This window comes from Pseudoduganella rhizocola (assembly GCF_045984285.3).
Lineage (GTDB): Bacteria > Pseudomonadota > Gammaproteobacteria > Burkholderiales > Burkholderiaceae_D > Rugamonas.
Genome location: NZ_JBJQIK030000002.1, coordinates 55,372 through 280,484, shown reverse-complemented (window position 1 = coordinate 280,484; position 225,113 = coordinate 55,372). Strand labels below are relative to the sequence as shown.

Here is a 225,113-nt window from a genome sequence, read left to right as displayed (position 1 = left end):
CTTCCAGGTCTCGGGCGCCAATAACCGCAAGCTGGAACAGGCCCTGGCCTTCACCCTGACCTCGCGCGGCGTGCCCGGCATTTATTACGGTACCGAGCAGTACATGACCGGCGTGGGCGATCCCAATAACCGGGCCATGATGTCGTCCTTCTCCACCACCACCCAGGCCTACAAGCTGATCCAGGCGATTGCGCCGCTGCGCAAATCGAATCCCGCCCTCGCCTACGGCAACACCACGCAGCGCTGGCTGAATTCGAATGTCTATATCTACGAACGCAAGTTCGGCAGCAATGTGGTGGCCGTGGCCATCAACCGCGACCTGGTGAATGCGCAGCCGATCTCCGGCTACATCACGCAGCTGCCGGCCGGCAGCTATACCGATGTGCTGAACGGCCTGGGCTTCAACGGCAACAACATCACCGTGGGCGCCGGCAGCGGCGTCAGCAACTTCACGCTGGCGGCAGGGGCCATCGCGGTCTGGCAATCGGCGCCGGCGATCACCACGCCGACCGTCGGCCATGTCGGCCCGATGATGGCGGCGCCCGGCAACACCATCACCATCGACGGCCGCGCCTTCGGCAGCACCAAGGGCACGGTGAATTTCGGCGCGACCGTGGTCAGCGGCGCCGATATCCTGTCGTGGGAAGCCACGCAGATCAAGGTGAAGGTGCCCTCGGTGGCGGCGGGCATGTATGGCGTGACGGTGAAGACCTCGGGCCTCGTGAGCAGCAATACCTACAACAACTTTGAACTGCTCAGCGGCCCGCAGGTCATGGTGCGCTTCGTGGTGCAGAATGCCGCCACGCTGTCCGGCCAGAATATCTACCTCACCGGCAGCAACTACGAGATGACCAACTGGAGCGACGCCACGCCGCTCGGCCCCATGTTCAACCAGGTGGTGTACCAGTATCCGAACTGGTACACGGACGTGAGCGTGCCGGCCAACTCCAGCATCAGCTTCAAGTTCATCCGCAAGGGTGCCGGCATCGTGACGCCGGTCTGGGAGACCGGCTCCAACCATACCTTCACCTCGCCCGCCACCGGCACCGCGACCGTTACCGTGCCTTCGCAGCTGCCGTCGCCGTAAACGCAAAAGGCCAGCCCGCGGGCTGGCCTTTTTTGCCGCCGGACGCGCTCAGCGCTTCTTGTCGGCCGCCACTTCCTCGGCGCGCAGCTGGCCTGCCAGCTTGTCCAGCACACCGTTCACGTATTTGTGGCCGTCGATGCCGCCGAAGGACTTGGTCAGCTCCACCGCCTCGTTGATCACGACGCGGTAAGGAATTTCCAGGTTGTTCTTCAGCTCATAGGCGCCGATCAGCAGCACGGCGTGCTCGATCGGGGACAGCTCGGCCACGCCGCGGTCCACCAGCGGCGCGAAGGTGTCGCGCAGGGCCACGGAATCGGCAATCGCGCCATGCAGCAACTGGGTGAAGTATTCGGCGTCGGCCTTGTCGAAACCATGGGCGGCGCGGATGTTGTTGACCACGGTGGACGCGGCCTCGTTATTCAGCAGCCACTGGTACAGGCCCTGCAGCGCGAACTCGCGCGCGCGGTGGCGCGGCGTGCGGTTCTTGCTCGGGTTGGCGTGCACGGATTTATCGTTCATTCTGGTGTATTCCTGATGTAATTACTCGTCGTCGCCCTGGTCCTGGTGCAGCTCTTCGAGCGCAATCGCCAGGTTGGCCATTTCCACGGCGACGCGCGCGGCGTCCGCGCCCTTGACGGCCATGCGCACTTCCGCCTGCTCGTCGTTCTCGGTGGTCAGCACGGCATTCGCGATCGGAATGCTGTAGTCCAGGCCGATGCGGGTGATGCCGGCGCCGGACTCGTTCGACACCAGCTCGAAGTGGTAGGTCTCGCCACGGATCACGGCGCCCAGCGCCACCAGTGCGTCGAACTGGCCGGATTCGGCCATCTTCTGCAGCACCAGCGGGATTTCCAGCGCGCCCGGCACGGTCACGTGCAGCACATCCTCGTCCGCTACGCCCAGGTGCTTGAGCTCGGCCAGGCAGGCCGACAGCAGGCCGTGGCATACGTCTTCGTTGAAACGCGCTTGCACGATGCCGATGCGCAGGCCTTCGCCGTTCAGGTTGGTTTCGTAGCTTCCTACGGTCATGACATACCTCTTCTTGATTGGGGTTGAATTATTGGGCCGGCTTGGCCAGGTAGCCGGTCACTTCCAGGTCGAAGCCTGTCATCGACGGCATCTTGCGCGGGCTGGCCAGCAGCTGCATCTTGCTCACGCCGACCGCGCGCAGGATCTGGGCGCCGATACCGTAGCTGCGCAGGTCCATGCTGGCGGCGCGGCCGGCCGGCTTCGCGGCAGGCTTGTCCAGCGCTTCCAGCTGGTCGAACAGCTGTGCCGCCGTCTCGCCGCAGTTCAGCAGCACCATCACGCCCTGCTCGGCCGCCTTGATCGCTTTCAGCGAGGAGGACACATTCCAGGAGTGGGTGGTGGCTTCGGTTTCCAGCAGGTCCAGGATCGATACCGGCTGGTGCACGCGCACCAGCGATTCGCGGCCCGGCTTCATCTCGCCGTGCACCAGCGCCAGGTGGGCAGAGCCGCTCGGCTTGTCACGGAATGCAATCATACGGAAATCGCCGTGGGCCGTGCGCAGCGGACGCTCGGCCACGCGCTCCACCATGCATTCCTTCTGGCTGCGGTAGTGGATCAGGTCGGCGATGGTGCCGATTTTCAGGCCGTGTTCCTTGCCGAATTCCAGCAGGTCCGGCAGGCGGGCCATGGTGCCGTCGTCCTTGACGATCTCGCAGATCACCGAGGCCGGGGTCAGGCCCGCCATCGCGGTCAGGTCGCAGCCCGCTTCGGTATGGCCGGCGCGCATCAGCACACCGCCTGCCACCGCGCGCAGCGGGAAGATGTGGCCCGGCTGCACGATATCGCTCGGCTTGGCGCCCTTGGCAACGGCCACCTGGATGGTCCTGGCGCGGTCCGCCGCGGAAATACCGGTGGTAACGCCTTCCGCCGCTTCGATCGACACCGTGAAATTGGTGCCGAAGGAGGTGCCGTTCTTGGTCGCCATCATCGGCAGTTCCAGGCGGTCGCAGATTTCCTCGCTCAGCGTCAGGCACACCAGGCCGCGGGCGTGGCGGATCATGAAATTGATGGCTTCGGGCGTGACGAAGTCGGCTGCCAGCACCAGGTCGCCTTCGTTTTCGCGGTCTTCCTCATCGACCAGAATCACCATGCGGCCGGCGCGCAGCTCGGCAACAATTTCTTCGGTGCTGGAGATAGTCATATTCTTTTCCTTCAATTCGGGAACAGCTACTAATAACCCGCTATTTTAAAGGATTTGCCGCAAGCCCACCGGGAAACCGGCTGACAACATCATTTCCAGACAGCCAATTCGTGAAATGCTACACAATAGCAAGAAACAATTTGGCAATCAGCGGATGACTGGAATAAGATGAGCCGGAAGAATAGGCGTGCGCCCGCGGCGGGACGCGCGGAGTAGCATAAAACCAAGAATCACCAAAAGCGCTGCCTGGTACCAATGGCCACCATACTGATCGTCGACGACCGTCCAACGAACCGCCACTACCTGCTGACCTTGCTCGGCTTCACGCCGCATCGCCTGCTGGAGGCCGGGGACGGCGCCGAGGCGCTCGCGCTGGCGCGCACCCATCGTCCCGAGCTGGTCATCACCGACGTGCTGATGCCGACCATGGACGGCTATGAGTTCGTGCAGCACCTGCGCGCCAGCCCGGACCTGGCCCACACCCCCGTTATCTTCTTCAGCGCCACCTATTCCCTGCCCGAACTGAGGACCATGGCGGCCAGCTGCGGCGTGCGCACGGTGCTGCCGAAACCGGCCGATCCGCAGCAGATACTGGACGCCGTGCAGCTGGAACTGGGCGAGAACGGCGAAATGGCGGGCGCCGAAGCGGCCGTGGAAGCGGTGCGCCAAGTGCCCTATCCCGAGCCCTCCGCCATCCTGAGCACCGTGGACCGCATGGCTGCACTGCACGAACTGAGCCTGCATCTGAACGGCGAGCGCGATGCGGCCAGCATGGCGGCCCTGTTCTGCCATACGGCGGCGCGCATCCTGGAAGCGCGCATCCTCGTTTTGTGCCTGCTGGATGCGCATGAAACCTCGGTGCAGCATATAGAGACGGTGGGTATCGACGCCGGCGTCCTGCGCCCCGTGCTGCTGGAGCGCGCCTCCTTCCCCGGCAACATGATGGATGACGGAGAAATCCTGCGGCGCTGCGCCGGCGATGGCGACATGCCTGCGCTGCCGGGCGGCCATCCGCAAGTGCCGAACCTGCTGGGCCTCGCGGTCCGCGACCAGTACCACCTCTATGGCTGGCTGTATGCGGCGGACCGCGTAGGTGCGCCCTGCTTCAACGACGAGGACGAACAGTTCATCCGCATGCTGGCCGCGCAGCTGGCTGTGGCTTACGAGAACATGAACCTGTACGAGGTGGTGCAGCGCCACGCGGCGCAATTGCAGATGGAGGCGTCGGCCCGCCGTAGCGCCGATGCGGCGCTGCGCGCCAGCGAGGCGCGCTACCGCGCCATGACGCAGTCTGCGCCGGACGCCATCATCGGCCTGGACGAGAAGCAGCGCGTGCTGCACTTCAACCGCGCCGCCGAAGTCCTGTTCGGCTACCGCGCCGACGAAATCATCGGCCAGTCCATCGTGCAGCTGATTGCGGAACGCTCGCGCGAAGAACATATGAACCGCTTCGAACGCTACCGCAAAACCAGCGAGCGTTATTACAGCGGGCGGGTGGTGGAGCTGTTCGGCATCCGCAAGAACGGCGAAGAATTCAGCGCCGAACTGTCACTGTCGGTCGTGAACATCGAAGACGAGCAGATGTTCACCGTGATCCTGCGCGACACCACGGCGCGCCGTGCGCTGGAGGAGCGCCTGCGCCTGTCGGCCCAGGTCTTCGACAGCACGCAGGAAAGCATCATGATGACGGATGCCGACGCCAACATCATCGCCGTCAATCCCGCATTCGAACAGATTACCGGCTATAGCGAGCACGAAGTGCTGGGCCAGAATCCGCGCCTGCTGCGCTCCGGCCGGCACGACAGCGCCTTCTACCGCACCATGTGGCATGCACTGGAAACCGATTTCCAGTGGCGCGGCGAGATCTGGAACCGCCGCAAGAACGGCCAGGTGTATCCGGAGCGGATCAGCATCAACGCGGTGCGCGACCAGCGCGAGAAAGTGACCGGTTATGTGTCCGTGTCCAGCGACATCAGCGCGCTGAAGGAAGCCCATCACCAGCTGGACTTCCTCAGCAATCACGATCCGCTCACGCTGCTCCCCAACCGCAACCTGCTGAACGACCGCCTGCAGCTGGCCATGACGGCGGCGGAACATAGCGGCAAGCAGGTCGCGCTGCTGCTGTTCAATATCGACCGTCTGCAGCGGATCAACGACGCGCTGGGACACGACGCTGGCGACACCCTGCTGCAGGAAGTTGCGTCGCGCGTGAGCGGCATTGTGACGCCGGGCGACACGCTGGCCCACCTCGGCGCCGACGAATTCGCCCTGCTGCTGACCAAGTGCCAGGATGTGGATGCCGTGATCGTGTGCGCGCGCCGCCTGATGGAACAGGTGGCCCAGCCGATACGCCTGCAGGGGCAGGAAGTGTATGTCACGGCCAGCGTGGGCATCAGCATTTATCCGCGCGACGGCGCCACGCCGGGCGCCCTGCTGATCGGCGCCGACGTGGCGCTGTCGCACGTAAAGGATTCGGGCCGCAACGGCTTCCACTTCTATACCGGCGAAATGAATGCGCACGCGCTGCGCTGGATGTCGCTGGAAGTGCACCTGCGCCATGCCATCGAGCGCAAGGAACTGCAGTTGCACTACCAGCCGCAGGTGTCGCTGAAAGACGGCAAGGTGAAAGGCATGGAAGCGCTGCTGCGCTGGAACTGCGCCGAACTGGGTGCGATCTCGCCGGCTGACTTCATTCCGCTGGCCGAGGACAGCGGCCTGATTCTCTCCATCGGCAACTGGGTGATCGAGGAAGCCTGCCGCCAGAACAAGGCCTGGCAACTGGCGGGGCTGCCGCCGCAGACGGTGGCCGTGAACGTCTCCGCACGCCAGTTCTCGGCCGGCACCCTGCCCGGCGTGGTGCGCCGCGCCCTCAATTGCAGCGGGCTGGCGCCGCAGTATCTCGAAGTGGAACTGACCGAAACAGTGATGATGCAGGACAGCGAGCATACGCAGATGCAGTTGAACGAACTGTCCTCGATGGGGGTATCGATCTCGCTGGACGATTTCGGCACCGGCTATTCCTCGCTGGGCTACCTGTCGCGCTTCCGGCTGGACAAGCTGAAGATCGACCAGACCTTCGTGCGCAACATCACCAGCGAACCGCGCAGCGCCGCCATTGCGCAGGCGACGACGGCGCTGGCGCATGGCCTGAACCTGGTGGTGGTGGCGGAAGGCGTAGAGACCGAGGGCCAGCTGAACTTCCTGCGCACCATGGGCTGCGACAAGATCCAGGGCTTCCTGTTCAGCCGTCCGCTGCCTGCCGACGAATTCGCCGCCCTGCTGCGCGAGCAGCGCTGCCTGAAACCGGTGAACGACGAAAGCACGCCGCCGCGCACGCTGCTGCTGCTGGACGACGAGCCGTCGGTGCTGTACGCGCTGGAACGCCTGTTCCGGCGCGAAGGCTACAACATCCTGCTGGCGCACAGCGCCAGCCAGGCGCTGGAAATAATGGCCTGCAACGAGGTGCAGGTGGTGATATCGGACCAGCGCATGGCCGAAATGCACGGCACCGAATTCATGGCGCGGGCGCGCGAGCTGCATCCCAACACGGTGCGCATGATCCTGTCCGGCTATGCGGACATGGCCAGCGTAAAGGACGCCGTGAACCGCGGCGCCGTCTACAAATACCTGAGCAAGCCCTGGGACGACGAAGAGCTGCGCAGCGCCGTGCGCGAAGCCTTCCAGCGCGCCGAAACCCCCGACAAGCGCCGCATCGGCTGAGCCTGCGACACCTTGGGGCCAGGCCCCAGGTGTCGGGTACGGCCATCCGGCGGACTCGGCCGTTGATGCCTCTGCCATAAGCGGGCGGCGCACGCCCGGCAATCCGCATAAGATAGTCGTGCTTCACCCTTCCCTACAAATTTCTGAAGGAGTACACGATGAAGACTCATGGCTCGGCCGTCTGGTCCGGCGGCATCAAGGATGGCAAAGGCGCAATCAGCACCCAGAGCGGTGCGATGAAAGACTACCCTTACGGCTTCGCCAGCCGTTTCGAAGGCAAACCGGGCACCAATCCGGAAGAACTGATCGGCGCCGCCCACGCGGGCTGCTTCACCATGGCCCTGTCCCTGATCCTCGGCGAGGCCGGCTACACGGCAGAGAAAATGGACACCAGGGCCGAAGTCACGCTGGACAAGGTCGATGACGGCTTCTCCATCACCGCCGTACACCTGACCCTGCAGGCCAAAATCCCCGGCGCCGACAATGCGAAGTTCCAGGAACTGGCGGCCAAGGCCAAGGCAGGCTGCCCCGTCTCCAAACTGCTGAATACCAGCATCACGCTGGACGCGACGCTGCTGTAAGCTCGCCGCGCGGCCGGCTTCGGATTACAATTCCTGTCGCCTGTCCGCATGGTGCGGACTGCTCGTGAAAGGGATTTCCATGTCCGCAGTTGGCCGCAGCATCAGCATCGCCCTCCTGATCATTTCCGGCAGCGCCTTCGCCGCCACTCCCACCTGGGTCGCACGCAGCGACGCCTACGCGCAACCGGTACTGCAGGATACCGGCCGCTTCGCGCCCGAGCAATCCAGCCAGCTGGGAAACGCCGAATTCGATACGGCTGTCGCCGACTTCAAACCCAGGGACTATGAACGGGAGCTGGCCAGCACGGAACAGCGCCTCGCTTCCCTGCGCCAGCTGCGCGTTAAGGAAAGCGATCCCAAAGTAAGGCAGGACCTGGATATCCTGATCGCTTCGCGCGTGAAGAAGATCGATGCGATGAAGCTGCAGCGGCAATACCTGTTGGAATATACGAATGCCGGGGAGGTGGTGTATGACGGCCTGCGCTCCCTGCTCGATCCGCGCAACAAGCCGGAACGGCAGGCTGCCGCCCTGGTGCGCCTGAAGCGCTACGCGGGCAAGGAAGCGGGCTATACGCCGATTGCGTCGCTGATCCGCGCCCGTACCGAAGAACGCTTCGCCAGCAAGGGCCTGATCGGCCCGTACATCGGCGAGGTGGAGGAAGGTCTGAACAACAACCCTACCTATATGGAAGGGATTGCGGACCTGTTCCGCAAGGCGAAGCTGAGCGGCTGGGAAGCGGACCTCGCCGCGCTGACTGCGCAGGTCAAGGCTTTTGATGAATGGACCCGCAGCGCCATCATCCCGCGCGCGCGCAAGGAAGTGCGGCTGCCGCTGCCGGTCTATGTGAACCGCCTGGCCAACGTGGGCGTCGATATTTCGCCGGAACAGATGATCGAACGCGCGGGCTTCGACTTCCAGGAAGTACGCGACCAGATGCAGGTAATCGCCAACGCCATCGCGGCGGAGCGCAAGCTGCCCTCCTCTGACTACCGCGACGTGATCCGGGAACTGAAGAAGAACCAGATCGCGCCGGACCAGCTGCTGCCCTACTACCGCGAGCGCCTCAAGGATATCGAAGGCATGATACGCAGGAACGAGCTGGTGACGCTGCCCACGCGCGAAGCGAATATCCGCACCGCTACCGGCGCCGAAGCAGCGCGTTCCCCGGCGCCCTTCATGACGCCGCCGCGCCTGATCGGCAATACCGGCGAATACGGCGAATTCGTGATTCCGCTGTCGAACCCGAATGCCAAATCCGCGGAACGCATGAACGATTTCGATTTCGCGGCGATGGCGTGGACGCTGACGGCGCACGAAGCGCGCCCCGGCCACGAGCTGCAGTTTGCCTCGATTGTGGAACAGGGCATGTCCATCGCCCGCGCCAACTTCGCCTTCAACAGTGCGAACGTGGAAGGCTGGGGCCTGTATTCGGAAGCGCTGATCCTGCCTTATATGCCGCCGGAAGGCCAGCTGGTGTCGCTGCAGGCGCGCCTGCTGCGCATGGCGCGCGCCCTGCTCGACCCGCAGATCAACCTGGGCCGCATGACGCCGGAAGAAGCCAAGAAATTCCTGATGCGGGAAGTGGTGCTGTCCGAACCTTTCGCGCAATCGGAAGTGGACCGCTACTCCTTCCGCAGCCCGGGGCAGGCAACCTCCTACTACTATGGCTACGTAAAGCTGCGCGCCCTGAAAACGCAGGCCGAGATCGCGCTGGGCCAGCGCTTCAAGCTGCGCGCCTTCAATGACTTCATCATCTCGCAGGGCATCCTGCCGCCGGACCTGATGCGCCAGGCGGTGGCGGAAGACTTCATTCCGAAGCAGTAAGGCTTAGCGGCGCAGTTCCCCGGTCTCCGTCAGCGACAGCATGCGCTCGACATAACGCGCGATCAGGTCGATTTCCAGATTGACCTTCGCGCCTGCCTTCAGGTGTTTCAGCGTGGTGACCTGGATGGTGTGTGGAATGAGGTTGATGGAGAACTGGCATACCAGGTCTTCGCCGCTGCCGATATCGTGCACGCGGTTGACGGTGAGCGACACGCCGTTCACCACGATGGAGCCTTTGAAAGCGAGGTATTTCGCGATATTGCGCGGCGCTTCCACCACCAGTTCCCACGACTCGCCCACCGGCTCGAACTTGCGCACGGTGCCCAGGCCGTCGACATGGCCGGACACCAGGTGGCCGCCGAGGCGTTCGGCCAGCGTCAGCGCCTTTTCGAGGTTCACTTCGCCGGGCGCATCCAGGCCCACGGTGCAGTTCAGGCTTTCACGCGACACGTCCACGGTGAAGCTGCCGTCTGTTTTTTCGACCACGGTCATGCAGGCGCCGTTGATGGCGATGGAGTCGCCCAGGGCCACATCGGCCAGCGGCAGCGCACCGGCGCTGATATCGAGGCGTACGCCTGCTTCATGGCCGCCCGGCAGCGGCGATACCGATTTGATTTCGCCGACGGCGGCGACAATTCCAGTAAACATAGCGAGCAATCTTATTGAGGGTTGAAACGGGCAAGGACGCGCAAATCGTCGCCCACTTGCCGGATATCGTGGAATTTTAGCTGTTTCCGGCCATTGAGGTCGGCGAGCGGCGGCAGCGCAAACATGCCCTGCGCGTCGCCCAGCAGCATGGGCGCCAGGTAGACCAGCAGTTCGTCCACGCAGTTCTCGCGGATCATGGAGCCATTCAGCTTGGTGCCTGCTTCCACGTGCAGCTCGTTGATCTGGCGGCGGCCCAGTTCGCGCATCAGCTCCGGCAGGTCCACCTTGCCGTGCGCGTTGGGCAGCGTGATGATCTCGGCGCCGCGGTCGCGCAGCGCGGCTTCCTTTTCGTGATCGGTGCTGGCAGCCACGATCCAGGTGTCCCCGCCATCCAGGATGCGCGCCTGCGGGTCGATATCGAGGCGGCTGTCGATGACGATGCGGCGCGGCTGGCGCGGCGTGGCCACTTCGCGCACGTTAAGCTGCGGATCGTCCGCCTTGACGGTGCCGATGCCGGTGAGGATGGCGCAGGCGCGGGCGCGCCAGTGATGGCCGTCGGCGCGTGCCGCGGGTCCGGTGATCCACTGGCTCATGCCGTTGTGCAGCGCGGTCATGCCGTCCAGGCTCGCCGCCGTCTTCATGCGCACCCAGGGCAGCTGGCGGCGCATGCGGCTGAAGAAGCCGATGTTCAACTCATAGGCTTCCTCGGCCAGCAGGCCGGTGTGGGTGGCGATGCCTGCTGCCTGCAGCCGGGCCATGCCCTGCCCGGCCACCAGCGGATTGGGGTCTTCCATCGCGGCCACCACACGCCCGAGGCCTGCGGCCACCAGCGCTTCCGAACATGGCGGCGTGCGGCCGTAGTGGTTACAGGGTTCCAGCGTGACGTAGGCGGTGGCGCCGCGCACGTCGTGGCCGCGGCGCTGGGCGTCCTTCAGGGCCTGGATTTCAGCGTGGTCCTGGCCTGCGGGCTGGGTCACGCCCTCGCCGATCACCAGGCCGTCCTTCACGATCACGCAGCCGATGTGCGGATTGGGCGAGGTGGTGTAGAGGCCCTTCTCCGCCCATTGCAGGGCGAGGCGCATGCCTTCCAGGTCGTTCGCGATGTTCATTGTGTCTGCCGTTCCTAGCTGCTGGCCGGGGTGCAGCCAGTTGCTTCGTGGGCAGGGTCGCACAGCCTGACCCGGCCCAGCATATTGATCTTGATATTGCGCTGCTGCACGCCCGCCTGCAGCGACACGGTGCCGAAATGGGCGCCGAGGCCGGTAGCGGCCTTGCAGCTTCGTCCGGCACTATTGTAGGCGATATACAGCGGGGCGGTGTTGGCGCTGAAGCGGGACCAGATGCGCAGCGCGGCGGCAGGCGGGCCATGACGCAGCAGCACGGTCTCGCCGTTCCCCGGACGGCGATTGCCGTCGCGGTCAATGAAGGCCTGCCAGCCCTGGTTCCAGTCCGTGCCGTCCCCGGCCGGCGTCAGCAGCACGACGGCGCCGCGCGCGATGGCTTCATTGCGGGTGAAATGCAGCGCCGCGACCAGTTCATTTGCCGTGCTGCGCAGCTGGTAGCCTTCGACCGCCTCGCGCATCGAGGCCGAGCCGAGGCCAAGCAGCAGCGAGGCGATCACCAGCGCCATCAGCAGCTCGATCAGCGTGAAGCCCGGTGTGCGCACACCGGGCCGGCGCCGGCGGCTTACTGCCAGCAGCGCTGGGCGGGGCCGAGCGCCTGCCGGTCGCCGGTACTGGTGAGCGTGAGCTGGCCGCATTCGGGATCCTTGAACTGCGGATCGACGCGGTGGGTGCCGGGCTTGGCCAGGAGCTGGATGCAGGCACTGATCTGCTCGCCATCACAGGCCTTGCCCTCGATCTCGTAGGCGCTGGCGGCCGGATCCTTGCCCGACCACCAGCGGAACTGCTGCGCATCGGCGTCCGTGCTGTCGGCCGAGAAAGCGATGAAGGTATTGTGGCGGGACGCATAGCGTTCCTGCTGCTGCATCAAGGAAAGCAGCACGGCCTGGGCTTCGGCCCGGCGCAGGCGCACCACCTGCTCGCGGTAGCTGGGCAAGGCAACCGTGCTCAGCACAGCAGTAATGCCCAGCACGACCATCAGTTCGATGGCGCTGACGCTGCCGCCCTGTTGGCGCCGCATCATGGCGCCCCCGCCGCGCGGTGCAGCTCGCGCCAGTTGGCGATTTCGCGCCAGCTCAGGCGCCCCGCCGGCAAATGCGCCGTGAGCGCTTCCCCCTGCTGCGGCAGCGTTTGCTCCGCGCCGAACTGCACCACGGTGATCGTCTTTGTCACCGTCGCGCGTCCGCTGGCCTCGCGGCGCACTGTGCGCGCGGCAGGCAGCAGCAGGGGCGGCGTGTCGATGAAATCCGCGACCTGCCGGCCGGTGCGCGCCGCCGGGTCGGATGGAAGGCCTGCCAGCACGTCCAGCTGGTAACTGCGGCTAAGGCTGGAATCGCATGGTCCCGTACCGGGGATGGTGGTGACGAACAGCAGCTTGCCGTCGCGCAGGACCGCGCTGCCCAGGCTTCGCTCACCGGCATCGCGGAAATCCAGGAACCAGCCTTTTGCCCCGTTCGGGCCGATGCCCTGCGGGCGGCCAAGCACCGTGAAGTCCGGCCCGCCGTCAGCGCCGTCCAGATGCCTGGGCAGCAGGTCGGCACGGCTCAGCGGCGCAGCGGGAGCCGGCTGGCCTGGGTCATCGTAGATGGCATAGAAACTCTGGCTGCCGGACTGGATGCGGTCGGCGCGGCTCAGCAGCAGGCCAGTGCCGAACAGGACCAGGTAGCCGCCATTGGGCGCGAAGGCCACGCGCGGCGTCTGCAGGATGGGCTGCACCAGGCCATCCGGTCCGCGCGCCGTGAACAGGGCCCGCGCGGCCTGCTTCCACGGCGCCTTGCCCGTAAAATCGAAGCGCCAGAGATTGCCGCGCAGGTCGCCCGCGTAGGCGTGCAGCACACGCTGCCCGTCGCCCACCAGGGCCGGGCTGCCGAGGGCGTTCGGAACGCCCGCCGGCGACAGAGCGAGGCGGTGATAGTTTATGTCCAGCTGCCAGGCTTCGGCGGGCGGTTTGTCCAGCGCCAGCAGGAACAGCGCACCCTCGCCTTCCGCGTTCAGGCCGTTGCCCGTGACGGCGTAGTGGCGGTATCGGGCTGGCGCGGTTTGCAGGCGTGCGACCTGCGGCCGCACCGTGAGATTGCCGATCGCGGGATCATCGCGCTCCGTAAACTCCCACAGCACGCCGCGGCCGCTGCTGAAACGTTCCGGATCGGTGACGTCCAGCGCAAACAGGCCCGGCGCGCCGCCGCCCATGGCGGCCAGCAGCACGCTGCGCCATTGTCCGCCGATATGGGCATCCCCGGCAAACAGCGGACCGTCGACATAGGCGCGCGGCGGCATGCCGGCTGTGGTGAGCAGGTTCAGGAATGGGAACAAGGCATCCGGCACATAGGCCAGCAGCTCCTTGCCGGTATTGAAATCGAAAGCGTGCAGCATGCCATCGTTGGCGCCCAGGTAGACGGCGGGCTTGCGCTGCAGCGTTCCCGCGCGGTAGGCGGCGTAGCCATCGATATCGGGCCGCTCCGGTGCGGCGGCCAGATAGACCGGATTGCCGTGGACTGAGGCGCCGAGCACGCTGCTGCGTACCCGAAACGGATGGCCTTCGCGGCTGCGCTCGCCGCGCAGCCAGGCGAGCCGCGCTTCGCCCAGGCCGTCCGCCTGCTGCTGTGATGGCGGATGCCGGTCGAGCGCGGCGCGCTGCGCATCGCTCAGCGCGTTCCACTGGAAGCTGATCGTGCTGCCCGCACTGCCGAGCGTATAGATATTGCGTGCTGCAGGCGGCATGGCACCAAGCTCGGTCGCGGCATTCCAGCGTGCGGGGCTGAGGCTGAATCCTGCCGCCGCCCCGTTCCACAGTGCTGAGCGGGTTAGCGTACCGCTCCCCTCATCCAGCTTGTACTCTGTCCGCAAAAGCTCCGCCGGCGGCTCGCCGCTGTCCGCGCCGGGCGTCGGAACCGCCAATGCCGGGCCGCGCATGAGCGCGCCGGACAAGCCGCAGCCCAGCGCCGCCTGCCCCGTATCGATGGTGACGCCGGTCTGTGCCAGTGCCTGTGCTGCCTGCAGGCAAACGGTACAGGCCATGATGTGCCAGATCCCTTTCATAGCAGCCTCACTCGTCCGTTTTACGATATGCCGTCTGCAGCACCACTTCCGTGCCTTCCCGTGCGCCGAAGCCGACGACGGTCACGCGGTAGTAGTACCCGGCTTCCTCATCGGCCGCGGCGCCCGGCTGCCGATAGCGCAGGCGCTCCACGATGTAGCGCGGGCGGCGCAGCGGCAGCGCCCCCTGTCCGGTTTCCATCGCGGCGCCAGTGAACTGGCCGTGCGCTGCGCTCGCCGCACCATCCGCAATATCGACCCGCTGCCATGCCGGCGCCATGCCATCGGGTGAGGCGCACAGGCCGGCCAGGTCGGCGCTGCCGCAATCGGGAGCAAAGGCATCCGGCGCCGTGCCGGCAAAGGCAGCCTGCCGCGCAGCGGGGCCGGCCTTGCCTTCGATATCGCGCTCGGCATCCATCACCGCCTCCTCCGCTGCCTGAAACGCCAGGTGCCGGTCCCGGTCGGCCCGCGCCGCGCGTTCGCCTACCAGCGCCATATTGGCGGCGGTGGCGCCCAGTATCAGCACACCGAGCAGGAGCAGCAAAGTCAGCAATAAAGTAATGCCGTGCTGCCTGGTCCACACCGGCCGCATGGCTCACCTCTGCACATTGCGCACGGCATAACTGGCCTCGAACAGGCGCCGCGCACGCTGCCGTAGTTCATCAGGCCATTTCGCCTCTTCGATCACGGTGCCCGCATCGCCGGGCGCGTCGTACGCCGGGCCGAACAGGCGATACACCGCATCGCCCGGCCACTGGCGCGAATTGCGTTCGCCATGCAGCAGCAGCGACACGCGCAGGCCGGCCACGCGTTTCCAGTGCGTTCTGCGCCGCAGGTCGGCCGCCTGCTCGGAGGGCGTGCTGCCTTCCAGCACCAGCGCGTCGTCAAGGGCGCGGATTGCGCTCGCGTTCAGGTAGCGGTTGGGCGTGCCGTCGGCGGGGATATCGGTGTCGAGGCCGTAGAGCACCTGGAAGCTGTCCACGCCGCGCACAATGGCGTCGGCGCTCCAGCTGCCGTCGCCCCGGTATTTGCAGCGCAGCTCGGCCTCGCCGTCCTCGCTGATGCCGACATAGAAAATGCTCCATGCGGGCGAGCCGCTGTACGCCTCGGCGAAGCCGGCACAATTCAGGGCCGAGCCGTCACCGTTGCCGCCACCGGAGCCGCTGAAGCGCAGCGCCAGCACGTCGCTGCCGTTGATGGCGCCGCCCTGCGGTGCGCCAAGGCCCGGACTGCTGCGGCTGATACTGGCCGCATCGAAGCCGCTCACCATGGCTTCCCCCGTATCATCCGGCGCCGTCCCTTCGGCCAGGTTCACGAAGCTGCCCTGGCGCAGTGCCTGCCCGATCAGCTCCAGCGCGAAGCGCCCGTTATCATTCAGCCGCGCGTGCGCCGCATGGTGCTGGAAATTGCCGCCCGCGCCCACCAGCATGGCGCTGGCCGTCAGCGTGACAAGCAGCCCCAGCACCAGTGCCACCATCACCTCACTGATGCCGAAGCCGCGCTGGCGCCGGGCAGTCACGGCAAGCTCCCCAGCGCCAGCGCAAGGACCGGCAATTCAGTACCCGCCTCTTCTGCCCGCGCGCCGTCCGGACGGCGCGCCTGCCAGCCGACCTTGACGACGATGGGCGCCCCGGCCTGCCCGCTGCAGGCCCAGCGCAGGCGCCCGCCCTGCCAGCTGGCACTGTCGCGGCAGACGCGCACGCGCCCGCCGGGCAGCTGGGTGGCGGCCAGGCGTTTGATATCGTAGAGATCGGCAGCGGCCAAGGCGGCCGGGTCGCAGTCCTGCGCGAAGCAGTTCTCGGAAGGCATGCCGGGTACCGGCGTGGCCAGCGCGTCGTAATCAAGCTCAAGATAGCTTGCCAGCTGCCGGGGATTGGCGCGCAGGCGCTCGATGGCAGCGGCCGCCAGTTGCACGGCATTCGACAACAGCGCCGACTCATGCCGCGCTCGCATCGCATGCAAATGCATGGCAACGCCGCCCACCATGCCGAGCGCCAGCATCAGCACGGCGACCAGCACCTCCAGCAAGGTAAAGCCCGCCTGCATTGCACGCATATCGCCCTCCCGCTAAAACTCTGCAGTGAACCTTATCGTGCTGTTGTGTTACGCGCTTGAGCTAAATCAAACGTGCGCAGCCCGATCTATGGCTGAGCTCGTGCTGACATGAGTGCCTGACCCCATGGTGTCAGCTGACACCATGGTGTCAGGCACTCATGTCAGGTTTATTCGCTGCGGGGTTTGCTGGCGCGGCCGGCTTCTTCGATGGCGTCCTGGAATTCGGCCAGGTCCTCGAAGTTCTTGTAGACGGAGGCGAAACGGATGTAGGCCACCTTGTCGAGGCGTTTGAGTTCCTGCATCACCAGCTCGCCGATGTAGCCGGTGTCGACTTCGCGCTTGCCGCTGGTGAGCAGCTTTTCTTCGATCGACTGGATCGCCAGGTCGACCGAGGCCGCCGCCACGGGGCGCTTGCGCAGCGCCAGCGTGAGGCTGTCACGCAGCTTGGCTGCGGAGTATTCGGCACGGCTTCCGTTCTTCTTCACCACATACGGCATCGAGAGCTCGATGCGCTCGTACGTGGTGAAGCGCTTGTCGCACTGGCCACAGCGCCGGCGGCGGCGAATCGCGTCCCCTTCCTCCGACACGCGGGTGTCGAGGACGTGAATTTCGTCATGCTGGCAGAACGGACATTTCATCGGCGATCAGCTCGCGTACACAGGGTATTTGTCGGCCAGCACCTTCACCGCCGCCTTCACGCGCTCGATGGTGGCAGCGTCGTTCGGGTTGTCCAGCACGTCGGCGATCAGGTTGCCCACTTCTTCCGCTTCCGCTTCCTTGAAACCGCGCGTGGTCATGGCCGGCGAGCCGAGGCGGATGCCGGAGGTCACGAACGGCTTCTGCGGGTCATTCGGAATGCCGTTCTTGTTGCAGGTGATGTGGGCCGAACCCAGGATGGCTTCCGCTTCCTTGCCGGTCAGGTTCTTGGCGCGCAGGTCGACGAGGAACACGTGCGACTCGGTGCCGCCCGACACAATGCGCAGGCCGCGCTTGATCAGGGTCTTGGCCAGCACGTCGGCGTTCTTCACCACTTGCTGCTGGTAGGTCTTGAATTCCGGCGACAGCGCTTCCTTGAAGGCCACGGCCTTGCCGGCGATCACGTGCATCAGCGGGCCGCCCTGGATGCCGGGGAAGATCGCGGAGTTGATGATCTTTTCGTGTTCGGCCTTCATCAGGATGATGCCGCCGCGCGGGCCGCGCAGCGATTTGTGCGTGGTCGAGGTCACGAAGTCGGCGTGCGGCACCGGGTTCGGGTACAGGCCGGCGGCGATCAGGCCGGCATAGTGGGCCATGTCCACCATGAAGTAGGCGCCGACCGCTTTCGCTACCTTGGCGAAGCGTTCGAAGTCGATCTTCTTGGAGAAGGCGGACGCGCCGGCGATGATCAGCTTCGGCTTGTGCTCGTGCGCCAGCTTTTCCATGGCGTCGTAGTCGATGTCTTCTTCCGCGGTCAGGCCGTAGGACACCACGTTGAACCACTTGCCCGACATGTTCAGCGCCATGCCGTGGGTCAGGTGGCCGCCTTCGGCCAGCGACATGCCCATGATGGTGTCGCCCGGCTTCAGCACGGCGAAGAACACGCCCTGGTTGGCCTGGGAGCCGGAGTTCGGCTGCACGTTCGCGGCTTCCGCGCCGAACAGCTGCTTCACGCGGTCGATCGCCAGCTGTTCCACCACGTCCACGTATTCGCAGCCGCCGTAGTAGCGCTTGCCCGGATAGCCTTCGGCGTATTTGTTGGTCAGCTGGGAGCCCTGGGCCTGCATCACGGCCGGCGAGGTGTAGTTCTCGGAGGCGATCAGCTCGATGTGGTCGTGCTGGCGCTTGTTTTCGTTCTGGATGGCGCCGAACAGTTCCGGGTCGATGCTGGCGAGGGTGTGATCTTTTGCAAACATGAATAACTCCAATGAGTAGGACTGGCAGTTTGGATCGAATGAGGGAAGCCGGTAGTCGCAAAGGCAGCCTCTTCGCACGATTCCATCGGTGGCTGCCCAGGCGAACGGCTATGGTGACTTCTCACGTTCCCCGGTGGATACCCACCTTTCGCGGCCTTGCCGCTTTTCGCCAGTTACGTGAGACATAAATGGAGCCCAGATTGTATGTGAAGTGTCATCGCAGAGCAAGAATGCATGGCCAGGATCCCATATTTCCAATTAGAAATTTGTGATAGATTCCACATGGCAATATTGCCATACTTGCAATATGCAAGCCGCAATTTTTTCAGAGGAAATCTTCATGCAAACAATGCGCAGCACACTCCACCATGCAGCGGTGATCCTGGCTGCCTGTGGCGGATTCTGGACCGGACAGGCCTACGCACAAGCTGAAGTGCCGACCCAATGGTATGCCTATGGATCTCCATCGCCGGCGGCACCTCGGCCTTCTCTCAGCGGCGATGGCCGCTATGTAGCGTTCAAGTACGTTCCCTCCGGCAGCAGCACCCTGTCGCCCGGGAATATCCTGGTTTACGATGCCGTCACCGGCGGCACGGAACAGGCCGACGTGAGTCCGGCCGGGGCCCCCTCTTCTCCGAACAGCGAGATGCCCGTCATTAGCGGAAACGGCCGCTTTGTCATCTTCATTTCGCGCGCCGCCGATCTCGGCGTGCCCGCATCGAATGGCAGCCTGTTCATCCGCGACCGGCAGCTGGGCACCACCGAACTGGTCGCTACCAACAACATCAACCGCCTGCGCAATAATTTTTATGCGGGCATCAACTCCGACGGCCGCTATGTGGTCTACCGGATCGAGGGCGGCAACACGGGCAATCCAGCCCAGCTTTATATATGGGACCGCATCACGAAAGTCACGGAAGCGCTGCCGATACCCGATGTGGAGTCCGTGGGCATTGCGGAACGCATCAATATCAGCAGCGATGGCCGCTATATCTCCTATGCCGGGCGCTCGCTGGCCAACGTCGTCAACCTCTATGTCTATGATCGCAGTACCGGAACGCGCGAGATCGTCAACGTGAATACGGCTGGCGAGGCGGCGCTGCCCGCCGGCAGCAGCCGCAATCCGACGATGAGCGACGACGGCAAGGTGGTGGCATTTCAATCGACAGCAATCAACCTCAGTACGCCCAATGAAACGAAAACGAATAACGATATCTTCGTGCGCGACCGCGCTGCCGGCACGACTGAGCGCATCAGCTTCACCACTGCTTCCTTGCTGTCGATCGAGCCATCGATCAGTGCCGACGGCCGCTATGTGATCTACCAGGGCTATGCGGCATCGGGCGGCCCGAAAGCCGTGTGGCTCTATGACAGGCTGGCGAAGGCCTCGCGCGGCGGCCTGCAAGCCTATCTGGCACAGGGCAAGTTTGTGGAGAACCCGGTAATCAGCGCCGATGGCCGCTATGTCGCCCTGTACGCAACCACCAATGGCAGCACGCCGCTTACGCGCCAGCTTGCCATCCTCGACTTCGGCCCGCCGCACGCGGTCCAGGCCAATCCGACCAGCCTGCAGCTGATCGAAGGCGGCGTTGCCGGCACTTACGGCCTCACCCTGAACCGCGCACCGTCCACTGACGTCACAGTGAGCGCGGCCGGGGACGCCCAGATCACCTGGTCGCCCGCCCAAATTACCTTCACTGCCGCGAACTGGGACCTGCCGCAGCAAGTCACCGTCCACGCAATTGCGGACAACGCCGCGGAACCGCCACAAACCAGCGCCATCCTGCATACCGTCAGCACGGCCGATGTGTTCTTCAAGGTGGCGAAGACCAGCGTCGTCCATGTCGTAAGCAGCGATCCGGTGCCCCCGGTGGTGATTGCACCAGGCACGCCGGGCCAGCCGCTGCAAAGCGCCGACGTCACGCTGAACGGCAGTGCCGCCCCCGGCGCCACCGTACTGCTGACACTGACGGAAAGCGCCAGCGGCAACGTGCAGGCAGTCAGCGTGGCGGCCAACGGCGAAGGCCAGTGGCTCTACACCTTCCTAGGCCTTGCTAACGGCGGCTACACCGTGAGCGCGGAAGCCGACGGCATCCAGGGCAACACCGTGGCCTTCTCTGTCTACGTGCAGCGCGACCAGCAGTAAAGCGCAGCCGGGGCGGCGGGCACGCAAGCTTGCCGCTTCGGCTACAATCTGGTCAGTTCACTTTACCAACGAGGACCCGACCATGATCGTTTTCATCACCGGCGCCACCGCCGGTTTCGGCGCGGCGATGGCGCGCGTGTTTGCCCGTAATGGCCACAAGGTGCTGATCGCCGGGCGGCGCGAGGAGCGGCTGCAGGCGCTGGCGGCGGAACTGGGCGCAAACGTGCGCCCGATCGCGCTGGATGTGTCGGACAAGGCCGCCATCCACGCCGCCGTAGCAGCCCTGCCGCCCGAATGGTCCGAGATCGACGTGCTGATCAACAATGCCGGCCTGGCGCTGGGCCTGAAAGGCGCCCACGAAGCCTCGCTGGAGGACTGGGAAACCATGATCGCCACCAATTGCACCGGCCTGGTGACAATGACCCGCGCCATCCTGCCCGGCATGGTGGCGCGCGGCCGCGGCTGCGTCATCAACCTGGGCTCGGTGGCCGGCCACTACCCCTACCCCGGCGGCAATGTGTACGGCGCCACCAAAGCGTTCGTCGAACAGTTCACGCTGAACCTGCGCGCCGACCTGGTCGGCACCGGGGTGCGCGCCACCAACCTGGCGCCCGGCCTGTGCGGCGGCACCGAGTTCTCCAATGTGCGCTTCAAGGGCGACGATGCGGCGGCGGCCAAGGTCTACGAGGGCACCACCCCGCTGACGGCCGAGGACATTGCCGACACCGCCTACTGGATCGCCACCCTGCCGCCCCATATCAACGTTAACCTGATCGAACTGATGCCGACCTGCCAGGGCTTTTCTCCCTTTAACATCAAGCGTTCCCTTGCCTGATAACAAACGTAAGCGAATGTTACAGGGGTTGGCCTTAAGCGTTTGATCAGATTTACTGATCGGCTATCTTGATTAACACCAAAGATTAGGCAACATTTATCGTGAAATGGCGTAAAATGTTGCCTAACAACACTTGTTAGCATCAAACAATGGCTTCGGAGTTCACCTGGGAGGTTCGTGTTTATTACGAGGACACGGACGCCGGCGGCATCGTTTATTACGCAAATTATCTGAAGTTCTTCGAACGCGCGCGGACCGAATGGCTGCGCGCAATTGGCGTTGGCCAGCAGGTGTTGCTGGCCGAGCATGATGCGATGTTTGTCGTCAAGAGCGTGAGCGCCGACTATCATGCGCCAGCGAAGCTGGACGATGTATTAAAATTAACACTGAGAATCGAGAAGCTGGGCCGCGCCTCCGTCGTCTTTGTGCAGGAGGCCTGGTGCGGCACAAGCCTGCTGAACGTGGCCCGCGTCAAGGTCGGCTGCGTCGATTCCGCGCTGCGTCCGCGCGCCGTACCGGACGCCGTAGCGGCCCAGATGAAGGGCGCGCTGCTGTGAGACCGGTTTCAATCATCCATAACGAGAACCAATGAACGACGTCACCCAGGATCTTTCCTTCCTTGCCCTTATCTCGAATGCGCACCTGATCGTGCAGCTGATCATGGCGCTGCTGCTGGGTGTATCCCTGGTCAGCTGGACCTATATCTTCAAGAAGATGTTCGACGTGCGCGCCGCGCGCAAGCAGACCATCGAGTTCGAAAAGACCTTCTGGGCGGGCGGCAACCTGCATGCCCTGCACCAGAGCGCCAGCAGCAACCGCGCCCACAGCGGCGCGCTGGCCCGCATTTTCGAAGCCGGCATGGGCGAATTCATCAAGGGTAAGCAGGCCGCTGCGGCGGCCCGCGATGCGCTGGACATGGGCGCCGTGCTGGACGGCGCGCGCCGCGCCATGCGCGCCGCCTTCCAGCGCGAAATGGATGCGCTGGAAGCCCACCTGGCCTTCCTGGCCTCGGTCGGTTCCGTGTCGCCGTATATCGGCCTGCTGGGCACCGTGTGGGGCATCATGAACGCCTTCCGCGGCCTGGCCAATGTGCAGCAGGCCACGCTGTCGGCCGTGGCGCCTGGCATTGCGGAAGCGCTGATCGCCACCGCCATCGGCCTGTTCGCGGCGATTCCGGCGGTGGTGGCCTACAACCGCTTCTCGCATGATATCGACCGCCTGGCCATCCGCTTCGAGAGCTTCGTGGAAGAGTTCTCCAACATCCTGCAGCGGCAGTCGCGCTAAGAGGCAGCCATGGCATCCTCCTTCCACAGCAGCATGCGCGGCGGCCGCGGCCGCAAGCTGAAGTCCGAGATCAACGTCGTGCCCTATATCGACGTGATGCTCTGCCTGCTGATCATTTTCATGGTGATGCCGAGCTCGAACAACCCTAGCTCGGTCGACCTGCCGCATGCGGAAAAGGCGGTGCGCCCGCCCGATGCCTATATCCAGATTACCCTGAAGCCGAACGGCGCGCTGTCGATCGGCGTGGCGGGCAAGGCGGCCGACGCGCCGGAAACGGCGCCGAACCGCGACGCGCTGGTCAAGAAGCTGGCGGCCCTGCATGAGGAGCATCCCGAATATCCGGTGCTGATCGCAGGCGACAAGGAAAGCAAGTACGACGACGTGATCCAGCTGATCTCGGAAGCGAAGAAGATGGGGATCAGCCGGGTCGGCCTGGCAACGAAGTAACGATGACGATGGCAATGGCAGGTGGTCCCTACAAGGTGCCCAAGCGGCACGATGGCTGGCGCTCGGTAGCGCTAGCTATCGGCATGCACGCGCTGCTGTTTGTGTTCCTCTGGGGCGGCATTCGCTGGCAGAATACGCAGCCAACGGCCGTGGAAGCGGAAGTATGGGACCTGAGCACGCAGCAGGCGGCCCCGCCGCCCCCGCCGCAGCCGGAACCCGAGCAGCAGCCGGAGCCTGAGCCGGCCCCGCCGCCGCCCACGCCGGTGGCGCCGCCGGAGAAGGTGGCGCCGCAGCCCGATCCGGAGATCGCGCTGCGCAAGGAACGCGAGAAGAAGAAGGAACAGGAACGCCAGGCCGCTGAAGAGAAGCGCAAGCAGGCCGAGGAAGACCGCAAGCTGCTGGAAAAGGCGGAGAAGGAAGCGGAGAAGAAGCGCCAGGAAGAACTGGCCGAGAAAAAGAAGCTGGAAGACGCAAAGAAGAAAAAGGAACTGGCCGAGAAGAAGCTGGCTGAAGCCAAGGCCGAGAAGCAGCGCCTGGATAACCTGCGCCGCATGACGGCAGGCCTGGGCAGCGGCGCCACCGGCACGGCGGAGAAATCCACCGCGCCGCGCCTGGACAGCGGCTACGTGGCAGCGATTACGGCCAAGATCAAGAGCAATATTGCGTACACGGGCGGCGATGTGCCGGGCAACCCGCGCGCCGAGTTCAAGATCAGCCAATTGCCAACTGGGGAAATTATTTCGGTCCGAAAGATCAAGAGTAGCGGGATCCCGGCCTACGATACGGCGGTAGAGAATGCGATCATGAAATCGTCGCCGCTGCCGAAGAAAAAGGACGGCACTGTGGAACGGGACATCAACGCTGGATTCAACCTTAAAGACTTGCCCTGACTATGACTAAATTCAAATTCGTCTCCCTGAGCTTCAGCCTGCTGCTCGCCGCCGGCGCGGCGCAGGCCCAGCTGCGCGTGGAAATTTCCGGCGTCGGCAGCAACCAGATTCCGGTGGCCGTGGCCGCCTTCGCGGACGAAGGCCAGTCGCCCACCGCCATCTCGGCCGTGGTCAAGGCCGACCTGGAGCGCAGCGGCGCCTTCAAGGTGATCGATGCCGGCACGATCAACGACCCGAACAATGTGGACTACGGCGCCTGGAAGCAGCGCGGGGCGGACGCCCTCGTGGTGGGCACGGTGCAGAAGCTGGCCAACGGCAGCTTCGACGTGCGCTACAAGCTGCACTCCACCATCCAGTCCTCGAAGCTGAGCCAGCTGGACCAGTCGGCCCCGCCGCAGTACACCCGCCTGGCCGCGCACAAGATCGCCGACGACGTCTATGAAAAGCTGACCGGCGTGCCCGGCATCTTCGCCACCCGCATCGCCTATGTGAAGCAGGAAGGCAAGTCCTACCGCCTCTACGTGGCCGACTCGGACGGCGACAGCGAACAGCTGGCCCTGAGCTCGAACGAACCGATCTTCTCCCCTTCCTGGTCGCCGGACGGCACCAAGGTGGCCTATGTGTCGCTGGAGCAGAAGAAGCCGGTGGTCTATGTGCAGAACCTGGTGACGCGCCAGCGCACCGTGATCGCCAACGAAAAAGGCAATAACTCGGCCCCTGCCTGGTCGCCGGACGGCAGCAAGGTCGCGGTGTCGCTGTCCAAGAGCGGCAATACCCAGATCTGGGTGGCCGGCGCCGGCGGCGGCAGCCTGCGCCGCCTGACCAATTCGAACCCGCCGGTCATCGACACCGAACCGCAGTTCTCGGCCGACGGCCAGTCTATCTATTTCACCAGCGACCGCAGCGGCGGTCCGCAGATCTACCGGATGAACGCCAACGGCGGCGACGTGCAGCGCGTCACCTTCTCCGGTACCTACAATATCAGCCCGCGCATTTCCTCCGATGGAAAATCGCTGGCTTATATATCGCGGCGCAACGGCAACTTCCAGCTCTATGTAATGGATCTGGCAAGCGGCCAGGAGCAACGTCTGTCCGACACCACCAATGACCAGGCGCCGAGTTTCGCGCCGAACGGCAAGTACATCCTGTACGCGACCGATTCGGGCGGACGCAAGGCGCTGGCCATGGTATCGGTCGACGGCCGAGTTAAGCAGCGCTTGACCACTCAAGCGGGCAATATCAAGGAGCCCACCTGGGGTCCTTTCATGAAGTAAGCAGTAAATTCCTTAACGACCAGGAGAAACAAAAATGCGTAACGTAAAAAGCATCGCCTTCCTCATTTCCAGCGCAGCCCTGCTGTCCGCTTGCTCGACCCCAGTGAAACTGTCCGAACCAGCACCAGTGGTGGAAGCCGCTCCAGCTGCCCAGCCAGCCGCTGACACCCGCGCTGTGGCCCCAGTGGAAACCGCATCGATCGACCCGCTGAACGATCCGAAAGGCGTGCTGGCGAACCGCTCGGTGTACTTCGACTTCGACAGCTATGTGGTGCGTGAAGACGGCAAGCCAGTGGTGCAGAACCACTCCGCTTACCTGACCAAGAACACCGGCCGCAACATCCTGATCCAGGGTAACACCGACGAACGCGGCGGCGCCGAGTACAACCTGGCCCTGGGCCAGAAGCGTGCTGAAGCTGTGCGCAAGGCCATGACCGCGCTGGGCGTGGCGGAAGGCCAGATCGAAGCCGTGTCGCTGGGCAAAGAGAAGCCAAAAGCCGAAGGCCACAACGAAGAAGCATGGGCACAGAACCGCCGTGCCGACATCGTTTACAAGTAATCGCTGAACGATCCTGCTTCTGCCAGGCATAACGGGGCGGCGCGCGGTATATACTGCGCCCTGCCCCGTTTCCATTTTGTTTGAGAAAGCGTCTGAACCATGATCAAATTCTCCAAGACCGTGCTGGCTGTGGCCCTGGCCGGTTTCTCCCTGCATGCCGCCGCCGGCGTATTCGACGACGATGAAGCGCGCCGCGCGATCCTGGACCTGCGCACCAAGGTGGAGGCCCTGCAGCGCGACCTGAACGCACGCCTCGACACCAAGACCGACAAGAGCGCCACGCTGGACCTGCTGGCCCAGCACGAGCAGACCATGCAGGAAATCGCGCAGCTGCGCGGCCAGATCGAACTGCTGGCCAACGAAATTTCCATCGCCCAGAAGCGCCAGAAGGACTTCTACGCCGACCTGGACGCGCGCCTGAAGAAAATCGAACCGAAGGAAGTGACGATCGACGGCAAGACCGCCGCCGTCGACCAGGCCGAGCTGAATGCCTACGACGCCGCCACGCAAATGCTGAAGGACGGCGACTACAAGGGCGCCGGCGCGGCGCTGCAGAACTTCGTGCAGCGCTATCCGGGCTCCAGCTACGCCGCCAACGCCCAGTACTACCTCGGCACCGCCCTGTACGCCCAGCGCGACTGCAAGGGCGCGATCCTGGCGCAGCAGCAGCTGGTCAAGCAATACCCGGACAGCCCGCGCGCGCCGGAGGCCCTGCTGAACATCGCCAGCTGCCAGACCGAGCTGAAAGCCGTCAACAACGCGAAGAAAACGCTGCAGGAACTGGTCAAGAACTACCCCGACAGCGACGCCGCCGCCACCGCCCGCGAACGCCTGCGCGGCAAGTAAGCCACCCACCTGACACCATGGGGTCAGGCACCATGGTGTCAGTGCCAATTACATGCTTGAGGGCATTTGACAGTCTTTGTTGGGCCGACTATAATCTCGCTTCTTTCGGGGGTCGTTAGCTCAGCTGGTAGAGCAGCGGACTTTTAATCCGTTGGTCGCAGGTTCGAATCCCGCACGGCCTACCATTCGAAAGAACTAAGGTTTTACACCTTTGGGTCGTTAGCTCAGCTGGTAGAGCAGCGGACTTTTAATCCGTTGGTCGCAGGTTCGAATCCCGCACGGCCTACCAAGATTCATCAGAAAAGCCCACGAATTCCGGTTCGTGGGCTTTTTTGTTTCCGGTCCGGCTGCCAAGCAAAAAACTCAGCGGGCAGGTGGCGCTTGAACAGTGATATCGGTTTCGCGCATCACCTGCGCTCCCTTGCCGCATTGGTGGTTCCAGCGGCTTGCCGCCGTCTGGCTGGCGAATGCCACATCCCACGCTTCGTGGCGCACGGCAGGGTGAGGTGGATGCCGAATTCCCCACCTGTTGCCGCCATGAAGCGCTGGATGAGCTCCCGGTTTGCGACGCCGACGACCATGAGGGAAAGGCACGGTCTCCATCAGCCCGCAATGCTGTCCAGCCTTGCCATCGCTTCCTCCGTCAGTTCGACCTCAGCCGCCTTCAGGTTCTCGTGCAGGTGCGCCAGCGACGAGGTACCAGGAATCAGAAGGATATTCGGTGCGCGGCGCAGCAGCCAGGCCAGCGCCACCTGGTTCGGCGTTGCGCCGGCGCCGGCCGCCACCTCGGACAGCACGGATGACTGCAGCGGCGAAAAACCGCCCAAAGGGAAGAACGGCACGAAGGCGATGCCGTCCTGGGCCAGTTTGTCGATCAGGGCATCGTCCTGCCGGTGCGCGAGGTTGTACTGGTTCTGCACACAAACGATCTCGCAGATCCTGCGCCCCTCCTCCACCTGCGCCGCCGTTACGTTGCTCAGGCCGATATGCCTGACCAGTCCTTTCTGCTGCAGCTCCGCCACCTTGGTCAGTTGCGCTTCGATCGAGCCCTCCGCCGGTCCCATGACGTCGAACATCACGCGCAGGTTCACCACTTCCAGCACATCAAGGCCGAGGTTGCGCAGGTTGTCGTGCACCGCCTGCTCCAGTTCATCCGGGCTGAAGGCCGGCAGCCAGGAGGCGTCCGCGCCGCGCCGCGCTCCGATCTTGGTGACGATCACCAGATCGCCGGGATAGGGGCGCAGCGCCTCGCGGATCAGCTGGTTGGTGATGTGCGGACCGTAGAAGTCGCTGGTGTCGATATGGTTCACACCGGCGTCCACTGCCGCGCGCAGCACGGCCAGCGCGCCGTCACGGTCGGCCGGCGGGCCGTAGATGTGCGGGCCGCTCAAGCGCATGGCGCCGTAGCCGATGCGCCGCACGGTGCGCTGGCCAAGCTGGAAGGTTGGGTTTGGCTGTTTCATTTCAGGCTCCTCAGTAAGAATGGAACCAGTGTAGTTGCCCGCCTCCCGTTCGATAAGCCAGTATAATCAGTACAACCTGTACGAAATCCCGCACAATGAAAGTTGATCTCGCCGACCTGAACGCCTTCATTGCGGTGGCCAATGCCCATGGCTTCCGTGAAGGCGCGCGCGCCAGCGGCATGAGCGCTTCCGGCCTGAGCGAGGCGGTGCGGCGGGTCGAAACGCAACTTGGCGTGCGCCTGCTGCACCGGACGACGCGCAGTGTAGTGCCGACCGAAGCGGGCCAGCGCCTGCTGGACAGGCTCGGCCCGGCGCTGCAGGAAGTGGCGGCGGCGGTCGATACGCTGAATGATTACCGGGGCCGGCCGGCGGGCACGCTGCGCCTCAACGTCCCGATCAGCGGCGCACGCCTGGTACTGCCCGCCATCGTGCCGCGCTTCCTTGCCGCCTACCCGGACATCCGCCTTGATATCACGGCTGAAGACACCTTCGTTGACCTGGTCGCCGCCGGCTGCGATGCCGGCATTCGCTACGACGAAAGGCTGGAGCAGGACATGATCGCGGTGCCGATCGGCCCGCGCGTCCAGCGTTTCGCGGCAGCGGCTGCCCCCTCCTACCTCGACCGGCGCGGACGCCCGGCGCACCCCGGCGAACTGCTGCAGCATGACTGCCTGCGCCTGCGCTTTGCCGGACGGGCCCCCTTCGCGTGGGAGTTCGCGCGCGCGGGCGAAACGCTGAAGGTGGATGTGGATGGTCCGCTCATGGTGCAGGGAGGCGCGGTGTCCGACCTGCTGATCGAAGCGGCCATTGCCGGCAGCGGCATCATCTACTTTTTCGAAGACTGGCTGCGCCCGCACCTCGACAGCGGTGCGCTGGCGCCGATCCTCGAACCCTGGTGGCTTTCGTTTTCCGGCCCCTTCCTGTATTACCCGGGACGCAGGCTGGTGCCGCCGCCGCTGCGCGCCTTCCTCGACTTCATCAGGTCAGATGCGGCGAGCGGCGCTTCCACAACGCGGTAGAACAGCGCGCCGCCCGTGACGCTGGCGCCCCACGCCAGCAGCATGCCCAGGGCTTGCCATTCGGGTGCCGGCGGCGCAAACCGCGTGAAGGCGGCATTGACCACGAGGCATACGGGAAAGTGGACGAGGAACACCGAGTAAGAGCTGCGTGCCAGCGCATTCACAGCAGGCCAGGCGGCACTGGCGGCATGCGTCCGCACCCGGCCCCACAGCAGCAGCAGGCAGGCGGTAAGCAGCGCCAGCGCGATGCGGCTGCGGAATTCGACCAGCAGCGCCAGCAGCGCAGACAGCACGATCAGCGCCGCCAGCAACAGCGCTGCACGTGCCGGCCGGCGCGCATCGCCGGCCCACCAGGCCAGCATGCCCAGGCCGTAGCTGCCGAAGAAATACAGCCCCCAGTTGTCCCAGTCCGGATCCAGGTTGAAGTGCAGCAGCGACAGGATAACGCCGGCCGCCGCGATCAGCGGCAGCAGCAGCGCGCGCGGCCGCATGGCAAGGCCGGCGCCCCAGGCCATCAGCACGGCCATCGCATACAGCTGGAAGTCGATCGCCACATACCAGGCCCCCGCCGACAGCGCCGGATAGCCGAGCACATCATGCAGCAGCAAGGCATGCGCGGCGAGCTGGCCCACGGTGGCGGGCGCGGAAATGGACTCGTGCGTCATCCACTGCGCGGCCAGGGCGCCCGCAGCAGCCGCCAGCAAGGTCGCGGCGAAGAAAGGCGGCGCAAGCTTCAGATAGCGCTGCCACAGGGCGCCCAGCGGATCGGCCAGCCCCGCATGCCCGGCCGGCGCCAGCGATTTCGCCGCGAGGAAGCCGCCGATCACGAGGAACACCTGCACGGCAATGCGCGCGTCGGACGCGAGCCATCCCACCAGGTCCGGGAACAGTTCTCCGGCGCGGTCGGCCATGGGCCCGTAAAACGCAAGATGGTGCAGCACGATCAGCTGCGCGGCACCGGCCTTCAATACATTGATCAAACCAAACTGCGGCGGCGCCACAGCGGCCGCCCCTCCTGCCACACCCTTCATCGACTTCCCTTGCCGCGCGTTCTACCAAATCAAACCGGCTGGCGCATTGCAGATGGCCGTGCCGGGCGGGCGCAATGATAGCCGAGCTTGGCAAAATGCGTGCGCGCGGCTGCGCGGGGGGTGCGTCGGGACGCCTTTTATTTGAACGGGCCCTTGGTCCCTGGCCGGAAGGAAGAGACCACGGTCGGTCCGTGGCCGCTGATCTGGTCCAGCCGCGACTGGGAAAAGTTACCGGTGTTGCGGGCGTGGGTCTTGCCGCGCACATCGATCAGCTCGCCGCCTGATGTCACCGCCACACCGCTCAGGCGGCCTGGCGACATGTCGAGCACGCGCCGGCTCATCGGGCTGAACTCGCGCGTGTGATCGGACGGGCTCCTGATCCTTCCCCGCCCCCGTTCAACCACATTCAGGTGGGCCAGCTCCCCCACCACATTATTCACGCCGAAATGCGGCCCCAGGTCGGGGACGTTGGCAAAATACTGGTTGGCGCTTTTCTCGAAGAGTTCGCGCTTTTTCGGACTGCTGCGATCGCGCATGAACGCGTCGCGCCGGACCTGGAACTCGGCATGCGACTTCTTCGCGGCCGTGTGCAGTGCGGAACCCTTGTCCAGCTGGCTGATCTTCTCGGCGCCGGCTTCGATGAAGCGGTCTGTCCAGCGTTCGAAATCGGCCGAAGTCTCCTTGCGCGAGGCGAAGCGCGCCGTGTTGTCGCGGATGTCCTTCCAGGACATGCGGTGCGGCATCGCCGCGTTCAGGTTGTTCAGATTGGTCTTGCGCGTCACCTGCTCGGCGCCCGGCTGCTCGTTATGGTTCAGGCGCGCGAAAGCCTTCGCGTTCGCGTTGAACACCGGGCGCTTGCTGACGCCGCCGCTCTTGCTGAACTTCACCAGATTGTTTGGTCGTCGCGGCATCACTTCCCTTTCCATGCGTGGCCCGATACCAGCAGCATAGTTTTATCCCGTGCCGGCCAGCAAGACGAGAACGGAAGGCCGTTGCGCTAAGGCGTCAACTTGTGAGCTGCAAGTGGCTGGCGCAGCCAGGTCAGGCGGTGCCACAACGATTCCAGCGGTCCCTGTGCGTGATGGTGCAGCCACCATGCGCTGAACATGCCCTGCAACACCGCGAGCGCGATGCCGATCAGCAGGCACACCGTGGCGCCGGTATGCTCGTAGAGGCCGAAGCCCCAGCCGTAATACAGCGTGGTGCCGACCACGGACTGCAGCAGGTAGCTGGTCAGGCTCATGCGTCCCAGTGGCATGAAGGCCGACAGGAAGCGCGCGCCCGCGCGGCGCTGGTAGCACAGCGCAAAGGCCGACACCAGCACCAGCATGAAAGCGAAGTTCGCCCACGACGCCAGGATGGTCTCCAGCGGACGCTGCACGGCCAGGCCCAGGTCCCACGCCGGCACGCCCCGTTTCATCAGGAAGAGCGGAACGAAAGCGACCAGCGCGGCCGCCAGCACCCGCAGCCACAGGCGTCCATTGGCCTCCGTCAGCGCGAACAGCCGGCGGCGCGCGGCCAGCATGCCGAGCATGAACAGGGCCGGAATCTGGAACAGGCGGCCATTCTCCCAGCTCCACAGCACCACGCCGGGCTTGCCGTTCAGGAGGTTGCCGGTCCAGACCTGCCATAGCGAACCGCGGGCCAGGTACTCATTGGCGCGGCCGAAATAGGCCCAGGAAGCCGGATCGCCGGTGACTGGCGCAGCCTGCAGCAATTCCCACCAGGCATAGGGCTGCAGCAGCAGGACCACCGCAATGGCAAGCACGGTGCCGTCCCGCAGGCGCGCCACCGGCAGCAGCGCGATCGCCAGCGCCGCGTAGAGCGTCAGGATATCGCCGTGGTAGAACAGCGAGTTCACCAGGCCAAAACCGAACAGCAGCAGCATGCGCCAGGCGAAACGGGGGCGGAAGTCGGCGCCCTGCTCCGCGCGCCGGCTGAACTGCAGCCAGAAGGTAACACCGAACAACATGGCGAAGATGGCGTAGGACTTGCCGCCGAACAGGAAGAAGCCCGCATCCCAGATCACTTTGTCGATCGCCGCCAGCCAAACCGGCAAACCCGTCGGCACATGGTAGAGGTCGAAATGCTCGATGTTATGCAGCAGCATGATCGAGACGAGAGCGAAGCCGCGCAGGGCGTCGACAAGATCGAGGCGGGACGATGGATTCATGGGCTCGGCTTGAAGTGGAAGCGCTACCAGTGGCGCCGCCCTATTGTGGCACCACTATTACTTCGTTTCACGCAATTTCTTGACTATTTTTTATCGCATACGATTTAATCGAAAACGCTTGACACCGGCACATACGCCGCTATACTTCACACATCGAATGCGATTACATCGTATGCGATCTTAATCCATACTTTCTGGAGCTAATCATGAGCAAAATCACCAAAGTCCTCGCCACCGGCAAAACCCGCACTACCGGCAGCGATTCCGCCGTTTTTTCCGGCAACCATGAAGGCAAGCTGGACATCCAGCTGAGCGCCCCCGGCAACAGCACCGCGCGCACGCACCACTTTGCCGCCATTGAAGCGCACCCGACTGCCGAGCAGCTGTTCGCCGGCGCCTGGTCGGCCTGCTACAGCGCGGCGGTCGGCATCGTGGCCAAGCAGATGAAGGTTGCCCTGCCCGCCGACACGGCGGTGGAAATCGAAGTGGACCTGGGCCTGGGCGGCAACGAGTACTTCATCCAGGCCCGCCTGAACCTGATCGTGCCCGGTATTGCGCACGAGCTTGCCACCGCCATCGCCCACGGCGCGGACGCCATGTGCCCGTACTCGAAAGCCACCAAGGGCAATATCGATGTGGTGCTGAACGTCGTCACGGCCTGAGCATTGCAGCGCCGCGCACGATGGCGGCCTTGCACGAGCGCGTCAGCTTGCAGCCTGCAGGCGGCTCAACGCCGCTTCCCTTTGGCGGTGGCGGTGCTGGTCCAGAAACCGGGGGGCTTGCGCGCCACCCAGGCGATGAAGGTGGCGATGTCGGGATGGGCGCGCAGCGCTTCCCAGGTGTGGTAGTGCTGCAGCAGTTCGCGCTCGCTCAGCACGGAGTGGATCTTGCGGTGGCAAATCTTATGGACGGGAAATTGCTCGCGTCCCTTGAAAGTGCGCGGCACCAGATGGTGGCGGTCGATATTGACCGCCCCCAGCGGGCGCCCGCACAAGGGACAGAGCGCCTCTTCGCTCACCGGTACTTCCTGTGATGGCGCTGGCGCGCGGCCGCATTCTGGTCCTGCAGGATGCTGTCCACGCGCTCCGAGGCTTCGCGCGACAGCTGCTGCGCCGCCTCGATATCGGGGAAGTATTCCGGCAGGCGGTAGCCGAGCCAGGCATAGGCCGAGTACAGGCGGCACAGGTCTTCCACTTCCTGCAGGTTCAGGTAGTGCAGCGACTGCTGCTCCGGGCGCAGGTGCGTGACCTTGCCGCGCGAGAGCGACACCGCCCAGTGCTCCCAGGCATTCTGCAGGCTGGCGATCTTGGCCGAGATCGGCACCAGCGACAGGGTGAATTTGTCGGCCACCGATAGCGGCAGGGTATCGAGCCAGGCGGCGCGCTCGGCCTGGTCTTCCGTGATGCGCGGATAGAAGAAGCCGTCCGGCACATCGATGTTGTGGACGAAGCGCTTCAGCAGCTTGGCCAGCGACTGCTCGCCCGTCACGGCGGCAATGCGGTGCAGGTGCTCCAGCGTGGGCGCCACGGCAAAGCCGCTGGCGCCGAGCGGCACCGGCTTTTCTTTCAGCAGCGCGCGCAGCACGCCGTGCGTTTCGTCGTCGTAGCCCGCCACCAGCCCTTCCTCGTGCAAGCCGTAGCGCCCTGCCCGGCCGGCGATCTGGCGTGCCAGCGCGGCGGGAATTTCCTCTTCCTCCACACCATTGAACTTGACCGTGCTGGTCATCACGATGCGCTGGATCGGCAGGTTCAGGCCCATGGCAATGGCATCCGTTCCCACCACCACCTGCGCCTTGCCCTCGCGGAAGCGCTGCGCCTGCGCGCGCCGCACCTCCGGCGACAGGTTGCCGTACACCGTGGCCACGGACAGGCCCAGCTCCGTCACCAGGTCGCGCCACATCAGCACCTCGCGGCGCGAGAAGGCGATCAGCGCATCCCCGGCACGCACATTACGCAGCTTGCGCACCGAGGTGGGTTCCACCACCAGCGGCCCCTTGCGCTTCAGCACATGCACTTCCAGCGGGCATTCCAGGCGCTCGGCCAGGGCTTCGATCGCGCGCCGCGCCTCCGGTGCGCCCACCAGGTACACGGTGCGGGCGGGCGCGCCGCACACGGCGGCGGTCCAGGCGGCGCCGCGGTCGCGGTCGGACAGCATCTGGATTTCGTCGATCACGGCCACCTCCACCGGCGTGCGCACATCGAGCATTTCCACGGTGCTGGCCACATGGGTGGCATCGGGCGCGATGCGGCGCTCTTCGCCGGTGATCAGGCTTACGGCCAGCGGCCTGCCATGCGGCTGCGCCGCCAGCAGGCGTTCGTAGTTCTCCAGCGCCAGCAGGCGCAGCGGCGCGAGATATACGCCGCTGCCGGCTTTCGACAGCGCTTCCATCGCCTTGTGGGTCTTGCCGGAATTGGTGGGCCCCAGCAGCGCAATGAAGCGGCGCGGCAGGCGCCGCGCCACCTCGAAGGAGGCAGGATATTCAGCCAGGTTGATGCTCTGCCGGGTGCGCTCCGCATGCTGTTCCTCGCGCTGGCGCTCGGTGGCATGCTGCACGCGCTGGCGCAGGCGTTCGAACACGATGCCGGCCGGTTCCGAACTTTGCAGCTGGTCCAGCGCAGGCAGGAAGTCGCGCACATCGAGGCCATGTCCGGCGCAATCGTCCGCCAGTTCGGCCACGAAAGCCGCCACGCTGTCGTGCAGGGCCTGGGCCGCGGCCGGGCTGGCGCGCTGCAGCAGCAGGGCTGCACGCTCTGCGCGTTCCAGCTTGCGCCACTTGGACGGCTTGGCGAGCACGCCCTGCTCCGGCACCAGCGCATACGGCAGCTCCAGGCCGGCGCTGCGCACCGTGCCATGCAGGCGCAGGAACACGCGCCCTTCCAGTTTGACCAGTTCCACCTTGCGGGCGGCGAGGCCCAGCTCCTGCATCAGCAGGTCGTCGTCCAGTTCTGCGTTCATGGCGCCATTCTAGCCGGGGCCGGCCGCGCGCGCCGCTAGGCTATCTGGCGCAGCCGGGGTGCCACCCGTTTGACGACACAGCGCTGGCGCCCCGCCGCCTTCGCGGCGTACAGGGCTTCGTCGGCGGTGCGTATCACTTCGTCCATCTCGGCCGAGCCGCCGCTCAGCAGGGCGATGCCCACGCTGGCCCCCACCGGCAGCCGCAGGCCGCCCGCCGTGAAGGGTTCCTTCATCGCGGCCAGTATCTTGGCGCCCAGCGCCGCCGGTTCCGCTTCGCCGCTGAGCTGGTCGAAGATGATGACGAATTCGTCGCCCGCCAGCCGCGCCACGGTGTCGCTGACGCGCACCACGTTTTTCAGGCGGCGGGCAAATTCCACCAGCACCTCGTCGCCCGCGCCATGGCCATGGGTATCGTTGATGCGCTTGAAATGGTCGATGTCCAGATAGGCCAGGCCCAGCGGCAGCCCGCTGCGCGCCTGGCGCGCCAGCGCGGCGCTGAACAGTTCCTCGAACATGCGGCGGTTGCTGATGCCGGTCAGAGTATCGGTGCGCGCCAGCGCCTTCAGGCTGGCTTCGGCCAGCTCGCGCTGCCGCGTCAATGCGTAAAAGGCGCGGCTCAGTTCACCGAACTCGTCGCGCCGCGCCACGTCGAACTGGCGGATGCTGCCCTCGCCTTCGGCCAGGCCGGCCACCTGGCGCCGCAGCACGGCCAGCGGCTGCAGCATCCAGCGGATCGCAAGCCAGCCCAGCGCCGCCGCCAGCGCGGCCACCGCTACCGAAGCCAGCAGCGCGTGGTGGCGCAGCGCGATCAGGGGCGCGAAAGCCTCGTCCAGCGGATAGACGGCGCCGATGATCCAGTCCGCGGCACGGAGGCGCTTGTAGGCCAGCAGCGCCGGCACGCCCGCCTTGGTCTCGCCCTCGGCCCAGCCCTCCCAGCCGCCCAGTGCAGCCAGCGTGGCCGGCACCGGCGCGCCCGGCTCCTCCGTCACCTTGCGCAGCAGGCGGCTGCGGTTGGGATGGTGGATGATGGTGCCGTCGCTCGTCAGCATGAAGAGATAGCTGGTAGGGCTGGGCTTGAGCGATTCGATCTGGCCGATGAAACGCGGCCGCGCCAGGTCGATCGCGCCGCACAGCACATACAGCAGACGCCCCTGGGGGTCATACACGGGATGCGTCACCAGCACCACCCGGCGCCCGGACAGCTGGCTGCGGAACGGCGCCGAGATCAGGCCTTCGCGCGCCGCCACGGTATCGCGGAAATAGGCGCGGTCGGCAAAATTGCCCTGGCCGACCTCGCGGCGGTCGTTCAGGTTGCCGATCAGTTCGCCGCGCCGGTCGAGTACCACCACATTGAAGAATTCCTCGCGCAAGGTCAGGTGCTGCTCCAGCAGCTGCTGCACGCTCGCAGGGTCGTGGGCGGCGCGTTCGGCCACGGCTGCCAGCAGGGTGCGCTTGGCATTCAGGTTCTGGTCGATATAGGCGGCGGCGCTGGACAGCAAGGTCAGCTGCTCCTGGCCCAGCACGGCGCGCATCTGGCGCTCGGCAAAGTAAAGCGAAGCGAGCGCGACAAGTCCGGCCGCGAACAGCACGAGCAGGCCGAGCACGGCGCTCATGCGGAACTTCACGCTGGCTGTATTGAATGGAAATCGCATACCTACCCTCGAAACACAAGGCGGACAGCGCTGCTGTCCAACCGGCTGATCCGGGGCCGGAATAGCCGGCGGCGCGCGGGCTTGGGCGCGGAGACGGCAGAAAGGAAAATTAACTCACTGCAATTCTAACAGAATGTCACAAAGCGATGGCGACTTTGCAGTTAGCGTGGATTTTTAGCAACAATTGAATGGCTGCACGATTAATCTTGCAGAAAAGATAAAGCAGGCGGCAGACCGGTATAATGGCGCTGCGCGGGCCGGAACTTGACCCGCATTAAGGTGCTGCGACGCGTTCGCTTACCTCCTATACTGACACCGCATGCATGGATAACCAAGCCGATAAACGTCAGCAACTCATAGCAGCCATGCTCGCCATGCCGGACGATTTGCCGCCGGCGGCCCGCAGCGCGCAGATGCTTGCGCCATGGCGCACGCTGGCCACCCATTTCAGCCCGCTGGTCGGCGAGACCGGCTTCGGCGCCCTGTTCGGCCGCGCCTCACGGCTGTGCGGGCCCGAGCATGCCTGGCTGGGCGGCGCCGCGGCCCCCTCCTCGGTCGCGGGCCTGCTCACCACGCTGGAGGAAAAACTGGCCTCGGTCGATGCGGCCCAGGCAGCGCGGGGCAACGCGGCGCTGCTGACGGCCTATATCACATTGCTGTCGGCCATGATCGGTGAAGCACTTACCACACGGTTGCTGGACTCGGCCTGGGCGGCCGGTCCAAGCGGGAAACACGCAGGGAGCATAAATAAATGAGCGAAAAAGTTAGCCTGGGGATGCTGGCCACCGGGGTGCCGGGCCTGGACACGCTGCTGGGTGGAGGCTTGGGCGAGTTCTCGTTCAATATGATTGCCGGTGCTCCCGGCAGCGGCAAGACCACGCTCGCCCACCAGATCATGTTTGCGCTGGCTTCGCCCGAGCGCAAGGCGCTGTTCTTCACGGTGCTGGGCGAACCGCCGCTGAAGATGCTGCGCTACCAGCAGCAGTACAGCTTCTTCGAGCTGGACAAGGTGGGCTCCTCGATCCGCTACGTGAACCTGGCCGAGGACCTGCGCACCGGGAATTTCCGCGGCGTGATCACGCGCATCATGGAAGAGGTGGAGTCCTTCGGCCCCGGCCTGGTGTTTGTCGACTCCTTCCGCTCGGTGGTGCAGACGGCGCGCGCCGGCAATGAAGGCGTGGCCGAGCTGCAGTACTTCATCCAGGAACTGGGCACCCGCATGGCCAGCTGGCAGGCCACCAGCTTCCTGATCGGCGAATACGCGCATGCCGACGTGGACGCCAACCCCATCCTGACGGTGGCGGATGGCGTGCTGTCGCTGTCGCAGCACCATGACCAGAACAGCGTGGTGCGCAAGGTGCGCGTGGTCAAAATGCGCGGCCAGGCCCACCTGGCAGGGTCGCATACCTTCCGCATCAGCGGCGACGGGGTACATATCTATCCGCGCCTGCTGCCGCCGCTGGCCGAGGACCGCCTGCCCGGCCATCCGGTCGACCGCGAAGTGCGCCGCATCCCGAGCGGCGTCGCCACGCTGGATCCCCTGCTGCACGGCGGCATCCCGCAAGGGCACTCGGTGCTGGTGGCCGGCCCTTCCGGCTCGGGCAAGACCATTTTGGCCACCCAGTTCCTGGCCGAAGGCGCGCGCCAGGGCGAGCACGGGGTCGCCGTCTATTTCGAAAAAGGCACTTCGCGCCTGCGCAACGCACGCCTGGCCGAGCTGGTGCAGGCCGGCCATGTGAGCGTGGTGGAGAGCCGCGCGCTGGACCTCAGCATCGAGGAACTGCTGGACGAACTGCTCACCACCGTCGAGCGCACCGGCGCGCGCCGCGTGGTCATCGATTCGCTGTCCGAGTTCAGCCTCTACCTGGCGCCCGAGTTCCGCGACAACCTGCGCCTGGGCGTGTTCCGCATCCTCAGCGCGCTGGCCAAGCTGGACGTCACCGTGATGCTGACCATGGGCATTGACGACCGCTTTACCGAACTGCGCTTCAGCCAGTCGGAGGTGGCGTTCCTGACCGACGCCATCATCGCGCTGCGCTATGTGGAACTAGGCGGGCGGCTGGAAAAAGTGCTGTCGGTGGTCAAGGTGCGCGGCAGCGCGCACAGCACCGACCTGCGCCTGCTGCAGATCACGGACAAGGGACTTGAAATCGGCCCTTCCCCGCTGCAGGCGGAAGGCATGCTGTCAGGGCACCCGTCGCCGCGTAGCGGACGCTGAGATGATGACGCCGCAAGCAGCTCCCGTCGATCCCGATAGCGCCGCGCTGCTTGCCGCCCGCGCTGAAAATTCCGCGCTGCAGGCCATGATTGCCCAGCTGCGCGAAGCCAACGAACACCTGGTGCTGGCCACCGTCAGCGCCCAGACGCAGCAGGACGAGGCGGAAGCAGCGAACCGGCGCCAGAACGAGTTCCTCGCGATGCTGGCGCACGAGCTGCGCAACCCGCTGGCGCCGATCAGCACCGCGGCCGCCATCCTGGAGCGGGTGCCGGATGCGAACGCGGAGCTGTCCCAGCTGCGCACCATCATCAGCCGCCAGGTCGAACACATGGCGCGCCTGCTGGACGACCTGCTGGATGCGGCGCGCATCAGCAGCGGCAAGATCACGCTGGAGCGCCAGGCCCTGCACCTGGCGGAGGTGATCGAACGCGCGGTCGAGGTGGCGCAGCCGCGCATCGCCGAACGCCGCCAGCAGCTGCACGTGCATGCGGCCGCCGCCCCGCTGGCGCTGCATGGCGACCGGGTGCGGCTGACGCAGGTGCTCAGCAACCTGCTCGGCAATGCCTCCAAGTACACCCCGGACGGCGGCGAGATCCACCTGCTGGCCGAGCTGGTGGAGGACCAGGTCGCCATCACCGTGCGCGACAACGGCACCGGCATTACGGCCGAGGTGCTGCCCCATATCTTCGATCTCTTCACCCAGGGCCCGCGCTCCCTGGACCGGGCCGAAGGCGGCCTGGGCATCGGCCTGAACGTGGTGCGCAACCTGGTGCAGATGCATGGCGGCCAGGTCAGCGCGCACAGCGCCGGCGCCGGCAGCGGCAGCACCTTCACGGTCACGCTGCCGGCCGCCGCCGGTCCCGCGCCGGCCGCGCCGCCGCTGCAGCCGGCCGCCGCCGCCCCGGCAGCGCGCCGGGTGCTGCTGGTGGAAGACAACCGCGATGCGGCCGAGACCCTGGCCGCCTTCCTGGCCCTGGACCAGCACGCGGTGGACATCGCCTACGACGGCCATGGCGGCCTGGCGCTGGCCCAGCGCGGCGGCTATGAAATCATCATCTGCGATATCGGCCTGCCGGGACTGGACGGCCTGCAGCTGATGCGCGCCCTGCGCGCCTCGCCCGAGGGCGCCCGGCCGTACACCATCGCCCTGTCCGGCTACGGACAGGATGCCGACCGTGCACGCGCGCTGGCGGCCGGCTTCAACCACTACCTGGTGAAACCGGTGTCGCCCGGCGCCCTGCTGGCGGCGCTGGCGGCCAACGCCGTGCTGGCCCACCTGCAAGCCGTCTGATACGGTCGATCCCGGCCGCATCTGAGCCTGTTCAGCGGCCGCCGGCCGGGGCACAATCGGGCCATGGACAAATCAACTACCCAACGCAGTTTCCTGCAGACCCTGGGCGCGGTGGCCTGGTCCTTCGTCGGCCTGCGCCGCAAGCGCGATTTCGACGAGGACGTGGGGGCGATGAACCCGCTCTACGTGATCGCGGGCGGCCTGATCGGCGTGGCGCTGTTCATCATCCTGCTGATGGGCGCGGTGCGGCTGGCGGTCTGAGCACGGTTGCGAGGGGGCCGATAGCGTGTCACCATATGGCACCATCGACTTAAAGGATATTCATGCGTTTCATCCCCGCCCTGCTGCTCGGCGCCGGCCTGCTGGCCTCCTCCGCCTTTGCGTCCCCCACCGCGCCGAAAGACGGCGCCGAATACCGCACCCTGCCCGCGCCGCAGGCCACCCAGGCCGCGCCCGGCAAGGTGGAAGTGGTGGAGTTCTTCATGTATCACTGCCCGGCCTGCTACATGCTGGAACCCACCATCAAGGAATGGGCCGCGAAGAATGCCGACAAGGTCACGTTCCGCCGCATCCACCTGCCGCTGACCGGCCCCAATGATCCGGAAGCCCACCTGTTCCTCACGCTGGACGCGATGAAGCTGGAAGACAGCCTGCACGACAAGGTGCTGCACACCTGGCATGTGCAGCGCAAGCAGCTGCGCTCGGACGAGGACAACCTCGACTGGGCCGTGAAGAACGGCATCGACAAGGCGAAGTTCACCAGCGTCTACAATTCCTTCGGCGTGGTGACGCGCCTGCGCGGCCTCGGCAAGGTGGCCGCCGCCTACACGGTCAACAGCACGCCGACCCTGATCGTGAACGGCCGCTACCTGACCAGCCCGGAGCTGATCGGCAAGAGCAATCCCGGCGTCACCAACGCCAATGCCGGCATGGCCACCATGCAGGTGCTGGACGCGCTGGTGGCGATGTCGCGCAAGTAATCAGGTTTCCACTTTCGTATCCTCGGCCTGCGCCTCCTGCATGGCCTGCGGTTCCAGGTGTTCGGCCGGTATATTCAGCCGTACGAAGGTGCCCCAGGCCAGCAGCAGCAGCGCCGCGCACAGGCCGATCACGCCCGCATGCGGCAGCAGCTCCGGCCTGCCGTGCAGCGATTGAAAGGCCGACACCAGGCATTCGATCGACAGCGACACCACCACCACGATCAGGAAGCGCGACAGGAAGCGCCGCGCCCGCGTCGGCGTGCCCAGGCTGGCTTCGCGCTGCACCTCTTCCTCCAGCACCGTCTGGCCCAGTTCGAAGGCCGCCACGCCGATGGTCAGCAGGCCGACCGCTTCCAGGATCTTGACGAAGCGCGGCTGCGCCTGCTCCTCGGCCACCGGCGCCAGCGCCAGCCAGATCTCCCAGGCGGCCATCAGCAGCAGCGCCACGCCGCACACGAGAAAGAACAGCGACGCCGCCACATAACCGGCGCCGAACAGCCTCTGTAATAAACGCATAGCCGGAATTCCTTTTCTAAGCTTATGCGGAAATATTCTCATCAATTGCGGCCGGACGGCGCGCTCCAGCCCCTCGTATTTCGGTTTATTCCTATAGAATCGGGCAATAAGATTTCCAAGAGAGAATCCCGATGTCCCTTCCTGCCCTGTTCAACCTGGCGCTGGCTGCGCTGCTGCTCGCCCTGCTGGCCACCCAGCAGCGGCGCCACGCCAGCTTTACCGTGCGCGTGTTTACGGCGCTCGGCGTGGGCCTGCTGTTCGGCGCCGCGCTGCAGGCCTGTTACGGCGCCGGCCACGCCGCCATCAAGCAGACCGCCGCCTATCTCGACATCGTCGGCAGCGGCTATGTGAAGCTGCTGCAGATGATCGTGATGCCGCTGATCCTGGTATCCATCGTGTCCGCCATCCTCAAGCTGCGCAACGCCGGCGCGCTGGGCCGCATCAGTGCGCTGACCATCGGCATCCTGATGGCCACCACGGCGGTGGCGGCGCTGATCGGCATTTTGATGGCCAAGCTGTTCGGCCTGAACGCCGCAGGCCTGGCGGCGAACGCCGCCGAGATCGCGCGCGGCACCTACCTGGAAGGCAAGCTGGCCGACGCGCAGGCCATCACGCTGCCGAACATGATCCTCAGCTTCCTGCCCGCCAATCCCTTCCTCGACCTGACGGGGGCGCGCAAGACCTCGACCATCGCGGTGGTGATCTTTGCCGTCTTCATCGGCATCGCGGCGCACGGCATCGCGGACAAGAAGCCGGAGCTGTTCACCAGCTTCGACCATTTCGTGAAAGTGGCGCATGCCATCGTGATGCGCATCGTCACCCTGGTGTTGCGGCTGACGCCTTACGGCATCTTCGCGCTGATCGCCAACCTGGTGGCCGGCTCCAGCTACCAGGACATCCTCAACCTGCTGAGCTTTGTCATCGCTTCCTATGCGGCGCTGCTGCTGATGTTCGGCGTGCACCTGCTCCTGGTGGCGGGCGTGGGCCTGAACCCGCTGCGCTACGCGAAGAAGCTGCTGCCCGTGCTCACCTTTGCCTTCACCTCGCGCAGCAGCGCGGGCGCCATTCCGCTCAGCGTGCAGACGCAGACGCGCCGCCTCGGCACGCCGGAAGGCATCGCCAATTTCGCCGCGTCCTTCGGCGCCACCATCGGCCAGAACGGCTGCGCGGGCATCTACCCGGCCATGCTGGCGGTGATGATTGCCCCCACGGTGGGCATCGATCCCTTCACGGCTGCCTTCCTGCTGCCGCTGCTGGCCGTCATCACCATCGGTTCCGTCGGCGTGGCGGGCGTGGGCGGCGGCGCCACCTTTGCCGCGCTGATCGTGCTGTCCACCATGAACCTGCCGGTGGCGCTGGCCGGCCTGCTGATCTCCATCGAACCGCTGATCGACATGGGCCGCACGGCGCTCAACGTCAGCGGCTCCATCACGGCCGGCACCGTCACCAGCCGCGTGCTCGGCGAAAGCGATATGGCGGTGTTCGCCACCGATGCCGAACTGGAAAGCGATACGGACGCGCAGGCCGCCTGAGCTGGCAGGGTCCGCTTCGTTTGCTTGCGCCGCCCTTTGAGCGATTCGTCTAGTATTCGTCCATCTCCGGGACGGATGCGAATCGATGGAACAGAAGTGGCCTCAACAGATCTGGGTGGTGCGGCACGGGCAAAGCGCTGGCAATGTTGCGCGCGAGGCAGCCGAGGCGGCATCGGAATTCCTCATCGATATCGCCGAGCGCGATATGGATGTGCCCCTGTCCGAACTGGGCGTGCAGCAGGCGCAGGCGCTGGCGCAATGGTTCGCCGCCATGCCGGAAGCGCAGCGGCCCAATGTGGTGCTGTATTCGCCCTATGTGCGGGCGCGCGGCACGGCGCAGGCCATCATTGAGGCGCTTGGCCGCGACAGCCTGCTGGGCAGCGTGGCCGACGAGCGCCTGCGCGAGAAAGAGTTCGGCATCGTGGACCGCCTCACCCCGCTCGGCATCGCCGACAGATATCCCGAACTGCATGCGCAGCGCCGCCACGTGGGCAAGTTCTATTTCCGGCCGCCGGGCGGCGAGAGCTGGTGCGACGTGATCCTGCGCCTGCGCAGCGTGCTCGACACCATCACGCGCGAATACCGCGGCGAGCGCGTGCTCATCGTCGGCCACCAGGTCATCGTGAACTGCATGCGCTACCTGCTGGAGCGCATGGACGAGGCGGAAATCCTCGGCATCGACCGCCAGGCCGACGTGCCCAACTGCGGCGTGACCTCCTATGCTTTCGACCCGCAGGCGGGCAAGCGCGGCAAGCTGGTGCTGCAGCTGGAGAACTTTGTCGCGCCGCTGACCGAAAGCGGCACGCCGGTCACTGCCAGGCCGGATATTCCGGCCGCGCCGAAATCCTGAGGCCGGCCATGAAGCGCGCTGCCCTTACCGACATCACTGCCGCCGTGCTGCGCGAGTGGCCGCTGCCCCAGCCCTCCTTCGATGGCGACAAGGAAGTGCGCGGCCATATCCTGATTGTGGGCGGCTCGCGCGAAATGCCGGGCGCCGTGATCCTGGCCGCCACGGCCGCGCTGCGCGCCGGCGCGGGCAAGCTGACCATTGCCACGGCCGCCAGCGTGGCGCCGCTGGTGGCGCTGGCGATTCCGGAATCACGCGTGATCGGGCTGGCCGAAACGGCCGGCGGCGGTTTTACCATGGAAGCGGCGCGCAGGCTGGCCGAGCTGCACGGCAAGGCCGATGCCCTGCTTGTCGGGCCCGGCATGCAGGACGATGCGGCGGCGGCCGAACTGGTGCGGGCCCTGCTGCCGCGCTTCAGCGGCACACGCATCGTCATCGATGCCGCGGCCATGGGCGCCGTGCGGCCGGGCCGCGAACCGCACCTGCTGGAAGAAGCCAGCGAGCGCGAACATTTCCGCTTCGGCGAGCCGGTGCTGCTGACGCCGCACGCCGGCGAGCTGGCCCACCTGAGCGGGCGCAGCAAGGACGATATCAATAAGGATCCGCAGCAGGCCGCCAGGCAGGCTGCGGACGCATGGAATGCTGTGGTGGCATTGAAGGGCGCTACCACTGTCATCGCCGCCCCGGGCGGCGCATTGTGGCAACACCAGGGCGGCAACGTCGGCCTGGCCATCTCCGGTTCGGGGGACACCCTGGCCGGCATCATCGCCGGACTGGCGGCGCGCGGCGCCACGCTCGAACAGGCTGCGGCCTGGGGCGTGGCGCTGCATGCTTCCGCCGGCGAGCAGCTTTCTCTCCGCTTCGGCGTGCTGGGTTATCTGGCGCGCGAAATTTCTGCCGAGGTGCCGGCGCTGCTGCGCACCCTCGCTCCCGCATAGGCCGCGCCACACGGTCTTATTTCGCAAGGCAAGGAAACTGCGGGCGCTGCAAGCGGTCGAAGAACGACAGACCTGAAACCACGATGAAAGGAATGATCATGACCACGCTACATAAACCTTCCGCCCTGCTCCTGGCAGGCCTGCTGGCCACTGCCCTCGCCGGCTGCAAGGACCGTGCAACCGACACCAGCACCACGCCGGCCGACACGGCCACGCCGGCCGCCACCACCCCGGCCACCACGCCGGATACGGGCGGCACCGGCACCGCCACCACGCCGGACGCGACGGGTACCGGGGCCGGCACCGGCACCGGCGCCGGCAATAGCGAATCCGGCGCCACCGGCGGCGCTGCGGGCACCACGGGCGGCACCGGCACGCCAAGCGATGCCGGCGGCAGCACGGGCGCCACGGGCACTACGCCCGGCAGCTCCGGCACTTCGGGCACCGGCGCCACCGGTTCCGGCTCGGCCGGCGCGACCGACTCCTCCGGCATGACCGGCACTACCGGCACCGGCAACACCAACACTACGCCGCGCCGTTAAGCGCCGCGCGGGCAAAAAAAAACGGCGCCGCAGGCGCCGTCTTCGTTGCAGCGTCGTCCCCGCGGATGCGGGGCCCCAGGGGCGTGCCACAGCACTCCTGGGTTCCCGCATCCGCGGGAACGACATCGGTTCAGAACTTGTAGTTGTAGGACAGGCCGACCAGCTGCATATGGGTCTGCCAGGTGCCGCGCGTCAGTTCACCGTTGCCGGTGCAGCCGTGCGTCACCGGCGAGCAGTTGTTCTTGTAGTTGCCGTTGGCATCCTTGAAGTCCAGGTAGCTGTAGGCCAGGTCGACCGAGGAGTTCGGGCTCAGCTTCCAGTTGGCGCCGAAGGAAAGCTGCAGGCGGTCCGCGTCCGGCAGCGCCGGATGGCGCAGCTCGTCGCTGCGTACCGGCGAATCGTCATGCGCGATACCGCCGCGCAGCGTGACGTTGTCGTTCAGCTTGTAGTTCGCGCCCAGCGACACGCGCACCGTGTTCTTCCAGTTCTGGCGGATCACTTCGTCGCCCTCATCGGTGCCGGGGAACTGGATATTGATGTTCTGCATGCGCGAGTTGCGAGTCCAGGTCACGTCGGCCATGCCGGCCCACTTGTCGTTGAACTGGTGGAAGCCGTTCACGGACAGGGTCTCAGGCGTTTTCAGTTCCACCAGCGCGGCCGAGTTGAACTTGTTGGCCGTGGCCTGCAGCACCTTGTTGACGACCGGGTCGGTGGTCACGGTGGAGAAGTCCCATACCGTGCTGCCGCGCAGCTTGTGCGAAACCGAGGAGCGGTACGCAATGCCGAAGCGGGTGTTGGCGTCCAGGTTGAACAGGTAGCCCACATTGAAGCCGAAGCCCCAGTCCTTGCCGTCGTTGGAACCGTGCGCGTCCTTGGTGTTCGCCAGCAGCGCTGCGTTACCGCCCAGCAGCGCGATCTGGCGCGCCAGCGCGATGCCCTGCGAGGAGCCGCTCAGCGCCGCGATGGTGCCCGGCACGTCCACGCCCTGGCCCAGCTCGGCCTTCATGAACTCGGCGCTCAGACCGAAGCCGAAGGAATGGCGTTCATCGAGCTTGAAGGCGACCGAGGGATTCAGGGTCAGGGCTTCCAGCTTGATATTGGTCAGCGCGTAGCGGCCGGACCAGTTGTTGTCGTAGTCCAGCTTGGTGCCGTAAGGGACGAAGATGCCCAGGCCGGCGGTCCACTGGCTGTTCAGCTGGCGGCTGTAGTACAGCGAGGGCGCGGCCACCGCGTTCGGCGCGTAGTCGTCCTGCGCTGCCAGGCCGCCGGTGCTGGCGCCGGTGAAGCGGCGCGAGCCGCTGTCGTTGAAGGTGGAGTGCGGCACCACGGCGGTAATGCCGCCGGAGAACTGCTGGCCCTGCAGGCGGCTCAGGCCGGCCGGGTTGGCGAAAATGGTCGATGCGTCGGCCGCTTCGGCGCCATTCGATTCGGCCGTGCCCTGCGAGGACACGCTCTGGGAGCCGAAGCGGTAGCCGGATGCGGCGGCGGTGGCGGAAACGGCGGCGAGGGCCGCGGCTACGGCCAGCGACAGGAATTTCTGGTTCATATAAGTCTCACAATCTTATGCTTGTCATGGAGCCGCCCCGGTCCCCGGCGCGGCAAGGGCCGAAGCATACTACATTTGTGAACTTATAAATTAGAAAAGGGCTGCTAAAAGCAGCCCTTTTTCTTGGCAAAGTTGAAACTTATGCCGGTTTGGCGAGCACCGGACGGCGGCTGCGGCCAGTGACCTTGTTGAAGGCCCAGACGATGCCGCGGAACACGGCGCGCACCATCACCAGCGTCAGGATCGCTTCCAGGAAGGTCGCGAAGAAGGCGATCGCCACCGGCCAGCGCTCGGCGCGCCGGTTGAACTTGGCCGCCATGCGGTCGCGCGAGATCTCGATGCTGTCATAGAAGGTCGGCACGACCAGCAGGGTCAGCAGCGTGGAGGTAATCGTGCCGCCGATGATCGCCACCGCCAGCGGACGGTAGAACTCGCCGCCCTCGCCCATGCCGATGGCCACCGGAATCATGCCCGCGATCAGCGCGAAGGTCGTCATCAGGATCGGACGCAGACGCATGCGGCCGGCGTGCATCAGCGCTTCCTCGCGGCCGAAGCCCTCCTCTTCCCGCGCCCGCGCCGCTTCCAGCAGCAGGATGGCGTTCTTGGCCACCAGCCCCATCAACATGATGATGCCGATAAAGCTCATCAGGTTCAGCGTGTTCTTGGTCAGCATCAGCGCCAGCACCACCCCGATCAGGGACAGCGGCAGCGACAGCATCACCGCCACCGGCGCCGTGAAGGAACCGAACTGCATCACCAGGATCAGGTACATCAGGCCGATACCTGCCACCAGCGAGATCAGCATCTGGGTAAACAGCTCCTGCTGGTCCTTGCCTGCGCCGCCCAGGCGCAGGCCGTAGCCCGGCGGGAAGTCCATGCTCTTCGCCAGCTTCATGGCGTCGGCCGTCACTTCGCCGTTGGAACGGCCTTCCACGTTGGCCGACACGGAAATCACGCGCTTGCCGTCCTTGTGGCGGATGGTGGATGGGCCCTTGCCCATGGTAACGGTCGCGATCTGGTCCAGCGGAACCATCTGGTTGGTGCCGCTCACCGCGATCGGCAGGCGCTCGATGTTTTCCGAATTGGTACGGTCTTCCGGATGCAGGCGCACCGCCACGTCGCGGGTTTCACCGGTCGGGTCCACCCAGTCGCCCACTTCGATGCCGGCGAAGGCCACACGCAGCGATTGCGCCGCGTCGCCGGCCGAAATACCCATGGAGTTGGCCAGGCCGCGGTTCAGCTCGATCTGCATCTCATCCTTCGGATCCTGCTCGGACAGGCTCACGTCCACCGCGCCCGACACCTGGCGCAGCTTGTCCATATAGGCGCTGGTCAGTTCCATCAGGCGGCGCGAGTCCGGGCCGGTGAATTCGATCTGCACCGGCTTGTTGCCGCCGTTGGAGACGTCATCCTGCACCACGTATTCGGCGCCCACCAGGCCGGCCATCTTCTTGCGCAGTTCCACGGCCACTTCCTCGGCCGAACGGGTACGCTTGTTCTTGTCGCCGATATCGATATAGATACGGCCGCCGGTCAGGTTCACATAGGTGCTGGTGGATTCGGTTTCCGGAATCGAGTGGGCGATATCGGAAGCCTTCATCAGCTTCAGGCGCGAATATTCCAGGCTGCTGGACGACGGCGTACGCACGTCAACCCGCAGGAAACCGAAGTCCGACTTCGGCAGGAAGCTCGAACCGCCGAACTTCGTGTGCAGGGCCAGCGCGCCGATCAGCGATGCCACGGCGATGATGGCCATCCAGCGGCGGTGGTGCAGCGCCCAGGCAATCACGTTGCCGTAGCGGTCGGCCTGGTGGTCGAACCAGTGGTTGAACTTGTCCAGCGCCTTGCCTAGGCCCTTCTTCGGACGGGTGTGGTGGTCCGGCGGGTCGCCCCAGAAGGCGGACAGCATCGGGTCCAGCGTGAACGAAATGAACAGCGACACGGCCACCGAGCAGGTCACGGTCAGCGCGAAGGGACGGAACCATTCGCCCGAGATGCCCGGCATGAAGGCCACCGGAATGAACACGGCCATGATGGAGAAGGTGGTCGCGGCCACGGCCATGCCGATTTCGGCGGTGCCGTTCAGCGCCGCCGTGCGGCGGTCTTCGCCCATCTGCATGTGGCGCACGATGTTTTCCCGCACCACGATCGCATCGTCGATCAGCACGCCGATCGCCAGCGACAGGCCGAGCAGCGTCATGAAGTTCAGCGTGAAGCCGCACAGCCACACCGCGATAAAGGCGGCGATGACCGAGGTTGGCAGCGACAGCGCGGTGATCAGGGTGGAACGCCAGGAGTTCAGGAAGGCATACACCACGAAGATGGTCAGGCCGGCGCCGAACACCAGCGCCTCGATCACGTTGTTCAGGCTGTGTTCCGCATCTTCGCCGCCGTCCTGGCTGATCTCGATGGAGGTGCCTTCCGGCAGGTCCTTCTTGATCTCTTCCACCAGCTTGCGTACGCCCTTGGCCACGCTCACGGTGGAGGCGTCGCGGGTACGGATAATGGCGATACCGACATTCGACTTGCCGCTGCGGATACTCAGGTTATTGATCTCGGCAAAGGCGTCCTTGATCTCAGCCACCTGGCCCAGGCGCACCAGCTGGTCGCCCTGGCGCTTGACGATCACGTCCTGGAACTGCTCGGGACGCTCGATGCGGCCCACCAGGCGGATGCTCTTCTCGTCCAGGCTGCCGCGCAGCTTGCCGACCGGCGCATTGGTGTTCTGCATGCGCAGCGCATTGGTGACTTCGGCCACCGACACATTGTATTCACGCAGTTTCTCGGCGCGCAGCAGCACGGACAGCTCGCGCCGCAGCGAACCGTTGACGGTCACGTTCGACACGCCGTCGATGGCGCGGAAACGGTCCGCCAGCTGGTCTTCCGCCAGGCGCGAAATTTCGGCATGGCTCTGGGTCTTGGACGACAGCGAGACCTGCATCACCGGCTGGGCCGACACGTCGACCCGCTGCAGGATGGGCTCGCGCATCTCCACCGGCAGCTTGTAGCGCACGGAAGCGATGGCGTTGCGGATCTCGTCCGAGGCCTCGATCAGGTTCTTGCTGAAGGTGAAGCGCAGCTCGATGGTGGCGCTGCCTTCCTGCGAGGTGCTGTTCAGTTCCGTCACGCCGGACAGGCCCTGCAGCGACTTCTCCAGGCGGTTGACGATTTCGCGCTCCACCGTCTCGGGCGATGCGCCCGGATAAGGAATGCTGACGAAGATGGTCGGGATCTCGACGTCGGGATTCTGGTTGACGCGCAGCTTGGACAGCGCGAGCAGGCCAAGGCACATGGTCGCCACGATCAGCACGATCATGGCGACAGGCCGTTTGACACTAAAATCAGACAGGAACATGGTTTAGTTTCCTTTCGCGGCAGCCGGAGCGGTGCTGCCATTGGCCGAGGCTACCGCCTTGGCCGACAGCAGCTCCACTTTCTGGCCATCCTTGAAGCTGGATGCCGGGGCACGCAGCACGCGGTCGCCCGCGGCCAGGCCCTTGCTCACTTCCCACTGGCCGGTGCGGGCATCGCGCGCGCCGATGGTCAGGTCGGCCTTGCGCAGGGTGTTGTCCTTGATGCGCCAGGTATAGGTGCTGTCGCCGTTACGCACCAGCGAGGAATCCGGAATCATCAGCGTATCGCGCGATTCCGCTTCCACCCGGCCTTCCGCATACAGGCCGGCCACTTTCGGCTGCACCTTGTCGGCGAAGTCCACCAGCACTTCCACCTGGCGGGTGACGGGGTTGGCGGCGGGATCCACGCGCTTCACCCTGCCGTCGAACACCTGGCCCGGATAGCCGTTGACGCGGAACTGCACGTGCTGGCCCACTTTCACGGTGCCGATCTTGTCGGCCGAGACCAGGCCCTCGAAGCGCATGCTGTTCGGGTCGATCACCTTGATCAGTTCCTTGCCCACCTGCGCCGTGTCGCCGTTCGACACCTTGCGTTCGGACACGATGCCGTCGAACGGGGCGCGCACGCTGGTGCGGGCCAGCTGCTGCTGGGCCGTGGCGGCACGCGCCTTGGCGGCCACCAGGTCGCTCTGGGCATTGTTGTAGCGCACTTCGGCGTCTTCCATCGCCTGGGCCGAGGTCATGCCCGAGGCCAGCAGGGTCTTGTTACGCTTCAGCATGCGGTCGGCCTGGTCCAGCGACTGCTGGGAGGCGCGCACCGCTTCGTTGGCCGAGGTCAGGGAATCGCGGATCGAGGTGTCGTCCAGGCGCACCAGCAGGTCGCCCTTGCGCACCGCCTCGCCGTTCTCCTTCAGCACCTGCAGCACGACGGCGCCCACTTCGGCGCGCAGGTCGGCCTTGCGTTCCGGCTCGATGGAACCGGTGATGACCGGGCCGGAGGCCAGCGCATCGTTCTGGAGCGTGACCAGGTCCTCCGGGGCCACCTGCAGGGTGGCATTCTTCTTGGCCTCCGCCCTACTGGACGCCTGATCCCCTTTATCCGGGCCTGACTTGCCGCAGGCGACGAGCGCTGAAGCTACGGCGAGAGCGAGTAGGGTCTTACGCAACATAGAATTTCTCCGAGAGTTTTGGTGATACTTTGCTGTTATTGAATACGGCGCATGGAATGCACACTACTGCAGCGGAGGATTCTCCCCGCTGCCGGGGTAGAAAGCAATCGCTGGAAGCCAGACTGCGCGATTTCGGGGATGGAGTGTCAAAAAACGTGGACAGACTGCAATCGGGGCGGACGTCCGCCCCGGACAGGGCGGACGAATTAATTCATTAATGAATATTCAAGCGCGGCCGAACAGGGCGAAAACCAGGTGGCCGATCGCGATGCCCGTCAGCAGGCCGCCGGTGATTTCCACCTTGGTATGGCCCATGCGTTCCCGCAGCCACCGGTAGCCTTCGGTCTTCTCGCCCAGCTTGTTGAGCGCGGCGGCATGCCGGCCCACGTGCTGGCGCAGGCTGTTGGCGTCGATGATGACGATAAAGGCCAGCGTCACGGCCACGCCGAAGGCCGGATGCCCCATGCCCTCGCGCAGCGCGATCAGGGTGGCCATGCTGGCCACAGTGGCGCTGTGGTTGCTGGGGAAGCCGCCGTTGCCCACCAGGTCGAAGGCCCAGCGCCGCGTGCGCGCACTATTGATCAGGAATTTGATGGGGCCGACGGTGATCCAGGTGATCAGGGGCGTGAGCAGATAGGCGAGGTCCATGTGAAAGTTCCTTTTTGGCAATTCACCATTATCGCAGATGCATGCTCACGGACGGAAGCGGGTGCAGTAAAATCGCCCCACTAAAAACACAAAGGGTGGATGCATGAAACATTTCGGGGTATCGATCATCGTCACGGTGATTCTGATGGCGGTGGCCGGCTGGTGGGGCTATAGCAATGGCGGCTTCAGCGGCGCGCTGACGGCGCTGTGGATTACGGGCGTGCTGGGCGTGATGGAGGTGTCGCTTTCCTTCGACAACGCGGTGGTCAACGCCTCCGTGCTGAAGGACTGGAACGCGTTCTGGCAGAAACTGTTCCTGACGGTCGGTATCCTGGTGGCCGTGTTCGGCATGCGCCTGGTGTTCCCGCTGGCCATCGTGGCCGTGGCGACCGGCCTGGACATGCTGGCCGTATGGAATATGGCCATCAACACCCCATCCGAGTATTCGCGCCACCTCACCGATGTGCACGCGGAAGTGGCAGCCTTCGGCGGCGCCTTCCTGCTGCTGGTGTTCCTGAACTTCATGTTCGACGACGACAAGGACGTGCACTGGATCGAATGGATCGAGGAGCGCGCCAACCGCCTGGGCGCCGAAAGCCTGTCGGTGCTGCTGGCCCTGGTGGCCGTGGGCGTGGCCGTGGAAATGGTGCCGGAAGAAAAACGCTTCCCCGTGCTGTACGCGGGCGTGGCCGGCGTGGCCATCTACCTGGCCGTGGGCTGGCTGAGCGGCCTGCTGGAGGAAGATCCGGAAGAAGCCAAGGCGCTGGGCAAGACCGTGCAGCGCGGCAGCATCGGCGGCTTCCTTTACCTGGAAGTACTGGACGCCTCCTTCAGCTTCGACGGCGTGATCGGCGCCTTCGCGATTACCAGCGACGTGGTCATCATCATGCTCGGCCTGGCCATCGGCGCCATGTATGTGCGTTCCGTCACCGTCTACCTGGTGCACAAGGGCACGCTGGACGAGTTCATCTACCTGGAGCACGGCGCGCACTGGGCCATCGGCATCCTGGCCGTGATCATGTTCGCCAGCGTCTCGTACCATATTCCGGAATGGTTTACCGGCCTGTCCGGCGTGGCCTTCATCCTGGTATCGGTGTGGTCTTCCATCAAATACAAACGCAAAATGGTGGCTGAATGAAATTTATCGGCGTCCTGATCGGCCTTGTCGCGGCGGCCATCCTCGCCTTCCTCGCCTACGTGTGGATCACCTTGAGCTGGTCCTACTCGGAAGGCGAGCGCGCGGGCTTCCTGCAGAAGTTCTCCACCCGCGGGTGGATCTGCAAGACCTGGGAAGGGGAAATCCTGCTGACCTCGATGCCGGGCGCCATTCCCGAGAAGTTCGAATTCAGCGTGCGCGAGCCGGAGGTGGCCAGGCAGCTCACCGCCGCCATCGGCAAGCGCGTGGTACTCAGCTACGCCCAGCACAAGGGCGTGCCGACCAGCTGCTTCGGCGAGACCGAGTATTACGTGACGAAGGTGCAGGTCACGCAATAAAGCGCCGCATGGCGTCCAGCGTGGCGCCGGCTGCTTCCGCGTGCGGCGTGTGGCCGCATGCCGGCAGCATCCGCTGCTGCCCGCGCGGCGTTTTGCCGGCAATGGCCACCAACTGCGCGGCCGAGCCGTACTGGTCCTCGCTGCCCTGCAGCGCCAGCACCGGGCAGGCGATTGCCGGCAGCAGGTATTCAATATTCCAGTAAGCGAAAGAAGGCTCCAGCCAGGTATCGGCCCAGGCCGCGAAGATGGCGGCAGTCTTGTCGCCATGGTAGCGCTGCAGCCCTTTCAGCTTGCCCACATTCCAGGCTGCGCGCGCCGCGCGGATGCCGTCCAGCGTCACCTCTTCCACGAACACATGCGCCGCCTCGGTGATCACGCCGCGCAAATGCGCGGGGCGTCCTGCCGCATGGATCAGTGCGATGCTGCCGCCATCGGAGTGGCCCACCAGCCAGTAATCCCGCTCAGGCAGCAAGCCCGCAAGCACAGCGGGCAGCTCGTTCAGCGCATAGTCGTGCAGGTAATGAATGCTGCGCGCGGCGCCCAGCGGCGAAGATAATCCATAGCCGTGCCGGTCATAAACCAGCCCTTCGCAGCCGGTGGCCGCGCACAGCCGTGCAGGGAAGTCGCGCCACATGGCCACACTGCCCAGTCCTTCATGCAGGAACACCAGCACCGGCCGTTCCGCACGGCCCGCGATGCGCTCGTAGTACAGCTGCGCGGTGACAGTATTCAGCGAGGGCATTCTTGCTCACCGCTCGGGCGCCCACGCCAAAGAAATAACACGCCGGCCAGCATCAGCACATGGGCGATCATGGAGAGAAACGGCGCGGTACCGGCCTGGCTCACCGAAACATCGGCAAGCTGGTCGACGACAGCATTCGTAAAATTCCAGCCCCAATGTACCCCCACCGCCGCCCATAGCGAGCCGGTACGGTACAGCGCCGCCGCATAGGCAAGGCCGAACACGAACAGCATGAGCCATTCGACCGGTCCTTTATGCAGGCGGTAAATGTGGTTCAGCACAAAAATCGCTGCTGCCAGCGGCACGTACAGCCATGTTGCTCCAATCCCAGGAAAGGCCCTGCGTACCAGTCCCCGCGTGAGGATATCTTCCGAGATCGAAGGAATGAAGGTCTGGAATGCCTGCCAGGCAAACATCAGCAAGAACGGGGTGGCAGCCGTGATGCCCGTCCAGCGCACGCTGTAGACCCCGAATTTCTCACCGGCCAGCAGCGCGGCCAGCTTGCAGGCACACGCCAGGGCGAGACCGGCGGCGAGCAGCAGGGCCCATCCCGGGCGGGCATCGATATACCAGGCACGCAGTCCACGGAAACCGAGCACACGGGAACACGCCCACGCCAAAGGAAGCACGAGCAGCATCAAGGGGTATATCTGCAGCGCTTCCGGCAACTGATAGGCAAGGAACAGGATGAGGGCAGTGGACAACAAGCGCTGCGGGGTCAGCCGAGTGTTGGCGGGTTCGGTCATGGCATGGAAGGTATGTTGAGGGCATCAGAGGATACCGAACACGGGCAGGCTTGCCAATACCACGAACCAGCGGTCCAGGCACATGCTAGAATTTTTATGCCTCCTCGCAATAGTGCCAGGAAGCATTGACACAGGAATGAACGATGCGATTTTTCCCCTCCCGCCTGCTGATGCTGGCAGGCCTGCTTGCGGCCGTCCAGGCCATGGCTGCCGATCTTCCCTTGCTGCGCGAGCGCAGCGAAGGCCAGCGCCCCACGCTGATGCTGATTGGCGCGCCCCACTTCGCCAACTATAACCAGGACATCAGCAACACCACGGTACCGGACGTGCTGCCGGCACAGCGGCAGGCCGAGATAGCCCGCATTACGCAAGCCCTGCTGGCCTTCCGGCCCACCAAGGTCGCCGTCGAAATGCCGGCCAAACGGCAGGAAAAGCTGAGCGCCGCCTACCGCGACTACCTTGCCGGCAGCTACCAGCTGCGCCGCGACGAATATGAACAGCTCGGCATGCGCATTGCCGCCGCTGCCGGCCACAAGGATATTTACGGCATCGACTGGAACGAGATGCCGCCAGGGACCGTGGAAGACTTCGACTATGACGAATGGGCCACGAAGAACGGCCAATCCACGCTGCTGGCGCGGATTCGCGAGAACCCGGCCATTGCCGACGACAACCGGCAGCTGCACAGCACCACGGTGGCCGAGTGGCTGCTCAAATATAACCAGCCGGAAGCGCTGGCGCGCAGCCATCGCCGCTACTTCGATTTCGCCATGATCGGCAACAAGGAACAATATCCCGGCGCGAACTGGGTGGCCAACTGGTATGGCCGCAACCTGAAGATATTCAACAAGCTGGTAACGCTGGCGCCGCAGGCCGACGACCGCATCCTCGTGATCTACGGCGCGGGCCACATCTTCCTGCTGCGCGAATTTGCGCAGCAATCCGGCGCCTTTACCGTTGCCGATCCCCTGCCGCTGCTGCAGCAGGCCCGCTAAGGCCATACGCCATGCCCGTCCAGTACCTGCGCACATTCACCGCCGCCCAACGCACGGAGGCCGCGAACATTCGCCTGGGACGGGTACTGGCCTTCGTTGCGGGCGCCGTCAATGCCGGTGGCTTCCTGGCCGTGGGCCAGTACACCTCGCACATGACCGGCATCCTGTCTTCCATCAACGACAACCTCGTCACCGGCCATGTGGCGCTGGCATCGACCGCGCTGGGCTCCGTGCTGCTGTTCCTGCTGGGCGCGGCCACCTCGGCCATCTGCATCCACTGGGGACGGCGCCGCCGCGCCCATAGCGAATACGCCACTCCGCTGATGCTGGAAGCCGTGCTCCTGCTGGCATTCGGCCTGATCGGCGCCCGCCTGGAACAGGAACGCCTGCTGCTGCTCCCCGCCACGGTGGGTTTGCTCTGCTATGTGATGGGCCTGCAGAACGCCATGATCACCAAGGTATCGCGCGCCGAAATCCGCACCACCCACGTGACCGGCATCGTGACCGATATCGGCATCGAGCTGGGCAAGCTGGTTTACTGGAACCGCCACGGCGGGCACCCGGTGCGCGCCGACCTCACCAGGCTGCGCGTGCTGGCCTCCCTGCTCGGCATGTTCCTGCTGGGCGGGGCCGCCGGCGCGGTCGGCTTCCAGCAGATCGGCTTCCTGGCCACCGTGCCATTGGCCGCCCTGCTGCTCCTGCTGGCCTGGGTGCCCGTGATGGACGACCTGCTGGGCCGCCGCCGCCCGGACCACTGACGCGCGCGTTGCGATCGGGCGATTTTTTTCCCGCGATTCGAAAACCTGCTTGACGCACCCGGCAGGAAAAGTGACAATAAAATGGTAGCGCTATTCATTTAGCCAATAAAAGCATGGTAATACCATGACCATAGCCGCGGAGACACGGCTCACAACGATAAAGAGACGCAATGACCTCTACCCTGAGCCCGACGGGCAAACTTTCGGTCGTGGAAAAGATCGGCTACAGCCTGGGAGACCTGGCGGCCAACCTGATCTTCCAGACCCTGCTCACCTTCATCGCCTTCTTCTACACGGACGTCTACCGGATTCCGGCCAACGCCGCCGCCACCATCATCTTCCTCGGCGGCCTGGCGGGCGCCTGCTTCAATCCGCTGATGGGCCTGATCGCCGACCGCACCGTGACGCGCTGGGGCAAGTTCCGGCCATGGCTGCTGTGGACCGCGATTCCCTTCGGCCTGATCTCCATCCTGGCCTTCAGCACGCCGGACCTGGGCGACAACGGCAAGATCATCTACGCCACGCTGACCTACATCCTGCTGATGCTGGTGTACTCGGCCAACAACCTGCCCTACTCCGCCCTGAGCGGCGTGCTCACCGGCAGCATGCAGGAACGTAACAGCCTGTCCTCCTACCGCTTCGTGGCGGTGATGGTCGCCCAGCTGATCATCCAGGTGCTGCTGCTGCCGCTGGTGCTGATCCTCGGCGGCGGCGACAAGGTGGAAGGCTTCCGCAACACCATGATCATCTTCGCCGTGGCCGGCACCATCTGCTTCCTGGTCGCTTTCGCCACCACGCGTGAACGCATCGTGCCGACGGCGACCCAGCGTTCCAGCATCGGCCAGGATATCGGCGACCTGCTGCGCAACAAGCCATGGGTGGTGCTGCTGCTGGTGACTATCCTCGTCTTCGTCACGCTGGCGCTGAAGGGCGGCCTCTACATCTACTACTTCAAGAACTACCTCAGCGAAGCCGCATTGGCCCAGTTCCTGAAAGACATCGGCTTCATCGCCTTCATCGAACACCTGAACGCAGCGCTGGTGAGCATCGGCCTCACGCGCTTCCAGTGGCCGGAAGATCCCGCCACGTCGGCTTTCAGCCTGTTCAACGGCGCAGGCATCATCTGCATGATCATCGGTATCGGCTTCTCCTCGCCGCTGGCGGGCCGCTTCGGCAAGCGCAATGTGTTCGGGGCCGCGCTGCTGGCCGCCACGCTGTTCATGCTGGCCTTCTACATCTTCCCGCCGACCTCCATTGGCATGGTGTTCGGCTCGCAGATCCTGCACGGCTTCTTCTACGGCATCACCATCCCGCTGCTGTGGGCCATGATCGCCGACGTGGCCGACTACTCGGAATGGAAAAACAACCGCCGCGCCACTGCGCTGCTGTTCTCCGCAATGATCTTCGGCCTGAAAGCTGGCCTCAGCATCGGCAGTGCGCTGGTGGCAGGCCTGCTGTCCGGTTACGGCTACGACGGCGCGCAAGCCACCCAGCCGCAGACGGTGGCGGAGGGCATCCGCGTATCGATCAGCATTTACGCCTCGCTGCCCTTCCTCGCCACGGTGGCCCTGCTCTACTTCTACGAGATCAACAAGAGCGCCGAGCACCGCATCGAACAGGACCTGCTGACCCGCCGCGCGGCCGCAGCGAATTGAAAAGGTAAAAACATGCCCGAGCAACTGACCCCGGCCGAAGAAGCGGCCCTGCAGCGCGCCATCTCGCAGCCGCTGGTAACGCACATCTACACGGCCGACCCGTCGGCCCACGTTTTCGACGGCAAGATCTACGTCTACCCATCGCACGACATTGAAGCGGGCATTCCCTTCAACGACAACGGCGACCACTTCGGCATGGAAGACTACCGCGTGCTGTCGATGGACAGCCCGGACAGCCCCGCCACCGACCACGGCGTTGCCCTGCACGTGAAAGACGTGCCCTGGGCCGAGCGCCAGATGTGGGCGCCGGACGCCGCGCGCAAGGACGGCAAGTACTACCTCTACTTCCCGGCCAAAAAAGCCGATGGCATCTTCCAGATCGGCGTGGCCGTTGGCAACAAGCCGGAAGGGCCATTCACGCCTGAACCGAAGCCGATCGAAGGCAGCTATTCCATCGATCCCGCCGTGTTCGAAGACCATGGCGAGCACTATATGTACTTCGGCGGCATCTGGGGCGGCCAGCTGCAGAAATACCGCAACAACAGCTACGCGGCCGGCAACGAAGAACCGGCCGACGACCAGCCCGCGCTGACTGCGCGCGTTGCGCGCCTCACGGCCGACATGAAAGGCTTCGCTGAAGCGCCGCGCGATGTCGTCATCCTCGACGAACACGGCAAGCCGCTGCTGGCGGGCGACCACGACCGCCGCTACTTCGAAGGCCCGTGGATGCACAAGTACAAGGGCAAGTACTACTTCTCCTACTCCACCGGCAACACGCATTTCCTGTGCTATGCCGTTGGCGACAATCCCTACGGCCCCTTCACCTACCAGGGCATGATCCTCACACCGGTGATCGGCTGGACCACGCACCACTCCATCGTTGAATTCAAGGGCCGCTGGTTCCTGTATTACCACGACAGCAGCCTGTCGAAAGGCATCACCCATCTGCGTTCGGTGAAAGTGACGGAGCTGCACTACGACGAAGACGGCCGCATCAAAACCATCGACCCATACGGACTATGAAACAAAGAACATTCGGCCGCACCGGCGCACAGGTATCGGAAATCGGCTTCGGCGCATGGGCCATTGGCGGCGCATGGGGCGACGTATCGAAGGATGACGCCAAAGCCGCGCTGCACGCAGCGCTGGACAGCGGCGTGACCTTCATCGACACCGCCGACGTGTATGGTGACGGTCGCTCGGAACAGCTGATCGCGGAAGTACTGAAGGAACGCGGCGGCGAAAAACCCTTCGTCGCCACCAAGCTTGGCCGCCGCCTGTCTCCCCATGTGGCGGAAGGCTACACGAAGCAGAACATGACGGCCTTCGTCGAACGCTCGCTGGTCAACCTGCAGACCGATTGCCTCGACCTCGTGCAGCTCCACTGCCCGCCTCCGGCAATCTACTACCAGCAGGAAGTGTTCGGCCTCCTGGACGACCTGGCCACTGCCGGAAAGATCCGCCACTACGGCGTGTCGGTCGAAAAAGTGGAAGAAGCGCTGAAAGCGATCGAATATCCGAACGTGAAGAGCGTTCAGATCATCAACAACATCTTCAGGCAGCGCCCGGCGGGCCTGTTCTTCGCCGAAGCGAAGAAGCGCCAGATCGCCGTCATCGCCCGCGTGCCCCTCGCATCAGGCCTGCTGACCGGCAAAATGAGCGCCACTACCGCATTCGCCGCCGACGACCACCGCGCCTTCAACCGCAACGGCGAAGCCTTCGACAAAGGCGAAACCTTCGCCGGCGTGCCATACGACGTTGCGCTTGAAGTGATCGAAGAAATCCGCCGCCTGGTACCGCAAGACTTCACGATGGCAGACTTCGCCCTGCGCTGGATCCTGATGGAAGACGCAGTCAGCACCGTGATCCCCGGCGCGCGCAACGCCCAGCAAGCGCAAGCCAACACCCGCGCCAGCGGACTGCCCGCCTTATCAGCAGAAACCATGGCGGCGCTGCGCGACATCTACGCCAAGCGTATCGCGCAGTACGTGCACCACAGCTGGTGACATGGCGGGATGCCGTGATCAGAGTTTCTCGGCATCCTGCGTTATTCCCTGGTGATAGGCAATCTGCAGGATGGGATCCTTTTCACCCACGGCGAGGAACAACAGCTGAATGTTAGTTTTTCCCGCCGCCCATTCGGCAAGCTTTTGCTTCAGGATCCCATCCTGGCTCTTCTTGCTCAGCTCCTTGCCATATTTCGCTGACAAAGCCAGGTATAGCTCATCCCATTTTGAGGATGCATCCAGCGTGTCGCTGCCTTTATTCAGTGAGAGCGTAATCTGGTTCAGTTTCTTGTCCTTGAAATAAAACTCCGCCGTGAATTTCCGCTTCACGATTTCGATGTTCTGTACTTCAAGTGTCTGTACGGCGCCGTTTGGCAGGCTGCTCCCCTTCTTCGTTTTGACGGCCGATGGATTCACTTTCAGCACTTCCGCTTCAGTCATGCCGTAAACGCTGTCCTTCCAAAGCGTTTGCGCTGACGATGGAAGCTGCGCTGAAATCGCAAAGGCTGCAACGATCACGCGGAGAAATTTCATATGGTCCTCAAGGGCTGCTATGTGAGAAGCAAATATCTCACGGAACATGCATGGAAGCAAAAAGAAACCCAGCCGTTACGCTGGGTTTTCGATACTACCGTCAATAAGGCCTCTACCGTAGCCGCGCTTTAGTGTCCGTGGATGGCGCATTGGGCGCCGTCGCCAGCGCCACGATTGCAGTCCCGGCGGCAAGGATGAGGGCATCCTCGATCAGACCGCTGCGCGTCTGGCCAATCCGTGCCATGGCGCGCTTGCGGCCGGCGAGCGTGAGGTAAGCAAGCGGCACGGCGGTTGCCACCGCGACCGCAGCCCCCGCAGTCTCCTTACCCTTCGGCGCCAGCGCAGCGCCCGCGATTCCCGCACTTGCCACGCGGGCCATCAGGCCCAGTGGAACAGTGCGGTCCGGCGCGGTCTTCATCTTGTCTCCTGCCATTTCTCCAAGGCCCATCGCCATGGCCCCGTATTTGAACAGCGGACGATCCAGCAGCATCAATTCGCCCGGCGTGCGGCGGCCAAACCGGCGTGCGGCCGCAATGGTAGCCATCGGCGTCATCGCCCGTGCACTGGCAACGGCGCCAATCAGGGCGGAGGAGAGAAGATTACGAATATTCACGGTTCAGCTCCTGATGATCAAAACCTCAGGTTACGAACCGCAGCGCGCTCTGTCTGTTAGCTAGGGCATATAGCGGCGCTCAGTATGCTCCCAACAGCCTGTCCAGAGCGCCCTGAATCAGAAATTGATGCGCCCGAGCCGACGCGACGTTTACTTTGAGCTCGCTTGCGGGAACGGCGCCGAGTTGTGGCGTGTCCATAACGTATTCGTCCCCATCGATTGCAATAATAGGGAACAGGTCTGCCGGAAGAGTCATTGAAGGGAACGCCGACAGAGGCCGGAGGGGAACCACTATTCTCGTTGCCAGGCCACTGATCACATTGCTTTGCACATCGATGAGGTAAGGGATGTTCCGGCTATTCCTACCTGGGTTGATGAAGACGTCGAAGCGGCTCATCAGAACGACCGCCACTCGTCAAGCGCCACCCCCTCCTCCTCTACCCTGCGATTGTATGCAGCAAGAAAATCCGCATGCTCTACATTCCATTGCTGCTCCATCCGCGATTGAATCTCCTCGCGTAAACGCTCCTCGCAGACCTGCGAGATGTTAATACCAAGTTTCTTCGCAGCTTGATAGACATCCAACGACAAGGTGATGTTGGTTGCTTTCTTGGCAGGCTGCTTTTCTTGGAGAGGAACAGCTTTCATGACGACCAATGCGCATCAGAAATGGAGGAGATTGTGCGCATTATAGCCCTCCCAACAATCTTCATGCCGCCAACACGCAACAATGACGGTTTGCCTGGCACGAGCACTGAGCATTCAGTAAAAAAGTAACAGTTAGTATAAAAATTTTCTCATACGATAGCCTTAAGTTCACCTTTTCCCGTCTGCATCGTATATGCTCGCATGATAGGTTGTGTTACCGTTCAGCATCGATAATTGACAGACTCACACCTATTCGCTCAAGTAATTTATTATCAATAGGAAATTTATGGCAACTACCAAAAGTGCAAATGGCCGTAGGCCTGGAAGCAAAAATCACTCTCCACGTGAGGATCGACTCATAGCTCAAGTTGCCGCGCTAAAAGCTAGTCTTGCAGCGGAAAAGTTGAAGGGCAAGGTAAAGGACGCAGAGAAAAAAGAACTCCGTGTTGCTTTGGCAGCAGCGAAAAAGGCACCGCCAAAGAAGTAAAGGGAGGATGACGTTACCGTCAAACCTTGGCCAAACCCAATTTTCACGCGCCACCATCAGGTGGCGCTTTTACGCCTCTTGGCTGTGCAAGCCAGTATGGACGGTCTGGAACTCCAAATTGCAACCCTGTGGGTTGGAGGTGGTTCTCGGAATATTATGTCATCTCTCCTTGATTGGAACACCACGAACAAGGATAGCCAAGTGCTCCTCAAGCTGGGTGCCACATCTAAGTGCCCAAGCAATCCCCGCCCAGTGTACTAACCTCGGGCCACCGTAAGTAAATAGACAGTTCCTGAAACGCAAAAACCCAGCCGGGTTAGGGCTGGGTTTTTGGCATGCTGCTGAATTCTGGCTCCCCGACCTGGACTCGAACCAGGGACCTGCGGATTAACAGTCCGTCGCTCTACCGACTGAGCTATCAGGGAAAAGAGGCCGCATTATAGACGGCCACTTTCAGGCTGTCCAGTACTTAGAACGAGCCTTTGAACTGCACACCCCACTGGCGCGGCTCGTTGATGAAGCCGGTCAGGTTGTTGAAGTCGATGGCGCCGGTGATGCGCTGGGTGTCGGTGATGTTACGGCCGAACGCGGCGATTTCATACTTGCCGCCTGCCCAGTTGTAGCCCACGCGCAGGCCGCCTTCGGTCATGGCCTTGCCTGTGAACTCGGTGGCTTCGTACAGGAAGAAGTTTACCTTGCTGCGGTAGGACCAGTCGGTCAGCACGAACAGGTTGCCGTCGGCCAGAGGGATGTTGTAACGCGCGCTGGCGTTGATGATCCACTTCGGCGCCTGCGGCAGCGGGTTGCCGTCGATGACCACGCGCCCGGCTGCGTTGATCGGGTTCGTCACCGTGCACTGCGCGCACTTGTTCACCGACAGGGACGGATCCTTGATCTCGGTGAAGTTGTACGAGGCGCTGGTGGCGATCTTGAAGTCCGGCGTCACGAAGCCTTCCAGTTCCGCTTCGATGCCGCGGCCCTTGGTCTTGGCAGCGTTAATCAGCTTGGTGACGTTGGAGTTACCACCCACCACGGTCAGCTGCTGGTTCTTCACGTCGTAGTCATACACGCTCAGCGAGGCGCGTGCGCGGCGGTTCAGCAGGTCCGCCTTGATGCCGGCTTCGTAGGAGGTGATGGTTTCCGCATCGGCCACGGTGATTGGCACCGAGGTCGAAGCTGCGCCAACCGACGGCGCGCGGAAGCCGGTTGCCACGCGGGCGTACACGCTCACGTCCGGGTTCACGGTGTAGGTGCCGCTCAGGTCCCAGTTGAACTTGTCCTTGTCGGAGTGGATCGACTGCGGGCCAACCAGCACGGTGTTGATGGCTTCCACGGTGCGGAAGTCTTTCACGTCCTTGGTGTAGCGCAGGCCGCCGCGCACGGTCAGGGCTTCGCTCACCGCGTAGTTCACGGAGCCGAAGACGGCCGAAGCACGGTTCTTCTGTTCGCTCACCACGCGCGAGGTGCGGGCGCCGGCCGGGTTGTAGTTGTCGCTGCCGCCTTGTGCGTCTTCGTTGAAGAAGTAGAGGCCAGCCTGCCAGCTCAGAGGACCGGCTTTCTTGGACTCGACACGGAACTCCTGCGAGTACTGCTGCAGTTCAGGCAGCACGCTGGCCGTCTCCACCGGGAACGGCACTACGCCTGGGCCGGATGGGTTGCCGCCGTCGATGTCGCCGCGGCTGTTGTAGTCCTTGATGCTTTCGTAGCCGGTGATGGAGTACAGCTTCACGGCCCCCAGGTCCCAGCTCAGGCGGATATTGCCGCCCTGGGTATCCAGGTTCTGGTAGTTCTGGCCGTTGGTGTAGATTTTTTCCGCGTCGAAGCCGTCAACGAAGTCGTTGGTGCCCTTCTTGATGATATTGGCGCGGAACAGGCGCGAGCTGCCCACGCTGGTGCGCTGGTGGATGTTGAACAGCGCATTGAAGGTGCCGTTTGGCTGGAACAGGAACTGCACGCGTTCGGCGTGCTCGTTGTAGCCTTCCATCGAATCCGGCTGGTTCAGGAAGGCGTTGGACACGTAGTCGTCGCGGTGCTGGCGCAGCGTGGAAACGCGCATCGCCCACTGGTTCGACAGCGGGATGTTGGCGGCGGCTTCCACGTTCGCGGTGGCGTGCGTGGCGTAGGACAGGTTGTAGTAGCCTTCGATGCCTTTCAGGCTAGGCTTGGCGGACTCGAACTTGACCACGCCGGCCGGGGTGTTGCGGCCGAACAGGGTGCCTTGCGGACCGCGCAGGACTTCCACGTTCTGCAGGTCGAACATCGGGTAGCCCTTCAGGATCGGGTTTTCCTGCACCACGTCGTCATAAATCAGGGAGACAGGCTGCGAAGCAAAGATGCTGAAGTCGGCATTGCCGTAGCCGCGGATGTAGAAGCGCGGGAACACGCGGCCGGTGGAGGATTCCACGTTCAGGCTTGGCACCTTACCGGCCAGCACGCGGATGTCCTGGCCGCCGGACAGGATCACGTCCAGCTTTTCATTGGCGATGGTGGAGACCGATACCGGCACTTCCTTGATGTTCTCGGTGCGGCGCTGGGCCGTCACGGTCACGGTTTCCAGCTGGCCGCTGGCGGTTTGGGTCGTTGCCTGGGTAACTTCCTGGGCCATGGCGGCCAGGGGCATCACGGCGCTGAGGGCGAGGAGACGCTTGTGCATCCGGGACAGTTTCATTGTCAGTATTCCTTGGTTAGAAATTTGCGAAGCAAAACGCTGTCTCCCGTTCTCTTCTTTGGCTTGCTATCGGATAGATAACAAAAAGCCGCGTCTGTGCGCGGCTTGTGGGTGTAATTTCGCGGACCGCAAGGTTAATGGTTTTTCCATCACCTGTCAAACCGTCAACGGTAGGTCAAGCGGCGCCACCATTTCTCCGCTGGGCCACTGTCATGGCGGGCCAGCCAGAAGTTGCTGCCGGCAAGCTGCACGATGTAAATGCAGACTGCCACCATCAGCGCGCCTGCCAGATTGAGGCGTCCCGAGAGGCCAAGGCCGTAGTGATAGAACAGCAGCATGCAGATCAGCGTCTGTGCAAGATAGTTCGTCAACCCCATGCGGCCGGCATTCCCAATCCAGCGCAGCACCGGGCTGGCGCTGGCCTGGCACAGCATGGCAAGGCCGATCAGATAGCACACGCTCAACAGGGGCGTAGCGGCAAACTCCGCAATCGCGAACAGCGCGCGTTCGAGCGCGAAGGCGTTCGGCAGCGGATGCCACTGCAAGACCGGCAAGCTGGAAAATGCTTTCAGGAGCAAAGCAGGTAGCAGAAGCCAGCGCGCCACATTCAGCAGCTGCCCCTTCAGTTCAGCGAGACGGTGGAACACGCGGGTCTTGCCCCGCAATGAGGCCGAGCAGGAACATGATCTCGTATTGCAGCCAGCTCGCCATGCCGTTCTGTATCGACATCACATGGAGCATGGCGACGCCGAGCTTTTGCATGCTCATCACCTCCAGCACGCCGCCGGTCTGCCATGTCTTGAGCACCTGCATGATCACGACGTCCGTTTGCGCCTGGCTGGCGGCAAGCGATTCCGGGGTGGCAGTAGACAGGAGTAGTTTGGCCAGTTGTATCAACAGGCCAGCCAGTGCAAGGCCTGCGATCCACTTCCACAATACCGCAACGGTTTTGCGGTTGAAGTACAACAGCGTGAAGCCCAACAGTGCATATTTATGCAGGATGTCGCCGAACCAGAATACCAGTCCATGCACCAGTCCTATCGCGAGCAGCAGCCAGAGGCGGCGCTTGAACAGCCTGTCGCCATCCAGGCCAAGCTTCCGGTTCTTCTCCATCATCAGGTAAAAGCCCAATCCAAAGAGGAAGCTGTAGATCGTGTAGAACTCCCCTTTGACCAACAGGTGCAGCGCAAACTGGAGGGGCTCATAGGAAGCCGGCTGGTCCAGCTGCAGCGCATACACCTGCTCGGGCCGCAGGAACAGGAACAATGCGTAAGTCTGGATATTGATCAGCAAAATCCCCAGCAATGCCATGCCGCGAATTACGTCAATGGCCGGAACGCGTGTTGTGTGCTCGCTCATCATGCATACCTCAATGTTTCCAAAATGCATTTATTATGAGCGGAATTACAAAACAGAACAATACCAATAGTAAAAAAGCCCAGCCGACGGGGGCTGGGCTTTCATTGGTCATACAGGATATCAGGCGCCGCAGCTTCCCAGCGTTGCATCCTTTTTCAGGTGTGCCGGAACGGCGCTTGGCGACACGCAGATTTCATGCGAGGACTGGCCGGCCTTTTTGCAGACCTTCACCTTGTTGCCGCCGCCGCAGCGTGCGTCGATTACGGGAATCGTCACTGAACCCGCGGCGCTGCAGGCGTTCTGGTTGCTGGCCTGGACCGCGATGGTGTAGCTGCCTGCCGCCGCCGGTGTGAACTGGGTAACGGCGCCGCTGGTGTTGCTCAGGCCTGCGGCGGGCGACCAGGTGTAGCTGCTGATCGAGCCGCTGGCTGCATCGGAAGCAGTCAGCGTCAGGCTTTGCGCCCCGTATCCGAGAACGATGGTGTTGGCCGGCGCGTTGGTGTCGGTCGTATCGGAACGGCTTACGGCAAGCTGCGGCTGCGGCACTGCGCCCAGCACGGTCACGGTAGCCGGCGCGGTCGCCACGTTGCCTGCCTTGTCGGTCACGCTCAGCACCACTTCGTTGGCACCGATATTGCTGCAACTGAAGGAGTTCGGGCTCACGCTGCGGGAATCGATGCCCCAATTGTCGGTGCTGCCGTTGTCCACGTCGTCGGCGGTGATGCTCACATTGCCCGCCACCAGCGTACGTTCGATCGCGCGGGTCTGCACTACCGGCGCCTGCTTGTCGTTGCTCGTGGTGTTGGATGCGGCGCTTTCGTGGTGCAGGCGGTTCAGCGCAGTAACGGCGTAGTAGTAGTACTTGCCTGCCGCGATGGCGCCGTCGGTATAGCTGGTCTCATTGCTGTCGGTGAGAGCCAGCAGGTTGTCGCGGTTCTCAAGGTCGATGTTGGGCTGCTCGGAGCGGTAGATCGCGTAGCGGCGGGCCTTGTCGAATTCATCCGCGCCCTCTGCCCTGCTCCATGCCAGCGTCAGCGAGCCGTTGTCGTTCAGGGTGGAACCCAGCTCTCCTGTCGCCGCGGGCACGGTGCTGTCTTTCCACAGCATGGCCGGCAGCATGGCCGGCTTGTTGTAGATATTGTCCTTGAGGTCCGTGCGGTAGCCCAGCGCGTTCTGCTGCAGGAAGGCGTGGCGGAAGTGGATCTGGCCCGCGATATGGCTGCTGCCGCGGTTCATCGCGATCTGGTTGGCGATCTGCGCGGGGCTGGTCCAGCCGGCGGTGTTCATCTTGTAGTCGGCCAAGCCGATGTACATGTGGCGGTCGAAGGCGTTCTCGTTCCACCATGGCACCAGCAGCTGATAGTCCGAGCCGGCCTGGCCGATATACCAGTAGACCTGCGGCGCGAGGTAGTCGATCCAGCCGCTCTGCAGCCACTTGCGCGAATCGGCGAACATGGCGCTGTAGTGCTGCAGCGCGCCTGCCGACGTTGGCGAGCCGACGGCAGGGTCGGTGCTGCTGCGGTAGATGCCGGACGGCGAAATGCCGAACTTCACCCAGGGCTTGAGGGCGGTGATGCTCTGGCCCACACTGGCGATCAGCAGATTGATATTGTCACGGCGCCAGTCGGCGCGGCCTTCCGGCGTGTTCGGGAAGCCGCGCGGATCGGCATTGTAGGCCGCATCGTCAATCGTGGCCGGGGTGCCGTTCGGGTAGAAGTAGTCGTCGAAGTGGATGCCATCCACGTCGTAGCGCTGCACGATGTCCATCACCACCGCGTGCACGTGCTCGCGCACTGCGGGCAGGCCGGGGTTGAGGATCTGCACGGTGCCGATGGTGAGCAGCCATTCGGGATGGGTGCGCGAAACGTGGGTGGGGCCATACATCGCGTTATTGCCGGCGTTCGAGAGCGTGGCCACGGCGCGGTAGGGGTTGATCCAGGCGTGGAATTCGAGGCCGCGCTTGCGGCTCTCGCCGATGGCGAACTGCAGCGGATCCCAGGCGGGCGATGGCGCGGTGCCCGAACTGTTGGTCAGGTAGTAGGACCATGGTTCCAGCGTGCTGGCATACATGGCGTCGGACTGGCTGCGCACCTGGAAGTAGGCGGCGTTCATGCCGGTGGCCTTGTTGTGGTCAAGAATGGCAGTCAGCGCGGCGCGCTGCTGGTCGGGAGTCTGGGTGCGTACCGGCCAGTCCAGGCTGATGTGGGTACTGATCCAGACGCCGCGCATTTCGCGCTTCGGGGCAGTGGTTTGGGCATGGCTCTGGCCTGCGGCGAGCAGGCACAGGGCCGCGGCCGCACATAGTAGTCTCTTCATAGTCCTCGTATTTATTCTGAGTGGTTAAAGGGGACACAACGTCCATGGCGTTATGTTCTTTTTACAAGGTGGCTGGTAAAGACTATGCGTGCACGATTGGCGCGCCCAATGAATTTTCAGGAATGGGTCATAACTTTTGGTATGGGTTTTTTAATACCACTTTCGAGGAAGGAGGAGTTCAGGGCTTGCTGCCCAAGATTACTTTCGCGCTGCCCAGTCCCTCGCTGGCGGCGGTGACGACGATCGGCCCGCCCTTGCCTGCTTTGGTGCGCACGATGGCCAGCGCCAGCCCGTTGTAGACGGCGCGCTCCGGCGACTGGAAGGAGACGTGGCTGGTGGCGTCGCCGTTATCGGTGGCCACCAGTTCCGCCGGGCCACTCACGCTGAAGCGCACCTTGTTGCTGGTGCGCGGCACCATGCGGCCGTCACGGTCGGTAACGGCCACCGTCACGAAGGACAGGTCCTTGCCGTCGGCGGCCAGTGCGCTGCGGTCGGCGGTCAGCGACAGCTTTGCGGGGGCGCCCGTGGTCTGCACCGTGTCTTCCGCCCAGGGCTTGCCCTGCTTGTAGACCAGTGCACGCACCGTGCCGGGCTGGTAGACCACATCGTCCCAGCGCAGGCGGTAGTCCTTGGCGCCGCGCTTCTTGCGGCCCTGCGATTTGCCGTTGACGAACAGCTCGGCCTCATCGCCCGACGTGTAGAGGTGCACCGGCGTGACCTGCCCGACGCGCTCCGGCCAGTTCCAGTGCGGCAGCAAGTGCGCCATCGGCAGCTCGGGACGCCAGCGCGCCTGGTAGAGGTAGAAGCGGTCTTTCTTGAAACCCGCCAGGTCCACGATGCCGAAATAGGAGCTGCGCGAGGGCATGGGAATCTTGCGCAGCGCCGCCAGCTCCTTCGCGGCGCGTTCGCGCTCGGCAGGGTCGGTAAAGTTCAGCACATTGGTGGAGTCGGCGTTGTATGGCGTTGGCTCGCCGAGATAATCGAAGCCGGTCCACACGAATTCACCTGCCGTGAACGGGCTTGCGTCCAGCCCGCGGAACTCCACGTCGGGCGACCAGGCCCACGGCGGCGCGGTCAGGTCGTAGCTGCTGACCTGGAAGTTCACCGCGCCCTCGCGCTTGTCGTCGCTGACCGGGAAGAAGTATTCGCCACGCGAGCTGACGGTGGACGCGGTTTCGCTGCCGTAGACCGGGATATGCGGCGAGCTGCGGTGGAACTTCGCATATTCCTCCGGCTTGTAATTGAAGCCCAGTACGTCCACGGCAGTCTGGAAGCCGTTGTAGCCGGAGGCGATGTGATTGAATCCGCCAGTGGTCGGCCGCGTGCGGTCTTCGCTGCGCACGATGGCCGCCAGGTGCGCCGCCATCTTCCAGCCTTCGGGCTGGCCCTGTTCCATGATCTCGTTCCCGATGCTCCACATGATCACGCTGGGGTGGTTGCGGTCGCGCTGCACCATGGCGCGCAGGTCTTTTTCGTGCCATTCGTCGTACAGCGTGCTGTAGTCCTTCGGTATTTTTCCGGTGCGCCAGGCGTCGAAGGCTTCTTCCACGATCAGGATGCCCATGCGGTCCGCCAGCTCCAGCAGCTCGGGGGCGGGAGGATTGTGCGTGGTGCGGATGGCATTCACCCCCATCTCGCGCAGGATCTCCAGCTGGCGTTCCAGCGCGCGTACGTTCAGCGCCGCGCCCAATGCGCCAAGGTCATGGTGCATGCTCACGCCCTGCAGCGGCACGTGCTCGCCGTTGAGCAGGAAGCCGCGTTCCGCATCGAAGACGGCAGTGCGGATGCCGAACGGCGTCTCCACTTCATCCACCACCCTGCCCTCGCCGCTCACGGTCGTAACAGCGGCGTAGCGCTGCGGCGAGCGCACGCTCCACAGCTTCGGCTGCGCGAGCTGCAGCGACTGCGCCAGCAGGATCTGGCGGCCGGCGCCAATCTTGGCCAGCGGCGAAGCTTCGCTCTGCACCAGCGCGGGCCCGCTGCGGCGGCCTGCCGCATCCAGCGCATAAATTGCGGTGGAGACTTGCGCCGCCGTATCGCTGCCCTTGTTGTCCAGCGTGACCTGCACATTGACGGTGGCTGCATCGGCCTTCACGATGGGCGTGGTAACAAAGGTGCCGTTATGCGCCACATGCAGCGGCGAGGTCTTCACCAGCCACACATTGCGGTAAACGCCGCCGCCCGGATACCAGCGCGAGGACTGGGGCGGATTGTCGACGCGGATCGCCACCACGTTGTCAGCACCGGCCTTCAGATGCGGCGTGAGGTCAACCCGGAACGAGGCATAGCCATATGGCCAGCCGCCAACCTGTTTGCCGTTCAACCAGACCGTCGCATGCGACATGGCGCCGTCCACGTCAAGGTAGACGCGGCGGCCCGCATCGCTCGCCGGGGAAACGAAGTGCTTGCGGTACCAGGCCACGCCCCACCATTCCAGCTTGCCGGTCTCGCCGTCGTATTCCTGCCTGAACGGGCCTTCGATGCCGAAATCATGCGGCAAGTCCAGCTTGCGCCAGCCCTTGTCGTCGGCATCGGCGCCGCCCGCAGGTTCGCCTTTCATGAAGAGCCAGCCGGCATTGAAGGAGGTCCGCTCGCGCACACCCTGTTCGGCGGCATGGGACGGAAGGGACAGCGCCATTACGGCTGCAGTCATGGCCAGCATGGGAACAGGTCGCATTGGAATTCAGGGTCCGGTGAAAGAAAAACGTAGTATCGGCCGCGTATGGTCATTTGAATAATCAGAAATCGGCATAGGATTTTGCCAAAACAGGATAGCTCCGGCGCGCGGCTGGCAGCGCCAGTTGCTTTATTCGCTATAATTGCCCGTCATTTTCCAGGGGGTTTGCGTGGGTGCGTCGATTCGTCAGGGGACAAAGTGGGCCATGCGCGGCAGATTGCTGCGCGCAGTGCTGCTTGGCCTGGCCTGCGCGGCCCCGGCGCCGGCGCTGCCGGCCGACCCGCCTGAATCCTCGCTGCAGGTGCTGCACTGGTGGACTTCCGCCAGCGAGCGGCGCGCCGCCAAAGTGCTGGCAACGCGCCTGGGCGAGGAAGGTATCGAATGGAAGGACAACGCGGTGCCCGGCGGCGCCGGACTGGGCGCAGGCAAGGTGCTCAAGAGCCGCGTGCTGGCGGGCGACTCGCCCGGAGCCACGCAGATCATCGGCGTTTCGGTCGGCGAATGGGCGGAACTGGGCCTGCTGCGCGGCTTCGACAGCGTGGCGGTGGCCGGTAATTGGAACCGCGTGCTCTTCCCCACCGTGTATTCGCTGGTGCAGCATGACGGCCATGTGGTGGCCGCGCCGCTCGGCATCCACCGCATCAATACCCTGTTCTACAACCGCAAGCTGTTCGCGCGCCTGCAGCTGCCGCCGCCCGCCAACTGGAGCGAATTCGAACAGGCCGCGCGCAAGCTGCGCGCGGCGGGCATCACGCCGCTGGTGCAAAGCAGCGAGCCATGGCAGGTGGCCACCCTGTTCGAGAACCTGGTGCTGGCCGAGAGCGGGCCGGAATACTACCGCCAGCTCTTTGTGCGCCTGAATCCGCAAGCCGCAGCGGACAAGCGCCTGCTGCAAGCCCTGACGCACCTGCGCACCATGAAGGGCTGGATGCAGTTGCCGCTGGAAGAACAGTCCTGGACCGATGCCGTGCGCCGCTTCGCGCGCCGCGATGGCGCCATGCTGGTGATGGGCGACTGGGCCAAGGCCGAACTGAATGAATGGGGCTATGCCACCGACGACGAATTCTCCTGCGCCCCGATGCCCGGCACCGCCAAGCTGCACCTGTACAGCGTGGACACGCTGGCCATGCTTGGCGCCGAAGGCAGCCGCATGGCGGCGCAGGAGAAGCTGGCAAAGCTGGTGGTCACGCCGGCCGTGCAGCAGCAGTTCAATGCGGCGAAAGGCGCAGTGCCGGTGCGGCGCGATGCCGATCCATCGGGCATGGACAGCTGCGCCCGCGATTCCTGGACCACCTTCGCCAGCGGCGCCGCAGTGCAGGCGCCCAGCCTGGTGCACCGCATGGCGGCCGATGAACAAAGCCGCGACGCCATCATCGCCGAAGTGCACCGCTACTTCATGAACGACAACGTCACCGAAGCCGACGTGCAGCGCCGCCTGGCGGCCGTGCTGCGCGCGCTGAATTCGCGCCGGCGCAACTGACCGGCCAACACGAGGGAACAGCATGTTACGCAAGATCCTGATTGTCGACGATGACCAGAAAACCCGGATGCTGCTCAAGACGTATCTGGAGAAGAACCAGTACGAAGTGATCCTCGCGCACAACGGCGAGAGCTTCCTGTCCGAGTTGCACCTGCATGCCGGGCAGCTGTCGCTGGTGATCCTGGATGTGATGCTGCCGGATACGGACGGCTTCGCGCTATGCCGCATCGTGCGCCAGCAATCGAATGTGCCCATCATCATGCTCACCGCCAGCTCGGACGAAACGGACCGCGTGGTCGGCCTGGAACTGGGCGCCGACGACTACATCGCCAAGCCCTACAGCCCGCGCGAGCTGCTGGCGCGCATCAAGGCCATCCTGCGCCGCGTATCGGCCGAACCGGCTGCAGCACCGCGTTACTACCGCTTCAACGGCTTCACCCTCGATGCGCTGGAACGCAAGGTGGTGGACAGCGAAGGCCAGCCCCTCGCGCTTACCGGCCTCGATTTCCAGCTGCTGAAGTATTTCGTCGATCATCCCGGCGATATCCTGGACCGCAGCATCCTGTGCGAAGAAACGCGCGGGCGCGACGCCGGTCCTTTGGACCGCTCGCTGGACGTGCAGATCAGCCGCCTGCGCCTGCGCCTGAACGACGACGGCAAGCAGCCCATGCTGATCAAGACCGTGCGCGGCGCAGGCTATGTGTTCTCGGCGGACGTGAGCGTTTCCCATGTCTGAACGGCGGCGCTGGTGGCCGCAGTCGCTGCTCGGCCGCCTGTCGCTGGTCATGGTGGCCGGCCTGCTCATCACGCAAATCGTGGGCAGCGTCATCTGGGCCACCCAGCTGCGCGCCAAGGCCGAAACGGATGCACGCTCCGCCGCCCAGTACCTGGGCCAGGGCGCCGCCAGCTCGATCCGCTTCTTCCGCAGCCTGCCGCCCAGCTACCGCAGCCTGCTGATCCAGCAGCTGCGCGAAATGGGCGGCACGCGCTTCTTCGTCTACCAGAACCGCGCCTATGTTCCGGTGCCTGCCATCGCGCCCAATGCGCTCGCCGATACCGCGCTGGAGACGGTGGGCGCCACCCTGCGCAAGGACCTGCAGCACGACCAGTTCCGCCTCGCCTTCGCCTGGCCCGACCAGCTGGCCGTGTCGCCGGACGGCGTGCACCTGAGCGAACTGCCGGAGAGCTGGGTGCGCCATATCCTGCTGCCCAAGCCGGACCCCGCGCCCATCCTCGTGATCCAGACCGAGCTCGAACCGGGCAACTGGCTGTACATGGCAACGCTGATGCCGAACCCCTACTTCCTGAGCAGTAACGACCCGCTGTCGTCGGACCGCCTGGTGCTGCAAGGCCTGTCGCTGGCCGCCGTGCTGCTGCTCTCCATTCTCGTGGTGCGTTCGATCACGCGCCCGCTGGCCGCGCTGTCCGATGCCGCCGAGGCCTTCGGCAAGGACGAAGCCGCGCCTGCCCTGCCAGTGACCGGCAGCCGCGAATTCCTCAACACGGCGCGCGCCTTCTCCGCCATGCGCGAGCGCATCGCACGCTATATCGCCGACCGCGAGCGCCTGTTCATCTCCATTTCGCACGACCTGCGCACGCCCATCACCCGCCTCAAGCTGCGCGCCGAACTGCTGGATGACGAAGGCCTGCGCAACGACTTCGAGGAAGACCTCGATGAGCTGGACATGATGGTCAAGGGCGCCCTGCAGTGCGTAAAGGACAGCGACATCCACGAGAACCCGGCCGAGATCCGCCTCGACAGCCTGATCAAGCGCCTGGTGCGCAGCGCCCAGCTGGCGGGCCACAGCGTGGCCTTCGACGGCACTGGCATCGTGGTGCGCGGCAAGCCGCTTGCGCTGAAGCGCGCCATCGGCAATCTGCTCGACAACGCGCTGTTCTACGGCGAGCGCGCCGAGATCAGCGTGCGCACCGTCGATGGCTGGGTAGAGATCGCCGTGCGCGACCACGGCCCCGGTGTGCCGGACGACGCCTTCCCCAGCCTGTTCGAGCCCTATGTGCGCCTGGCGCATGGACGCGAACGGAATGACGGCGGCATGGGCCTGGGCCTGGGCATTGCACGCGGCGTGATCGAAGGCCACGGCGGCAAGCTGCTGCTGGCGAATCATCCCGAAGGCGGCCTCAATTCCGTGATCCGGCTGCCTGCATGACGTTAGCTTGCAACGTGTTTTGTAATGTTTTGTAAGCCTGCCTGACGTAGCGTTGCGGGCCTATATGCGAGGTGGCGGGCCCAATGTAAGGTTACGTAAGCACACGACATGCGGCGCAATAAAAAACCCAAATAAAATCAATTACTTAGTCGCACAATGCGGCGCAATGCCGCCTGCTGGTGTCACACAGCAAGCCTTGCTAGCATGAACTTATCGGCAAGGTTTGACGCATTCACACTCCCCTCATTGGTGTGAATTTGCCCGGCGCCACTGCTGGCGGCGCCGGTTTTTTTTCAGCCGAGATGACGCTAACGAAATAAAAAATACCAACCGGAGAGAGCATGTCTGAGCTATTGATTCGCAAAAAATACCTGCCCCACGTGATTGCCATGATTGTTGGTGGCACCGCCTTACCGGGCCACGCGGCCGGCCAAACCAGCGGCGCCGCCGCGGAAGACGCTCCTTCAGTCGTGGAAGTACGCGGCATCCGCGAAACGCTGAAGCGCAACCTCGCGGAAAAACGCGATGCGATGAATATCGTGGACAGCGTAACGGCCGAAGACCTGGGCAAGTTCCCGGACAAGAACGTGGCCGACTCCCTGCAGCGCGTGCCCGGCATCTCGGTGGACCGCACCTGGGGCGAGGGCCGCGACATCTTCGTGCGCGGCACAGACAAGAACCTGAACATGACGCAGCTGAACGGCCAGTCCGTCGCTTCCGCCTACTGGTGGAAAAACGATGCGCAGAGCCGCGGCTTCAACTACGACATCCTGCCGTCCGAACTGGTGGGCAGCCTCGATGTGTACAAGAGCCCTTCCGCCGACCTCGATGAAGGCAGCATCGGCGGCCTGGTGATCGTGAAGACCCGCAAGCCATTACAGTTCAAGAAGCCCTTCACCGCGCAGTTCTCCGCCGAAGCCACCTACAGCGACCTGCCGGAGAAAACCGATCCGCAACTGTCCGGCCTCGTGGCATGGAAGAACGAAGCGAAAACCTTCGGCGCGCTGATCGCGCTGAGCCGCCAGAAGCGCACCATGCGCCGGGACGGCCTGGAGAACTTCACCGACGCCACCAAGTACAACATCGTTGACCAGAACGGCACGGTCACGCCGGGCACCTACGCATCGTGGGGCGGCGGCTCGGCCATCTTCCGCCAGGACCGCGAGCGCACCACCGGCAACGTCACCCTGCAGCTGCGCCCTACTTCCAATTCCGACTTCTCGCTGAACTACCTGAATTCGGATATGGACATGGACAACAACAACCAGAACTACCTGTGGCAGGCAGGCGGCCTGGCGGATGCCAACGGCACGCTGCGCGTGACCAACCCGCGCTTCATCACCACGTCGGACGGCACCAAGGCGCTGGTGGGCGGCACCGTGGGCCCGACCACCGGCGTATCCTTCGAACCGATTTACCGCGAGGCTTATATCAAGTCCAGGGTACTGGACCTGGAAGGCAACGTGGACGGCGACAACTGGAAACTGCACACACAGGTGGGCACCACCTCGGGCGCGGGCGGCAGCGAACATGACCGCAATTTCTGGTTCACCGGGAACACCCGCGCCACCATCAACCTCGCACCGGACACCTACGAAGTCAGCTACCTCGATATGAGCCCGCTGGACCCGACCAAGCTCACGCTGCAGAACGCGCGCGACTGGATCCGCCGCATGGAGAGCAAGGAGAACTACGGCCAGGCCGACTTCACGCTGGACGTGGACAACAGCTTTATCAAGAGCGTGAAAGTGGGCGCCAAGCTGCGCGACAATACAGTGAAGAACCGCCGCACTATCGGCACCGTTGGTCCGGGCAGCACCGGCTGGCAGTCCTTCTCGCTGGCGGACCTGTCGACCGGGCCGTCGCCGATGCTGAGCCAGGAAGCGGCCACCAAAGGCTCGCTCACGCAATACGCGTGGGTGGATGACGGCCTCGCCTTCAGCAAGGGCTTCCCGATGTACGACAAAGGCATGGTGTACAAGGAAGCGAAAGGCGAGTACTACCGCATCAAGGAACGCATCTCCGCGCTGTACGGCAAGGCCGAATTCGGCTACGACAAGCTGCGGGGCGACTTCGGCCTGCGCTATGTGCGCACCCGCCAGACTTCCGAAGCGAACCAGGACCTGAGCGGCACCGGCAACTACACGCTGGGCAGCGTGGAACGCACCTACAACGACCTTCTGCCAAACGTGAACTTCGTGTACGAACTGCGGCGCGACCTGCTGGTGCGCGGCGCCGTATCCCGCGTAATGGCACGTAACACCTTCAGCGACCTGAGTGCCAGCACGGAAGTCAGCGGCACCACCAATGCGGCCACCGCAGGCAATCCGCTGCTGAATCCTTACCACGCCAACCAGGCGGAGATCGGCGCCGAGTGGTACTTTGCCGATGCGTCGCTGCTGTCCGCCACGGCTTTCACCAAGCGCCTGGACACCTTCATCTACACCTCCACCGCCGTGGAAAACGTGGCAGGCGTGCAGCGCCCCGTCACCCGCCCGCACAATGCGGACAACGGCGCGACGATCAAGGGCCTGGAACTGCAATGGCAGCAGTCCTTCGGCAACGGCTTCGGCGCCATCGTGAACTACACCTTCACCGACGCCAAGGCCGGCTCCGTGGCCGGCGGCCGCAAGCTGAATGTGGTGGGCAACTCGCGCAACCAGCTCAACGCCAGCGGCTACTACGAACGTAACGGCTACAGCCTGCGCCTGTCCTACAACTACCGCTCCAAGTCCTACGGTGGCTTGAACGAAGGCGGCCAGGATGTGAACAGCGCCTACGGCCAGTGGGATGCAACGGCGAACTGGGATATCAACCCGACCTACAGCCTGTATGCCTCGGCCGTGAACATCAACAATGAAGTCATCCGCACCAACACCACGGACGGCCTGCCGGTTGGCGTCTATGAAAACGGTGCGCGCTACAGCGTGGGCCTGCGTGCGAAGTTCTGAGCGTATGAAGAATCAGGCAATGCAAGCCGAAACAGCGGCAGGCAGTTCCAGGGACGTAGCGGTGGCAATGGCCTTCATCGGGCTGATGTTCTTCATCCTCGGCTTCGTCACCTGGCTGAACGGCTCCCTGATCCCCTTCCTGAAAATTGTTTGTGACCTGAACAATTTTCAGGCCCTGTGGGTCACGTTCGCCTTCTACATCGCCTATACGGTGATGGCCTTGCCGGCGGCGGCGGTGCTGCGCCGCACCGGCTACCGCAAAGGCATGGCGCTGGGGCTGGGCGTCATGGCGGCCGGTGCGCTGCTCTTCATCCCGGCCGCGCGCACCACCTGGTATGGCTTGTTCATGCTGGCCCTGTTCACGCTGGCCACCGGCATGACGCTGATGCAGACCGCGATCAATCCCTACATCGTGTGCATCGGCGCGCGCGACAGCGCCGCCATGCGCATCAGCGTGATGGGCCTGCTGAACAAGGCGGCCGGCGTGATCGTGCCGCTGGTGTTCTCCAGCCTGATGTTGTCCGGCATGGGGCACTACTCGGATGCGGAGCTGGCCGCCATGACGCCCGTGGCGCGTGATGCGCTGCGTTCCGAACTGTCGCTGCGCCTGGTGTTTCCCTATGCGGCCATGGCGGGCTGCCTGCTGCTGGTGATGCTGCTGGTGCGTTTCTCGCCGCTGCAGGAAATCGCCGGCGAGCAGGCGGAAACGCCGGTGGAACGCTTCGGCGTACTGCGCTTCCCGCAGCTGGTGCTCGGCGCCCTGTCGCTGTTTGCCTACGTGGGCGTGGAGGTCATTGCGGGCGACACCATTGGCCTGTACGGGCATAACCTCGGCGTGGAAAAGTTCGGCATCCTCACCTCGTACACGATGAGCTTCATGGTGCTGGGCTATATCGTGGGCGTGCTGGCGATACCGAAGTTCCTGTCGCAGAAGGAGGCCTTGCTGCTGTCCGCCGTCAGCGGCATCGCCTTCACGGCGGGGGTGGCGCTCAGTTCACCGGTGAGCACCGGCATTTCGGAAGTGCTGGTGACGTGGGCCGGCGTGCCTGCCGTGCCGGATACCGTGATGTTTCTCGCCATGCTGGGCTTCGCCAATGCACTGGTGTGGCCGGCCATCTGGCCGCTCGCGCTGGAAGGCCTGGGCAAATATACGGCCAGCGGTTCCGCCCTGCTCATCATGGGCATTGCCGGCGGCGCCCTGCTGCCCATGCTGTACGGCCACCTGTCCGACACGCGCGGTTCGCAGGCGGCTTACTGGGTGATGCTGCCCTGCTACGCGCTGATCCTGTTCTACGCGGTGAAAGGCCACACCATCCGCTCCTGGCGCTAGCCCGGCCAAGCCGTTCTCTAGCCTTTCGAATGGCCGTTGGGCCGGTACCAGAACTCACGCCGTGCCAGCGGCGTAGCATGCGGCAAGAGAGGGTTGCGCAGGCTGAAGGTCCTGCGCTTTGTCAGCGCAGCCCGCTCTATCATCGCGCCGAAATATTCGTGGAACAGCTTTTCGTAGCTGCCGTCGGCCAGCATCAGCGCCATGCCGCGCTCAATGTCTGCCGCCAGCGCCACATTACGCTTGTTAACGAAGTAGTAGAAGGCGCTGGGATAGTACAGAGCCAGCCCGGGCGCCACCACCAGCTCATCGCCGGCGTGCGCCTCCGCCTCATCCCATATCTCGAAAGTCGCACGCGGAAAATAGTCAACGCGGCCACTTGCCAACATGCCGAACATGCCCGCGTAATCGGATGCGGTCTGCACCTTGAAGCCGTTGGCGCGCAGGATATCGGTGTCGGGCCAGTCATGCCCCTGCAGCGCCGTCATGGCGCGCAGCTCCTCTATCTTGCGGATCGCGGCAAAGCGCGCCATGTCGCTTTTGCGAATCAGCAGCAAGCGCCAGCCGATCAGGCCACGGTCCAGCGGAATGCGGATCGGCAGCAGGTCCTGCTCGCGCTCGCGCGAGGTCATGGTCCACATCACATCGAGAATGCGCCCGCTCTGGAGTTCCAGCAGCGCGCGGCTTTGCCGCATCATGATGGATGTGGACTGCAGCGCGTACTGATGTCCCGAACGCTCCAGCGCCATGCGCAGCAGCCTCACCGGATAGTGCTCGCTCGCAGGATCACGCGGCTCGGAACGCGGATAGCGCACAATCGCTGCCGCAGCGCGTGCCTGCGGCAGCGACAGCGCCAGCATCCCGGCCAGAATTGAGCGTCTATGTATCAGCATGCGCTCAATGATAGCAGCAACCCCTGGGCTGCCGCCCCCCATGCTTCCTGCCGCCTGCCCGCTTATTTTTTGCGCGAGCTCGCTACCCTCGTCGCCACGATTTCCGTCGTCGCAGCCATATTGTCGCCGGGCAGTTTCACCTGGCCGCTGCCCTCTGCCGATGCGACCCCGATACTCATCGCCCGCGCCCTTCCCGCGTTCCGGGGACGGATGTAGGAGCCATGAACATCCGTAATCTCGCCCCTGACGTGTGTTCCACCCGGCGGGTGGAATTCCATGGACTTCGAACCGCCCTGTCCTCCCATGACTGACAGTGTGCCGCGCTGGTTCTCTTCGCGCTGCTTCCGCGTCTGCTTGTACTCCAGCTCCATCGCAATGAAGCCGCCGTTGTTGGCGTATTTGTTCTGGTTCGAACCGTGCAGGCCGTCCTGCAGCTCGGTGAACGGGTCGAGGCTAGCTGCATGGTACAGGTGCGCACCTGCCTGCCTCATCCGGGAACCGGTCGGCTCCTCGCCGCGGCGGATCGCATGGCGGTCGAAGGACTCGGCAAAGGCGACAAAATCTTCGGCAGTCGCCTTATGCGCATCCTTCATGAACAGGTGCGCCGCATAGCGCTGGTCCTGCTCCTCCGCACTCAAGTCGGCAAAGCCCGGCACCTTGGCGCGAAGATTTTCGAACTCGTCATCCCCTGGCATAAAAAGTCCCTTTCAGTTGGAAAGCAATACAAGCATCTGTGATTCCAATCAGCGTAGCAGTTTTTGCTTGCGAAAAATGCGTAAATTCTCACACCGGCAATACTCGTGGCCAAGTGACAATCCGCGCATTTCTCCGCCGGTCCGGCCTTATATAGTTGAGCTGCCACCTGGCATCCCCACCTCCAAATAAAGGACAGCACACCATGGCCACTCTGCGAACCAGGAACCCGCGCGTCAACCTGCACTACGCGCTTGCCGATCAACAGGGCGCACTCTTCCCCGTCAAAGGACAAGGCACGGTGTCGATCAATCCCGCCTTGGTCGACAACACCTTGCGCATCCTGCTCTCCAGTGCCGATGGCAGTCTGGTGGAAGTGGCAATCAGCAAGGAACGCTTCAGCATCAGCAGCAAAACCGGCGGCGCTGCCACCGTGCTGGCGCAATCGGAAGAAGCTGCGCTACTGCTCAACAAGCCGGGCGCCAGCCTGCCCTACTGGGTCAGCCTGGACACCAATAACCAGCGCATCCGCTACGGCAAAGGGGAAATGCTGCGCGACCTGATGCTGTTCGAATACAGCTGGGCGGCCCAGAGCGACAGTCCGCTGAACGCCTTCAGCAAGGATATCCGCGACATCGCCATCCAGGGCGCGCGGGCCGAGCACCTCAAGGTGCTGGAAATTCCGGTCACGCTCGATCCTTCCCCGCACATTATTCCTGCCTCGGCCATCACGATGGAAGTCATTGCCGCCAACAGCGCATCTGTCGTCAATGACCTGCCCGATGTGTGCCAGCGGCTGTATGCGAACGTATCCGGTCCCGGCATCAACCTGGCGCCGCCCGACTTCCCGGAATTTGCCCAGGCAATCCAGTATTCCATCACCACACCGGGTGCGCTGTGCTACAACAAGCTGGCGGAGAAAGACCCGATCTTCGGCTACCTGCGCGTCACCCTCGACAGCAATATGGGCGATTCGCCAGGCCAGCCTTACGTCCTCGAAATCTGGCCGGCCGGGAATGGTTCGCCGATACACGACCACGGCCAGGCCTGCGCCGTGATCAAGGTGCTGCATGGCCAGATCAAGGTGTCGTGGTTCAGCGCACTCACGCCGGCAATCGAGCAGCCCTGGGGCAGCACCATCGCCCATGCAGGCGAAGTCACCTTCCTCACGCCGGACTACTACCAGATTCACCAGCTGCAGAATCCATCGCCCAAGCAGGGCGGCAGTTTCTGCGCCACGATCCAGTGCTACCGCTATCCGGACGACGACCTGCAGCACTACGAATATTTCGACTACATCGAAGACGGCGAGATCAGGCACTTCCTGCCGGACTCCGACTGGGGCTACCTCGAGTTCAAGCAAGCCATCCACGAAGAATGGAAGAAGGTGATGGCGCGATAAAAGCATGGCATTCAGCTGCGCAGTGCAGCGTTACAATGCACTGACAGCGCATCGCCAAACCCGGGAACCGTATTCATGAAACTTCTGCTCACTTCCGCAGGCATCAGCAACGCAAGCATCCGGTCGGCCCTGGCCGGCCTGCTGGGGAAACCCATTGCAGAAGCGAGCGCGCTGTTCATCCCGACTGCCATCTATGCCATTCCCAACGGGGGCAACATCGTGCGCAGCGTGATGAACGGATCGCTGGGTGACCCGTTCTGTGAACTGGGCTGGAAGTCGATCGGGCTGCTGGAACTCACGGCACTGCCCAGCATGAAACGCGAACTCTGGGAACCGATGCTGCATGAGACGGATGCCCTGCTGGTTGGCGGCGGCGACTGCCAGTACCTGACTTACTGGATGCAGCAATCCGGGCTGGCCGCCCTTCTTCCCGAACTGCTGCGCAAGATGGTTTATGTAGGCCTGAGCGCCGGCAGCATGATCATGACCAGCTACGGAACGACGTATGGCCGGCATGCGCTCCCTGCCGACAGCGCGAAATCATTGGGCTTGCTGGATTTTGCGCTGCATCCCCACCTGGATCACGAATGGTTCCCCGACAACGCACTCGCCGAGCTGGAAAAGCTGGCGGCGACGCTGCCGATGCCGTCTTACCTGATCGACGACCAGACCGCTATCGTGGTTCGCGACGGCGTGCCCGAAGTGGTCTCGGAAGGAAACTGGAAGCTGTTTACGCCCTCAACGGCTCACCCGCAAAGCAAAAAGCCCAGACTGTGAAGATTGGGCTTTTTGCATTTTCATGCTTTAGCGAGACGGATCCGCCTTTCCGGGCGGCGCCGCCTGCGCACGTCCGAACAGGAAGCTGAAGCCAGTGGCGAACTTCTTGCTCTGGTCGGCAACCTGGGCGAAGGAATGGCATGCCATGCAGCTGCGCTGCGCCGCATCCTTCACCTGCGTGACCTGCATATAGGTTTCAAGAACGGGGTTGAGCATTTGCATGGTGTTAGGGTCGCCCGCCGAGCCCTTCAGGGGCAAAGGCGCATTCTGAGGAACCGGCGGCGTAGCGGAATATTGTCCCCGCGGCCATTGCGTGTTGATGAGCTTGTAGTACTGCCATGGCGCGTCCTTGTTACCCGCCACGATGAGGCTCTGCGCATATTTGGTCACCGACGCCGCATCCACGTCATCGGGCCAGACCTGCGTGACTTGCGTCACGGCGGGCACCTGCTTGCCATTCACTTTCGTCGGCATGTTGGGGACGGCATTCGATGCAGGGTTATAGAAACTGTAGTTGACGCCAGGCTGCGCCTGGCCGGTTACCGGCGCGTTGTCGACCTGCGCGAACGTTGCCCACAGGCCTGCCGAATTGCCCTGTGTGGCCGAACCGCCGCCCGCAAAGATGTGCAGGCCCACCAGGCCTACCGTCTGCACACTGCCCCCGCCGCCTGGCGGAATGACATAGGCGCTCGTCGTGAAGAAGCGTTTGCTGGCGATCTCGCCTGCGGTCAGAATTTTCCAGGCCGCCTTGATCTCGAAGGAGCCGACCGGCGGTGCAATCGCCTTCTTCGCGGCATAGGCCGCCTGGGCTTTGGACTCATACAGATTATTGCTGACGATGTAGTCGTACAGCGTCTTGTTCAGCATGACTTCGTAGTACACCGGCTGCGTCTTCTGGTCATACAGCACGAGTTCGTCAACCTGCTCGATGTTGTGAAGATCGGGCCTGTCGGCATCCACTTTGGCGACGCGCCGCAGGACACGCAGCTTCCCTGCCTGGACCTGCGCCGCAATCGCCTGGGGGACGTCGGCAGCCGCCGTCCATTTTCCCCAGGGCGCCGGCTTCTTGCCGTTCGGGAGGAAGACCTGGTCAGGCGACGCGAGGGTCTGCCACACCGCCGCCGTGGGGGCGCCGAATGCCGCTTTCGGATCGGGCACGCCGGCCTGCCCCGCCATGGCCGGCCAGTTCAGGTAGAAGAAGTTCTGCCACATATTGCATGAGGCAATACGGTTGATGAATCCGCCGTTGCTGTCGGGAGGATTCGCCGGCTTCGGCGTGAGCGACAGCAGCGGCTTGCCCAGCTCGCTGGAGCACGCGCCCGCGCCTGTCGGCGCCGCGGTCTGCGCCATTAATGGCGCCGAGCATGCGGCGCACAGAAACCCGATCAAAAGATACTTTTGTTTCATACGACTGCCTCCCTGGTGAGTTGGACTACCGGATCGTTATCGCTGCTCTTATGCACGTTCTCTTGGCGTAAAGAACGTTAGCACGCCACAGTGGGCCAAAAATGCGCACTCTGTAACGTTTTGATAACTAGTACTTGGCAAGGAACAGAAAGAGGAAGGCAAAGAAAATGGCCCCGCGATTACTCGCGGGGCCATTCAGTATTCTGGCTCCCCGACCTGGACTCGAACCAGGGACCTGCGGATTAACAGTCCGTCGCTCTACCGACTGAGCTATCAGGGAAAAGAGGCCGCATTATATACACGGCGGGCGGGTTCGACAATACCAATCTCACCCGCCGCTATACTCAGGCCGATTCCACCTTGGCGTAAATCCCGGCGTAGCGCAGCCCGAAGAAAATGATGAAGGCGTAGCAAATGATCGGCAGGAAGAAGCTGACGCGCAGGCCGAAGCTGTCGGCCAGGAAGCCCTGCAGGAAAGGCACCAGGGCGCCGCCCACGATCGCCATGCACAGCACGCCGGATGCCTGGCCGGTCAACCGCCCGAGCTGGTGGACTGCGATGCTGAAAATGGTGGGGAACATGATGGAATTGCAGAGGCCGATCGCCACAATCGCCCACATCGCCACGTGGCCCTTGCCATAAATGGCCAGCAGCACCAGCAGCACGGCGGCGACGGCGTTGAACGCCAGCGCCTTGCCGGGGCTGATGCTGCGCATGGCGGCGAAGCCGATGAAGCGGCCCACCATCGCGCCGCCCCAGTAGTAGCTCACGTATTTCGCGGCATCGGCATGCGACAGGCCTGCCACATCCGCCTCGCCGAGGAAGTTGATGAGGAAGCTGCCGATACTCACTTCCGCGCCTACGTAGCAGAAGATGCCGATGGTGCCAAGCACCAGGTTGCGGTGCTTGAACAGGGAATCATGGCCCTGGGCGCCTGCCGCGTCGGCATGCACGATCTTCGGCATGCGCGCCATGGCAAACAGGATGGCCAGCGCCACCATCACGCCGGCCAGCACCAGGTAAGGCATCTGCACCGTCGCAATCTCGTTCGCGCGATAGACCGCCTGCTCTGCTGCCGGAAGTTTGGCGATGTCTTCGTGCGAGAGCACCGTGCCGGACAGGATCAGCATGCCGCCCAGTACAGGAGCGATGGTCGTACCCAGCGAATTGAAGGCCTGCGTCAGCGTGAGGCGGCTCGACGCCGTGCGGGGATCGCCCAGCACCGTCACATAGGGATTAGCCGCCACTTGCAGGATGGTGATGCCGGACGCCAGCACGAAAAAGGCGAACAGGAAGAAGGCATAACCGCTGGTGGCAGCCGGATAGAACAGCGCGGCGCCCGCGGCGGCTAGCAGGAAGCCCGCAGCCGCGCCGTTCTGGTAGCCGAGCTTACGCACCAGCATGCCGGCCGGTACCGACACGATGAAATAGGCGCCGAAGAAGCAGAACTGCACCAGCATGGCCTGCACGTAATTCAGCGTGTAGACCGATTTCAGGTGAGGAATCAGTACGTCATTGAGGCAGGTAATCAGGCCCATCATGAAGAACAGCGTTGTCACCAGCGACAGAGGGCCCGTGTAGCTCTGCGTGGGGTTCTGCGTTGAAGGCTGGCCGGGCAGCGACGCTGCTTGAATAACAGGTTCCAAAAGTCTCTCCGTTGTGTGTTTTTCGTAACTTTACTACACGAAGAGCCCTGCGCACGTCCAAAAACTGAAAAAAGCCAGCATTTTTCCGGCACCGCCGGCGGTGGAATGAGGCAACTTTACAACGCCGCCAGCGGCTCGCATGCCGCTAGCTGCCTCTGCTGCAAAAATTGCATCCTCTTTTATCTGCTGATCAATATACTGATAGTTAAAAAGCAGGGAGAAAAATATGCTGGGAGAGGCCGCGATGCCGTATGAGGTCGTGCATACCTTCGGTACCACCGTCTACTTTCTGTTCATCCTGCTGTTCCTCTGGACCAGCAGGATTCCACGGACGAACTCGGGCGCCGGGTGGTGGGCGCTGTCGATGTCCTGCGCCCTGCTCGCCCGCCTGAGCCTGTTTTACTTCCTGTTCAGCGAACAGACGCCGCTCGCGGTTCCCATCTACATCTTCTTCAACGTGCTGGAAAAGCCGCTGCTGCTGATCGGCATTACGCGCTTTCTCGATCTCGATATCCGGCAACGCTGGTTCTGGCTGGCTGCAGGCGCCGCCGAGCTGTGGCTGCTGGCGGCAGTGCTGGCGGGCTTCCCGCCCTTGCTTCGCTCCATGGGCTATGTGCCAGTCAATGCCGCCTTCATGTTCTGCATGGCCTGGTTCACTTTCCGCCATCGCGCAGTCGTGCCGGGCCGGCTGCTGCTGGCCAGCGCCGCCGCCAGCTTCGCCCTTGGCCTGCACTGGCTGAGTGCGCCGGTCGCGATCCACTTCTATCCGGGCTGGTTCCGCAACGGCTTTATGCTGGGCACGGCGCTGGTGCTGGTGCAGTACATTACCTTGCTGGGCGCCGTGCTCACCCTGTTCCAGAAGCGCCTGATCGACGCCGAATCGCGCGCCCTGGACATGGCCTTCCTCGATTCGCTCACCGGCCTGAACAACCAGCGCTATATGCACACGCTGTTCGACCAGGCACTGGTGCTGGCGACGCGGCCGCACCATGTGGTTGCCGTGCTGTATATCGACCTGGACAACTTCAAGCCCATCAACGACAGCGCCGGCCACGCCGTGGGCGACGAAGTGCTGAAACTGGTCGCGGCCCGGCTGCGCAGCAATACCCGCAGCACCGACATCTGCGCGCGGGTGGGCGGCGACGAATTCGTGGTCATCGCCACCCAGCTGGACGACGAGGACCAGGCCTATGACATCGCACGCAAGCTGCTGGGCCAGCTAACCCAGCCGATGGAGATTGAGGGCAAGCGCTACTGGCTGGGCGCCAGCATCGGCATCGGGCTGTATCCCCGCCACGGGAGCCACCTGGCGGACCTGCTGCAATGCGCCGACAGCGCCATGTATTCCGTGAAGCGCAACGGCAAGAGCGGCTGCGCCATGTACCACGCCTCGGCGTCCGAGCTCGATCTGAAGAAGGCTTTGTGATTCTGGGCGGTACACGTTCATTTGCCAAACCTGGCCATCACCGGGAATCGCTTGCGCCAAACGCATGCATCAAAATTTTTGCCTTTTGTGCCTAGCGCTTGTCCATCCGGCGTGGTTACGAATGGATTCGACCAGTACCATCCCCTGCCACACAGCTGCGGACAGGAAGCGGTGTATGCCATGATGGTCGCCACCGGTTTTTTCCCCTCCGTTATGTAGCCGGCTGCATAAGACGGAGAAATTTGATAATCCGGACCGACAGTGCGCGGGTCGTGCCAAGCTCCGGCGAGGTGGGCGATTTCATGAACAAAGGAATAGCGATCGGTCATGCATTGCCAGTTCACCACGACATAAGCATTTTCGGCCTTTGCCCCTATCTCGGCTGCCAATCCACACTGCAGGGGGTCCTCATTATGGACGACCAGCACCACAACGTCCGCTTGATTCCTGGCCTTGGCCTCATTCACCACGTTCAACCGGCCCGCCGTTCTGGTAAGCTCGTCAATATCTGTCTCGAACTGAGGGCTCTCTTCATAGTCCAACGCGACGATTTCCTTGATGCTGAACCGTCCATTGATCTTGCTTTGCGCAAACGACACATTCGCAATCGCTTCTGCCGTATAGATCAGTGAGCTCAGGTCGTAGCCCTTCAATTTCGCCTCTGTATTAGCGTTTTCCGTGTGCGCCACGACAATATCGAGCACCTGGGTTTCCGCGGGATTGGGGCAGTCCGAATCGTGCGCGAACACGATATCCTCGGGTGCTGCGGTTCCCACCCCCCCCGGGGCCGCAGCCTGGGGTTTCGCCGACCACACATCGTTCAGGTTCCTGTCCATCGAACGGGTACCAGATGTCAGCACGTAGGCGTCGTCACCGATATGCCTTATTAATTTTGTTTCGCCGCCAAGGTTTGCAATACCGGAAACGGTCGCCCCCGTCTGCACAAGCAAAATTTGGCCTGGCTGCCCCTCACGGGAGACATTGACGAGCATTTGTTTCGATGATTTATCGTCAACCCACCCTGTCGTTCGCGCCTCGCCACATAAATCGTCGTCACCGTCACATAATTTGATCGGCTTCCCGAATAGCTTTGCCAAATTTATTCGTGATAAATCGACATTCAGCAGCTTCGCAGTTTTAACTGACTTATCGTTGATAATCGCTTCGATGCTTGCGGCTCCGCCCTGGGCTACGTTTTTCAGCGTAATTCCATTGATTGTCACTGGTTGACGTTTTTTTTCGAGAAACCAATTTACACTCTTCTGCAGCTCGTCACGCCTGAATTGCAGAACAAGCTTCTCGGGATATGAAGCGCTTTCATGAGAGGCCAGTGCGAAGGATTTGAGCGGTAACGCATTATGTTTTTGACGAAGCAGGGCTAAATCGTCTCCATCCATTGACACACCACTGATAGGACGCTGCAGTTCACCTGTTTTGAGTGCGGGAATAGCGAGCTGCTCCAACAGCTTGGAGGGGGCGTTACTTATGGCCGGAAAACCCGCTTTGAGAGCAGGGATGCTTACCTTGTACGAAAAGTCCTGGGAGAAAGCCGAACAGGAGTATCCAAGCAGAGCAACCCAAAACACAGACCCCGCCTTGTCCATACGCCCCTCGGATCAAAATATTTCAGAATTTCGCCCATTTCAGCGCGGTACCTAAATCATACGACAGTCCCCAGCGTACGGAATTCTTGCGGCCTTGATTCGGTGCTGCCACACCCGCATTCAGAGTGTCCTCCTTGGCCCGGAAGTAACCAACGAATACGCTGATTCCCGTCAGATCCATAGAAGCGATGGTAGGCAGCCGGTATCCGATGCCGATTCCATAAGAGTCCAGGGGGTGCGATGAAGCTTCCACCATGACTTTGAAATTGATACGGTCCTGCCAATTCCGGGACTCATCAGGAGATGTCAGAATATCGCCAGGCGTAAAATCAAGGCTCAGATACATGAACGGAGATTCATCCTGGGGCAATAGTTTTCCCGAAGCGGAGTCGTATTTCAGTGTTTTCCGATTGTTGACCGGAAGATTCAGCCCCAAAGAAACGTTTTCTGCAGGCCCGACAATAAGCGTTTTAGTACCTAAAGGTTTATTTGCCGCGCTTACCGCTACCAGCTCGATCTGCGACCGTTTGTATTTCGTTACGTATTTCTGGCTGACCTCACCGCACTTCCCACCGTCGCTTTTATTGTCAGCAATCTTCTTCGCAAGCGCCACCAGATCATCATGGATTTTGCTGGAACGCTCGGTTTCCTTAAACTCTATCTTGCCGCTAATGATGCAGGAGTCGTAGAAAACTTCCAGGGTGTCACCCTTGTTCAGTATCTGCCGCGTAGGCAGTTCCTTTCCGTCGGCGCCACGAAATAATGGAGTTTCTTCTGGGGCAGCAGCAAACACAGCCAAGGGAAAATTCAAGACAGACAGCAGTACGCCATTGAACAACAATTTCATCATTGAAGTTTTCATGTCAATACTCCGAGTGAGGATAATTGCACTTATATAATTATTTTTTTAATATTTCAATGTTTTTCTAGAAATTGTTGTTTTCTTGAATTAATTGCATTTTGCTACTCTCAAACAAGCAGAGCGCCAATGCAAAAAGCCCAGCCGGTTAGGCTGGGCTTTTCTGTATTCTGGCTCCCCGACCTGGACTCGAACCAGGGACCTGCGGATTAACAGTCCGTCGCTCTACCGACTGAGCTATCAGGGATTAGAGGCAACATTATATACAGCTCACACACTCTTTACAAGTACTGTTCCGCACACTTTGCTGCCGTCTCGCTGCCGGGCAGCGAGAGACGAGATATTAAAGCACTTTGGCAACGGCGTCAACGACGGCATCGATGTTGCGCGAGTTCATCGCGGCAACACAGATACGGCCGGTATCGACAGCGTAGATCGACTGCTCGCGCAGCTTTGCCACCTGGTCCTTGGTCAGGCCCGAATACGAGAACATGCCGACCTGCTCACGCACGAACTCGAAATCGTGGCCCTTCTCTTTCAGCTTCTTCACGAACTCGTCGCGGGTGGCCTTGATGCGCACGCGCATGGCGGCCAGTTCCTCTTCCCACAGCTTGCGCAGCTCAGGCGTTGCCAGCACGGTAGCGACCACTTTGCCGCCGTGCACCGGCGGGTTGGAGTAGTTGGTGCGCACCACGCGCTTCAGCTGCGACAGCAGGCGGGCTGCTTCGTCGGCGCTGGCAGCAACCACGCTCAGGGCGCCCACGCGCTCGCCGTACAGCGAGAAGGACTTGGAGAAGGAGTTCGACACCAGCAGCGGCACGCCGGTGGCAGCGAAGCGGCGCACCACGGCGCCGTCTTCCGCGATGCCGGCGCCGAAGCCCTGGTAGGCCATGTCCAGGAAGGGAATCAGGCCGCCGGCCACAACGGCGGCGATGACCTGGTCCCACTGCGCCTGCGACAGGTCGGCGCCGGTCGGGTTATGGCAGCAGGCGTGCAGCACGACAATGGCGCCGGCCGGCATGGCTTTCAGCGCGGCCAGCATGCCGTCGAAGTTCACGCCATGGGTGGCGGCATCGTAATAAGCGTAATTGTTGACCTTGAAGCCGGCGCTTTCGAACAGCGCGCGGTGGTTTTCCCAGCTCGGGTCGCTGATGTAGACCTCGGACGATGGCGAGAAGCGCTTCAGGAAATCGGCGCCCAGCTTCAGCGCGCCGGTGCCGCCCAGGGCCTGCACGGTGATCGCACGTTTCTCTTGAATTACGGCGCTGTCGGCACCAAATACCAGCTCCTGCACAGCCTTGTCGTACTGCGCCAGGCCTTCGATAGGCAGGTAGGTACGCGGTGCGGGCTGCTCAATCAGAATGTTTTCCGCTTTTTGCACGCACTCGAGCAGCGGCACTTTGCCGTTGTCGTCATAATAAACACCCACACCCAGATTAATCTTGTTGGGATTGGTGTCGGCGTTAAATGCTTCGGTGATACCCAGGATAGGGTCGCGCGGGGCCATCTCGATGGCACTGAAAACGGAAGGGGTCGTCATGATAAGATTGGATTCGATTGGAAGCGGTTCGCAGCGGGTTGATGACAGTAGCCCGAACATCTCTGCCTGGGCCACTGGCAGCTCTCTATTCTAGCAAAGGTCTGACTTCATGGCTGATTTATCACTTGCCGGCGCTCCTGAGCCGACCGTTATCACTTTCCCCGACTCGCCGTTCAAGCTGCACCAGCCCTTCCCTCCGGCCGGCGACCAGCCGACCGCGATCGACGGATTGTGCGAAGGCATTTCCGATGGCCTGTCCTTCCAGACCCTGCTGGGCGTGACCGGTTCGGGCAAGACTTATACGATGGCCAACGTCATCGCGCGCATGGGCCGCCCGGCCATTGTGTTTGCGCCGAACAAGACGCTGGCAGCCCAGCTCTACAGCGAGTTCCGCGAATTCTTTCCGCAGAATGCGGTGGAATATTTCGTGTCGTACTACGACTATTACCAGCCTGAAGCCTATGTGCCGCAGCGCGATCTGTTCATCGAGAAAGACTCCTCGATCAATGAGCATATCGAACAGATGCGCCTGTCCTGCACCAAGTCGCTGATGGAACGGCGCGATGTGGTGATTGTGGCCACCGTGTCGGCCATTTACGGTATCGGTAATCCGAACGAATACCACCAGATGATTTTGACCTTGCGCGCCAAGGACAAGGTGGCGCAGCGCGACGTGATCGCGCGCCTGATCCAGATGCAGTACACGCGCAATGAAGTGGACTTCGGGCGCGGCACCTTCCGCGTACGGGGCGACACCATCGACATCTTCCCGGCCGAACACGCGGAACTCGCGGTGCGCCTGGAAATGTTCGACGACGAGATCGAATCGATCCAGCTGTTCGACCCGCTGACGGGCCGTGTGCGGCAGAAGATTCCGCGCTTTACCGTCTACCCCGGCTCGCACTACGTGACGCCGCGTTCGACCGTGCTGCGCGCGGTGGAAAGCATCAAGGCCGAGCTGCGCGACCGGCTCGAATTCTTCCGCCAGGAGGGCAAGCTGATCGAGGAGCAGCGGCTGGAGCAGCGCACCCGCTTCGACCTGGAGATGATGGCCGAAATCGGCTTCACCAAGGGCATCGAGAACTACTCGCGGCACCTGTCGGGCGCCATGCCGGGCGAGCCGCCGCCCACGCTGATCGACTACCTGCCGACCGATGCGCTGATGTTCCTCGACGAATCGCACGTGCTGGTGGGCCAGCTGTCCGCCATGTACAACGGCGACCGTTCACGCAAGACCAACCTGGTGGACTACGGCTTCCGCCTGCCGTCCGCGCTGGACAACCGGCCGCTGAAGTTCGAAGAGTTCGAGCGCAAGATGCGGCAGACCGTGTTCGTATCGGCCACGCCGGCCGAGTATGAGCAGAAGCATGCGGACCAGGTGGTGGAACAGGTGGTGCGCCCGACCGGCCTGGTCGACCCGCAGGTCATCGTGCGCCCTGCCCGCTCGCAGGTCGACGATTTGATGTCCGAGATACAGGACCGCATTGCGAAGAACGAGCGCGTGCTGGTGACGACGCTGACCAAGCGCATGTCCGAGCAGTTGACCGAATACCTGGGCGACCACGGCATCAAGGTGCGCTACCTGCACAGCGATATCGAGACCGTGGAGCGGGTGGAGATCCTGCGCGACCTGCGCATCGGCACCTTCGATGTGGTGGTAGGCATCAACCTGCTGCGCGAAGGCCTGGACTTGCCGGAGGTATCGCTGGTGGCGATCCTGGATGCCGACAAGGAAGGCTTCCTGCGTTCCGAGCGCTCACTGATCCAGACCATCGGCCGTGCGGCGCGTAACCTGAACGGCGTAGCGATCCTGTATGCGGACCAGATGACGGATTCGATGAAGCGCGCGATCGACGAAACCGAGCGCCGCCGCGCCAAGCAGATTGCGCACAACGAGAAGCACGGCATTGTGGCGCGCGGCGTGTCCAAGGTCATCAAGGACATGATCGACGGTGTCTACGACCCGAACAAGCAGACGGCGGATCGCGAAGTGGCGCAGGAAGCGGCGAAGTACGAGTCGATGAACGAGAAGCAGGTCTCGAAAGAGATCAAGCGCCTCGAAAAGCTGATGATCGAGCACGCCAAGAATCTCGAATTCGAGAAAGCCGCGCAGGTGCGCGACCAGCTGCACCTGCTGAAAGAGCAGCTCTTCGGTGCCCCCGGCGCCGACGTCATCTCCATCACCGGAAAATAGACACTGACACCGTGGGGTCAGGCACCGCTGTCACTGACAAGTGGGGCCTGACCCTAAGGTGTCAGTGCCTGCCGTCTACAGGGTTTTGACGAATTCGCGGATGCCGCCGAGCAGCATTTCGACCGACATGGCGGCGAGGATCAGGCCCATCAGGCGCTCGAAGGCCGTCATTACCTGCGTGCCCAGGACCTTCTGCAGCTTTTCCGCGCCGAGGAACACGGCCAGCCATACCAGCACCACCGAAGACAGCGCGGCGACGTGAATCATCACCTCGCCCGTGCTTTCGCGCGAGAACAGCAGCACCGTGGCCAGCGCCGAAGGACCGGCCAGCGCCGGAATCGCCAGCGGTACGATGAAGGGCTCGCCGCCTTCCGTCTTGCCCAGCACGCCGTCCGGATGCGGGAACACCATGCGGATCGCAATCAGCAGCAGGATCACGCTACCCGCAATGCGCAACGAAACTTCCGACAGGTGCAGCGCCGCCAGGAAGTGGCGGCCGAAGAACATGAAGATCAGCAGCACGGCAAACGCGATCAGGCATTCGCGGATCACGATCTTGCTGCGCCGCGCATGCGGCACCGGCTGCAGCGCCGTCGCGAACAAGGGCACGTTGCCGAATGGGTCGGTAACAAGCAGCAGCAGGATGAAGGTCTGGAAGAAGTTTTCGGTCATGCTTTCCCCTTGAAGTAAAAATGGCGGGAGACCTTGCAGCCTGCCGCCATCTTTTAGTAGAGCCGTGCGTGCTTATGCGCCGGTCTCGCCTTTCTTGATCCATGCCGCCAGCTGGTGCGGACGCAGGCCGTCGTAGTCTTCGAAGGGCTGGTGAATCCATGGATTGTGCGGCAGTTCTTCCATCTGGTAGTCCGGACGGAAGGCGGAGCTGCCCTTGGTCCAGATGACCGCGGACCTCACTTCGGTCACGCCGGAGAAGTTGTCCTTCAGGTGCTTCATCACCTTGGTCAGCGTCACGCCGGAATCGGCCAGGTCGTCCACCAGCAGGATATTGCCGGCCAGCGGGCCCTTGGTCATCGTCATGTATTTGGCGATGTCCAGGTCGCCGCGCACGGTGCCCGCTTCTTCACGGTAGGAGCTGGTCGACAGGATCGCCAGCGGCACGTCGAAGATGCGCGAGAACACGTCGCCCGGACGCACGCCGCCGCGCGCCAGGCACAGCACCATATCGAACTTCCAGCCGGATTCGTGCACCTTGAGCGCCAGGCGCTCGATCAGGCGGTGGTACTCGTCCCAGGAGACCCAGAGGTGCTTTTCGTTGGACTGTGGAGTGGTCATGTTTTTCTCTCTTCTTATTCGAATGGGTGGCGCAGCACGATGGTCTCTTCGCGGTCAGGACCGGTGGATACCATATCGACCGGCACGCCCACCAGTTCTTCGATGCGCTTGATGTAGGCGCGCGCCGCGGCAGGCAGCGCAGCCAGCGACTTCGCGCCGACGGTGCTTTCGGTCCAGCCGGGCATCTCTTCGTAGATCGGCTGGCAGCGCGCCGCGTCTTCCGCACCGACCGGGAAGATGTCGATCTTCTGGCCATCCAGCATATAGCCGGTGCACAGCTTCAGCGATTCCAGGCCGTCCAGCACGTCCAGCTTGGTCAGGCACATGCCGGACACGCCGTTGATCTGCACCGAGCGGCGCAGCAGCGCGGCATCGAACCAGCCGCAGCGGCGGGCGCGGCCCGTCACGGTGCCGAACTCGTGGCCCACGGAGGACAGGTGGTGGCCAACGCCTGCGTCGGTCGGCAGCTCCGACGGGAAGGGGCCGGAACCCACGCGGGTGGTGTAGGCCTTGGTGATGCCCAGGATGTAGTGCAGCATGTTCGGACCCACACCCGAACCGGCGGCGGCATTGCCGGCCACGCAGTTGGAGGAGGTAACGAATGGGTAGGTGCCGTGGTCCACGTCCAGCAGCGAGCCTTGCGCGCCTTCGAACAGCAGGTTGGCGCCGGCCTTGTGCGCAGCGTACAGGGCGCTCGACACGTCGGCCACCATCGGGCGCACGCGCGGCACGTAGGACAGCGCGTCGTCCAGCGTCTTCTGGTACTCGACCTTCGGCGCCTTCAGATAGTTTTCCAGCACGTAGTTGTGGTAGTCCAGGTTCTCGGCCAGTTTTTCGGCGAAGCGCTTTTCGTTCAGCAGGTCGGCGATACGGATCGCGCGGCGCGCCACCTTGTCTTCATAGGCCGGGCCAATGCCCTTGCCGGTGGTGCCGATCTTGGCGGCGCCGCGCGCTGCTTCACGGGCCGCGTCCAGCGCGGTGTGGTAAGGCAGGATCACAGGCGATGCTTCGGAGATCTTCAGGCGGGAAGACACTTCCACGCCCACGGCTTCCAGCTTGTCGATTTCGCGCAGCACGTCCGGCACGGATACCACCACGCCGTTGCCGATGTAGCAGGCCACGCCCGGGCGCATGATGCCCGAAGGGATCAGCTGCAGCGCGGTCTTCACGCCGCCGATCACGAGGGTGTGGCCGGCGTTGTGGCCGCCCTGGAAACGCACCACGCCCTGCGCGTGTTCCGTCAGCCAGTCGACGATTTTGCCCTTGCCTTCATCGCCCCACTGGGTACCGATAACGACGACGTTCTTTGCCATGATTTTCTTTGACATCACACTAACCTAAGTTTTTAAGAATCCAGTTGCTGCCTTGATCGTCGAGCACCAGCGCGCGGTCGCACTCGAACTCGTCCTGTTCATCGCTGTGACCCGGCAGGCTCTGGATCACAACTTCGCCGGCCTTGCGCAGTTCGGCGATCTTGTCTTTCAGTTCGGGCGCATTGCCCCACGGCGCGCGGATGGCGTGCTTGCGGTCCGCGGTCGGCAGCAGGCGGGCCAGCTCACGCAGGTCCATCGAGAAGCCGGTGGCGGGACGCGCACGGCCGAAGGCTTCGCCCACGTGGTCGTAGCGGCCGCCGCGCGCCACGGCGTTCGGCAGGCCCGGCACGTAGAGCGAGAACATCGCGCCGCTTTCGTACTGGTAGCCGCGCAGATCGGCCAGATCGATGGCCACTTCGGCGCGGCCGATGGCCGATGCGGCCAGCGCGGCCAGTTCGGCCAGCGCCTTGGTGATGCCCGGCAGTTCCGGCAGCACTTCGCGCGCTTTCTTGAGCACTTCCACGTCGCCGTACAGCTGCGGCAGCGCGACCAGCGCGGCGCGGGTGGCGGGCGCGTAGTGCTGCGTTTTTTCTTCCAGGCCCGGCACGTCCTTCGCGCGCAGCAGCTGCACGATGGCGTTGTGGTCCTTACCGGCCGCTGCGTCCTGTTCCAGGATGGCGCGCAGCACGCCGACGTGCGTGAGGTCCAGGCGCACGTCGCTGAAGCCTGCCATGTCGAGCGAGGCCAGCGCCAGTTCCTGGATTTCCGCGTCGGCTTCCAGGCCGGCATGGCCGTAGATCTCGGCGCCGATCTGCAGCGGCTCGCGTGTGGCGTGCAGGCCCGATGGACGGGTGTGCAGCACCGGGCCGGCGTAGCACAGGCGGGTGACGGAGGCACGGTTCAGCAGGTGGGCGTCGATGCGGGCGACCTGGGTCGTCATGTCGGCGCGCAGGCCCAGCATGCGGCCGCTGATCTGGTCCACCAGCTTGAAGGTGCGCAGGTCGGTGTCCTCGCCGGCGCCGGTCATCAGGGACTCGACGTACTCCAGCAGCGGCGGCATGACCAGCTCGTAGCCGTAGCGCCGGAAATTGTCCAGCATCAGGCGGCGCAGCTCTTCGATCTTGCGCGCTTCGGACGGCAAGACGTCGGCAATATGTTCAGGCAAAAGCCAATTCGGCATTGGAAGTCGGTGTTGTTGAAATTCGGGCAATGCGGCGCAAGGGCGCAGCTCGGCAGCGGAGGCCGAACCGCATATTTTACGCGAAAATGGTGCCAAACAGGAAAAAAATGACAAAGGGGCGACGCCTTGCGGCGCCGCCCCTCCGGGGATTACTTGCCGCCCGAGCCGGAGGCTTTGAAGTACTTGAAGAACTCGGAGTTCGGGTCCACCAGCATCACGTCAGCCTTGTTCTTGAACGAGGCGCGGTAGGCCTCCAGGCTGCGGTAGAACTTGTAGAACTCGGGGTTGCGGCCGAAGGCTTCGGCATAGATGCCGGAGGCTTTCGCATCGCCCTCGCCGCGGATTTTCTCCGCTTCGCGGTAGGCTTCCGCCAGGATCACGGTGCGCTGCTTGTCGGCGTCGGCGCGGATCTTCTCGGATTCCGCCGCACCGGTGGAACGCAGCTCGTTGGCCACGCGCACGCGCTCGGCCTTCATGCGCTCGTAGACCGAGTTGTTGATCTGCTCCACATAGTCCACGCGCTTCAGGCGCACGTCCACCACCTGCACGCCGATCTTCTTGGCTTCCTCGCTGACCTTCAGGCGGATGCCTTCCATGGTCTGGCCGCGCTGACCGGAGATCACTTCGCGCACGGTGCGCTTGGTGATTTCCTCGTTCAGCGCCGCTTTCACGATCTGCGCCAGGCGGTCGCGCGCGCGGTTTTCCTCGCCGCCGAAGGACACGAAGTACAGGCGCGGGTCGGTGATGCGCCATTTCACGAAGGAGTCCACCAGGATATTCATCTTCTCGGCGGTGATGAAACGGTCCGCTTCGGCCGAATCCATGGTCAGGATGCGCTTGTCCAGGTAGATCACATTCTGGAACGGCGGCGGCAGCTTGAAGTGCAGGCCGGGCTGGCTGATCACCTGCTTAACTTCACCCAGCGCGAACACGATGGCGAACTTGCGCTGGTCGACCACGAACACGGTGGAGGACAGCAGCATCAGGGCGATAAAGCCCGCTACCAGAATCGTTACGATACGGTTCATTTAGCGGCCCTCCCGGTCACGGGACGATTCACGCGAGCGGTTTGCGTCGCGGGCACGGTTGATGTCAATCGAAGAAGTCTCCGGTGACGGCAGCAGCACCGCTTGCGGCGGCGGCGCCGTAATGTTGGCACGGTTCGCTTCGGTCGCTGCGACCTGGGCGATCAGCTTGTCCAGCGGCAGGTACAGCAGGTTGCTGCCTGCTTTCGAGTCCACCATCACCTTGCTGGTGTTGGCGAAGATCTGCTGCATGGTGTCGAGGTACATGCGGTCGCGGGTCACGCCCGGCGCCTTCTGGTATTCGGTCAGCACGGCCTTGAAGCGGTCGGCGTTACCGGCGGCGTTCTCCGTCACCAGCGAACGGTAGGCTTCCGCTTCCTGCACCAGGCGGAAGGCCGCGCCGCGCGCTTTCGGCACCACGTCGTTGGCATAGGCCTGGCCTTCGTTCTTCTGGCGCTCGCGGTCCTGCCCTGCCTTCACGGCATCGTCGAAGGCGGTCTGCACCTGTTCGGGAGGCTGCACGCCCTGCATGGTCACGTTGGTGATCAGCACGCCGGAGTTGTAGCGGTCCAGGATCTGCTGCATCAGCTGCTGCGTATCGGTCGCCACTTTCTCGCGGCCTTCGTACAGCACATAGTCCATCTTGCTGCGGCCCACGATCTCGCGGATCGAGGTTTCAGCCACCTGGCGCACGTTCTCTTCGGGGCCGCTGTTCGCATACAGCCAGGCGACCGGATCCTTCAGGCGGTACTGCACGGCGAACTGGATGTCGATGATGTTTTCGTCTTCCGTCAGCATCAGGGATTCGCGCGCCTGCTTGTTGCGCACATTGCCCTGGTAGCCCACTTCCACCGTGCGCACCGAGGATACGTTCACGGTTTCATTGGCCTGGAAAGGATACGGCCAGCGCCAGTTGAAACCGGCCGGCGTGGTGTGGCTGTACTTGCCGAAGGTGGTCACAACACCGCTCTGGCCTTCCTGCACGATGAAGGCGCCGGTGGCGAGCCACACCAGCAGGCCGACAATGGCCACGGCGCCGATGGTGGCGCCGGCGCCCTTCATCTCGCCGCCGCCGGAGCTGCCGCCACCGCCGTTGCTATTGCCGTTGCGCTTGTTGCCGAACAGGCCGTTCAGGCGCTGGTTGAAGTCGCGCCACAGCTGGTCCAGGTCGGGTGGACCATCGGGCTTCTTACCTTCCTGAGCTTTGTTGTTGTCCTTGTCGTTGCCCCAGCGGGGGTCGTTCAGGGACAGCTTCAGGCCTAGTCTTTTCAAGAGAGAGGAAAAGGGCATGTTTTTCTTAGTGAGTTCCAGCATGGGTGAATGTGGAGATACTATCCGGCACCACATCCTCTTTCGGATGCAGCGCCGCTTCCTGCGCATCCAGCGCGGCTTCGCTGATGGCGGCGCGCAGCAGGTCCAGCCCCTGGCCCGTGCGGGCACTCAGGAAAACGCGAGAAATTTTATCATATTCATCACGTTCCACGGCTGGCTCCATGCCTGCTGCGTCGATCTTGTTCCAGACCAGTATCTGCGGGATATGGTCGGCGCCGATCTCTTTTAGAACGATGTTGACCTGTTCGATCTGCTCCATGCGCACCGGGCTGGCCGCGTCCACCACGTGCAGCAGCAGGTCGGCATGAATGGTTTCTTCCAGCGTGGCGCGGAAGGCCGCCACCAGCTGGTGCGGCAGTTCGCGCACGAAGCCCACGGTATCGGACAGCACGATATTGCCCACCTCCTCGCCCATGTAGACGCGGCGCGAGGTCGTGTCGAGGGTGGCGAACAGCTGGTCGGCCGCATACACGCCGGCCTTGGTCATGCTGTTGAACAGCGTGGACTTGCCCGCATTGGTATAGCCCACCAGCGAGACCGAGAAGGTCTGGCTGCGGCCGCGCGAACGGCGCTGGGTTTCGTGCTGCTTGCGCAGCTTGGCCAGGCGCGAACGCAGCATCTTGACCCGCTCGCCGATCAGGCGGCGGTCGGTCTCCAGCTGGGTTTCACCCGGGCCGCGCAGGCCGATACCGCCCTTCTGGCGTTCAAGGTGGGTCCAGCCGCGGATCAGGCGCGTGGCCAGGTGCTGCAACTGGGCCAGCTCCACCTGCAGCTTGCCCTCGTGGCTCTGCGCGCGCTGCGCGAAGATGTCGAGGATCAGGCTGGTGCGGTCGAGCACGCGCACATTGAGGCGCTTTTCCAGGTTGCGCTGCTGGGCAGGCGACAGGGCATGGTTGAAGATGACGATTTCGAGCTTGTTGTCCTGCACCGCATGGCCGATTTCGTCGGCCTTGCCGCTGCCGACAAAATAGGCTGCATCGGGCGCCGAACGCTTGCCGGTGACGGTAATCACCGGCTCCGCGCCGGCGGACCGCGCGAGGAGCATCAGTTCTTCGATGCTGGCAGCGAAATCGCCCTGACCGAAATCTACACCGACTAAGGCTGCGCGCATAAGACGGTCAGGCTAACGTGGAGGGGAGCAGCACAGGCGTTGGATGCAACGCCTTACTCCGCCTCGTTGTTGTCGATGTTGAGGTTGACGGCGCGTGCCGGCACAACGGTCGAAATGGCGTGCTTGTACACCATCTGAGTCACCGTGTTACGCAGCAGGACGACGTACTGGTCGAAGGATTCGATATGGCCTTGCAGCTTGATACCGTTGACCAGGTAGATCGAGACAGGAACGTGCTCTTTGCGCAGCGCGTTCAGGAATGGGTCTTGTAACAGTTGCCCTTTATTGCTCATAACAGCTCCATATGTTGTTTGTGTTCGAATTGGAGGCGAAACGCTTGAATTCAAGTGCCGGCTGACATCCCCTGCCGGCTCTCAAATCGCCGTGGGGATGCTCCGAGGCTACTGTAACCGTTTTTTTTGAATCCTGCAGGCTTGTCCGACTGAAAACGAGCTTAAATCCCGGCTTTTTCCGAATTATTTACTGGTTTTCGCAAAGGGATTCTTGCTCGTGCGCAACTCAATGCGCAGCGGGGTGCCTACCAGGGAGAATGTGTCGCGGAAGTGCTTTTCCAGGTAACGCTTATAGGGCTCGCTGATCGCATCCAGCGAGTTGCCGTGGATGACGATGATCGGCGGGTTCTGGCCGCCCTGGTGGGCGTAGCGCATCTTCGGCCGCATGCCGCCCTTGCGCTTCGGCTCCTGCTTCTCCACGGCCTCTTCCAGCGCGCGGGTGAGCTTCGGCGTGGACAGGTTGGCGGTGGCCGCCGCGTAGGCCGCGTTCACGGATTTCATCAGCGGGCCGATATTGGTGCCCTTCAGCGCCGAGATGAAATGGGTTTTGGCGAAGCCCAGGAAGTCCAGCTTGCGGTCCATGTCCATCTTGACCTGGTCGCGCTGGTCCGACTGCAGGCCGTCCCACTTGTTGACCGCCACCACCAGGGCGCGGCCGGATTCCAGGATGAAGCCGGCAATGTGGGCGTCCTGCTCGGAAATGTCCTGCTGGGCATCCAGCATCAGGATCACCACGTTCGCCTCCGAGATCGACTGCAGCGTCTTCACCACCGAGAACTTCTCGATGGCTTCGAACACCTTGCCGCGGCGGCGGATACCCGCCGTATCGATCAGCGTATAGTGCTTGCCCTCGCGTTCGAAAGGAATCTCGATCGAATCGCGGGTAGTGCCCGGCATGTCGAAGGCGATCACGCGCTCTTCACCCAGCAGGGTGTTGATCAGCGTGGACTTGCCCACGTTCGGGCGGCCCACCAGCGCCAGCTTGATGCCGCGCTCCGCCGGCAGCAGCTCTTCCTCATCGGCCGGACGGGAGGCAAAGGCCTTGTCCAGCGCCTCCTGCACCAGGTCGTGCACGCCGTCGCCATGGGCGCCGGAAATGGCATACGGATCGCCCAGGCCCAGCTCATAGAAGTCCGACACGGCCGAGGTGTACTTCATGCCTTCGGCCTTGTTCACCACCAGCAGCACCGGGCGGCCGGCCTTGCGCAGGAAGTCGGTAATGGTCTTGTCGTGCGGCGTCATGCCCTGGCGGCCATCCACCAGGAACACCACGACGTCGGCCTCGGCCACGGCCTGCTTGGTCTGCAGGGCCATCTGGAACATGATGCCTTCCTTGGCGACCGGTTCAAAACCGCCGGTATCGATGACCAGGAAGGGACGGTCGCCGACGCGGCCCTCGCCATAGTGACGATCGCGCGTCAGACCAGGCAAGTCCGCCACCAGCGCGTCACGCGAGCGGGTCAGACGATTGAAGAGGGTCGATTTCCCGACGTTCGGGCGGCCCACGAGTGCAATTACCGGCTTCATTTTTATTGTTTAGTCGACCGTGATAGCGGCCACTGTTCCTGCTTGAGTTTGAAAAATCATGCTGTTGCCGGCGACTTGCGGCGCCGACTTGATGGCGCTGCCATCGGTTTCCACACGGCCCAGCATCGTGCCGTCTTCACGCGACAGCAGGTGCACATAGCCCTGGTAGTCGCCGACGGCCACCACGCGGCCATAGGACACGGGGGTGGACAGCACACGGTTCGTCATGCTGTCGTTCTTCCATGCGCCGGCGCCGCTGTCGCGGCTGTAGGCATGCACATTGCCCTGGTCATCGGCCAGGAACACGAAGCGCTGGTCCACGGCCACGCCGCCATCGGTCGAGGTTTCCTTGTTCCAGCGGCCCACGCCGGTCGCCGCATCGAAGCAGCCCACCTTGCCCTGCCAGGTCGCCACGCACACGTCCTTGTCGAAGATGACCGGTGCGCCGCCGATATCGGCCACGCGCTCCAGTTCCGTTGCGCCCTTCGGATCGGCCACGGACACTTCAAAACGCGGCACGCCGTTGGCCAGCGCCAGCGAAATCAGGCGGCCCGCAGGCTGCGGCACATACACATTGCCGTTGGCGACCACCATGCCCGAGGCGCTGCGCAGCGTCAGTGCAGGCGTGGTGCGCTGCAGGAACCATTTGCGCTCGCCGGTCTTGATGTCGTAGGCGGTAATCTTGTTGTCCAGGCTGCGCACGATCACCAGTTCGTCGCTGATGACCGGCGGCGCCAGCACTTCGCTGGAAGCCTGGGTTTCCCACAGCTTCTGGCCATTGGCGTCGTAGACATAGATGGCGCCTTTCAGGCCGCCCACCGCCACCACCTTGCCATTGCTGCCCACGCCCGCGGTCAGGTCGCCCGGCGCCTTGATGCGCCACTGCGAACGGCCGGTGGCCGCATCCAGGCGCTCGATCACGCCGTCGTTCGAAGCCACGAACACACTGTTATCCACCACGGCAGGCGTGAACTGGTACAGGCCCGCCTTGCCCACCGAGTGCTTCCACAGCACTTTGGACGGAATCGGCGACTTGATATCGACCAGCTTCGCCGGTGGGTTCTTGTCCTTTTCCTTGAAAGGATTCATCCAGCTCAGGGAACTGCAGCCTGCCATCAGCGCCAGCAGGCTTACGCCAACTACTTTTCCGGTGATACGCATCATGTCCTTAACCTTGTCTCGTGCTTGCTCAGGCAGCGGGCGCCGCCGGCTTTTTCTCTTCGGCGACGGTGCCGCCGACGGATTCCAGCTTCAGTTCAATCAGCTGGCGACCGGGATTCTTCTTGTCGGTCGCGTCCAGCGCAGCCTTGTAGGCGGCGCGCGCTTCCACCAGCTTGTTCTGCGCGGCCAGCACATCGCCCTTGCGGTCGTTGACGGCTGCGGCGAATTGCGGCCTGGTATCGGCAGCCAGCGTTTTCAGCGCTTCGTCATAAGCTTTTTCGTCCAGCAGCACACCGGCCAGGCGCAGGCGGGCCACGGCCTGGTATTCGTCGTTGCCGTGCTCAATCGCCCATTGCAGCTGGGTTTTCGCGGTTTTCAGGTCGTTCGCATCGAAGGCGCTCTTCGCTGCCACCAGCGCGCCCATCGTGGCGTACACGGTGCGGCCGAACTTGCTTTCCATATCGCCGGCGGCGCGCTGCACCTTGGCGTTGTCCTTCTTGCCTGCCGCTTCCATCAGCTCATCGTACAGCGCCGAAGCCTGCACGGCCTGGGTGCGCACGTGGTACTGCCAGCCTGCCCAGCCGGAATAAGCGGCCAGCACGGCCACCAGCAGCCAGGTCGCCAGGTTGCCGTACTGCTGCCACCACGCTTTAAGGGTAGCAATCTTTTCTTGTTCTTCGAGATCGTATGCCATGTTCTGCTTCTCTGTTTTGGTCGATTAATGATGGTAATGAACGTGGTCGTGGTCGTGATCGTGGTCTCCAACGATCTGGTCGACGACATAATCCACCACGCCGTCGAACGGCACGGAGGTCTGCTGCGCTTCGCCCTCCTCACCCCGCAGCGCCTTCACGCTGGCGGTGCTGTTGGCCACTTCGTCTTCGCCCATGATGATAGCGAAGGCCGCGCCGCTGGCGTCGGCTTTTTTCATCTGCGACTTGAAGCTGCCCGCGCCGCTGGCGGTCGCGCAATGCAGCATCACGTCCAGGCCCGCATCGCGCAGGCGCTCTGCCAGCACGAAGCTTTGCATCTGGGCGGCGTCGCCCTGGTGCACCATGTACACGTCGCACTGGTTCGGCGCGGTCGTTTCGCCGCTTTCGCGCATCAGCTCGATCAGGCGCTCCACGCCCATGGCGAAACCGACGGCCGGCGTTGGCTTGCCGCCGAACATTTCGATCAGCGGATCATAGCGGCCGCCGGCGCACACGGTGCCCTGCGCGCCCAGCTGGTCAGTCACCCACTCGAACACGGTGCGGTTGTAATAGTCGATGCCGCGCACCAGGCGGGTATTGATCGTGAACGGCACGTTGTTGTGGTTCAGGATCTTCTGCACGCCTTCGAAGTGGGCCAGCGATTCGGCACCCAGGTAGTCCAGCAGCTTCGGCGCATTGTTCACCATGTCCTGCATGGCAGGGTTCTTGGTGTCCAGGATGCGCAGCGGGTTGCTGTGCAGGCGGCGCTTGGCTTCGGCGTCGAGGATGTCCTCGTGCTTTTCCAGGTAGGCGATCAGGTCCACGCGGTGGCGCGCGCGCTCTTCGGCGTCGCCGATCGAGTTCAGTTCGAGGCGGATATTCTGCAGGCCCAGGTCATCCCACAGGCGGCGGCACAGCATGATCAGCTCCGCGTCCACGTCCGGGCCGGTGAAGCCCACCGCTTCGGCGCCGATCTGGTGGAACTGGCGGTAGCGGCCGCGCTGCGGCTTCTCGTGGCGGAACATCTGGCCCTTGTACCACAGGCGTTTCGGGCCTTCGTACACCAGGTTATGTTCCAGCACGGCGCGCACCACGCCTGCGGTGCCTTCCGGGCGCAGCGTGAGCTTGTCGCCGTTCATCGAGTCCTCGAAGGAGTACATCTCCTTCTCCACGATGTCGGTCACGGCGCCGATGGCGCGCGAGAACAGGCGGGTCTCTTCAACGATGGGCGTGCGGATCTGCTGGAAGCCGTAGCTTTGCAGGATGGACTGCGCGGTATTCTCGAAGATTTCCCACAGGTGGGCGTCGGCCGGGAGGATGTCGTTCATCCCCTTGATGGCTACGATCTTTTCGGCTTTTTTATCGGTCATGTTTATGCTGCTTGTTTGCTGTAGTTCTTCTTCACGTAGTCCAGCACAATGGCCTGGAACTCCTGCACGATGCCTTCACCGCGCAGCGTGGCCACCTTCTGGCCATCGACGAACACCGGCGCGGCCGGCGATTCGCCGGTGCCGGGCAGGCTGATGCCGATGTTGGCGTGTTTCGATTCGCCCGGACCGTTGACGATGCAGCCCATCACGGCCACATTCATCGCCTCCACGCCCGGATATTCCTTTTTCCATTCCGGCATCTGCTCGCGCAGGTAGCTCTGGATATCGTCCGCCAGTTCCTGGAACACGGTGGACGTGGTGCGGCCGCAGCCCGGGCAGGCAATCACCATCGGGGTGAACTTGCGCAGGCCCATGGTCTGCAGGATCTCCTGCCCCACCACTACTTCCTTGGTGCGGTCGCCGCCCGGTTCCGGGGTCAGCGAAATGCGGATGGTGTCGCCGATGCCTTCCTGCAGCAGCACGGACAGCGCGGCGGTCGAGGCCACGATACCCTTGCTGCCCATGCCCGCTTCGGTCAGGCCGAGGTGCAGCGCATAGTCGCAGCGCCTGGCCAGCTCGCGGTAGACGGCGATCAGGTCCTGCACGCCGGAGACCTTGCAGGACAGGACGATCTTGTCGCGTCCCAGGCCCAGTTCTTCCGCCCGCACCGCGTTTTCGATTGCCGAGGTAATCAGCGCTTCGTACATCACCTGCTGCGCCGTCCACGGATTCGCGCGGGCCGCGTTTTCGTCCATGATGCGCGCCAGCAGGGCCTGGTCCAGCGAGCCCCAGTTGACGCCGATGCGCACCGGCTTGTCGTACTTTGCCGCCACTTCGATCATCTGGGCGAACTGGGTGTCGCGCTTGGCGCCCTTCCCTACATTGCCCGGATTGATGCGGTACTTGGACAGCGCCTGCGCGCAATCCGGATAGTCGGTCAGCAGCGTGTGGCCGTTGTAGTGGAAGTCGCCCACCAGCGGCACGTCCACGTCCATGCGGTCCAGCTGCTCGCGGATATAAGGCACGGCGGCCGCCGCTTCCGGACGGTCCACGGTCAGGCGCACCAGCTCGGAACCGGCGCGCGCCAGTTCCTTGATCTGGATTGCCGTCGCCACGGCATCGGCCGTGTCGGTATTGGTCATCGACTGCACCACCACCGGTGCATTGCCGCCGACCCAGATCTTCTTTTCCTTGTACGCGACCAGCACGCCGCGGCTTGCGCGGCGGCCGAGCGGACCGGATGGGATGGCGGTATCTGAAGACATGCTCATGGCTCTTTACTTGATCTGTACGCGTGCAATCGTGCCGTTCGGGACCACCGGCAGGTCAAGGTGCTGGCCACGCAGGGTAGCGCGCACATTGCCCGGCTTGCCAACGATGAGCAAGGCCTGGCCGTCGATCTCGAAGGTCTCGGTGCTGCCGCCCTTCACCAGGCGCGCAATCAGCGATGGCAGGTTGCCCGGACGGCGGATCTCGATCCAGGAATCGTCCACCACGGTCAGCACCAGGGTGCCGGGCGCGGTGGCCGTTGCAGCGGCAGGCGTCGTTGCAGCGGCAGCTGCCGGCGCTGGTGCAGCGGCAGCAGGAGCTGGCGCTACGCCTGGTGTGTTGACCGGCGTGCCTGTTGCGGGCGTCGTAGCAGCGACGGTACCGGCGGCCGGTGTTCCGGCGGCCGAAGTAGCGGCGGCGGGCGACGGCGTGGCGGTGGCCGTATCCGGTGCCGGCGCGCCAGCGGCGCTGTCGGCAGGCGCCGGTGCAGGCGCGGACGCCAGCGGCATGCTCGGCGCAGGCAGCGTGGTGCTTGCAACGCCGGTGCTGTCGGCGGCGGCCGGCGCGGCGTCGCCGGCGGCGCCGTTCGCCCCCAGCATCTGCGGAGAGATCAGGCCCGCCTGCCAGGCGCCGATGGCGGCAGCCACCACCACGGCCACCAGGCCGAAGGCAATCAGGCCGCTCGGCTTGGACTGGCGCTGCGTCATCGACGGGAAGCGCGATTCGCTGAACGATGTGCCCATATCGCGGCGCGGCGCAGCCACATCGATCACCGGCGCCGGCTCCACTTCCACCATGGCCACCAGCGGCGCCGGATCCATGCGCAGCACTTTGGCGTAAGCGCGGATAAAGCCGCGCGTCACCGCCATATTCGGCAGCGCGGCATAGTCGCCGTTTTCGATGGCGATAACCTGGCGCTGCGCCAGCTTCAGTTGATCCGCAACCTGTTCAATCGTGAGGCCCATCGCCTCACGCTGGGCCGCCAGCGCTGCTCCGGGCGTAGAAGCCTTGCGCTGGTTATCCGGCTCTTCCTGCCATTCAGAATCCATTGGTACTCCAGTATCACTCATCAAACGCCCCACGTTGATACGCAGCATATTCAGGCGATGTCGCATGATGGCGCCGCAACTGCGTCGCCAGTGCCTGTTGGGCGCTGGTGTCCCCCAGCTTATGCTGCACCTTAATCGCCAGCCACAACACATCGGCGGACAGCGTGTCCACCTTGGCTACCTTGTTCAGCCGGGATATGAAAAACCCGGCGCGCACGTAATCGCGCTTGTCGTAATAAACCTTCGCCAGGTTGGCGTTGGTCGCAGGCAGGTCCGGGGTCTGCTGCAGCGCCGCCAGCAGATACTTCTCGGCCCGTGCCATATCCTTGATCTTCAGGGCGCAGGCGCCCGCATTGTTCAGGGCCTTGCCCGGCGCGCCGTAGTTGCGCGCCGCCAGTGCCGCATCGAAGTAGCGGAAAGACTCCGCCACCTGGCCGCGCTGGCACAGGAAATAGCCGTAGTTATTGTTCGTTTCCGGATTGTTCGGCGCCAGTTTCATGGCCTGCTGGAAGCTGCCATCCGCCAGCTGCATCTCGCCCATCGCCATGTAGATCAGGCCGCGCACACTGTAGGCGTCGGGCGATGCGGGGTCCGAGACGATCGCCTTCTTGACCTCATCCAGCGCCACCGCATACTGGCCCTGCTCGTAATAGCCGGCCGCCAGCTGCAGGCGGATCTCGGCGCGTTTCTGCTCACTGGTCTGGTCCGAAGCCGTCGGCAAGTCGGTCTTCGGGCTGCCGCCGCCTGCGCAAGCCGCGAGCAGGCCTGCCAGCACAAGGGCGGCGAGCTGCGGAAGGCGGCGCAGGAACAGGACGGTCATCAGGAACGGATCTCCACGATCTTGCCGAAATTGGCGCCGAACTTCTGCTGGTACTCCGCCATCTTTTCCATGCGCTCCGCCACGCGAGTACGGTCTTTCACCTCGCCAGCCAGCTGGCCGCAGGCGGCGTCGATATCGTCGCCGCGCGTCTTGCGGATGGTGGTCACGATGCCCGCGTTCATCAGGATCTCGGCAAAGGCCTTGATGCGCGGGTTCTTGGAGCGCGTCAGGCCCGATTCCGGGAAAGGATTGAAGGGGATCAGGTTGAACTTGCAGTTCACGCCGTATTCCGGATGGTTCACCAGCGCGATCAGTTCGCGTGCATGCTCGTCGCTGTCATTGAAGCCGTCCAGCATGCAGTATTCGAAGGTGATGAAATCGCGCGGCGCGAATTCCAGGTAGCGCTTGCAGGCCGCCAGCAGTTCGGCCAGCGGGTATTTTTTATTCAGCGGCACCAGGCCGTTGCGCAGCTCGTCGTTCGACGCGTGCAGCGAGACGGCCAGCGCCACCGGCACGTCCTGCGACAGCTTGTCGATATTCGGCACCACGCCGGAGGTGGACAGGGTCACGCGGCGGCGCGACAGGCCGTAGGCGTTATCGTCCAGCATCAGCTTGAGCGCGGTGGCGGTCGGCTCGTAGTTCAGCAGCGGCTCGCCCATGCCCATCATCACCACGTTGGTGATCTGGCGTTCGCCTTTCGGGCCGGGTTCGATGCCCTTGGTCTTGCGCAGTTCGAATTCGGCCATCCACAGCTGGCCGATGATTTCGCCCACCGACAGGTTGCGGTTGAAGCCCTGCTTGCCGGTCGAGCAGAAACGGCAGTTCACGGCGCAGCCGGCCTGGGTGGAGATGCACAGCGTGCCGCGGTTTTCTTCCGGGATGAACACGGTTTCCACCGCATTGCCGTTACCCACGTCCACCAGCCATTTGCGGGTGCCGTCGGCCGAAGTATGGTCGCTGATGACGGCCGGCGCCACGATGTGGGCGCGCGTCTTCAGCTTCTCGCGCAGCGATTTGGCGAGGTCGGTCATGCTGTCGAAGTCGGACGCACCGAACTGGTGGATCCAGCGTTGCAGCTGCTTGGCGCGGAACGGTTTCTCACCCAACTCCGCACAGTAGGCGATCAGTTGCGCGGGATCCAGGTCCAGCAGATTGGTGAGGGTCGTTTCCATAAATGCCATGTATTTCAAAAAAGCCTTTGCCCCGGACTGTGAGCCGGGGCAAATGAGGTACTGCTACAGCGCCCTTATTCGCGGGAGCGAATTAACGGGAGTACACGTTCAGTGCCGGGAAGAAGTAAGCGATTTCCACAGCGGCGGTTTCGGCAGCGTCCGAACCGTGAACGGCGTTAGCGTCGATCGAGTCGGCGAAGTCGGCGCGGATGGTGCCCTTCTCAGCTTTCTTCGGATCGGTTGCGCCCATCAGGTCGCGGTTCTTGGCAATGGCGCCTTCGCCTTCCAGAACCTGGATCATGACTGGACCGGAAACCATGAAGTCCACCAGGTCCTTGAAGAATGGACGGGCAGCGTGCACAGCGTAGAAGCCTTCGGCTTCAGCGCGCGACAGTTGGGTCATGCGAGCAGCAACGACCTTCAGACCAGCGCCCTCAAAACGGCTGTAGATCTGGCCGATCACGTTCTTGGCTACTGCGTCTGGTTTGATGATCGACAGGGTGCGTTCGATTGCCATTATAAAAAACTCCAATAAAAAGAAAGGTTTAAAACGAAATTGATATCTCGATCAACCTTTGATTTTACCATACAACACACCATATACTGTCGATATTGGGGCAGAAGATGGCGTGGAGGCCGATTTAAGGCAATCCTAAGACCGTCAAGCCGGGCTTTAAGCCCATTTTATGGCACAAGGTGCTATGCTTTTAGTAACGGTACACCTGTACTGATCCTTATTGGAGGGCAATGATGGAACTGCAAAAAACTTATGACCTGACTGGCAGCCGTGCGCTAAGCCAGAACCGGGTCCTGCGCAACACTTACTGGCTGCTGGCCCTGTCGATGATCCCGACCGTGCTGGGCGCGGCCGTCGGCATCGCCTTCGGCGTACCGCTGCCACGCGGCTTCATTGGCGCACTGCTCTTCCTGGGTATCGCCTTCGGCTTCATCTGGGCCATCGAGAAGAACAAGAACAGCGGACTGGGCGTCGGCCTGCTGCTGGGCTTCACCTTCTTCATGGGCCTGATGCTGACGCCCCTGCTCAACAACACGCTGAAGTTCTCCAACGGCGGCACGCTGATCATGCTGGCCTTCGGCGGCACGGCAGCCGTGTTCGCGACGCTGGCCAGCATCGCGACCGTGTCGAAGCGCGACTTCTCGATGATGGGCAAGTGGCTGTTCGCAGGCGTGATCGTGCTGATCCTGGCTTCGCTGGCGAATATCTTCCTGCAGATCCCGGCGCTGTACCTGACGATCTCCGTGATCGCCGTGGGTATCTTCTCGGCCTTCATCCTGTATGACGTGCAGCGCATCGTCAACGGCGGCGAAACCAACTATGTCAGCGCCACCCTGGCCCTGTACCTGAACGTGTACAACATCTTCAGCAACCTGCTGGCGATCCTGGGCTTCACCGCAGGCGACCGCGACTGATCTTCGCGCTGCTCAGCAAAAAGCCGGCTCGCGCCGGCTTTTTTTTATTCGAGGTCGAAGACCGCCATCGATTCCACGTGCGAGGTGTGCGGGAACATGTTGACGACGCCTGCCTGGCGTAGCGTATAGCCGGCGCGGTGCACCAGCACGCCGGCATCGCGCGCCAGCGTGGAGGGGCTGCAGGAGACGTAGACGATGCGCTTCGGCAGCAGTTCCGGATGCGTTTCCTTCAACTCGGCCAGCGCAAGGCTCAGCGCCATGGCGCCGTCGCGCGGCGGGTCGATCAGCATGCGGTCGAACTTGCCGAGGGCGATCAGGTCGTCCTTCGTCACTTCGAACAGGTTGCGGGTGGAGAAGGAGGTCTTGGCATCGAGGCCGTTCACCTTGGCGTTGGCGAGCGCGCGTTCGGTCAGCGCAGTGCTGCCTTCGATGCCCACCACTTCGCGCGCCTGGGTGGCCAGCGGCAGCGTGAAGTTGCCCAGGCCGCAGAACAGGTCGGCCACGCGGTCTTGCGGCTGCACGTCCAGCAGACGCAGGGCTTTTGCCACCAGCACGCGGTTGATGTGGTGGTTTACCTGGGTGAAATCGACAGGCTTGAACGGCATCTTCACGCCGAATTCGGGCAGCAGGTAGTGCAGCTGCCTGTCCAGCGGGTAGAAGGGATAGGCGGTGTCCGGGCCTTTCGGCTGCAGCCACCACTGGATGTTGTACTCGTCGGCGAAGGCTTTCACCTTCACTTCGTCCTCCGCCGTCAGCGGCTCCATATTGCGCATCACGAGCACGGTCAGGTCTTCACCGATGGCCAGCTCGATCTGCGGCACCTTGTCGAAGATGGACAGGGAACCGATCAGCGCGCGCAGCGGCATGAACATGTCGGAGACGTGCTTGGGCAGGATCTGGCAGCTCTGGATATCGGCCACATAGACCGATTTCTTCTCATGGAAGCCCACCAGCACCGTGCCCTTCTTCGCCACATAGCGCGAGGACAGGCGCGCGCGGTAGCGGTAGCCCCAGGTGGGGCCATACATCGGGCGCATCATCATGTCCGGCTTGACCTTGGACAGGTGCCAGAGGTTATCTTCCAGCACGCGCTGCTTGATCGCGACCTGGGCCGAAGGCTCCAGGTGCTGCATCGAGCAGCCGCCGCAATAGTCGAAATGCACGCATTTCGGCTGCACGCGCATCGAGGATTCGCGGTGCAGTTCGATCATGCGCGCCGCTTCCCAGTTCTTCTTCTTGCGGAAGGTTTCGAAGCTCACACGTTCACCCGGCAGAGCGCCTTCGACAAATACCACCTTGCCAGGGGTGCCGTCCTCGTTGTCCTGCATATGGCCGACGCCGCGGGCGTCCATGTCGAGGGATTTGATGTCGATGGTATTGTCTTGCATGGCTGTCTATCAGGGAAAAGCGGTGTGAAATAACCCGCTATGATAGCAGACAGTGGTTTAGAGCAAAGAGTCGCGGACCACGCCGCGCGCGGCCATGGCGCGCTTGAGTTTGACGAGGGCTTCCTGCTGGATCTGGCGCACGCGCTCGCGCGTCACGCCCATCTCCTCGGCCAGCGTTTCCAGCGTGGCCGGATCGTCGTTGTCGAGGCCGAAACGGCGCATGATGACGATGCGCTGCTTGTCCGGCAGCTTGGTGAGCCAGTCGCGCACCAGCACCGTCATTTCATGGTGCTCGGCCCGCGCGTCCGGACTGTCCTCGCTGTCGCCGGGCAGCATGTCCATCAGCGAGGACTGGGGATCGTTGTCCAGCGGCGCATCGAGCGACGTCGCATGCTCGGACAGCGCGAGGATGTCCTGCACCTCCTCCACCGGCCGGCCCACCAGGTCGGCGATGTCTTCCGCCGTGGCGTCCTTGCCGTTGTGGTGCTGCGCTTCGAGATGGTATTTGCCGCGCAGGATCTGGTTCAATTCGCGCACCATGTGTACCGGCAGCCGCACGGTACGCGCCTGGTTCATGATGGCGCGCTCGATGCTCTGGCGTATCCACCAGGTGGCATAGGTCGAAAACCGGAAGCCGCGCTCCGGCTCGAACTTGTCGATGGCGCGCATCAGGCCGATATTGCCCTCCTCGATCATGTCGAGCAGGACCACGCCGCGGTTGATGTAGTGCTTGGCAATGGAAACCACGAGCCGCAGGTTGTGCTCGATCATTTTCTGGCGGGCGGCAAATTCGCCCTGTTTGGCCAGCGTGGCGTAGTGCACTTCCTGCTCCGCCGTCAGCAGCGGCTTGGCGCCGATCTGGTTCAGGTAATGCTGGGTGGTGTCGGTGGAGAGCTCGGCCGCCAGCACCTTTTTCAGCTCGTCGACACTCTCCAGCACGGTGCTGGCTTCGGCGAGGGGATGGCTCTCCTCGTCGGACTCGCCATCCAGCGACTCGGCCGCATCATCGATTGGCTCGTCCGGGTAATCGTCCTGGGCCGAGCCGTCTTCCATCTGATTGTGCGGCGAGCGTGTCATTGGGCGGTATCTAGCGGTTAGGCAGGAACTTCGACGGATCGACCGGCTTGCCCTGCTGCCTTATTTCAAAGTGCAGCTTGACTGAATCCGTATCGGAATCCCCCATTTCGGCAATTGCCTGCCCCTTGTTCACCGTCTGCCCTTCCTGTACCAGGATGGAGCGGTTGTGCGCATAGGCCGACAACAGACCGTTACTGTGCTTCACGATAACGAGATTACCATATCCGCGGATCCCGCTACCGGCATACATTACCTTGCCGGCGCCGGCCGACACCACCTGCTGGCCTGCGCGGCCTGCGATGTCGATACCCTTGTTCTTGCCTTCATCGAAAGTGCCCACCACCTTGCCATCGGCCGGCCACTGCCAGCTGACGGCGCGGTCTTCCACACTCAGGCTGGGCGCCGGCCTCGGCAGGCTGGGCGCGGCGCTGGCCAGCTGCACCGGCTTCTCGGCCAGCTTGTCGGCCTTCGCATCCGGCTTCTGCATTTCGGCCACCGAATTTTCGGTATAGGGCTGCTTGTCGCCTTTCGGCCCGGTCTTCTTCGGCACCGCCGGCTCGGCCGCAGGCTTCAGCGATGGCGGCGGCGCGATCGAGGCGGTTTGCACGCCGCTGTCGCCGTCCGGCGCTTCCACGCGCAGCACCTGATCCACCTTGATGTCGTTCGGATTCGCCAGCTTGTTCCATGCCACCAGGTCGCGGTAATTCTGGCCATGGTCGAGGGCGATGCGCAGCAGGGTGTCGCCACGCTTGACGGTGTAGTAGCCCGGTTTATCCTTGACTTCGGCGACCGGCGCCGGGGCCGGCTGCGCGGGACGCGGCGCAATGGCCAGTTCCGACACGGGCGCGCGGTTGGGCGTCGAGGTACAGGCGCTGAGCAGCGCCAGCGTAAGGGTACTGAGGAACAGGGAACTTGTTTTCGTCATTCTCATCTAATGTTCTGTCTAAACGATACCAGGCCGCAGGGGCACGAAATGGCAGTCTTCAAGCGTCTGGCGCACCCATTCGGTCTTGCCGGTGCGGATCACGAGTTCCAGATGCTGGGTGCGTGCGCCCACGGGCGCGACCAGTCTGCCGCCAATGGCGAGCTGTTCCAACAGCGCCTGCGGCACCTCCAGCCCCGCCGCAGCGAGGATGATGCCGTCGAAGGGAGCGGCCTGGGGCAGCCCAAGCATACCATCTCCGTAGTGCAGACGCAGGTTCGGAACCCGCAGGGGCCGCAAATTGGACTTCGCCAGCTCATGTAACGGTTTGATGCGCTCAATGGAATACACCTCCTGCGCAACACAGGCCAGCACTGCTGCCTGGTAGCCACATCCAGTGCCGATTTCCAACACGCGCTTCAGGCTGCCACCATTCCGCATCACTTCGATCATGCGGGCAACAATATACGGCTGGGAAATGGTTTGGTGGTGTCCGATTGGCAAGGAAGCGTCGATATAAGCCTGGGATGCCAGGCCTTCGTCCATGAACATATGGCGCGGCACCGCCTCCAGCGCGGCCAGCACCACGGTGTCGGCCACGCCCTGTTTGGCCACCCGGGCCACCATGGCGCGGCGCACGGCGTCCGAGACCAGCGGGTTCTGGCGTGGCGCCGTTACCGGCTGCGGCTGGGCGCGCTCCTGGGCGTAGCTGTACGAGCGCGAAGGGCTGGCAACGGGCGCCGGCGGCGCCCATGGGCTGCGTGCGGCAGTGGTGGCCGCATTGCGGGTTGCTGTTTGCGGCGTGGCAATGACAGGCTTGAAACTGGGAGTGGCGCCGGGCTTCTTCTCCGTTACCGAAGAAAGCGGCAGCGGGAAGCGCGGCTTGCCGCTCATGCCAGGGCCTTCTTCAGCTGTGCCAGCTGGTCGCGGTGGGTCAGGTCGATCTGCAGCGGTGTTACCGATACCCGGCCTTGCTGTACGGCATGGAAATCGGTGCCCTCGCCCGCATCCTTGCAGGCGCCCGGCGGGCCGATCCAGAAGATTTCACGGCCGCGTGGATCACGCGCCTTGATCACCGGTTCGGCCTGGTGGCGACGGCCGAGGCGGGTCGGCGTCAGCGGCCCCATCTCTTCGTAAGTACGGGTTGGGATATTGACGTTCAGCAGGTAAGGTTTTTCCAGCGCCTCGGCGTAGCGCTGCACGATGTCGCGCGCCACCCGGGCGGCGGCATCGATATTGCCCCAGCCGTATTCGCCCTGCGAGAAAGCAATGGCGGGAATGCCGAACAGATAACCTTCGGTTGCAGCGGCCACGGTGCCGGAATACAGGGTATCGTCCCCCATATTCGGGCCGTTATTAATGCCGGACACCACCAGGTCGGGCCGTTCGACCAGCATGCCGGTCAGTGCAATGTGCACGCAATCGGTGGGGGTACCGTTGACGAAGTAGAAACCGTTGGCCGCCTGCTGCACCGACAGCGGCCGGTCCAGCGACAGGGAATTCGAGGCGCCGGAACGGTTGCTGTCCGGCGCCACCACCGTGATATCGGCGATCGGCGCCAGGGCTTCGGCCAGGGCATTGATGCCGGGCGCGAGGTAGCCGTCGTCGTTACTGATAAGGATTCGCATACCGAGGATTTTACCTGAAGCAACGCCGCGCCAGCGCATGCGCGGCCTGCCTCCCGCCAAAAAAATGGCGGCGTCAGCGGATCCCGATGCGCGGTTCCGACATTTCCTCGTCCTCGCTGTCGAAACCGGCGTAACTGCCCAGTTCCTGCTCCACCGTGAGCGCCCGGTGCGTGGCGGCACGCGGCTCGCGCTGGCCGGACGGACGCTGCTCCAGCTTGGCCAGCAGCTGGGCGAGGCCGCGCCGCACCCTTTCGGTGTCCGGATGCTCGCTGCCCAGCAGGCGGCTGCGCGCCGCCAGCACCCGCTCCATCAACTGCGCCGCCTGGTCCAGCCGCCCGGCGCGGGCCAGGATATCGGCCCGCACGGCCAGGCTCTCGACCGTGGCCGCATGTTCGTCGCCCAGTTCGCGCTGGTAGGCGTCGATGACGGTGTCCTGCAGGGCCAGCGCATCGGGAAACTGGCCCAGTTCGGCCAGCGTGACGCCCAGCGCAGTGCTGGCCAGAAGGGTCGATGGCGCGCCGGCCCCGTCCGCCGCTTCACGCGCCGCCAGCACGGCTTCCTGCAGGAAACGCGCTTCCTGGAATTTTTCCTGCTGGAACAAGGTTTCGGCCAGCAGGGCCTTGCTGTCCAGCGTATCGCAATGCTCTTCGCCCAGCAGCAGGCGGCGCAGCGCCACGCTTTCTTCCAGGCAGAGCGTGGCCTGGGCCAGGGCGCCGTCGCGCCGGTGCAGCGAGCCCAGCGCCCGCAATCCGGTGGCCAGCGCCAGCGACACCGGGCGCCCGCCCCCCGCCTCCAGCTGCTCGCGCGCGGCGGCGACGGCAGTCAGCAGGGGGATCTCTTCACGCGACTGCCAGGGACAATGGCCGCCTTCGAACCATTCGAGGAAGGCATTGAAGCTGCGCGTCAGGGAAAACCTGTCGTTTTCCTCGTCGGTCTGCACCGGCAGCGGCTCGCCATAAGCCAGGCCGCCCAGCTGCTGCAACTGCACCTCGTCGAAATAGCTTTCCAGCGACAGCCGGGCCTGGCCGTAAGCTTCGGCCAGCGTGCGTTCGAACTGCGTCTGGTAGCCGGGGATATTGCGCGCCGGGTCGCCGCGCCGCCACAGCGAGCGCACCGCGGCGTCCCCGGCATCGATGCGGGTCGGCAGCGGATACACCAGCAGCGGGCGCTGCTCCTCCTCGTGGCTGCGGCGGTAGGTGGTGGCGCGCTGCACCAGCGCGTCCAGCCCCTGCAGGCTCTGCCGGCCGGGCGTGAACACCAGCACCAGGCGCGTGGGCAGCAAGGTGGTGCAGATGCCCGCCACATCGCCCTGCCCGGCCGGCGAATCGACCAGTACATGGCGGAAGCGGTTGGCGGTGCAGGCCGCGAAGGTGCGGAACAGGGCCGGACAGGCATGGAACAGGCCTTCCCAGTCCAGGCCGGCGAGACGCGCGGCATAGCCGTCATCCTGCCGCCCGGCCCGCATCAGGAACAGGGGGCGGGCCTGGTCGACCCGGATCACATAGTCTTCCCAGCCCACGGCATCGAGCACGGCTTGCGCCAGGTCGGCATCGTTGCGCTCGCGCCGGCCGCGCCTCAGCTGGGCTTCACAGGCCGTAAACAGCTCCAGCACCCCCGGCCCATCGGCCTCCACGCCGAAATAATGGTGCAGCGCCGGCGCTTCCAGATCCCAGTCGATCATCAGCACCGGCCGGCTGGCGCCATCGCGCCGCGCCAGCAGCAGGGCCAGGTTGGCCAGCGCCATGGTCCGGCCGGCGCCGCCCTTGTGGGAATGGAAGGTGACGACGTCGCCGGTCTCGTTGCGCGGCGGGAGGGAGGGACGTTGCGGTTCCATGGCGGGCCTTTAGCGTGGAAAGTGTGGAGCCGGAGCGGCACGCCACTCCGGTGGAATGCCAGGCAGGACAAAACGGCTGCAGTCGTGTCCAGGCGGAATACTGACTTTCAGAAAATGGTAGTGGGCGACGATGCGCTGCACGATGCGGTCGATATCGGGCAGGAAGTCGGGATTCGTCTTCAGGTCGCCCGTCGCCAGCGTATAGCGGGAGAAATCGACGTACATGCCCGGTTCGCTGATCTGCGCCGGCAGGCTGAGCGGGTGCCGGGTCATGATGACGGGAATGGTGAGGTGGCTGGGCAGCGGGTACCAGTGGCGCCGCTCCTCCTCGATCAGCTGCATCGCTGCAAACTCGCGCCGCGTGTAGGCGTGGGCTTCGTATTTGGGCGTGTAGATCACGATCATGCACACGCTCTGGCACAGGGCCAGGGCAATCTTCCGGTCCAGGTCGTCACCGCCACCGAGTTGCTCGCTGTCAATGAAGAGTTCATTTTCATTATCGAGATGGGGCTCCAGGTAGCAGCGCAGGGCATCGGCCAGGTCGTTCTTGAACTTGCTCATGAACGTGTGGTGGCCATGCGCATAACTGAAGAAACAGCCGTAGCGGATCGTCATTTCGTCCCCTCCTGTTTCTCCCCTGACATATCATTTTTGTCACACTTGCTGAGTCACTTTAACAATCCCGACAGCACGCACTTTGCGCTAGCGCAAACGCGCACATGCCGATAACTGACGTGATCGCGCCAGGAGTTAGCACATCACCCCCGCGCAGGCGGGGGCCCAGGAGTGGGCACCCAGCGTTGGAACGCCCCTGGGCTCCGCATCGGCGCACCGCCGCCTTCGCGGGAGCGACGTTATGGCTGGAAGAAGGCGATGACCTCGGCGGCCTCGCGGGTGCGCTTGAAGGGAGGAAGGCTCTGCCAGATGCGGCGGCCGTAGGGTTTGGAAATGACACGCGGATCGCACAACATCAGCACGCCGCGGTCGCCCTCGTCGCGGATCAGGCGGCCGGCGCCCTGCTTCAGGTTGATGATGGCTTCCGGCAGCGTGTGGTGCATGAAGCCGTTCATGCCCTGCCTTTCCATCACTTCGATGCGCGCGGCCAGCACCGGGTCGTCCGGCGGCGCGAAGGGCAGCTTGTCGATGATGACGAGCGACAGCGCTTCGCCGCGCACGTCCACACCTTCCCAGAAACTCTGGCTGCCGATCAGCACGCCGTTGCCGGCCTTGCGGAACTGGTCCAGCAATTCGGTGCGACCGCGGTCGCCCTGCACGAACAGCGGGAATTTCAGGCCCCGCTTTTCGAATTCGTCGCGCAGGCGTTCGGCAGCGCGCTTGACGGCGCGCAGCGTGGTGCACAGCAGGAAGGTGCGGCCGCCGGCTGCCTCGATCACGGGCAGCGCGGCATCCAGCACGGCATCGGTGTAGCCGAGGGAATTCGGGTCCGGCAGGCCCTGCGGCACGTAGAGAATGCCCTGCTGCTCATAATTGAAGGGGCTGGGCCAGGTGCGCGCCACCTCGCCGGTCAGGCCCATCTGCTCGGAGAAGTGCTTGAAGTCGTTCTTCACCGCCAGCGTGGCCGAGGTGAAGATCCAGCTGCGCGGCACGCCCTCGCGCTGGCTGTTGAAGATGGGGGCAATCGACAGCGGCGTCTTGTGCAGCTGCAGCGAGCTGGTATAGGCCTCCACCCAGTACACGGCTTCCTCGCCGGGCGCCACTTTGGCCTTGGGATCGAATTTCCAGTTATCCAGCTTCTGCTGCAGCTCGTGGCCGCGCACGTGGCACTGTTCCAGCGTTTCCGCCCGCTCGGCCTGCTTTTCCAGCACGGCCAGCATGCCGGCCAGCTGTTCGCGGAGGGTGTCCAGCGCGGGGAAGAAGTCGCTCGACGGCGCAATCTGCGGCAGCGACAGGCGCACCACGTCCTGCGGGAAGGTCAGGCGCAGGTCGCGCGCCGCCTTTTCCACCACCGACACGGTCTTGCCCCAGTCGGCGCCGTCGCGCGCGTGGGCAAGTCCCTCGGCCAGCACGTCGCGGCACAGCTCCAGTACCTGGGAAGTCGAAAAAGTGTCGCCGAAGAACAGGGTCGCCGTATCCGGCAGCTGGTGCGCCTCGTCGAACACGATGGTGTTGGCGGACGGCAGCAATTCGGCAACGCCGGTATCCTTCAGCGCCACGTCGGCGAAGAACAGGTGGTGGTTGACCACCACTACGTCCGCCTGCTGCGCCTCGCGCCGCGCCTTCATCACGAAGCAGTCCTGGTAGTACTGGCACTCGGCGCCCACGCAGTTTTCGCGGGTGGACGTGACCAGGTTCCAGACCGGCGCCGTCTCCGGCACGCGCGCCAGCTCGGCCTTGTCGCCGGTGCTGGTCATTTTCAGGAAGCGCGAGATTTCGCGCAGGTAGCCCACATCCTCGCGCGAGGTCATGCGGCCGTTCTGCAGCGTGCGTTCCAGGTGGTAGTGGCACAGGTAGTTGCCCCGCCCTTTCAGCAGCGCGACCGAAACCGGCGCCTGCAGGGCGGCGCGCACGGTGGGAATATCGCGCAGGAAGAGCTGGTCCTGCAGGTTCTTGGTGCCGGTGGAGATAATGGTCTTGCCGCCCCACAGCAGGGCCGGCACCAGGTAGGCGAAGGTCTTGCCGGTGCCGGTGCCCGCTTCCGCAATCAGGGTCTGCTGGCTGTCGATGGCGGCGGCGATGGCCTTGGCCATCTCGGTCTGCGATTTACGGGGACGAAAGCCGCCCACGGCCGGTCCCAGCGGACCGCCGGCGCCGAACAGGCGCTCGATCTCGTCATCGTGTTTTCCGGGAATAGCGGGGGCTTCGCCGTCCGGCAGCGGGAGTAAATCGCTCAAAATAGAATCAGGTGGGGCAGCGGCGCGTCTGGCGCCGGTCAGGCCGGTACATCAGGCACCAATTGCATTTTCAGCAAGGTGATATAGTCTTTCAACTGCAGCTTGCGCTTCTTGAGGCGGCGCAATTGCAGCTGGTCGTGGTGGCCGTCCAACGTGAGCATCTCGATCACCGCGTCCAGATCCCGGTGCTCGACATCCAGTTCGACAATACGGCGCTTGATTTCTTCTACGTTGTTCATGTGCTCGGAAAAGTGTTTCGCGTGGACAACAAACTGCGCTTGCAACTAAACTGCTTAACAGTGCATAGTTTAACTCAGGTAAGCAGCAGAAAGAAGCAGCAAGGACTTCCCCACCCATGAGCGCCTACAAAATTGAAGCCGGAACGGCCCAGCATACCGGCAGCCGTCCGCAGCAGAATGACCGTGCAGCGCTCTTCACCACCCCGTCGGCGCCCGGCTATGTGCTGGCCGTCGTGGCCGATGGCGTACAGGGCGGCGCCGTGGCCTCGGAGCAGGCGCTGCACACTTCACGCCAGCTGTTCGATGAATACCGCGTGGGCGATACTGCCAGCGTGCCCCGCATCACGGAGCTGCTGCGCGCCATCGCGCAGGAAACCCACGATGTGCTGTTGATGAACGCCATCACCAGCGGCGCCGAACCGCAGGCGACGCTGGCGCTGCTGATGCTCACGCCGCAGCAGCAGGCCGTGTGGGCCACGGTGGGCGATACGCGGGTCTACCGCTTCAGCGGCGGCGCCTGCACCGGACGCACCAGCGATGCGGACTATGTGCAGCACCTGGTCAGCCAGGACGGCCTGCCGGAAGAGGCGGCGCGCAAGCACCGCAGCTCGCGGCTGCTGGCCAATCACCTGGGGAACAAGCTGAAACAGCCCTTTACCTCCACCGGCATGCAGGAAGTCAAGGCGGACGACGCCTTCCTGCTGTGCACCGACGGCCTGTGGCAGTATTTTGCCGACACCGAGCTGGCGGCCGTCATCGCGCGCAAAACGCCGCGCGAGGCCTCACAGCTGCTGATCGACAAGGCGGGAGAACGCGCCAAGGGCAAGGGCGACAACTGCACCATGGCCATCCTCAAGATGGTGGCGCCGCCCAGGGAAGCGCCGAGCTACACGGTGCAGAAACTGCGCAAGGCTATTTAAGCTGCCCGGCGCGGGCGCGCGCGTCCTCGATGGCCTTCTGCTTGGCGGCTTCGGCCTCGGCGCGCTTGCGGCGCTTCTCTTCCTTCTCGGCGAGCCGCTGCTGCACGCGCTGCTGGCGGCGTTCCGATTCCGCAACCTTGCGCGCATGTTCGGCGCTGCGCGCGGCGCGTTTCGGTGCTTCGGCCGCCTCTTGCGCCTGGAGCTGACGCTGGCGCGCCGCGTATTCAGCCTGGCGCTGCGCCGGTGTTACCGACAGAGGCTTGACCGGGGGACGTTCGGCCGCTTCGCGCGGTTCAGGCGCTGGTGCTGCGGCCCGTGCCGCCTCTTCCCTCGCATCCGCCTGGGCGCGGTCTTCCAGCTCGCGGTCGCGGATATCCACGGCCTGCTTGCGTTTGAAGTGATTGGCTTCGATTTCGATGGCGCGCAGCGCTGACAGGCGCTCGCGCCGTTTTTCCTTGGCCTTGTCGATACAGTTATTGACGAAGAACTTGGTGTAGCACACCTGCTCGGCCGCGCTGAACTCCGCTTCAGCCTGGGCACGGTCCTTCTCCACCTGCGCCAGCCGGGCATCCGCCTGCTCCACCGAATGGCTGGGCGGCACGGCCGGCGCACCGATCGGCTGCTGCCCGATCTTCTGGGCGGCGGCCGGGACGGCCAGCGCCGCCAGCATGGCGGCGCACAGGATCTTGCTTATGTGCGGCATCTCGTTCTTATCCTCGTCTCAGGCCAGGGCGGCTGCGGCGCCGCGCTGTGCCTTCTCCATGTACTCGCGCGATTGCATCTCGACGATGCGCGACACGGTACGGTGGAATTCATTGGCCAGCTGGCCGCTGGTGTATAGCTCCTCCGGCGCCACTTCGGCCGACATGATCAGCTTCACGCCCTGGTCGTAGAACACGTCGATCAGCCAGGTGAAGCGGCGCGCTTCGGAAGCCATGCCGGCCGACATCATCGGTATTCCGGACAATATCACGGTATGGAAACGGCTGGCGATTTCCAGGTAGTCGTTCTGCGAGCGCGGGCCGCCGCACAGGGTGGCGAAATCGAACCAGATGGTGGTGCCGGCGCGGCGCAGGGCCTTGATCTCGCGGCCTTCGATCTGGATGCGGGCATCTTCGTCGGCCGTTTCGGCCACGCGGGCGAAGGCTTCGCGCAGCGCGGCATCGGTCTGGGCGTTGAGCGGCGTGTAGTAGGCATCCACCTGTTCCAGCGCACGGCCGCGGTAGTCGATACCGGCATCCACGTTCAGCACATCCATCTTCTCCTTCAGCAGGGCGATGGTGGGCAGGATGCGGTCGCGGTGCAGGCCGTCCGGATACAGCGTGGACGGCTCGAAATTGGAAGTCATGATGAAGGACACGCCGTTGTCGTACAGCGCCCGCATCAGGTTGTACAGGATCATGGCATCCGCCACATCCGACACGTGGAATTCGTCGAAGCAGATCAGGCGGTACTTCTTCGCGATGCGTTTCGCCACTTCATCCAGCGGATCGGCCACGCCCATCAGCTCATCGAGCTGGATATGCACGGCGCGCATGAATTCGTGGAAGTGCATGCGCGTCTTGCGCACCACCGGCACCACGGAATAGAAGGAATCCATCAGGAAGGACTTGCCGCGCCCCACCCCGCCCCACATGTACACGCCACGCGGCACGTCGGGACGGTTCAGGAAGCGCTTGAAGCCGTTGGAGCGCTGCGCCTTGTAGGCGACCCACTCGTCATAGCACTGCTGCAGGCGGTCCACGGCGCGGCGCTGTGCGGCGTCGGCCTTGAAGTCGCGCTGTTCCAGCGCGTGCTGGTAAAACTCTTGGACGTTCATAAACAAAGGCCGCAGCCGCCGGCGCGAACCGGCGTGCTGCGGCGGCAAGCCCCTTTAGAAGTTCAGCGTGCGCTTGTCGATTGCCAGCGCGGCTTCCTTGGTGGCTTCGGACAGCGACGGGTGGGCGTGGCAGATGCGCGCGATGTCTTCGGCGGACGCCTTGAACTCCATCGCCACCACGGCTTCCGAGATCAGCTCGGAGGCCATCGGGCCGATGATGTGCACGCCCAGGATTTCGTCGGTCGTTGCATCAGCCAGGAACTTCACCATGCCCGAGGTATCGCCCAGCGCGCGTGCGCGGCCGTTGGCCAGGAAGGGGAAGGTGCCGGCCTTGTACTGCACGCCTTCGGCCTTCAGCTGCTGCTCGGTCTTGCCGACCCACGCGATTTCCGGCGAGGTGTAGATCACCCATGGAATCGTGTTGAAGTTGGTGTGGCCGTGCTGGCCGGCGATACGCTCGGCCACGGCAACGCCCTCTTCTTCCGCCTTGTGCGCCAGCATCGGGCCGCGCACCACGTCGCCGATCGCCCACACGTTCGGCAGGTTGGTCTTGCAGTCGCCGTCCACGGCGATGAAGCCGCGCTCGTCCAGCTGCAGGCCGGCCTTGTCGGCGCCCAGGCCGTTGGTGTTAGGGGTGCGGCCGATGGACACGATCAGCTTGTCGAAGGTGGCGTTCTGCGCTTCGCCCTTGGCGTCGGTGTACTTCACGGTCACGTCGTTCTTGCCGGCGGTAACGCTTTCGATCTTGCAGCCCAGGTTGATGCTCAGGCCCTGCTTGGTGAACAGCTTCTGCGCTTCCTTGGCGATCTGCTCGTCGACCGCGCCGAGGAAGGTCGGCAGGCCTTCCAGCACGGTGACCTTGGAGCCCAGGCGGCGCCATACGGAGCCCATTTCCAGGCCGATCACGCCGGCGCCGATCACGCCCAGGTTGGCCGGCACTTCTTCGATGGACAGTGCGCCGGTGTTCGACAGGATCAGTTTCTCGTCGAACGGTGCGCCCGGCAGTGCGCGCGCGTTGGAGCCGGTGGCAACGATCACTTGCTTGGCGGTGATGGTGTCGGTGGTAGGACCGCTGATGGCGATCGGGTAGCCTTCAGCGCCGGCGGCGCCGGCGAACGCGCCGCGGCCGTGGAAGAAGGTCACCTTGTTTTTCTTGAACAGGAACAGGATGCCGTCGTTGTTCTGCTTCACGACGGTGTTCTTGCGCTTGATCATCTGGCCCAGGTTCAGGGACAGGCCCGCCACGTCGATGCCGTGCTCCTTGAAGGAGTGGCCGGCGTGCTCGTAGTGCTCGGACGATTGCAGCAGTGCTTTCGATGGAATGCAGCCCACGTTGGTGCAGGTGCCGCCCGGTGCAGGGCCGCCCTTTTCATTGGCCCATTCATCGATACAGGCAACCGAGAAGCCCAGCTGCGCAGCGCGGATGGCCGCGATATAACCGCCGGGACCGGCGCCGATCACTACTACGTCGAATTGTTTGCTCATGTCTTAATTTCCAATCAGTTCGTCCTCGGGGACGAATATCCATAACAGGATGTAGATCACCAGGCCGAAGCCGAAGGAGATGGTGAACAGCGCGAACACCAGGCGCCAGATCCAGGATTCCACACCCGAGGCGCGGGCGATGCCGCCGCAGACGCCACCGAGCCAGCGGTCGGTGCGGGAGCGGCGCAGGCTGGAGAACTCGCTGGCGAGGTCGCCGTTGGCCGCAGGCGCGCTGGCGCCCTGGTTCAGCAGCTTTTCCTTGGCGCGGGCGAATTCCTCGTCGCTCAGGGCGCCGGCCTGGTGGAGTTCGTGGAGACGCTTGATTTCTTCGGAGACGCTCATTGTGAAACCTCTCGCTTCAGTTGGGGAGCTACAGCGCTAACCGTCGCTCCCGCGAAGACGGGAGCCCAGGGGATCAGCCGCGGACGGCACACCTGGGCCCCGCCTGCGCGGGGGTGACGTATTACAGGTCCAGCAGCAGGCGTGCCGGATCTTCCAGCGCTTCCTTCATGGCCACCAGGCCCAGCACGGCTTCGCGGCCGTCGATGATGCGGTGGTCGTAGGACATTGCCAGGTAGTTCATCGGACGGATCACGATCTGGCCATCTTCCACCACGGCGCGGTCCTTGGTCGCATGCACGCCCAGGATGGCCGATTGCGGCGGGTTGATGATCGGGGTCGACAGCATGGAGCCGAAGGTGCCGCCGTTCGAGATCGAGAAGGTGCCGCCGGTCAGGTCTTCCAGCGTCAGCTTGCCTTCCTTCGCTTTCGCGCCGAATTCGCCGATCTTCTTCTCGATTTCAGCGATGGTCATCTGGTCGGCGTTGCGCAGGATAGGCACCACCAGGCCGCGTGGCGACCCCACGGCGATACCGATGTCGAAGTAGCCGTGGTAGACGATGTCGTTGCCGTCCACCGAAGCGTTCAGGATCGGGTACTTCTTCAGCGCGGCCACGGCGGCCTTGACGAAGAAGGACATGAAGCCCAGCTTCACGCCGTGCTCTTTCTCGAACTTGTCCTTGTACTTGTTGCGCAGGTCCATCACCGGCTTCATGTTCACTTCATTGAAGGTGGTGAGGATGGCGTTGGTGGACTGCGATTCCACCAGGCGTTCCGCGATACGTGCGCGCAGGCGGCTCATCGGCACGCGCTCTTCCGGACGGTCGCCCAGGTTAGGGGCGGCAGGCGCGGCCACTTTCGGCAGCGATGCCTTGGCGGCTGGAGCGGCCATCGGCGCAGGCGCCGCAGGCTTCGGTGCGGAGGCGGCGGCCAGGGCGTCGCCCTTGGTCACGCGGCCGTCCTTGCCGGAACCGGCAACGTCGGAAGCGGACAGGCCGGCTTCGGACAGGATCTTGGCGGCGGCCGGCATGGCCACGTCGCCCTTCGAACCGCCGGTGGCGGCAGCAGCGGCTGGCGCAGGGGCAGCAGCGGCCGGTGCCGGCGCTGCAGCGGCGGCCGGTGCAGCAGCCTTGGCCGATGCGTCGGTATCGATGATGGCGATCACTTCGCCGGCGACGACGGTGGCGCCGTCACCCTTGATGACCTGGACCACCACGCCGCTATCGGGCGCAGGCAGTTCCAGCACGACCTTGTCGGTCTCGATGTCGATCATGTTTTCGTCGCGGGTGACGCTGTCGCCGACCTTCTTGTGCCATGCCAGCAGGGTCGCTTCGGCGACGGATTCGGACAGCTGTGGAACCTTGACTTCAATTTGTGCCATTGTGAGTAACTCCGAGTATTCGTTGTGCGTGGCGCCGCCCGCGCACCGGCGGGCGGCAGACCGTGATTATTTGGTGAGGATAAAGCCCTTCAGCTTCGAGAACGCCGTTTCGAGCAGCTCTTTCTGCTGCGCGTAGTGCTTGTCGTAGTAGCCGACAGCCGGCGACGCGGAGGCAGGACGGCCGGCATACGCCAGGCGCTGGCCCGCTTCCATCGATTCGAAGATGTTGTGCTGGATCTGGAACCATGGACCCTGGTTCTGCGGCTCGTCCTGCGCCCACACCACTTCCGTCGCGTTCGGGAACTTCTTCAGTTCCGCGGCGAAGGCCTTGTGCGGGAACGGGTACAGCTGCTCGATACGCACGATGGCGGTATCGGTCTGTGCACGGGTCTTGCGGGCGTTGGCCAGGTCGTAATACACCTTGCCGGAGCAGGCGATCACGCGCTTGACCTTCTTGGCGTCGATTTTCTCGTCGACTTCACCGATCACGGTCTGGAAGGCGCCCTTGGCCAGTTCGGACAGCGGGGAGCCTGCATCCTTGTTACGCAGCAGCGATTTCGGGGTCAGCACGACCAGCGGCTTGCGGAACTGGCGCACCATCTGGCGGCGCAGCAGGTGGAAGATCTGCGACGCGGTGGTTGGCTGCACCACTTGCATATTGTTGTCGGCGCACAGCTGCAGGAAACGCTCAGGACGTGCGGACGAGTGCTCAGGACCCTGGCCTTCGTAACCGTGCGGCAGCAGCATCACCAGGCCGGAGGCGCGGCCCCACTTCACTTCGCCGGAGCTGATGAACTGGTCGATCACAACCTGGGCGCCGTTGACGAAGTCGCCGAACTGGGCTTCCCAGATGGTCAGGGTGTTCGGTTCGGCGGTCGAGTAGCCGTACTCGAAGCCCAGCACCGCCTCTTCGGACAGCACGGAGTCGATCACGGTGAACGGCGCCTGGCCTTCGGAAATGTTCTGCAGCGGCACGTAGGTGCCGGCATCCCAGCGTTCGCGGTTCTGGTCGTGCAGCACGGCGTGGCGGTGGGTGAAGGTGCCGCGGCCTGCGTCCTGACCGGTCAGGCGCACGGCGTAGCCGGATGCCACCAGCGAGGCGTAGGCCAGGTGCTCGCCCATGCCCCAGTCCAGGTTCAGTTCGCCCTTGCCCATATTGGCGCGGTCGGCCAGCACTTTTTCCACCAGCGAGTGCACCTTGAAGCCTTCCGGCACGGTGGTGATGCGGGTGGCCAGGCGCTTCAATTCCGTCAGCGGCACGGCGGTATCGGCCGCATCGGTCCACTTGCGGTTCAGGAACGGCAGCCAGTCCACGGCGAACTTGTTCTTGAAGTTCGAGATCACAGGATCCACGGTGTGCTTGCCGGCGTCCATCGCGGCGCGGTAGGCAGCCACCATCTGGTCGCCGCCATCGGCCGGGATCACGCCTTGCGTGGCCAGCTTGTCCGCGTACAGCTTGCGGGTGCCTGGGTGCTGGGCGATTTTCTTGTACATCAGCGGCTGGGTCAGTGCAGGCGTGTCCTGCTCGTTGTGGCCCAGTTTGCGGAAGCAGATGATGTCGACCACGATGTCCTTCTTGAACTGCACGCGGTAGTCCATCGCAATCTGCGAGGCCAGCACCACGGCTTCAGGATCGTCGGCGTTCACGTGCAGCACCGGCGCTTCGATCATCTTCACGACATCGGAGCAGTAGATGGTGGAGCGCGCGTCGCGCGGATCGGAGGTGGTGAAGCCGATCTGGTTGTTGATCACGATGTGCACCGTGCCGCCCGTGCCGTAGCCGCGGGTCTGCGCCAGGTTCAGGGTTTCCATCACAACGCCCTGGCCTGCGAATGCGGCGTCGCCGTGCACCAGGATCGGCAGCACTTGCGCGCCTTCCTTGTCGCCGCGGCGGTCCATGCGGGCCTTGACGGAGCCTTCCACCACCGGGTTCACGATTTCCAGGTGCGAAGGATTGAACGCCAGCGACAGGTGCACTGGGCCGCCTGCGGTGGAGATGTCGGACGAGAAGCCCTGGTGGTATTTCACGTCGCCGGCCGGCAGGTCGTCGCCATGCTTGCCTTCGAATTCTTCGAACAGATCCTTCGGCGCCTTGCCGAGGGTGTTCACCAGCACGTTCAGGCGGCCGCGGTGGGCCATGCCGATGACAATTTCCTGCACGCCCTTTTCACCGGCGCGCTGGATGATTTCATCGATCGAGGCGATGAAGGTTTCGCCGCCTTCCAGCGAGAAGCGCTTCTGGCCGACGTATTTGGTGTGGAGGTAGCGCTCCAGGCCTTCAGCGGCCGTCAGGCGCTCCAGGATGTGCTTTTTCTTCTCGGCCGTGAAATTCGGGGTGGAACGGATCGATTCCAGGCGCTCCTGCAGCCAGCGCTTTTCGGCCGGATCGGAGATGTACATGAATTCCGCGCCGATCGAACGGGTGTAGGTGTCGCGCAGGAAGTTGGTCAGGTCGCGCAGGGACGCGGTCTCAGGACCAAAGTAGGTGTTGCTGATGTTGAACACGGTGTCCATATCAGCATCGGTGAAGCCGTAGGATGCAGGGTCCAGCTCAGGGATGTTCGGACGTTCCTGGCGCTGCAGCGGGTCCAGGTTGGCCCAGCGCGAACCGAGGTAGCGGTAAGCGGCGATCAGCTGGGTGGCTGCCACGCGCTTGCGGCCCATTTCCGGGTCGCCGGATGCGGTCACGGTACGGATCGGGCCCTGTTTCGCGCGTTCGGCGAAGGAGGCGATCACGGAAGCGTGAGCGACGTCGGGTTTGTTGGAGCCATCGACTGCCGGCACGTGCTGCATGGCGTCGAAATAGGAACGCCAGTTATCTGGCACGGAACCTGGATTAGCGAGATACGCCTCGTAGAGTTCTTCTACATACGGCGCATTCCCACCAAACAGGTAGGAGTTGGACGTCTGTTGCTGCATCATTCTTGCTCACCTTTCTTCGCGCTTCGCGAGGAATTAGCGGGTTAATCTAACCTTCCGCGACACGGCCTGACCGGTTAGCGGATTGCACATCAAGTTGTGGGGGAAGGGCTGTACTACAGTCGTTCTTACAAAAACGGTTGTTTAGGATAGCACGCGGGATTGTATACCAACAACCACCACATGGTGAAAAATGGCCGAATACCACTTCTAACGGAGGGTGGAGCTAGACATTCTGGTCTAGATAATTTATTCTACTTCCATCATCCCCGAGGAAAGACCGCCATGAGCCCGCCCAAACCGACCGCCGCCGAACTGGAAATCCTGCGCCTGCTGTTCGCGCTGGGGCCCTCCACTGCCCGGCAGGTACACCAGGCTGCCCTGGACAGCAAGCCCGACACGACTTACGCCAATGTGTTGCGCCAGCTGCAACTGATGCACACCAAGGGCTTGCTGAACCGCGACGAATCGCAGCGCGCCCACGTCTACGCCCCGGCCCAGGAACAGGAATCGGTGCAGACCAATCTGCTCAAGGAGCTCATCCATAAAGCCTTCGCCGGTTCCGGCAAGGCGCTGGTGCTGGCGGCCCTGAAAGGGGGCCATGTCAACGCAAAGGAACGCGCCGAAATCCAGGCCCTGCTGGACGAAGGTCCCGAAAAATAAGGCATCCGGGCTCAACAATTGACCAAAAGAACGTCCCCCTGCAGCGTTTTCATGCACACTATTGGCATGAAATAAACGACGCCTGCCAGCCGGGAGCATCCGTCGTGCTTGCTCACCGGCGCATAAGACCACATTCAGGGGAGCAGTATGGGCGAGCGCGGACAGGATCCGGCCGATAAGGTCGGCGGCTCGCCTCTTCGGGACGTCATGAACTTGCTGGCGGGCACGTTCTATGTCCTTGACGAGGCGGGCTACTTCGTTTTGTGGAACCAGACGGTTGAACAAGTGACGGGCCTGGGGCCCGAACAGCTGCGCGGCGTGCACATGCTGGAGCTGTTTCCCGCCGAAGAAAGGCCCAAGGTGGCGGCGGCCTTCTGCGCCGTGTTCCAGCAGGAACAGAAAGTGCAGCTGGAAGCGCGCCTGATGGTGCGCGGCCAGTTCATTCCCTATATGTTCTGCGGCTCGCGCATGCAGGTGGGCGATACCAGCTATATGTGCGGCATGGGGCTGGACCTGAGCCGCCATCATCACCAGCAGGCCACGCTGGAGCTGCGCGAGCGGGCGCTGCACGCCGCCAGCAACGGCATCATCATCACGCGCCATAACGGCATGGATAATCCCATCGAGTACGTGAATCCGGCCTTCGAGCGCATCACCGGCTACAGCGCCGAGGAAGTCATCGGCCGCGACTCGCGCTTCATGGCCATCCCGGGGCTGGACGAAGAACAGCGCGGCGCCCTTGGCGCGGCGATCGCAGCGCAGCGCCCCGCCAGCGTTACCTTCCGCAACCAGCGCAAGAATGGCGAAGTATTCTGGAACCACCTGACGGTAACGCCGGTCAACGATGGCACCCGGCGCATCACCCACTACATCGGCATCATTGAAGACATCACCACGCTCAAATCGCGCACCGCCATGCTGGAACACCAGGTCACGCACGACCCGCTGACCGACCTGGCCAACCGTATCCTGCTGCGCGACCGGCTGGAGCATGCAATCCAGAGCGCGCAGCGCAACGAACAGCAGGTGGCCGTGATCCTGATGGACCTGAACAAGTTCAAGGAAATCAATGACACGCTGGGCCACGCGGCCGGCGACCAGGTGCTGCGCACCGTGGCCCAGCGCCTGCAGTCCGCGGTGCGCGAGAGCGATACCGTGGCGCGCCTGGGCGGCGACGAATTCGTGCTGGTGCTGGCCGAGCAGCCTTCGCTGCGCTACACACTGCAGATGATCGACCGTATACGGCGCGCCATGGCGCCGCCGATGCCGGTGGGCTGCCGCACCTTATCCGTGGGCGCCAGCATGGGCGTGTCGCTCTACCCTGCCGACGGTACGGCGGCCAGCGAACTGCTGCACGCCGCCGACGCCGCCATGTACGAGGGCAAGCATGGCGGGCCGGATGCGGTGCATTTCTATTCGCCCGCCATGGCATCCACCTCGGCGGCGCGGCTGCGCATGGAGCACGCCCTGAAGGACGCGCTGGAGCGCGACGACCTTTACCTGCTGTTCCAGCCCGACGTATGCGTGGAGACCGGCCGCATCCTCGGCCTGGAAGCGCTGCTGCGCTGGCGCCATCCGGAACGCGGCGAGCTGCTGCCCGCCGACTTCCTGCCGGAAGCGGAAGAAAATGGCCTGATCGTCCCGCTCGGCCGGCGCGTGCTGGAGGATGTGTGCGCCACCCTGCAGCACCTGGCGCGCATCGGTTTCCCCGACCTGCCGATCTCCATCAACGCGTCGAGCCGCGAGATCAGCCAGCGCGACTACCTGCCGCATATCGCACAGCGCGTGGCGCACCACGGGGTGAAGCCGGGCAGCCTGGCGCTGGAAGTGCGCGAGGAGCAGCTGGTGAACAATATGCCGCAGGCGCGGCGCCTGGCCCAAGGCATGAGCGAACTTGGCATCAAGCTGTCGGTGGACGATTTCGGCGCCGGCCTGTCCAACCTGAGCTGCCTGCAGGCGCTGCCGGTCAGCCAGCTCAAGATGACGCGCCGTTCGGTCAGCAACATCAGCCTGGGCAACGGCAGCAGTGCGCTGGCCAAGACCATGCTGAATATCGGCCACAACCTGAATATCCGCGTGGTCGCCACCGGAGTGGAAACGCAGTCGCAGCACGACTTCCTGGCCCGGCATGGCTGCTCCAGCATCCAGGGCAACTACATCAGCCGGCCAATGGACCGGAGCGCGCTGGACCGGTGGCTGACGGCGCACTAACCGTCGTTCCCGCGAACGCGGGAACCCAGGGAGCCGCCTCGGCGCGTGGCCCCCGCATGAGCGGTCCGCCTCCTGCGCGGGAATGACGCACCGGGGCATTGCCAGCCGGCGGCGCAGGATTTATGCTGCCATGGTCCCGTCCTGCCGAAGGAGTGCCATGAAGCTGCGCCGCCTGCGTTCGTTCGCCCTTGCCTTGCTGTGTGCCCTGCCCCTTGCCCGCGCCGCTGCCGCCGACGCGCTGGTGCTGATGACCGACTTCGGCACCTCCGACGGCGCCGTATCGGCCATGCGCGGCGTTGCCTACGGCGTCGATCCGAAACTGGTGGTGTCCGACCTCACCCACCAGATCCCCGACTACGATATCTGGCTCGGCGCCTACCGGCTCTACCAGACTGCCAACTACTGGCCGGCCGGCACGGTGTTTGTGACCGTGGTCGATCCCGGCGTGGGCACCGACCGCAAATCGGTGGTCATGAAAACCAAACAGGGACGCTACTTCGTCGGTCCGAACAACGGGCTCTATACGATGATTGCCGAGCGCGATGGCGTGGCCGAACTGCGGCAGATCGACGAGAAGGTCAACCGGCTTCCCGGCTCGGCCGATTCCTATACCTTCCATGGGCGCGATGTGTACACCTACGTCGGCGCGCGCCTGGCGTCTGGCCAGATCAGCTATGAGCAGGTCGGCCCTGCCCTGCCGGTGGACACGGTCATCCGGCTGCCCTATGAGAAGCCCGCGCGCGCCGGCAATGCGGTGCGCGGCATCATCCCGGTGCTCGACGAAAAGTACGGCAATGTGTGGACCAATATTCCCAAAGCCCTGTTCGAGGAGCTCGGCATCGCCATCGGCGACAAGGTAGCGGTGCGCATCTCCCACGGCGGCAAGGTCGTAGGCCGCTTCGTTGCCCCCTACCGCAACACCTTCGGCGAAGTGCCCAAGGGGCAGCCGCTGGTCTATCTCAACAGCCTGCTCGAAGTGGCCATCGCCATCAACGAGGGCAATTTCGCAGCGCAACACAAGATCAGCTCGGGGCTCGACTGGAAGGTCGAGATCAGCAAGCAGAAGTAGAAATGCAGCCTCCCAATGCACTGCGCGCAGCGGAACGTGCGGCATCGCTCGCGAAAGCGCAGCACAATCCAGGCTTGGGCCGCTTTACCGGCCAGGTCGAGAAGATCAAACGTTTGCGAGGCGGAAAGTGAGCTACTTCGATTGCTATCTGGTTCCTGTTCCACGCGCCAACCGGGCGCAGTATGAAAACCTGGCGCACATATCGTCCGTGATCGCGCAGGAGTACGGCGCTTTGCGGATTGTCGAATGCTGGCTGGATGAATCGGGACCGGACGCATCGACCTACCATGCCGAGACCGCGCGCCAGCCTGCCGATGCCTACAGCCACTTCGCCGCCGCGGCTGGCGTCCAGGGCGATGAGAGCGTTGTGATGTCCTGGGTGGAATGGCCGGACAAGCAGAGCCGCGACGAAGGCATGGCGAAAATGACGGCCGATCCGCGCATGCAGTTCAATGACCAGCCTACCGTATTTGACGGCGCCCGCCTGATCGCCGGCGGATTCCGCCCCATGCTGGACAGCGCAAAAAGGGCATGAACATGGAGAAGCACAAGATCTTCAGCATGCCGTTCACCAAAGTGTATCCCATGTATGTCCAGAAGGCGGAGCGCAAGGGACGCACGAAGGCGGAAGTGGACCAGATCATCTGCTGGCTCACCGGCTACAGCGCGGCGGCTTTGGCGAAGCAGCTCGAGGCACAAACCAGTTTCGAGGACTTCTTCACGCAGGCGCCTGCGATGCATCCGAACGCCCCGCTCATCAAGGGTGTGGTCTGCGGCATCCGCGTTGAAGACATCGAAGACCCGCTGATGCAGAAAATCCGCTACCTGGACAAGCTGGTCGATGAGCTGGCGAAGGGCAAGGCGATGGAAAAGATACTGAGGTAAGCAGCCGGCCAGGCCTGCCCCGATATCAGCGCCGGAAGAACGCGGCTTGCTGGAAACGCAGACCGGCCAGCGCCTGTTCGACGCGCTCCTGCGACAGCTCGCCGATCCGCGCGCCGAGCTGGGCCTTGCCAACGCAGGATAACTGGGAAACGACGATCACGCTTTGCTTTCCGAGTCCGCCCTCCCCCGCTTCCAGCAGCACGTTGCCGGGCTCTGTAAGGCGCTGCAGGTTGGAAGTCAGCGCGCACATGATCACGGTATCGATGCGGGAGCGGTTAAACACGTCGTCCTGCACAACAAGATGCGGATGCGGGATGGCGGGCACCGAGCCCCGCGCTTCGTCCGGCGCCACCCAATAGATTTCGCCGCGCCGCACCTCGCTGCGATCCATCACTGCCTGCCGAGCAGGAAAACCAGCACTTCGGGCAGGCGGTCGGCCCATGCCGGCTCGTTGTGGCCCGTGCCGGGATAGACCTTGCTGACGTAGTTGGCATCCGTGTAGCCGCGCTCGCGGAAGATCTGGTCGATGAAGGGCTGGTACGGCGCGTAGAGCGCATCCAGTTCAGTGGTGCCATGGTCCTGCCAGACGCGGTGCGTCGCGGGATCGGGCAGGCGCGCGATCAGGTAGTTAAAGGCGGCCAGCGGCACCGTGGCATTCGGCTGGTGCGAGCCCACCCAGTGCGTGGACAGCCCGGCCGCGCCGCCGAACACCTGCGGGTACTCGCTGATGCCGTACACGGAAATCAGGCCGCCCATGCTGGAGCCGAGCAGGAAGGTGCCCGCCGCATCGGCCTGGGTGGCGTAGCGCTTGTCCACGGCAGGTTTGATTTCGTCCACGATGAAGCGCAGGTAGTTGTCGGCCAGCGGCTTGCCGCCCATGCCCTGTGCAACGAGGCCATTGCGGTAACCCTCGGACATCAGCGGCAGGAATTTCTGCGGGAAGTATTCAGCGTAGCGCAGTTTGCCGTTGTTGGGGATGGCGACGGCGATGGTGTCCGCAATCTTCCCTTCGCGGATCAGGCGGGCCAGCGTGAGTTCGAGGTTCCAGCTTTTCTTGTTCCAGGTGGTGGATGGGTCGAACTGGTTTTCGCCGTCGTGCACGTAGAGCACCTTGTAGCGCACGCCCGCTTTCGATTTGGCGGCATAGTCGTCGGGCAGCCAGACATACACGGGGCGCGGGTCCACATACTGCGATGGCGCCATCGCGAGCACTTCCAGCTTGCCCGCGCGGGCAAGCGGAGCGGCGGCGTGCGCGGCGCCGGCGAACAGCGCAAAGGCCAGTAACAGGGCACGTATCATTCAGGAGTCTCCTCGAAAAAAAAGCGGGCCGAAGCCCGCTTTTCATTATGCCGCAAGGCGCAGATTATTTGCGGTCTTTCAGCGGCGGCACGTCGCGCACGGCGGAGCCGACGAACAGCTGGCGTGGACGGCCGATCTTCTGTTCCGGATCGGCGATCATTTCGTTCCACTGGGCGATCCAGCCGATGGTACGGGCCATGGCGAAGATACCGGTGAACAGCGACACTGGAATGCCCAGCGCCGACTGCACGATGCCCGAGTAGAAGTCGACGTTCGGGTACAGCTTGCGCGACACGAAGTATTCGTCGTTCAGGGCGATCTTTTCCAGCTCCATTGCGAGCTTGAACAGCGGGTCGTCCTGCAGGCCCAGTTCGTTCAGCACTTCGTGGCAGGTTTCGCGCATCAGCTTCGCACGCGGGTCGAAGTTCTTGTACACGCGGTGGCCGAAGCCCATCAGCTTCACGCCGGAGTTCTTGTCCTTCACCTTGGCGATGAAGTCAGGGATGTTCTCGACGGTGCCGATTTCCTTCAGCATGGTCAGCGCCGCTTCGTTCGCGCCGCCGTGGGCAGGGCCCCACAGGCAGGCGATACCGGCAGCGATACAGGCGAACGGGTTGGCGCCCGAGGAGCCGGCCAGGCGCACGGTGGAGGTGGAAGCGTTCTGCTCGTGGTCCGCGTGCAGGATCAGGATGCGGTCCAGCGCGCGCACCAGCACGTCGTTCACTTTGTACTCTTCGCACGGATTGCCGAACATCATGCGCATGAAGTTCGCGCTGTACGACAGGTCGTTGCGCGGGTACATGAACGGCTGGCCGATCGAGTACTTGTATGCCATGGCCACCAGGGTCGGCATCTTGGCGATCAGGCGGATCGCGGAGATTTCACGCTGCTTGGCATCGTTGATGTCCAGCGAGTCGTGGTAGAACGAGGCCAGCGCGCCGACGGTGCCAACCAGCACGGACATCGGGTGCGCGTCGCGGCGGAAGCCACGGAAGAAGAACTGCATCTGCTCGTGCACCATGGTGTGCTTGGTCACGGTGTCCACGAACTCGGACTTCTGCTTGGCGTTCGGCAGTTCGCCGTTCAGCAGCAGGTAGCAGGTTTCCATGAAGTCGGCGTTCACGGCCAGCTGTTCGATCGGGTAGCCGCGGTATTGCAGTTCGCCCTTGTCGCCGTCGATGTAGGTGATCGACGAGTTGCACGAGGCGGTGGACATGAAGCCCGGGTCGTAGGTGAACTTGCCGGTGCCGCCGTACAGCTTGCGGATATCGATGACGTCCGGACCAACAGTGCCCTTGTAGATCGGGAATTCGACCGACGGGCTGCCATCGGAGAACGACAGTGTGGCTTTGTTATCAGAGATGTTCATGTGCTCTTCCTTTTCGGAGATGCGGCTTATTAAAAAAAAATCAGGCGCGGCGCAGGCGGGCCAGCAGTGCGTGCACATGCGGCAGATCGATCTCGCCTTCCGGCTCGCTGCGAGCCAGCACCAGATCCATCAGCGCATTGTCCGACAAGTCGAGGAGCCGCGTGAACGCGTCCACTTCCTCGTCGGTCAATTCCGTTTCGTGCGCATCCAGAAAACGCGTGAGGATGATGTCGTTTTCCAGCAGCCCGCGCCGCGCGCGCCAGCGCAGGCGGGCACGGTTGGCGGGGTCCGACTGATGCGCAGGATATTCCATCAGCGTCATATCAAATGGCGCGGCGGACCATCAGTTCCTTGATCTTGCCGATGGCCTTGTTGGGATTCAGGCCCTTCGGACACACGTCCACGCAGTTCATGATGGAGTGGCAGCGGAACAGGCGGTACGGGTCTTCCAGGTTGTCCAGGCGCGCACCGGTGGCTTCGTCGCGCGAGTCGGCGATGAAGCGGTAGGCTTGCAGCAGGCCGGCAGGACCGACGAACTTGTCCGGGTTCCACCAGAACGAAGGGCAGGAAGTCGAGCAGCAGGCGCACAGGATGCACTCGTACAGGCCGTCCAGCTCTTCGCGCTCGGCCGGCGACTGCAGGCGCTCTTTCTCAGGCGGGATCGAATCGTTGATCAGGAAAGGCTTGATCGAATCGTACTGCTTGAAGAACTGGGTCATGTCCACGATCAGGTCGCGAATCACCGGCAGGCCTGGCAGAGGGCGCAGCACGATCGGCTCGCTCAGCTCGTTCAGGTTGGTGGTGCAGGCCAGGCCGTTCTTGCCGTTGATGTTCATGGCGTCCGAACCGCACACGCCTTCGCGGCAGGAGCGGCGCAGGGCCAGGGAATCGTCCACGTCGGATTTGATGCGCTGCAGTGCGTCCAGCAGCATCTTGTCGGTGTCTTTCAGTTCAACCGTCAGGTCCTGCATGTAAGGCTTCGCATCCTTGTCCGGATCGTAGCGGTAGATTTTGAATTTGAGAGTACGTGCCATGTTATGAGGCCCTTGCTTAGAAAGTACGTGCTTTTGGCTTGAAGGTTTCAACCGTCAGCGGCTTGGTGACGACTGGCTTGTACTCCAGGCGGTTGCCTTCGGAGAACCAGAGGGTGTGCTTCATCCAGTTGTCGTCGTCGCGGTTCGGGAAATCGCTGTGCGCGTGCGCGCCGCGCGATTCCTTGCGCGCCACTGCCGAGGTGATGGTGGCCTTCGCGGTTTCGATCAGGTTGTCCAGCTCCAGCGCTTCCACGCGGGCGGTGTTGAACACCTTGGACTTGTCCTTGAACGACACGTGCTTGCGGCGCTCGTCCAGCTTCATGATTTCGTCGTAGCCCTGCTTCAGCAGATCGTCGGTACGGAACACGCCGCAGTACTTCTGCATGGTGGCGCGGATGTCGTTGGCGACGCCCTGCACTTTTTCGCTGCCGGTGGAGGTTTCCAGGCGGTTCAGGCGGTCCATGGCGAAGTCCGCTGCGTCCTTCGGCATCGGCTTGTTCTCTTTCTGCTTCAGGTTCGACGCGACCACATGGTTGCCGGCCGCGCGGCCGAACACCACCAGGTCCAGCAGCGAGTTGGTGCCCAGGCGGTTGGCGCCGTGCACCGACACGCAGGCGCATTCGCCGATCGCGTACAGGCCGTTCACCACTTTCTGGGTGCCGTCGCCGGCAGGCGTCACCACCTGGCCGTGGATATTGGTCGGGATACCGCCCATCTGGTAGTGGATGGTCGGAACGACCGGGATCGGTTCCTTGGTCGCATCGACGTTGGCGAACTTGTGGCCGATTTCCAGGATCGACGGCAGGCGCTTCTCGATGGTGTCCTTGCCGATGTGGCGCAGGTCCAGCAGCACGTGGTCCTTGTTCGGACCGCAGCCGCGGCCTTCCTTGATTTCCTGGTCCATCGAGCGGGACACGAAGTCGCGTGGCGCCAGGTCTTTCAGGGTCGGCGCATAGCGCTCCATGAAACGCTCGCCTTGCGAGTTGATCAGGATGCCGCCTTCGCCGCGCACGCCTTCGGTAATCAGCACGCCCGCGCCGGACACGCCGGTCGGGTGGAACTGCCAGAATTCCATGTCCTGCAGCGGCAGGCCGGCGCGTGCCGCCATGCCCATGCCGTCGCCGGTGTTGATGAAGGCATTGGTCGACGCAGCGAAGATACGGCCAGCACCGCCGGTAGCGAAGATGGTGGTCTTCGCTTCCAGGATCATGCATTCGCCGGTTTCCATTTCCAGGGCCACCACGCCCACCACGTCGCCTTCGGCGTCGCGGATCAGGTCCAGGGCCATCCACTCCACGAAGAAGTGGGTGCGGGCGCGCACATTGCGCTGGTACAGCGTGTGCAGCAGCGCGTGGCCGGTACGGTCGGCCGCGGCGCAGGCGCGCTGCACGGCTTTCTCGCCGAAGTTCGCAGTGTGGCCGCCGAACGGACGCTGGTAGATGGTGCCGTCAGGGTTACGGTCGAAAGGCATGCCGAAGTGTTCGAGTTCGTACACGACTTTCGGCGCTTCGCGGCACATGAATTCGATCGCATCCTGGTCGCCCAGGTAATCGCCACCCTTGACGGTGTCGAACATATGCCAGAACCAGTTGTCTTCGGCCATATTGCCGAGGGAGGCGCCGATGCCGCCCTGCGCTGCCACGGTGTGGGAACGGGTTGGGAAGACTTTCGACAGCACGGCCACATTCAGGCCGGCTTCCGCCAGTTGCAGGGAGGCGCGCATGCCGGAACCGCCGGCGCCAACGATCACCGCATCGAAGCGGCGGGTAGGGATTGCAGATTTAATAGCTGCCACGATTACACACTCCAGAGAATCTGCACCGACCACACGGCACAAGCGATCAGCCAACCGATGGTGGCAATTTGCAGGGTCAGGCGGATGCCGACCGGCTTCACATAGTCCATCCAGATATCACGCATGCCAACCCAGGCGTGATAGAACAGGCCAAACAGGGTGACCAGGCTGAACAGCTTGAACCACTGCTGCGCAAACAGGCCGGCCCAGCCTTCGTAGGTGAAGTTGCTGCCGGTCAGGAAGGAAATCAGGAGCACTGCGGTGTAGATCACCATCAGCACGGCGGTGACGCGCTGCGCCAGCCAGTCTTTGACGCCGTAGTGGGCGCCGACGACGAGGCGCTTTGGACCGATATTATTGTTAGCCATTTTTTAGAAGACTCCGAACAGTTTCAGGGCGACCAGCGCGGTCAGTGCCAGGCTGATCACCAGCACGGTGGCGGCGCTCTTGCGGGCCGAATCCTTGTCCAGGCCGACGTGGGTATCCATGATCAGGTGGCGTACGCCGGCGCAGAAGTGCTGGAAGTAAGCCCACACCAGGGCCAGGATCACCAGCTTGGTGAACCAGTGCGACGCGATGCCGCGGAAGTGCTCAAAGGAGAGTTCGGACTGGATGCTCAGTTGCAGCAGGTACAGCACCACCGGCAGCAGCGCGAACATCAGGAAACCACTGATGCGGTGCAGGATGGATACGACGCCGGCTAAAGGCAAGCGGTAGTTGGACAGTTCCAGAACGTGGATATTACGGAACTCCCGCCGTTCTTTTTTTGGTGCTTCCCTTACGGCTTCTGACATAACAAAACCTCCCTATGCTATTGCTAAATTATTGATCCCGCAGAGCCCGGCTACGGGAGTGAGACTGCGATTTTCGCCGATTTCTGACGTCTCACCAATATGTATTCTTACATATAACAAAAATTATGTTGCGGCGCGGCTTACTTCTTGCCAGCAAAACAATGTTATTTCCTGCCCACTAATTGAGGTCATTCTGATAATGGTGGCGCTCGGTCAGGTACAGGCCGCGCCGCAGTTCCACCGGCTTGTCGCCGTAGGTGAAGGACACGCGCTCCGCGCTCAGCAGCGGGGTGCCGGCGGCCACATTGAGCAGTGCAGCATCTTCCGCCCCGGCGCACACGGCTTTCACCTTCTCGTCGGCGCGGATCATGCGCGTGCCGAATTCGGATTCGAACAGGCCGTACATCGGGCCCTTGTATTCGGAGAGGCGCTCCGCCGTCAGGCCCTTGAAGATGGCGCCCGGCAGCCACAGCTCCTCCACGATGGTGGGCACGGCATCGAAGGACTGCACGCGCTTTATGTAGATGACGGCGTCGCCCGACTTCAGGTCCAGCAGCCGCGCCACATCGGCCGGCGCGCGCAGGCGCTTGACTTCGATGAAGGTGGAGGCCGGGTAATTGGGCTGCCCCTCGTCCGGGCGCAGGCGCAGGAAGCGGATATGGGCGCGCGCTTCGTGGTGGGTGGCGACGAAAGTGCCCTTCCCTTGCCGGCGCATCACCAGGTTCTCGGCCGCCAGCTCGTCGATCGCCTTGCGCACCGTGCCCTGGCTCACCTTGTAGCGGTTGGCCAGTTCCACTTCGCTGGGAATCATTTCGCCGGGCTTCCATTCGCCGGACTGCAGGCTCTGGGTGATCAGGGCCTTGATCTGCTGGTACAGCGGGGAGAAGGTCGGCGACGGCACAGACGCAGCCGGGCTCGCCGCAGCGGGCGCGCCCGAGGCTGCACCTGCACTGGTATTGTTGGGCGGGACCGGGTTCATAGACCGCGATTTCACCACAAATGGGCAAACGCGTCCAGTAAAAACCGATAACTTATCTGTCTTATATAAGACATAAGATAGGATTGACAGACACCCGCACTGCGCCTACACTCGCCGTCGAAATTGTCGCCCCGGCGGCAAGAAACGCCTTGCTGGATTTGGTATGATTATAAATTCCCAAGCCAGGCACAGGCCCAGCTTCGACCGTTTTCTATCCACTTTGGAGATTCACCATGGCTAAAACCCCAATGCGTGTTGCCGTCACCGGCGCCGCCGGCCAGATCGGCTATTCCCTGCTGTTCCGCATCGCTAACGGCGACATGCTGGGCAAAGATCAGCCAGTCATCCTGCAACTGCTGGAAATTCCTGACGAGAAAGCCCAGAAGGCGCTGAAAGGCGTGATGATGGAAATCGACGACTGCGCCTTCCCGCTGCTGGCCGGCATGACCGCCCACTCCGACCCGATGACCGCCTTCAAGGACGCCGACGTGGCCCTGCTGGTGGGCGCACGCCCACGCGGCCCAGGCATGGAGCGCAAGGACCTGCTGGAAGCCAACGCACAGATCTTCACCGTGCAGGGCAAGGCGCTGGACGCCGTCGCTTCGCGCAACGTGAAAGTGCTGGTGGTGGGCAACCCGGCCAACACCAACGCCTACATCGCGATGAAGTCGGCGCCTTCGCTGCCGGCCAAGAACTTCACCGCCATGCTGCGCCTGGACCACAACCGCGCCCTGTCGCAAGTGGCTGCCAAGACCGGCACCCAGGTGAAGGACATCGAGAAGCTGACCGTGTGGGGCAACCACTCCCCAACCATGTACGCCGACTACCGCTTCGCCACCGTGAACGGCAAATCGGTCAAGGAACTGATCAACGACCAGGAATGGAACGCCAACACCTTCCTGCCAACCGTGGGCAAGCGCGGCGCGGCGATCATCGAAGCGCGCGGCCTGTCGTCGGCGGCTTCGGCAGCCAACGCGGCGATCGACCACGTGCGTGACTGGGTGCTGGGCACCAACGGCAAGTGGACCACCATGGGCGTGCCGTCCGACGGCTCCTACGGCATCCCCGAAGGCATCATGTTCGGCTTCCCGGTCACCACCGAGAACGGCGAATACAAGATCGTGCAGGGCCTGGAAATCGACGCGTTCTCCCAAGAGCGCATCAACATCACGCTCAAGGAACTGACCGAAGAGCGCGAAGGCGTGAAGCACCTGCTGCCGTAATACCGCAATGACTGTGGAGCCGGTCAAGCCGATCCGCAAGACCCGCCGCGCTGCCGAAAGCAGCGCGGCGGTATCATCTCCTGTACCGCCAAAAGCCACACCGATGCACCCATCCGAGGTTTTATTCCAGGGCAAACGCCAACCGCTTCTGCTGCCGGCCTGCGATCACTATGCAGGTTCCGAAAAGCTGATGCGCAAGTCGATGGCCTTGCAACAAGAGCTTGGCCCTGTATTCGACATTACCTTCGACTGCGAGGACGGCGCCGCCGCCGGCAACGAGGAAGCGCATGCCCGGCTCGTGGGCCAGCTGCTGCTGGACGAAGCGAACCAGTTCGGCCGCATCGGCGCCCGCGTGCATGACCTGCACAGCCCCCACTTCGAGCGCGACGTGGAAATCATCGTCGGCGCCGCCGCGCACAAGCTGGCCTACCTGGTGCTGCCGAAACCGGACAGCGTGCAGGAAGTGATGCGCGCAATCGACATCGTCAACAAGCATGCAAAGAACGCCGGCCGTGCCGACCTGCCGGTGCACGTGCTGATCGAAACGCATGGCGCACTGCGCGATGTGTTCGATATCGCCGCCCTGCCCCAGGTTGAGTGCCTGTCCTTCGGCATCATGGATTTCGTGTCCGCGCATTACGGCGCCATTCCCGGCAACGCCATGCGCACGCCGGGGCAGTTCGCACACCCGCTGGTGGTGCGCGCCAAGCTGGAGATCGCCGCCGCCTGCCATGCGCATGGCAAAATCGCTTCGCATAACGTCACCACCGAAATCAAGGACAGCGCCGTCGTCGCCACCGATGCCCAGCGCGCCGCTTCCGAATTCGGCTACACGCGCATGTGGAGCATCCACCCGAACCAGATCAAGCCGATCGTGAAGGCCTTTACGCCGCGCGCATCGGAAGTGAATGAAGCGGCCAGCATCCTGCACGAAGCGGAAAAAGTGCAGTGGGGCCCGATCAGCCAGAATGGCCGCCTGCATGACCGTGCCAGCTACCGCTACTACTGGACCGTACTGCAGCGCGCCCGCTACGCCGGCCTGCCGCTGCCGGAATCGGTCGCCGCGCTGATGAACCAGGAAGGAACCCGGCAATGAACATGAAAAAACTGCTGACCGCCTGCGGCCTGGCCGCCCTCGCCGCCAGCACCCTGCTGCTGTCGTCCGAAGCGCTGGCCGCCGAGCCGGTGAAAGCCGAGGCGAAGAAAAAGCCTGCGGCCAAACCGAAGGCGAAAGCCGCCGCGCCGGCCGTGCCGAAAGAGCCGGATCCGGAAGCGGACGAACCGGCTGTCATGGGCTCGAACGTGGTCGATTACGACTGCGAACTGGGCAACAAGATCACGATCTACGAAAACACCGGCGATGATTCGCACATTGCGCTGCGCTGGAAGAAGCGCCTGCATCGCCTGACGCGCGTGGCCACCACCACCGGCGCGCAGCGTTTCGAGAACAAGCTGTATGGCCTGATCTGGATCGGCATCCCTGCCAAGGGCATGCTGCTGGATTCGAAACTGAACCGCCAGCTTGCCAATGAATGCCGGAATGCCGAGCAGTTGAAACCGGCCAGCGTGGAGGCGCCGCAAAGCGCCACCCCGCAAACCTGAATGCAGTACCAAGCTTTACATCAATAACAGACGATACCCACCTGAAGGAGAGGTCATGTCCCGCAACACACTGAATACGCTCAAGGAATTCACTATTTCCGGCAGCAAGAAAGGTAAGTTCTACTCCCTGCCTGCACTGGAAAAAGCGCTGGGCGCGAAAATCTCCCGCCTGCCGGTATCGATCCGCGTGGTGCTGGAATCCGTGCTGCGTAACTGCGACGGCAAGAAAGTCACCGAAGAGCATATCCGCCAGCTGGCGAACTGGGGCGCGACCGCCGAACGCACCGACGAAATCCCATTCGTCGTGGCGCGCGTGGTGCTGCAGGACTTCACCGGCGTTCCGCTGCTGGCCGACCTGGCTGCAATGCGCAACGTGGCTTCCAAGATGGGCGTGAACCCGAAGAAGATCGAGCCGCTGGTCCCCGTGGACCTGGTGGTGGACCACTCGGTAACGATCGACCACTTCCGCGAGCCAAAGGCGCTGGACCTGAACATGAAGCTGGAATTCTCGCGCAACAACGAGCGCTACCAGTTCATGAAGTGGGGCATGCAGGCCTTCGACACCTTCGGCGTGGTGCCGCCGGGCTTCGGCATCGTGCACCAGGTGAACCTGGAATACCTGGCGCGCGGCGTACACAATGCCGACGGCGTGTACTACCCTGACTCGCTGGTGGGCACCGACTCGCACACCACCATGATCAACGGTATCGGCGTGGTGGGCTGGGGCGTGGGCGGCATCGAGGCGGAAGCCGGCATGCTGGGCCAGCCGGTGTACTTCCTGACCCCGGACGTGATCGGCGTAAACCTGACCGGCCAGCTGCGCGAAGGCTGCACCGCAACCGACCTGGTGCTGACCATTACCGAAATGCTGCGCCGTGAAAAAGTGGTGGGCAAGTTCGTCGAGTTCTTCGGCGAAGGCACCCGTTCGCTGACCGTGACCGACCGCGCCACCATCGCCAACATGGCGCCTGAATACGGCGCCACCATGGGCTTCTTCCCGGTTGACGACGCCACCATCGAATACTTCGAAGGCACCGGCCGCACCCGCGCCGAGATCGACGCTTTCGCCGGCTACTTCAAGGCACAGGGCATGTACGGCGTGCCGAAGGCCGGCGACATCGACTTCACCCGCGAACTGCACCTGGACCTGTCCACCGTGACCCCGTCGCTGGCCGGCCCGAAGCGTCCGCAGGACCGTATCGAGATCGGCAACGTGAAGTCCACCTTCTCCGACCTGTTCTCCAAGCCGACCACCGAGAACGGCTTCAACAAGAAGCCTGACGACCTGACCACCGTGTACGAAACCAGCAATGGCGTGCACGTGAAGAACGGCGACATCCTGATCGCGGCCATCACCTCCTGCACCAACACCTCGAACCCGAGCGTGCTGCTGGCAGCCGGCCTGCTGGCCAAGAAAGCCGTGGAAGCCGGCCTGACCGTCGCTCCGCACATCAAGACCTCGCTGGCCCCTGGCTCGCGCGTCGTGACCGAGTACCTGACCGCTGCCGGCCTGCTGCCTTACCTGGAAAAACTGGGCTTCGGCGTGACCGCTTATGGCTGCACCACCTGTATCGGCAACGCGGGCGACCTGACGCCGGAACTGAACGCCACCATCACCACCAACGATATCGTTGCCGCCGCGGTGCTGTCCGGCAACCGTAACTTCGAGGCGCGTATCCACCCGAACATCCGCGCCAACTTCCTGGCCTCGCCGCCGCTGGTCGTCGCTTACGCGATCGCCGGCAACGTGACCAAGGATCTGATGACCGAGCCGGTGGGCAAGGGCGCCAACGGCAAGGACGTGTACCTGGGCGATATCTGGCCGACCTCCGCCGAGATCAACAAGCTGATGAAGTTCGCCATGAACTCCAAGGTCTTCAAGGAGAACTACGCCGACGTGAAAGGCGCTCCGGGCAAGCTGTGGGAAGCCGTGTCCTCGACCGAGGGCCAGGTATACAACTGGCCTGAATCGACCTACATCGCCGAGCCGCCGTTCTTCGAAGGCTTCGCCATGCAGCCGAAAGCTGCCGCTGCAGGCATCCAGGGCGCGCGCGCACTGGGCGTGTTCGGCGATTCCATCACCACCGACCACATCTCCCCTGCCGGCTCCATCAAGGAAGACGGCCCGGCCGGCAAGTGGCTGAAGGAACACGGCGTGATGAAGGCCGACTTCAACTCCTACGGCTCGCGCCGCGGCAACCACGAGATCATGATGCGCGGCACCTTCGCCAACGTGCGCATCAAGAACAAGATGATCCCGCCGAAGGCCGACGGTTCCGCGGTCGAAGGCGGCATCACCATCCACCAGCCGAGCGGCGAACAGCTGTCGATCTACGACGCAGCCATGAAGTACATCGCGGAAGGCACCCCGACGATGATCTTCGGCGGCGAAGAATACGGCACCGGCTCCTCGCGCGACTGGGCCGCCAAGGGCACCCAGCTGCTGGGCGTGAAGGCCGTGATCTGCCGTTCCTTCGAGCGTATCCACCGTTCCAACCTGGTGGGCATGGGCGTGCTGCCGCTGCAGTTCATCGGCAACGACAGCGTGGAATCGCTGGGCATCACCGGCAAGGAAACCTATGACCTGAAGGGCCTGGAAGGCGAGATCAAGCCGCAACAGCTGGCAACGCTGGTGATCCACCGCGCCGACGGTTCGAGCCAGGAAGTGAAAGTCCTGCTGCGTATCGATACCCCGATCGAGGTGGACTACTACAAGCACGGCGGCATCCTGCCATTCGTGCTGCGCCAGCTGCTGGCCGCATAATATCGTTGCCGCGCAGGCGGCAATCCAGAAGTGTGCCATTGCACTCCTGGGTCCCCGCCTGCGCGGGGACGACCCAAAACGCCGGGTTCACCCGGCGTTTTTTATTGGAAGCGACCCCACTTGCCGAATCATCTACAATACGTGTAATTGCAATTTTTTTTGACTGAGAACAGTAAGCGCTATGCGTCGCCCATCCAAAGATTCATCCCATAAGTTATCCGCCGACAGCCAGCGCCTTCTCACTCTTGCCCAGGCACTGGGCCAGGCCTCCAGCCGTATCGAAGAGCGCAGCTGGGAGCGCGCACTCGACCTGCAGCTGCAGAAACTGCTGAAAACCGGCCACCAGGACACCGTGGACGGGGCCCTGAACGCCCTCTTCAGCCTGGACCTGAACGCCTACGACATCCTGATGGACAGCGTTGAAGCCGTCAGCGAATCGGACACCATCACGGTGGACGGCCCGAACGGCGCGGAACAGTACGACGTGCTGCTGGTGGCCGCGCCCATCCTGGCGTGGACGCGCTTCTCCATCGCTTCCGGGCAGATCCCGTCCGACATCCTGAACACGCTGTCCGCGCACTTCTCGGCCCACCTGCTGGCCGATAACACGCATATGGCCATGTCCTCGATGCTGTTCTCCATCGACCAGCTGCCGCGCACGCACGCCGAGGCTTACACCAAGACCCACAAGCTGGCGCAGGCCGCGCTGAAAGGCGTGGCCGTGAAAACGGACGCGAAAGCGCCCGACACCGCGCCCTTCCTGGCCGATACACGCTACCTGGTGGCGGCCGTGGTCGCGCCTGCCGGCGGCCCGATGTTCCGCTGGCAGATGCCTGCCGCGCAGCTGCACCAGGCCGAGGAACGCCGCCTGGCGCTGGAGCAGTGGCGCAACCAGGCCATGCCGACCGTGTCGCGCCTGCTGCCCGGCTGCGGCATCGAGCTGCTGCTGCCGGAGGCTTATTACATGGCCTGCCGCGAAGCAGACAAGCAGATCCGCCCGATCTCGATCCGTGCCGCCGTGCACTACCTCACCCATTCGCTGGACTGCGAGCCGGCCGAGCTGCGCGCCGTGATCGCGGGCTTCGGCGAAGAATCGGCCGACGGCCAGATCGACGAATACCGCGTGGCCTTCACGCGCCGCGCGGAGACCGACGTGGTGTATGGCGTGGTGTGGCCGCTGTACGGCCAGGAAGACGAGGAAGGCACACCGCCGGAAGGTCCGCTGGCTGGCGGACTGGCCGAGCTGCTGCAGCCGCGCACGCCGGTCGAAGAGATTGTCGAGCACCTGAGCGCTGCCGGCGTAACGATGGTGAAAAAGCTGGGTGAACGCTACGTGGCCGAGTACTGCGACGACTGCGGCGCGCCGCTGTTCGCCGATCCGGCCGGAGAACTGGTCCACGCCGAAATGCCGGCCGACGCCCCCACCGGTACCGAGCACTTCCATTGAAAATAAAGCCTCGCACAGCGAGGCTTTATTCTTTCTGGCGCAGCGATTCTGTCGGGATCACGATAACGATAGGTGGCTCAGTACTGCCGGTCGGCTTCTCGACCGCAGGCGGCTTCATGTAAAGGTTGCCCATGGCGACGAACAAGCCGGAAAAACCGATGAACAAGCCAATCACGGTGGCCAGCGTCCAGCGCGCCACGTCGGCGCGCAAGGCCTCTATGTCGGCCTTGGTTGCCAGCGTCGGCAAGATGGCTTCAATGTGAGCGAGACGGGTTGGAATGTCGGAGTCCATACCACCAGCATAGTCCAATCGCGCGCGAGGACAAGCGCGCACGATTGACTCAGCTCACCATGCGGAATATGGGTGTTTGATCAGATTGGAGTTCAGGTAGCGGGCGTCGTCGCTGACATCGGCGCCGATCCAGTCTGGCTTGTCGAAGACTGTGTCTTCCGAAGGCAGCTCGATCTCGGCGACGACCAGGCCGGCATTCACGCCGAGGAACTCATCCACTTCCCACACGAAGCCGCCGAAGGGAATGCGGCGGCGGTATTTCTCGATGATGGGCTGCTCGCACAGCCGGTCGAGGAACTCCACCGCATCCGCCATCGGCAAGTCATACTCCCACTCGCCGCGGCTGATGCCGGTGGCCTTGCTCTTGATGGTCATGAGCGCACGCTCGCCCTCGATCCGCACACGCACCACGCGTTCGGGATGCGAGGACAGGTAGCCCTGCCGCAGCAGGACCGGCTCGCCCAGCTGCAGCCAGCCGTCCCCGCTGACGAGGAATTTGCGCTCGATCTCGACGCCCATCAGTCGTCCAGCGACAGCAGGACAGGCTGCAGGATGGCCGCGCCCAGGGCTGCGCTGCGCGCGCCGTTCCAGCCCACGGTGGGCACCGGCAGGTCGGCGTTTTCCTTGAACGGCATTTCCAGCGTCAGCGACAGCACGCCGAAGTGGTGGCCCACGTACTTGGAGGCCAGCGTCAGCATGTCTTCCTTGTACTTGCTGACCGGGTAGCCCACCGCATCCTGGAAGTCCGGGCTGGCGGCCTTGTAGCGCTCGATGAAGGCCTTCTGCGCCGCCATGCGTTCCGGCGTGAAGTTCTCCAGCATCTCATTGCCGGCCACGAAGTTGTACGGCAGGTTCTCGTCGCCGTGGATGTCGAAGAACATGTCGATGCCCGTTTCATGCATCTTCTGCTTCACGCACAGCACTTCCGGCGAACGCTCCAGGGTCGGCGTCATCCACTCGCGGTTCAGGTTCGCGCCGGCCGCGTTGGTGCGCAGGTTGCCGCGCACCGAGCCGTCCGGATTCATGTTCGGCACGATGTAGAACACGCAGCGCTGCAGCAGCTTGCGCGTGATCGGATTCGCTTCGTCCAGCAGCGCATCGATCAGGCCTTCGATGAACCACTCGGCCATGGACTCGCCCGGATGCTGGCGCGCGATGAACCAGATTTTCTTTTCCGCGTCGGGCTTGCCGATCACCACCAGGTTCATGTCGCGGCCATCCACGCTCGATCCGATATCGAGCACGCGCGCGTTCGGGTGCTCGGCCACTTCGCCCAGCAGGCGCAGGTGGCGCTCCCACGAGTAGGGCTCGAAGTAGGCGTAGTAGCAGCTGTCCAGCTCCGGCGTGTGGCGGATGGTCATTACCTTGCCGTCGAAGGAGGTCGGCACGCGGAACCAGTTCTCGCCGTCATAGCTGGCCACGGCGTTGTAGTCCTCGTAGCCCTGCGCGTAGGTGGCTTCGCCCGCATTCAGGAAATTCATGTGCAGCGCCTGGCCACGTGCGCCCTGCACGCGGAAGTGGAACCACTGGCGGATGTCGGCGTGCGAATCGTCACGCAGTTTCAGTTCGACGTTGGCGGCGTTTTCCGCGCTCACCACTACGATGGATCCCGAGTCGAAGTTCTGGCTGATTTTGATTGGCATTGTGGGTTCCCGCTCCAGGAAAATTGCAATGCCCGCTATTGTCCTCGCTTTGCCGGGTTTATGCAAAAAGGACAGGCGGGCATTGCGCGCATCAGCCGATATTGCGGCCGCGCGCTTTCAGGGCGGCGCGCACCCCGGCGCCGTAGGCCGGATCGGCCTTGTCGAAATGGCCCAGCTGGCGCAGGATGATTTCGTCGCTGACCTGGCTCATCGGGCCTGCCAGGTTGTCGAACAGGTTCTGTTTTTCCTGCGCGGGCAGCAGGCGGAACAGGTTGCCGGCCTGGGTGTAGTCGTCTTCCACGCCGCGGCCGTCGTAGCGCGCGGCGCCGCCTTGCAGCGCCAGCGCCGGTTCCCCGTGGCCCAGGCCCTGCGGCCTGGCGCCGCCGGCTTCCACCGTGCCGTAGTTCTGCGCCGAACCGCCGTTATTGATTGCCATGGCGCCGTCGCGCTGGTGGTTATGCACCGGGCAGCGCGCCGCATTCACCGGCAGGTGCTGGTGGTTGGTGCCCACGCGGTACAGCTGCGCGTCGTGGTAGGCGAACAGGCGGGCCTGCAGCATCTTGTCCGGCGAGTAGCCCATGCCGGGCACGATGTTGGCGGGCGACAGCGCGGCCTGCTCCACCTCGGCGTGGTAGTTGGCCGCGTTGCGGTTCAACTCGAACACGCCCACGGGAATCAGCGGGAAGTCGCCGTGCGGCCACACCTTGGTGAGGTCGAAGGGATTCCAGCCGGTGCGCGCTTCCCAGTCCGCCAGCTGCTGCTCGGTGGCTACCTGCAGCATCACATTCCAGCGCGGGAAGTCGCCGCTGTCGATGGCATTCACCAAATCGCGCTGGGCGTAGTCCGGGTCTTCGCCGGCAATGCGCACGGCGTCCGCCGCGCTCAGGTTGCGGATGCCCTGCTGGGTCTTGAAGTGCCACTTCACGTAGACGCGCTCGCCCGCCGCGTTGATCAGGCTGTAGGTGTGGCTGCCGAAACCGTCCATATGGCGGTAGCCGTCCGGCGTGCCGCGGTCGCTGAACAGCATCGTCACCTGGTGCAGGCTCTCCGGCGCCTTGCTCCAGAAGTCGAACATCATGGTCGGCGATTTCAGGTTGGTGCGCGGGCAGCGCTTCTGGGTGTGGATGAAGTCCGGGAACTTGATGCCGTCCTTGATGAAGAACATCGGCGTGTTGTTGCCGACCAGGTCCCAGTTGCCTTCCTCGGTATAGAAGCGAGCCGCGAAGCCGCGCGGATCGCGCTCGGTATCGGCGCTGCCCTTTTCTCCGCCCACGGTGGAGAAGCGGATGAAGGTTTCGGTTTGCTTGCCGACCTGCGAAAACAGCTTGGCCTTGGTGTAGCGCGTGATGTCGTGCGTGACGGTGAATGTGCCGTAAGCGCCCGAGCCCTTGGCGTGCACCACGCGCTCCGGAATCCGTTCGCGGTTGAAGTGCTGCAGCTTTTCGATCAGGTGAAAGTCCTGCAGGAGCAGCGGGCCACGGGAGCCGGCACTGGCGGAATTCTGGTCGTCCGCGACGGGAATGCCGGATGCGGTGGTGATAGGCGGCTGGGTCATGTTGCTCTCCTCTGTGTTTGAACGTGCTGCTCATTCTACGGAGGAGGCATTAATTAATAAAGGTAATTAATTAAATCATTCGAATAGCCAAAAACTATAACTTATAGGAGAAGCCTATCGTCACATAATGGTCTGGTGTTTCGCGGGTGAGCCCACGGGAATAGGCCAGGTCGACCTGGCAATTGCGGCTCAGCAGCCAGGCGCCGCCCACATCGAACGTGGCCTGGGTGCCGCCGTTCTTGCCGCGTGCGATCTGCGGCGCGGAGAGTTCGACGAAGGTGCGGAAACGCTCGGTCCAGGATTTGCCGAGCACGATGCCGAAGATGCCGTTGACGGCATGCTCGCCCTGTTCATTGCGATCGCGGATCACACCGGGCATGATGCCCAGCGAGTAGTCGTTCGGCAGCTCCCATTCCGCTGCCATGCGCAGCGAGGGACGCACGCCCTGGCCACGGAAGGCGCGGCTGCCGGAAGCGAGGTCGGCGTGCAGCAGGAAGCCGATGGAGGGCATGCTGCCCTCCTCGTCCCGCGCGTGCCATTTCAGGCCGATGGCGGTATCCGTATAGCCGCTCTGCCGCAGCGCGCCGTCCGGCCCGTCGCTGCGGTAGCGCAGGCGGCCGTCCGTTTCGGCGCGCAGCTCCAGCGTATCGCTGACGCCCACGCGCAGCAGGGCCGGCGTGAGCACGCTGCGCTCGCGCGCGCCGGCATTGCGGTTGCGCTCCAGCGCCACGCTGGTCTCAAGCTGCAGGCGGCCCTTGCCAACCACATTGCTCGATTCGACAAAGTCCGGGCGGTCCGTCACGATCTCGTCGTCATCCGCCGCCATCGCCTGTTGCGCCATCAATGCCAGTGCCATCAGAAACGCTGTGCGCATACCGTCTCCTTTTCTGTCGTGATGTCCAAGTGTGCCTGAGCCCGCGCAATTTGTCTCCGCCCGTGATGGGGCATAGTCGACGCAAAGACACAAGGAGCCACCATGAGCAGTACGCCGCTTGACACCCTTCCACACGAAGAAGAAGATGATTTGGTTAGCCGCATCGCGCGGTTGGAGGCAACTGTGGAAGCCGTCATCCGGGCCCTGAGTTCGCTTGAACGTTCGGTAGAAGGATTGAGCAAGGACATGCAATCCCTTGAGCTGCGCGTCCATCAAGCGCTCGACGTATCGGAGCAGAGGTTCCGCACCGAGCTCGCCGCCTTCCGGCATGAACTGACTGGCTTGCGGCAAGATCTGCGCCAGGAGATGGCGCAGCAATTCGCGCTGATGCGGGCCGAGTTCCAGGCTCGCTTCGCCGGGATTGAATTGCGGCTTTCGGTACTGGAAGACCGCATGGACCGGATCGAAGCCAGGCTTGACCGGCTGGAAGGCAAGATAGACCGGCTGGAAGGCAAGATAGACCGGCTGGAAGGCAAGGTAGACCGGCTGGAAGGCAAAGTAGACCGGCTGGACGCGAAGGTTGACCGACTGGACGCGAAGGTAGACCGACTGGATGCAAAGCTGGATGGCGTAGCGGCATCATTGCGCGCGGAAATGCAGGCTCTGCGCACTGACATGCGCTGGGGCATGGGCCTGCTGGTCACAAATACGCTGGCCGTGTTGGCCATCCTGATCAGGCAGGGCAGTCTGTTCTAAGCCGGCATACGGCCGGTGGCCAGGGCGTGCGCCCAGTCCGGGCGGCCGTTCGCGGCAGCCATGGCGCTGGCGGCATGCCAGTCATAGGGCACCGCAATCTGCTCAATCAGCCACGCACTGCCGCGCCGCTCCAGCATCGCATAGCGCGCATGCGGCGTGCCGTTCTCGGCCCGGTGCGGATGCGGGTGTACGTCCTCATATGCCTGCAGTCCCACGCTGCCCGGATTCACAATGAGCCGCCCGTCATCCAGCAGCACGCTGCGCGGCACATGCGTGTGCCCGCACAGGATCAGCGAGGCCTGCACATCCCCCGCCCGCTCCACCACTTCCGCATAACTGGCCGGACGCTGGCCGTCCGCATCCACCGACTCCAGCCAGTACACCAGGTCCGTCGACGGCGTGCCGTGCACCAGCAGCACATCCGGCGCCAGCCGCAGCGTGGACGGCAGGCTGTGCAGCCAGGCCCGGTGCAGCTCGCTGATGTGGTCGTAAGCGTAGCGGTCGGATTCGCCCATGCGTTCCAGCGCATGCGTCAGAACCTGGCGTTCGTGGTTGCCGGCGATGGTCGGCATGTCCAGCGGCATCAGGCGGTCGGCCGTGGCCGCCGGCTGCAAAGGTCCGGACAGGATGTCGCCCAGGTTGACCGTGACATCCGCGCCACGCTGCGCGATATCGGCCAGCACCGCCTCCAGAGCGAGCAGGTTGCCGTGGATGTCGGAAATCGCTGCAATTCTCATAAGCTTTATTACTTTTTTCAAATAAGTTGTTAGAATAAAATATGTCTTGCCGAGATGTCAGTTACATTAACACCGAGGAAACTCATGCAACAGTTTGAAATCGCCCACATCCGCGAGCAGGGTGTGGATCTGATTATCGTGCCGCTCGATACCGAATTCGGCGACCAGGACCCGGAAGCGCAGCAGGCGACCATGGTCATGTTGCAGGAAGCCGCCAAATTCGCCGGCCTGGCAGGCACCGTGGTGCCTGTCTGGCGTGTGGGGAACAGCCACAACTTCATCGCACCGAAAAGCTGGCATCCCTTCTTCGCAACTCTGCCCTACAGCCGCGTAGTCGCCAGCCTGAACAAGGTGCTCACCCTCACTGAGGGCGAAGCCTAAGTATAGGCAAGCAGCCGGCCGCAGCAGATCACCGCTATCCACAGCAGCAAGGACAGCGCCGCGTGCAGCCTGGCCAGGCCAGGCGCCGGGCGCTGCACATCCCACGCCGCCACGCCGCGGTAAGGCCCCAGATGAAACAGGCCGGCGTTGAGGCCCGCCAGCGCAATCAGTCCCAGCTTCAGCCAGAACACACGGTTTGCCAGGAAGTCCTGCGGCTGCGCGCTGAACATCAGCAGGCCGGCGGGCACCACCAGCAGCAGGCTGCCCAGCGACCACGGCAGCAAATGGCGCGCCAGCGCCCGCACCGGCAGCGCGCGGCCGCAGCCGAGCAGGCGCAGGTCGAACATGGCCACCGATCCCACCAGCAGCGCGAAACCGGCAATGTGCACGATCTCCACCCAGGGATACAGCCACAGGCTGCTGCGCATGGTTTCCGACAGCGGCGTGGCGTACAGCCACGCTGCCAGCCCCTGCATCAGCGCAGCTCCGTCGTCTTGTCCTTGATGGTGATGCGTTCGGCGCGCAGCTCATCGCCCTGCGTGCGGTGCGGATAGCCATAGACGGTGGCCTGGGCGCCCGCCGCCATGGCCTCCTTCAGCAGGCCGCGCGACTCCATGCGCGAAGGCGGCGCCAGCACCACGGTCCAGCTCTTGTCCGCCGTCTTCAGGCGCAGGGTGCCGTGCGGCTGGCCGTAGCTGCTCTCGGTAATGGTGCCGCTCAGCTGCAGCGGTTTGCCGGCGTCGTATTCGCTCCAGCCGTGGTGGGCAAACGCCGAGGCTGCGGCGAGCGCCGCAGTGAAGAAAAGAATCGCTTTCATGCCGCCTCCGTCCAGGTGTGGGAAGATCGCAAAACCTCGGGCGATTGTAGCGCAGCAGCATACAATGTGCGCACAGGAGGAAGCCCATGGAACCATTTCAGCAGCGCGTCCAGCCGTGGATGCTGGCCTGCTTCGGCGCGCAGATCGCCAGCGATGCCCGCGAACGCAATCACCGCTTTCTGGAAGAGTCGCTGGAGCTGGCGCAAGCCTGCGGCTGCAGCGCGCAGGAGGTGCACCAGCTGGTGGACTATGTATTCAGCCGCCCGCCGGGCGAACAGGCGCAGGAAGTGGGCGGCGTGATGGTAACGCTGGCCGCACTCTGCCTGGCGCATGGCCTGGACATGCACGCCGCCGGCGAGGCGGAGCTGGCCCGGATCTGGGACAAGGTCGCCGCCATCCGCGCCAAACACGCGCTGAAGCCGAAGGTGGGGGGCTGAGCGGCTACTGCTGCTCCATCTGGTCGACCAGCATGCGCCCCAGCTCCATGCCGCCATCGCCTGCGCCCAGCGGCACGAAATAGCTGAACACCACCTTGCCGTCCTTGTAAACCGATCCCATGCAGATCTGGTAGCCCTTGTAGTCGATCGATTTGCTGTCTGTCGCAAGCTGCATCATGAGAGCCTCCCTGGTTTTTTATGGCTTCAGTGTGCCCGCGCACAATTGCGCCATCTGTGCGCGTACTCACTAATCCGGGGGGCGCACGAATCGTGCGCGCACCCTGATTTTAGAGGCAATTGCGTTACACTGGGAAATACTTCCGTTTCTGAAAGCTAGCCATGCAGCGTGCCCGCATTCTGATCGTCGACGACCATGCCGAAGCCGCCCAGCTCCTGCGCGATATCTTCGCGCAGGCCGGCTATGCCTGCACCGTGTGTACCGACGGCGCCCAGGCCCGCAGCGTGGCGGAGGAATGCAAGCCGGTGCTGGCCTTTATCGATATCGGCATGCCGCAGGTCGATGGTTTCCAGGTCGCCCGTTCGCTGCGCGCCGCGCCCGCGCTGCAGCCGCTGTACCTGGTCGCGCTCACCGCCTGGATCGACGGCATCACGCACCGCTTTGCGCGCCAGGCGGGCTTTGACCTGCATGTTGGCAAGCCGACCGATTTCGGCGCGCTGCTGGAACTGGCCGCCCATATCGAACGCGGCGAAACGCCGCCCGACGCCCTGCTCACACGGCTGACGCCCCCCGCCGCCACGGCCGAACAGCGCTAGCGCGCCGGCCCGGCACCAGCAGGAACAAGCCGGCGGCCAGCATGGCGGCGGAAGCCGGTTCAGGCACCGGTGTCAGCAGCACCACGCCGCTCTTGTACTGGGTTGGGTGGAAGCGCTGGGCCAGGATCTGGCCCTGGTCGTTGATGTCGAAGACGGAACCCAGCTTCCAGCCGTCGGGATTATCCCATAGCGCATCCAGCTCAAACAGCTGGCCGTCGCGCCACAGCATGGCGCGCTCCCAGCCATTGCCCGGGTAGCTGATGCCGATGGCGACCCCGGCGTCGTTCATGGCGCGGAAGGAGAAGCCGGTGCCGAGATCCACCAGCTCCCCGCCGCGCCACATGACGGCATGCCGCAGCCCCTGCGCGTCATCGGCCCAGCCCCCCACCAGGCCGCTGCGCGTGATGACGCTCGCGCCGCCGCCATAGCCATAGGTGGGCAGCAGGCTGAGCGCCCCGTCCCGCCACAGCGCAGGATCGAAATGGGCGCCGGTGTACACGCCGCCGGCAATCACGCCCGCCGCATTGATATCGCTCGGCATGGCGTAGACGTAAGGGCCCACGTCGAGCATGGTCTGCCTGCCGTTGTGCCAGCTCCAGCCGAATGTCAGCGACACGCTGCCGGGCAGCGCGGTGTAACCCACCACGGTGCCGGCATCGTTCAGCGCCAGCGCGCCTGAGTTGCTCGTGCCGCGCACTTCAATGGGATGGGCCTTGCCTTGCGCGTCCCACATGATGGGCCGGAACGCGCGGACGCTGTCGTTCCAGTAGCTGGCAACCGAGGCGCCGGAACTACTAATGTCCTGCATCCACTGCACGTAATCGCGCTCGCCCGGACGCACCGTGCCCATGCGCGTGATGCTGCCGTCCGGCTCCATGCGCACCGCCACATCCTGGTGGACCGAGCCCACCCGTTCAGAAATATGTCCTGCCACCTGGCCCGCATCATTGAGCGCGGCGCGTGTGGGCTGCAGCTCCGCCAGCACGCGCGCGGTGTAGCGGACGTCGGCCCTGGCGGCGCCGGCGCAGCACAGGGACAGCAGCAGGCCGGCCTTGAGTGTGGCGGCGGCGAGACAGGGGACGGTGAGGCGCATGATCGCTTCCTTCACGTTCAGTGGTGGGTAGGGGCCTAGTCTATTCCCATCCCCTGCCCCGCCGCTGCAAGCGGTCTGCTGTGCGCAACACTAGCAGCGCGCAAGCATTCCATGCGATGCTCTGCATGCGGGCGCCTCATATTGCGGTTTCCCACAATTGCTGGCCAGGAGCGCCCTTGATAGAAGTACTACTGCGTAGACATGTAAGCATGGTTTCCGTGCTTTATTTTATAAATGAACGATAGAGGCAGACACTTCATGAAGATTAAACTTTTGCATTCCGCAGTCTTTCTGGCCCTGATGGGCGGCGCCCTGGCGCACGCGCAGAACTACCCGACCAAGACCATCACCATGGTGGTGCCGTTCGCGGCCGGCGGTCCGACCGACACGGTCGCGCGCCTGGTGGCGCAGTCGATGAGCACCACGCTCAAGCAAACGGTCATCGTGGAGAACGTCGGCGGCGCCGGCGGCACCATCGGCGCGGCGCGCGTTGCGAAGTCGGCGCCGGACGGCTACACCATCTTCCTGCACCACATCGGCCAGTCCACCGCGCCCGGCCTGTACCGCAAGCTGAGCTATAACGCCATCGACAGCTTCGAGCCGATCGGCCTGGTGACGGACGTGCCGATGACCATCGTGGCGCGCAAGGACTTCCCGGCCAAGGACTTCAAGGAGCTGCTGGCCTATGTGAAGGCGAACAAGGCCAAGGTGACGTACGCGAATGCGGGCGTGGGCTCCGCTTCCCACCTGTGCGGCATGCTGTTCATGACCGCCATCGCGACCGACCTCACCACCGTGCCGTACAAGGGCACCGGCCCGGCCATGAACGACCTGCTGGGCGGCCAGGTGGACTTCATGTGCGACCAGACCACCAACACCACCAGCCAGATCAAGGGCGGCAAGATCAAGGCCTACGCTGTTACCACCAAGACCCGCGTGCCGACCCTGCCGGACCTGCCAACCATGAACGAAGCCGGCCTGCCCGGCTTCGAGGTGGCGGTGTGGCATGGCCTGTACGCACCGAAAGGCACGCCGGCGCCTATCGTGACCCAGCTGTCCGGCGCGCTGAAAGTGGCGCTGAAGGATCCTGCCGTGAAGCAGCGCTTTGCCGACCTGGGCACCGAGCCGGTGGCCGAGGCGCGCGCCACGCCCGAAGCCCTGCGCGCGCACCTGAAGTCTGAAATCGAGCGCTGGACGCCAATCATCCAGAAAGCCGGCGTCTACGCCGACTAAGCCGCCGCCGGCGGCCGCCTGCAGCACGCGGCCGCCGGCCACCCATAACGACAATAAAAACCTGAGGGGACAGCATCTTGGCTTCCTTAATCCGCCATCCAAAGGACTTTTGGACCGGCATCATCTTCGTATGCTTCGGCCTGGCCGCCGTCTATATCGGCCAGGACTACCAGATGGGCACCGCGGGCCGCATGGGCCCTGCCTATTTCCCCACCATCCTCGGCACCCTGCTGGCCCTGATCGGCGCCGCTGCCGTGATCCGCGGCCTGATCAGGCCGGGCGAAGCGATCGGCAAGTTCCATCTCAAGAACCTGGCCCTGGTGCTCGCCGCCGTGATCCTGTTCGGCGTGCTGATGCGCGGCGCCGGCCTGGTGCCGGCCGTGCTGGCCGTGGTGCTGGTCAGTGCTTACGCCAGCCCGAAATTCAGCTGGGGTCCCACGCTGCTGATCGCCGCCGGCCTGGCCGTGTTCAGCGTGCTGGTCTTCGTCAAACTGCTTGGCCTGCCGCTGCCGATTCTCGGCCCGTGGCTGGGCTTCTGAGGAGGCCGCCATGGAATTCTTCAACAATCTCGGCCTCGGCCTGGACACGGCCTTCACGCTGGCCAACCTCGCCTACTGCCTGATCGGCGTATTCGTCGGCACCGCGGTGGGCGTGCTGCCCGGCCTCGGCCCGGTGGCCACCATCGCCATGCTGCTGCCGGCCACCTTCGGCCTGCCGCCGATCTCGGCGCTGATCATGCTGGCCGGCATCTACTACGGCGCCCAGTACGGCGGCTCCACCACCGCGATCCTGGTCAACCTGCCGGGGGAATCATCGTCCGTGGTCACTGCCATCGACGGCTACCAGATGGCGCGCAAGGGCCATGCCGGCAAGGCGCTGGCTACCGCCGCGCTGGGCTCCTTCTTCGCCGGCACGGTGGCGACCGTGCTGCTGGCCCTGTTCGCGCCGCCGCTGGCCGAGCTCGCGCTCAAGTTCGGCCCGGCCGAGTACTTCTCGCTGATGGTGCTGGGCCTGGTGGCTTCGGTGGTGCTGGCCAGCGGCTCGCTGCTCAATGCCATCGGCATGGTGATCCTCGGCCTGCTGCTGGGCCTGGTGGGCACGGACGTCAACTCCGGCGCCGCCCGCTACACCTTCGACATGCCGCAGCTGGCGGATGGCATCAACTTCGTGATCGTGGCGATGGGCATGTTCGGCATCGGCGAAATCGTGCGCAACCTGGAGCATGACGAATCGCGCAGCCTGCTGATGAAGAAAGTCTCCGGCCTGATGCTGACGAAGGACGACTTCAAGCGCATCATCGCGCCGGTGCTGCGCGGCACCGTGCTCGGGTCCGCGCTCGGCATCCTGCCCGGCGGCGGCGCCATGCTGGCCTCCTTCGCTGCCTACTCCATCGAAAAGAAGGTTTCGAAGAACTCGGCCGAGTTCGGCAAAGGCGCGATCGAAGGCGTGGCCGCGCCCGAGTCGGCCAACAATGCCGGCGCGCAGACCTCCTTCATCCCCATGCTCACGCTGGGCATTCCGTCCAACCCGGTGATGGCGCTGATGATCGGCGCCATGATCATCCAGGGCATCCAGCCGGGACCGGCCGTGATGACCGAACAGCCCGCGCTGTTCTGGGGCCTGATCGTCTCCATGTGGATCGGTAACTTCTTCCTCGTGGTGCTGAACCTGCCGATGATCGGCCTGTGGGTCAAGATGATCATGGTGCCCTACCACCGCCTGTACCCGGCCATCCTGATGTTCTGCGCGATCGGCGTATTCAGCCTGAACAACAGCGAGTTCGACGTCTGGCTGATGGCCCTGTTCGGCCTGTTCGGCTATGTGTGCGCCAAGCTCGATGCGGAACCGGCGCCGATGCTGCTGGGCTTCATCATCGGCCCGATGATGGAGGAATACCTGCGCCGCGCGCTGCTGCTGTCGCACAGCGACCCGACGGTATTCGTCACCCGTCCCATCAGCGCCACCATGCTGGCCCTGGCGGCCATCGCGCTCGCCATCGTGATGCTGCCCGCCTTGCGGAAGAAACGCGAAGAAGCCTTCAGCGAAGAGGACTGAGCCGCTCTTGCGCACCCGGCCCGCCGCTTGCGGCGGGCTTTTTTCGTTAATGAAATCATCGCCTTTTCGTTGCAAAATGACAACGACTTTTCAGCGTGGGAAATTAACATTTGGTATAGTTCCAAGTGGAATCGTGTATTCCGCCCCTCACCTATAGATTGGAAAAATTATGTACGATTCAGACCAAAGTACAGTGACCACGGCGCTCAAGGGCTCCAGCACTGCCGTTTTCACCGATGACACGATCAGCAAAATCCTGGCGCTGACGACCACCGACAACACCACCGTGCGTTTCGACACCGCAACGCCGGATGCGAACGGCAATGTGACCGTCGCCGCGGGCGCCGAAGTTGTGCTGATCGGCAGCTCGGATACGACCCAGACCACGCTGACGCCGCCAGCCAGCGCACCTGTCCTGATCTTCCAGGGCAAGGGCGGCGTGAACGTGACGATCAATGACGGCTCGACCACCCCAGCGCACCAGCCTGGCGTGACCGACCGCGTCGTGGTCGGCAGCGCCGGCAACGACAAGATCGTCATCACCGATGCCAAGAACACCCAGGTCGTACTGGGCACCGGCGACAGCACTGTGGTCGGCGGCGCAGGCTCCGACACCATCGTTGCCGGCCTCGGCAATTCGACGGTTGAAGGCGGCAAGCACGACATCGTCCAGCTGAAAGGCAGCGAAGCGGATTACACCGTGACCGTGGATAACGGCCATGCTGTCGTGACCCACAACGGCACCGACAAAGTCACCGACATCTCGAAGATCCAGTATGTGCAGCTCGACAACGGCAAGGCGCTGGTGTTCGCCGAGGATTCCCAGCAAGCTGCCGTGACCACGCTGTACGAAACGACCTTCGGCCGCACGGCGGACGCAGGCGGCCTGCAGTACTGGTTCGATCGTGCCGCTGCCGGTACCTCGCTGGACCAGATCGCGAAGGAGTTCACCCAGTCCACCGAGTTCACCCAGACCAGCGGCCAGCTGGATAACGATGACTTCGTGCAAGCCCTGTACCAGCAGACCTTCGGCCGCACCGCGGATGAGGACGGCCTGGCCTACTGGACTGCCGCGCTGGAAACCGGCGGCGCCACCCGTGCCCAGCTGATCTCGTCGTTCGCCAACATCGCTTCGCAGAATATCGACGGCAGCATCCATACGGAAGCCACCGTCGTCGGCAGCGTAACGATCGTCCACAACATCGTCTGATCGGTCTTCTCAGATGACAAAAGCCCGGGCTTCGGCCCGGGCTTTTTTTGTTATGACCGTACAAATGAAAAAGGCCAACCTGCCGGTTGGCCCCAATCATTGAATCTAATGGTCGGGGCGAGAAGATTCGAACTTCCGACCCCCTGCACCCCATGCAGGTACGCTACCAGGCTGCGCTACGCCCCGACGACTCGCGGATTATAGCAGAGGGCTTGAATGTTTTGCTATCCTTTCCGTATGCCCGATTGCGCTCGACTATCCCATGCCGCTTCCTGAAGCAGACCTGCAGCGCGCGGCCGCCCTGCTCGCCCAGGCCGACGGCCTGATGGTGGCTGCGGGCGCCGGTATGGGCGTCGATTCCGGCCTGCCTGACTTCCGCGGCAACGAGGGCTTCTGGCGCGCCTATCCCGCGCTGGGACGCAGCCGCATGGACTTCACCAGCATCGCCTCGCCCGCCGCCTTCCGCAGCGATCCTGCACTGGCCTGGGGCTTCTATGGGCACCGTCTGGCGCTGTACCGTGCCACCGTGCCGCATGCGGGCTTTGCGCTGCTCAAGGCCTGGGGGGCGATGCCATGCCGCACGGTTGCCGCGTCTTCACCAGCAATGTCGATGGCCAGTTCCAGCGCGCCGGTTTCGACGGCGTGTACGAATGCCACGGCTCCATCCATCATCTGCAATGCATGGACGGCTGCGAGGACAGCATCTGGGACGCTGCGCCATTTATGCCGGAAGTCGATGCGCAAGCCTGCCGCCTGCGCAACGCAGCGCCGCGCTGTCCACACTGCGGCGGCCTGGCACGGCCGAATATCCTGATGTTCGGCGACGGGGAATGGATCGGGCACCGCAGCGCGCAGCAGGCGGCGCGGTTGCAGACCTGGCTGCAGCGCGTGCAGCGCCCGCTGGTGATCGAGCTGGGCGCGGGTACGGCAATTCCGTCCGTGCGCCATTTCAGCCAGGGCGTGGTGGCGCAGGGCGGACGCCTGGTGCGCATCAACCCGCGCGAGCCGCAGGTGGCCCACCCGCGCGACGTGGGGCTCGCGGCCGGGGCGCTGGAAGGCCTGTTGGCCATCGCAGCGCATCTGCCTCAAACATAGCGCACGGAGAGCTCGGACAGCCCTTCAATGCGCGCCAGCAGGGTCTGGCCGCGCTGCACCGCGCCTACCCCTTCCGGCGTTCCGGTGAAAATGAGGTCGCCCGGCTGCAGGGCGAACAGCGTCGAGAGATTGGCGATGGTTTCGCTGGCGGACCAGATCAGGTGCGTGATATGGCTGTCCTGCTTCGTCACGCCATCCACCTGCAGGCTGATCGCGGCGCTCTCCACGCCGGGCACCGAGGCCGCCGGGTGCAGCAGGCCCACGGGCGCCGAATAGTCGAAGGCCTTGCCGACTTCCCAGGGGCGGCCGGCGTCCTTCATCTGCCCTTGCAGGTCGCGGCGCGTCATGTCCAGGCCCACGGCATAACCGTAGATGTGGGACGCGGCCTCCGCCACCGCGATATTCGCGCCGCCCTTGCCGATGGCGAGCACCAGTTCGCATTCAAAATGAAAGTTGGCGGTTGCGGGCGGAAACGGCAGCTCGGCGGTCTCGCCGGGCGCTACCGGCACCACGGCCTGCGCATCGCCGGGTTTGCAGAAGAAGAAAGGCGGTTCGCGGTCCGGGTCCGAGCCCATTTCGCGGGCATGGCCCGCATAATTGCGGCCCACGCAGTAGACGCGGCGCACGGGAAAACGCGCCTCGCTGCCGGCCACCGCCAGCGCGGCCATTTGTGGCGCGGGAAATACGTATGTTGTTGTCATGTCGCTCCAGTCAGCAGATTTATCAAACCGTACAGGCTTGATGATATGATGATTACGCAGCCCCCGCTTTCGCCAATGCCGTTTTCTCTTAAAGGAAAGACGCCCCGCTATGGCCACACGGACTCCCCGCGCAATCGAAATGCGCGCCGCTGAAAACGCCGACCAGGCATTCATGGAACAGCTGTACGCGCTCACGCGGGGCGATGCAGCCCATATGGAAGGCTGCGATCCCGGCACCGGCGCCCTGCTGCTGTCGATCCAGTACCGCGCCCGCCAGGGCCATTTCGAGAAGCTCTATCCCTACGCCGACCTGGCCATCATCACCGAGCACGAGCTGCCGATCGGCCGGCTTTACGTGAACTACAGCCACGACGAAATCCGCATCATCGACATGAACCTGCTGCCCGAATGCCGCAACCGCGGCATCGGGCTGGGCCTGCTGCGCAGCCTGCAGGCGCAGGGCGTGCGCATGCGGGTGCCGGTGCGGGTCGATGTGATGCTGGGCAGCCCCGCGCTGCGCCTGCTGCACCGCTGCGGCTTCGTATCGCAAGGCGCCAACGGCATCTACAACGCCATGAGCTGGCAGGCGCCCGGCAGCGAGCAATAAAAAAAGCCCGCCTGTCACGGCGGGCTTTCTCCGGCGCTCATGCACTCAGGTAGTCGTGACCGGCGTGAAGTTGATGACGATGTTCTGCACGTAGATGCTGGACGTTGCCTCGAAGCCGGAGTCGATACCGAACAATACCCACACCTTGCCTTCCGCATCCGTTTTCACCTTGATGCCGGTGGTGTTGCGCAGGCTCTTCGCCACATAGCTCGCGCTGCCGTCGCATGGCTGGCCGTTGCCGATATTGCCCATCACCAGGCTGGCGGCGCCCGGCGTGCCCTGGTTGCCGCGGTCGATATTCACTTTGGTATAGCCGGCGCTGTCGGCTGCCGCTTTCGGCTCGGTCGGCGATGCCGCCGCGATCACGTAAACGGATTCGCCCGGCGCGCCGCCCACGCCCATGCAGCCCGATGGCGTGTTGCTGACGAAGTTCACCTGCGCCGTGAAGGTGTAGTCGGTCGAAGCCACCAGTCCGGTGTACTGCTTTTTGATGTACAGGAAAGCGTCGTCGCTGTTATTGTGGCCGCCGATGAAATAGCCCGGAGCGGTGAACGGCGCAGGGATAGTACGTTGTTCAAACACCACGGCGGTCGGCGCGGTGCCGGCGGTATAGTCGCTGGTTTCGCTGATCCAGCCGGGCCAGTTTTCCGCCTTCTGGCTGAAGTCGGCAGTGAAGGTACGGAACACCGCCGTCGGGGTGCCGGTGCCTGGTGCAACCGGATCATCATCGCTGCCGCCGCAGGCGGAGAGCAGCACGAGCGTTGCGGCGGTCAGGGAGGCTTGCCAAATGCGCTTCATTGTTTGATTTCTTTCGCTGGTCGTTGATACAGATTTCGATTGTAAGAAGGATTACTTTACTGTGCTTGAGGTTTTTGTAACGAGTTGTATGTTGCATACTCCACGGGTAGAATCTTCCGCTTTGCCATCCATTTGAGGAAGACCGTGAAACAGACCGTTGTACGCCAAGTCAAAAGTTCGTTTACCGCCGCCGATGCGGTGGGCAACGCGCTGCATGTCAAGTTCACTTATATGGACAACAAGACTTCCATCGTCATCTTCCCTGGCTCCATTGTATTGTGGCTGCTGCGCCATATCCCGGTGGCCGATACGGCCCTGGTTGCCCAGCCGCCCCAGCCGGTGCCGATGTTCCGCGACGAGTGGTACCTGCCCGGCACGCCGCGCGTGCTGTCCGTGCAGTGCAAGCAGTTCGCCGACGGCGTGCGCATGACGCTGGAAACCGACGTCAAGCCGGACCTGAACCTGCTGGTCAACGCGGGCAACCTCGAACTGCTGCGCCAGGTCTTCCAGCAGTACGCGCCGCAGCTCGTCAACATCGACGGGCTCTGATCCCGCCTACCTGAGGTCTCCGCGCAGGTCGAGCACGGCCTGCTGCAGCAGTTCCGGCGTGGCCGCCACCGGGTCCACCGGACGCCCCACCGCCAGCGACAGGCGCGAACGCAGGCCTTTGCGGAAGGCCCGTTCCAGCACATTGTCCTTGCTGCGGCTGAGCAAATGGCCCCACAGGCCGCGCAGCGCCATCGGAATCACCGGCACCTGCGAGCGCTCCACGATCTTGCTGATGCCGCCCTTGAATTCATTGATCTCGCCGGTCGATGTGAGGCGGCCTTCCGGGAAGATGCACACCAGTTCCCCATCGTGCAGCGCATGCGCGATATCGACGTAAGCTTTCTCCAGCAGCCACGGGTCTTCCTTGGCGGGGGCAATCGGAATCGCCTTCGCGGTGCGGAAGATCCAGCCCATCAGCGGCGTTTTGAAAATGCGGTGGTCCATCACGAAACGGATCGGACGCGGGCTGGCCGCCAGGATCACGATGGCATCCACATAGCTGACGTGGTTGCACACCAGGACCGCCGCGCCTTCATCCGGAATGCGCTCGGCGCCGACCACTTTCACGCGGTGCAGCGTATGGATCAGCAGCCATGCCAGGAAGCGCATCAGGAATTCCGGCACCAGCGTGAAGATATACACCGCCACGATGGCGTTCATGATGGCCGTCGCCAGGAACAGCTGCGGAATCGACAGGCCCTGCCCCAGCAGCAGCATGGCCACGCCGGCCGCCGCCACCATGAACAGCGCGTTCAGGATATTCATGCCCGCGATGGTGCGCGACAGGTGCTGCGGATCGCAGCGCAGCTGGATCAGCGCAAACAGCGGCACGATGAAGAAACCGCCGAACACGCCGATCAGGATCACATCGAACAGGATGCGCCAGCTGCCGTCCTGCGCCAGCATGCCCAGCGCATCCACCGAAGCGGTGCCGGCATAGCCAAGGCTGGCGAAGTACAGGTCCACCCCGAACAGCGAGAGGCCGATGGAGCCGAAGGGCACCAGCCCGATCTCGACCTTGTGGCCGGACAGGCGTTCGCACAGCAGCGAACCGGCGCCGATGCCGAGCGAGAATGCCGTGAGCAGCATGACGAACACGCTGTGATCGCCGTGCAGGTAAGTCATGGCGTAGACCGGGAACTGCGCCAGCACCAGCGCGCCGTAGAACCAGAACCAGGAGTTGCCCAGCATGGACAGGAAGACCGAACGGTTCCTGCGCGCGAAGGAGATGTTGCGCCAGCTTTCCGTAAGCGGATTCCAGTTGATCTTCAGGTCCGGCGCAGGCGCAGGGGTGACGGGAATGCGGTAGGAGGCGATCAGGCCCAGCACGGCGAAGGCGATGGTGGCGGCAGCCACCATGCGGATGCCCCAGGGCTGCTGCATCACGATCACGTCGCCCGCGATCTGGCCGAGCAGGATGCCGACGAAGGTGCCCATCTCCACCATGCCATTGCCGCCGGTGAGTTCTTCCGGCTTCAGCTGCTGCGGCATATACGCGTACTTCACCGGCCCGAACAGCGTGGAGTGCGTGCCCATGCCGACGATGGCGAGAATCAGCAGCCAGAGCGTGTGCGTCAGCCAGCCGACACCGGCCATGGCCATGATGCCGATTTCCAGCCATTTGATAAAGCGCGTGAGCCCCGCCTTCTCGAACTTCTCCGCGATCTGTCCCGCCGTGGCCGAGAACACCACATAGGGCAGGATGAAGAGGCCGGGAATCAGGTTAGTGACCATGGACGGCGACAGCGTGGTCCACGAGGCCGCATCGAAGGTGAGGATGACGATCAGCGCGGTCTTGAACAGGTTGTCGTTGAAGGCGCCGAGGAACTGGGTCCAGAAGAACGGTGCGAAGCGGCGCTGTGTCAGCAGGGTGAACTGGCTTGGTTTGCTCATGTCGCTGATGTCGTTTTGAAAAGTACCGGTAACATACCTCACAAAATGCCAACGGACAACCGGACCGCTCAAGCTTCCTTCATCGGCAGGCGGATGGCAATGCGCGTGCCCTGATGGCCGCTCTCGAGCTGCAAGCTTCCGCCCAGCGCATGCAACCTTTCCCGCATGCCGACAAGGCCGATGCCTGCGCCGATGCCTGCGGTATCGAAGCCCGCGCCGTCATCGGCGATATCGATATGCAGCACGCCGTCCTCCTGCGCCAGCGCCACCTCGGCGTGCCGCGCCCCGGCGTGCTTGACGATGTTCGACAATGCTTCCTGCACGATGCGGTAGGCCGATATTGCGGCTTCCGCGCCCAACGCCGTGAATTCCCCGCTGCTGCGGAAAACGAAACGGCAATCCGGATGCAGCGCGTCGTACTGCCGCACCATCTCTTCCACCGCCCCCTGCAGGCCAAGCATCTCCAGCATTTCCGGCCGCAGCCTGCGCACCAGCGAACGGCCGCTGTTGTAGAGTCCCAGCGCCAGCTGCACCACCGTACCGGCACGCTGGGCAATTTCCTGCGCCACCTGGGGCGGCTGCGCTTCGCGCGCCAGCGCGGCGATGCGTTGCGATTCCAGCCGCGCTGCAATCAGCGTGGCATTCAGTTCGTCGTGGATTTCCAGCGCGATGCTGCGCCGCTCCTCTTCCACTGCCGTATTGACCTTGCGGATCAGGCGGCGCTTCTCGGCATCGGCTTCCGCCAGCGCCCGCATCGATGCGCGCAGCGAAGCATCAAAGCCGTCGGCCAGCCGCCAGGCCAGCGCCGCGCACGCGAGCAGCACGGCGCCCGCGACCAGCAGCTCCAGCCAGAAGCGCTGCGACTGTTTGCGCAGCATCGCGTCCGGCGACATGCGCACCTGCACGAAGCCCACCGTCTCCACCGTCATCGAGGGTTTGCCGCTGCCGGCGGAACCGAAATACAGCGCCCCGTTCCCTGCCTGCGTGTTCACCCATACCAGGCGCTTGACCACGGGCCGTTCATAGTAGCGCGTCTCGGGGGAGCCTTTGCCCGCACCGTCCACGCGCAGCAGTTCGCGATGTTTCGCATCCAGCAGCGTCACACGGTAGATCGCCGTGTCGGACTGCACCACGCCTGCCACCGCCTGCTTCAGGTTCCCCATCTGCCCGGAAATCAGCGCGAATTCGCTGCCGTCCGCCAGCACACGGGCCAGCAGCTGGCCGCGTTCGGCCAGCTCCGCCCTCACCTCCGCCTGGCGCGATTGATAGCTGTACCAGAGCAGCGCAAGGCACATGGCCAGTACGGGACCGACGATCATCATCAGCAGCTGGCGGCGAATGCTCCAGTGCTGCCAGAAACGCGCGCGCATCTCAGGGCTGTATCAGGCCGTGGCGCACGGCGAGGCGCGTGATGTCCGCCGCGCGGAACACGCCCAGCTTGTCCTTGATGGCCTGGCTGGTGTTGCTGATCGTTTTGCTGGACACATCGAGCTGCTCCGCGATCTCCGCATTGGTCAGTCCTTCGGCCATCATGCGGAAAATCTCCAGCGAGCGCTCGTCCAGCAGCGACTGCGGCGAGGCGTCGCCGCGCACCGACAGGCTTGCAAGGCGTTCTGCAATCGCGGGCATGAAATACAGCTCGCCCTCATGCGCACGGCGCACTGCTGCCGCCAATTCTTCCGGGTCGCAATCCTTGGTGATGAAGGCGCGCGCACCGATGCGGTAAGCCTCCTTGATCAGGGAGTCCTGGTCGAACTGGCTGAGGAAAACGATGCGCGCCGCCGGCGACTGTTCGAAGACCTGGCGCGCGATATCGAGGCCGGTCAGTTGGCCTCCGAAGCGGATATCGAGAATCAGTACATCCGGCTGTACGGCGGCATGCTGCTCCAGCGCCTCTTCCGGCGTGCGCGCCTGCGCCACCACTTCCATGTCCTGGCCTTCGAGCGACATGGCGAACCCCCTCATCACGACCGGATGGTCGTCCGCCAGCATGATCCGGATGCGATTGCGCTTCATTTCCACCTCGTTGCAAACAGTTCTTCTATTGGATGGAAGCATAACATACCAAGAATTTTCCATGAAATTGCTAGGAAATTTCCATTTGATGGAATATTATCCTTCCATAACATAGCAATTTACCCACCAGGAGGACGCAATGGATCAGCAAAAAAACTGGAGTGGCATCACCGTAGTGGTGGCATTGCACGCCGCCGCCCTGCTTTTCATGCTGCACAATTCGAAAGTCAGCATCCTGCGCAGCACGCCCGGTGTGATCGAGGTCTTCACGGACCCGGTGAAGCCGCCTGAGCTCCCGCCGCCGGTACCGCTGCCGACCGCCGCGCCGGTGCTGCCCACGATTGCCGTGCCGCCCTTGCTGGACCTGCCTGTGGCCCCGCCCCAGCCCCCGCTCAGCACGCGCCAGCTCGGCGACGGCCCCGCGCCCGCAGCTACCACGACGACCGGCAGCACCAGCGGCTCCGCAACGGCGCCAACCCCGCGCGCCCCGGTGCAGGTGGCTGCTGTCGTGGATGCCGGTGCCTGCCCCCGGCCCGACTATCCGAAGAACGCCCTGCGCAACGGCGATACCGGCACCGTCATGCTGGCCTTCCTGATCGGCACCGATGGGCGCGTGGTCGAATCGCGCATCGAGAAATCGAGCGGCTTCCGCGAACTGGACCGCGCAGCCCAGACCGGTTTGTCGCTGTGCCGCTTCCAGCCGGGAACAATTGATGGCGTACCTCAACAGTCCTGGACGCGTATGCAATATGTGTGGAATCTCGACGCGTAATGCGCCACATGGCTGAGCCAAGCGAACGCGCCACGGCTGGCTTTTCTCCTATGATGCGAGGGTTAACATCCTCGCATCGGCATGATCACCAAGCTTTCATTCCGCCAACTCCTGCTGGGCGTCTTCCTGCTGATTGCCCTGCTGCTCAGCGCAAGTTCCATTCTTGCGCTGATCACGCTCGACCAGCTGGCCGCGCATAGCCGCGAAACCGGCCGCGATGCCGTGGCGCTGACCGCGAACGCGCAGCGCCTGGCGGAGCGCAGCGTGGCGATGGAGCGCAGCGCGCGCCAGTTCCTGGTGCTGAACGACCCCGTATTCCGCGAACGCTATGCCGAAGCATGGCGCGATGCACAGGCAGCGCTGGATGCCATCGCGGGCAGCCTGCCCAATGCCCAGGCCAGCGCCTTCGACGACTGGCGGCGCCATGGCGAAACCGCCTGGCAGGCGCTGGAGATGCCGCGCGCGCGCCGCAGCGCGCGCCAGCAGCTGCTGAACTCCGCGCTGTTGCGCCTGCCCGCCATCAACGAGGAGCTGGCCAGCGAAGTGAAGCTGGAAGTGGACCGCCGCAACAATGAAGTGCTGCGCGAGCTGGAAGCGCGGCGCCATACCATGACGGGACTGACAGCCGGCTCCATCGGCCTGGCGGCCATCCTGGCGTTCGGCTTCGGCGTGTGGCTGGCGCGGCCCCTGAAGCAGATCGAAGATGCGGTAAGCCAGCTGGGCGGCAACCGCTACGACCTGCCGATCGAAGTGGAAGGCCCGCACGACCTGCGCCGCCTTGGACTTCACCTGGACTGGCTGCGCCAGCGCCTGTCCGCGCTGGAGGCGGACAAGGCGCGCTTCATGCGCCATATTTCGCATGAACTGAAAACGCCGCTGGCCGCGCTGGTGGAAGGCGTGGCGCTGCTGGAGGATGAGGTGGCAGGCCCGCTCGCCCCCAACCAGCGCGAGGTGGCCGGCATCCTGCGCCAGAACACTGTATCGCTGCAGACCCAGATCGAAGACCTGCTGCGCTATAACGCGGCTGCGTTTGAAGCCCAGCGCCTGCAGCGGGAGCACGCCGACATCCGCCCCATCGTGGAACGCGTGGTCGACAGCCAGCGCCTGCAGTGGCAGGCGCGCGGCCTCACGGTCAGCATCGAAGGCGATGCGCCGCCGGTGCCGGTGGATGCGGACAAACTGGCCGTGGCCATCAGCAACCTGCTGTCGAATGCGGCGCGCTTCAGTCCCGAACGCGGCGAGATCCGCTTCGTGATCGCGCTGCACCGCAAGCTGCTCTACCTCGACTGCATCGACCGGGGACCGGGCATTGCGCCCGCCGATACCGAACATATCTTCGAGCCCTTCTACCAGGGCGAACGCCAGCCGCCGGGCGCCCGACGCGGCAACGGGATCGGCCTGTCCATCGTGCGCGAATATGTGAATGCGCACGGCGGCAGGCTGCGCCTGATTCCCTCGTCCCAAGGGGCACACTTCAGGATAGAACTGCCATATGAATAAGCACTACGCTCCCCTCCTGCTGGCCCTGCTGCTGGCAGGCTGCACGGCCCCGCGGCCGCCGCAGCACACAACCCGCCTGCCCGCGCCGCCCCCGGTGGCGCCGGCGCCGATTGCGGTCGCGCCGGTGGTGCCGCCGGATGAGGTGGCGCCGCTGCTGGCCTATCACCAGTCGCTGCGCCGCATGACGCAGGGCGAACTGCTCAAGGAACTGAGCGGCCTGTCGCTGCAGCAGAAAACACCGAAGCTCAGCCTGCAGTCCGGCATGATCCTGATGCTCACGCGCGGCAACGGCGACCTGGCGCGGGCCCAGGCCCTGTTCGATGCCGTGGCCAGCGCGGGAGAACCCGAGGCGCAGGGCATCAAGTCGCTGGCGGCGCTGCTGTCCAGCTACTGCGCCGAGGCACGCCGCCTGTCCGACCATGCGGAGAAGCTGGGCGCCCAGCTCAAGGAAAACCAGCGCAAGACGGAGCAGTTGACCGAAACACTGGAAGCGCTGAAGGCGATCGAGCGCGGCCTGCCGGTACGGCCCCAGACCAGCACCAACCCGCCGGGGGGCAAATAATGGCGGGCGGCGCGCACCTGCTGCTGGTCGATGACGACGCCGACCTGCTGCGCCTTCTGTCGATGCGCCTGACGGCCAACGGCTACCGCGTGACGGCGGTGGGCAGCGCGGAAGCGGCGCTGGCCCGCATGTCGATCGAGCTGCCGGCCATGGTGATCAGCGATATCCGCCTGCCGGAACGGGACGGCATGGCCCTGTTCCAGCAGATCCGCAACGAGTATCCGGCGCTGCCGGTCATCCTGCTGACGGCGCACGGCACCATTCCGGACGCGGTGGAAGCGACCACGCTGGGCGCCTACGCCTACCTCACCAAGCCCTTCGACGCCAAGGTGCTGCTGGAGCGCATCGAGCAGGCGCTCAGCATGACGGCGCCCAGCGCCTCGCATACCTCGAAGGATGACGAGTGGCGCGCCGAGATCATCAGCCGCAGCCAGTCCATGGCCGAGCTGCTGGCGGAAGCCCGGCTGGTGGCCGCCTCCGATGCCAGCGTGCTGATACGGGGCGAGAGCGGCACCGGCAAGGAGCTGCTGGCGCGCGCCATCCACCGTGCCAGCCGGCGCGCCAAGGCGCCCTTCATTGCCGTCAACTGCGGCGCGATTCCGGAACAGCTGCTGGAGTCCGAACTGTTCGGCCATGTGAAAGGCGCCTTCACCGGCGCGGTGGCCAGCCGCGAAGGCCTGGTGCAGGCGGCGGACGGCGGCACCCTCTTCCTCGATGAAATCGGCGACATGCCGCTGCTGCTGCAGGTGAAGCTGCTGCGCGTGCTGCAGGAGCGCGTGGTGCGCCAGCTTGGCTCGGACAACGGCCGGCCGGTGGATGTGCGCGTGCTGTCGGCCACCCACCGCGACCTGGATGCCGCCATGCTGGAAGGGCAGTTCCGCGAAGACCTGTATTACCGGCTCAACGTCATCACGCTGACGCTGCCGCCGCTGTCGCAGCGGCGCGAGGATATCGGCCTGCTGGCAACCCAGTTCCTGCAGTCGCTGGCGGCCAAGTACCAGAAGAACGTGAACGGCTTTGCGCCGGATGCGCTGGAGGCGCTCACGCGCGCATCCTGGCCCGGCAATGTGCGCCAGCTCTACAACGTGATCGAGCATGTGTGCGCGCTGGCGACGGCGCCGCTGGTGCCCTTGTCGCTGGTGCAGCGCGCGCTGCGCGTGCCTTCGCTCGAAGTGCTCAGCTATACGGAGGCCAAGCAGCGTTTCGAACGCAACTACCTGGTCCAGCTGCTGAAGCTCACGGACGGCAATGTCGCCGACGCCGCCCGCCTTGCCGAGCGCAACCGCACCGAGTTCTACCGCCTGCTGCAAAAATACGACCTCAACGCCGCCCAGTTCCGTGGCGACGGCCCCGCTGTCGCCGACGAGCGACAGGAATAATCCCTTAAAAATCATACACTTGGCAAACCAGCCCCGGAGCCTGTCGCCAGCCCACGACAGATTCCGGGCGCAGTTCATTTCCATCAAGCATGACATTCTTGCAAGCCCTTGATTTCATTGGCTTTTAGCGAGCTGGCACGGCGCTTGCGATATGAAGGCTAACGTCACTCGGCGTTCCTTTAAACATGAATGGAGATAAGACCATGACCAATACCAAACTGATCGCCTCCCTGCTGGCCGCCGCAACCATGGGCGCCGCCTCGCTGACCGTCATCGCTGCCGAGCCGCAGCAGGACGCCGCAATGGCCGGCGCCGCAGCAGCCACCGGGGACACCGCGCTGACTTCCAAGGTGAAGGCTGCGCTGGCCGACCAGAAGCAGATCGGTGTGACGACCAACCAGGGCGTGGTGGTGCTGACCGGCACCGTGGCCAGCACCGATGAAGGCACCAAGGCCATCCAGGCGGCATCCGCCGTGGCCGGTGTGAAGGAAGTAAAGAGTGAGCTGACCGTAGCCAGCAAATAAGCAGTAAGGAGCGTTCCCAGTAGTACCCTGCAGTAGCAGTATCTGAGAGTAGTAGCAGTACCTCCCCTTCCAGCGGGTGGCGCCTCGGCGTCACCCGTCTTTTTTTGTTCAGAAGAATTCGTCGAGCAGGCGGTAGAAGGAGGCGCGCCCGGCGTCGAAGCGCGCGCCGTAGTCGGCGAGGAAGACGTCGACCCATTCCGCACCGAGCTCGCCGCCGATCTCGCGGGTGGCCAGCGCCAGGTCCTGCCAGCGGTCGGCGATGCCGAGGCGGCCGCAGTCGATAAAGCCCGTAAAGTCCGCGCCGTCCACCATCAGGTTGGACAGGCAGGCATCGCCGTGCGCCAGCACCAGGTCTTCCTGCGCGGGACGGCGTGCCTGCAGCAGCGCAAACAGTTCCGCAGCGCGCATGCCGCTGTGCTCGTCGTCAAAGTCGGCTTCGTCAACCAGGCCGGCATCCATGCGCGCCTTGGCGCGGGCGATCCGCCGTGCGGCGCGGTGGTCGAAAGGACAATGGCTGATGTCGGTATCGTGCAGGCGGCGCAGCGCCTGTGCCATCAGGCCCACCTTGGCGCGCGGCGGCAGCAAGGCGGCTTCCAGGTCGCTGCCGGGCAGTGCGCCCAACAGCAGCCAGTTGCGGCCCGCTGCGCTGGTTTCGCACAGCACCGGGGCGCAGGGGATGCCGGTGGAGGCCAGCCAGCGCAGGCGTTCGGCCTCGCCGCACAACTCGCTCAGCGGATGGATTTCCTCGGTCTTGACGAACAGCGCCGGCAAGCCAGGCGCTTGAAGGCGCAGCACGCACGCATCGGACTGGCCCGTGCTGTCGGCCACGCCGGTGTAAGCTTCCAGCCGGCCGCGCCAGTCATCCGGCAAGGGAAGAAAGCTCATCGGCGCCGGCGGCTCAGCCCAGGTTTTCGAGGCGGATCTTGGTTACCTGCCCCAGCACGGTCGGCAGACCTTCCATGCGCGCGATGGCGGCCAGCACTTTCTTCTCCTGCGTCTGGTGCGTGAGCATGATGATGTCGGCGTGGGTTTCGCCTTCGCCCGGCTCCTTCTGCAGCATGGCGTCGATCGAGATTTCGCCGTCGGCGAGGATGCGGGTCAGGTCGGCCAGCACGCCCGGCTGGTCGGCCACGCGCATGCGCAGGTAGTAGGAGGTGGTGACTTCCGCCATCGGCAGGATCGCGATATCGGCCAGCTCGTTCGGCTGGAAGGCCAGGTGCGGCACGCGGTGCTCAGGATCGGCGGTAGCCAGGCGGGTGATATCCACCAGGTCCGCAATCACGGCCGATGCGGTCGGCTCGGCGCCTGCGCCCTTGCCGTAATAAAGCGTGGCGCCGATAGCGTCGCCCTGCACCAGCACCGCGTTCATCGCGCCTTCCACATTGGCGATCAGGCGCTTGGACGGGATCAGCGTGGGGTGCACGCGCAGCTCGATGCCTTCCGCGCCGTTCACCTTGGCGCGCTTGGCAATACCCAGCAGCTTGATGCGGTAGCCCAGTTGCTCGGCATAGCGGATATCGACGGCGTCCAGCTTGGAGATGCCTTCCACGTGCGCTTTCGAGAACTGCACCGGGATGCCGAAGGCGATCGCGGACATGATGGTGGCCTTGTGCGCGGCATCCACGCCTTCGATATCGAAGGTGGGATCGGCTTCGGCATAGCCCAGCTCCTGCGCCTGTTTCAGCACGGTGGCGAAGTCCAGGCCCTTGTCGCGCATCTCGGACAGGATGAAGTTGGTGGTGCCGTTGATGATGCCCGCGAACCATTCGATGCGGTTCGCCGTCAGGCCTTCGCGCAGCGCCTTGATGATGGGGATGCCGCCCGCGACGGCAGCCTCGAAGGCCACCATCACGCCCTTTTCCTGGGCCGCCTTGAAGATCTCGTTGCCATGCACGGCCAGCAGCGCCTTGTTGGCGGTGACGACATGCTTGCCGTTGGCGATCGCCTTCAGCACGAGTTCCTTGGCGGTGTCGTAGCCGCCGATCAGTTCGACGACGATGTCGATGGATGGGTCGTTGACGATGTCGAAGGGATCGGCCACCACTGTCACTTCGCCGTTCACGCGCTGCTTCGCGCGCTCCAGGTTGCGCGCCGAGACGGCGACGATTTCAATGCCGCGGCCCGCGCGGCGGCGGATCTCTTCCTGGTTGCGTTTCAGGACGTCGAAGGTGCCGCCGCCCACATTGCCCACGCCCAGCAGGCCTACTTTGATCGATTTCATGTTTCTGCTTCTGTTGCGGGCGCCCTTGCGCGGACGCCGGTGTTGATCGGGATTAGCCCTGCCGCTTGCGGTAGCCGTCCAGGAAGCGCGCAATGCGTCCGAAGGCATCCGTCATATCGTCGGTATTCGGCAGGAACACCACGCGGAAGTGATCCGGTGCGATCCAGTTGAAGCCGGTACCCTGCACGATCAGGACCTTGGTTTCTGCCAGCAGGTCGTAGGCGAACTGCTGGTCGTCCGCGATCGGGTAGATCTTCGGATCGAGGCGCGGGAACATATACAGCGCCGCTTTCGGCTTCACCACGCTGATGCCCGGAATATCCGTCAGCAGCTGGTATGCCAGGTCGCGCTGCTTGAGCAGGCGCCCGCCGGGGCCAACCAGGTCTTGTATGCTCTGGTAGCCGCCGAGCGCAGTCTGGATGGCAAACTGGCCCGGCGCATTCGCGCACAGACGCATCGAGGCCAGCATGTTCAGGCCTTCGATATAGTCTTTCGCGTGTCGTTTTTCTCCTGATACCACCATCCAGCCGGCACGGTAGCCGCAGGCGCGGTAGTTTTTCGACAGGCCGTTGAAGGTCACGCACAGCACGTCCTCGCACAGGGCGGCGATGGAGGTGTGTTTCGCGCCGTCGTACAGCACCTTGTCGTAGATTTCGTCAGCGTAGATGATCAGCTGGTGCTGGCGCGCCAGCTCGATAATCTGCAGCAGCACTTCGTCCGGATACAGGGCGCCGGTCGGGTTGTTCGGGTTGATGACGACGATGGCCTTGGTGTTCGGCGTGATCTTGCGCCGCATGTCCTCGATATCGGGATACCAGTCCTGCTGCTCGTCGCAGATATAGTGCACCGGGCGCCCGCCGGACAGGCTGACGGCCGCCGTCCACAGCGGATAGTCGGGCGCCGGCACCAGCACTTCGTCGCCATTGTTCAGCAGCGCATTCATGGACATGACGATCAGCTCGGAAGCGCCATTGCCCAGGTAGACGTCTTCGATGGTCACGCCGGGAATATCCTTCTCCTGCGTGTAGTGCACCACCGCCTTGCGCGGCGCGAACATGCCCTTGGAATCCGTATAGCCCGCCGCGTTCGGCAGCTGGATCTTCATGTCCTGCACAATTTCGTCGGGCGGATCGAAGCCGAACACCGCCAGGTTGCCGATGTTCAGCTTGGTGATCTTATGGCCCTCTTCTTCCATCTGGCGCGCCTTCTCCGGCACGGGACCACGGATCTCATAGCAAACTTCGGCCAGCTTGTTCGATTTCTGAATCGGTCGCAAAATCATTCCCCGGTATATCAATGCTGCACTGCGAAAATAACCCATTCTGCCGAATGCGCCCGATTTAATCAACCACTGTGGGGCGTGCCCGGAGGGAAAACGTTACAATAAACGCTCTTTTGCAAGCAAATCCGCTCATTATCATGAAGCTTCACGCCAGTTCCACACAGCAATATCAAACCATCACCGGTTATTTCCCCGGCGGCGTCGAGATCAACGCCCAGCCCTTCGACCATAGCCTGCTGGTGCTGCCGGAAACGGCGCCGCGCGCCTGGCCGGTGGATACATTCGAGGCCCTGACGGTGCAGCATTTCGAGCAGCTGCTGGCGGAACAGCCGGACGTGGTCATCCTCGGCACCGGCGAACGCCAGCGCTTCGTGCACCCGAAGCTGAGCGCTCCGCTCACCAGCCGCCAGATCGGCGTGGAGTGCATGGACACCAATGCCGCCTGCCGTACCTATAACATCCTGATGGGCGAAGGCCGCAAGGTTCTGCTGGCTTTGATTATCGAAAAAGCTTGAAACCACAAAACTTGCCTCAATATCAGCAACGCAAAATAACAATCACTTCCTCAGGAGATCCTTGTGGCTGAACGCCCAATCCCCGACTTTTCCGCCCCGATGACGGGCGGCCAGACCTTCCAGCTCGCCGGCCGGCCGGCCAAATCGACCGTGCTGTTCTTCTACCCCAAGGACAATACGCCCGGCTGCACCACCGAAAACATGGCTTTCCGCGACCTGCACCCGCAGTTCCTGGCCGCAGGGGCCGAGATCTATGGCATCAGCCGCGATTCGCTGCGCTCGCACGAGAACTTCAAGGAAAAGCTGGGCCTGCCTTTCGAGCTCATTTCCGACAGCGACGAAGCGCTGTGCGCACTGTTCGATGTCATCAAGCAGAAAAAAATGTATGGCAAAGATGTGCGGGGAATCGAGCGCAGCACGTTTGTCATTGACGCAAATGGCCGATTGGTGAAAGAATGGAGAGGCGTGAAAGTAGCGAATCACGTCGATGAAGTGCTGGAATTTGTGGCGCGTCAGGGATGAACGAACGCGCTGCACACTCAGCGATGCTCAACCGCAGCAGAACCTTGATTGTGTCAGCCAGATTTTGAGTCAAGCGAGTTTCTCTCTTCAACTACCCAGTGGTCTTTCCGGCCACTTCCCGGTATGTTTTACGGGCGCTCCTCAGCCCGCAGGCATCCTTATTATCCAAACCTGTCTCCGTCGCGCACCCTGGCTATCGCCCGGGCGCGCCTGGGGTATTTAATCTATTGAGATCCTGATGCCACTGCCAAAACTGCCTACCAAGCCAGCCACCCTGTTGCTGGCAAAAGATTACCCGAAGGCCAGCGGAGCGAATACTGTGCCCTTCCCCGAAGCTGAAGCAGCGCCTGCGCCGAAGAAAGCGGCCGTGAAGGCAGTTGCAAAACCCGCCGCCAAGGCTGCGCCGGCCGCCAAGAAGGCCGCCGCCAAAAAGGCGCCGGTACTCAAGGTTGCACCGCCGGCGCCGCAGCCGGCCGAGCCAGTGCGCGCCAAGGCGCCGCGCGGCAAGGTCACGCCGATCAAGGCCGAAGCGCCCCATCCGGTCAAGCACAAGGCCAATGAAGTGCAGCTCAAGTCGGCCACCAGCCGCAAGGCCGACAAGACCGGCCTGTCCAAGCTGTTCGTGCTCGATACGAATGTGCTGATGCACGACCCGACCTCCCTGTTCCGCTTCGAGGAACACGATGTCTTCCTGCCGATGATGACGCTGGAAGAACTGGACAACCACAAGAAGGGCATGTCCGAAGTGGCGCGCAATGCGCGCCAGGTGTCGCGTACTCTGGATGCGCTGGTCGGCGGCAACGACGACGATGCGATCGAACAGGGCATCCCGCTGTCCAAGCTGGGCAACAAGGACGCCAAGGGCCGCCTGTTCTTCCAGACCCGCCTGCAGGTGGCGGACCTGCCGGAAGGCCTGCCACAAGGCAAGGCCGATAACCAGATCCTGGCCGTGGTGCGTTCGCTGGAGAGCGAGCAGGAAGGCCGCGCGGTGGTGCTGGTGTCGAAAGACATCAATATGCGCATCAAGGCGCGCGCCCTGGGCCTGCCGGCGGAAGACTACTTCAACGACCATGTGCTGGAAGATACCGACCTGCTGTACTCGGGCATCGTGCAGCTGCCGGACGATTTCTGGAACAAGCACGGCAAGGACATGGAATCGTGGCAGGACACCAAGAACGGCTACAGCACCACCTTCTACCGCGTGACCGGCCCCTTCGTGCCTTCGCTGCTGGTGAACCAGTTCGTGTACCTGGAGCCGAACAACGGCGAGGCGTCCTTCTACGGCCAGGTGAAGCAGCTGAACGGCAAAACGGCCACTATCAAGGTGCTGCGCGACTACTCCCACAACAAGAACAATGTGTGGGGCGTGACCGCGCGCAACCGCGAGCAGAACTTCGCGCTGAACCTGCTGATGGATCCGGAATGCGACTTCGTCACGCTGCTGGGCCAGGCCGGTACCGGCAAAACCCTGCTGGCACTGGCTTCCGGCCTGGCGCAGGTGCTGGAGACCAAGCTGTATAACGAGATCATCGTCACCCGCGTGACGGTGCCGGTGGGCGAGGATATCGGCTTCCTGCCTGGTACCGAGGAAGAGAAGATGGGCCCGTGGATGGGCGCCTTCGACGACAACCTTGAAGTGCTGAACAAGTCCGACGGCGACGCGGGCGAATGGGGCCGTGCGGCGACGCAGGACCTGATCCGTTCGCGCATCAAGATCAAGTCGCTGAACTTCATGCGCGGCCGTACCTTCGTCAACAAGTTCCTCATCATCGACGAGGCGCAGAACCTGACGCCGAAGCAGATGAAGACCCTGGTGACGCGTGCCGGTCCGGGCACCAAGATCCTCTGCCTGGGCAATATCGCGCAGATCGACACGCCGTACCTGACGGAAGGTTCGAGCGGCCTGACCTATGTGGTAGACCGCTTCAAGGGCTGGTCGCACAGCGGCCACGTGACGTTGGCGCGCGGCGAACGTTCGCGCCTGGCGGACCATGCGAGCGACGTGCTGTAAGCGCGCCCGCTCCGCTCCAGGCCCCGCCGCGTGCGGGGCTTTTTATTTCACGCGGCGCGCGATGGGATGGTCTTCGTTCAGCTGCAGCAAATCCCATTGGTTGCCGTACAGGTCGGCGAACACGGCGACCATGCCATAGTCCTGCTGCCTGGGCTCGCGCACGATGCGCACGCCGCGCTGCTTCAGGCGTTCGAAGTCGCGCCAGAAGTCGTCCGTGTTCAGGAACAGGAAGATGCGGCCGCCCGCCTGGTTGCCGATAAAGGGCTCCTGCTCCGGCCTGGATGCGCGCGCCAGCAGGATGGTGGTGCCGGTGCCGCCGGGCGGCGCCACCACCACCCAGCGCTTGTCCTGTTCCGGCTGGTACGTATCGTCGAGCAGCTCGAAACCAAGTGTATTGACGTAGAAATCGATGGCTTCGTCGTAGTCGCGCACGACGAGGGCAATATGGACAATCGACTGTTTCATTTGCACTTGACCTTCCCACGGTGGAAAGGACTAGAGTATCAGTATTCAACCCATGAGGAGAAGCAAGATGTATCAGCTCGAAGTGCAGAACATGACCTGCGGCCATTGCGCGGCCACCGTGACCAAGGCCGTCAAGGCCATCGACAGCGCGGCGACCGTAAACGTGGACCTGGCGGCGAAAACCGTTGCAGTCAGCAGCAGTGCGCCGCTCGAGGTGGTGCGCGCGGTGATCGCCGAAGCGGGCTATCCCGTCACCAAAGCCGGCTAGGCTTCCAGCTCCGGATAGTGGCGGAAGATACCGTCTTCATTGAACGGTATGCGCCGCTCCGAAGCAAGGTAGGCGGCGATATTGGGACGCGCCGCTACCTTGTCGCGCAAGGCGATCAGGCCGGGCCAGTTCGCCTCCTGCTGCGCCATGGCCTTGGGGAAGGCATAGCGCAGTCCCTCGACCAGCTGGAATAGCGACAGGTCGACATAGCTGATGCGCGCACCCACGATATAGCCGCCGCGCGCAGGATTATTCTGCAGCACCTGCTCGAAGTAGCCGAGGAATTTCGGAATGCGCTCGCCCGTGAAATCGCGCGAGCGTTTTTTTGCTTCGCGCTTCTGGTCTTCGTAATAAAGATTGGTGGAAATGGGATGGTGCGTGTCGTGCGCCTCGCTGACGATGTCGGCAATCGTCAGCTGCAGCTGGTTGCACCATAGCCGCCCTGCTTCGCTGCGCGGCGCCAGGCCGTGGCGTTCGCCCAGGAACAGCAGGATATTCGCCACCTGCCCGATCAGCAAATCTCCCGCCTTCAGCACCGGCGGCGCGAAGGATGGCGTGCCGGGATGGGAATGGTCGATGGACGCCATCAGCGGGGGCATGCCCTCCTTTTCCCGCCCGATGTCCACATAGGGTAGGCCTGCCTCCTCCAATGCAAGCCGCACGAACTCGCCGCGCCCCTGGATCGTGGGCCAGTAATACAGGACATAAGGTTCCACGCGCTTCTCCTTCGCCGAACAAGTGATTTCATTGTAGCGGCGGGCAGCAAGCGGTGGCGCGCTTATGTTCCCAGCGTTTGCAGGATGGGGCAGTCGGGCCGCGCGTCGCCATGGCAGCAGCTGGCCAGCGTGTTCAGCGTATCGCGCATCTCCGTGAGCTCGCGGATGCGCTGGTTCAGTTCATCCACATGCGCCAGCGCGATCTGTTTCACGTCCGAGCTGGCGCGCGCACTGTCCTGCCACAGCGACAGCAGGCCCCTGATGCGCTCCAGCGAGAAGCCGAGATCGCGCGCGCGGCGGATGAAGCGCAGCGTGTGCAGTTCGCGCTCGCCATACACGCGGTAGTTGCTGCCGGTGCGCTGCGTTTCCGGCACCAGTCCGATGGACTCGTAGTAGCGGATCATCTTGGCGCTCACGCCCGATGCGGCGGAAGCTTCGCCGATATTCATGTTCTGTCCTTTCCTGCCGGCTGCCAGCGGCGCAGCAGCAAGGCATTGCTGATGACGCTGAAAGAGCTGAGCGCCATTGCCGCGCCGGCGAGCACGGGGCTCAGCATGCCGAATGCCGCCAGCGGAATGCCGGCGAGGTTGTAAATGAAGGCCCAGAACAAGTTCTGGCGGATCTTGTTCATGGTGCGCTTCGAGATATCGATGGCATCCGCCACCAGTGCCGGATCGCCGCGCATCAAGGTGATGCCCGCCGCATGCATCGCAACGTCGGTGCCGCTGGACATGGCGATGCCTACGTGCGCTGCCGCAAGCGCCGGCGCATCGTTGATGCCGTCGCCGACCATGGCGACCATCGCGCCCTGCTCTTTCATGGCTGCGATATGGGCCGTCTTGTCCGCCGGCAGAAGATTTGCATAGGCGCGGCCGATGCCGGTGGCTGCGGCAACGGCATCGGCGCTGCCCTGGTTGTCGCCGGTGAGCATGACGGTCTGCAGGCCGCGCTGCTGCAGGCGTTCGACTGCGGCGCGCGCCGTTGGCTTGGGCGGGTCGGTGAAGGCCAGCAAGCCAAGCAGGCGGCAGGCGCTTGCATCGGCCAGCCAGGACACTGTATGGCCGCTGTGTTCGAGCGCACTGGCGGTGGCCTCCAGCGCGCCGGTGTCCACGCCGCGTTCGCGCATTAGGCGGGAACTGCCAAGTAGCAGCAGCGCACCATCGACTTCCCCTTCCAGCCCCCGCCCCGGCAGCGCGTTGACGCGGGCCGCAGGCGCAATCACGGGCGCCGCGGCCACGCCCGCGGCGGTATGCGGGCCGCCTTGCGCCGTGCCGGCGCGCGCGATGCCGGCGGCATCAGTGGCGGGCTGCACGCCGGCAGCGGGCACGATGCCGGCGCGGGCGGCGGCGAGGACGGCGCGTGCCAGGGCGTGCTCGCTGCCGGCCTGCAGGGCCGCGGCTTGCGCCAGCAGCTGCGCCCCACTGGCCTGGCCGGCGGGCACCAGCGACGCCAGCACCGGCTGCCCCTGCGTCAGCGTGCCGGTCTTGTCGAACACCACGCTGTCGATGCGCTGCGCCAGTTCGAGCGCTTCCGCGTCCTTGATCAGGATGCCGTGGCGCGCAGCGACGCCGGTACCTGCCATGATGGCGGCCGGCGTTGCGAGCCCCAGCGCGCAGGGACAGGCAATCACCAGCACCGTCACCGCATTGATGGTCGCACGTTCGGCATCGCCGGTGGCGAACCACCAGCCCGCCAGCGTCAGTGCTGCCAGCACGATCACCACCGGCACGAACACGGCACTGACGCGGTCCACCAGATGCTGCACCGGGGGTTTGGCGGCCTGTGCGTCTTCCACCAGGCGGATGATGCGCGCCAGCGTGCTTTCGGCGCCCACCGCCGTGGTGCGCACCAGCAGCACCCCTTCGCCGTTGATGGCGCCGCCGGTCACGCGCTCGCCCGCATGGCGGGCAACCGGCAGGCTCTCACCGGTCAGCATCGATTCGTCCACATGGCTGGCGCCTTCCACAATCTCGCCATCCACCGCAATGCGTTCGCCCGGCCGCACCACCACGATGTCGCCAACGGCCAGCTGCCCGGTGGGCACATCCACATCCTGCCCGCCGCGCCGCACGCGTGCCGATTCCGGCCGCAAGGTCTGCAGCGCGCGGATTGCCGATGCGGTCTGGCGCTTGGCCCGGCCTTCCAGCCATTTACCGAGCAGTACCAGCGTGATAACGACCGATGACGCTTCGAAGTAGAGATGCGGCATGCCTTGCTGGCCCGCCAGCAGCAAATAGACGCTGAGGCCATAGGCCGCGCTGGTGCCGATGGCGACCAGCAGGTCCATATTGCCCGCCCCGGCCCTCAGCGCCTTCCAGCCCGCGCGGTAGAAGCGCGCGCCGAGCAGGAACTGCACCGGCGTGGCCAGCGCCCACTGCAGGGTGCCGTCCAGCATCCAGTGGTAGCCCAGCCAGCCGAGCACCATGGGCAGCAAGAGCGGCAGCGAAAGCGCCGCCGCCAGCGCCACGTGCAGTCCTTCCGCAGGCGCGGCGCGGGCCGTCCCGTGGGCCGCACCAGCGGCAGGACCGGAGGCGGGAGCGGCAAACGCATCGGCCGGCAGCCCGGCCTCATAACCCGCCTTCTCGACCGCCGCGCGCAAGGCATCAAAAGGCAGCGGCTCGGCCGACTCGACGCGCGCCGTCTCCGTTGCCAGGTTGACGCTGGCCTTGCCAACGCCCGGTACCGCCTGCAGGGCCTTCTCGACACGGGCGACGCAGGACGCGCAGCTCATGCCGCCAATTTTTACTGCCTGGGAATAAGGGGAAGTGCTCATCGGGATACTCCTTAGCCATCATCTGGCTACAGCATGAAGTATCCCATGATGGGAAGGTCAAGCGCTGTTTTCAAGCGCCCGCACCTTCCCGCGTGAGGTCAGCGGACTTCGCAGTCCACCGTGCCGGATTTGCCGCTGGACGCGGCGCCCGCGCCCGGCGCCGTCGAGGCGTTGAAGGCCGGCGGCGGCGTGAACTGGATGCCCGGATTGGCCGGCACCACCACTGGCGGCGCGGTCGGCGACGGCACATAGCCGAACTGGCCTGCCGAGAAGCCCAGGCTGCCACCCGGATTGCCGACGACGATCGCACCGTCCTGCACGGCAATATGCAGGCCAGGTGGAGGACCTGGCGGCGCCAATGGCACAGCGGGTCCAGGTGCCTTGCCACTACCGGACGATGGGGGGACGCCGGGTACGGCTCCCGCGCCAGCGGAAGGCAGGCCGCCAAGCAAGGCGGCCGCGCCGGGCGGCGGAGGCGGCGTATAGTTCACAATGAAGGTGGTGCCGCGGATACCGATGGTCGCCACCGGCGTCTTCAGCGCGAACTTCTCCTTGCTGCGCTTGCCCAGCAGGCCAGTTACCGAGCGCAGGCCGCCCTTGACGAGGTTGAATTTCGCCTCGTCGCCATCAGGCTTGCCGTCGTCGAAACTGAAGTTCTCGATGGTCAGCGCGGAGCCCGGGCGCAAGGTCAGCGTGCTGTTGTCGATCATCTTCACCATGGCGTAGGTATTCTTCTCCGTCACCAGGGTGTCGCCGTTCTCCACTTCGGACTTCAGCGACAGGATCTTGGTCGAACCGTTGGCCTTCTTGGCCAGCAGCGGACCGCTCAGCTGCGTCACCGTGCCCGCTACCGGACCGGCCAGCGCCAGCGCACTGAGCGCCCACAGGGCCAGCATCAGCAGGCCGCGCATGGGCTTAGTTGCAATAAGATTTGGCTGCAGGTTTTTCATTTGTCGGTTCCTTAGTGCCGGATTGGGCGGACTTGTCTTCCTTCTTCTCGTCCTTGGCGTCTTCCTTCTTGTCGTCCGTTTTCGCGGGGCCGCTGGTCTTGCCCGTGCTGCCGCTGCTGCCCGAGCCGGTACTGGCAGGCTTGGTATCCTCCTGCGCGGTATTGATGACGTTAATCACCTGCGCCACGGCGCGGTCCACCGGCTTCACCGGTTCGGAAGCGGTTGGCGGCGTCAGCACCTGGCACAGCGCCGAATTCGGGGCGATGGTGCAGATGTCGGCCGTCGGCGGCGGATTCACCGGCGGTGGATTGACCGGTGGCGGGTTCACCGGCGGTGGATTGACCGGCGGCGGGTTCACCGGTGGTGGATCCACGGGCGGCGGATTCACCGGCGGCGGGTTCACCGGCGGCGGATCGACCGGCGGTGGGTTCACCGGCGGTGGATTGACCGGCGGCGGGTTCACCGGCGGTGGATTGGCCGGCGGCGGATCGACCGGCGGCGGGCTGACCGGCGGCGTGACCACGACACCATTGACCACCGTAGTCACCGTACTGCCCGAGATCTGGGACGCCGTTGCACTGACCGCATTGCTGCCAACCAGGCGCACGGTGCCGCCGGACTGCACACGCACGCCGCTGCCGACCACGGTCAGCACGTCGTCGGTAGCAACGGACGACGTACCCGCCTCCAGCGTGATGGCGCCGCTTTGCGATACCACCTTGCCCTCAATGCGCAGCGGGCTGTGCGCCGTAATCGAAATGGCGCCCGAGCCGCTGCGCACGGTGCCCGCGGTATCGCCGGCGGCAATCGTGGTGGCGCCGTAGTTGCTGAAGGTGATGCTGCCGGCGTTACCGTTCTGCACCAGCAGGCGGTCGACCCGCACGGCCTGGCGGCTGGACGATTCGTTGTTGCTGATATTGATCGACGAGGTGCCGCTGGTGGCGGTGGTCGCCGCATCGATGACCTTGGCCTTGCTCAGGAAGGCCGCAGTGGTGGTGCCGATGCCGTTCGCCGCGCTCAGCCTGAGCGTGTCGGCCGCCAGGTAGGCGCTGGACGTCAGGACGCCGCTCACCACTTCCAGGTTCACGGTGCCGCTGGCGCCGCCGCCCAGGATATTCAGGTCGCCGGCATTCCTGAAATCGATGGCGGTGGCCCCATCCACACGCAGGTTGCTGACGGTATTGGCGGCATTGGCCAGCGTGACCTCGCCCTCGGTCTGCACGTACAGGTTCGCCACATCGATGGCTGCGGACTGGGTGATCGCGTTCTTGGCGTTCAGCCCGATATTCAGGGTATGCTCGTGGCGCTTGCTGCCTTTCGCGATCCCGGCCACATCGATGCTGCTGGTGTTGTAGGTCATGCCCAGGTTGACCCGCTGCGCATCCACATTGCCCAGGTTCGTCACCGACACGCAGGCGGTGCTGCTGCAGCTGCCGCCGATCACCATCGACTTGTATTCATTCGACGAGGTCAGCGGCGCCAGCGTGACCGTATTGGCATGCACGGTATTGGCGAGATTAACCGCCGCGCTTTGCACCGTCACATTGCCAGTGCCCACGTCCACGGCGGCATTGAAGTCCACCGAGCCGGCATAGGACAGGAAGCTCAGGTTGCCGCTGGTCCGGTTCATGGCGCCGGCGATCTGCACGCCGGAATAGCCGTTGAAGCTCACGCTGCCGGCCGACACCTTGTCCAGCACGGTATCGCTGATCACGGTGTTGGTGCCTGAACTGCCATTGACCTGCAGGATACCGTTGCTGCGCGAGGTGCCGAAGGTGATGTTGCCCAGGCCTTCATCGGCGGTCAGCCCGGTGCCGCTGCCGGCCAGGTCGAATTCCCCAGCGCTCAGCGACAGGCCCTTGGCTTTCACCAGCCCTTCGTTGCTGAGCAGGCCCGAAGCGGACACGCCCAGGTAGGTGTTGGCCACCGTGAGGTCGTCCAGCGTGATATCGCCGCCGTAGCCGTTGGCGCTCACGAACACGGACTGCGCGTTCAGCTTCGTCAGCTCATCGGCGGTCAGCGTGAGGCCGGCGCCTTCCACATTGTTCAGCGTCCCACCCAGGTAGGCGCCGTCCTGCGCATTGATGTGGATGAAGGGGCTGGCCAGCGAACCGCTGCCGGACAGATTCATATCGCTCAAGGTCAGCGTGCTGCCGCCGGTCACGACCGGCGCCGTGATGTTCAGCTGCGGGCTCATGACACTGAATTGGCCATCGACATTGACGGCCGCATTCACGTTTACCGTGCCTTCGGTCGCCTGCAGCGTCAGGCCGCCGGCGCCGCGCGCCACGACGTCGGAGATGGTGATGCCGCCCGGCCCGTCCAGCGCCAGCGTGCCGGCCTTGAACTTGGCCAGGTCGGCGCCCGACACCGAGGTGATGCCCGGCGTTGCCGCCGCGCTGACATTGAAGATGCCGTCGCCGTTGGCCGTGGTCAGGCTCAGGTAGCCGGTGCCGGCATCGATGCTGCCGGCGGCCGACAGGTCGTAGCTGCGGGCCGACAGGTGCCCGCCCTTGATGGCCACATCGCCATGCACGTACAGGGTGTTGTCGGACGACAGGCCGAGCGTGGTGTTGGCCAGCGAGGTGTTGTACAGGTGCAGGTCGTTGCCGCTCTCGGTTTCGACGAACAGGCCGCCCACCGTCAGCTTGCCCAGCGCGGTATTATTCAGCAGTATGCCGCCTTCCACCGAGGCCAGGGTGCCGCCCAGCGTCACGGCGCCGGTGGCGTCCAGCAGCAGGTACTGCGGCGCGATGATCTTGCCGGTGCCGTTGATGTTCAGGCTGCCCGTGCGGATGCCGATGGTTTCACCGGACAGCGTGCCGCCGTCGGCCACCGTGACGTTCTGCGCATTCAGCTGAATGCCGTTTTCCGCATCGATGTCTTGCACCGTCAACGTGGTTGCCGGCGAGTTCAGGGTGATGTTGACGTGGCCCGGCTCCGAGCCTTCGCGCTGAACCACCGATTCCACCAGCAGGTTGCCGTTCGCGCCCAAGTTGATGTTGCCAGCTTCCAGCGCAACGCTGCCGATCTGGTTGGTCGACTGCACCAGATTGATCTCGCCGCCCGCCGCCGCCAGCCTGTCGGCCTCGATATGGCCGCTCCACTGGTACACGCCGTCGCTGGCTTCCAGCTGGACGTTCTTGTTGGCCACCAGGTCGCCGTACAGGGCGACCGTACTGCCTTTCAGCGCGAGCACGCCGGTGGTGCCGCCGCGCGTGGCGCCGGCATTGCTGCCGGACAGGTTCAGCGCTTCCGACACTTCGACCGCGCCGGTATAGCCGCTGGCCGTACCGATACTGATCAGCGGCGCGTCGAACATCTTCAGTTCGCTCTCGCTCAGGTAGGCGCCGGCCGGGTTGGTGCCGCCCAGGCTGATGTCGGCGTCCAGGCTGGCCTTATCCACGTACACCTTGTTGGCGACGATGGAATTGGCGACGCCGCTGTAGTTGAAGTGGTCGGCGCGCAGGCGCAGCGTGTCAACCTCGGTGAAGGTGCCGTAGTTGCCGTTGATGCTGCCGGTGTCGTCATACACATTGAAGAACACGCTGTGGCCGTTGGCATCGATCGAACCGCTGTGCTGGATGGCGGACTTGGCGTCCACCACCAGGTTGGCGTGCAGGTCCAGCGGCGCATAGATGGACACCTCGCCCACACTGGCGCCGCCCAGCGCCAGCTCATAGGCATTCACGCGACCCAGGTCGGCCGCCTGCAGCACCATGGTGCCGGCGGACGGCGAGTCCGCGCCCATGATGGACATATTGTAGGTGGAGATGAACGGCGCGATGGACACGTAGCCGCCGTCGCCGGCGCTGTTGTTGACCGAACCGGTGTCGGCGATGTCCAGGTTATTGGCGCGCAGGCTGATCAGCGGCGCATTGTCGCCGACGCGCGCACCGCCCGGCGTGGCCGTTACGCTGCCGTTCAGGTTGACGCTGATGCCGCTCAAGGTGATATCGGCAGCGCCGCTGTTGATCGTCCGGCTGCCCGCCAGGTTCACGGCGCCATCGCCGCTCGCACTGCCGGAAGGCGCATAGTTCGCATACAGGCCGATGGCGCCGCCATTGGTCTGCAGGTTGGCGTTGACGTTGATGTCATTGCCGGCATAGGCAGTGAAGGATTTGCCGGCCGCCGTCATGCTGACCGCGGCATTGATGGAAATATCGTTGGTGGCCTGCAGCACCACGTTCGAGGTGGCGCCATTGATGGTCGAGGCCAGGATCTGCGTGGTGCCAGGCGACGGCACGCCGCCGTTGAAGTCGGCCACGTCCACCAGGCCGTAGGCGCCGTAGCTGGTGCTTACCACTTCGATATTGTAGGGATCGAGCAACCACACGCCGGTGGCATCGAGGCCGGTGGTGTCCACGCGCAGGCCCGCCACATCGAGGTAGTGGCCCGAGGTCTCCACGAAGCCGCCCTTGCCGCCCGCACTGCGCGCCGAGATGGCGCCGTAGGCGCGCGTGGCCTCATCGGCCCACACGATCACCCTGCCGCCGTCGCCCGAGGCTTCGGCGTCGGCGCGGATCACCGCATTCTTGCCGATGAAGGCCTGGCGCGCGTTCTGCACCGCGCTGTTCTTGCCCTGGTAGTCGCCGCCCAGCAGCACCGTGCCGCCGCCCTCGCGGCCGCTGGCATCCACGCGCGCATCGCCGTTCAGGGCCACATTCTGGCCCAGGATCTGAATCTCGCCGCCCTTGCCGGCGCCGCTGGCCGTGGTCTGGCTGCCCGCTTCCAGCAGCGTGCTGCGGCTGGCTTTCAGGATGATCTTGCCGTTCTCGCCGCGCACCGCGCTGTTGGCGTTGACCACGCCGCGCTGGTTGACCAGCGCGCCGTAGATGCCGACACGGCCGCCCTGCGCCACGATCTGGCCCAGGTTCAGCGCCTGGTCTTCCGGCGCCGACACCACCACCGTGATGGCCGGGTTGGCCGAATCGACCAGCTGCACGCTCTTGCCCGCTGCCAGCAGGATCTCGCCGTTCGGGGCCGAGATCACGCCGTGGTTTTCCACCGTCGGCGCAATCAGGAACACCTTGCCGCCCTGCGGCGTGGTGATGGAACCCTGGTTGACCACCTTGCCCGCGCCGGCTTCGCCCTGGAAGTTGTGCTTGCCCGCCAGGAAGTCGCTGTTCGACAGCTGCAGGCTGGACGCCACCAGGCCGTTGACGTCGATGCGGGCATCCTTGCCGAACAGCACGCCGTTCGGGTTAATCAGGAACACCTGGCCGTTCGACTGCAGCGAACCGAGGATCTGGCTCGGGTCCTGGCCGGTAATCCGGTTCAGCACCTTGCTGTCGCTGCTTTGCTGGATGAAACGCGTGATTTCGTCGCGCCCCACCGAGAAGCTTTGCCAGTTGATGATGGTGTTCGGCGTGTTCGTGATGGAGAACACATTGCCCTGCTGGGCGAACGTGGCCTGGCCGGCTACCACCTGCGGCAGGGTGGGATTGGCTTGCGCGACACCGAAGCAGGCCGCCACCGTGGCCGCCAGCAGCTTGCGCTGCAGCTTGAAGCTCCCTTGCGGAGCGCGCGTGAATTGGTCGAGATTCGTCATGATTGTTGCCTCAGTAAGAAAGGCCAAGCCGCAGGTGCAGTTTGCCGCCGTCGCGCTGGGTAGCGCCTTCGCGGACCACATGCCCGTAGTCCAGTTGCAGGTTCACGTAGCTCGACACCAGCAGGCGCAGGCCGAGGCCCGCACTGGCGATCGAAGTACTGGTCAGTTCGCCCGGCAGGGCGTGGTTGCGCTTTACGTACGCCGTGTCGTAAAACGCCAGTGCGCGGCACTGCCAGGCTCCGCTGCCGCACAGGTTCGGGGTGTACAACTCCAGGTTGCCGCCGATGCCGGAGTCGTTCGAGATTTCGCGTTCGCCAAAGCCGCGCACCGAGGAGGCGCCGCCGCCGCCGTACTGCTCGCCCGGGATCAGGGCGTCGCTGGTGTACTGCGCATTGACGATGGCGCGGAACTGCCAGTCCTCCGGCAGCACGCGGCTGTAGCTGCCGCTCAGGCGCAGCAGCGTGTAGTCGTCCTTGGCGCCGCTGCGGGTGCGGGTGAAGTCCTCCTGCTTGCCGTTGGAGCCGCCCGGCACATTGCGCACCAGCGAGACCGAGCCGCCCAGTTCGCCGGTGGCCGAGCCCAGGCTGCCCTGGTAAGTCACGCTCAGGGGGTGCACGGTGATGTCGTTGCCCAGGTTCTGGCCCAGCACCAGGATGCTGTTCTTGAAGGCCTTGTAGTCCAGGCCGTAGACCAGCTTGTGTTCGTAGTCGCCCTGCTTGCGCAGGTTCTGCGTATAGCGCCCGCCGTAGACGGCACCCTTGCCGCTGATGGCGAGGTCGAAGATGCCGGCCGTGACCGTGCCCGAATCCACGTTCGAGTAGCTGGCGAAGAAGTCCAGCGAGTCGCCCAGCTCGTACAGCGGAATGTGGTAGCCCAGGCCGTAGACCTTGATCGCGCCCGGCTTCTCGGCCGTGGTGCTGTACTGCAGGCTGGCCACGTGGTCGCGGCCGAACAGGTTGGCGTGCTGCAGCACGAAGCCGAGGTGGGTCTTGCCGGTGGTGCTGGTGCCGGTATTGTCGGCATTGGCCGTCACCTTCCACGGCGTGTCGTCCGTCACTTCCAGGTTGGCGTCGACCTCGTCGTCCTTCTCGCCGCCCTGCAGCTTCATGGCCACGCGCTTGGCCGGGTTTTCATTCGACAGCTTCAGGCTGGCCGAGATGTCGCGCAGGTTCGGCGTCTGGCCGGGCTGCAGCGCCGGCAGCGCGCGCCGCACATTGGCCTCGTCGAAGTACTTGTTGTTCTTGACGTTGACCTTGCCGATTTTGGTTTCCACCACCTTCAGCTGCACCACGCCGCGGTCCAGCTCCTGCTCCGGCAGCTCCACGCTGACCACCGAATAGCCCAGGTCGCGGTAAGCGTTTTCCAGCGCTTCCAGCGCCTGCTGCACGCTGCCGAAGTCGCGGTCCTTGCCGGCGAACGGGGCCACGGCCTGCTGCGCCTTCTCGTTGGACAACAGGGTATTGCCGGTGACCTCGAAGCGGCTGATCTCGAAACGGATCACCTCGGGCGCCGCTTCCTGCCCCCAGGCGGCGGCTACGGCGGTGGCAAGGATCGAGCCTGCGAGCAGGCGCGCAAAGCGGTGGTTCATATGTGTCGGCTCAGGATGTTGTAGTTTTTGGGCGATTTTTGTGCTCAGGACTGCTGCCTGGCGCACCCTGTGTCGGGCGCACTACGATTATCCCGCATTTACGTAGTGGAAATAAACGTTTTCAGACGTTCCACACGGAAAAACAGCGAAAAACGACACAGAAGGCGGTCGGGCTACCCCATGCAGGCCAGAATACAGGCAGACAGCCAGCATTTCTTCCCAGAAAGTCGGGATATTTGTCGCAAATTTGTAGCAACCGTCATTCCCGAATGAAAAATGGGGACAGAAAAATGGGGACAGACCCGGATTTCCAAAATCCGGGTCTGTCCCCATTTTTTAAGCAACTATTTGGTTTCGAAGGTGGTGACGCCGTCCCAGTCGGCGCCGGGAGGGTGGGCGCGGTACCAGGCGATGCGCTCCTGGTACAGGCCGTACAGGTAGCGCGGGTGGTCCTGCTGCAGCCGGGCCAGGCCGGCTTCGGCCGCGTCCCATTGCTGGGAACGGACCTGGGCCAGCGTGGCGTGCCACAGGGCCAGTTCGGCGCGCTCGGCCTCGCCCACCTCGTCTTCGCGCGCCAGCGGCTCGAAGATGGCGACCGGCTCGTTCTTGCCCTTGACCCGCACCAGGTCCAGCTCGCGGTACACGAAGTCCGGCGCGGCGATGCGCGTGGTCTCGCCCACCACGATGCCCACGCCGTAGGCCTTGGTGATGCCTTCCAGGCGCGAGCCCAGGTTCACGGCGTCGCCCATCACGGTGTAGGCGCGGCGGATCGCCGAGCCCATGTCGCCCACATGCATCATGCCGCTGTTGACGCCGATGCCGATCTTCAGCTCCGGCCAGCCGCGCTGCTGGAAATCCTGGTTCAGGCGCGCCGCGCTGGCCTGCATCAGCAGCGCCGTGGCCACGCCGCGGCTGGCGTGGTCGTGGAAGGGCACGGGCGCGCCCCAGAACGCCATCACGGCGTCGCCGATGTATTTGTCCAGCGTGCCGCGGTGGCTGTCGCGGATGTCTTCCGACATGGCCGTCAGGTACAGGTTGATGTATTCGCGCAGCTGCTTCGGCGACAGGCCTTCGGAAATGGTGGTGAAGCCGCGCACGTCGACGAACATCACCGTCAGCTCGCGGCTTTCGCCGTCCATATTGTATTGTTCGGGGTTTTCCGCCATCTCGGCCACCAGCTCGGGCGCCACGTATTCGCCGAAGCGCGATACCAGGGCCTGGCCGCGCCGCACCTCGAAGAAATAGCCCCAGGCCACGTTGAACACGAACAGGGCCGCGATCAGCAGCAGCGTGATGGCGACATTGGTGACGGCATCGAGCTCGGTATACAGGTAGTAGTTGAAGGCCGAGGCGGCGGCCAGCGCGGCCAGCGCCAGCAGGATGGACCACAGCGGCGGCAGCGCGGCCAGCGCGAAGGCCAGCACCACGCCGGCCAGCACGGTCTGGCCGAATTCGATGGCCAATGCGAAGTCGGGGCGCGACTTGAAGCTCTGCTCGAGGATGGACTTGATGACGTTGGCGTGGATCTCCACCCCGGGATAGTTGGCGTTGACCGGCGTGGCCCGCAGGTCGTTCAGGCCGGCCGCGGTGGTGCCCACCAGGACGATCTTGTTTTCCAGCTGGGCTTTCGGCGCGCTGCCGCGCATCACGTCCACCGCCGGGATGTAGCGGAAGGCGCCTCCTTCCGGGCCGCCGCTGCCGCGGAACTGCACGGTGGTGGTGAGGCCGGCGCCCACCGGGATCACGATGCGGCCCTGTTCGTGGAACAGGGCGATGGCGTCCAGGCCGCCGTTCGTGCGTTCGGCCTCGCTCAGCGTGTCCACCGTGCCGCTCCAGATCGGCGCGATGGCGCGCGCGTTCAGGGCCGCGGCCACCGTGGCCAGCGACAGCGTGGGGTAGTAGCCCTGGCCGATCTTCTGCAGCAGGGCCGTGTTGCGCACCACGCCGTCCGGGTCGGGCGATACCGAGAAGATGCCGGCGCCGGCCGCCGCCTGCTGCAGGCGCGCCACATTGGCCTCGTAGCTCTTCGACTCGAAGGCGTCCAGGGTGCGCCCGTTCAGGTCGTCCACCGTGAAGGCCGGCGGCGGCAGCACGCCTTTCGGCGCGCCGTCCGGCGCCACGTTATAGCCCAGCACCACGGCCTGGCCTTGCATGGCCTGGGCCAGCAGGCCGTCGTAGTCCATCTGCGGCTGCAGCTTCTGCAGCTCGCCGTCCAGGCCCGGCACGCCCTTCAGCTGCTTCTGCGCGAGCGCCTGCAGCACCTCGTAGCCGGAGCTGGTGTCCGGTTCGGGGAAGGAGACGTCGAAGCCGACGCCGGCCACGCCATAGTGTTCCGTCAGCTGGCGCACCAGCAGCGCCACCTTGTCGCGGCTCCAGGGGAAGCGCCCCACTTCGGTCAGGCTGCGGGTGTCGATGTCGACGATGACGACGTTCTCGTCCAGCACCGGCTTGTCGAGGCGCATGCGCAGGTCGGCGATGCCGGTGTCCATGCGCTCCACCAGGTTCATCGGCAGGTAGTGCGTGATCTGCAGTGCGGCGACGGCGGTCAGCGCCAGGCCGACCAGCCAGCGCACGCCGTAGCGGGCGGCCACGCGGCCGAGGACTTTGGCGAGTTTGGGCGCTTTCAGCGGCAAGGCAGGCTCCGGCGCGAATTACGGGACGTAGCCCGGAATCTTTGCTTCGTCGACCGCGTCGATCTGTTCCGGATTGAGGTTCTTGGTGGCGAACTGCATATACACCTTCTTGCGGATGAAGATGTCGAACAGGTCGGGGTCGATATGGCCGTTGAGCTTGAAGTTGCCCAGGATGTGCAGCGACTCGGACAGCGACTTGGCCTTCTTGTAGGGCCGGTCGTGCGCGGTCAGCGCCTCGAAGATGTCGGCAATGGCCATGGCGCGCGCCGGCACCGACATCTGCTCGCGCGTCAGCCCTTTCGGATAGCCCTTGCCGTCCATCCTTTCGTGGTGGCCGCCGGCGAATTCGGCCACGCGCTGCAGGTGCTTGGGCCAGGGCAGCGATTCGAGCATGCGCACCGTGACCACGATGTGGTTGTTGATGATCTTGCGCTCTTCGTCGTTCAGGGTGCCGAAGCGGATGGTCAGGTTGGCCAGCTCGTTGTCGTTCAGGAAGGGCGCGTCCTCGCCGTCCGGATTGGTCCAGCGGTACTGGGCGATCTGGCGCACGCGCTCCTGGTCTTCCGGCTTCATGCCCTCGCCGCCCACATTGGCGCTGCGGATGAAGTCGCGGTCGGCGCGCAGCCGGGCCAGTTCTTCCTGCAGCGCGGCCTCGCTGGCGGCGCGGTCGGCGCCGGCCAGCTGCGCCTTCAGCGCGCGGATCTCGGCATCGCGCAGCAGCACTTCGAAGCGGGTGTCGACCATGTGGATGCGGTCGAAGATGGTCTGCAGCTTGGTCGACTTGTCGACCACGTGCACCGGCGTGGTGATCTTGCCGCAGTCGTGCAGCAGGCCGGCGAACCACAGTTCCTTGCGGTCGGCGTCCGTCATGCGGAAATCGGCCATCGGCCCGTCCGCCGTTTCATGCACGGCCTCGGCCAGCATCATGGTCAGCTCGGGCACGAACTGGCAGTGGCGGCCGGTGTACGGCGACTTTTCGTCGATGCCGATATTGATCAGGTTGACCAGCGCTTCCAGCAGCTTTTCCAGCTGCAGGATCAAGAGCTGGTTGGTCAGCGCCACCGCCGCCTGCGCCGCCAGCGCCTCGATGAAGCGCTGGTCGGTCGGGGTGAAGGCGACGATGCTGCCGCTGGCCGGGTCTTTCGCATTGATCAGCTGCAGCACGCCCAGCAGCTCGCCCTCGTGGTCGCGCATCGGCACCGTGAGGAAGGACTGCGAGTGGTAGTTGAACTGCGCGTCGAAGTTGCGCATGCCCTGGAAGTTGAAGCCCTCGGCCTGGTACACGTCCTCGATATTGACGGACTTGCCCACGTTGGCGGCATAGGCCGCCACCGAGGCCAGGTTCTGGGCGCCGCTCTCGTCGAACAGCGGCACGTTCGGGATATTGGCCTGCTTGCCGCTGGAGCCGCCCAGGTGGATGCCCAGCGTGTCGTTGATGCTGAGCGCAAAACTGAGGCTGCGCCGGTCCTCGCTGGGGCGGTACAGGGTGCCGCCGTCGGCATGCGTCATGCCCTTGGCCACCAGCAGGATGCGCTCCAGCAGCAGCTCGGTGTTGTGGCTGGAGCCCAGCGCGACGCTCAGTTCCGTGAGCTGGTCCAGCCGCTGCGCGATTTGGGCGTGGTTGAGTTCCTGCATGGCGATCGCTTCCGCATCTGTTGATGCTTATACATAATTTTGAAAGTGTAACGGGACTCACTGCTTGTGTACATCCGGAAATACAAAACAGTGCAGTTTTGCCGCGGCGGCAGGGCTACAATGCGCCGAAATCGCAACTTCGCGCTCAGAAATGATGAAAAAACAGCTATCATCGCTGGATACAATTGTCCGGACGTACTTTGATGCGCTGAGGCAACATAAGATGAGGCTGACTAGGGGTCTGAGCAAATGAAATTCAAATTCTGGGGCGTGCGCGGATCGATTCCCTCCCCCGGCCCGCGCACCGTGCGCTACGGCGGCAACACCACCTGCATCGAAGTGCGCAGCGACGACGGCACCCTGATCGTGCTCGATGGCGGCACCGGCCTGTTCCCGCTGGCCCAGTCGCTGGTGGCTTCCGGCCAGCGCCCCATCCACGCCAATATCTTCATCACGCACTCGCACTGGGACCATATCCACGGCCTGCCCTTCTTCACGCCGCTGTTCATCAAGGGCTCGCGCGTGCGCCTGCACGGCGTGACCGATCCCGATACCGGCAACGGCATCGCGCACGTGATGGGGGTGCAGCTGCAGAACAGCTATTTCCCGGTCAGCGAAACCCAGATGGACGCCACCATCGAATACCGCACCATCGCCGTCGGCGAGGCGGTGGAGGTGGGCGACGCCGTGGTGCGCAATGTGGTGATGAGCCATCCGGTGACGGACCTGGGCTACCGCATCGACTGCCGCGGCAAGTCGGTGTTCTTCACCGGCGACCATGAGCCCCTGTTCAATATCTACCCGGCCGGCCATCCGGAGCACGCCGCCTTCGAGCAGCATGTGGCGCAGCGCACGGCCGCCATCGACGAGCTGGTGCGCGGCGTCGATGCGCTGATCGTGGACAGCTCCTACACGCGCGAGGAATACCCGGCCAAGGTGGGCTGGGGCCACGGCACCTTCGACAGCGCGCTGGCGATGGCGGTGCGCTGCGGCGTCAGGCAGCTGTACTGCACCCACCACGAACCGACCCGCAGCGACGACGAGCTGGAAGCCGTGTTTGCCGAGGTCATGGCGCGCCACGCGCCGCTGCCCGCCGGCCTGCAGGTCATCTTGGCGTACGAAGGCCTGGAAGTCGAACTGTAAAGCCCTCATGAACGATACCGACCTGCGCCTTGATTTCTTCCGCAAGCTGCAAGCGGTCAGCACCAAAATCCACGCCACCAGCAAGCTCGATGAGATCATGCTGGACCTGGGCATGGAGTTCTGCGACCTGTTCCAGTGCGAGCGCTTCACGCTGTACGCGGTGGACCAGGACCAGATCGTGTCCAAGGTCAAGACCGGCCTGACCTCCTTCAAGGACCTGCGCCTGCCGGTCACGCCGCAGAGCATTGCCGGCTTCGTGGCGCTGAACCGCCAGGTGCTGAATATCGCCGACGTCTACGACGAGCAGGAACTGCGCCGCATTTCGCCGGAGCTGCGCTTCCAGCAGGGCGTGGACCAGCGCACCGGCTACCGCACGCGCCAGATGCTGGTGGCGCCGCTGGTGTCGGTGCAGTCCAAGGAAATGCTGGGCGTGGTCCAGTTCATCAACACGCGCAACCACCAGCCGTTTACGGCGATTGCGCTGGACGGCGTGCGCGAGCTGTGCGAGACGCTGTCGGTGGCCTTCAGCCAGCGCATGAAACCGCCGCAGCGCGTGCACAGCAAATACGAGGGCCTGGTGGAAGACGCGGTGCTGGCGGCGCCCGAACTGGAGCTGGCCATGCGCTCGGCGCGCAAGAAGGACGTGGACGTGGAGAGCGTGCTGCTGGACGATTTCCAGATCAAGCTGCCCGCCATCGGCCAGGCGCTGGCGCGCTTTTACGGCGTGCCCTATGAACCCTTCCGCGCCGACCGCGTGAAGCCGGTGGAGCTGCTGCGCAACCTGAAGCGCCAGTTCGTCGAGGAGTACGGCTGGCTGCCGCTGGACGATACGAAGGAAGGCCTGGTGGTGCTGGCGCTGGACCCGGAGGCGGCGGCCAGTGCGCGCCTGGTGAGCCAGATCTTCCCGAAAGCGAAGCTGCTGTACCGCGTGACCACGCTGCGCGAGTTCGAACTGACGCTGGACCAGTTCTACGGCGCGGCGGCCGGCGATACGGCCAGCGTGGGCGAGCTGCTGTCGGGCATGGACGATGGCGAGGAGGACGGCGAGGCGCCGGACCATGTGTCGGAGGCGGTGGAGAACGAACTGGTCAAGCTGGTCAACAAGATCATCGTCGACGCCCACCGCCAGGGCGTGTCCGACATCCACATCGAGCCGCTGCCCGGCAAGGGCAAGACCGGCGTGCGCTTCCGCAAGGACGGCACCCTGGTGCCCTATATCGAGATTCCGGCCTCCTACCGCAGCGCGCTGGTAGCGCGCATCAAGATCATGTGCGACCTCGATATCTCCGAGCGCCGCAAGCCGCAGGACGGCAAGATCAAGTTCCGCAAGTACGGGCCGCTCGATATCGAGCTGCGCGTGGCCACCATCCCGTCCACCGGCGGCGTGGAAGACGTGGTGATGCGCATCCTGGCGGCAGGCGAGCCGATCCCGCTCGACAAGCTGGGCGTGCTGCCGGCGAACCTGGAGCGCCTGCGCGCGACGGTGGAAAAGCCTTACGGCCTGTTCTTCGTCTGCGGCCCCACGGGCTCGGGCAAGACCACCACGCTGCACTCGGTGCTGAACTACCTGAACAGGCCGGACACCAAGATCTGGACCGCGGAAGACCCGGTCGAGATCACGCAGAAAGGCCTGCGCCAGGTGCAGGTCAACCGCAAGGCCGGGCTGGACTTCGCGACCGTGATGCGCGCCTTCCTGCGCGCCGATCCGGACATCATCATGGTGGGCGAAATGCGCGACAAGGAGACGGTGGCGATGGGCATCGAGGCCTCGCTCACCGGCCACCTGGTCTTCGCCACCCTGCACACCAACAGCGCGCCGGAATCCATCGTGCGCCTGCTGGACATGGGCATGGACCCGTTCAACTTCGCCGACGCCCTGCTCGGCATCCTGGCGCAGCGCCTGGCCAAGCGCCTGTGCACCAGCTGCCGCCAGGCCTACCAGCCGGCCGAGGCGGAGCTGAACGCGCTGCTGACGGAATTCTGCGAGGAGCTGCGCCACACGCCCGCCTTCCAGCGCGACGAAACGGCCGCGCGCGCGGCGGTGCTGGCCGGCTGGCGCGAGCGCTATGCGGACGAACAGGGCCGCTTCACCCTGTACCGCGCGGTGGGCTGCGAGGAATGCAACAAGGGCTACCGCGGCCGCGTGGGCCTGCACGAACTGATGGTGGGCACCGAAAAGGTCAAGAAGCTGCTGCAGGAGCACGCCCGCGTGGCCCAGCTGCTGGCCGCCGCGCTGGAAGACGGCATGCTGACCCTGAAGATGGACGGCATCGAGAAGGTCCTGCTGGGCATCACCGACATCAGGATGGTGCGCATGGTCTGCATCAAGTAAGCAGCGCTTTCGCGTAGCAGCCCGCCGCCGCCCGGCCGGCGTATTTGCCGAAATTATCGATGCGGCGGTAGCCGTGGCGCAGGTAGAACTGCGTCGCGCGCACGTTCACCAACCGCGTTTCCAGCCACAGTTCGCGATAGCCCATGGCGGTTGCACGCCGCTCCAGGTGGGCCAGCAGGGCGCCGCCCACCCCCTGTGTTTCAGGACGCGCATACATGCGTTTCAGTTCCGCCACACCCGGCTGCAGCGGGCGCAGCGCGCCGCAGCCCAGCGGCCGGCCCGCCGCGTCGCGCGCCAGCACGAAACAGCCGCCGGGGCCGCGCACATCGTCCACGCTGAAGGAGGCCGCACCGCTGTCGCCGGTGATCAGGGCCAGCGCCACCGACAGCTCGCGCATCAGCAGCGCGGCATCGTCCGTGCCGGGATCCTCGTCGCCAATGCAGATCATGCCAGCCGCTTGTACATGACTGTGGTCGCGCCCAGCGTGCCGTCCGGCATGGCGGCGAAATCCGGAATCGTGCCGCAGACCTGGTAGCCCAGCTTCAGGTACAGGGGCTCGGCCTGGTAGCCGGTGCAGGTGTCGAGCACAATCAGCGTGCGGCCCTCCTCGCGTGCGCACTGCTCGGCATGCCGCAGCAGGGCCTGCGCCACGCCCTGGCGCCGCGCGCGCGAATGCACCAGCATCTTCGCGATCTCGGCGCGGTGGCGGCCGTTCGGCATGCCGCCCAGCACCAGCTGCGCCGTGCCGCAGATGGCGCCCTCCCCGTCGCGCATGACGAACAACCTGCGCTCGCGGCGCTCCAGCGAAGGCAGCAGGCCAAGCCAGAAGGCGCGCGCTTCTTCGTGCGGGAACGGCAGCACGAAGCCGACGCTGGCGCCATTCAGCACGCAGTCGCGCAGCACCTCGGCCAGCGCATCGGCTTCGGCGCGCAGGCCGGCCGCATCAAGTTCGTTCAAGGTGCGCATATCGCTATCAGGTAGTGGGCGCCGTGCGGGCCGGGACAGTGGAAACGGGTGGGGCCGAACAGGTGGAAGCGCAGGCAGTCGCCCTTCTGCAAGCGGTGCTCCACGCCGTCCAGCGTGTAGTTGAGGACACCGCTCAGCATCCAGATGTGCTGCTCCAGGCCGCGCACCGGTGGCAGCGGGTAGTCGATCACCGCGCCGGCCGGCAGGCGGCCTTCGATCAGCTCCGTGCTGAAGCCTTTCGCGGGCGGGGACACCATGCGGCGCACGAAGCCCGTGTCCGGATCCTGCCACTCGTTCTGCTGCGCCGCGCGGATCAGCTGCGCGGGCTGCACTTCCACCTCGGCGATCAGGCGCGACATCGGCATGCCGTACACGGCGCACAGCTTGCCGAGCAGCTGCGCGGTGGGACTGGTTTCGCCGCGCTCCAGCCGCGACAGCGTTGCACGGCTGATGCCGCTCGCTTGCGCCAGCTCCTCCAGCGGCCAGCCACGCTCCTCGCGCAGGGCAGCCAGGCGCTGCACCAGCCTCAGTTCGAAAGTATCGCCATTTCCCATATACGAGACAATATCTCACATTAGAGAAACGCGCAAGCATCAATGATCGAGGAACACCGGCTCCGGCATGCTGTCCGTCTCGCGCCGCCCGCCCACATTCCACGCCCGCCGCTCGCCCCAGCGATGCTGCTGCCTCGGCAGCAACGCGGCGATCATTTGTTCGCGCTCCCCGTCCCCTGGCGCCGCAGCAGGACGCCGCAGCAGGTCCGCGAGCTTCCAATGCTTCTCACCCGGCAGCAGAATGCTGATCAGCTCCCAGGCATTGCGGTGCCCGCCCGGGCACGCCTGCACGTAGCGGTTCGGCGAAACCGGGTGGCCCTGGCACAGCAGCTCATTGCCAATAACGCAGGCTTCGGGATGTTCCGGGTGCGAAGCGATGCGCAGGCGCGAACCTTCCGGAAGAAACAGTGTCTTCCAGTGAAAACCTGCTGCTGTGCCGCCGGCCGCCGCGAGCCACGCCTGGATAGCCTGATCGACAGCCTCTTCAACGCTCAGGGCGCTGTTCGTGCTACGCAAATGCCGCGTGATCCGGAATAGACTGTGTGGGGAGATAGTCATGGGGCCCTCCGGGAAAACTGGTCTTTTCGATGGTCTTTTTTGAGAAATCTCCCTGTTTGACCGAACCGGCGGGGAAAAGTTCAAAAACGCCGATTTTCCCCATGATTTTCCCCAGTTTTCCCAGAAGGGGCAGGAACCCACTCCCCTCCCCTGTATTGCCGCCTCAGGGCTCCGCGCGCTTGGCCCAGCGCTGGGCGAGGATGGCGCAGACCATGAGCTGGATCTGGTGGAAGATCATCAGCGGCAGGATGATCATGCCGAGCGAGGACGTGGCGAACAGCACCTTGGCCATCGGCACGCCGCTGGCAAGGCTTTTTTTGGAGCCGCAGAAGATGATGGTGATCTCGTCTTCCTTGTTGAAGCCGAAACGGCGGCTGAACCAGCCCGACAGCCAGAGCACGATGGCCAGCATCACGCAGGACACGATGACGACGCCCGCCAGCGCGAAGCCCGGCACCTTGTGCCACAGGCCTTCCACCACGGCCTCGCTGAACGCGGTATAGACCACCAGCAGGATCGAGCCCTGGTCGGTATATTTGAGCATGGGCCTGTGGCGGTCCACCCAATGGCCGATCCAGCGCCGCATGAGCTGCCCCGCGATAAAGGGCGCCAGCAGCTGCAGGGTAATCGCGAGCACCGCGTCCATCGGCGAACGCGCGGCCGGGCCGCCGCTGACGATGAAGGCGCTGACCAGCAGCGGCGTAAGGAAGATGCCGAGGAAGTTGGAGGCCGAGGCGCTGCACACGGCGGCCGGCACGTTCCCGCGCGCCATCGAGGTGAAGGCGATGGAGGACTGCACGGTGGACGGCAGCATGCACAGGAAGAGGAAGCCGATATACAGCTCCGGCGTCAGCACCGTCATGGCCAGCGGCTTCATGGCGATGCCCAGCACGGGGAACAGCACGAAGGTCAGGCACAGCACCAGCAGGTGCAGGCGCCAGTGCGTCAGCCCCGCAATCACGGCCTCGCGCGACAGCTTGGCGCCGTGGAAGAAGAACAGCAGGCCGATGGCGAAGGTGGTGATGTCGCCCATCACATCGGCCGCCTTGCCCTCGCAGGGCAGCACGCTCGCCAGCGCAACGGTCAGTATCAGGGCCAGCGTGAAACCATCCGGTATCACGCGCTTTACGGTTCGGAGCAGGAAGTTCATCAGGCCATTCTAGCAGGGAGTAATTGGGGTCTGTCCCTATTTTTCGGCAAATAAAAAAGGGAGCCGAAGCTCCCTTTTCTGCATGCCGCGCGCGGCGCTTACATGATGTGGGTGCCAATCCACCAGCCGATGGCGGCCACGAAGGCGGAGGCCGGAATGGTGAAGATCCAGGCCCACACGATATTGCCCGCCACGCCCCAGCGCACGGCGGACAGGCGCTGCGAGGCGCCCACGCCGACGATGGCGCCGGTGATGGTGTGGGTGGTCGATACCGGCACGCCCCAGAAGGAGGCCATCAGCAGCGTGATGGCGCCGCCGGTTTCGGCGCAGAAGCCGCCCACCGGTTTCAGCTTGGTGATCTTCTGGCCCATGGTCTTCACGATGCGCCAGCCGCCGAACAGGGTGCCGAAGGAAATCGCCGCGTAGCAGGCCACGATGACCCAGGTCGGCGGCGCCGCGTCGGTGGCGGCCACGTGGCCGGAGGCGATCAGCAGCATCCAGATGATGCCCATGGTTTTCTGCGCGTCGTTGCCGCCGTGGCCCAGCGAGTAGGCGGCGGCCGAGGCCAGCTGCAGGCGGCGGAACCAGCCGTCGATCTTGCGCGGCGTGCTGCGCACGAAGATCCAGGACACCAGCAGCATGATCACGGAGCCGAGCGCGAAGCCCAGCAGCGGCGCCACCACGATGAAGATGACGGTCTTCCACAGGCCGGCCGCGATCAGCGCGCCAGTGCCCGCTTTCGCTACCGCAGCGCCCACCAGGCCGCCGATCAGGGCGTGCGAGGAGGACGAGGGAATGCCGTAGTACCAGGTGATCAGGTTCCACACGATGGCGCCCACCAGGGCGCCGAAGATCACGTAGTGGTCCACCACATTGGGGTCGATGGTGCCCTTGCCGATGGTGGTGGCCACTTTCAGGCCGACGATGAAGATGGCGATGAAGTTGAAGAAGGCCGCCATGGCCACTGCCGATTGCGGCTTCAGCACGCCGGTCGAAACGACCGTCGCGATCGCGTTGGCCGCGTCGTGGAAGCCGTTCATGAAGTCAAACACCAGCGCGAGGAAGATCAGTGCTGCCAGGGCATAGATGCTGATTTGGAGGGTCTGCATAGATTATATTTTTTTGGTTTCGCCGCGCTGCTTACGCGTTTTCGACGATGATGCCTTCGATGATGTTGGCCACGTCTTCGCAGCGGTCCGTCACCGTTTCCAGGATCTCGTAGATGGCCTTCATCTTGATCAGGTTGCGCACGTCCGGCTCGTCGCGGAACAGCTTGGACATGGCGGCGCGCATCACATGGTCGGCGTCCGATTCCAGGCGGTCGATCTCTTCGCAGATGCCGACGATGTCGCGCGCATTGTTCATGTTCGACAGCAGGGCCACCGCTTCCTTGACCTTCTCGCAGCAGGCCAGCACCAGTTCGGCCAGGCGCTTGGCTTCCGGCGTTACCGAATGCAGGTCGTACAGCGACACGGTCTGGCCGGCGTCTTCCATCATGTCCAGGATGTCGTCCATCTTGGTGATCAGCTTGTGGATGTCGTCGCGGTCGATCGGGGTGATGAAGGTCTTGTGCAGCAGGTCGACGCAGGTATAGGTAATCTTGTCAGCCTGCTTCTCGATGCTCTCGATCGCGTGCACGCGGTTTTCCAGGTCGTCGAAGCTGGTCATCAGGCCCAGCATCTCGCGCGCGCCTTTCACGCACAGGTCGGCGTGCTGGTTGAACAGGTCAAAGAACTTGCCCTCGGTGGGCATCAAGCGTCCAAACATTTTATTCTCCGTTGGTTGATTCGTCGGTACTGCCGGAATTAATCGCCCTGGTAAATCGACAGATTACCCGTGTAGTTGCCAAACTTGGTGTACATGCCCATCCACGTCAGACGGATCGCGCCGATCGGGCCATTACGCTGCTTGCCGATAATGATCTCGGCGGTTCCCTTGTCCGGCGAATCGGGGTTGTACACCTCGTCGCGGTAGAGGAAGATGATGACGTCCGCGTCCTGCTCGATTGCGCCGGATTCGCGCAGGTCGGACATCACGGGCCGTTTGTTCGGGCGCTGCTCCAGCGAGCGGTTCAGCTGCGACAGCGCGATGACCGGGCAGTGCAGTTCCTTCGCCAGGCCCTTCAGCGAACGCGAGATCTCCGAGATCTCGGCGGCGCGGTTGTCGCCCGGCTGCGAGCCCTGCATCAGCTGCAGGTAGTCGACGATGATGAGCCCGAGCTTGCCGCACTGGCGCGCCAGGCGGCGCGCGCGGGCCCGCATCTCGATCGGATTGAGGGCCGGCGTCTCGTCGATATAGAGCTGGGCCTCGTTCATTTTCTGGATGGCATGCGTCAGGCGCGGCCAGTCCTCGTCGTTCAGCTTGCCGGTCCGCAGGCGGTGCTGGTCGAGCTGGCCGACCGAGCCCAGCATACGCATGGCCAGCTGGGCGCCGCCCATCTCCATCGAGAACACGGCCACCGGCAGGCCGGCCTCGATCGCCACGTTCTCGCCGATATTGACGGAGAAGGCGGTCTTGCCCATCGAGGGGCGTCCCGCCACGATGACCAGGTCGCCCGGCTGCAGGCCGGAGGTCATGCGGTCAAGGTCGATGAAGCCGGTCGGCACGCCGGTGATCTCGCTGCCGCTGTCGCGCGAATACAGCTCGTCGATGCGCTCCACCACCTGGGTCAAGAGCGGCTGCACGGCGGTCCAGCCGGAGGCGCCGCGCGCGCCCTGCTCGGCGATGGCGAAGATCTTCGATTCCGCCTCGTCCAGCATCTGCTTGACCTCCTTGCCCTGGGGGCTGAAGGCATTGCCGGAAATCTCGTCGGCCACCGTGATCAGCTTGCGCAGCACGCCGCGGTCGCGCACGATCTCGGCATAGCGCCGGATATTGGCGGCGGACGGCGTGTTCTGCGCCATCGCGTTCAGGTACTGCAGGCCGCCCACCTCTTCCGCCTTGCCCAGCATGGTGAGCGTTTCAAACACGGTGATGACGTCGGCCGGCTTGCCGGCATTGATCAGGCGCACCATCTGTTCGAAGATGATGCGGTGGTCGTAACGGTAGAAGTCCTCCGCGTGCATGAAGTCCGCGATGCGGTCCCAGGCGGCGTTATCGCGCAGCAGGCCGCCGATCACCGATTGCTCGGCTTCGATGGAGTGCGGCGGGATGCGGAGGGAGTCGACTTGCGGGTCGGACGGGGCGGCGGCGTTCATGGCGCGCATTATACCTGCTTCGGGCGGCGGTCAAAAAATTTCAGGCGATAAAAAAGCCGGGTTGCCCCGGCTTTTCTGGTGCTGCGGCAGCGTGCAGCTTAGGCCGCTTCGCCCACCACGGCGACGGTCACTTCGACCACCACATCGGTGTGCAGGGCCACGGACACCGGGTGCTCGCCGGTGGTCTTCAGCGGGCCGGTCGGCATGCGCACGGCCGCTTTTTCCACAGCGAAACCGGCCTTGGTCAGCGCTTCAGCGATGTCGAAGTTGGTCACGGAACCGAACAGGCGGCCATCCACGCCGGCCTTCTGGGCCACGGTGACGGTCATTCCGTTCAGCTTGTCGCCTTGTGCCTGGGCCGCTGCCAGCTTGGCGGCAGCGGCTTTTTCCAGTTCGGCGCGCTTGGCTTCGAATTCGGCCACGGCCGCGGTGGTGGCGCGGCGCGCCAGTTTTTGCGGGATCAGGAAGTTACGGGCGTAACCGTCCTTGACTTTCACCACGTCGCCCAGGTTGCCGACGTTGATAACTTTTTCCAACAGAATGATTTGCATAGTGTTCTCCAGGATTGATCAGCGGCGCGATTAAGCGTGGTGCAGATCGGTGTAAGGCAGCAGGGCCAGATAGCGGGCGCGCTTGATCGCGGTGTCAACCTGGCGCTGGTAGTGCGCCTTGGTGCCGGTCAGGCGGGCCGGCATGATCTTGCCGTTTTCCTGGACGAAGTCCTTCAGGGTGTCCACGTCTTTGTAGTCCACCTGTTCCACGCCGGCGGCGGTGAAGCGGCAGAACTTCTTGCGCTTGAACAGAGGGTTTTGCTGTTTGCGCTTCTCTTTCAGCTTGAGCTTGTTTTTGTCGAACTTTTTACCGAATGCCATTTTAGGCTCCTGTATCTAAATGTGCGCTGCTCTGGGCAGCACGGAAATCAATGATGTGAAATACCAGGCTTTTGCTATTGCGGTTCTTCTTCGCCAGGAAACCGCTGAACTCATACACGCCACCGAGGGCTGCCTGGTTGAACCGTCCGGAGATTTCGCCTGCCGCAACGGCGGCGATCTCGAATTCGGTCAAGCGGGCGATGCCTGCCTCCATCTGCTGCGAACTGTGCTGCAATACTGCATTCACAATCGGCATGCCGGCCGGGGTGTAGCGCAGGGCGTCCCGTTCGGTGATGAGGGCGGTGAACTGAAGCTGGTTCAGGTCCGTTCCTGATTAAGACTTAGGCCGCGGCAGGGGCAGCTGCTGGTGCTTCGGCGCGGTGGCTCTTGGCCGCATCTTCACGCTGGACCGACTTCATCATCGGCGAAGGAGCGGTTTCCGCTTTCTTCATCTTGACGGTCAGGTGACGCAGCACGGCATCATTGAATTTGAACGCGGTTTCCAGTTCGACCAGAGTTTCGTTGTCGCACTCGATGTTCATGCAGATGTAGTGTGCTTTCGCCAGTTTCTGGATCGAGTACGCCATTTGACGGCGGCCCCAATCTTCCACGCGGTGCACGTTACCGCCGCGCGAGGTCACGCTGGCCTTGTAACGTTCGATCATCGCGGGCACTTGCTCGCTCTGGTCCGGATGGACGATAAATACGATTTCATAGTGACGCATGCAAACTCCCTTAAGGACTGTGAAAATAGCCCACCCCGGCGTCAAGACGAGTGTGGGAAGAGGTAAGCCCGCAAGCATAGCAGCTTTTCGCCCCGATTGGAAGAGCGGGACCGGCTGACACCACGGTGCCTGACCCCAGGGTGTCAGCTTTCCCCATAAAAAGCTTGCAATATCCGACACACTGTACAAAAATACAGTCTGTCGATATTCACAGTGGCCACCCATGATCAAACTGACTGCAAGGCAGGAAGAAATCCTCAATCTCATCAAGGATGCGATCGAGAACACCGGCTTCCCGCCGACCCGCGCCGAGATTGCGGCCGAGCTGGGCTTCAAGTCGGCCAATGCCGCCGAGGAGCACCTGAAAGCGCTGGCGCGCAAGGGCGCCATCGAAATCACCGCCGGCACTTCGCGCGGCATCCGCCTGCTGGGTTCGTTTGCCGAGTCCAGCGCGCCGATGCCGCACGTCCCGGCCCCGGTCCTGATGAGCCTGCCACTGATCGGCCGCGTGGCGGCCGGCTCGCCCATCCTGGCCCAGGAAAACCTGGAAACCAGCTACAGCGTCGACCCCAAGCTGTTCAGCAGCAAGCCGGACTACCTGCTCAAGGTGCGCGGCGAGTCGATGCGGGACATCGGCATCATGGACGGCGACCTGCTGGCCGTGAAGAAGGTGGACAGCGCCAAGAACGGCCAGATCGTGGTGGCCCGCCTCGGCAACGAAGTCACCGTCAAGCGCTACCGGCGCAACGGCGCCACCATCGAGCTGCTGCCGGAGAATTCCGACTTCAAGACCATCACCGTGCAGCCGGAGGACGAATTCGCCCTGGAAGGCCTGGCGGTAGGGCTGTTGCGCAGCTGGCACTGATGGCGATCCAGCTCTACGGCAGCTGCGAGTCCGGCCACAGCTACAAAGTCCAGCTGATGCTGAATGTGGCCGGCGTGCCGCACAGCTACGAGGAAATCGACCTGCGCCTGGCGCGGGCCGACCGTCCGGAACCCTTCCGCAGCCTGGCGCGCTACGGCGAGGTGCCGCTGCTGGTGCATGACGGCAAGCCCTACGTGCAGTCCAACGCCATCCTGCTGCACCTGGCGCAGCACCTGCGAGCTTACGGCGGCGAAACGGCGGAGCGCCTGGAGCGCGTGCGCGAATGGCTGTTCTGGGAAGCGAACCGGGTCGGCATGTCGATGGCCCACCTGCGCTATGGGCAGAAGTTCGACGACGAGGGCGCCTATGCGGGCACGGTGCTGCCCTGGTTCCGGCGCCGCTTCGACGCCGACATGCTCAGGCTGGAAGAGGAATTCGCCGACGGCCGCGCCTTCCTGCTGGACGACGCGCCCAGCGCGGCCGACTTCTCGCTGTGCGGCTATATGTACTGGCCGGAACAGGCCAAGGTGGACTACCCGGCGCGGGTGCAGGCCTGGCTGGACCGCATCGCGGCCCTGCCCGGCTGGCGCCACCCCTACCGCATGCCGGGCGCCGATCCCTGGTAAGCCGCCCTAGTGGCGCGCGCCATAATAGGTGCCGCGGCTCTCGGCCGCCGTCATCGAGACGCGGCGCGCATGGGCGTTCCAGTCGGAGGCAAATGCCGCAGCGCGGGCGGCCGCCAGCGCGCGCGACTGCCCGATCCAGCGGGCCCGCTGCAGCTGCGCCTCGGCAGCGGCGTCTTCGGCCTCCTGCACCAGCTTCAGGTAGGTGTCCTGCCCCAAGGCCTCATTGCTGTCGAACTCCGCATTCAGGCGCTCAGCATAGCGGTTATAGCAAGCCTGCCAGTTGCGGTACTCCTGCTCCGTGCGCTGGGCGGCGGCCTCGTTCGAGACCGCCACGAATGCCGGCAGCTTGCAGCCGGACTGGCTATACGCGAGGTGATCGAAGGAAGTAGCGGCGGAAGCACTGCCCGCCATGGCAGCCAGGATGATTGCAGCGATGCGTTTCATTGCAGACCTCTTCGGACGGTGGGAAAGTGTAGAAAATCACTATACCCCCGCCGTCCGGCGAGCGCAATTTGCTTGCATGCTGCTAGGCTTCAGGCAGCGCGGCGCGGAAATCGTCCAGCAGGTCGGCCGTGTCCTCGATGCCGACCGAGACCCGGATCAGCGATTCGGCAATGCCCATCGAAGCGCGGCGCTCGGCGCCCATCTCGTAGAAGATGGTGTGCGCCACCGGAATCACCAGCGTGCGCGTGTCACCCAGGTTGGAGGCCGGCACGGCGACCTTCAGACGGTTCAGGTAGTCGAAGCAGTCGATGCCCTCTTTCAGCTCGAAGCTGAACAGGGAGCCGGCGGCCTTGAACAGCTCCGCCGCGATGGCGTGCTGCGGGTGCGAGGCCAGGCCCGGATAGTGGACCGCCGCCACCCGCTCATCCTGCTCCAGCATTTCCGCCAGCGCCTTCGCATTGGCGCTGGTGCGCTCCATGCGCAGCGCCAGCGTTTCCGAACCGACGGCGATATGGTGGGCCGCCTCCGGCCCCAGGGCGGCGCCGAAGTCGCGCAGGCCCTTGGCGCGGATCTGCGTGATGCCCCACATGGCGGGCGCCGCCTTCTTGTAGTTCTCGAAGATGTTCGGGAACTTCGACCAGTCGTAGGCGCCGGTATCGGTCAGGCTGCCGCCCAGCGCATTGCCATGGCCGCCGATGGACTTGGTCAGCGAATTGACCACCAGGCCCGCGCCCACCGCCTTGGGGCGGAACAGGTAGGGCGTGGTCATGGTGTTGTCCACGATGTAGAGGATGCCGCGCTCGGCGCACAGCTGGCCGATGCGCTTCAGGTCCGCCACCTGGGTGCGCGGATTGGCGATGGTCTCGACAAAGACGATGCGGGTTTCCGGCTTCAGGGCCGCGGCCACATTGGCCACATCGGTGGCATCGACGAAATCCACGCCCACGCCCTGCCCGGCCACGGTCTGCCACAGCGAGTTGGTGTTCCCGAACAGGAAAGACGAGGACACCACATGGTCGCCCGCGCGCAGCAGGGCCTGGAACACGGCGCCGATGGCGCCCATGCCGGTGGCGAAGCACAGCGTGGCCACGCCGTCTTCCATGCGGTTGACCTTGTCCTCCAGCGCCGACACGGTGGGGTTGCCCTGGCGGCCGTAGCGGAAGCCCGGCTCCTTGCCCTGGAACACGGCAGCCAGCTGGCGCGCATCGGTATAGCCGAAGGCCACCGCCGTGTGGATCGGCTTGTGCAGCGAATTCTGCTCGACCGGCTTTTGCCGGTCGTTGTGCAGGATGGTGGTGGTGAAGCCGTACTGTTTCATCACGCTTCCGTGGTCGCGTAGTTCAGGTTCAGCTGGGTGCGCGCGCCGTCTTCGACCGCCTTGGCCTTCGGGTGATGGCGCGCGTACTCGATGCGGTCCAGGTAATCCGGCGACACGTCGCCCGTGATGTAGATGCCGTCGAAGCAGGACGCCTCGAAATTGAGCAGCTTCGGATTCACGTCGGAGATGGCCTTCTTCAGGTCATCCAGGTCCTGGTAGACCAGCGCATCGGCGGTGATCTCCTTGCACACTTCGTCCACGCTGCGGCCGTGGGCGATCAGCTCGTCGCGCGTCGGCATGTCGATGCCGTACACGTTCGGATACAGCACCGGCGGCGCGGCCGAGGCGAAGATCACCTTCCTGGCGCCCGCTTCGCGCGCCATCTGCACGATCTCGCGGCTGGTGGTGCCGCGCACGATGGAGTCGTCCACCAGCAGCACGTTCTTGTCCTTGAACTCGTCGCCGATGGCGTTCAGCTTCTGGCGCACCGACTTCTTGCGCATGGCCTGGCCCGGCATGATGAAGGTGCGGCCGATGTAGCGGTTCTTGATGAAGCCTTCGCGGTATTCCTTGCCCAGGCGCAGGGCCAGCTGGATGGCGGCCGGGCGCGAGGAATCGGGAATCGGCATCACCACGTCGATATCGTCGGCCAGGCCTTCGCGCTTGATCTTGTCGGCCAGGTACTCGCCCATCTTCAGGCGGGTGCTGTAGACCGAGGCGCCGTCGATCACGGAATCGGGGCGCGCCAGGTACACGAACTCGAACACGCAGGGATTCAGCGACGGGCTGTCGGCGCAGATCTGGCTGTGCAGCTTGTTGTCGGCATCGATGAAGATGGCCTCGCCCGGCTCCACGTCGCGCACGAAGCGGAAGCCCATGCCTTCCAGCGCCACGGACTCGGAAGCGATCAGGTATTCCAGGCCTTCCGGCGTTTCATTGATGCCCAGGCACAGCGGGCGGATGCCGTGCGGGTCGCGGAAGGCCAGCAGGCCCACGCCGGCGATCTGCGCCACGGCCGCATAGCCGCCGCGCACGCGGCGGTTCAGCACCGTCACCGCCTGGAACAGGGTCGAAGGCTCCAGCGAATAGCCGGTGGTGGCCTTCTGGATCTCGTGGGCCAGCACGTTCAGCAGCACTTCCGAATCGGAATCGGTGTTGATGTGGCGGCGGTCGTTCTTGAACATCTCGGTCTTGAGCTGCTCCCAGTTGGTCAGGTTGCCGTTGTGCGCCAGCGTGATGCCGAAGGGCGCGTTCACGTAGAACGGCTGCGCTTCCTCTTCGCTGGAGGAACCGGCGGTCGGGTAGCGGCAGTGGCCGATGCCCGAATTGCCCATCAGCGAACGCATATTACGGGTACGGAAAACGTCACGCACCAGGCCATTGGCCTTGTGCATGGTGAACATGCTGCTATGGTTGGTCGCGATGCCTGCCGCGTCCTGGCCGCGGTGCTGCAGCAGCAGCAGCGCGTCATACAGCAGCTGGTTGACGGGTTGGTGGGAAACGACGCCGACGATGCCACACATGGTGTGCTCCTAAAACGGATTTGATGAATTCAAAATTGCACGTGCTGCGCCAGGGCAGACGGCAGAAAAGGTTTTACGGTACGGGCGCCGTCTTCCGCCAGAGGGCTCAGCAGCGCGCGCTTCCAGAATTCCTGCTGCGGGATCGACGTCATCCCGCACAATATGACGGCGGCCAGCACGATTACAAGGCCGCGGCCCAGGCCGAAGATCGCGCCCAGCAGCCGGTCCGCCACCGTCAGGCCGCCCGCTTCGATCAGCGCGCCCACAGCCATTGACAGTAAACCCATCAACAGGCGCACGCCGATGAACAGCACGATGAAGGCCAGGATCAGGCGGATCACTTCGCCCGGTATCATTTCCGGCAGCAGCGCCGCCAGCGCCGCGCCATAGGCATTGGCCACCACGAAAGCGACGATCCAGCCGGCCAGCGACAGCATTTCCTTCACCAGGCCGCGCACCAGGCTGATGATGAGCGAAGCGGTCAGCACGAACAGCACCAGGTAATCGAAAATCGTCACTGCCGTTCCGCCGCCCGCCTTACACCGGCTTCAGCTTGCCGTTCAGGCCAATCTTTGCCAGCTTGGCACGTGCTTTTTCCGCATCGTCCTTGTTATCGAAGGGGCCGGCCTGCACGGCGGTCAGTTCGCCCGTTGCAGTGCTGACCTTCTTCACCGTGGAGCGGATGCCCGCCTCGCGCAGCTTGCCGACCAGCTCATCGACCTTGTCCTGTTTCGACAGCGCGGCAATCTGCACCACATAGCGGCTGGCCGGTGCAGCAGCTTTCCCCTCGAGGATGGCCAGCGCGCGCGCATCATCGGACGGCTTCGCGGCCGGCTTGCTTTCCTTCGTTTCCGCGCGCTTCGGCTCCGGCTTGGGCTCTTTCGGCTCCGGCTTGTGTTCAAGCTTCGCCACCTTGGTCTCGGCCGGCTTGGGCGTTTCCGTTTTGGCCGGCTTGGCCGCCACGGGCTCCGGCGCCAGCTTTACTTCCGCCACCGGCGGCGGCGCGGTGAGCTGCTTTGCCGGCTCCTTCGCCACTGGCGCTTCGACGATTTCTTCGCTCTTGTCCAGCGCGGCGGACTGCTCGACCCTGGCGGGAGCGGCGGCAGGCGCTGGAGCGGCTTCGGCGGCCACCGGCTTGTCCTTGGACGGAATCTGGATCGCGATGTCGTTGGCCAGCGGGCGCGGCTCGGAATCGAGGATCATCGGCAGGCCGATGGCCACGGCCAGCGCCAGCGCGATGGCGCCCACCAGGCGGCGGCGCGCACGTTTCTTTTCCGGCAAAACGGGATCGGCGGCGGCATCGCGGGAAGCGCGGCCGCGGTTGCGGGTGGCCCCGCCATCGCTGTGGGAAGCGCGCTTGGACTTGGCCTTGTCGGCCAGCGATTTATCGTCTGCTGCGCGGTAGTAGCCACTGTCTTCGCCAGTGGATTCCTGCTTGTTTTTACCGAGTTTCGAGAACAAGCCCATGCGTGAATTATCTCAATGGAGTGAGGATTTTCGTGCCGCCATGACGCCGGCCACGGTGAGGAACGATCCAAAGACCACAATTCTATCATTCTCCCCGGCGCGGCTCACCGCGTTCGCATAGGCGTCGCCCGGTGTGGTGAAAATGTTCACGGTGCGTTCCTCGCGTTCCGGCTGGATGGCCTGCACCTTGGCCGCCAGCTCGGAAGCGGCCGCCGCGCGCGGCGACGGCAGGTCCGTCAGGCACCAGTGGTCCACGTGTTCGGACATGGCCTTGATCACGCCGTCGATATCCTTGTCGTGCATGGAGCCGAACACCGCGAAGGTATAGCGGTGGAAGCCCATATTGCCGAGATTCTGGTTCAGCGCGGACGCGGCATGCGGATTGTGCGCCACATCCAGGATCACGCTCGGGCGGCCCGGCAGCACCTGGAAGCGGCCCGGCAGCTCCACCGTCACCAGGCCGGTGCGCACTTCCTGCGCGCCGACCGGCAGCTCCAGCTTGAGCGCTTCCAGCGCCGCCAGCGCGGCCGAGGCGTTCAGCAGCTGGTTGGCGCCGCGCAGGCTCGGATAGGCCAGCGCATTGCGGCGCTGCGTACGGCCGCCGTAGTTCCACTGTTGCTTGTCGCCGGAATAATTGAAATCGCGGCCCATCAGCCACAGGTCGGCGCCGATCTCCATCGCATGGTCGATCAGCGACTGCGGCGGCATCGGGTCGCTGCAGATGGCCGCCTTGCCGGTGCGGAAAATGCCCGCCTTCTCGAAGCCGATCAGTTCGCGCGTGCCGCCCAGGTAATCGACGTGGTCGATATCGACCGAAGTCACGATGGACACGTCGGCATCCACCACATTCACCGCATCGAGGCGGCCGCCCAGGCCCACTTCGAGGATGGCCACGTCCAGTCCTGCCTTCGACATCAGCTGCAGGATGGCCAGCGTGGTGAACTCGAAATAGGTCAGCGTGGTATCGCCGCGCGCCGCCTCCACCGCATTGAAGGCCTCGACCAGCTGCGCATCGGTGGCCAGGTCGCCATTGATGCGCGCGCGCTCGTTGAAGTCCAGGAAGTGCGGCTTGATATACAGGCCCACCTTGTAGCCCGCGCGCAGCAGGATGGACTCCAGCATGGCGCAGGTGGAGCCCTTGCCATTGGTGCCCGCCACCATGATGACCGGACAGCTGAACGCCAGCTGCATGCGTTCCTTGACGGCGCGCACGCGGTCCAGGCCCATATTGATCACGGTTTCGGCATGGCGCGACTCAAGCAGCGCGAGCCAGTCAGGCAAGGTAGTCGGGAGAGAGGACATAGGATGGGGCACTTCTTGAAGCTGGCGCGCGGCCTGCGCCGCGCGCCATCAGGATGGAACTCAGGCCAGCACTTCGGCAGCCTGGTTTTGCAGCAGGGCCAGCAGGCGTGCGATTTCCTCGCGCATCTGGCGGCGGTCGACGATCATGTCGACGGCGCCCTTCTGCACCAGGAACTCGGCGCGCTGGAAGCCCTCGGGCAATTTCTCGCGCACGGTGTTCTCGATCACGCGCGGACCGGCGAAACCGATCAGCGCCTTCGGCTCGGCGATCACCACATCGCCCATGAAGGCGAAGGAAGCGGACACGCCGCCCATGGTTGGATCGGTCAGCACGCTGATGAAGGGCAGCTTCTTCTCGGCCAGCTTGGTCAGCATGGCCGTGGTTTTCGCCATCTGCATCAGCGACAGCAGGCCTTCCTGCATGCGGGCGCCGCCGGTGGCGGTGATGCAGATGAACGGCACCTTCTGTTCCAGCGCGATCTGGGCGGCGCGGGCAAAGCGCTCGCCCACCACGGAACCCATGGAACCGCCCATGAACTCGAACTCGAAGCAGGCCACCACCACAGGCAGGCTCATGATGGAACCGCCCATGGCGATCAGCGCATCGGTCTCGCCGGTGGCTTCCATCGCCTGCTTCAGGCGGTCCGGATACTTCTTGCTGTCCTTGAACTTCAGCGTATCGACCGGCAGGGTCTCCTGGCCGATCTCATAGCGGCCGCCGGCGTCCAGCAGCGCGTCCAGGCGCTCGCGGGCGCGGATGCGCATATGGTGGTCGCACTTGGGGCAAACGTGCAGGTTCGACTCCAGATCCGTACGGTACAGGACGGCCTCGCAGGAGGGGCATTTCACCCACAGGCCTTCGGGCATCGTCTTGCGAGCGGCAGTGTCCGAGCGCTGGATGCGCGGCGGCAGCAGTTTCTCTAACCAGCTCATATTTTCTCCTGTTGCACTAACGTAGGCCGGAAGTGTAGCCGTTTTGGACTGGACTGTCGAACCTTCCCTCTAAAATTGCAAGAGGTGCAATATTACCTATGAATCAAGCGCCTGACGGATGCCCGCCACGAAAGCCTGCACCTTCTGCGGCGCCTGCTCCGGCGTGCTGGCCTCGATCTCCTGGATGATGCGGCTGCCGATGACGACCGCATCGGCCACCTCGGCCACGGCTTTCGCCGTGGCCGCATCGCGGATGCCGAAGCCGACGCCAATCGGCAGCTTCACATGCTTGCGGATGGCGGCGATGCGCTGCGCCACTTCGGCGGTATCGATATTCCCGGCCCCGGTCACGCCCTTCAGCGACACATAGTAGGAGAAGCCGCCGCCCACCTTGGCCACCTGCTGCACGCGCTGGTCGGTGGACGTGGGCGCCAGCAGGAAGATCAGGTCGAGGTCCGCGGCGCGCATCTTCGCCGCGAACTCCTCGCACTCCTCGGGCGGATAATCAACCACGATGGCCCCATCGGCGCCCGCCTCCTGCGAAGCGGCGATGAAGGCATCCACGCCGATGCGTTCGATCGGATTCGCATAGCCCATCAGCACCACGGGCGTGTGCTGGTTGGTCTTGCGAAACTCCTTCACATAGTCGAACACATGGCGGATACCGATACCGTGCGCCAGGGCGCGCTCGCAGGCGCGCTGGATCACGGGCCCTTCGGCCATGGGATCGGAGAAGGGCACCCCGAGTTCCAGCACATCCGCCCCGCCCGCGACGAGCGCATGCAGCAGCGGCACGGTAGCCTGCGGCGACGGATCCCCCGCCGTAATGAAAGTAACGAGCCCGGTCTTGTTCTGCGCCTTCAGCGCCTCAAACGTCTTAGCGATACGCGACATATTTTCCCTCAATTAATTAGTTTCTTTTTAATTGGGGACAGACCCGGATTAATTTAATCCGGGTCTGTCCCCATTTTTCAGGCAACTTTTTCAGGAAAAGTCGAGGCCGGCGCGTTGGGCGACGGTGTGCATGTCCTTGTCGCCGCGGCCGGAGAGGTTGGCGAGGACGATCTGGTCTTTCGGCAGCGTGGCCGCCAGCTTCACGGCGTATGCCAAGGCATGCGAACTTTCCAGCGCGGGGATAATGCCTTCGATGCGGCAGCAGTCGTGAAAGGCCTGCAGCGCTTCTTCGTCCGTGATCGGCTCGTAAGTGGCGCGGCCGGAGTCCTTCAGCCATGCGTGCTCGGGGCCGACGCCGGGATAGTCGAGGCCCGCCGACACGGAATGCGTTTCGATGATCTGGCCATCTTCGCTCTGCAGCAGGTAAGTGCGGTTGCCATGCAGGACGCCGGGGTAGCCCTTGGTCAGCGAGGCCGCGTGCTTGTCCGTATCGATGCCCTCGCCCGCCGCTTCCACGCCGACCAGCTTGGTGTTTTTCTCGTCGATGTAGGGATAGAAGATGCCCATGGCGTTGGAACCGCCGCCCACCGCCGCCACCACATAGTCCGGCTGGCGGCCCGTCATTTCCGGCATCTGCACCAGGCACTCTTCGCCGATCACGGACTGGAAGTCGCGCACCAGCATCGGGTATGGGTGCGGGCCCGCTACCGTGCCGATGATGTAGAAGGTGTTTTCGATATTCGTGACCCAGTCTCGCATCGCTTCGTTCAGCGCGTCCTTCAGCGTCTTCGAGCCGGATTCCACCGGCACCACGGTCGCGCCCAAGAGCTTCATGCGGTACACGTTCTGCGCCTGGCGCTTCACGTCCTCGGAGCCCATGTAGACCACGCACTCCAGGCCGAAGCGCGCGCAGATGGTGGCGGTGGCCACGCCGTGCTGGCCGGCGCCCGTTTCGGCGATGATGCGCGGCTTGCCCATGCGTTTGGCCAGCAGCGCCTGGCCGATCACGTTATTGATCTTGTGCGCACCCGTGTGGTTCAGGTCTTCGCGCTTGAAGTACACCTGCGCGCCGCCCGCGATTTCGCTCCAGCGCTTGGCGTGGTAAATCGGCGAAGGACGGCCGACGAAGTGTTTCAGCTCGTAGCGGAACTCTTCAAGGAACCCGGGATCTTTGCTGTACTTCGCATAGGCTTCATTGAGCTCGGCCAGTGCGTAAGTCAGGGTCTCGGCGACGAAGCTGCCGCCGTAGGGGCCGAAGTGGCCGCTTGCATCGGGAAATTGGTAATCGGAGGCGTGGAACAGGCCTTTAGCTTGCGCTTTCATTGTCAGGATCTCTTTCAATAGTGGCATCGGCTGCCCGCACCGCCGCGATGAAGTCGGCGATCAGGCGGGCATCTTTAATGCCCTTGGCGGCTTCGACGCCACTACTGACGTCAACCGCGTAAGGGCGAACGCGTACTACCGCGCCAGTCGCGTTGAGTACGCTCAAGCCACCACTTAAAACGGCCCGATGCGCGAGATCTTTTGGAATGAGAGACCAATCAAATACCTTTCCAGCTCCGCCGTAGGCATCCACGAAGGTGTCGAGCAGGAGGCCCGAGAACAGCTTGCTGGAGACACGGCAGTGTGTTTCATATTCTAGCAGCTCTTCGCCGCTGGTGTCGGGTTTCACGCGGAAGACCCGCATATAGGCGCGGTTGGCGGCCGCTGCGGCCTGCGCGCACTGCTCCGCCGTTTCGTCACCGTGGAACTGCAGCAGCGATACCGGGGCCACGCTCACGGTCTGCGCCACCTCATCCGCGCCGGCATTGACGAACAGGCCGGTGGCCGTGACAAAGGGCGGCAGCGTGGCAATCAGCTCGGCTGCGCGCTGCGGCGTCACGTAGCGCGGGCTTTTCGGATAGAACACGAAGCCTACCGCGTCCGCTCCGGCGGCCACGGCGGCGGCAACGTCTTCTTCGCGGGTCAGGCCGCAGATCTTGATGCGGGTGCGATGCATGCTCGGGTCCTCAGAAGGCGGGCAGGATGCGCGCGTTCTCGCGCGGCAGCTCCCATTTCGCATCGTACTCGATATCGGCCAGATAGAGCCCGTCCGGCATGAAGGTGGGTGCCGCAACAGTGCGGTCGCGGCCTGCCAGCAGTTGGCCCAGCCATTCGGGCTGCTCACGGCCCTGCCCGATGTAGACCAGGGAGCCGACCAGGTTGCGCACCATGTGGTGCAGGAAGGCGCTGGCGCGCAAGGTGAACAGGATCATGTCGCCGTGGCGCTCGATGCCGATTTCGTACATGTGCTTGACCGGCGTTTTGGCCTGGCAGCCCGCCGCGCGGAAGGCGCTGAAGTCATGCTCGCCGATCAGCGGCTGCACGGCTTCGCGCATCAGTTCAATATCCAGCGGACGGTGGCAGAAGCCGGCACGCCCCGCCAGCAGGGGCGAACGCACGGTGTGGTTGTAGAGCAGGTAGTGATAGGTGCGCGAGCGCGCGCTGAAGCGGGCATGGAAATCGGCCGCGGGATCGAATTCGGCCGGGTTCTCGCTGTAGGGCACGACCTCGTGCAGCTCTTTGGCCCAGCGCACACCAATCGATTCAGGCAGGAAGGCGTTGATGCCACGCACCCAGGCGTGCGGCTCGCGTTTGATATCGGTATCGAAGTGGACGACTTGTCCGAGGGCGTGCACGCCGGCGTCGGTGCGGCCGGCGCAGGTAGTGCCGATATGCGCGCAGGCGAATTGCCCGATCGCCTGTTCCAGCTTGTCCTGTACCGTCTGGCCGTGCGGCTGCACCTGATAGCCTTGCCAGCCGGCGCCGTTGTACTGGACTCCTAATGCGATGCGTTTCACTTCCCTGCTCTGCGGTTGGTCTGCGGAGCAGGGATTATAGCTGCATCAGCCCAGCAGGGCTTTCATCTGGTTGGCGCGCGCCACCTGGGCATCGCTGCCGCCGCGAATCACTTCTTCCAGCAGTTCGCGCGCGCCTTCCTTGTCGCCGATTTCCTGGTAGGCGATGGCGAGGTCGAGCTTCGTGTCCATTTCCATATGGTGGGCGGACAGTTCTTCTTCGGCCATCGCAGGCGCAGGCGCGTCGGTGGAAGGCTGCGCCGTGTCGAGGTTCAGGTCGATGCCGGACAGGTCGAATTCCTGCGCTGCGGGCGCAGGCGCTGGCGTATCGTCGCCCGGCAGGTCGAGCGCGAAGTCATCGGCAGTCAGTTCCGGCTCCGCCGCTGCCGGCGCAGGCGCCGCTTCAGCAGCCGGCGCCCCCGGCAGCGTGAAGTCCATCATGTCCAGTTCAGCCAGCGGGTCGGCAGGCGCCGGTGCCGGAGCTGGTGCTTCGGCCGGCTTCTCTTCACCCGGCAGGTCGAGGTTGAAGTCCATGCCCAGGTCGTCCAGCGGGGATGGCTCAGGCGCCGGAGCCGGCGCAGGAGCCGGGGCTTCCGTTGCCGGCGTGTTGAAGTCCATGTCGAAGGCGAGGTCCATCGCGTCCGGTGCGCTGGCGGCCGCCGGCGGCTCGGTTGGCGCGGGCGTCGGCGCGGGCGAGTCGAAGCCCAGGCCGCCGAGGTCGAAGTCCAGCACATTGTCGTCGGCGGGCTTCGGCTCTTCCGCAGCCGGCGGCGTTGGCAGCGCGGTCGCGTCTTCGTCGAAATTGAAGTCCATCAGATTGTCGGCAGGCGCGGGCGCGGCAGCAATCGGCGGTTCGGCAGCCAGGTCCATGTTCACGGCATCGGTTTCGGCAGCCGCTGCCGTGCCTTCTTCGCTGGCGAAATCCGGCAGCTTCGTCTCTTCGTCGGCAGCGAAAGCGGCGGCCCCGGTGGCAGCGCCCACCGCGGCAGCTGCGCCGAAGCTGCCTGCCGCCTGCGCGGCGCTGGCGTACAGCGGATTCTGCGGATCGATGGACAGGCCCAGTGCCGCAGCCTGCGCCCAGTCTTCGCCCTGCCCCTTGGTCTGCGAATACAGCTCGCTGGCCTGCATTTCGAAGGTGCGCGTATCCTTGCGGTTGGCGTAGATCTCCAGCAGTTTCAGGCGCACCGCATTGCGTTCAGGGTGGGTGCGCAGCGCTTCCTTCAGGATCTCCTCGGCCTGGGCGTCGCGGCCGTAGGCGATGTAGACATCGGCTTCCGCCACCGGATCGACTTCATTGGTATCGAGCTGGCTGGCTGAAGGCGCGAAGTTGGAATTGAACACGCTGTTGCTGGTGTCGATATTCTGGCCGCCCGCATCGGCGAACATCGATGGCGCCTGCGTGCCCGGGTCGCCGAGGATGCTGGTCTCGTGCTTCGGCAGCACCATCTGCGCCTTGCGGCGGCGCGACAGCATCAGCGCCACGGCGCCCAGCAGCGCGGCCAGGCCAACGCCGATCAGCTGCACATTGTCCATCAGCGTATCCATCAGCGTCGGCTGCTGGATCGGCGACGGCGCAGGAACCACGGCTTTTTTCGGCGGTGCAGGCGGCGCGTTCACCGGCTTGCCCGCCACGTCCATCTCCGGCACCTTGTTCTGCGCCGTAGCGCCGGACTTGTTCTTCACCGCCATCAGCTTCTC

At 63.9% G+C, this 225,113-nt stretch carries 212 protein-coding genes, 6 tRNA genes, 1 pseudogene and 1 riboswitch (2 of these 220 only partly in view); of the genes and pseudogenes, 80 read left to right on the top strand and 139 right to left on the bottom strand.

The annotated features are described in order from the left end of the window. Window positions 1-1,087 carry the 3' portion of an alpha-amylase family glycosyl hydrolase gene (locus tag ACJRPG_RS04910; RefSeq protein ID WP_407998925.1) on the top strand. 1,055 nt of this gene lie to the left of the window's left edge, so only the last 1,087 of its 2,142 coding nucleotides appear in the window; the start codon falls outside the window, past its left edge; its stop codon occupies window positions 1,085-1,087. A gap of 48 nt (window positions 1,088-1,135) precedes the next feature. Here ACJRPG_RS04910 and nusB read toward each other — a convergent pair whose 3' ends face one another. Genes nusB through ribBA form a run of 3 tightly spaced genes read right to left on the bottom strand, consistent with a single transcriptional unit; the run spans window position 1,136 to window position 3,257 of the window. Next, window positions 1,136-1,606 (bottom strand): transcription antitermination factor NusB, encoded by a 471-nt coding sequence (gene nusB / locus ACJRPG_RS04905; protein WP_407998924.1) that lies wholly within the window; start codon window positions 1,604-1,606, stop codon window positions 1,136-1,138. Window positions 1,607-1,627: 21 nt separating this feature from the next. After that, window positions 1,628-2,116: a 6,7-dimethyl-8-ribityllumazine synthase gene (gene ribH / locus ACJRPG_RS04900; RefSeq protein ID WP_407998923.1), complete on the bottom strand. Its 489-nt coding sequence runs from the start codon at window positions 2,114-2,116 to the stop codon at window positions 1,628-1,630. 28 nt (window positions 2,117-2,144) lie between these two features. Continuing rightward, the gene (ribBA, locus tag ACJRPG_RS04895; protein WP_407998922.1) at window positions 2,145-3,257 is read right to left on the bottom strand and encodes a bifunctional 3,4-dihydroxy-2-butanone-4-phosphate synthase/GTP cyclohydrolase II; all 1,113 of its coding nucleotides are present in this window, start codon (window positions 3,255-3,257) and stop codon (window positions 2,145-2,147) included. A gap of 255 nt (window positions 3,258-3,512) precedes the next feature. Here ribBA and ACJRPG_RS04890 point away from each other — a divergent pair, with 255 nt between their 5' ends. The 3 genes from ACJRPG_RS04890 to ACJRPG_RS04880 all read left to right on the top strand — a co-directional run bounded on the left by ACJRPG_RS04890 (window position 3,513) and on the right by ACJRPG_RS04880 (window position 9,383). Then, window positions 3,513-6,977: an EAL domain-containing protein gene (locus ACJRPG_RS04890; protein WP_407998921.1), complete on the top strand. Its 3,465-nt coding sequence runs from the start codon at window positions 3,513-3,515 to the stop codon at window positions 6,975-6,977. A 158-nt stretch (window positions 6,978-7,135) separates the two neighbouring features. Next, complete coding sequence (locus ACJRPG_RS04885) at window positions 7,136-7,558, top strand: OsmC family protein (protein WP_407998920.1); 423 nt, start codon at window positions 7,136-7,138, stop codon at window positions 7,556-7,558. A gap of 79 nt (window positions 7,559-7,637) precedes the next feature. After that, window positions 7,638-9,383 carry a DUF885 domain-containing protein gene (locus tag ACJRPG_RS04880; RefSeq protein ID WP_407998919.1) on the top strand — a complete coding sequence of 582 codons (1,746 nt, stop codon included), beginning with the start codon at window positions 7,638-7,640 and terminating at the stop codon, window positions 9,381-9,383. A gap of 3 nt (window positions 9,384-9,386) precedes the next feature. Here the strand turns inward: ACJRPG_RS04880 and ACJRPG_RS04875 are convergent, their stop codons facing one another. From ACJRPG_RS04875 to glyA, 10 genes are all read right to left on the bottom strand, one after another. Then, window positions 9,387-10,031 carry a riboflavin synthase gene (locus ACJRPG_RS04875; protein ID WP_407998918.1) on the bottom strand — a complete coding sequence of 215 codons (645 nt, stop codon included), beginning with the start codon at window positions 10,029-10,031 and terminating at the stop codon, window positions 9,387-9,389. Between the two features lie 11 nt (window positions 10,032-10,042). After that, a complete protein-coding gene (gene ribD, locus ACJRPG_RS04870; protein WP_407998917.1) occupies window positions 10,043-11,140 on the bottom strand; it encodes a bifunctional diaminohydroxyphosphoribosylaminopyrimidine deaminase/5-amino-6-(5-phosphoribosylamino)uracil reductase RibD in 1,098 nt (365 codons plus the stop codon). A gap of 14 nt (window positions 11,141-11,154) precedes the next feature. Further along, the gene (locus tag ACJRPG_RS04865) at window positions 11,155-11,697 is read right to left on the bottom strand and encodes a GspH/FimT family pseudopilin (RefSeq protein ID WP_407998916.1); all 543 of its coding nucleotides are present in this window, start codon (window positions 11,695-11,697) and stop codon (window positions 11,155-11,157) included. Window positions 11,698-11,717: 20 nt separating this feature from the next. Continuing rightward, complete coding sequence (locus tag ACJRPG_RS04860; RefSeq protein WP_407998915.1) at window positions 11,718-12,176, bottom strand: type IV pilin protein; 459 nt, start codon at window positions 12,174-12,176, stop codon at window positions 11,718-11,720. After that, window positions 12,173-14,191: a pilus assembly protein gene (locus ACJRPG_RS04855; RefSeq protein ID WP_407998914.1), complete on the bottom strand. Its 2,019-nt coding sequence runs from the start codon at window positions 14,189-14,191 to the stop codon at window positions 12,173-12,175. The genes ACJRPG_RS04860 and ACJRPG_RS04855 overlap by 4 nt, the downstream gene beginning before the upstream one ends. Before the next feature lie 7 nt (window positions 14,192-14,198). Beyond that, window positions 14,199-14,780, bottom strand: a complete 582-nt coding sequence (locus tag ACJRPG_RS04850) for a pilus assembly PilX family protein (protein WP_407998913.1) — start codon at window positions 14,778-14,780, stop codon at window positions 14,199-14,201. A 3-nt stretch (window positions 14,781-14,783) separates the two neighbouring features. Further along, on the bottom strand, window positions 14,784-15,707 hold the full coding sequence (locus ACJRPG_RS04845; protein ID WP_407998912.1) for a PilW family protein: 924 nt from the start codon (window positions 15,705-15,707) through the stop codon (window positions 14,784-14,786). Next, a complete protein-coding gene (gene pilV, locus ACJRPG_RS04840; protein ID WP_407998911.1) occupies window positions 15,704-16,243 on the bottom strand; it encodes a type IV pilus modification protein PilV in 540 nt (179 codons plus the stop codon). Before pilV ends, ACJRPG_RS04845 begins: the two co-directional genes overlap by 4 nt. A gap of 167 nt (window positions 16,244-16,410) precedes the next feature. Further along, window positions 16,411-16,881 carry a transcriptional regulator NrdR gene (nrdR, locus tag ACJRPG_RS04835; protein WP_407998910.1) on the bottom strand — a complete coding sequence of 157 codons (471 nt, stop codon included), beginning with the start codon at window positions 16,879-16,881 and terminating at the stop codon, window positions 16,411-16,413. Between the two features lie 6 nt (window positions 16,882-16,887). Next, the gene (gene glyA / locus ACJRPG_RS04830; protein WP_407998909.1) at window positions 16,888-18,135 is read right to left on the bottom strand and encodes a serine hydroxymethyltransferase; all 1,248 of its coding nucleotides are present in this window, start codon (window positions 18,133-18,135) and stop codon (window positions 16,888-16,890) included. Between the two features lie 87 nt (window positions 18,136-18,222). Continuing rightward, window positions 18,223-18,322, bottom strand: a riboswitch (ZMP/ZTP riboswitch). A 153-nt stretch (window positions 18,323-18,475) separates the two neighbouring features. Between glyA and ACJRPG_RS04825 the strand changes: the two genes are divergently transcribed. From ACJRPG_RS04825 to ACJRPG_RS04775, 11 genes are all read left to right on the top strand, one after another. After that, a complete protein-coding gene (locus ACJRPG_RS04825; RefSeq protein ID WP_407998908.1) occupies window positions 18,476-20,281 on the top strand; it encodes a hypothetical protein in 1,806 nt (601 codons plus the stop codon). Window positions 20,282-20,363: 82 nt separating this feature from the next. Then, complete coding sequence (locus ACJRPG_RS04820; RefSeq protein WP_407998907.1) at window positions 20,364-21,116, top strand: SDR family oxidoreductase; 753 nt, start codon at window positions 20,364-20,366, stop codon at window positions 21,114-21,116. Window positions 21,117-21,265: 149 nt separating this feature from the next. Next, window positions 21,266-21,673 (top strand): tol-pal system-associated acyl-CoA thioesterase, encoded by a 408-nt coding sequence (ybgC, locus tag ACJRPG_RS04815; protein ID WP_407998906.1) that lies wholly within the window; start codon window positions 21,266-21,268, stop codon window positions 21,671-21,673. 31 nt (window positions 21,674-21,704) lie between these two features. Beyond that, window positions 21,705-22,400 (top strand): protein TolQ, encoded by a 696-nt coding sequence (gene tolQ / locus ACJRPG_RS04810; protein WP_407998905.1) that lies wholly within the window; start codon window positions 21,705-21,707, stop codon window positions 22,398-22,400. A 9-nt stretch (window positions 22,401-22,409) separates the two neighbouring features. Continuing rightward, window positions 22,410-22,847 carry an ExbD/TolR family protein gene (locus ACJRPG_RS04805; protein WP_407998904.1) on the top strand — a complete coding sequence of 146 codons (438 nt, stop codon included), beginning with the start codon at window positions 22,410-22,412 and terminating at the stop codon, window positions 22,845-22,847. 2 nt (window positions 22,848-22,849) lie between these two features. Beyond that, on the top strand, window positions 22,850-23,737 hold the full coding sequence (tolA, locus tag ACJRPG_RS04800; protein WP_407998903.1) for a cell envelope integrity protein TolA: 888 nt from the start codon (window positions 22,850-22,852) through the stop codon (window positions 23,735-23,737). A 2-nt stretch (window positions 23,738-23,739) separates the two neighbouring features. Further along, the gene (gene tolB, locus ACJRPG_RS04795; protein WP_407998902.1) at window positions 23,740-25,011 is read left to right on the top strand and encodes a Tol-Pal system beta propeller repeat protein TolB; all 1,272 of its coding nucleotides are present in this window, start codon (window positions 23,740-23,742) and stop codon (window positions 25,009-25,011) included. 34 nt (window positions 25,012-25,045) lie between these two features. Then, window positions 25,046-25,570 carry a peptidoglycan-associated lipoprotein Pal gene (gene pal, locus ACJRPG_RS04790; RefSeq protein WP_407998901.1) on the top strand — a complete coding sequence of 175 codons (525 nt, stop codon included), beginning with the start codon at window positions 25,046-25,048 and terminating at the stop codon, window positions 25,568-25,570. Window positions 25,571-25,669: 99 nt separating this feature from the next. Continuing rightward, window positions 25,670-26,416 (top strand): tol-pal system protein YbgF, encoded by a 747-nt coding sequence (gene ybgF, locus ACJRPG_RS04785; protein ID WP_407998900.1) that lies wholly within the window; start codon window positions 25,670-25,672, stop codon window positions 26,414-26,416. 109 nt (window positions 26,417-26,525) lie between these two features. After that, window positions 26,526-26,601: transfer RNA gene (locus tag ACJRPG_RS04780), tRNA-Lys, on the top strand. 28 nt (window positions 26,602-26,629) lie between these two features. Continuing rightward, a tRNA-Lys gene (locus tag ACJRPG_RS04775) sits at window positions 26,630-26,705 on the top strand. A 313-nt stretch (window positions 26,706-27,018) separates the two neighbouring features. Here ACJRPG_RS04775 and ACJRPG_RS04770 read toward each other — a convergent pair. Further along, the gene (locus tag ACJRPG_RS04770) at window positions 27,019-27,879 is read right to left on the bottom strand and encodes an aldo/keto reductase family oxidoreductase (RefSeq protein ID WP_407998899.1); all 861 of its coding nucleotides are present in this window, start codon (window positions 27,877-27,879) and stop codon (window positions 27,019-27,021) included. Window positions 27,880-27,974: 95 nt separating this feature from the next. On the opposite strand from ACJRPG_RS04770, the gene ACJRPG_RS04765 reads away from it, so the two are divergent. Beyond that, on the top strand, window positions 27,975-28,898 hold the full coding sequence (locus ACJRPG_RS04765; RefSeq protein ID WP_407998898.1) for a LysR family transcriptional regulator: 924 nt from the start codon (window positions 27,975-27,977) through the stop codon (window positions 28,896-28,898). Here ACJRPG_RS04765 and ACJRPG_RS04760 read toward each other — a convergent pair. The 3 genes from ACJRPG_RS04760 to ACJRPG_RS04750 form a co-directional block, all read right to left on the bottom strand. Further along, complete coding sequence (locus ACJRPG_RS04760) at window positions 28,805-29,929, bottom strand: acyltransferase family protein (protein WP_407998897.1); 1,125 nt, start codon at window positions 29,927-29,929, stop codon at window positions 28,805-28,807. The two genes, ACJRPG_RS04765 and ACJRPG_RS04760, sit on opposite strands and share 94 nt — an antisense overlap. Window positions 29,930-30,066: 137 nt before the next feature. Next, window positions 30,067-30,840, bottom strand: coding sequence for a hypothetical protein (locus ACJRPG_RS04755; protein WP_407998896.1), 774 nt, complete (start codon window positions 30,838-30,840; stop codon window positions 30,067-30,069). Window positions 30,841-30,926: 86 nt separating this feature from the next. Then, a complete protein-coding gene (locus ACJRPG_RS04750; RefSeq protein WP_407998895.1) occupies window positions 30,927-32,102 on the bottom strand; it encodes a DUF418 domain-containing protein in 1,176 nt (391 codons plus the stop codon). 206 nt (window positions 32,103-32,308) lie between these two features. Between ACJRPG_RS04750 and ACJRPG_RS04745 the strand changes: the two genes are divergently transcribed. After that, on the top strand, window positions 32,309-32,764 hold the full coding sequence (locus ACJRPG_RS04745; RefSeq protein WP_407998894.1) for an Ohr family peroxiredoxin: 456 nt from the start codon (window positions 32,309-32,311) through the stop codon (window positions 32,762-32,764). A 65-nt stretch (window positions 32,765-32,829) separates the two neighbouring features. On the opposite strand, the gene ACJRPG_RS04740 is transcribed toward ACJRPG_RS04745, so the two are convergent. Genes ACJRPG_RS04740 through ACJRPG_RS04730 form a run of 3 tightly spaced genes read right to left on the bottom strand, consistent with a single transcriptional unit; the run spans window position 32,830 to window position 36,709 of the window. Continuing rightward, window positions 32,830-33,120 carry a hypothetical protein gene (locus tag ACJRPG_RS04740; RefSeq protein WP_407998893.1) on the bottom strand — a complete coding sequence of 97 codons (291 nt, stop codon included), beginning with the start codon at window positions 33,118-33,120 and terminating at the stop codon, window positions 32,830-32,832. Beyond that, window positions 33,117-35,057, bottom strand: coding sequence for a helicase-related protein (locus tag ACJRPG_RS04735; RefSeq protein WP_407998892.1), 1,941 nt, complete (start codon window positions 35,055-35,057; stop codon window positions 33,117-33,119). The genes ACJRPG_RS04740 and ACJRPG_RS04735 overlap by 4 nt, the downstream gene beginning before the upstream one ends. A 35-nt stretch (window positions 35,058-35,092) precedes the next feature. Beyond that, window positions 35,093-36,709: a diguanylate cyclase domain-containing protein gene (locus ACJRPG_RS04730; RefSeq protein ID WP_407998891.1), complete on the bottom strand. Its 1,617-nt coding sequence runs from the start codon at window positions 36,707-36,709 to the stop codon at window positions 35,093-35,095. Window positions 36,710-37,074: 365 nt separating this feature from the next. On the opposite strand from ACJRPG_RS04730, the gene ACJRPG_RS04725 reads away from it, so the two are divergent. From ACJRPG_RS04725 to ACJRPG_RS04705, 5 genes are all read left to right on the top strand, one after another. After that, window positions 37,075-37,464, top strand: a complete 390-nt coding sequence (locus ACJRPG_RS04725) for a hypothetical protein (protein ID WP_407998890.1) — start codon at window positions 37,075-37,077, stop codon at window positions 37,462-37,464. Then, window positions 37,461-38,927 carry an ATPase domain-containing protein gene (locus tag ACJRPG_RS04720; protein ID WP_407998889.1) on the top strand — a complete coding sequence of 489 codons (1,467 nt, stop codon included), beginning with the start codon at window positions 37,461-37,463 and terminating at the stop codon, window positions 38,925-38,927. Before ACJRPG_RS04725 ends, ACJRPG_RS04720 begins: the two co-directional genes overlap by 4 nt. Window position 38,928: 1 nt before the next feature. Further along, on the top strand, window positions 38,929-40,218 hold the full coding sequence (locus ACJRPG_RS04715; protein ID WP_407998888.1) for a hybrid sensor histidine kinase/response regulator: 1,290 nt from the start codon (window positions 38,929-38,931) through the stop codon (window positions 40,216-40,218). A 63-nt stretch (window positions 40,219-40,281) separates the two neighbouring features. After that, a complete protein-coding gene (locus tag ACJRPG_RS04710) occupies window positions 40,282-40,479 on the top strand; it encodes a DUF2970 domain-containing protein (protein ID WP_407998887.1) in 198 nt (65 codons plus the stop codon). Between the two features lie 62 nt (window positions 40,480-40,541). Then, window positions 40,542-41,198 (top strand): thiol:disulfide interchange protein DsbA/DsbL, encoded by a 657-nt coding sequence (locus tag ACJRPG_RS04705; protein WP_407998886.1) that lies wholly within the window; start codon window positions 40,542-40,544, stop codon window positions 41,196-41,198. On the opposite strand, the gene ACJRPG_RS04700 is transcribed toward ACJRPG_RS04705, so the two are convergent. Beyond that, on the bottom strand, window positions 41,199-41,714 hold the full coding sequence (locus tag ACJRPG_RS04700) for a hypothetical protein (protein WP_407998885.1): 516 nt from the start codon (window positions 41,712-41,714) through the stop codon (window positions 41,199-41,201). It lies immediately after the preceding gene. A gap of 131 nt (window positions 41,715-41,845) precedes the next feature. On the opposite strand from ACJRPG_RS04700, the gene ACJRPG_RS04695 reads away from it, so the two are divergent. The 4 genes from ACJRPG_RS04695 (at window position 41,846) to ACJRPG_RS04680 (ending at window position 45,573) form a co-directional block, all read left to right on the top strand. Next, window positions 41,846-43,246, top strand: coding sequence for an L-cystine transporter (locus ACJRPG_RS04695; RefSeq protein WP_407998884.1), 1,401 nt, complete (start codon window positions 41,846-41,848; stop codon window positions 43,244-43,246). Between the two features lie 85 nt (window positions 43,247-43,331). Continuing rightward, window positions 43,332-44,096: a histidine phosphatase family protein gene (locus ACJRPG_RS04690; RefSeq protein ID WP_407998883.1), complete on the top strand. Its 765-nt coding sequence runs from the start codon at window positions 43,332-43,334 to the stop codon at window positions 44,094-44,096. An 8-nt stretch (window positions 44,097-44,104) separates the two neighbouring features. Further along, window positions 44,105-45,031 carry an NAD(P)H-hydrate dehydratase gene (locus tag ACJRPG_RS04685; RefSeq protein WP_407998882.1) on the top strand — a complete coding sequence of 309 codons (927 nt, stop codon included), beginning with the start codon at window positions 44,105-44,107 and terminating at the stop codon, window positions 45,029-45,031. Between the two features lie 98 nt (window positions 45,032-45,129). After that, window positions 45,130-45,573, top strand: a complete 444-nt coding sequence (locus ACJRPG_RS04680) for a hypothetical protein (protein ID WP_407998881.1) — start codon at window positions 45,130-45,132, stop codon at window positions 45,571-45,573. A 130-nt stretch (window positions 45,574-45,703) separates the two neighbouring features. On the opposite strand, the gene ACJRPG_RS04675 is transcribed toward ACJRPG_RS04680, so the two are convergent. The 4 genes from ACJRPG_RS04675 to ACJRPG_RS04660 all read right to left on the bottom strand — a co-directional run bounded on the left by ACJRPG_RS04675 (window position 45,704) and on the right by ACJRPG_RS04660 (window position 52,289). Then, complete coding sequence (locus ACJRPG_RS04675; protein WP_407998880.1) at window positions 45,704-47,119, bottom strand: OmpP1/FadL family transporter; 1,416 nt, start codon at window positions 47,117-47,119, stop codon at window positions 45,704-45,706. 139 nt (window positions 47,120-47,258) lie between these two features. Continuing rightward, the gene (locus tag ACJRPG_RS04670) at window positions 47,259-50,474 is read right to left on the bottom strand and encodes an efflux RND transporter permease subunit (RefSeq protein ID WP_407998879.1); all 3,216 of its coding nucleotides are present in this window, start codon (window positions 50,472-50,474) and stop codon (window positions 47,259-47,261) included. Window positions 50,475-50,477: 3 nt separating this feature from the next. Then, the gene (locus ACJRPG_RS04665; protein ID WP_407998878.1) at window positions 50,478-51,641 is read right to left on the bottom strand and encodes an efflux RND transporter periplasmic adaptor subunit; all 1,164 of its coding nucleotides are present in this window, start codon (window positions 51,639-51,641) and stop codon (window positions 50,478-50,480) included. 225 nt (window positions 51,642-51,866) lie between these two features. Next, complete coding sequence (locus ACJRPG_RS04660; RefSeq protein ID WP_407998877.1) at window positions 51,867-52,289, bottom strand: divergent PAP2 family protein; 423 nt, start codon at window positions 52,287-52,289, stop codon at window positions 51,867-51,869. A gap of 103 nt (window positions 52,290-52,392) precedes the next feature. On the opposite strand from ACJRPG_RS04660, the gene ACJRPG_RS04655 reads away from it, so the two are divergent. Together ACJRPG_RS04655 and ACJRPG_RS04650 are read left to right on the top strand one after the other, a co-directional pair. Next, window positions 52,393-53,427 carry a DUF475 domain-containing protein gene (locus ACJRPG_RS04655; protein WP_407998876.1) on the top strand — a complete coding sequence of 345 codons (1,035 nt, stop codon included), beginning with the start codon at window positions 52,393-52,395 and terminating at the stop codon, window positions 53,425-53,427. Then, window positions 53,424-53,783: a DUF8785 domain-containing protein gene (locus ACJRPG_RS04650; RefSeq protein ID WP_407998875.1), complete on the top strand. Its 360-nt coding sequence runs from the start codon at window positions 53,424-53,426 to the stop codon at window positions 53,781-53,783. The genes ACJRPG_RS04655 and ACJRPG_RS04650 overlap by 4 nt, the downstream gene beginning before the upstream one ends. On the opposite strand, the gene ACJRPG_RS04645 is transcribed toward ACJRPG_RS04650, so the two are convergent. Beyond that, complete coding sequence (locus ACJRPG_RS04645) at window positions 53,773-54,525, bottom strand: alpha/beta fold hydrolase (protein WP_407998874.1); 753 nt, start codon at window positions 54,523-54,525, stop codon at window positions 53,773-53,775. The genes ACJRPG_RS04650 and ACJRPG_RS04645 overlap by 11 nt on opposite strands. Then, window positions 54,513-55,271, bottom strand: a complete 759-nt coding sequence (locus tag ACJRPG_RS04640) for a CPBP family intramembrane glutamic endopeptidase (protein WP_407998873.1) — start codon at window positions 55,269-55,271, stop codon at window positions 54,513-54,515. Before ACJRPG_RS04640 ends, ACJRPG_RS04645 begins: the two co-directional genes overlap by 13 nt. 143 nt (window positions 55,272-55,414) lie before the next feature. On the opposite strand from ACJRPG_RS04640, the gene ACJRPG_RS04635 reads away from it, so the two are divergent. The 5 genes from ACJRPG_RS04635 (at window position 55,415) to ACJRPG_RS04615 (ending at window position 60,685) form a co-directional block, all read left to right on the top strand. After that, entirely contained in the window at window positions 55,415-56,266 is an 852-nt protein-coding gene (locus tag ACJRPG_RS04635) for a DUF5694 domain-containing protein (RefSeq protein ID WP_407998872.1), read from the top strand. 11 nt (window positions 56,267-56,277) lie between these two features. Further along, window positions 56,278-57,024: a YoaK family protein gene (locus tag ACJRPG_RS04630; RefSeq protein WP_407998871.1), complete on the top strand. Its 747-nt coding sequence runs from the start codon at window positions 56,278-56,280 to the stop codon at window positions 57,022-57,024. A 170-nt stretch (window positions 57,025-57,194) separates the two neighbouring features. Then, window positions 57,195-58,679 carry an MFS transporter gene (locus ACJRPG_RS04625; RefSeq protein WP_407998870.1) on the top strand — a complete coding sequence of 495 codons (1,485 nt, stop codon included), beginning with the start codon at window positions 57,195-57,197 and terminating at the stop codon, window positions 58,677-58,679. Window positions 58,680-58,691: 12 nt separating this feature from the next. Next, window positions 58,692-59,702, top strand: coding sequence for a glycoside hydrolase family 43 protein (locus ACJRPG_RS04620; protein ID WP_407998869.1), 1,011 nt, complete (start codon window positions 58,692-58,694; stop codon window positions 59,700-59,702). Next, entirely contained in the window at window positions 59,699-60,685 is a 987-nt protein-coding gene (locus ACJRPG_RS04615; RefSeq protein ID WP_407998868.1) for an aldo/keto reductase, read from the top strand. Before ACJRPG_RS04620 ends, ACJRPG_RS04615 begins: the two co-directional genes overlap by 4 nt. Before the next feature lie 18 nt (window positions 60,686-60,703). Here the strand turns inward: ACJRPG_RS04615 and ACJRPG_RS04610 are convergent, their stop codons facing one another. The 4 genes from ACJRPG_RS04610 to ACJRPG_RS04595 form a co-directional block, all read right to left on the bottom strand. Then, window positions 60,704-61,219, bottom strand: a complete 516-nt coding sequence (locus ACJRPG_RS04610; protein ID WP_407998867.1) for an HI_1492 family protein — start codon at window positions 61,217-61,219, stop codon at window positions 60,704-60,706. A gap of 112 nt (window positions 61,220-61,331) precedes the next feature. Then, the gene (locus ACJRPG_RS04605; protein ID WP_407998866.1) at window positions 61,332-61,832 is read right to left on the bottom strand and encodes a hypothetical protein; all 501 of its coding nucleotides are present in this window, start codon (window positions 61,830-61,832) and stop codon (window positions 61,332-61,334) included. 79 nt (window positions 61,833-61,911) lie between these two features. Then, window positions 61,912-62,229: a CcdB family protein gene (locus tag ACJRPG_RS04600; protein WP_407998865.1), complete on the bottom strand. Its 318-nt coding sequence runs from the start codon at window positions 62,227-62,229 to the stop codon at window positions 61,912-61,914. Continuing rightward, entirely contained in the window at window positions 62,229-62,480 is a 252-nt protein-coding gene (locus ACJRPG_RS04595) for a type II toxin-antitoxin system CcdA family antitoxin (protein WP_407998864.1), read from the bottom strand. Before ACJRPG_RS04595 ends, ACJRPG_RS04600 begins: the two co-directional genes overlap by 1 nt. Window positions 62,481-62,766: 286 nt before the next feature. Between ACJRPG_RS04595 and ACJRPG_RS04590 the strand changes: the two genes are divergently transcribed. Then, a complete protein-coding gene (locus ACJRPG_RS04590) occupies window positions 62,767-62,967 on the top strand; it encodes a hypothetical protein (protein WP_407998863.1) in 201 nt (66 codons plus the stop codon). Between the two features lie 349 nt (window positions 62,968-63,316). On the opposite strand, the gene ACJRPG_RS04585 is transcribed toward ACJRPG_RS04590, so the two are convergent. From ACJRPG_RS04585 to galB, 6 genes are all read right to left on the bottom strand, one after another. Continuing rightward, window positions 63,317-63,392, bottom strand: a tRNA-Asn gene (locus ACJRPG_RS04585). Window positions 63,393-63,436: 44 nt separating this feature from the next. Then, complete coding sequence (locus ACJRPG_RS04580; RefSeq protein WP_407998862.1) at window positions 63,437-65,635, bottom strand: TonB-dependent receptor; 2,199 nt, start codon at window positions 65,633-65,635, stop codon at window positions 63,437-63,439. A gap of 164 nt (window positions 65,636-65,799) precedes the next feature. Then, window positions 65,800-66,240 (bottom strand): DUF418 domain-containing protein, encoded by a 441-nt coding sequence (locus ACJRPG_RS04575; protein ID WP_407999377.1) that lies wholly within the window; start codon window positions 66,238-66,240, stop codon window positions 65,800-65,802. Window positions 66,241-66,262: 22 nt separating this feature from the next. Then, window positions 66,263-66,997, bottom strand: a complete 735-nt coding sequence (locus ACJRPG_RS04570; protein WP_407998861.1) for a DUF418 domain-containing protein — start codon at window positions 66,995-66,997, stop codon at window positions 66,263-66,265. A gap of 117 nt (window positions 66,998-67,114) precedes the next feature. Next, a complete protein-coding gene (locus ACJRPG_RS04565; protein ID WP_407998860.1) occupies window positions 67,115-69,310 on the bottom strand; it encodes a family 10 glycosylhydrolase in 2,196 nt (731 codons plus the stop codon). A gap of 178 nt (window positions 69,311-69,488) precedes the next feature. Next, window positions 69,489-71,987 carry a beta-galactosidase GalB gene (gene galB, locus ACJRPG_RS04560; protein ID WP_407998859.1) on the bottom strand — a complete coding sequence of 833 codons (2,499 nt, stop codon included), beginning with the start codon at window positions 71,985-71,987 and terminating at the stop codon, window positions 69,489-69,491. Between the two features lie 205 nt (window positions 71,988-72,192). Here galB and ACJRPG_RS04555 point away from each other — a divergent pair, with 205 nt between their 5' ends. The 5 genes from ACJRPG_RS04555 to ACJRPG_RS04535 all read left to right on the top strand — a co-directional run bounded on the left by ACJRPG_RS04555 (window position 72,193) and on the right by ACJRPG_RS04535 (window position 79,916). Further along, complete coding sequence (locus ACJRPG_RS04555; protein ID WP_407998858.1) at window positions 72,193-73,467, top strand: ABC transporter substrate-binding protein; 1,275 nt, start codon at window positions 72,193-72,195, stop codon at window positions 73,465-73,467. Between the two features lie 22 nt (window positions 73,468-73,489). After that, complete coding sequence (locus tag ACJRPG_RS04550) at window positions 73,490-74,203, top strand: response regulator (protein ID WP_407998857.1); 714 nt, start codon at window positions 73,490-73,492, stop codon at window positions 74,201-74,203. Further along, window positions 74,196-75,635: an ATP-binding protein gene (locus ACJRPG_RS04545; protein WP_407998856.1), complete on the top strand. Its 1,440-nt coding sequence runs from the start codon at window positions 74,196-74,198 to the stop codon at window positions 75,633-75,635. The genes ACJRPG_RS04550 and ACJRPG_RS04545 overlap by 8 nt, the downstream gene beginning before the upstream one ends. Window positions 75,636-75,976: 341 nt before the next feature. Beyond that, the gene (locus tag ACJRPG_RS04540) at window positions 75,977-78,586 is read left to right on the top strand and encodes a TonB-dependent receptor (protein ID WP_407998855.1); all 2,610 of its coding nucleotides are present in this window, start codon (window positions 75,977-75,979) and stop codon (window positions 78,584-78,586) included. A gap of 19 nt (window positions 78,587-78,605) precedes the next feature. Continuing rightward, window positions 78,606-79,916, top strand: a complete 1,311-nt coding sequence (locus ACJRPG_RS04535; RefSeq protein WP_407998854.1) for a sugar MFS transporter — start codon at window positions 78,606-78,608, stop codon at window positions 79,914-79,916. A 17-nt stretch (window positions 79,917-79,933) separates the two neighbouring features. Here ACJRPG_RS04535 and ACJRPG_RS04530 read toward each other — a convergent pair whose 3' ends face one another. Together ACJRPG_RS04530 and ACJRPG_RS04525 are read right to left on the bottom strand one after the other, a co-directional pair. Next, window positions 79,934-80,806, bottom strand: coding sequence for a substrate-binding periplasmic protein (locus tag ACJRPG_RS04530; RefSeq protein ID WP_407998853.1), 873 nt, complete (start codon window positions 80,804-80,806; stop codon window positions 79,934-79,936). Window positions 80,807-80,868: 62 nt separating this feature from the next. Beyond that, window positions 80,869-81,501 (bottom strand): hypothetical protein, encoded by a 633-nt coding sequence (locus ACJRPG_RS04525; RefSeq protein WP_407998852.1) that lies wholly within the window; start codon window positions 81,499-81,501, stop codon window positions 80,869-80,871. Window positions 81,502-81,704: 203 nt separating this feature from the next. On the opposite strand from ACJRPG_RS04525, the gene ACJRPG_RS04520 reads away from it, so the two are divergent. Together ACJRPG_RS04520 and ACJRPG_RS04515 are read left to right on the top strand one after the other, a co-directional pair. Then, window positions 81,705-82,901: a cysteine dioxygenase gene (locus tag ACJRPG_RS04520; protein WP_407998851.1), complete on the top strand. Its 1,197-nt coding sequence runs from the start codon at window positions 81,705-81,707 to the stop codon at window positions 82,899-82,901. A gap of 75 nt (window positions 82,902-82,976) precedes the next feature. Beyond that, a complete protein-coding gene (locus tag ACJRPG_RS04515) occupies window positions 82,977-83,678 on the top strand; it encodes a Type 1 glutamine amidotransferase-like domain-containing protein (protein WP_407998850.1) in 702 nt (233 codons plus the stop codon). 27 nt (window positions 83,679-83,705) lie between these two features. On the opposite strand, the gene ACJRPG_RS04510 is transcribed toward ACJRPG_RS04515, so the two are convergent. From ACJRPG_RS04510 to ACJRPG_RS04500, 3 genes are all read right to left on the bottom strand, one after another. Continuing rightward, window positions 83,706-85,028, bottom strand: coding sequence for a hypothetical protein (locus tag ACJRPG_RS04510; RefSeq protein ID WP_407998849.1), 1,323 nt, complete (start codon window positions 85,026-85,028; stop codon window positions 83,706-83,708). A gap of 261 nt (window positions 85,029-85,289) precedes the next feature. Next, a tRNA-Asn gene (locus ACJRPG_RS04505) sits at window positions 85,290-85,365 on the bottom strand. Window positions 85,366-85,429: 64 nt separating this feature from the next. After that, entirely contained in the window at window positions 85,430-86,731 is a 1,302-nt protein-coding gene (locus tag ACJRPG_RS04500; RefSeq protein WP_445322642.1) for a sugar MFS transporter, read from the bottom strand. A gap of 226 nt (window positions 86,732-86,957) precedes the next feature. On the opposite strand from ACJRPG_RS04500, the gene ACJRPG_RS04495 reads away from it, so the two are divergent. Continuing rightward, a complete protein-coding gene (locus ACJRPG_RS04495; protein ID WP_407998848.1) occupies window positions 86,958-88,157 on the top strand; it encodes a diguanylate cyclase domain-containing protein in 1,200 nt (399 codons plus the stop codon). Between the two features lie 17 nt (window positions 88,158-88,174). On the opposite strand, the gene ACJRPG_RS04490 is transcribed toward ACJRPG_RS04495, so the two are convergent. The 4 genes from ACJRPG_RS04490 to ACJRPG_RS04475 form a co-directional block, all read right to left on the bottom strand. Beyond that, window positions 88,175-89,761, bottom strand: a complete 1,587-nt coding sequence (locus tag ACJRPG_RS04490) for a M12 family metallo-peptidase (RefSeq protein WP_407998847.1) — start codon at window positions 89,759-89,761, stop codon at window positions 88,175-88,177. A 22-nt stretch (window positions 89,762-89,783) separates the two neighbouring features. Then, window positions 89,784-90,623: a hypothetical protein gene (locus ACJRPG_RS04485; protein ID WP_407998846.1), complete on the bottom strand. Its 840-nt coding sequence runs from the start codon at window positions 90,621-90,623 to the stop codon at window positions 89,784-89,786. Between the two features lie 168 nt (window positions 90,624-90,791). Continuing rightward, window positions 90,792-90,867: transfer RNA gene (locus ACJRPG_RS04480), tRNA-Asn, on the bottom strand. Between the two features lie 96 nt (window positions 90,868-90,963). Then, window positions 90,964-92,160 (bottom strand): amino acid aminotransferase, encoded by a 1,197-nt coding sequence (locus ACJRPG_RS04475; protein WP_407998845.1) that lies wholly within the window; start codon window positions 92,158-92,160, stop codon window positions 90,964-90,966. Window positions 92,161-92,269: 109 nt separating this feature from the next. Here ACJRPG_RS04475 and uvrB point away from each other — a divergent pair, with 109 nt between their 5' ends. Beyond that, the gene (gene uvrB, locus ACJRPG_RS04470) at window positions 92,270-94,354 is read left to right on the top strand and encodes an excinuclease ABC subunit UvrB (RefSeq protein WP_407998844.1); all 2,085 of its coding nucleotides are present in this window, start codon (window positions 92,270-92,272) and stop codon (window positions 94,352-94,354) included. 75 nt (window positions 94,355-94,429) lie between these two features. Here the strand turns inward: uvrB and ACJRPG_RS04465 are convergent, their stop codons facing one another. The 17 genes from ACJRPG_RS04465 to ndk form a co-directional block, all read right to left on the bottom strand. Then, a complete protein-coding gene (locus ACJRPG_RS04465; RefSeq protein WP_407998843.1) occupies window positions 94,430-95,026 on the bottom strand; it encodes a MarC family protein in 597 nt (198 codons plus the stop codon). 72 nt (window positions 95,027-95,098) lie between these two features. Continuing rightward, on the bottom strand, window positions 95,099-95,644 hold the full coding sequence (locus ACJRPG_RS04460; RefSeq protein WP_407998842.1) for a phosphoribosyltransferase: 546 nt from the start codon (window positions 95,642-95,644) through the stop codon (window positions 95,099-95,101). Between the two features lie 14 nt (window positions 95,645-95,658). Beyond that, window positions 95,659-96,972 carry an adenylosuccinate synthase gene (locus tag ACJRPG_RS04455; RefSeq protein WP_407998841.1) on the bottom strand — a complete coding sequence of 438 codons (1,314 nt, stop codon included), beginning with the start codon at window positions 96,970-96,972 and terminating at the stop codon, window positions 95,659-95,661. Between the two features lie 4 nt (window positions 96,973-96,976). Beyond that, on the bottom strand, window positions 96,977-98,137 hold the full coding sequence (locus ACJRPG_RS04450; RefSeq protein WP_407998840.1) for an ATP phosphoribosyltransferase regulatory subunit: 1,161 nt from the start codon (window positions 98,135-98,137) through the stop codon (window positions 96,977-96,979). Window positions 98,138-98,286: 149 nt separating this feature from the next. Then, the gene (hflC, locus tag ACJRPG_RS04445) at window positions 98,287-99,165 is read right to left on the bottom strand and encodes a protease modulator HflC (RefSeq protein ID WP_407998839.1); all 879 of its coding nucleotides are present in this window, start codon (window positions 99,163-99,165) and stop codon (window positions 98,287-98,289) included. Next, on the bottom strand, window positions 99,166-100,452 hold the full coding sequence (hflK, locus tag ACJRPG_RS04440; protein ID WP_407998838.1) for an FtsH protease activity modulator HflK: 1,287 nt from the start codon (window positions 100,450-100,452) through the stop codon (window positions 99,166-99,168). Window positions 100,453-100,459: 7 nt separating this feature from the next. Beyond that, window positions 100,460-101,605 (bottom strand): GTPase HflX, encoded by a 1,146-nt coding sequence (hflX, locus tag ACJRPG_RS04435; protein ID WP_407998837.1) that lies wholly within the window; start codon window positions 101,603-101,605, stop codon window positions 100,460-100,462. Window positions 101,606-101,658: 53 nt separating this feature from the next. Next, window positions 101,659-101,898 carry an RNA chaperone Hfq gene (gene hfq / locus ACJRPG_RS04430; protein ID WP_231765780.1) on the bottom strand — a complete coding sequence of 80 codons (240 nt, stop codon included), beginning with the start codon at window positions 101,896-101,898 and terminating at the stop codon, window positions 101,659-101,661. 183 nt (window positions 101,899-102,081) lie between these two features. Next, window positions 102,082-103,425: a ribosome biogenesis GTPase Der gene (gene der, locus ACJRPG_RS04425; protein WP_407998836.1), complete on the bottom strand. Its 1,344-nt coding sequence runs from the start codon at window positions 103,423-103,425 to the stop codon at window positions 102,082-102,084. Between the two features lie 9 nt (window positions 103,426-103,434). Next, a complete protein-coding gene (gene bamB, locus ACJRPG_RS04420; RefSeq protein ID WP_407998835.1) occupies window positions 103,435-104,589 on the bottom strand; it encodes an outer membrane protein assembly factor BamB in 1,155 nt (384 codons plus the stop codon). Between the two features lie 25 nt (window positions 104,590-104,614). Beyond that, a complete protein-coding gene (locus ACJRPG_RS04415) occupies window positions 104,615-105,280 on the bottom strand; it encodes a YfgM family protein (protein WP_407998834.1) in 666 nt (221 codons plus the stop codon). A 24-nt stretch (window positions 105,281-105,304) separates the two neighbouring features. Next, window positions 105,305-106,648, bottom strand: coding sequence for a histidine--tRNA ligase (gene hisS / locus ACJRPG_RS04410; protein WP_407998833.1), 1,344 nt, complete (start codon window positions 106,646-106,648; stop codon window positions 105,305-105,307). A 2-nt stretch (window positions 106,649-106,650) separates the two neighbouring features. Then, window positions 106,651-107,913 (bottom strand): flavodoxin-dependent (E)-4-hydroxy-3-methylbut-2-enyl-diphosphate synthase, encoded by a 1,263-nt coding sequence (gene ispG, locus ACJRPG_RS04405; protein ID WP_407998832.1) that lies wholly within the window; start codon window positions 107,911-107,913, stop codon window positions 106,651-106,653. Between the two features lie 12 nt (window positions 107,914-107,925). Next, window positions 107,926-108,966 (bottom strand): RodZ domain-containing protein, encoded by a 1,041-nt coding sequence (locus ACJRPG_RS04400; protein WP_407998831.1) that lies wholly within the window; start codon window positions 108,964-108,966, stop codon window positions 107,926-107,928. 13 nt (window positions 108,967-108,979) lie between these two features. After that, window positions 108,980-109,786, bottom strand: a complete 807-nt coding sequence (gene pilW, locus ACJRPG_RS04395; RefSeq protein WP_407998830.1) for a type IV pilus biogenesis/stability protein PilW — start codon at window positions 109,784-109,786, stop codon at window positions 108,980-108,982. Further along, window positions 109,786-110,958: a dual-specificity RNA methyltransferase RlmN gene (gene rlmN / locus ACJRPG_RS04390; protein ID WP_407998829.1), complete on the bottom strand. Its 1,173-nt coding sequence runs from the start codon at window positions 110,956-110,958 to the stop codon at window positions 109,786-109,788. The genes pilW and rlmN overlap by 1 nt, the downstream gene beginning before the upstream one ends. A 91-nt stretch (window positions 110,959-111,049) precedes the next feature. Then, entirely contained in the window at window positions 111,050-111,475 is a 426-nt protein-coding gene (gene ndk, locus ACJRPG_RS04385; protein ID WP_231765789.1) for a nucleoside-diphosphate kinase, read from the bottom strand. 230 nt (window positions 111,476-111,705) lie between these two features. On the opposite strand from ndk, the gene ACJRPG_RS04380 reads away from it, so the two are divergent. Beyond that, the gene (locus tag ACJRPG_RS04380) at window positions 111,706-112,389 is read left to right on the top strand and encodes a Bax inhibitor-1/YccA family protein (RefSeq protein ID WP_407998828.1); all 684 of its coding nucleotides are present in this window, start codon (window positions 111,706-111,708) and stop codon (window positions 112,387-112,389) included. A gap of 44 nt (window positions 112,390-112,433) precedes the next feature. Here the strand turns inward: ACJRPG_RS04380 and rlmD are convergent, their stop codons facing one another. The 9 genes from rlmD to ACJRPG_RS04335 all read right to left on the bottom strand — a co-directional run bounded on the left by rlmD (window position 112,434) and on the right by ACJRPG_RS04335 (window position 122,329). Then, window positions 112,434-113,777 (bottom strand): 23S rRNA (uracil(1939)-C(5))-methyltransferase RlmD, encoded by a 1,344-nt coding sequence (gene rlmD / locus ACJRPG_RS04375; RefSeq protein ID WP_407998827.1) that lies wholly within the window; start codon window positions 113,775-113,777, stop codon window positions 112,434-112,436. A gap of 57 nt (window positions 113,778-113,834) precedes the next feature. Continuing rightward, window positions 113,835-114,854, bottom strand: coding sequence for an RNA polymerase sigma factor RpoS (gene rpoS, locus ACJRPG_RS04370; RefSeq protein WP_407998826.1), 1,020 nt, complete (start codon window positions 114,852-114,854; stop codon window positions 113,835-113,837). Between the two features lie 10 nt (window positions 114,855-114,864). Continuing rightward, a complete protein-coding gene (locus tag ACJRPG_RS04365; RefSeq protein ID WP_407998825.1) occupies window positions 114,865-115,779 on the bottom strand; it encodes a peptidoglycan DD-metalloendopeptidase family protein in 915 nt (304 codons plus the stop codon). Window positions 115,780-115,797: 18 nt separating this feature from the next. Further along, the gene (locus ACJRPG_RS04360) at window positions 115,798-116,670 is read right to left on the bottom strand and encodes a protein-L-isoaspartate(D-aspartate) O-methyltransferase (RefSeq protein WP_407998824.1); all 873 of its coding nucleotides are present in this window, start codon (window positions 116,668-116,670) and stop codon (window positions 115,798-115,800) included. Beyond that, window positions 116,667-117,404 (bottom strand): 5'/3'-nucleotidase SurE, encoded by a 738-nt coding sequence (gene surE / locus ACJRPG_RS04355; protein WP_407998823.1) that lies wholly within the window; start codon window positions 117,402-117,404, stop codon window positions 116,667-116,669. The genes ACJRPG_RS04360 and surE overlap by 4 nt, the downstream gene beginning before the upstream one ends. Before the next feature lie 73 nt (window positions 117,405-117,477). Further along, window positions 117,478-119,238, bottom strand: coding sequence for a KGGVGR-motif variant AAA ATPase (locus tag ACJRPG_RS04350; RefSeq protein WP_407998822.1), 1,761 nt, complete (start codon window positions 119,236-119,238; stop codon window positions 117,478-117,480). 9 nt (window positions 119,239-119,247) lie between these two features. Then, window positions 119,248-119,853 carry a toll/interleukin-1 receptor domain-containing protein gene (locus tag ACJRPG_RS04345; RefSeq protein ID WP_407998821.1) on the bottom strand — a complete coding sequence of 202 codons (606 nt, stop codon included), beginning with the start codon at window positions 119,851-119,853 and terminating at the stop codon, window positions 119,248-119,250. 239 nt (window positions 119,854-120,092) lie between these two features. Beyond that, window positions 120,093-122,090, bottom strand: a complete 1,998-nt coding sequence (gene yoaA / locus ACJRPG_RS04340) for a DNA repair helicase YoaA (RefSeq protein ID WP_407998820.1) — start codon at window positions 122,088-122,090, stop codon at window positions 120,093-120,095. 38 nt (window positions 122,091-122,128) lie between these two features. After that, window positions 122,129-122,329, bottom strand: a complete 201-nt coding sequence (locus ACJRPG_RS04335; RefSeq protein WP_407999375.1) for a YdcH family protein — start codon at window positions 122,327-122,329, stop codon at window positions 122,129-122,131. 116 nt (window positions 122,330-122,445) lie between these two features. Here ACJRPG_RS04335 and ACJRPG_RS04330 point away from each other — a divergent pair, with 116 nt between their 5' ends. Further along, complete coding sequence (locus tag ACJRPG_RS04330) at window positions 122,446-123,249, top strand: PP2C family protein-serine/threonine phosphatase (protein ID WP_407998819.1); 804 nt, start codon at window positions 122,446-122,448, stop codon at window positions 123,247-123,249. Here ACJRPG_RS04330 and ACJRPG_RS04325 read toward each other — a convergent pair. From ACJRPG_RS04325 to ACJRPG_RS04300, 6 genes are all read right to left on the bottom strand, one after another. Continuing rightward, complete coding sequence (locus ACJRPG_RS04325) at window positions 123,242-123,952, bottom strand: hypothetical protein (protein ID WP_407998818.1); 711 nt, start codon at window positions 123,950-123,952, stop codon at window positions 123,242-123,244. The two genes, ACJRPG_RS04330 and ACJRPG_RS04325, sit on opposite strands and share 8 nt — an antisense overlap. 18 nt (window positions 123,953-123,970) lie before the next feature. After that, on the bottom strand, window positions 123,971-125,068 hold the full coding sequence (zapE, locus tag ACJRPG_RS04320) for a cell division protein ZapE (RefSeq protein ID WP_407998817.1): 1,098 nt from the start codon (window positions 125,066-125,068) through the stop codon (window positions 123,971-123,973). A 54-nt stretch (window positions 125,069-125,122) separates the two neighbouring features. Further along, complete coding sequence (gene lpdA, locus ACJRPG_RS04315; RefSeq protein WP_407998816.1) at window positions 125,123-126,553, bottom strand: dihydrolipoyl dehydrogenase; 1,431 nt, start codon at window positions 126,551-126,553, stop codon at window positions 125,123-125,125. 3 nt (window positions 126,554-126,556) lie between these two features. Continuing rightward, window positions 126,557-126,895, bottom strand: coding sequence for a PspC domain-containing protein (locus ACJRPG_RS04310; RefSeq protein WP_407998815.1), 339 nt, complete (start codon window positions 126,893-126,895; stop codon window positions 126,557-126,559). Between the two features lie 121 nt (window positions 126,896-127,016). Then, the gene (gene odhB / locus ACJRPG_RS04305) at window positions 127,017-128,273 is read right to left on the bottom strand and encodes a 2-oxoglutarate dehydrogenase complex dihydrolipoyllysine-residue succinyltransferase (RefSeq protein WP_407998814.1); all 1,257 of its coding nucleotides are present in this window, start codon (window positions 128,271-128,273) and stop codon (window positions 127,017-127,019) included. A gap of 66 nt (window positions 128,274-128,339) precedes the next feature. Beyond that, window positions 128,340-131,195: a 2-oxoglutarate dehydrogenase E1 component gene (locus ACJRPG_RS04300; protein WP_407998813.1), complete on the bottom strand. Its 2,856-nt coding sequence runs from the start codon at window positions 131,193-131,195 to the stop codon at window positions 128,340-128,342. A gap of 282 nt (window positions 131,196-131,477) precedes the next feature. On the opposite strand from ACJRPG_RS04300, the gene ACJRPG_RS04295 reads away from it, so the two are divergent. The 5 genes from ACJRPG_RS04295 (at window position 131,478) to ACJRPG_RS04275 (ending at window position 136,020) form a co-directional block, all read left to right on the top strand. Beyond that, complete coding sequence (locus tag ACJRPG_RS04295) at window positions 131,478-131,855, top strand: BlaI/MecI/CopY family transcriptional regulator (protein ID WP_407998812.1); 378 nt, start codon at window positions 131,478-131,480, stop codon at window positions 131,853-131,855. 207 nt (window positions 131,856-132,062) lie between these two features. Then, a complete protein-coding gene (locus ACJRPG_RS04290; RefSeq protein WP_407998811.1) occupies window positions 132,063-134,066 on the top strand; it encodes a putative bifunctional diguanylate cyclase/phosphodiesterase in 2,004 nt (667 codons plus the stop codon). A gap of 157 nt (window positions 134,067-134,223) precedes the next feature. After that, window positions 134,224-135,135, top strand: a complete 912-nt coding sequence (locus ACJRPG_RS04285) for an SAM hydrolase/SAM-dependent halogenase family protein (protein ID WP_407998810.1) — start codon at window positions 134,224-134,226, stop codon at window positions 135,133-135,135. Window positions 135,136-135,262: 127 nt separating this feature from the next. Beyond that, window positions 135,263-135,670 carry a DUF1428 domain-containing protein gene (locus ACJRPG_RS04280; RefSeq protein WP_407998809.1) on the top strand — a complete coding sequence of 136 codons (408 nt, stop codon included), beginning with the start codon at window positions 135,263-135,265 and terminating at the stop codon, window positions 135,668-135,670. Window positions 135,671-135,672: 2 nt separating this feature from the next. After that, entirely contained in the window at window positions 135,673-136,020 is a 348-nt protein-coding gene (locus ACJRPG_RS04275; protein ID WP_407998808.1) for a DUF2200 domain-containing protein, read from the top strand. Window positions 136,021-136,045: 25 nt separating this feature from the next. On the opposite strand, the gene ACJRPG_RS04270 is transcribed toward ACJRPG_RS04275, so the two are convergent. From ACJRPG_RS04270 to ACJRPG_RS04230, 9 genes are all read right to left on the bottom strand, one after another. Then, window positions 136,046-136,411 (bottom strand): type II toxin-antitoxin system PemK/MazF family toxin, encoded by a 366-nt coding sequence (locus tag ACJRPG_RS04270; RefSeq protein WP_407998807.1) that lies wholly within the window; start codon window positions 136,409-136,411, stop codon window positions 136,046-136,048. After that, window positions 136,411-137,319, bottom strand: a complete 909-nt coding sequence (locus ACJRPG_RS04265) for an alpha/beta hydrolase (RefSeq protein ID WP_407998806.1) — start codon at window positions 137,317-137,319, stop codon at window positions 136,411-136,413. Before ACJRPG_RS04265 ends, ACJRPG_RS04270 begins: the two co-directional genes overlap by 1 nt. A 64-nt stretch (window positions 137,320-137,383) precedes the next feature. Then, window positions 137,384-138,688 carry a citrate synthase gene (gene gltA, locus ACJRPG_RS04260; RefSeq protein WP_407998805.1) on the bottom strand — a complete coding sequence of 435 codons (1,305 nt, stop codon included), beginning with the start codon at window positions 138,686-138,688 and terminating at the stop codon, window positions 137,384-137,386. Between the two features lie 40 nt (window positions 138,689-138,728). Continuing rightward, complete coding sequence (locus ACJRPG_RS04255) at window positions 138,729-139,010, bottom strand: FAD assembly factor SdhE (protein WP_407998804.1); 282 nt, start codon at window positions 139,008-139,010, stop codon at window positions 138,729-138,731. A 1-nt stretch (window position 139,011) separates the two neighbouring features. Next, complete coding sequence (locus ACJRPG_RS04250; RefSeq protein WP_155472082.1) at window positions 139,012-139,722, bottom strand: succinate dehydrogenase iron-sulfur subunit; 711 nt, start codon at window positions 139,720-139,722, stop codon at window positions 139,012-139,014. A gap of 16 nt (window positions 139,723-139,738) precedes the next feature. Further along, on the bottom strand, window positions 139,739-141,517 hold the full coding sequence (sdhA, locus tag ACJRPG_RS04245; protein WP_407998803.1) for a succinate dehydrogenase flavoprotein subunit: 1,779 nt from the start codon (window positions 141,515-141,517) through the stop codon (window positions 139,739-139,741). A gap of 2 nt (window positions 141,518-141,519) precedes the next feature. Further along, complete coding sequence (gene sdhD, locus ACJRPG_RS04240; RefSeq protein WP_407998802.1) at window positions 141,520-141,885, bottom strand: succinate dehydrogenase, hydrophobic membrane anchor protein; 366 nt, start codon at window positions 141,883-141,885, stop codon at window positions 141,520-141,522. Window positions 141,886-141,888: 3 nt separating this feature from the next. Continuing rightward, window positions 141,889-142,311, bottom strand: coding sequence for a succinate dehydrogenase, cytochrome b556 subunit (sdhC, locus tag ACJRPG_RS04235; RefSeq protein WP_407998801.1), 423 nt, complete (start codon window positions 142,309-142,311; stop codon window positions 141,889-141,891). 178 nt (window positions 142,312-142,489) lie between these two features. Next, window positions 142,490-143,290, bottom strand: coding sequence for a GntR family transcriptional regulator (locus ACJRPG_RS04230; protein ID WP_407998800.1), 801 nt, complete (start codon window positions 143,288-143,290; stop codon window positions 142,490-142,492). Window positions 143,291-143,523: 233 nt separating this feature from the next. Here ACJRPG_RS04230 and ACJRPG_RS04225 point away from each other — a divergent pair, with 233 nt between their 5' ends. The 5 genes from ACJRPG_RS04225 (at window position 143,524) to ACJRPG_RS04205 (ending at window position 150,326) form a co-directional block, all read left to right on the top strand. After that, complete coding sequence (locus tag ACJRPG_RS04225) at window positions 143,524-144,513, top strand: malate dehydrogenase (protein WP_407998799.1); 990 nt, start codon at window positions 143,524-143,526, stop codon at window positions 144,511-144,513. Between the two features lie 103 nt (window positions 144,514-144,616). After that, complete coding sequence (locus ACJRPG_RS04220) at window positions 144,617-145,609, top strand: HpcH/HpaI aldolase/citrate lyase family protein (protein WP_407999374.1); 993 nt, start codon at window positions 144,617-144,619, stop codon at window positions 145,607-145,609. Continuing rightward, entirely contained in the window at window positions 145,606-146,115 is a 510-nt protein-coding gene (locus ACJRPG_RS04215; protein ID WP_407998798.1) for a hypothetical protein, read from the top strand. Before ACJRPG_RS04220 ends, ACJRPG_RS04215 begins: the two co-directional genes overlap by 4 nt. Window positions 146,116-146,170: 55 nt before the next feature. Continuing rightward, on the top strand, window positions 146,171-148,879 hold the full coding sequence (gene acnA, locus ACJRPG_RS04210; RefSeq protein WP_407998797.1) for an aconitate hydratase AcnA: 2,709 nt from the start codon (window positions 146,171-146,173) through the stop codon (window positions 148,877-148,879). 181 nt (window positions 148,880-149,060) lie between these two features. Then, window positions 149,061-150,326, top strand: a complete 1,266-nt coding sequence (locus ACJRPG_RS04205; RefSeq protein ID WP_407998796.1) for a DUF2863 family protein — start codon at window positions 149,061-149,063, stop codon at window positions 150,324-150,326. A gap of 25 nt (window positions 150,327-150,351) precedes the next feature. On the opposite strand, the gene ACJRPG_RS04200 is transcribed toward ACJRPG_RS04205, so the two are convergent. The 5 genes from ACJRPG_RS04200 to ACJRPG_RS04180 form a co-directional block, all read right to left on the bottom strand. Beyond that, complete coding sequence (locus tag ACJRPG_RS04200) at window positions 150,352-150,618, bottom strand: hypothetical protein (protein WP_407998795.1); 267 nt, start codon at window positions 150,616-150,618, stop codon at window positions 150,352-150,354. A gap of 54 nt (window positions 150,619-150,672) precedes the next feature. Further along, entirely contained in the window at window positions 150,673-151,137 is a 465-nt protein-coding gene (locus tag ACJRPG_RS04195) for a CYTH domain-containing protein (protein WP_407998794.1), read from the bottom strand. After that, window positions 151,137-152,261, bottom strand: coding sequence for a M14 family metallopeptidase (locus ACJRPG_RS04190; protein WP_407998793.1), 1,125 nt, complete (start codon window positions 152,259-152,261; stop codon window positions 151,137-151,139). The genes ACJRPG_RS04195 and ACJRPG_RS04190 overlap by 1 nt, the downstream gene beginning before the upstream one ends. Before the next feature lie 91 nt (window positions 152,262-152,352). Beyond that, window positions 152,353-153,816, bottom strand: coding sequence for a catalase (locus ACJRPG_RS04185; RefSeq protein WP_407998792.1), 1,464 nt, complete (start codon window positions 153,814-153,816; stop codon window positions 152,353-152,355). Between the two features lie 94 nt (window positions 153,817-153,910). Beyond that, window positions 153,911-154,690, bottom strand: a complete 780-nt coding sequence (locus ACJRPG_RS04180) for a transporter (protein WP_407998791.1) — start codon at window positions 154,688-154,690, stop codon at window positions 153,911-153,913. 102 nt (window positions 154,691-154,792) lie between these two features. Here ACJRPG_RS04180 and ACJRPG_RS04175 point away from each other — a divergent pair, with 102 nt between their 5' ends. After that, a complete protein-coding gene (locus tag ACJRPG_RS04175; RefSeq protein WP_407998790.1) occupies window positions 154,793-155,446 on the top strand; it encodes a hypothetical protein in 654 nt (217 codons plus the stop codon). Here the strand turns inward: ACJRPG_RS04175 and ACJRPG_RS04170 are convergent. Continuing rightward, a complete protein-coding gene (locus tag ACJRPG_RS04170; protein WP_407998789.1) occupies window positions 155,443-156,183 on the bottom strand; it encodes a metallophosphoesterase family protein in 741 nt (246 codons plus the stop codon). The two genes, ACJRPG_RS04175 and ACJRPG_RS04170, sit on opposite strands and share 4 nt — an antisense overlap. Before the next feature lie 84 nt (window positions 156,184-156,267). Between ACJRPG_RS04170 and ACJRPG_RS04165 the strand changes: the two genes are divergently transcribed. Further along, entirely contained in the window at window positions 156,268-156,564 is a 297-nt protein-coding gene (locus tag ACJRPG_RS04165; protein ID WP_407998788.1) for a hypothetical protein, read from the top strand. On the opposite strand, the gene ACJRPG_RS04160 is transcribed toward ACJRPG_RS04165, so the two are convergent. Together ACJRPG_RS04160 and ACJRPG_RS04155 are read right to left on the bottom strand one after the other, a co-directional pair. Next, entirely contained in the window at window positions 156,561-157,040 is a 480-nt protein-coding gene (locus ACJRPG_RS04160) for a DUF6644 family protein (protein ID WP_407998787.1), read from the bottom strand. The two genes, ACJRPG_RS04165 and ACJRPG_RS04160, sit on opposite strands and share 4 nt — an antisense overlap. Next, window positions 157,040-157,381: a DUF6152 family protein gene (locus ACJRPG_RS04155; RefSeq protein WP_407998786.1), complete on the bottom strand. Its 342-nt coding sequence runs from the start codon at window positions 157,379-157,381 to the stop codon at window positions 157,040-157,042. The genes ACJRPG_RS04160 and ACJRPG_RS04155 overlap by 1 nt, the downstream gene beginning before the upstream one ends. 86 nt (window positions 157,382-157,467) lie before the next feature. Between ACJRPG_RS04155 and ACJRPG_RS04150 the strand changes: the two genes are divergently transcribed. Further along, the gene (locus ACJRPG_RS04150; protein ID WP_407998785.1) at window positions 157,468-157,818 is read left to right on the top strand and encodes a hypothetical protein; all 351 of its coding nucleotides are present in this window, start codon (window positions 157,468-157,470) and stop codon (window positions 157,816-157,818) included. A gap of 4 nt (window positions 157,819-157,822) precedes the next feature. On the opposite strand, the gene ACJRPG_RS04145 is transcribed toward ACJRPG_RS04150, so the two are convergent. Further along, a complete protein-coding gene (locus ACJRPG_RS04145; protein ID WP_407998784.1) occupies window positions 157,823-157,996 on the bottom strand; it encodes a hypothetical protein in 174 nt (57 codons plus the stop codon). Between the two features lie 161 nt (window positions 157,997-158,157). Between ACJRPG_RS04145 and ACJRPG_RS04140 the strand changes: the two genes are divergently transcribed. Then, window positions 158,158-158,592, top strand: a complete 435-nt coding sequence (locus ACJRPG_RS04140; protein ID WP_407998783.1) for a response regulator — start codon at window positions 158,158-158,160, stop codon at window positions 158,590-158,592. On the opposite strand, the gene ACJRPG_RS04135 is transcribed toward ACJRPG_RS04140, so the two are convergent. Continuing rightward, on the bottom strand, window positions 158,549-159,685 hold the full coding sequence (locus tag ACJRPG_RS04135; protein WP_407998782.1) for a hypothetical protein: 1,137 nt from the start codon (window positions 159,683-159,685) through the stop codon (window positions 158,549-158,551). The two genes, ACJRPG_RS04140 and ACJRPG_RS04135, sit on opposite strands and share 44 nt — an antisense overlap. Window positions 159,686-159,943: 258 nt before the next feature. Between ACJRPG_RS04135 and ACJRPG_RS04130 the strand changes: the two genes are divergently transcribed. The 4 genes from ACJRPG_RS04130 (at window position 159,944) to ACJRPG_RS04115 (ending at window position 164,183) form a co-directional block, all read left to right on the top strand. Continuing rightward, window positions 159,944-160,918 carry a tripartite tricarboxylate transporter substrate binding protein BugD gene (locus tag ACJRPG_RS04130; protein WP_407998781.1) on the top strand — a complete coding sequence of 325 codons (975 nt, stop codon included), beginning with the start codon at window positions 159,944-159,946 and terminating at the stop codon, window positions 160,916-160,918. Between the two features lie 77 nt (window positions 160,919-160,995). Then, window positions 160,996-161,457 (top strand): tripartite tricarboxylate transporter TctB family protein, encoded by a 462-nt coding sequence (locus ACJRPG_RS04125; protein ID WP_407998780.1) that lies wholly within the window; start codon window positions 160,996-160,998, stop codon window positions 161,455-161,457. A gap of 10 nt (window positions 161,458-161,467) precedes the next feature. Further along, window positions 161,468-162,973, top strand: a complete 1,506-nt coding sequence (locus ACJRPG_RS04120; protein WP_407998779.1) for a tripartite tricarboxylate transporter permease — start codon at window positions 161,468-161,470, stop codon at window positions 162,971-162,973. A 169-nt stretch (window positions 162,974-163,142) separates the two neighbouring features. Next, a complete protein-coding gene (locus tag ACJRPG_RS04115) occupies window positions 163,143-164,183 on the top strand; it encodes a DUF4214 domain-containing protein (RefSeq protein ID WP_407998778.1) in 1,041 nt (346 codons plus the stop codon). Between the two features lie 109 nt (window positions 164,184-164,292). Here ACJRPG_RS04115 and ACJRPG_RS04110 read toward each other — a convergent pair. Then, window positions 164,293-164,369: transfer RNA gene (locus ACJRPG_RS04110), tRNA-Pro, on the bottom strand. 387 nt (window positions 164,370-164,756) lie between these two features. Between ACJRPG_RS04110 and ACJRPG_RS04105 the strand changes: the two are divergent. Beyond that, window positions 164,757-164,951, top strand: a pseudogene (locus ACJRPG_RS04105) (Sir2 family NAD-dependent protein deacetylase); the annotation flags it as partial. A 45-nt stretch (window positions 164,952-164,996) separates the two neighbouring features. Beyond that, the gene (locus tag ACJRPG_RS04100) at window positions 164,997-165,278 is read left to right on the top strand and encodes an SIR2 family NAD-dependent protein deacylase (RefSeq protein WP_407999391.1); all 282 of its coding nucleotides are present in this window, start codon (window positions 164,997-164,999) and stop codon (window positions 165,276-165,278) included. Here the strand turns inward: ACJRPG_RS04100 and ACJRPG_RS04095 are convergent. Continuing rightward, window positions 165,269-165,979 (bottom strand): fumarylacetoacetate hydrolase family protein, encoded by a 711-nt coding sequence (locus ACJRPG_RS04095; RefSeq protein ID WP_407998777.1) that lies wholly within the window; start codon window positions 165,977-165,979, stop codon window positions 165,269-165,271. The genes ACJRPG_RS04100 and ACJRPG_RS04095 overlap by 10 nt on opposite strands. 139 nt (window positions 165,980-166,118) lie before the next feature. Here ACJRPG_RS04095 and ACJRPG_RS04090 point away from each other — a divergent pair, with 139 nt between their 5' ends. After that, window positions 166,119-166,586: an N-acetyltransferase gene (locus ACJRPG_RS04090; RefSeq protein WP_407998776.1), complete on the top strand. Its 468-nt coding sequence runs from the start codon at window positions 166,119-166,121 to the stop codon at window positions 166,584-166,586. A 45-nt stretch (window positions 166,587-166,631) separates the two neighbouring features. Here ACJRPG_RS04090 and ACJRPG_RS04085 read toward each other — a convergent pair whose 3' ends face one another. Then, window positions 166,632-167,384: a hypothetical protein gene (locus ACJRPG_RS04085; protein ID WP_407998775.1), complete on the bottom strand. Its 753-nt coding sequence runs from the start codon at window positions 167,382-167,384 to the stop codon at window positions 166,632-166,634. A gap of 144 nt (window positions 167,385-167,528) precedes the next feature. Here ACJRPG_RS04085 and ACJRPG_RS04080 point away from each other — a divergent pair, with 144 nt between their 5' ends. Continuing rightward, window positions 167,529-167,933: a hypothetical protein gene (locus tag ACJRPG_RS04080; protein ID WP_407998774.1), complete on the top strand. Its 405-nt coding sequence runs from the start codon at window positions 167,529-167,531 to the stop codon at window positions 167,931-167,933. A 6-nt stretch (window positions 167,934-167,939) separates the two neighbouring features. Here ACJRPG_RS04080 and ACJRPG_RS04075 read toward each other — a convergent pair whose 3' ends face one another. The 3 genes from ACJRPG_RS04075 to ACJRPG_RS04065 form a co-directional block, all read right to left on the bottom strand. Then, the gene (locus tag ACJRPG_RS04075; protein WP_407998773.1) at window positions 167,940-169,826 is read right to left on the bottom strand and encodes an MFS transporter; all 1,887 of its coding nucleotides are present in this window, start codon (window positions 169,824-169,826) and stop codon (window positions 167,940-167,942) included. Window positions 169,827-169,894: 68 nt separating this feature from the next. After that, window positions 169,895-171,196, bottom strand: a complete 1,302-nt coding sequence (locus ACJRPG_RS04070) for an ATP-binding protein (RefSeq protein ID WP_407998772.1) — start codon at window positions 171,194-171,196, stop codon at window positions 169,895-169,897. A 1-nt stretch (window position 171,197) separates the two neighbouring features. Beyond that, window positions 171,198-171,842 (bottom strand): response regulator transcription factor, encoded by a 645-nt coding sequence (locus ACJRPG_RS04065; protein WP_407998771.1) that lies wholly within the window; start codon window positions 171,840-171,842, stop codon window positions 171,198-171,200. A gap of 139 nt (window positions 171,843-171,981) precedes the next feature. Between ACJRPG_RS04065 and ACJRPG_RS04060 the strand changes: the two genes are divergently transcribed. From ACJRPG_RS04060 to ACJRPG_RS04040, 5 genes are all read left to right on the top strand, one after another. Further along, window positions 171,982-172,614: an energy transducer TonB gene (locus ACJRPG_RS04060; RefSeq protein WP_407998770.1), complete on the top strand. Its 633-nt coding sequence runs from the start codon at window positions 171,982-171,984 to the stop codon at window positions 172,612-172,614. An 81-nt stretch (window positions 172,615-172,695) separates the two neighbouring features. Continuing rightward, window positions 172,696-174,114: a sensor histidine kinase gene (locus tag ACJRPG_RS04055; protein ID WP_407998769.1), complete on the top strand. Its 1,419-nt coding sequence runs from the start codon at window positions 172,696-172,698 to the stop codon at window positions 174,112-174,114. Beyond that, window positions 174,107-174,676 (top strand): hypothetical protein, encoded by a 570-nt coding sequence (locus tag ACJRPG_RS04050; protein WP_407998768.1) that lies wholly within the window; start codon window positions 174,107-174,109, stop codon window positions 174,674-174,676. Before ACJRPG_RS04055 ends, ACJRPG_RS04050 begins: the two co-directional genes overlap by 8 nt. Then, window positions 174,676-176,055, top strand: a complete 1,380-nt coding sequence (locus ACJRPG_RS04045; protein WP_407998767.1) for a sigma 54-interacting transcriptional regulator — start codon at window positions 174,676-174,678, stop codon at window positions 176,053-176,055. The genes ACJRPG_RS04050 and ACJRPG_RS04045 overlap by 1 nt, the downstream gene beginning before the upstream one ends. Window positions 176,056-176,258: 203 nt before the next feature. Then, complete coding sequence (locus ACJRPG_RS04040) at window positions 176,259-176,579, top strand: BON domain-containing protein (RefSeq protein ID WP_407998766.1); 321 nt, start codon at window positions 176,259-176,261, stop codon at window positions 176,577-176,579. Between the two features lie 108 nt (window positions 176,580-176,687). Here the strand turns inward: ACJRPG_RS04040 and ACJRPG_RS04035 are convergent, their stop codons facing one another. The 3 genes from ACJRPG_RS04035 to ACJRPG_RS04025 are packed head-to-tail and all read right to left on the bottom strand — an operon-like array spanning window position 176,688 to window position 180,076. Then, window positions 176,688-177,464: an APH(3') family aminoglycoside O-phosphotransferase gene (locus ACJRPG_RS04035; protein WP_407998765.1), complete on the bottom strand. Its 777-nt coding sequence runs from the start codon at window positions 177,462-177,464 to the stop codon at window positions 176,688-176,690. A gap of 13 nt (window positions 177,465-177,477) precedes the next feature. Beyond that, on the bottom strand, window positions 177,478-178,800 hold the full coding sequence (locus tag ACJRPG_RS04030; protein ID WP_407998764.1) for a homoserine dehydrogenase: 1,323 nt from the start codon (window positions 178,798-178,800) through the stop codon (window positions 177,478-177,480). 52 nt (window positions 178,801-178,852) lie between these two features. After that, a complete protein-coding gene (locus tag ACJRPG_RS04025; RefSeq protein WP_407999373.1) occupies window positions 178,853-180,076 on the bottom strand; it encodes a pyridoxal phosphate-dependent aminotransferase in 1,224 nt (407 codons plus the stop codon). A 143-nt stretch (window positions 180,077-180,219) separates the two neighbouring features. Here ACJRPG_RS04025 and ACJRPG_RS04020 point away from each other — a divergent pair, with 143 nt between their 5' ends. The 3 genes from ACJRPG_RS04020 to ACJRPG_RS04010 all read left to right on the top strand — a co-directional run bounded on the left by ACJRPG_RS04020 (window position 180,220) and on the right by ACJRPG_RS04010 (window position 183,130). After that, the gene (locus ACJRPG_RS04020; RefSeq protein ID WP_407998763.1) at window positions 180,220-180,597 is read left to right on the top strand and encodes an Mth938-like domain-containing protein; all 378 of its coding nucleotides are present in this window, start codon (window positions 180,220-180,222) and stop codon (window positions 180,595-180,597) included. Between the two features lie 78 nt (window positions 180,598-180,675). Beyond that, window positions 180,676-181,119, top strand: coding sequence for a peroxiredoxin (locus ACJRPG_RS04015; RefSeq protein ID WP_407999372.1), 444 nt, complete (start codon window positions 180,676-180,678; stop codon window positions 181,117-181,119). Between the two features lie 238 nt (window positions 181,120-181,357). Then, window positions 181,358-183,130, top strand: coding sequence for a PhoH family protein (locus tag ACJRPG_RS04010; protein WP_407998762.1), 1,773 nt, complete (start codon window positions 181,358-181,360; stop codon window positions 183,128-183,130). Between the two features lie 42 nt (window positions 183,131-183,172). Here ACJRPG_RS04010 and ACJRPG_RS04005 read toward each other — a convergent pair whose 3' ends face one another. Then, complete coding sequence (locus ACJRPG_RS04005; RefSeq protein ID WP_407998761.1) at window positions 183,173-183,595, bottom strand: VOC family protein; 423 nt, start codon at window positions 183,593-183,595, stop codon at window positions 183,173-183,175. A 67-nt stretch (window positions 183,596-183,662) separates the two neighbouring features. Between ACJRPG_RS04005 and ACJRPG_RS04000 the strand changes: the two genes are divergently transcribed. Then, window positions 183,663-183,863: a heavy-metal-associated domain-containing protein gene (locus ACJRPG_RS04000; RefSeq protein ID WP_407998760.1), complete on the top strand. Its 201-nt coding sequence runs from the start codon at window positions 183,663-183,665 to the stop codon at window positions 183,861-183,863. Here the strand turns inward: ACJRPG_RS04000 and ACJRPG_RS03995 are convergent. From ACJRPG_RS03995 to ACJRPG_RS03960, 8 genes are all read right to left on the bottom strand, one after another. Beyond that, a complete protein-coding gene (locus ACJRPG_RS03995) occupies window positions 183,860-184,579 on the bottom strand; it encodes a glutathione S-transferase (RefSeq protein WP_407998759.1) in 720 nt (239 codons plus the stop codon). The two genes, ACJRPG_RS04000 and ACJRPG_RS03995, sit on opposite strands and share 4 nt — an antisense overlap. 62 nt (window positions 184,580-184,641) lie before the next feature. Next, window positions 184,642-185,028, bottom strand: coding sequence for a Cu(I)-responsive transcriptional regulator (cueR, locus tag ACJRPG_RS03990; protein WP_407998758.1), 387 nt, complete (start codon window positions 185,026-185,028; stop codon window positions 184,642-184,644). Continuing rightward, window positions 185,025-187,352, bottom strand: coding sequence for a heavy metal translocating P-type ATPase (locus ACJRPG_RS03985; RefSeq protein WP_407998757.1), 2,328 nt, complete (start codon window positions 187,350-187,352; stop codon window positions 185,025-185,027). Before ACJRPG_RS03985 ends, cueR begins: the two co-directional genes overlap by 4 nt. Before the next feature lie 98 nt (window positions 187,353-187,450). Further along, entirely contained in the window at window positions 187,451-188,302 is an 852-nt protein-coding gene (locus tag ACJRPG_RS03980; protein ID WP_407998756.1) for a FecR family protein, read from the bottom strand. Further along, a complete protein-coding gene (locus ACJRPG_RS03975; RefSeq protein ID WP_407998755.1) occupies window positions 188,268-193,853 on the bottom strand; it encodes a beta strand repeat-containing protein in 5,586 nt (1,861 codons plus the stop codon). Before ACJRPG_RS03975 ends, ACJRPG_RS03980 begins: the two co-directional genes overlap by 35 nt. 10 nt (window positions 193,854-193,863) lie before the next feature. After that, window positions 193,864-195,441, bottom strand: coding sequence for a ShlB/FhaC/HecB family hemolysin secretion/activation protein (locus ACJRPG_RS03970; protein WP_407998754.1), 1,578 nt, complete (start codon window positions 195,439-195,441; stop codon window positions 193,864-193,866). 344 nt (window positions 195,442-195,785) lie between these two features. Next, the gene (locus tag ACJRPG_RS03965) at window positions 195,786-198,074 is read right to left on the bottom strand and encodes a CHASE2 domain-containing protein (RefSeq protein ID WP_510183101.1); all 2,289 of its coding nucleotides are present in this window, start codon (window positions 198,072-198,074) and stop codon (window positions 195,786-195,788) included. An 18-nt stretch (window positions 198,075-198,092) separates the two neighbouring features. Next, entirely contained in the window at window positions 198,093-199,709 is a 1,617-nt protein-coding gene (locus tag ACJRPG_RS03960) for an HD domain-containing phosphohydrolase (RefSeq protein WP_407998753.1), read from the bottom strand. Between the two features lie 249 nt (window positions 199,710-199,958). Here ACJRPG_RS03960 and ACJRPG_RS03955 point away from each other — a divergent pair, with 249 nt between their 5' ends. Together ACJRPG_RS03955 and ACJRPG_RS03950 are read left to right on the top strand one after the other, a co-directional pair. Then, window positions 199,959-200,852, top strand: coding sequence for an MBL fold metallo-hydrolase (locus ACJRPG_RS03955; RefSeq protein ID WP_407998752.1), 894 nt, complete (start codon window positions 199,959-199,961; stop codon window positions 200,850-200,852). 7 nt (window positions 200,853-200,859) lie between these two features. Further along, the gene (locus tag ACJRPG_RS03950) at window positions 200,860-203,184 is read left to right on the top strand and encodes a GspE/PulE family protein (protein WP_407998751.1); all 2,325 of its coding nucleotides are present in this window, start codon (window positions 200,860-200,862) and stop codon (window positions 203,182-203,184) included. On the opposite strand, the gene ACJRPG_RS03945 is transcribed toward ACJRPG_RS03950, so the two are convergent. The 12 genes from ACJRPG_RS03945 to rpsF form a co-directional block, all read right to left on the bottom strand. After that, window positions 203,177-203,632 (bottom strand): GNAT family N-acetyltransferase, encoded by a 456-nt coding sequence (locus ACJRPG_RS03945; RefSeq protein ID WP_407998750.1) that lies wholly within the window; start codon window positions 203,630-203,632, stop codon window positions 203,177-203,179. The two genes, ACJRPG_RS03950 and ACJRPG_RS03945, sit on opposite strands and share 8 nt — an antisense overlap. Then, window positions 203,629-204,150, bottom strand: a complete 522-nt coding sequence (locus ACJRPG_RS03940) for a GNAT family N-acetyltransferase (RefSeq protein ID WP_407998749.1) — start codon at window positions 204,148-204,150, stop codon at window positions 203,629-203,631. Before ACJRPG_RS03940 ends, ACJRPG_RS03945 begins: the two co-directional genes overlap by 4 nt. After that, a complete protein-coding gene (locus tag ACJRPG_RS03935) occupies window positions 204,138-204,704 on the bottom strand; it encodes a helix-turn-helix domain-containing protein (protein WP_407998748.1) in 567 nt (188 codons plus the stop codon). The genes ACJRPG_RS03940 and ACJRPG_RS03935 overlap by 13 nt, the downstream gene beginning before the upstream one ends. Window positions 204,705-204,743: 39 nt before the next feature. Next, window positions 204,744-205,262, bottom strand: a complete 519-nt coding sequence (locus ACJRPG_RS03930) for a hypothetical protein (RefSeq protein WP_407998747.1) — start codon at window positions 205,260-205,262, stop codon at window positions 204,744-204,746. Window positions 205,263-205,425: 163 nt separating this feature from the next. Further along, complete coding sequence (locus tag ACJRPG_RS03925; protein ID WP_407998746.1) at window positions 205,426-206,412, bottom strand: bile acid:sodium symporter family protein; 987 nt, start codon at window positions 206,410-206,412, stop codon at window positions 205,426-205,428. Between the two features lie 98 nt (window positions 206,413-206,510). After that, entirely contained in the window at window positions 206,511-207,521 is a 1,011-nt protein-coding gene (locus ACJRPG_RS03920; protein WP_407998745.1) for an inorganic phosphate transporter, read from the bottom strand. Window positions 207,522-207,552: 31 nt separating this feature from the next. After that, complete coding sequence (locus ACJRPG_RS03915; protein WP_407998744.1) at window positions 207,553-208,179, bottom strand: DUF47 domain-containing protein; 627 nt, start codon at window positions 208,177-208,179, stop codon at window positions 207,553-207,555. Window positions 208,180-208,217: 38 nt separating this feature from the next. Then, complete coding sequence (locus ACJRPG_RS03910; protein WP_407998743.1) at window positions 208,218-209,618, bottom strand: replicative DNA helicase; 1,401 nt, start codon at window positions 209,616-209,618, stop codon at window positions 208,218-208,220. An 89-nt stretch (window positions 209,619-209,707) separates the two neighbouring features. After that, window positions 209,708-210,160: a 50S ribosomal protein L9 gene (gene rplI, locus ACJRPG_RS03905; RefSeq protein WP_407998742.1), complete on the bottom strand. Its 453-nt coding sequence runs from the start codon at window positions 210,158-210,160 to the stop codon at window positions 209,708-209,710. 30 nt (window positions 210,161-210,190) lie between these two features. Further along, window positions 210,191-210,481 (bottom strand): 30S ribosomal protein S18, encoded by a 291-nt coding sequence (gene rpsR / locus ACJRPG_RS03900; RefSeq protein ID WP_019922639.1) that lies wholly within the window; start codon window positions 210,479-210,481, stop codon window positions 210,191-210,193. 1 nt (window position 210,482) lies between these two features. Further along, on the bottom strand, window positions 210,483-210,803 hold the full coding sequence (priB, locus tag ACJRPG_RS03895) for a primosomal replication protein N (protein ID WP_407999370.1): 321 nt from the start codon (window positions 210,801-210,803) through the stop codon (window positions 210,483-210,485). A 19-nt stretch (window positions 210,804-210,822) separates the two neighbouring features. Continuing rightward, on the bottom strand, window positions 210,823-211,206 hold the full coding sequence (rpsF, locus tag ACJRPG_RS03890; RefSeq protein ID WP_407998741.1) for a 30S ribosomal protein S6: 384 nt from the start codon (window positions 211,204-211,206) through the stop codon (window positions 210,823-210,825). Window positions 211,207-211,429: 223 nt separating this feature from the next. Here rpsF and lexA point away from each other — a divergent pair, with 223 nt between their 5' ends. After that, on the top strand, window positions 211,430-212,071 hold the full coding sequence (lexA, locus tag ACJRPG_RS03885) for a transcriptional repressor LexA (protein WP_407998740.1): 642 nt from the start codon (window positions 211,430-211,432) through the stop codon (window positions 212,069-212,071). Continuing rightward, the gene (locus ACJRPG_RS03880; RefSeq protein WP_407998739.1) at window positions 212,071-212,697 is read left to right on the top strand and encodes a glutathione S-transferase family protein; all 627 of its coding nucleotides are present in this window, start codon (window positions 212,071-212,073) and stop codon (window positions 212,695-212,697) included. Before lexA ends, ACJRPG_RS03880 begins: the two co-directional genes overlap by 1 nt. Before the next feature lie 6 nt (window positions 212,698-212,703). On the opposite strand, the gene ACJRPG_RS03875 is transcribed toward ACJRPG_RS03880, so the two are convergent. From ACJRPG_RS03875 to ACJRPG_RS03820, 12 genes are all read right to left on the bottom strand, one after another. Continuing rightward, window positions 212,704-213,141: a hypothetical protein gene (locus tag ACJRPG_RS03875; RefSeq protein WP_407998738.1), complete on the bottom strand. Its 438-nt coding sequence runs from the start codon at window positions 213,139-213,141 to the stop codon at window positions 212,704-212,706. An 82-nt stretch (window positions 213,142-213,223) separates the two neighbouring features. After that, entirely contained in the window at window positions 213,224-214,459 is a 1,236-nt protein-coding gene (locus tag ACJRPG_RS03870) for a cystathionine gamma-synthase family protein (protein ID WP_407998737.1), read from the bottom strand. Beyond that, window positions 214,459-215,982, bottom strand: a complete 1,524-nt coding sequence (gene purF, locus ACJRPG_RS03865; protein WP_407998736.1) for an amidophosphoribosyltransferase — start codon at window positions 215,980-215,982, stop codon at window positions 214,459-214,461. The genes ACJRPG_RS03870 and purF overlap by 1 nt, the downstream gene beginning before the upstream one ends. A gap of 29 nt (window positions 215,983-216,011) precedes the next feature. Then, the gene (locus ACJRPG_RS03860; RefSeq protein ID WP_407998735.1) at window positions 216,012-216,500 is read right to left on the bottom strand and encodes a CvpA family protein; all 489 of its coding nucleotides are present in this window, start codon (window positions 216,498-216,500) and stop codon (window positions 216,012-216,014) included. 19 nt (window positions 216,501-216,519) lie between these two features. After that, window positions 216,520-217,449, bottom strand: a complete 930-nt coding sequence (locus tag ACJRPG_RS03855) for an SPOR domain-containing protein (protein ID WP_407998734.1) — start codon at window positions 217,447-217,449, stop codon at window positions 216,520-216,522. 12 nt (window positions 217,450-217,461) lie between these two features. Beyond that, a complete protein-coding gene (gene folC / locus ACJRPG_RS03850) occupies window positions 217,462-218,751 on the bottom strand; it encodes a bifunctional tetrahydrofolate synthase/dihydrofolate synthase (protein ID WP_407998733.1) in 1,290 nt (429 codons plus the stop codon). Between the two features lie 60 nt (window positions 218,752-218,811). After that, on the bottom strand, window positions 218,812-219,684 hold the full coding sequence (gene accD / locus ACJRPG_RS03845) for an acetyl-CoA carboxylase, carboxyltransferase subunit beta (protein ID WP_407998732.1): 873 nt from the start codon (window positions 219,682-219,684) through the stop codon (window positions 218,812-218,814). A gap of 96 nt (window positions 219,685-219,780) precedes the next feature. Next, window positions 219,781-220,578, bottom strand: coding sequence for a tryptophan synthase subunit alpha (trpA, locus tag ACJRPG_RS03840; RefSeq protein WP_407998731.1), 798 nt, complete (start codon window positions 220,576-220,578; stop codon window positions 219,781-219,783). Window positions 220,579-220,668: 90 nt separating this feature from the next. Beyond that, window positions 220,669-221,901, bottom strand: a complete 1,233-nt coding sequence (gene trpB / locus ACJRPG_RS03835) for a tryptophan synthase subunit beta (protein ID WP_407998730.1) — start codon at window positions 221,899-221,901, stop codon at window positions 220,669-220,671. Next, window positions 221,885-222,577, bottom strand: coding sequence for a phosphoribosylanthranilate isomerase (locus ACJRPG_RS03830; RefSeq protein ID WP_407998729.1), 693 nt, complete (start codon window positions 222,575-222,577; stop codon window positions 221,885-221,887). Before ACJRPG_RS03830 ends, trpB begins: the two co-directional genes overlap by 17 nt. A 10-nt stretch (window positions 222,578-222,587) precedes the next feature. Then, window positions 222,588-223,418 (bottom strand): tRNA pseudouridine(38-40) synthase TruA, encoded by an 831-nt coding sequence (truA, locus tag ACJRPG_RS03825; RefSeq protein ID WP_407998728.1) that lies wholly within the window; start codon window positions 223,416-223,418, stop codon window positions 222,588-222,590. Window positions 223,419-223,463: 45 nt separating this feature from the next. Beyond that, on the bottom strand, window positions 223,464-225,113 hold the 3' portion of the coding sequence (locus ACJRPG_RS03820) for a motility hub landmark protein FimV (RefSeq protein WP_407998727.1). 1,116 nt of this gene lie beyond the right edge of the window; the window shows 1,650 of its 2,766 coding nt (coding positions 1,117-2,766); its start codon lies off the right edge, out of view; its stop codon occupies window positions 223,464-223,466.

Bases quoted from the DNA above. Each gene is read 5' to 3' on its own strand.
- nusB (WP_407998924.1), bottom strand. From the start codon at position 1,606: ATGAACGATAAATCCGTGCACGCCAACCCGAGCAAGAACCGCACGCCG.
- ribH (WP_407998923.1), bottom strand. From the start codon at position 2,116: ATGACCGTAGGAAGCTACGAAACCAACCTGAACGGCGAAGGCCTGCGC.
- ribBA (WP_407998922.1), bottom strand. From the start codon at position 3,257: ATGACTATCTCCAGCACCGAAGAAATTGTTGCCGAGCTGCGCGCCGGC.
- ACJRPG_RS04890 (WP_407998921.1), top strand. From the start codon at position 3,513: ATGGCCACCATACTGATCGTCGACGACCGTCCAACGAACCGCCACTAC.
- ACJRPG_RS04885 (WP_407998920.1), top strand. From the start codon at position 7,136: ATGAAGACTCATGGCTCGGCCGTCTGGTCCGGCGGCATCAAGGATGGC.
- ACJRPG_RS04880 (WP_407998919.1), top strand. From the start codon at position 7,638: ATGTCCGCAGTTGGCCGCAGCATCAGCATCGCCCTCCTGATCATTTCC.
- ACJRPG_RS04875 (WP_407998918.1), bottom strand. From the start codon at position 10,031: ATGTTTACTGGAATTGTCGCCGCCGTCGGCGAAATCAAATCGGTATCG.
- ribD (WP_407998917.1), bottom strand. From the start codon at position 11,140: ATGAACATCGCGAACGACCTGGAAGGCATGCGCCTCGCCCTGCAATGG.
- ACJRPG_RS04860 (WP_407998915.1), bottom strand. From the start codon at position 12,176: ATGATGCGGCGCCAACAGGGCGGCAGCGTCAGCGCCATCGAACTGATG.
- ACJRPG_RS04855 (WP_407998914.1), bottom strand. From the start codon at position 14,191: ATGAAAGGGATCTGGCACATCATGGCCTGTACCGTTTGCCTGCAGGCA.
- ACJRPG_RS04850 (WP_407998913.1), bottom strand. From the start codon at position 14,780: ATGCGGCCGGTGTGGACCAGGCAGCACGGCATTACTTTATTGCTGACT.
- pilV (WP_407998911.1), bottom strand. From the start codon at position 16,243: ATGCGTGCAATGCAGGCGGGCTTTACCTTGCTGGAGGTGCTGGTCGCC.
- nrdR (WP_407998910.1), bottom strand. From the start codon at position 16,881: ATGAAATGTCCGTTCTGCCAGCATGACGAAATTCACGTCCTCGACACC.
- glyA (WP_407998909.1), bottom strand. From the start codon at position 18,135: ATGTTTGCAAAAGATCACACCCTCGCCAGCATCGACCCGGAACTGTTC.
- ACJRPG_RS04825 (WP_407998908.1), top strand. From the start codon at position 18,476: ATGCAAACAATGCGCAGCACACTCCACCATGCAGCGGTGATCCTGGCT.
- ACJRPG_RS04820 (WP_407998907.1), top strand. From the start codon at position 20,364: ATGATCGTTTTCATCACCGGCGCCACCGCCGGTTTCGGCGCGGCGATG.
- ybgC (WP_407998906.1), top strand. From the start codon at position 21,266: ATGGCTTCGGAGTTCACCTGGGAGGTTCGTGTTTATTACGAGGACACG.
- tolQ (WP_407998905.1), top strand. From the start codon at position 21,705: ATGAACGACGTCACCCAGGATCTTTCCTTCCTTGCCCTTATCTCGAAT.
- ACJRPG_RS04805 (WP_407998904.1), top strand. From the start codon at position 22,410: ATGGCATCCTCCTTCCACAGCAGCATGCGCGGCGGCCGCGGCCGCAAG.
- tolA (WP_407998903.1), top strand. From the start codon at position 22,850: ATGACGATGGCAATGGCAGGTGGTCCCTACAAGGTGCCCAAGCGGCAC.
- tolB (WP_407998902.1), top strand. From the start codon at position 23,740: ATGACTAAATTCAAATTCGTCTCCCTGAGCTTCAGCCTGCTGCTCGCC.
- pal (WP_407998901.1), top strand. From the start codon at position 25,046: ATGCGTAACGTAAAAAGCATCGCCTTCCTCATTTCCAGCGCAGCCCTG.
- ybgF (WP_407998900.1), top strand. From the start codon at position 25,670: ATGATCAAATTCTCCAAGACCGTGCTGGCTGTGGCCCTGGCCGGTTTC.
- ACJRPG_RS04770 (WP_407998899.1), bottom strand. From the start codon at position 27,879: ATGAAACAGCCAAACCCAACCTTCCAGCTTGGCCAGCGCACCGTGCGG.
- ACJRPG_RS04765 (WP_407998898.1), top strand. From the start codon at position 27,975: ATGAAAGTTGATCTCGCCGACCTGAACGCCTTCATTGCGGTGGCCAAT.
- ACJRPG_RS04760 (WP_407998897.1), bottom strand. From the start codon at position 29,929: ATGAAGGGTGTGGCAGGAGGGGCGGCCGCTGTGGCGCCGCCGCAGTTT.
- ACJRPG_RS04755 (WP_407998896.1), bottom strand. From the start codon at position 30,840: ATGCCGCGACGACCAAACAATCTGGTGAAGTTCAGCAAGAGCGGCGGC.
- ACJRPG_RS04750 (WP_407998895.1), bottom strand. From the start codon at position 32,102: ATGAATCCATCGTCCCGCCTCGATCTTGTCGACGCCCTGCGCGGCTTC.
- ACJRPG_RS04745 (WP_407998894.1), top strand. From the start codon at position 32,309: ATGAGCAAAATCACCAAAGTCCTCGCCACCGGCAAAACCCGCACTACC.
- ACJRPG_RS04735 (WP_407998892.1), bottom strand. From the start codon at position 35,057: ATGAACGCAGAACTGGACGACGACCTGCTGATGCAGGAGCTGGGCCTC.
- ACJRPG_RS04730 (WP_407998891.1), bottom strand. From the start codon at position 36,709: ATGCGATTTCCATTCAATACAGCCAGCGTGAAGTTCCGCATGAGCGCC.
- ACJRPG_RS04725 (WP_407998890.1), top strand. From the start codon at position 37,075: ATGCTCGCCATGCCGGACGATTTGCCGCCGGCGGCCCGCAGCGCGCAG.
- ACJRPG_RS04720 (WP_407998889.1), top strand. From the start codon at position 37,461: ATGAGCGAAAAAGTTAGCCTGGGGATGCTGGCCACCGGGGTGCCGGGC.
- ACJRPG_RS04715 (WP_407998888.1), top strand. From the start codon at position 38,929: ATGATGACGCCGCAAGCAGCTCCCGTCGATCCCGATAGCGCCGCGCTG.
- ACJRPG_RS04710 (WP_407998887.1), top strand. From the start codon at position 40,282: ATGGACAAATCAACTACCCAACGCAGTTTCCTGCAGACCCTGGGCGCG.
- ACJRPG_RS04705 (WP_407998886.1), top strand. From the start codon at position 40,542: ATGCGTTTCATCCCCGCCCTGCTGCTCGGCGCCGGCCTGCTGGCCTCC.
- ACJRPG_RS04700 (WP_407998885.1), bottom strand. From the start codon at position 41,714: ATGCGTTTATTACAGAGGCTGTTCGGCGCCGGTTATGTGGCGGCGTCG.
- ACJRPG_RS04695 (WP_407998884.1), top strand. From the start codon at position 41,846: ATGTCCCTTCCTGCCCTGTTCAACCTGGCGCTGGCTGCGCTGCTGCTC.
- ACJRPG_RS04690 (WP_407998883.1), top strand. From the start codon at position 43,332: ATGGAACAGAAGTGGCCTCAACAGATCTGGGTGGTGCGGCACGGGCAA.
- ACJRPG_RS04685 (WP_407998882.1), top strand. From the start codon at position 44,105: ATGAAGCGCGCTGCCCTTACCGACATCACTGCCGCCGTGCTGCGCGAG.
- ACJRPG_RS04680 (WP_407998881.1), top strand. From the start codon at position 45,130: ATGACCACGCTACATAAACCTTCCGCCCTGCTCCTGGCAGGCCTGCTG.
- ACJRPG_RS04675 (WP_407998880.1), bottom strand. From the start codon at position 47,119: ATGAACCAGAAATTCCTGTCGCTGGCCGTAGCCGCGGCCCTCGCCGCC.
- ACJRPG_RS04670 (WP_407998879.1), bottom strand. From the start codon at position 50,474: ATGTTCCTGTCTGATTTTAGTGTCAAACGGCCTGTCGCCATGATCGTG.
- ACJRPG_RS04665 (WP_407998878.1), bottom strand. From the start codon at position 51,641: ATGTTGCGTAAGACCCTACTCGCTCTCGCCGTAGCTTCAGCGCTCGTC.
- ACJRPG_RS04660 (WP_407998877.1), bottom strand. From the start codon at position 52,289: ATGGACCTCGCCTATCTGCTCACGCCCCTGATCACCTGGATCACCGTC.
- ACJRPG_RS04655 (WP_407998876.1), top strand. From the start codon at position 52,393: ATGAAACATTTCGGGGTATCGATCATCGTCACGGTGATTCTGATGGCG.
- ACJRPG_RS04650 (WP_407998875.1), top strand. From the start codon at position 53,424: ATGAAATTTATCGGCGTCCTGATCGGCCTTGTCGCGGCGGCCATCCTC.
- ACJRPG_RS04645 (WP_407998874.1), bottom strand. From the start codon at position 54,525: ATGCCCTCGCTGAATACTGTCACCGCGCAGCTGTACTACGAGCGCATC.
- ACJRPG_RS04640 (WP_407998873.1), bottom strand. From the start codon at position 55,271: ATGACCGAACCCGCCAACACTCGGCTGACCCCGCAGCGCTTGTTGTCC.
- ACJRPG_RS04635 (WP_407998872.1), top strand. From the start codon at position 55,415: ATGCGATTTTTCCCCTCCCGCCTGCTGATGCTGGCAGGCCTGCTTGCG.
- ACJRPG_RS04630 (WP_407998871.1), top strand. From the start codon at position 56,278: ATGCCCGTCCAGTACCTGCGCACATTCACCGCCGCCCAACGCACGGAG.
- ACJRPG_RS04625 (WP_407998870.1), top strand. From the start codon at position 57,195: ATGACCTCTACCCTGAGCCCGACGGGCAAACTTTCGGTCGTGGAAAAG.
- ACJRPG_RS04620 (WP_407998869.1), top strand. From the start codon at position 58,692: ATGCCCGAGCAACTGACCCCGGCCGAAGAAGCGGCCCTGCAGCGCGCC.
- ACJRPG_RS04615 (WP_407998868.1), top strand. From the start codon at position 59,699: ATGAAACAAAGAACATTCGGCCGCACCGGCGCACAGGTATCGGAAATC.
- ACJRPG_RS04610 (WP_407998867.1), bottom strand. From the start codon at position 61,219: ATGAAATTTCTCCGCGTGATCGTTGCAGCCTTTGCGATTTCAGCGCAG.
- ACJRPG_RS04600 (WP_407998865.1), bottom strand. From the start codon at position 62,229: ATGAGCCGCTTCGACGTCTTCATCAACCCAGGTAGGAATAGCCGGAAC.
- ACJRPG_RS04595 (WP_407998864.1), bottom strand. From the start codon at position 62,480: ATGAAAGCTGTTCCTCTCCAAGAAAAGCAGCCTGCCAAGAAAGCAACC.
- ACJRPG_RS04590 (WP_407998863.1), top strand. From the start codon at position 62,767: ATGGCAACTACCAAAAGTGCAAATGGCCGTAGGCCTGGAAGCAAAAAT.
- ACJRPG_RS04580 (WP_407998862.1), bottom strand. From the start codon at position 65,635: ATGAAACTGTCCCGGATGCACAAGCGTCTCCTCGCCCTCAGCGCCGTG.
- ACJRPG_RS04570 (WP_407998861.1), bottom strand. From the start codon at position 66,997: ATGATGAGCGAGCACACAACACGCGTTCCGGCCATTGACGTAATTCGC.
- ACJRPG_RS04565 (WP_407998860.1), bottom strand. From the start codon at position 69,310: ATGAAGAGACTACTATGTGCGGCCGCGGCCCTGTGCCTGCTCGCCGCA.
- galB (WP_407998859.1), bottom strand. From the start codon at position 71,987: ATGCGACCTGTTCCCATGCTGGCCATGACTGCAGCCGTAATGGCGCTG.
- ACJRPG_RS04555 (WP_407998858.1), top strand. From the start codon at position 72,193: ATGCGCGGCAGATTGCTGCGCGCAGTGCTGCTTGGCCTGGCCTGCGCG.
- ACJRPG_RS04550 (WP_407998857.1), top strand. From the start codon at position 73,490: ATGTTACGCAAGATCCTGATTGTCGACGATGACCAGAAAACCCGGATG.
- ACJRPG_RS04545 (WP_407998856.1), top strand. From the start codon at position 74,196: ATGTCTGAACGGCGGCGCTGGTGGCCGCAGTCGCTGCTCGGCCGCCTG.
- ACJRPG_RS04540 (WP_407998855.1), top strand. From the start codon at position 75,977: ATGTCTGAGCTATTGATTCGCAAAAAATACCTGCCCCACGTGATTGCC.
- ACJRPG_RS04535 (WP_407998854.1), top strand. From the start codon at position 78,606: ATGCAAGCCGAAACAGCGGCAGGCAGTTCCAGGGACGTAGCGGTGGCA.
- ACJRPG_RS04530 (WP_407998853.1), bottom strand. From the start codon at position 80,806: ATGCTGATACATAGACGCTCAATTCTGGCCGGGATGCTGGCGCTGTCG.
- ACJRPG_RS04525 (WP_407998852.1), bottom strand. From the start codon at position 81,501: ATGCCAGGGGATGACGAGTTCGAAAATCTTCGCGCCAAGGTGCCGGGC.
- ACJRPG_RS04520 (WP_407998851.1), top strand. From the start codon at position 81,705: ATGGCCACTCTGCGAACCAGGAACCCGCGCGTCAACCTGCACTACGCG.
- ACJRPG_RS04515 (WP_407998850.1), top strand. From the start codon at position 82,977: ATGAAACTTCTGCTCACTTCCGCAGGCATCAGCAACGCAAGCATCCGG.
- ACJRPG_RS04510 (WP_407998849.1), bottom strand. From the start codon at position 85,028: ATGGCGCAGACCGCGGCGCCGACAGGCGCGGGCGCGTGCTCCAGCGAG.
- ACJRPG_RS04495 (WP_407998848.1), top strand. From the start codon at position 86,958: ATGCTGGGAGAGGCCGCGATGCCGTATGAGGTCGTGCATACCTTCGGT.
- ACJRPG_RS04490 (WP_407998847.1), bottom strand. From the start codon at position 89,761: ATGGACAAGGCGGGGTCTGTGTTTTGGGTTGCTCTGCTTGGATACTCC.
- ACJRPG_RS04485 (WP_407998846.1), bottom strand. From the start codon at position 90,623: ATGAAAACTTCAATGATGAAATTGTTGTTCAATGGCGTACTGCTGTCT.
- ACJRPG_RS04475 (WP_407998845.1), bottom strand. From the start codon at position 92,160: ATGACGACCCCTTCCGTTTTCAGTGCCATCGAGATGGCCCCGCGCGAC.
- uvrB (WP_407998844.1), top strand. From the start codon at position 92,270: ATGGCTGATTTATCACTTGCCGGCGCTCCTGAGCCGACCGTTATCACT.
- ACJRPG_RS04465 (WP_407998843.1), bottom strand. From the start codon at position 95,026: ATGACCGAAAACTTCTTCCAGACCTTCATCCTGCTGCTGCTTGTTACC.
- ACJRPG_RS04460 (WP_407998842.1), bottom strand. From the start codon at position 95,644: ATGACCACTCCACAGTCCAACGAAAAGCACCTCTGGGTCTCCTGGGAC.
- ACJRPG_RS04455 (WP_407998841.1), bottom strand. From the start codon at position 96,972: ATGTCAAAGAAAATCATGGCAAAGAACGTCGTCGTTATCGGTACCCAG.
- ACJRPG_RS04450 (WP_407998840.1), bottom strand. From the start codon at position 98,137: ATGCCGAATTGGCTTTTGCCTGAACATATTGCCGACGTCTTGCCGTCC.
- hflC (WP_407998839.1), bottom strand. From the start codon at position 99,165: ATGAACCGTATCGTAACGATTCTGGTAGCGGGCTTTATCGCCCTGATG.
- hflK (WP_407998838.1), bottom strand. From the start codon at position 100,452: ATGCCCTTTTCCTCTCTCTTGAAAAGACTAGGCCTGAAGCTGTCCCTG.
- hflX (WP_407998837.1), bottom strand. From the start codon at position 101,605: ATGCGCGCAGCCTTAGTCGGTGTAGATTTCGGTCAGGGCGATTTCGCT.
- hfq (WP_231765780.1), bottom strand. From the start codon at position 101,898: ATGAGCAATAAAGGGCAACTGTTACAAGACCCATTCCTGAACGCGCTG.
- der (WP_407998836.1), bottom strand. From the start codon at position 103,425: ATGAAGCCGGTAATTGCACTCGTGGGCCGCCCGAACGTCGGGAAATCG.
- bamB (WP_407998835.1), bottom strand. From the start codon at position 104,589: ATGATGCGTATCACCGGAAAAGTAGTTGGCGTAAGCCTGCTGGCGCTG.
- ACJRPG_RS04415 (WP_407998834.1), bottom strand. From the start codon at position 105,280: ATGGCATACGATCTCGAAGAACAAGAAAAGATTGCTACCCTTAAAGCG.
- hisS (WP_407998833.1), bottom strand. From the start codon at position 106,648: ATGACCGATAAAAAAGCCGAAAAGATCGTAGCCATCAAGGGGATGAAC.
- ispG (WP_407998832.1), bottom strand. From the start codon at position 107,913: ATGTCTTCAGATACCGCCATCCCATCCGGTCCGCTCGGCCGCCGCGCA.
- ACJRPG_RS04400 (WP_407998831.1), bottom strand. From the start codon at position 108,966: ATGGATTCTGAATGGCAGGAAGAGCCGGATAACCAGCGCAAGGCTTCT.
- pilW (WP_407998830.1), bottom strand. From the start codon at position 109,786: ATGACCGTCCTGTTCCTGCGCCGCCTTCCGCAGCTCGCCGCCCTTGTG.
- rlmN (WP_407998829.1), bottom strand. From the start codon at position 110,958: ATGGAAACGACCCTCACCAATCTGCTGGACCTGGATCCCGCGCAACTG.
- ndk (WP_231765789.1), bottom strand. From the start codon at position 111,475: ATGGCAATCGAACGCACCCTGTCGATCATCAAACCAGACGCAGTAGCC.
- ACJRPG_RS04380 (WP_407998828.1), top strand. From the start codon at position 111,706: ATGATGGAACTGCAAAAAACTTATGACCTGACTGGCAGCCGTGCGCTA.
- rlmD (WP_407998827.1), bottom strand. From the start codon at position 113,777: ATGCAAGACAATACCATCGACATCAAATCCCTCGACATGGACGCCCGC.
- rpoS (WP_407998826.1), bottom strand. From the start codon at position 114,854: ATGACACGCTCGCCGCACAATCAGATGGAAGACGGCTCGGCCCAGGAC.
- ACJRPG_RS04365 (WP_407998825.1), bottom strand. From the start codon at position 115,779: ATGACGAAAACAAGTTCCCTGTTCCTCAGTACCCTTACGCTGGCGCTG.
- ACJRPG_RS04360 (WP_407998824.1), bottom strand. From the start codon at position 116,670: ATGAGCGGCAAGCCGCGCTTCCCGCTGCCGCTTTCTTCGGTAACGGAG.
- surE (WP_407998823.1), bottom strand. From the start codon at position 117,404: ATGCGAATCCTTATCAGTAACGACGACGGCTACCTCGCGCCCGGCATC.
- ACJRPG_RS04350 (WP_407998822.1), bottom strand. From the start codon at position 119,238: ATGGAACCGCAACGTCCCTCCCTCCCGCCGCGCAACGAGACCGGCGAC.
- ACJRPG_RS04345 (WP_407998821.1), bottom strand. From the start codon at position 119,853: ATGACGATCCGCTACGGCTGTTTCTTCAGTTATGCGCATGGCCACCAC.
- ACJRPG_RS04335 (WP_407999375.1), bottom strand. From the start codon at position 122,329: ATGAACAACGTAGAAGAAATCAAGCGCCGTATTGTCGAACTGGATGTC.
- ACJRPG_RS04330 (WP_407998819.1), top strand. From the start codon at position 122,446: ATGAGCGCCTACAAAATTGAAGCCGGAACGGCCCAGCATACCGGCAGC.
- ACJRPG_RS04325 (WP_407998818.1), bottom strand. From the start codon at position 123,952: ATGCCGCACATAAGCAAGATCCTGTGCGCCGCCATGCTGGCGGCGCTG.
- zapE (WP_407998817.1), bottom strand. From the start codon at position 125,068: ATGAACGTCCAAGAGTTTTACCAGCACGCGCTGGAACAGCGCGACTTC.
- lpdA (WP_407998816.1), bottom strand. From the start codon at position 126,553: ATGAGCAAACAATTCGACGTAGTAGTGATCGGCGCCGGTCCCGGCGGT.
- ACJRPG_RS04310 (WP_407998815.1), bottom strand. From the start codon at position 126,895: ATGAGCGTCTCCGAAGAAATCAAGCGTCTCCACGAACTCCACCAGGCC.
- odhB (WP_407998814.1), bottom strand. From the start codon at position 128,273: ATGGCACAAATTGAAGTCAAGGTTCCACAGCTGTCCGAATCCGTCGCC.
- ACJRPG_RS04300 (WP_407998813.1), bottom strand. From the start codon at position 131,195: ATGATGCAGCAACAGACGTCCAACTCCTACCTGTTTGGTGGGAATGCG.
- ACJRPG_RS04295 (WP_407998812.1), top strand. From the start codon at position 131,478: ATGAGCCCGCCCAAACCGACCGCCGCCGAACTGGAAATCCTGCGCCTG.
- ACJRPG_RS04290 (WP_407998811.1), top strand. From the start codon at position 132,063: ATGAACTTGCTGGCGGGCACGTTCTATGTCCTTGACGAGGCGGGCTAC.
- ACJRPG_RS04285 (WP_407998810.1), top strand. From the start codon at position 134,224: ATGAAGCTGCGCCGCCTGCGTTCGTTCGCCCTTGCCTTGCTGTGTGCC.
- ACJRPG_RS04275 (WP_407998808.1), top strand. From the start codon at position 135,673: ATGGAGAAGCACAAGATCTTCAGCATGCCGTTCACCAAAGTGTATCCC.
- ACJRPG_RS04270 (WP_407998807.1), bottom strand. From the start codon at position 136,411: ATGGATCGCAGCGAGGTGCGGCGCGGCGAAATCTATTGGGTGGCGCCG.
- ACJRPG_RS04265 (WP_407998806.1), bottom strand. From the start codon at position 137,319: ATGATACGTGCCCTGTTACTGGCCTTTGCGCTGTTCGCCGGCGCCGCG.
- gltA (WP_407998805.1), bottom strand. From the start codon at position 138,688: ATGAACATCTCTGATAACAAAGCCACACTGTCGTTCTCCGATGGCAGC.
- ACJRPG_RS04255 (WP_407998804.1), bottom strand. From the start codon at position 139,010: ATGACGCTGATGGAATATCCTGCGCATCAGTCGGACCCCGCCAACCGT.
- ACJRPG_RS04250 (WP_155472082.1), bottom strand. From the start codon at position 139,722: ATGGCACGTACTCTCAAATTCAAAATCTACCGCTACGATCCGGACAAG.
- sdhD (WP_407998802.1), bottom strand. From the start codon at position 141,885: ATGGCTAACAATAATATCGGTCCAAAGCGCCTCGTCGTCGGCGCCCAC.
- sdhC (WP_407998801.1), bottom strand. From the start codon at position 142,311: ATGTCAGAAGCCGTAAGGGAAGCACCAAAAAAAGAACGGCGGGAGTTC.
- ACJRPG_RS04230 (WP_407998800.1), bottom strand. From the start codon at position 143,290: ATGAACCCGGTCCCGCCCAACAATACCAGTGCAGGTGCAGCCTCGGGC.
- ACJRPG_RS04225 (WP_407998799.1), top strand. From the start codon at position 143,524: ATGGCTAAAACCCCAATGCGTGTTGCCGTCACCGGCGCCGCCGGCCAG.
- ACJRPG_RS04220 (WP_407999374.1), top strand. From the start codon at position 144,617: ATGCACCCATCCGAGGTTTTATTCCAGGGCAAACGCCAACCGCTTCTG.
- ACJRPG_RS04215 (WP_407998798.1), top strand. From the start codon at position 145,606: ATGAACATGAAAAAACTGCTGACCGCCTGCGGCCTGGCCGCCCTCGCC.
- acnA (WP_407998797.1), top strand. From the start codon at position 146,171: ATGTCCCGCAACACACTGAATACGCTCAAGGAATTCACTATTTCCGGC.
- ACJRPG_RS04205 (WP_407998796.1), top strand. From the start codon at position 149,061: ATGCGTCGCCCATCCAAAGATTCATCCCATAAGTTATCCGCCGACAGC.
- ACJRPG_RS04200 (WP_407998795.1), bottom strand. From the start codon at position 150,618: ATGGACTCCGACATTCCAACCCGTCTCGCTCACATTGAAGCCATCTTG.
- ACJRPG_RS04195 (WP_407998794.1), bottom strand. From the start codon at position 151,137: ATGGGCGTCGAGATCGAGCGCAAATTCCTCGTCAGCGGGGACGGCTGG.
- ACJRPG_RS04190 (WP_407998793.1), bottom strand. From the start codon at position 152,261: ATGCCAATCAAAATCAGCCAGAACTTCGACTCGGGATCCATCGTAGTG.
- ACJRPG_RS04185 (WP_407998792.1), bottom strand. From the start codon at position 153,816: ATGACCCAGCCGCCTATCACCACCGCATCCGGCATTCCCGTCGCGGAC.
- ACJRPG_RS04180 (WP_407998791.1), bottom strand. From the start codon at position 154,690: ATGCGCACAGCGTTTCTGATGGCACTGGCATTGATGGCGCAACAGGCG.
- ACJRPG_RS04175 (WP_407998790.1), top strand. From the start codon at position 154,793: ATGAGCAGTACGCCGCTTGACACCCTTCCACACGAAGAAGAAGATGAT.
- ACJRPG_RS04170 (WP_407998789.1), bottom strand. From the start codon at position 156,183: ATGAGAATTGCAGCGATTTCCGACATCCACGGCAACCTGCTCGCTCTG.
- ACJRPG_RS04165 (WP_407998788.1), top strand. From the start codon at position 156,268: ATGCAACAGTTTGAAATCGCCCACATCCGCGAGCAGGGTGTGGATCTG.
- ACJRPG_RS04160 (WP_407998787.1), bottom strand. From the start codon at position 157,040: ATGCAGGGGCTGGCAGCGTGGCTGTACGCCACGCCGCTGTCGGAAACC.
- ACJRPG_RS04155 (WP_407998786.1), bottom strand. From the start codon at position 157,381: ATGAAAGCGATTCTTTTCTTCACTGCGGCGCTCGCCGCAGCCTCGGCG.
- ACJRPG_RS04150 (WP_407998785.1), top strand. From the start codon at position 157,468: ATGGAACCATTTCAGCAGCGCGTCCAGCCGTGGATGCTGGCCTGCTTC.
- ACJRPG_RS04145 (WP_407998784.1), bottom strand. From the start codon at position 157,996: ATGATGCAGCTTGCGACAGACAGCAAATCGATCGACTACAAGGGCTAC.
- ACJRPG_RS04140 (WP_407998783.1), top strand. From the start codon at position 158,158: ATGCAGCGTGCCCGCATTCTGATCGTCGACGACCATGCCGAAGCCGCC.
- ACJRPG_RS04135 (WP_407998782.1), bottom strand. From the start codon at position 159,685: ATGCGCCTCACCGTCCCCTGTCTCGCCGCCGCCACACTCAAGGCCGGC.
- ACJRPG_RS04130 (WP_407998781.1), top strand. From the start codon at position 159,944: ATGAAGATTAAACTTTTGCATTCCGCAGTCTTTCTGGCCCTGATGGGC.
- ACJRPG_RS04120 (WP_407998779.1), top strand. From the start codon at position 161,468: ATGGAATTCTTCAACAATCTCGGCCTCGGCCTGGACACGGCCTTCACG.
- ACJRPG_RS04115 (WP_407998778.1), top strand. From the start codon at position 163,143: ATGTACGATTCAGACCAAAGTACAGTGACCACGGCGCTCAAGGGCTCC.
- ACJRPG_RS04100 (WP_407999391.1), top strand. From the start codon at position 164,997: ATGTTCGGCGACGGGGAATGGATCGGGCACCGCAGCGCGCAGCAGGCG.
- ACJRPG_RS04095 (WP_407998777.1), bottom strand. From the start codon at position 165,979: ATGACAACAACATACGTATTTCCCGCGCCACAAATGGCCGCGCTGGCG.
- ACJRPG_RS04090 (WP_407998776.1), top strand. From the start codon at position 166,119: ATGCGCGCCGCTGAAAACGCCGACCAGGCATTCATGGAACAGCTGTAC.
- ACJRPG_RS04085 (WP_407998775.1), bottom strand. From the start codon at position 167,384: ATGAAGCGCATTTGGCAAGCCTCCCTGACCGCCGCAACGCTCGTGCTG.
- ACJRPG_RS04075 (WP_407998773.1), bottom strand. From the start codon at position 169,826: ATGAGCAAACCAAGCCAGTTCACCCTGCTGACACAGCGCCGCTTCGCA.
- ACJRPG_RS04070 (WP_407998772.1), bottom strand. From the start codon at position 171,196: ATGCGCGCGCGTTTCTGGCAGCACTGGAGCATTCGCCGCCAGCTGCTG.
- ACJRPG_RS04065 (WP_407998771.1), bottom strand. From the start codon at position 171,842: ATGAAGCGCAATCGCATCCGGATCATGCTGGCGGACGACCATCCGGTC.
- ACJRPG_RS04060 (WP_407998770.1), top strand. From the start codon at position 171,982: ATGGATCAGCAAAAAAACTGGAGTGGCATCACCGTAGTGGTGGCATTG.
- ACJRPG_RS04055 (WP_407998769.1), top strand. From the start codon at position 172,696: ATGATCACCAAGCTTTCATTCCGCCAACTCCTGCTGGGCGTCTTCCTG.
- ACJRPG_RS04050 (WP_407998768.1), top strand. From the start codon at position 174,107: ATGAATAAGCACTACGCTCCCCTCCTGCTGGCCCTGCTGCTGGCAGGC.
- ACJRPG_RS04045 (WP_407998767.1), top strand. From the start codon at position 174,676: ATGGCGGGCGGCGCGCACCTGCTGCTGGTCGATGACGACGCCGACCTG.
- ACJRPG_RS04040 (WP_407998766.1), top strand. From the start codon at position 176,259: ATGACCAATACCAAACTGATCGCCTCCCTGCTGGCCGCCGCAACCATG.
- ACJRPG_RS04035 (WP_407998765.1), bottom strand. From the start codon at position 177,464: ATGAGCTTTCTTCCCTTGCCGGATGACTGGCGCGGCCGGCTGGAAGCT.
- ACJRPG_RS04030 (WP_407998764.1), bottom strand. From the start codon at position 178,800: ATGAAATCGATCAAAGTAGGCCTGCTGGGCGTGGGCAATGTGGGCGGC.
- ACJRPG_RS04020 (WP_407998763.1), top strand. From the start codon at position 180,220: ATGAAGCTTCACGCCAGTTCCACACAGCAATATCAAACCATCACCGGT.
- ACJRPG_RS04010 (WP_407998762.1), top strand. From the start codon at position 181,358: ATGCCACTGCCAAAACTGCCTACCAAGCCAGCCACCCTGTTGCTGGCA.
- ACJRPG_RS04005 (WP_407998761.1), bottom strand. From the start codon at position 183,595: ATGAAACAGTCGATTGTCCATATTGCCCTCGTCGTGCGCGACTACGAC.
- ACJRPG_RS04000 (WP_407998760.1), top strand. From the start codon at position 183,663: ATGTATCAGCTCGAAGTGCAGAACATGACCTGCGGCCATTGCGCGGCC.
- cueR (WP_407998758.1), bottom strand. From the start codon at position 185,028: ATGAATATCGGCGAAGCTTCCGCCGCATCGGGCGTGAGCGCCAAGATG.
- ACJRPG_RS03985 (WP_407998757.1), bottom strand. From the start codon at position 187,352: ATGAGCACTTCCCCTTATTCCCAGGCAGTAAAAATTGGCGGCATGAGC.
- ACJRPG_RS03980 (WP_407998756.1), bottom strand. From the start codon at position 188,302: ATGAAAAACCTGCAGCCAAATCTTATTGCAACTAAGCCCATGCGCGGC.
- ACJRPG_RS03975 (WP_407998755.1), bottom strand. From the start codon at position 193,853: ATGACGAATCTCGACCAATTCACGCGCGCTCCGCAAGGGAGCTTCAAG.
- ACJRPG_RS03970 (WP_407998754.1), bottom strand. From the start codon at position 195,441: ATGAACCACCGCTTTGCGCGCCTGCTCGCAGGCTCGATCCTTGCCACC.
- ACJRPG_RS03960 (WP_407998753.1), bottom strand. From the start codon at position 199,709: ATGCAGGAACTCAACCACGCCCAAATCGCGCAGCGGCTGGACCAGCTC.
- ACJRPG_RS03955 (WP_407998752.1), top strand. From the start codon at position 199,959: ATGAAATTCAAATTCTGGGGCGTGCGCGGATCGATTCCCTCCCCCGGC.
- ACJRPG_RS03950 (WP_407998751.1), top strand. From the start codon at position 200,860: ATGAACGATACCGACCTGCGCCTTGATTTCTTCCGCAAGCTGCAAGCG.
- ACJRPG_RS03945 (WP_407998750.1), bottom strand. From the start codon at position 203,632: ATGATCTGCATTGGCGACGAGGATCCCGGCACGGACGATGCCGCGCTG.
- ACJRPG_RS03940 (WP_407998749.1), bottom strand. From the start codon at position 204,150: ATGCGCACCTTGAACGAACTTGATGCGGCCGGCCTGCGCGCCGAAGCC.
- ACJRPG_RS03935 (WP_407998748.1), bottom strand. From the start codon at position 204,704: ATGGGAAATGGCGATACTTTCGAACTGAGGCTGGTGCAGCGCCTGGCT.
- ACJRPG_RS03930 (WP_407998747.1), bottom strand. From the start codon at position 205,262: ATGACTATCTCCCCACACAGTCTATTCCGGATCACGCGGCATTTGCGT.
- ACJRPG_RS03925 (WP_407998746.1), bottom strand. From the start codon at position 206,412: ATGAACTTCCTGCTCCGAACCGTAAAGCGCGTGATACCGGATGGTTTC.
- ACJRPG_RS03920 (WP_407998745.1), bottom strand. From the start codon at position 207,521: ATGCAGACCCTCCAAATCAGCATCTATGCCCTGGCAGCACTGATCTTC.
- ACJRPG_RS03915 (WP_407998744.1), bottom strand. From the start codon at position 208,179: ATGTTTGGACGCTTGATGCCCACCGAGGGCAAGTTCTTTGACCTGTTC.
- ACJRPG_RS03910 (WP_407998743.1), bottom strand. From the start codon at position 209,618: ATGCGCGCCATGAACGCCGCCGCCCCGTCCGACCCGCAAGTCGACTCC.
- rplI (WP_407998742.1), bottom strand. From the start codon at position 210,160: ATGCAAATCATTCTGTTGGAAAAAGTTATCAACGTCGGCAACCTGGGC.
- rpsR (WP_019922639.1), bottom strand. From the start codon at position 210,481: ATGGCATTCGGTAAAAAGTTCGACAAAAACAAGCTCAAGCTGAAAGAG.
- rpsF (WP_407998741.1), bottom strand. From the start codon at position 211,206: ATGCGTCACTATGAAATCGTATTTATCGTCCATCCGGACCAGAGCGAG.
- lexA (WP_407998740.1), top strand. From the start codon at position 211,430: ATGATCAAACTGACTGCAAGGCAGGAAGAAATCCTCAATCTCATCAAG.
- ACJRPG_RS03880 (WP_407998739.1), top strand. From the start codon at position 212,071: ATGGCGATCCAGCTCTACGGCAGCTGCGAGTCCGGCCACAGCTACAAA.
- ACJRPG_RS03875 (WP_407998738.1), bottom strand. From the start codon at position 213,141: ATGAAACGCATCGCTGCAATCATCCTGGCTGCCATGGCGGGCAGTGCT.
- ACJRPG_RS03870 (WP_407998737.1), bottom strand. From the start codon at position 214,459: ATGAAACAGTACGGCTTCACCACCACCATCCTGCACAACGACCGGCAA.
- purF (WP_407998736.1), bottom strand. From the start codon at position 215,982: ATGTGTGGCATCGTCGGCGTCGTTTCCCACCAACCCGTCAACCAGCTG.
- ACJRPG_RS03855 (WP_407998734.1), bottom strand. From the start codon at position 217,449: ATGGGCTTGTTCTCGAAACTCGGTAAAAACAAGCAGGAATCCACTGGC.
- folC (WP_407998733.1), bottom strand. From the start codon at position 218,751: ATGTCCTCTCTCCCGACTACCTTGCCTGACTGGCTCGCGCTGCTTGAG.
- accD (WP_407998732.1), bottom strand. From the start codon at position 219,684: ATGAGCTGGTTAGAGAAACTGCTGCCGCCGCGCATCCAGCGCTCGGAC.
- trpA (WP_407998731.1), bottom strand. From the start codon at position 220,578: ATGTCGCGTATCGCTAAGACGTTTGAGGCGCTGAAGGCGCAGAACAAG.
- trpB (WP_407998730.1), bottom strand. From the start codon at position 221,901: ATGAAAGCGCAAGCTAAAGGCCTGTTCCACGCCTCCGATTACCAATTT.
- ACJRPG_RS03830 (WP_407998729.1), bottom strand. From the start codon at position 222,577: ATGCATCGCACCCGCATCAAGATCTGCGGCCTGACCCGCGAAGAAGAC.